Source organism: Butyrivibrio hungatei DSM 14810, assembly GCF_900143205.1.
Taxonomy (GTDB): Bacteria; Bacillota; Clostridia; order Lachnospirales; family Lachnospiraceae; genus Butyrivibrio; species Butyrivibrio hungatei.
The window spans coordinates 692,057-863,493 of the sequence record NZ_FRDH01000003.1; the positions used below are offsets into that span (position 1 = coordinate 692,057).

Sequence of the window (171,437 nt, forward strand, 5' to 3'; positions counted from 1 at the left end):
TTGATAGCAGCAATTCTGATGGCAATTCTATAATCATCTTTAGTATTTGCAATAATTTTTTTTAAATCTATTTTTTTATCATATTGGCATGGATTCCCAAATCTCAACGCATGCTGAAAAGGATAGATCCAAATATAATCATTAATTCCTTTCTTAATTAGTGCATTAACAATTTCATCTTTTATACTTTCATGCACGGCTACGCAAACAACTTCTTTTCTTAATCTATCTCTTAACTTATCAAGTTCTATAACATCGTAATCCATGAAAGTATCTTCTTTTTTGCTCGTCACAACACAAAAACTAATACATTGCCCTAATTCTTTTAGCTGTAAACTCTGAATAAAATGTTCAGCTACATAACCTGTTCCATATACCGCAATACCATTTTTTTTAATAATATCAATTAGTTCATCAACTGAATTTACATCAATCATTTTTACTCCATTTTCTTCAATAAGTCCTGAGCATATGGATCTAGCAAATCATCTTCTGTTGTTATGTCATTAGGCATAATGCAGTCTTTACAATATGGATGTTTAAAACGATCACCTTTAAGCATCATCTTAAGAAATTCTGTACGTTTTCTGCCATTCCATATTTCAACAAGCGTATTCTCACTGATATTCCCATACTTAATATCATGTAACTGGTCACAACATGCTGCCGTAACATCTCCATTTACTCTTACTGCCAATCTATAAAATGGTCTATGGCACACTACATTGATTTTAGTTTGCTCAACATTTTCACGACCATTCATTGCTTTATTCTTAATAGCCGTGTCTACTGACTCATAGTCTACGTCACCATATATTGGGATTATAGATTCAATGTAAAGTGTATCCGCCAAATCCCCGAATAGTTCTTCAAATCTCTTTTTCCCATTTTCAACATTTTTAATAGCTATATCTGCTATTTTCATAGAAATCTTGCAGTCACCTTTGTGATCGTATAGATAACTCAGATTTTCTATAAACCTTGAAAAATCAACTTTAGCCCCGCAATAATCTCTATAGGCACTTTCATCTAGTCCCTGTAATGAAATTCTTATAGTATCTGGCATGCCCTTTTCAACGAATTCATCAACTTTTTCTCTAGTAAAAAGAAGTCCATTAGTTGTAAAATCAATAGTCTCTGTCACTTCGCTTTTTCTTGCATATGCCAACATATCAGGAAGTTTTGGATTGCAAAGTGGCTCTCCAAAAAAATAGAGTTCTATCTTTTTTAGTTTATTTGGAAAATCTTTTAACTGATCAATTATCTTAATAAATGAATTCATATCCATGTTTGCTTCAGGGTATAAGTGTTTAGAATGCCCACAATAGACGCAATTTAAATTACAAAAAGTCGAAGTTTCTATGCATACGTTATAAGGCGTAGAAAGAGGAATAACGTCCTTTAAAGGTGTTCTATTTTCATTTCTCCACTGCCTATATTCAGCCATAATTCTCCTCGATCAATTTCACAGTTCTTTCCGTTGCGTGTCCATCATTGATTATTCCATTCTTTTCGATGAAACATTTTAATTTTTCAGCATACTCTTTTTCATCAAAAGCTAATATATTTGAAACCAATGCATCATTATCAGAAGCAGTACTAAATGGTATTTCATCAAGTTCAAGCATTAGACTGCCGCGATCTTTTACATAGTCTTCAAGATCATCCGCATAGATAAATCCCATCTGGCCATTTAAGAAACCTTCAAAAATACAGGTTGAGTAATCAGTAATGATTGCATCTGTAGCTGCCATTATTTCATTCATATCAGGCCTTTGAGTAACATCTATAAGCCTTGAATTCTTATTCTTAACAGACATTCCTTCACAATAAACAGAAAGCTGTGGATGAAGTCTTAAAAACATGTACCATTCCCCACCAAAACGCTTCTCAAAAGCTTCAAGTACTCTATCGAAATCAATGGTGATAGGATTTTCATTTATAGCTCTCTTAGTTCCTTGGCTACCGCCTCTGAATGTTGGAGCATATATTATTATTTTGGCTTCCTCCGGGATATTATATTCATGCCTCAGCTCCATTCTCTTTTCAGCTACATTGTTTACGAACACATCGCATCTAGGTGAGCCTAACTGATTTATCACTCCATCATAGATAAGTCCATCTCTCCACATGTCTGTACAATATGAGCTTCCAGAAATAGCATGATCGATCAAGTCTGAATCTGCCTTACTTACCAAATATGCCATTTTTGAAAAGAGGTTACCTCTATACTTGCCAATTGGTTTTAAACTTAGTGATCCATGCCATGTTTGAATATATGTAGTGCTTTTTCTTTTTCTAGTGCCATAGAAGGTTCTAGTATTACCTATCCAAAATCTGGCAGTAGTCATATGAAAAGCTCTATTCCATGTTGTATCTTTTATCTTATGGATTTCCTTAGGAAACTCTTTTGAGATATCTTTTACGATCCAATAGAGCTCAAAAGAATTCTTCCCTTCCTTTTTCTGTTTCAATAGCTCTTCAGCAATGTATCTTGGGCTACAGCCGTATCCACCAGTACCTTCAAAGGTCCACAAGACAATCTTGTTCTTGTTTATAGGAAATATCCTGCATAGCAAGTATGGTATTCCATACAAAAAAGCTTTTATTTTTCGCTTCGCTACATATCTTTTTTCTTTATCCATGATAAAAAGGCTCTTTTCTGCTTATTCATCTAACAAATTGAGAAATCTTTCCAAACTATATACAAGAAGTTTCTGCTCACCAGTTAAGTCTTTAGCGCAACCTTCTATGAACTCATCTCTAGTTGGGCCTTCCCAGGATGCCATCCAAGCATCCGCTGGTCTAGACATTGGAAGTTTCTCAGGAACATCCAGTGAAGGATATCTCATACGGAATAATTCTCGGATTAGATACTTACTTTCGCCATTTCTAATCCTCTGTATATCAAGTGGCTCAGTAAGATGCATTTCCTCATAAGGATCAATGAAGCCTATGCCTTCTGCTCTACATGCAAGAGTCAAAGCCGCCGCTGTTGCCCTTCCATAAATGTTACAGATGAAATCCATATAGTCCGCCATTCCATCTGCCTTTTTATAGTTTTCATAAAACTGATATATATCTGCAGGATCTTTTAAAACTTTCTCTGGATGAACATATATACTTCTTTCAATCCACTCTTCATAGCCCCAGTCTTTAGAGAGCATTTTACTCATTCCACCAAATTCAATGTCAGCGGTATCGCCGTGGACCAAACAATTAAGTCCATCAGCCTTGGCTCTTTTAGCAATCTTATATGCCTGTGGCTCATTTGAAATAATTGGGAATCCCTGAAACATCATGAGCGGATTCATCCCCTTGTCATAATCTTCCCAATCCACTTCAACTACTACATGCTCGAGGTCATATAGATCACAATATTTTCTTGCCTGAATGGTCTCATCAACTGCATTCTTGCCCAAACATTTTGCAGTATATGCTTTTGTTCCTTTTGGCATATATGAAGCTAAAATTGCAGAATCCATTCCACCGCTTAGGAGCACGCCAGTATGCTTCAAATCAATCTTTTCTAGCGATTCTCTAATATTATGGTCGATATCCTGCGCTGTTTTACATGGTCTTTTCTTTTCTACAGGAATCATTTCGTGATCTAAATGAGGCATTCCATCTTTAAAAATCTTTTCTTCATCCACAACAAATCTGAATGCCAAATATGAACTCATACAAAACTTTTTATCTACTGTCATCTTTGTACCCTTTTCCTTTAGTCTTTTTCATATACTCGATTTGGAATCTCTACTCTTAACATCGTAGAAGAAATATTAGGAGTATGCGGCAGATACACCACGTCCACTCCAAATGGTTCCAGATCTTTTTCCGTCTGAATCCATCTTTCATTTCCTTTCCAATCATCGCCAATAAATACTGCATCGAACTTGTACTTCTTATACTGCTCAACTTTATCTAAAGTGTCTGCTATAACGCATTCATCTACATTTCTCAGATTACGTATTATTTCGGCACGATCTTCCTGACATATAACCGTTTTCTTGTTTTTATATTGTTCCACCAAAGCATCAGAATTAACCCCAACTATGAGTTTTTCACACATAGCGGCAGCGCTGTTAATGATATGTAAGTGGCCTATATGAAACATATCATATACGCCCTGCGTATATCCGATTTTATATTTTGGTTTTTCTCTCAAAGGCCCCCTCCTAAACAAAAACTCCCGTGTAAGACAACTTCATACCTTACATCGGGAGTTTAACTTTAATTCTTTATTATTTTTCTAATTTGACGCCATATTTAACGGCATATTCACGGGCTTTATCTTCTGTAAGCTCAAATCGTTTGATCAACTTACTGATAATCTGATCTGCTGGCACATTATCCTCAATCTTATCCTCAATGAACGCTTTGATGCCTTCTTCTTTTCCTTCCTTGATGCCTTCTTCTTTTCCTTCCTTGATGCCTTCTTCTTTTCCTTCATCGTAGATTCTGAAGCCTGGTAAATCGAGTACTTTTCCACCCATGACATCACCTACTTTCTTTTGGACATTTTCCTGCTTTGTTGTAAGCTTATATGCAACGCTATGTGTTAGCCTTATGATAGCATCGTAAGATGCTGATGACAAGCTACCTGTGGCAAGTTCATTATCCAGTCGATTAAATATTTCCTCATAGTTTTTTAAGAGTTCATCAATCTGATCCATATCCTGATTCATCTCGGGTAGCTTTTTCTCAAAGTTAAAAATGTAGAATGGGATCAGCATAAAAAGTTTTTCTTCAAAGATCTTATCTATGCTATAATCCGACATTTTTAGCATTGGTATATCATAGGATACCTCTTTTCCATTTGGCATTACCAGTTCAATAATCCCTGTTTCTGGAGCCTCCTTTGAGAATCTGAGTAATAAGAGCCCGGAATTTGGAAATCGGAACCTCACTTTGTGCACGTTCATTTCGTAAGCATTCTTAGCAATCTGCGTATCATACTCAAATATTCTTACCAGCATTGATTTGCTATAAACCTTACTCTCGCATTCAAGATGATATCTCTTGGTTATATCCTTGTAAGTAATCTCAAAACTAGAATCTGTGATGCGTTTTTCCTCTGAACCATCTTCATGTTCAACAAACTGCTCATTCCTAAGCCTTTTCACTACGGCACTTTTGCCATATTTTTCTCTGAACATATGAGACACTAGCGGTATTAACAGATCATCGCACCTTCCTTCCATTGTTCTGAAAGCGTCATCATATGCGGATTCAGAATACAATGGATTATCTTTTTTCTTTACTTCATCCATACTTTTTCCTCCTACGTATGTTTAATACATCTCATGCATAGGCAAGAATAATAGAATATCACCAAGAAACTCAGAAAATAAATAATTAGATAAATGAAATCATCAAATATATATCTTAGTCATGGGAATAGTCTGGCGAATGCCACGAACACTATGCATGAAACACCCATGTAAGATATCATATCTATCTCCTAATGTAAAGTATGAAGTTGTCAAGGTACACTATCATCTATCACGAAAAAATTAGTAAGTTAACATTACAAATACTTATCCGGCTCATTCAAAATGAGATCCGTTGCTCCTTTTTCTGCATACTTGTTCACATCCAGCTTGCCGCCAGTTGGAAGCTCAGGATAAAGATGTCCGCCAAACCAGGCTCTTACATCGCGGCCTTTAAATTTCTCAGCTGGAAGATCCATGTAGATTCCTGCTGGATGAAGGGCTATGCTGCCATTAGGTACGTCATCCCACATGGACTCAAGGCCAATAGCTTTATAGAGGCAGTTGGAAACATAATTATCTAGAACGCCAAGCTTTGCTGCATGATCAATAGCATGAACATTAACCAGTGACTCAGCCCAGAAGCTGGAATATACGATATTGTCTTTAACGCCCATCTCATCAACAAGAGCCACGATCTTTTCTTCGATTCCAGGATAGTTGAAGACACTGGTCTTGAGCTCGATGTTGATCATGAAGCCATCGTTTTTCATTCTTGGTAAAAGAAGTTCTATAACCTCTTTCATTGTTGGAATGCGCTCTGTATCTGCGCCTCTTCCAGCAAAAATGTGGAGCTGTTTAAGTTCCTTTAATGTATAGTCTCTGACATAGCCAAAGCCATCAGTAGTTCTATCAACCTTCTCATCGTGAATGACCACGATCTCGCCATCCCTTGTAAGCTGAATATCCAGTTCAACTCCTGTAAGATTTTTGACGTTCATAGCCTTTTCAAATGCAAGTAATGTATTTTCTGGATATAACTGGCTACAACCTCTATGAGCCCAAATTTTCATGGTAAAATACCTCCATTCTTCTCAAAACACTTTATCTCAAATCTGTATCAATGTTCTCTTCCGCTCAAAAACTTCTCAAACACTCTCGCTCTAGCGACCGCCTCATCTCTCTGACTATTAGCCACCTCACCGCAACTTACTCTGCGTTCAAACTCAGTAAACTCGTATCTGAGTCCATCTCCTAGAAATTCGCATTCATACTTATCAATCTTTGTAGGATCTTCATACCTAACTTCAAAATACTTTGTAAGCCACCAAGGTGACGGCACCAAGACATATCCTTTTGTGCCAGATATCAGTAACTGTCCTTCACTTTTAGCAGTGAGCCCAGTCTTAGCAGTTCCGATTTTCCTGATAACACTGATTCCATCATCTCTTCCGGTGCCATTAGACTTATCCTCATACGTAAACACTACCTTGCTATATCCATCCACTCCCGACTCAGCAGGAATGCTCATAAATCTAACATCACTGTAATCAGTTCCCAGAAATCTCATTACCGGCAATAAGCAATATGTTCCAAACTCAGTAAAAGAGCCACCAAACTCAGTATCGTCAAACTCTCTGCCATGAGGCTCAGATAGTCTAGTAAAAGCCGCCTCAACATCAACAACTTCTCCGATAACGCCGCTTTCTACTACTTCTGAGATTTTCTTAAACCCTGGAGCAAATTCCGTCTTAACTGCTTCCATCAGCACAAGCTTTTTATCAAAAGCCATATCAAACAGCTCTTTTGCTTCAATCTCAGAAACGCACATAGGCTTTTCGCAGATAACATGCTTTCCATCTGCCAACATCTGACTTACATAAGATACATGGATTCCATGAGGAGATGCCACATATACCGCATCAATAGCGTCCGCAAATTCAGAGATGTCTGAAAATGCCTTAGCATTCATGCCATTATCTTCTATGAACTTTTCAGCATGGTCCAGATTGGGATTTAACACCGCAGTAACAGCGATACCATCTACAAAAGACAGCTCTTTTACCGCACGCTTTGCAATCCTTCCTGTACCTATGATTCCTAATCTCATAAACTACCGTCCCATTTGCAGCAAAGTCTTAAAATCCCTGCTGTTTTCTTCTGGTATCCATAAACCTTTCAACAACCTTGGCCATAGCAATTGATTCTTCAGCTGTAAGCTTAAAGTCGTGGCCTCCGGTGCCATTTATCTTGGTCAAAAACTCTGCAATCTCATATCTAAAGCCGTCGTTACCCACAAATCCAGCTTCATAGTGGTCAACCTTACTAGGATCCTCATATCTCACATCAAAACTCTTAATAAGCCACCATGGCGACTGAGCCAGTATATATCCTTTGGTTCCTGCTATTACCAGCTGACCTTCAGACTTAACGCCAGCACCAGTCTTGGATGTAGCAAGGCCATGTTTATACTTAAACTCAACCTTGGTAAAAACGTCTATTCCGCTCTCTCCAAGGATAGAATCAATCTTGAACTCCTCGTAATCAAGGCCCATGAGCTTAAAGATTGGAAGCAGGGTATAACTTCCATACTCCATAAACGCCCCGCCATACCTGGCATCTGACATCTCACGGGATGCTGGATCACCGATTCTGGTAAAGCAGGCCTCTATATCACAGATATCACCTATTGTTCCGTTTTTGGCAACTGTCAGAAGCTGCTGGAATCCAGGAAGGTACGCTGCTCTGATTCCTTCCATCAGGACTACCTTTTTCTCTTTTGCAAGAGCATATAGCTCAACCGCCTCGTCGTAGGTAAATGTCATAGGCTTCTCACACAGAACGTGCTTGCCTGCATCAAGTGCTGTTCTGACATACTCCGCATGAGTTTCATTAGGTGATGCCACATAGATAGCATCTACGCTATCAAGAAAGCTCTCATAATCGTCGCAATATCCATTTATGGTGCAGACCTGCATAAACTCGCTCAGATTCTCAAAATCCGGATTATAAGCTGACACCGCCTCTACACCAGAAACGTAATTGATCTCTGAATAGAAACGTCTGGCAACTCTTCCAGTACCCACTATTCCAAGTTTGATAAGCTTCTTCCTGTCCTCTCTTAAAAAAGATGAAGATATATTAGGGGTCCTCTCAAGATAAACAACGTTGCAATACTGCTTTAAATAATCAAACTTACCAGTCCAGTCAGAGCCTAGCACAAAAGTATCGATGTCATACTTCTGAATATCTTCTATCTTCTGCCCTTCATGGTCTTCAACAATGATCTCGTCTGCAAAGCCAGTCTTTCTGACGTTTTCTATTCTAGTCATGATAGGGTCAACTAGATTAAGCTTTCCCCTCTGACGGTCAAAATGTTCAGTTGTAACACCCACTATAAGGTAATCTCCAAGCGCCTTTGCGCGCTCCAAGATCTTATAATGACCTTCATGAAACAGGTCAAAAGAGCCATAGGTTATGATCTTTTTCATAATCAGATTCCCCTCTTAACAATCATGTCCACTTTATAACACCAAGCCCCATCCATTTATCAGGAAACTTTGAAAACTCGATTATCTCTTTGTCTTTATTTAACTCTTTTAATTCTCTCCAGCCGCGGACCGTTCCGCCATCAAGCTCATCATATTCATGTCCAAAAACATCGTGAAATACAGTCATCTTAGTTGCGTACTGTCCTACATTTCTGTAGTCCTCCATAACTGCGCCGTAGGAGTGATCCGCATCAATGAAGCAATAATCATACTCCTGTCCTATAAAATCAGCAGAAGTGCTAGGTATTCTCTTACGAATAGCAGGTATCAGCTTAGAGATCTCATCGTAATTAACCAGCCCATCCTCGATATCTACCATTTCATACACAAGATCTGGATTTTTTCTGTACAAAAGAGCTGCCATCACATAGGAGCTGCTGCCTTTGTATACTCCAACTTCAATAGCCTTCTGGCATTTGAGCTTACTTAGATACAAGCAAAAATCCACAAACTCATCAGGAACCTGCAATATTCCGCAGGTACTGTATCTAACTCCTGTCTGAGGCTTTTTTACCAGCTTAAAGAATGGGAAAAAGCCGTATTCACCAAGCTTATTAAAAAGCCACTCTCTATCTGCAATCTGGCTATCTGAAGCCTCAAGTAGGTCCTTAATGACCTTAACCTGATCAGAAAGGATCTTACTATTTCTATCTCCAATAAGACTTCCAAGGTCGCCTAACACCTCTTTTTCAGTAGGTATCCTAAGTTTTTCAAGCTCAGCCCTTACATCTGCTTCATCCACGCCAAAATAAACCACCATATCGTGAGGCTGATTAAACGCATCTTCCACAGAGCTTCTGCATCCAAATATCTCATTTTCCTCAGGAATGAACATAGCCTCAGCGACGACCTCTATCTCACCATCGGCAATAAGCGAAAATAGCTCCCTCTGGCTATCGTAGTCACTATATGAAAGTCCCCATGTTATTATCCGCTTCATATAACCCCTCTCAGAACTTGTAGTTTTCTAGCAAAACAATCTTTTCTTCCCAGTAGGAGCGTGTTTCCTCTCCCGCAAGTTCTGTCAAAACTCTGATATATAAATCTCTTATCTTCTCAGATTTAAGTACAACCTTATCTGCATTCACAACAGCTGGCTGTTCAATAAATGTCTTAAGCGATATAGCCACCGGATCCGTGTCACTTACAGGATCTATTACGTCAAAGCATGGAATATAAACCAGCTCATCAGTGTATTTTAAAAGTTCCTCAGAATAAAGCTTATCCGGAACAGTCATGCTATAGCTCTCGCCATCGTAAGGCACCTGAATTACTATTACGTCCGGATGAATTCCAGCAAGGTCAAACTCATCAAAGCTTGTAAAGTGCTCATCTGCCATAAAGAGATCTCTCTCATCATGCCTTTCGCCGACATTTCCGTTATGATCACAGTCATAGAATGGAATCGGGATCACGTAAGTCTCAACACTCTCATCAGACACAGCCTTTCTATAAAGTGGTCTCATGCTCTCCCACCACTTAGCTCTGCAAGGCATGAAAAGAACTGTTTTCTTACCATTTTTCTTTTCCTCAATGAGCTTTTCTATAGTAGCTGTCATTTCGATATTCTTTTGTAAAAGAGTCTCAGCATCTGCGCTCTGTCCCTGACTTGCCGCAGTTTCAAGCCCTGCGCGGGTATTCTCCAAAAGCTTCAAAGATGATTGAAGCTCATCAATCTGCTTTGGATGCTTTCTCTTTACGTCAAAACTCTGCTTATCAAGGGTATATCTAAATGGATTATGTCCTAAATGCTCCTTAAGTCTTAGCTCCTGTTCCCCATAACATGGGTAATTATGTACTCCACTGCCTCTTTTGACAGTCATATAATCCCCATAATAATTTGTAAGGAGCTCATGATACCTGGTAGGTACAGTAACTATAGTATGCTCAAATGGTGCTTCCATTCCCTCCTGATACACTTCTATAGGGTTCTTTGCCCAGTGTTCAGATACCCATACATACATAGAAGCCACTTCTTTTGCATCCTCATCTCTGCATTCCTTAAGGATCTTATCAAGGAGCACAATGAGGGCTCTAGCTAGCCTATAATTTCTTGGAAGCTTTGTATTATTTGCTTTTTCGATCTTTAGTAAAAGAGCTAGTAACTCTTTGTCCTCTGTCCCTCTAGCAACCAGGATAGAGCAGGCTTTTAATACGTCGTTACCTCTATCTCGCCTTTCTTCCTCTTTTTCTGAGTCGTTATATATCTTGTCCATTGGGAAGATATCAACGCCTGTCACATAGGGACAGCCGTAGAATTTATCCAAATGCTCTTTTTCTAAGTTTATGGTTGTTCCGTTTGTGATCCTTCCAAGAGCAAGGGTGTACTGCTCCTCGTCCTCAACTGTAAGGATCTTGTACTCCTTGGGAAGCTCCTCTCTGGCATATTCAAAAAATCTCTCCCAGTCATCCCTTAGCATAGATATATCAAAGTCATCATCCCAAGGAATATAGCCTTTATGCCTGATGGTGCCGATGAGAGTTCCCATATCGGCGTACCACTTGATATCATGCCTCTTACAGATCTTGTCTATCTCTGATAGAACCACAAGCTGGGCAGCCCAAAAGCGCTTCATCATCTCTGGGACAAAGAAGCCTTCTCTTACCTCATCTTTAAACCACTCTTCTGAAAATGTTAGCTTATCAAGTTCTACCATTGCTGCTCCTAATTTATTCATTGTAGTCCAATATACTAATGTCCATTCCAGCATCTGTGCAGAGCTCAGACAATCTGCATCTATCACCTATATAGCTATTGCACACACAAAGAGCCTTATCTATCTCTGAAGTCCTTGGGCTCTCAGTTACAGTCACATTTGAAAGAAGCTTAATATCCTCCAAAAATGCAAGGTACATTCCTTCTATCTCCAGACCGCACTTAGATAAAAAGGTCTTTAATCCTTCACTCACAAGCACAAGCACACTCTCATCATTTCTAGTATGCTCATCAATGAGCTGCCTTATCTTATCTATTTCAAGAAATGTGTTGTTTACTATACCTGTAGCAGATACACCTATGAGAACAGTATTCCTCGTATCTTCCGTGCCTCTGTCTCCAAGGCATATTTCCTTAAATACCGACCTTCTGATAGCCTTTAGATCGCTATTTAGCCCTTCCGTATAAGAGATCATCCACTCACATTCTGCATCCATAGGCCCCTTTTCATCCTTGAGCCTGTCATAGTATCTAAATAGATCTTCGCAGTATTTTTCAAAGTCAGCGATGGTTCCTGACTTTTCTCCTACTATTGTCTCAGCAAATGTTCCTATAGAAGTTGCAAGCTCCTGCATCTGTCCCAAAAGATCAAGAGAAATACTGATATTTCCCTGATATGCATTGCTGTTTACTTCCATCATAGCTTCATCAAGAATACCTAAAGTATCAACTATATGCTTTTTATCCTTTGGATAAAGGTAAAGTTCTCCGATATCTCCGCCAATAAGGACGTTAACTTCAGCTCCCCAGAAGGGATAGTTGTGTCCTGCCGCTCCCCTTACAGGAGTCATATAATCTTCACCATAGATACTTGCAAGGGTTTCTCTATAGTCCTTTGGAACTACAATATCAGTCATTTCAAAAGGAAGCACTGCAGTTCCTTTGTAATACTCTTTATCTCTATAGCTATATATAGCAAGAGGAAGCTTTGGGCAGTATTCAACGCCAATTGCATCTTCCTCGCTACAGCTCCTTGCCACCATATCTGTGATCCTGCAGAGCTGATTTCTTAATGGTTTATTTCCATCAAGCTGGAAATTCACCAAAGCCCTTGGAAGTAGCCCCAGTACTGTCTTAATGTCTGAATATAAAGAACTATCTCTAGGCACATCCGATAGACTTATAAGCCTTCCGCCAAATTCAGTATTCTCAAGATCCATACAGTCATATACTGTCTTGTAGGCAAGGCAGTACAGCTGCTGATAAAACTTAAGCTTTTCCGGATTCTTTGGATAATAGTCCAAAGGGAAAATATCAACCGAACATATAAAAGGACAGCCATGAAATTGTTCCATTCTGTCCTCGTCCCATTCTAGTTTTTCAGCTTCATGTGTTACTATCGCATGAAAATTATAAAAAGAATCAGAGGAATAAATGCTCCTTACGCATACTCCGTCGCCGATCTCGTCAGCGTGCTCCAAAAATCTATGATAATCTTCCCTAAGCATGGCAATGTCGATATCATCATCCCAGGGAATTATGCCCTCGTGCCTTACTGCACCTAGGAGCGTTCCTACTTCGGCAAAATAGGTGATATCATACTTCTCACAAAGGCCCCTTATCCTTTCAAACAGTTCGAACTGAGAGCCCCAGGCTCTTTTCATCATTTCGCTGACAAGGAATCCTTCTCTTATTTCGTCTTTGAAATATCCATCGGGAAATTTAATCATACAAAGCCTTTCAGAGTATTAAATAATCTTCTTTTCAAGGAAAAGATTTAGATCCTCAGGTGTGCCAAGTCCATGCATCTTTTCACCGATGTCGAAATAAGTGATCCTTCCGCCATCTGCAATCATCTCATTGTAAACAGGCGCTACATAGAACTCATTGTTGACACGAATATTCTTGTCTATCATCTGGTGGGCATACTTAACAAAATCCTTACCATGGCTATAGTTGTAGATTCCTACTGTAGCCTGATCTGAAATAACTTCCTTTTCACGAACCTCAGTAACAAGTCCCTCATCTGTGTATCTGATGTAGCTCCACTTTGGGTGGTTTGCAGGCATTGTCATGATAAGTCCATCGTACCCCTTAATCTTAGCAAGGTAATCGTTAATATCGATATCTACGTACTGGTCGCTATTTGCGATCATAAGCGCATCATCGTTATCTATGAATTTTTCTGCCAAAAGAACTGTGCATGCAGCACCTTCTGTCACATAATCGATTGGGATTATCTCACACCCTGGAGCAGCTTTCCCAAGCATATCTTCAAGAGGGAACCTCTCCATATGCTCTCTCTGGCAGATAAATATAAAGCGAAAATCATCTTTTGGTCTGATATTATCAGCCACAAGCTCGATCATAGCTCTTCCGTTAACATCAATAAGTGGCTTTGGATTAACATATCCAGCATCAGCAAATCTGCTGCCGCGTCCAGCCATAGGAACAACAATATTAAGCATCTTTAATCCTCCGAAAGGTATTTGTCATTATTAGCACCAGGAAGCTTTACTACTACATTCATAGAATCTTCAAGTGCTTCAAAGGCTGTGGCTTCGCCTGGTTCAACCACCACTACGTCGCCTTCTTCAAAGATCTGGTCAAACATCTTGACCTTGCCCTTAACAATTGCAGTAAACTCAGTTGCGATCTTGTGATAATGCTTATCTTCCTTATCACCCTTTTTGTAGGTCTTAACTGCAACCTCGCAGTCATTGGTCTTATAAAGAGATGGCTCAAAATTTCCTATGAACCAGCCGCCCTTCATATCGCTTAATTTAGCTTTCTTCATCTTCTTGCAAGGCTCCTTTCATATTCGCTTACCTTCTCTGCAGCGTGGAAGGAGTGGAATTTCTCCTGGTCGATCTTGTAGAATGTGATCTTTTTATTCTTAAGGATCATTTCATTCATCGATGATGAAATGTAAAACTTATCGTTTATCTGGGTATCTTTTCTAATAGCAGCCTTGGCTGACTCTACAAAATCAGATCCATGTCTGAAGTAGTAGAAACCAGAAATAGCATCTCTTGAAACAGGTCTCTTTTCAGCAACCTCTGTGACCTGATCCTCTTCAGTTCTGATATAGGACCATCTAGGATGGAAGCTCTGGAAGCTGATAAGTCCACCATCTGCATCCTTGCTGTCAAAGAAATCAAGAACCTCTGTTACGCTTGTATCAGTTATCTGGTCATAATTGCAGATAATAAGCGGATCGTCACTGTTAATATAATCAATTGCAATAAGACATGAACAAAGAGCTCCTCTAGTCCTTTGCTTTAATGTGATGACATCTGCATTTCCATCTGTCATGAGCTTTACGATATTGTCCAAATGGAACTTATCACAGTCTTCATCTGACAGGATAAAGATGAAATGCTTGTCCTTAAGCTCATCAAACTTCTTGATCACATGTTGGATCATTGGTTCCCCAGCTACTTCAACAAGTGGCTTGGGATAAAAGCTATTTTGAAAAAACTCTGCTCCGCCTGCAGCAGGAATAAGAATATTTACCATCATCCATTCTCCACTTCTTTAATTCTGTTCATGATATTCGTGTAGTTGACATCATGCACGTCCTGAACCTTTAAAAGATTTGCGCCGCTCCTCTTAGCTGCAAGGATTCCATTTTTGTTATCCTCAAGCACAAGGCACTCCTCTGGTAAAAGATTCAGCTTATTGATAGCAGTTGTGTATATTTCAGGATCTGGCTTCGCATTTTTGACATCTTCATTAGATACCAAAAAGTCAAAGTATTCCAAAAGCTCCGCCTTTTCCATCATTGTCTCTATTGTTTTTCTTACGGAATTTGAACAGACGGCCATTTTGTACCCTTGATTCTTGAGTTTAGAAAGCGCATATTCATGCTCAAATAATGGCCTGCATTTAGTATTCACAATTTCCATTGTGTATTGCTGTTTCATCTGATTGATAAAAGAGTGTAAGCTCTCCGGTAAATAGAACTCTTCGCTCAGCATTCTGAGCTTTTCTTTGGTAGGAAGGCCGTCAAAGCTGTGAAGATGATCATATCTTGATATCTCCATTCCAAAGAGTCCAAGAGCCTTGTTTAAAGCCTCATAATGCCAATCCTTGGCATCGATCAGTACGCCATCCATGTCAAAAAGAATCGCTTTGATCTTAGTTCCCATAAAAATATTCCTCCGCTTCTACCGGTGTATCAGTACATAACATTACATCGGCATCATCAACGTATTTTTTTAGGAATTTCCACATATTTGCCTTATCTCGTCCATGTATCTCTGGTGAAATGATAGAAACCATCTTGCCTTGCTGTCTCATCTGGTCAATAACTCCTTCATTTATCCAGGATTTTTCCCATTCATCCATCCAAACGCCCTGTGACTTTTCCAAAAGAACTGGCTCTTTTTCATATTCGCTCATCCTAGTAAAAGCGTTAAAATCCTGCTTGTGGTACACTACCTGCTCAGGAATAGACATATCAAAGACAAAATAGTTCTTTATGTTGAATTTATTAAGATCTGCTCTTAAGATATCCTGTATTCCATCTGCTTTGATATTGATGGCAAGTGGCATATCAGAACCAGACTCTTTGTAGGCTTTAAGGACATCCTCAAAAAGAAAGCACTCTGAAGTAGCTATATTGTGCGAAACCACAAGTTTCTCCATATAGTCTCTTACATCTGTCTCTATTCCATAGCCGTGTTCAAAGGCCTTTACAAAAGCTTCCATGGAATTTTTTTCTGATGCTGTCGTCCATAAACCTCTGTGAGCTAGTATTTTCATCGATTTTTCTCCATAATCCCTCATAATAAACACTCAACTATATTTTATCATAGTTATATGCCAATAAACAGCGTAACGTAGTATAATTAGAGTGTATCTACGGGATTTTAGGGAGGTTTTTCATGGCAATCTACATTATTTCACCTCAAAACAGAATAAGTGGTGGCCCTGAGCTGGCTCATCAGCTTTGCAATGCTGTAAATAGGCTATCTGACGAAAAGGCCTATATGTGCTATGTAAATCTAAAAGAGCCATATAACATTGTTGAAAATGTTGAAACTCCTGCACCTTATCTCGTATATAACACCGAGAGCCGTTCAGATATGGATGAGATCGACAGAGCTGAAAATATAGTTATCTTCCCTGAAGGTCTGACCTTTAGTATGATGCACATCAAACGCGCCAAGATTGCACTTTGGTGGATGAGTGTTGATAATTACATCGTATCTACCCAGGAATGTAACGTTGATTTCATAAAAGATAACGTTTCTCTTCACCTTTTCCAATCCAAGTACTCAATAGAATATGTCAAAAAGATGTTTCCTGATGCCAATGGAATCTTTCTTTCAGACTACATCAATGAAGAACATGGCAAATTCATCTACCCTGCTGAAGGGCGCATGAATAATGCCTTATACAATCCTGCCAAGGGTTTTGAAGAGATAAAGCCACTTATAGCAAAAGCTTCTTGGCTTAACTGGATCCCTTTGGTAAAAATGGACCTGCCTCATATGATCCTTACAATGCAGAGTTCCAAGATATATGTTGATTTCGGAAACCACCCAGGTAAGGACCGAATTCCTAGAGAAGCTGCTGCCGACGGCTGCGTTGTTATAACCAACAAAAAAGGATCCGCAGCATTCCAAGAAGATGTGCCGATCCCTGAACAATATAAGTTTGATGATCCAGCAAGTCAGCTGGATGCTATAGATGCTCTGATGCATGACATTTGCGATAATTTCGTTCAGCACCAGAATGCATTTGCTGACTACAGGAGCTTCATCGCTTCTGAGAAAGCCAAGTTTGATAAGGATGTTCTTAACTTCATCTCAGTTCTCAAGACTTTATAAAAAGAGTCTGTCGCATTCCTTCATGATAGCAATATCTAGCTGAGATATTCTGTTTTGAATCTCAATATTATCATCGTAAGGAATTGTGATGGCATTTTTTCTTAACACTGCAAGATCACGAAGGAGCTTTTCTGTACATGGATCTGCTCCTTCAAAATATCTTTTTACATTCTTTATATCTGCTCCAAACCTTGCAATCTTTTCATAGAGACATCTGTTTATACCAAAAGAATACATATTAGCCATAGCATATTCCATGGCATCCTTGACGCCTTCGTAGTTTTCAAGCTCATGGCATTTTTCATAGGTTGCCCCTATGGCTCCATAAATAGACGCATAATATGTGTCAAGATCCATGGTCTTCGTAGCAGAATCCGCGCTGTCGCAGTAATTGTAAAGAACCTCTTTGACATTACCAATATTCCTAGCTCTAAGGATCATATACAGTAAGATTTCAGTATCCTCAAGGCATCTTACCTTCTCACGCATTCTGATGACAGGATCATTCCACAACTCTCTTTTAAATATCTTGGTTACAAGGTATCCGCCACAGGTAATAAGAGTCCTTCTCTTCTCATCGTCCAGCTCTCCTGTCACATTATCCCCTGTATATAGAGTTGCCTTATCCTGACGCTCGCTATAAAACCCAGTATCTACGATATCGTAGTCCCCTTCTTTTGCCTTGTTATATAGTAGCTCAAACATGTTTGAAGCCACATAGTCATCGCTATCAACAAGACCGATATATTCGCCTGTTGCAAAGTCAAAGCCTTGATTTCTGGCTCCGCCACTGCCTCTATTAACTCCACCATCTATTATGACTACCTTATCAGGAAACTGCTCTTCACAGCTTTTCATGATCTCCCAGGTATTATCTGTTGAGGCGTCGTTAACAACTATGATCTCGATGTCCTGTAGTGTCTGATTAACAAGGCTACTAAGGCATCTTGTTATTGTTTTTTCTGAGTTGTACGCAGGTACTACTATGCTTACTTTTTTCATGCCATCATCCTATCTTTGCCAATATGCTCTCTATAGCCCTATCATAGCTATACTTCTCACTTACAAGCTTGTAACCATTTAGCGCTATCTGAAGCCTTGCCTTTTCGTTAGCAAGGTAAAAGCTGACCTTGTCGTGAAGCTCATCTATATCATGAAACACTTCGATATCCTTGCCAATAGTAAAGAGTTCTTCTATCTCAGGTTGGTAATTAGTCAGCATAAATCCTCCAACTCCCATGATATCAAATACCCTAAGGGGCACTCCTGATAATATGGAATGCAATGAGATATTAAGGTTTATCTTACTAAGATAATACATCCTTGGAAGCTCTTCATCATAGGAAAGCCTTCCTCCCACCTTAACTCCTGGAATACTGATAGACGTATCATTTGTATGAAGCCTTACGTCGTAGTCAGAAAGAGACTCCAATATACAGCTTCTCTCCAAAAAAGAAATATATCTTGCAAAAAGTCTTGCTCCAAGATATGTATCCTTATCCATTGAAAATGAGTCTGTATCATTTCCGCCATATATCTTCCACAGCTCTGAAATGGCACTGTCAGAAAGCCTTCCATTTATCCTGTTCTTGCCATCCCATATGCCAAAAGAACTGTTAACAATAGCCTCTATTTCGCTCTGTGTCTCATCTGACGCCTTTCCTAAGACGTCTCCATAGCTATCGTCATTATAAAGGCTTCCAACAAAGGAAACATCGCAGGAAAATCTTGCTTCATCCTCTGGATTTATCACAAGTCCCGAGTTTCTGTAGACGTTTGTAGCAAGTGGCTGGTAAAAGACATGCTTTCCTCCCGCCTCTTTTATCTGCTCTATCTGAATCTTGTCAAAAGAAAAGATATAATTGCAGTCATTTCCAACCTGCTTCTCATAAAGTTCCTGCTGGGGCATGTCATATATCCAGGAGACGTATTTAATACCAAGGGTCTCGCAGGCATCAGAAACAGCCGGTGCAAAGTCCATTGTTATGGCAACATCGATCCCATCGCCTGTTAGTAGCTCTTTTACCCTATCGATATCACCCTGGGCCATACTATGAATCGAAATTCCAGTATCAATAACCTTTATGGTCCTTCCGGCATTTAACATAGTCCAGGCGATGTCATCATATTTAATTTCATTTAAATACAATAATCCATAGACTGTACTCATGTTCACTCCCTAGTCACTATATCTATAATTTCCTGAAGTCGTCCTTCATATGTGTGATCAGCAAGGACCTTGTCATGGCCTCTTTTTGCTATATCAAGCCTCTCATCCTCATGGATCAGGTAGTAATCTATCTTGTCCATAAGATCACTCTTGCTCTCGTAATAAACAAAGTCCTCTCCCGGAACAAAGAACCTTAGATAGTCCTCCTGATAATTAGAAAGAAGGAATCCTCCGCATCCCATAATATCCATTGCCCTTAAAGGTATGCCCTTTTGAATGCTTCTTAGAGAAATATTTAAGTTAATTGCAGAAGTTTTGAACACAATAGGCATCTCAACGTAGTAATCCGCTTCACCCCTGTTATCAACGCCTTCTGCGCAAAAAGTCTTATCCTTGGTATACAGATTCACAGGATGCTTTTGACCTATTTCCCTTAAAAATAAGCTTCTCTCAAGGGCTGTGATCTTTCTGTTAATTACATAATTAGCATAAAGATATTCATAGGTCGCAACGCTGTCATATCCAGGCTTTATCTCCAGAACCTTTTCCATCTCTGCTATGGCGCGCTCTGTAAGGGAGTTCTCGATAATGTTAACTCCCTGAAGCTCCATCTGAGTGCTTATAAGTCCCTCCAAATAGCCCTTTATATAGTCTGAGATCTTGCCTTCAAGCCTGTCATAGTAGGTGTGATCCTCAGTATATAACTGACCCACAAAGGAAATATCTCCGCCGTATTTTTTTGCCATATCATCAGTGACAGTAATGGAGTCGTATCTTTCTACAGGCGCCGCCATTGGCAGATAGAAGACATTCTTAAAACCCTGACTAGCAAACAGCTCATACATCTGGGAATCAAACACAAATACATAATTGCATTTATTGATAAGAGTATAGGAAAAGAGCCTTACAGCAGGGTTATCATACACCCACGCTGCATACTTTACGCCAAGTTCATTGCAAACCTTAGAAACTACAGGAAAATAGTTAAAAGAAAGTGCAAAATCAAAGCTTAGCTTCTCTAAATCCTCTTTGAACTTTGCCATGAACTCTTTGTCATCATCATCTATATGATTATCAAAAGCATAGGTAGTAACTGATATTCCAAGCTTTTGGGCAGCCTGTATCAGATCTTCATTTCCTATGCTTTTCCAGTCCAAAAATAAGATATTCATATTACTTTTGTTCTTCCTTCATCTTATTGGCCATGTTGATAATTTCAATAAGTCTGTCTGTTCCATAAGTATTGATGATGTTCTGGTAGAACTGAAGCCTGAATACATCAACCTCTCTTGGGTCATGAACAGTCTCAAGCATGTTGAGATACGCAATAAAACCCTTTGGGCTCTCCATAAACTTTTTGTCTGAACTGGCAGACAGTCCATCTGGTAAATACTCGCAGATATAGATGATCTCATTGAACCACCTGATCTTGTAGCCGTCCCTTGCAATGCTGTCCCAGATCAGAGACTCTGGCACGAACTTTTCACCCTCAAACTCAGGAAATGGATATTTTTTTAAAATGCTGGTCTTATAAATCTCAGCTTTGTCATCTAAGAGGTTATATAAATGTCTCTGCAGATTGGTGCAATCGACGTACTCTCCCTCAAACTTACCATAGCCTCCAACAGGCTTCATATCTGGCTCGCTCTTAAGTCCACTTACTGCAGCAAAAGAGTCATCGTCAGCGATCTGAGAAAACCATCTGTTAACCTTCTCTATTGCATCATCAAGAATGTAATCATCGCTATCGACGATAAAGAAGGCATCGCTCGAAGCCATCTGAACAGCTTTGTTGATACCTCTATGCTTTCCTCCATTTTCTACTTCTTTGTAGATGATAGGAAAATCATTTTCTTCCTTAAGCCAAGCATCAAAAAGCTCATTAGTATTGTCTGTGCTTCCATCATTTATGACTATCCATTCAAAATCCTTGGAGGTCTGCCTCTTAAGGGAATTATAAAGTTGTTCCAATCTGTATGCCCTGTTATATGTGGGCGTAAAAACAGTTACCATATGAAAATCCTTTACATGATCTCTTTTACCTTGGCCATAAGCTGCTGAAGTAGATCAGCCTGTGTTCTATTCTTCTCATCAAGGTTTCTCATGAAAAGCTCTATTGAATTATCCGTAACAGCAGATTCCACAAAGCCTTCCAAAAGTTCCTGATAAAGAGGCGTCTTTTTGGCATAGTCCCACCACAGCTTTTCTATACCAAAGTGATAGTTAGCATTTTCCCATGGCTTTGCACCAGGAAAGTGCACTATTGCCACATCTTTTTTAACCTCTTCATAGGTTATGCCTGAAGTGTGGGCAACTCTGGCAAAAAGGTCATAATATGCAAAATCAACGTAATCTACATTTTTCCAATGAACCCAGTTAAGTATGTCCTGATCTGGTGCCTCCATCTGATAGTTCCAGGCTTCAAAGGCATCAAGATAGGTCTTAAAAGAGTATCTTTTACGCATGAGTTCTAAATTAAGGAGCATCACGCCAGCATTAAAATATCTATAGTCATGCTCATAGGCTTCTCTAAACATCTCATTGTGCTTTGGTCCATAGCCTTCTTTTTGATTAAAGCCGCCCTTGTCATCGCAGGCAATTATCTCTTTGTCAGCAAAGTCCATGTTATAAAGGTCAGTTAAATCTTTGTTAATGACCATATCTCCATCAAGATAAAGAGCTCTTGAAATGTTATCAGGAAGTACATCAAACATCATAAGTCTAAAATAGGTCTCTAGGCTCCACTGTTCATTTCTTGGAAGCTTATCGCTAAACATACTCCTATCTATGGCAACGAGATGTATATTTACGCCATGTTCTTCCAAGGCTCCCTTAAGGAACTTTTCATCTTCACCTGTAAGCTCGCTGTGAAGAAGATAAGCATCAACGCTCTCTTTAGAATTGATTCCAAGAGATGTGAGCATTACAAGGGTATATGGAATATATTTTCTATTAAGTGCCGTAATTACATTCATCTTACTTTCTCACTTTCCAGATTACGCAGTCAGGCGCAAGCAAATACTTCTTTTCATTTGGAAATGCTCTCTCGATCTCCTGTTTAAGAGGTGTCTGACCAATGCACATGGCAAAAAGAACTCCGCCATCCTTTAAGGTCTCATAAGCATTTTTTACTGCGACCTCAGGATCAGTACACTCTCCTACGCCGTTCAAAACTACCATGTCGCTTTTTCTATCATCGTTTTCCTTGATATACTCTGACTCAGGCTTTAACTCCGCTAGGATATTAAGGAAATGCTTTTGGATATAATCGTTAGATGCACCATATTCAATAATGAGCTTGGCGTCCTTACTCCTTGTGTGTTCTCTGATGAACATAGTGTCCAGCATTGCATAGCAGATATCATACTGAGAGATTACTGGATCGCCGCCGACAAACGCAGCGTGAGCATCAAGATTATTAAGGATCAGCGTTGAAACAGTAGTATTGTCAAAGTAGTCATGAAACGGAACTCGTCCCTTGTTAGAAAACCAGTCCTCAAGGTCTAGCAACACTTCATCCTTCTCTTCACTTTTATAAAGATATTTAAAACCCTCTAGCGCAAAGTTTCCCATATATCTCCCCAGCTATCTTTTCAAGATTAAATAGCTCTTGTCCTCTGTCGTAAGATGCTTTGGACATCTTATCAAGATCACTTTCCGTACAAAGTTTTACGAGAATGTCTGAAAAGCGCTCTGCATCACCGATAGGAGCGCTAAGCCCCGCTTCGTCATTACCAATACAGTCTCTATAAGACTCAATCTGCGTAATAGCCATAACACAGCCTGTGCAAAGAGCTTCTGTCATGGCGTTTGGAACGCCGCCTTCCATGTCACTTGTAGAAGCAAATATCTTTGCCTTCTCATATTCTCTGTGAAGCTCTTCTTTATCACTTATATTATCGATCACTATGATCCTATCTGCTATCTCTAAGTGGTATTCCATGAACATATCCAGATATTCGAAAAATCCTGGATCAATAGGACCTATAAGCTTCAAAGTCCAGTCAGGAAGCTTATCAGCGGCAATAACAAAAGCATCAAGAAGGGTCTTTATCCTCTTTTGCTCCTCTATGATCCTTCCCACGTACAAAATGGTGTTATCTCTATCAGCTATTGGAACGTAATCCACCTTGCTAGTACCTTTTACAAGGTTATAATAGCCATTTCTCTCGCACTCTATGTTCCAGTCCCACTTTTCATTTAAGAACCTTGTCATGGTTGCATCTGACTGCCACATAAGGTCCATATTGTCAAAGTAGCTAAAAAATGGATCTTTATAAAACACCAGTCTGTCTGCGTACTCGATATTCATATCAAGGGCGCAGGTCTTCATGCACTTTGCACCAATTTCTCTTAGATATTCGGACATGAGTAGATCGTGGCTTGTAACACCATAGAACATGAAAAGATCGATATTATCTATATTCTTTCGTATGTATTCTTTTTTACATTCAATGGAACTATCTTCAAGAACTACGAAATTTATACCTTCAAGATACTCAAGATATGTATATTCTTCGCCTGGACCAGTCACCAAAGTAACTTCACATCCATGATTTTTGTGAAGAAGATACGGAACAAGCGCAATATCTTTGGCTAGTTCTACATTATACCAGGGCCTTGGCTCCCATACTATAGATGTTATTCTGTGCATTGTAACTCTATCCCCCTCAGGTCCAGTACTTTTCAGCTCATCAATATACTTAATTATACATCAAAAAGCGCCTATTATTTGATATAATAACTGTTGTAATCATGTGTTGGAGGTGCCTAAATGACTAATTCAAAAGATCATAAGTATCCTTGCATTATCCCTGCTGTTCCAGAAGATTTTAATAGAGCCAAAGCTACTCTTCATTATCTATTTGAATTTCTTCCTGTGAGCAAGATCGTATTCATAGGCCCTTCATCCCTAGAACCACTAGTTAATGAAACTGACGATTCTGATCTGACTATCGAATATATAAACGAAAACTCCTTAGTACCTTTTTCTAAGGTAAAAGAAGTTTATGATCCAATATTAGCTGCTGCCACTACCAAAGCTATATCCACCGTAAACTGGTATTATCAGCAGTTTCTAAAGATGGCCTACGCAAATGTCTGCGAGGAAGAATACTATCTTTCCTGGGATGCCGACACTATTCCTGTCAAAAAAATAGAAATGTTCTCAGATAGCGGCAAGCCTTATTTTGACGTTAAGCCAGAATTCAACACCAGCTATTTTGTCACTATCGAAAGACTTTTTGGCTATACCAAGATAATTCAGGACTCCTTCATATCTGAGCACATGGTCTTTAACAAGGACTTCATGCTTGAAATGATCGCCGAAATTGAGAAAACCAGCTTTGAAGGAGAAGCCTTTTATGAAAAGATCCTGTCAGCTGTAGGCATTGATAATCTAAAACTTGGTTTTTCTGAGTTTGAAACCTTTGGAACCTTTGTTGCTATGCGTCACCAGTCTGCATATATGCTCAGAAAGTGGAAATCTTTCAGAAATGCAAACTTCTTTGTGGATATCTCTGATATCACTCCAGAAGATATAAAGTGGCTTTCCAAGGATTATCACGCCGCAACCTTTGAAAAATACCACGAAACTGAAGACATACTAACAGGGCTTTTTAGAGATCCTCGTTACAGAGAAAAGTTATCCCCAGAGCAGTTCTACATAGCAATCCTTGAAAGCGGCGCCATGGGTGAATACAAAGACGGCAAGCTAAAAGTAGGCGATAGTTACTACCCTATCTAACAAAAAAATTACAGCTCTTCATCGATAGTAACATTCATTTCTGGGAAGGTGTCTCTTTTTAGATTAAGAGCCATGCCCATTTTAAGGCCACTTGGCTTATCATCATTTAGTAAGATCCTCTCTCCATAGGGAGCATTAAATATAATATGGTCAAATCTAATAGAATTCCTTTTTAGGAATTCTATTGTTTTTTCACGATATTCGTCAGTTCTGGATGTAATGAATACGACCATATCCTCTTTTGGGATCCCATCAAGGAACTCTTTTGCTCCAGGCAAAAAAGAATCCTCGCCATCTATCTTGTAGCCATTGTGCTTCACTATAGTGCCATCAATATCCAATATCCAGGTATGTCCAAGCTTTGATAAAACTATATTTTCCATGTCACTCCTCAAATTCATGAAGATAAAGTTGTGTCCAAGTACTGTTACTAAGGCCGCCATCTGCAATAAGAGGGTTGTTAGTCATATACTCACTGTCATACTTTTTCCAGTAGAACATAAGCTGCAAAGGATCGATAATGATTGCAGCATTTTTAAGAAACTTCCAGTAATGCATCAGTTCATCATCACTTTCTTCAAGAATTCTTCCTAATATCACTCTCTCATAAAAGCTTCCGGCAAGATAGGATTCCGGATCCTTATAGGGTCCTATCTTATGGCATAAAGCCATTCTTTCCTCTTTACTGTAACCCAAAACCGAGAACACATCGTCCCTAGGGGTGAGCCTGAATACCCTGTCATACTGATATCCTGTGCTTTCCTCGTCGCGATAGGTATTTTCTAATCTCTCATCCTCTCCCGAGCAGGAATAAAACCTCTTTATATCTCCAATTGTTCCGAAGGTCATGAAATCTGTAAGTCTAAAAGGATATGTCATAAGAGATGAGTATCCCCCTAAAAACTCTATTCTGCCTTCAAGTCCCTCCTGTGCTACAGGGTAAAGCTTTATCATATTTCTCATGTAGCTTAAAAAATCCGGCAAAAAGAACCTCTGATCAGTTCTTGTCTTTAAAACATATTTTATATTCTGATCTTTTTCAGCAAGATCCACTCCCTTTAATGAACTAAATGCCTGGAGTTTTACATTTGTCTTACCTGTTATTTCAGGCTTTTCATTTTCTAATACAGTAATGCCTGCTGCTTCAAGCATATATCTAAGCTCCGGAGTGACTTCGCCCATCCAGGTAGATAAGATAATGGTTGTAACAGGATAAAGTCTTCTGTAGTACAAAATAGTCTCTAATGTGAAGTCACCTTCATAGAGAACTGGTCCCTGGATCACTATAGCAGTATCAGAAAGTTCAATTCTTGGATATATCTTTCTTACTGAAAAATGCCACAGCTTGTTCAGAGTGTAGTAATCCATATTTATGGCATTTAGCTTCACCATATTTCTGCATATTTCCAGGACGCTTGCTTCTTCTATGGTTTCCATTGGAGGAGCAGGGACGTCAAACCTGACATTGAGAGAGATGGTTCCTGCCTTGCCCTTCACTGCCTGAAGGCTATCATAAATAGTTTTATCATCTGTCTCATCAAGGCACTTGGCATATTGTTCCATAATAGCAAGAGCATCTTGTATAAGGCTTTGCAATATTGACAGGATCCTTTTTCTCTCAGGTTCCTCCAATGATATCAAGGCAATATTTGAATGCTCATGAGTAGAAAAAAAGCCAAATGTAAGTTCAATATACTGAGAAAAAGCCAGCATATCCTGCTGCGCAGCTACGATGCAGCTTCTAAAGTCATCCTGACCAAGATGCTGCATTGCTATCGCAGTGTCTTTTTCCACCTGATTAAATTTGTCTACTACTAGCTTCTTAAAAGCTGCAGAATACTCCATCTACCTACTCCTTAGTTCTCAACTGATAAGATTTCTCCAATTGCTCCGCCTGGATGGTTTTCCTTAAATCTATCCAGTGAAACGTCCATTCTTCTTGCAAGCTGCATTGCAATCATCTGAAGCACAATAAGGAAACAGGTAGTGGAATTATTAGGAATGATATTCCATGGGTCTCCTTCATGCTCAAGAGGAATAATAAGCTTATTGTCTACATACTTCACCAAAGTTCCATTTTCATTACAGCTCATAAGCCAGAGCTTTACACCCTCTCTCTTTTTGATGAGCTCTGCCAGATAAACTGATTCTGTAGTGCTACCGCTCTTTGTAAGTATTATTAAAACGTCACCTGGATGAACCAGTCCCATTTCACCATGTACCGCGGAATTTGTATGTAAGAATCTGGCATCAAGGCCAAGGGAAACCATTGTTCCCTCAAATTTTTCGCAAATAGGAACATTCTTGCCAAGTCCTGATGCGATAACTTTGTGTCCGCTCTTTAAGGCCTTCTCACAATCAAGGATGAGTCTGTCCATCTCACTCATTGATATTCCCTGAAGGGCGCTATTGATGAAGTTCATATTTCTTGAGAAATAGCTGTAGGCGCTTTCCATTCCAAGGGCTTCTTCAAGATAATAAAGGCCATTATAGAAGGCTCCACAAATAGAATCGTAGTCTTCCCAGGCATAGGTAGTAAGACTAAGCCAAATAATAGCAAGTAATATCTTTACCTGACGTCTTGTAACTTCCCCTTCTAATAACTCAAAGAAATACTCTTCCATGTTTTCCCAGCTGTTAGAGCCTATATCCAAAGTTACATCTTTGTCTCTGATATCAAGACTAAATCTCTTTAAGTTAAACTGATCATAGTTGCTAAACAAACTGTAATAAAGCTTAACCCAGTCATAGGCTGCATCGCCGTAAAACTCAGTGTTACCAAAATATCCTCTTGGATCGATAAATACTGGATCAGAGTCGTGCCTTAAAACTGTGTTACTAAAGGTGCAATCTCCGTGGATCAGCACAAACTCTCTTGGAGCATACTGCATTACAAGGCGCTCAACCTCTTCCTGATGGTAAAAGATATTTCTACACTCTCTACCATTTATAGTGACCACAGGGTCATTGGCAAATGGAACAAGATTTCTTACTTTCTTTAATCTGTCGTAGGTCTTATCAAGGTAAGCTACTCTATAGCTCTCCTCATCATAAGGAGCACTTTCCATCTGATGTATTTCTTTAAGTCTTCCAATTATCTTTTCAAGAACATATTTCTTTTGCTCAGTAGGAAGATAAGTATACTCATAGATATTCTTACCATCTACCAGCTCCATGACCAGTGGATCATAGGAATAAATAGCAGGTATGCCATCAAAGTTTTTACCCTGCATCTTCTGATACCAGGCGCATTCTCTTACTGCAAGCTTCTTGCCCTGTTCATCAATGCCTTCTTTTATGACCTTATCATTGTCGATGGTGATCTTATTAAAAGGTCTGCATCTCATCTTAGGGAGCTTATTCCACTCACTGTAAAGGCCGTATTCTTTGGTTCTATAAAGAGGCTGCTCTTCGAATTTAAGCCCCTTGCCTTTAAGATATCGTACAAACTCTCCATCAGTAGGAAGATCATCAATATAGCTCTTATTCTTGAATATGAAGTGACCTGCGACACCGTATTCATCGCTTCTTTCTTCAACAAACTCACCGTTTTCATATTTCCAGCGGCATGAGAAGTCCTTAGAAATACCGATAATATTATTGTCTGTTTCTGGAATCTCATAATCATCAGACAGCACAAGATCGCACCAGATGAGCATAAATCTCTGTCCATCAGGCACGTAGCTAAGAGCCTCAGAAAGTCCCGCACAGGTTCCGGTGTGTCCTGAGCCTGACACAAGCTTATAATCTACTGTCGCAAACTCGCGAAGGTAGCGTTCTAAGACATCAATCTTATAATCTCCGATGATGATGTATTTCTTTTCGGGATATTTTTTGAATAAGTGAAAGATCATTGGAAGGTTATTTACTGGAACCAGAGCTTTTGGCTTATTCCTTGTAAGAACCTGCATTCTTGATCCTTTTCCGCCCGCCTGAACAATTATATAATCAAGCATATTGCCTCCTTTGTTGCATCAGTAAACCCTTGCAACTATCTGTTTTTCATACTGCTCATCCTTAACATCTTCAATCTGTCTTCTATCTCCGATCTCATCGCTATTGCAGTACTTATAAGGGATATTGACTTCATAAAGGCTTGATAAGCCTCTTAAGTATTTCTCATAGATCAGATCTATATGTCCAATGTCTACAGCCTGATATCCAGCCTTGCATAGGTCATAAGCAAGAACAGTGGCTGTAGGTCCAAGAGAAATAAGAAACAGTGTATCTTTATCTCTCTTTAACGCCTCATCATAAATATCCTGATATCTGTCAAAAGCACTTTCAGAAGGAGCAAGGATTCTTGTTATCTCCAAAGCTCCATCTAAAAGATCATTTCCAACACCCATTCTGGTGTACTGGCCTTCTATTACGGTAACTTTCCTTCCTTCCCAGATTTTCTTAAGAAGACAAACGTCCCCGTCATTATCCATTCTATGCATAACTGCATTGGCATAGGTCTTGTTTTCTTTTAAAAGCTCAGAATGGAAGCGTCTTACCATAGGTCTCATATAGGCTCTTACGCCATCCGCATCGTCTTCTTCTAGTCCCTGCAATGAGCTATAAAAGTTAGGGTTAAGACCAACTAAAAGATCAGGAACATCTACCTCTAGCACTTCTCGAAGCCTCTTTCCAAGCTCTTCTGATTCGCCCTGGAAGTTCCATCTCTTTGTGCCTGCTATAGCGGCAAATTCGCCATCCCCAAGCCTTGCTATTGACTTCTTTTCCTCAATGATAAGGCGCAGTGTCTCTTCGATTGAGAGCATCTTAGGATAGATCACATCCACCTTATAGTCAGGTGCTGCCATTTCATATGGAAGGCTATCTATCCTATATCTATTTATCCTTGCCATCTTGTAGATAGCTGCAATCTGTGCCTCAGTGTTCTCATCAGTAACCTTACGTCCTTCAATTATCTGAATGAGCTGTGACAAAAGTCCATTAACTTCAGACTGCCACTTTTCCAAATTTTCTATTCGTTTCTCAAGTTCAGAGTAGTCCATAATAATCCCCTGCAGTTTAAATGTTTTCTACGATTGCCTTTAATAATTCATCTTCCCACTCGGGTCTATACTGATATGCCTGTAAAGATTCAAGGCCATTTAATTGATACAAATGGTCATATATATTGGCATCTCTTTCCATTACCATCCCATCAATATCCATATATGTAGGATGAAGGCAAGTGATATTTCCTTCTCCAAGAGCTATCAGATCAAGTATCCCACTCCTAAAGCCAATAAATCTCTTAAAGGATCTTGATAAATTGTATAGCTCCACCAGTTTGGTAGATAAAGGGATCGTCCCTTCAACTAATGTTTCATAAGGAAGATTGTTGTAATTACAGTAGACCTCATAGCCCTTAGCCTTTATCATATCTACCATTTTTTTCCAAAATGACTCTGGAATATCACCCTGCTGAGTTCTGGCCGTTGGAAGGATCATGACTGCATTACTATATTTGCTGGCACTTTCCGGAGGATTTGGCGCTATAGCGCCATTCTTTATACAATTGTCATCAAGCTCTAGAAATTCACGTCTTGATTTATTCATGAAATTATGGTCCCTGACTCCCATGAACATAGAATTAAAGGACACGCCTGAATTATTAAGTGAAATTGTATAATGGAAAAATCCATACCTGATATGATCAGAATACCATAACTGATTAAATCCGATATATGACTGCAACGCTGTAATTTCCTCAGCTGTAAGTCCCAGCACATCATCTATCTGTGTAAATAACTGTGCCAGTTCAGTTTGATATTCAGGAACTACTGCCAATATCTGCTTGCAACCAAACTTTTTCTTGTATGCATCTAAAAAGATGCATACCCAAAGCGTATCACCGATATGTTGAGGATTGATGATAATATCCATTCCTTCCGGTCTGTTTTCCTTTAAAGCGTTATATATTTCCTCACCCTTTAAGTACTTCTCTGCAAGTGCAGCAATTCTTGCCTGAAAAACATTATCCATGCGGTCCTCCCTTATACGAGTTTTTTTAATCTACTAACTCCTATATGCGCCGGGTTGTAATAATCAAATGTAAGTCTATGTATAGCCTCAATATCTGGATCATTATCTATAAAAAGAGTTTCCACTCCCTTTTTGATATTAACCAGTTTCTCTACTTTCTCACTACTTTCTGAAATGATCTTATAGCTGATCTTAAGCGCCAACTCTTCAATATCCTCGAATCTGCCTTCCATAATGAGCATATCCCTCAAGTCATTGGTATAAGCAAACATCTCTTTTAATTTCTCTTCCAGAGAAAGCTTGCAGCTATCGTAAGTATATGACACCAGCTCTCCTGTGAAGTTTGCAATCCTTATCTGTCTGAACATGCTAAGGGCATTTTCATCAAGGACTCCATATGTAGCAAAAAGTTCAACACTCTTTAGATAAAAATCGTTGTACATACCGTGAGAATAAGTGTAATATTTGCCCACAGATGCGTTCATGCCTGATACGTTCACGTATGAATTAAATCTATACAGGCACTTTGGGTAATATGCAAATGAGCGAACCTTAGGCAAAACCTGAAGATTAAAGAAATAATCAGCTCCAAAGATATCATTTCTAAAGCGGACATCCTTGATTACACTCTTTTTGTATACGTTCAGCTGATTGTTAAGTAGTCCTGCCCTCATGATTCTTTCCCAGGCTCCTCTGCACTCAGCATCGCCTTCTAGTACAAAAGGCTCTTTGCTAAACTCTATTACTTTATCGGCATCCTGAGTCAGAATGTTTTGGTTTTCATCGCATTCTGTAGAATTAACTGCAAAAAGAAACATATCTGTTCCAAAGCACTTTAAGTAATTTGCTGCTGTAATAAGTGCATCTGGCATTAAGAGGTCATCAGAATTTAAAAATGTGATATACTCTCCTTTTGCCTTGGAAATGCCTATATTAAGGCTCTCATATATCCATTCATCAGCATGAATAACGCTTATCCTATCATCAGCTTTTGAATAATCATCAGCCATTACGCCTGTTTTATCAGTTGACATACCCTCAACGATGATGAGTTCCCAGTTTGAATAATCCTGATCCAAGATACTTTGGACTGCCTTTGGGAAGAATTTCTCATTATTTTTAACAGGCATGATCACAGAAATAAGTGGTCCATTAGTGCATACTTTTTTATCAACGCTATTAAGTACTGAATATAGCTCATGGGCTATTTTCTTATAGTCGTATTTATCCTGATAATCCTCAAATGAGCGCTTACATTTTTCCTTAAGGCTATCCTGATCTGAGCATAGCTTTCTAAGAACTTCTGCCAAAGATAAGGCATCTCCAGTTGGCACCACCTCGCCGCTAAGGCCGTACCCTGCTGCCTCTTTGGCCACATCAATATTTGTAAGAGCAAGCGCAAGGCCAGCGCTCTTAGCTTCAGGAATTACATTTGGAAAGCCCTCGGAATCTGAAGTAAGCGCAAAGATCTTGCTAGCAAGGAATTCTTCATGAAGCCTTTTCTTATCAGTTACCTCTCCGGTAAAGATAACTCTCTCTTTAAGCTCAGGGTTTCTATCAAAGAAATCATCTATATATTCGTTAAAATCTTCTGCAACCGGGCCAACTAGTTTTAATGTCCAATCAGGGAATTCACCTGCTATCTTTGCAAAAGCCTCAAGCAAGATATCATTCCTCTTTTCCTTTGAACCAATTCTGCCAACAGTTACTATCTCATTTTTCTTTGAATCATAGTCAGGCACAGTAACAGTATCAATACCAACTGGGTAATATCCGCATCTTACTACATCAATATCCATCTTCCACTTTACCGCTATGAATTTTTGCAAAGTCTCAGTAGCTGTGGATATCACGTCACAGTTTTCATAAAACTCGTCATACTTCTTTTCAAAACGAGGGATATTATTTATCCAATAGGAATTAGCATCAAGCGCAAGGTATATAACGCCGTAAGGATTAATCTCCCTATAGATCTTGGAAATATGGATGTTGTCATCATAGGTTCCAAAAAGCATCAGGCAGTCTATGGAATGGCCCATTTCCTCGATCCATTTTTTCTTTGAATCAAGATCATAGCTTTCAAGCTCCACCATTTCTGTTCCTGACACAAATTCTTTAGCTGGATAATCGACATTCTTATCAAGCCCTACCAGATAAACCTTGCACCCCTCTTCCTTATAGAGTAGATAAGGAACAAGCCCTATATCCTTAACAAGCTCAGAATTGTTAAAAGCTCTGTTATGAGGCGTCATTGCAGCAACTGTACGAATGTTTCGCTTTGCCTTACTGCTTCTTTCAGGCAATTTATACTCAGGCACAGCTCCTTCTCTATAATCTGTAATCACATCTACCATGCCAAAATCATAGGTAGTATAGCAATCTATCAGGGCTTCTTCATGTTCCTTAACAGCTACTACTGTACTTCCATCTTTTTCAGGAAGGCTTCCACCAGAAAGAAGTGACACAACCTTAAGACTGCATCCATCTATTCTGTCATAAGCTGTATTTGAAAAAATGCACTCGGAATCTGGATGCATTTCTTTTAATATGCCATCAATATAAGCTGAAAGCCACTGAATATCTCCGCCCACGCAGACAACTTTCATAGCATCAGGCGTTTCCATAGCTTTTTTGATCACCAATAAGATGATCATAAAAAAGGCTTCTATAAGGCCTTGATTACCACTAAAGGAATTTGAAAAGAACTCAAAAGAGCGCTTTACTATAGCGTCTATGGACTTATCCACAGTATGAAGAGGGAGTCTACTATAGTTCTTCAAAGTGTCTTTATAAGAAAAGATTTCCTGAAGCTCCCCGTTATTTTCATACCAATATTTAAAATCTGAATAAGTTACTCTCCCCATTTTTCACCCTATCATAACGCCATTTTCATTCAAAAGTGATGCCAGCATAGCCATCACAGCTTCATCCTCTGGCTTTTTCTCCACAAGGACGACATCAAAAGAACCTTCCCCGTAGAAATCAATGACTTCTTCTATTCCAGGAAGGATATTCTCTGTTTTCTTGGCAATATCAGCCATTTTGCTGTTAGGCTCTATTCCAACTATCTCGCTATGGAAATATAAGTATTTAAGAGCTTTGATATCAGCACCGATGCCGCATCCATAGCACAGTATCATAAGTCTGCCATCAGTGTCTTTATCTATCTCTTGGATAAATGACAGATTGACATGCTTTGCTGCCTCTACATCAAAGCCCTTCTCCTCAGATAATTCCTCAATCTGAGCTTTGGTATCGTTATCGTCTGCCTGTAGCCTTGTGTTATAAATAAAGCTATTTCTTACAAGCATTGATCTGTAGCCCTTTTCTAGTAGCTTAAGTGCAAATGCTTCATCGATGGCTTCCCTTGATGAATATTTCTCATCTAGGCCATTAACTTCGTTCCATACGCTTCTCTTTACGAGCATTGCATAGCTTGATAGGGATACTCTCTCGATACATGGTCTTTCCATAGGTATGTTATTTCTCATACCAAAATCCATGTACTCTTTTTCTGTATCATAATGAACATCAATAGCCTGTTTATTACCTGCAATATTAGATACACAGCCTACCGCTCCAATATTATTCTCTGAATAAAGAGCTGCTTTAAGGAAATATAAGGTATCAAAAGCAAGCCTTGTGCTGCTATCAAGAAGAAGAATGTCGCAGCTATCATAGCCCTGACCAGCAAGCTCATTTATAGCCTTGCTTATCCTTGCTCCATAGGTTAAGCTATCATCTTTTGCCGCATAAATTATGGTATAGCTGTCAGCATTAAGAACGCTTTCGACGCTACCCCTACACTCATCAAGATCTTTTTTATCAAAGTCATCTGAAATGACGATCACTACTCGTTTGTCTCTATCATTAGTCTGAGCAAAGTCTCCAGTATTTACATTGCCGCTTTGCATAGCAAGGATGTCATCCTGCCAGATTTCCTTGTATCCATCATTAAATTCCATCTGAGCAAGCTGAAGCATCTTCTTGGCTGATAGCTTTTCCTGATATTCCGGATTATCAAAAAAGTTCTTGTGATCCTCTCTAACTTCCTGACCTTTTTCAAAAGATATCGCATCAAAGTCCTTACTAAGCCATTCAAAGTCCCTGTCACAGATAGTATTTAGTTCAAAGAACATGGCTCCCATTCTAAAAGAGTGCCAGTCTCGAAGCTTATAAACTGATGGATATCTAAGAGCCACATAGGTTCCGTAGGTTTCAAACTCACTAAAGGATGAATCAAAGATCTTATCTGGTTCTATGGCACTTATAATCTTTTCCCAGAATTTCTCGCCCTCAAGCTCTTCATTTTTTTCAATATCAGCAATGAGGTTCTTCATAATGTCGCATTTCATGAGCATATGCTCTGAAATAAAGGATCTTTCTATTACCTTCTTAAATCCAGGAAGGATCTTACCTAAAGTCTCAAAGTATTCAGGATGAAACTCGTGCTTTAAATCTATATAGGGCTGACCTGTTTCATTACTGAACATATTGATAGGTCTACATGGCACCGTATCTCCATCCCAGACCATGTAATACTCATCTTTGCACATAAAGGCGTACTGCATCTTAAGAAACTGCTGATAATACCAGCCTGTTATACCTCTAGGCAGCTCTTTTCCTCCAAGTACGCTCTCAAGTCTCTTGCTTATTACCTGATGAACATCATCAAATGCTATTACATCATTTTCATTAACCCATGTTATGTGATCACGGATCTTTTCATTGGAAAAGGCTACGTCCCTAACTGCTTCATTTCCAATAAAGCAGATCTTTCCATAAGAAAAATTATTCACAAGCCTTTCGTACATACCAAGAAGTCTCTGGCAATCCTGTGCTGTTACAACTATTAGTACGTCAAAATGGTTGTCGTTTTGCATAGTTACTCCTTAATATCTTTTCTCTTCTTTAACCAAGTCCACGAGCCACAACATCATACTCTTCAAGTCTCTTTGGCAAAGCCTCTACACTTGGATAAACTGGAATGCAGGAAATAGCAAAGTTTCTTGCTGCTTCATTTTCCTCTACGCCACATACATCGGCATTTGGATAGAGATAATGAATATGTCCCAGCATATTTCCACAACCTGAGCCTACATGAACCAGACTAAAGTGGCTTTCTTCTGTGTAGCCCTTATCTGCAAGACTCATGATGAAGTTGTATTCATTTCGGCTCATTCCTGCATAAAGTGTACTGTCAAAGCCCCACTTTTCTATTACTATCTTTCTGTGCTTAACGAAGAGTTCATGAGGATTCTCAACCCTGATAAAGCTCTGGCTTCCCACATGATAAATAAAGGAATTGTGGCAGACCATAGTTCTATAGCCCAGGTATCTGATGTGAAGACAGATATCATCATCCTCCACATACCCTGGATTAAAGCGCTCGTCAAAGCCTCCTGTTTCATTCCAGGCCTCTTTCCTCACAAGAAGTGCAAAGCCGCAAAGCTTACTCTGCTCCTCAAGAGAGTTTTTCATATAGACATTAAACTCTGCGCCGTGTTTAACGTATTCTTCAGGATCATTAAATTCAACTTCATGAATCTGATCAGCGTCAGCGTAGTTCTGAACCGCACCTACTGCACCTATATCATCCGCTGCATATAGTCCCATTCTAAGCCAAAAAAGAGCATTTGCAGGAACTCTTGTATCGTTATTTAAAAAGAATACGTCATAATCATCGGAAATATACTGGCAAGCAGCATTATTACCACCAGAAAAGCCAAGGTTTGTCTCATTTAAGATGACCATAGCTTCGTCGTGATTTTCTCCCCATTCAGATAGCCACTTAGCTGAGCCATCTTTGGAACCGTTATCAAATATGACAAGAAGATAATCATTAGGATTGCAGTTGTTGTATATGCTCTCTATACATCTCTGCATAAGGAACAGCTGATTATATGACAAAATAACGATGGCAGTCTTTTTGACTTTGATAGCATTATTACTTGCTAGTTCCTTTTTCTTATTCTCTAATCTTGTTTTTGCTTCTGTATCATCACAGAGGAAATGTGCATTTTCATAGCACAAATAAGCCTGGCTGGCATTCTTACTTACAAGATCATCCCCAAGCTTCTCATATTCTTTATAGGTATCTTTACTGAGGTATTTGAGCCTGTCTTCGATGACAATCCCATCTGAACCGGAATACATTCCCGTGTGCTCATTGACTGCGGAACTTTCACTATCTCCCCAGGTTTCCTTGTAACCTTCCTTATATTCAAGCTGAGCTGCCTCCAGCATCTGCCTGGCTGTGAGTTTCTCCTGATAATAAGGGTTATCAAAGAGATTTTTATTATCTTCCCTGACAGAATGGCCTTTTTCAAAAGAGATCGCATCAAAATCCTTGGAAAGCCAGTCAAAATCCCTGTCAGAAATAGTATCTATCGAATAGAAAGTTCCTCCCTGTCTAAAGGAGTGCCACTCTCTAAGCTTGTACATACTAGAATGCCTAAGGGCTACAAAAGTGCCATAGGTCTCAAATTCACTAAAAGCAGAATCCTGTATCATCTCTGCAGGAATTGCCTCAATTATCTTTTCCCAAAAGCTATTGCCTTCAATAGCTTCATTCTTTTCTATTTCCTCTATAAGTTCCCTCATAACCTTTGTATTTATGAGCATATGCTCTGAAATGAAGGATCTCTCTATTACTTTTCCGAATCCTGGAAGGATCTTTCCAAGGGTCTCAAAATATTCAGGATGATATTCATGCTTTAGATCAAGATATGGTTTTCCTGATTCTTCCTGAAACATAGAAATTTTGTGACATGGAATAGTATCACCATCCCAAACCATGTAATACTCATTTTCACATTTTAATGCGTATTGCATCTTGAGGAACTGCTGATAATACCAGCCTGTTATTCCTCTTGGAAGTGCCCTTCCAGCCAAAAGCTTTTCCATCTTTTTGGTCATGCAGGCATGAACCTTGTCAAAGTTAATAATGCTGTCTTCATTTATAAAAGAAACTCTGGATTCATCAAGTGAACTGCCATCTATGACACTTTTTACTTCATCAGTTCCAACAAAAAAGATAGTACCAAAATCGATATTTGCTACCAGTCTAGGATACAGAGGCAAAAGTCTCTCACAGTCCTTTGGAGTAATGACAACTAAAGTATCAATATTATTATCGCCACTTTCCTTTACATCTTCATTTTTTAAAAGATTTCCCAGTTCCATGATCAGCTGATTTTCCTTTTCTTTATCATAGGCAAAATTATAAATTGTATTATCTCCAAGAGCCTGTGGATTTGATGGAAACTCATATACTCCATTCCCTTTATCCGTCCACTGTTCAGAATAGATTATTGCTAAATTAGCATCGCAGGCTGTCAGATAGTCGCATATCCCACTTCTAAGTCCTATAAAAAGATCAATATACTGTGATAATTCCTGCAATTCATCAAGAGATGAAGCAAGGGGACTAGTCCCGGGAATCATTACTTCCGTCTTAAGACCGTTATAGTTTGTATATACCTTCTTATGAAGATTTTCAGAAATATGCTTTGCAAGGCGCTGCCAAAAATCTATATCGATCCCTTTGAAAGTATTTGCACTTGGCATTAAAACAACAGCGTTTGAATACTCTTCTTTTTTCTTTTCATCAAAAGGCTTATTTTTTTGCATTTTTGATGGTTCAATATCTGCCCCCAGCCCTAAAATAGCCTTTCTTTCCACGCAGATATCAGGAAAATCTTCCAGATAAAGAGATAGTGCATAAGAATCTTTATTCACAAGAATAAATTCCCTATGATTTCCAAGAACTATATGATTCTGATTCCATAGTTCATTTCTGACTATATAAAGCTCTAAGGCTTCCATCTCTGCAGGTGTTATATCAAAAACCGCATCAACAGCAGGATATTTATTTATTATGCTAACTTGAGATGTCTTGGTCACATACATTAATCTACAGTTGTTCTTGGCCTTATAGGCTTCTGCATATGCCGCCAGCCACACAGTATCGCCAAGCTGCGCTGAACAGATAATTATATCTGTGTTTTCTGGTCTTTTATCCTTAAGAACATTATAGATTTCTTCCCCAACAAGGTATTTGTCATTGAAAAAAGTCACAAATTCATTCCATTCCATAGCTTTTTCCTTTAATCTCAAGCTGAATTATTGGCAGGATAACCACTCCAAGAAGCTAACTCTTCCTATTCCTCCGCCATGATCATATCCACTGCTGTTGTACTCTCTGTCCTTATATTCGTCGTCATTGTACTTCTGCCAAAGAAGATCAATTGTGCTTCCATCAACAATGATAAACAGCTCATTTCTGTAATAGTCACTATCTTCAAGAGTGAATTTAAGCTTAAATCCGAGTTTTTCCAGATAATAACTAACAAACCAGGCTTCAGCAAAACGAAGTCTTCCAAACTGCTCTGCATTGACCCACTCTACATTAGAGTCTTTTCCCCAGTCTCTGGTATCAAGCGGGCAATCAAAATAATTCTCCACATCATCTATCTCACCATAGATGAACATGTCGCAGGTATTATAAACTCTAAATGAAAGCGTAGTAGTGCTGATAGCTATAAGTCTTTTCTTTTGAGTTGTGTTTATTTTTATTGGGAACTGGTCCAGGAGTTTTTCCATGTAGAAAAAGAGATTAGGAGTATGGAATCTCTGATCTGTTCTGGTCTTGCACACTCTCACGCAGCCAAGCTCTCTTGCTTTTCTGATGCCTTCTATTGAAGATACTGTCTGATAGGCACAGTTAGCATATCCTGGCTTTTCTGGAGGGTCATTTAGCAAAACTATTGCCCCCAAGCTTTCAAATCTTTCTTTCTGATCCCCTTCACTCTTCCAGGTAGATACGATTATCTCGCACTCTGGATATAACACTTTGTATAATTTAACTGATTCGTAAGTGAAATCGTCTTCTTTTTTGATGGGTCCCTGAAGTACGATAGCTGTCTTATATTTAGCGCTGTTATGGGATCTTATGCCTATTTCATCGGCTTTTTTAGGTCTGTAAACTTTAGTTAAAAACTCCCCATCATCATGGATTCTTTCTGTTCTTTTGATGACAGTTAATGAAGTTTCAAGCATTTCAATTCCCTGATCATACAGAAATTCGATCTCATCTGCATCATCTATGTCAAAGCTCTCAAACCTTTCTAACAGATATTTTAACAGATCAATATAGTCAGAAAGCTTGTATACTGCTGCACTTTCATGTTCATAATAAAAAATAAGGGATTCCATCAGAGTATTCGAAGAAGTGAGTAGATTTTTGATACCCTCTACTGCTGTTGAAAACTCAAGATTACAGATAAATGTTTTTGATCTTTTATGTGCTTCGATCAATTTTGCTAATGCATCCATGATCAAATCTTTCATATCAATTCCCCCAAATATGTCATATAGTATTATTTTACCATATTACACGTATTTTCGTATATTAAGCGTACTATCAAAGGATTCTTCTTTGATACAAAAAAGAGCTCCGGTCACCCGGAGCTCTCCTTGGTAGTCTGCAATGTTTTGCAAGAGACTGCTTATTAGCCGAGAAGTGAAAGAACACCCTGATTTGTCTGGTTAGCCTGTGCCAGCATTGACTGTCCAGCCTGTGCAAGGATGTTGTTGTTTGAATACTTAACCATCTCGGTAGCCATATCTGTATCACGGATAAGTGATTCAGCAGCCTGAGTATTCTCTACTACGTTATCAAGGTTCTTGATTGTGTGCTCAAGTCTGTTCTGGATAGCACCGAGGTCAGATCTCTGCTTAGATACTGACTCAAGAGCTGCCTTGATTGAAGAAATAGAACTCTTAGCTACGTCATGTGAGCTAACAAGAAGTGCGTTAACACCAACCTTTGTAGCGCTCATATCCTGGATGCAGATGTTGATCTGGTTCTTAGCACCAGTCTCAGATCCAACCTGAAGATTCTTGTTAGTAAATGTACCATCAAGAAGATTCTGATTGTTGAACTGAGTTGCAGCTGATGTACGTGAAATCTCAGATGAAAGAGCATCAAGCTCTGACTTGATATATCCACGATCTGCTGATGTCAAAGTGTCGTTAGCAGCCTTTGTTGCCAGCTCATTCATTCTCTGAAGCATATCATGTACTTCGTTGAGGGCACCTTCAGCTGTCTGTACTGCAGAAATACCATCCTGAGCATTTGCAGAAGCCTGTGTGATACCTCTGATCTGACGTCTCATCTTCTCAGAAATTGAAAGACCTGCTGCATCATCTGCTGCTCTGTTAATCTTGTAACCAGATGATAACTTCTCACTTGACTTTGACTGGATACCAGTTGTGATACCAAGCTGTCTGTTTGCGTTCATCGCTGTGACGTTGTGTTGTACTACCATAATATAATTCCTCCTTGAATTTGTACGGCAGCTTCCATGCTGCTCGTTTGCTTTGTTTTGAAATGATTTCAGTGCTGGCCCAAAATCATCTCTGTTTTATTTTACACTCTTATTATCGACTATAAATATAAAAACTTTAGGGGCATTTTTAAAAAAAATATATTAATTATTTTTTTCCATCTGAAAAAGGCTCCAGCACTGGGCTGAAGCCTTGAAATTTTTCTGAATTACTGAAGAAGTGAGAGAACACCCTGGTTTGTCTGATTTGCCTGTGCAAGCATTGACTGTCCAGCCTGTGCAAGGATGTTATTGTTAGAATATCTAACCATCTCTTCAGCCATATCTGTATCACGGATAAGTGACTCAGCTGCCTGTGTATTCTCTACTACGTTATCCAAGTTCTTAATTGTATGCTCAAGTCTGTTCTGGATAGCACCAAGATCGGATCTCTGCTTTGAAACTGACTCAAGAGCTGCCTTGATTGATCCAAGAGCTGACTTAGCAACATCATGTGTGCTAACTTCAAGTTCATTTACACCGATGTGTGTAGCTGACATTTCTTCGATGCAGATGTTGATCTGGCTCATAGGACTTGTTTCAGCACCAACCTGAAGATTCTTGTTTGTGAATGTTCCATCAAGAAGGTTCTGGTTGTTGAACTGTGTAGCTGATGCTGTTCTTGTGATCTCAGATGCAAGTGCGTTGATCTCTGATTTAATGTATCCACGATCTGATGACTGTAATGTGTCGTTTGCTGCCTTTACTGCAAGTTCGTTCATACGCTGAAGCATATCGTGTACTTCGATAAGAGCACCTTCAGCTGTCTGTACTGCAGAGATACCATCCTGTGCATTATCAGATGCCTGTGTAAGACCTCTAACCTGTCTTCTCATCTTTTCTGAAATTGCAAGACCTGCTGCATCATCTGCTGCTCTGTTGACTCTGTAACCTGATGAAAGTTTCTCACTTGACTTTGCCTGTACGTTTGTTGTTATACCAAGCTGTCTGTTCGCATTCATCGCAGTTAAGTTGTGTTGTACTACCATATCTTATCCTCCATGAACGGGGCCCGCTTCCATGCTGCCTTTCCATCTCTGTTTTTATGTGCAGCTTACGCGGAGTCCCTTCCATGGCTGCTAAGTTTTTTGTTTTACACTAGTAATATCGACCATGAAATTTAATTCTTAACCCTTTTTGAAATATTTTTTTATTTTTTTGGCACAATTTGAATTTTTTTTGTTTTCTTATTAAGTTTTTGACACAATTTGCCGATATATAGGCCCAATGCCCATTTTATGCGCTTGTGACGATTTTGATCATATTGATCACTCGCATTAAAATTGAATGTTTATTACAAACCTCTTCATATCCATTCTGGGAAATTGTTTCTCTTTTTGAATCATTTTTAAGATAATAACTTATTTTGTCATTCATTTCTTCTATAGAATTAAAAGTTTCTAAGTGAGTACCTATCTCAAAATATTCTTCAAGCTCTGGCTGATAATTTGTCAAAACAAATCCCCGGCAGGCCATGATATCCCATATTCTCTGTGGAATACCCGTTTGTATGGATCTCATAGTGATGTTTAGGTTGATCTTACTCTGTCTAAATACAAAAGGCATCTCTGTCAAAGTCTTTACTCCTCCATGGCAGATAATAGATTTATCAAGATCCTTTGTATTACTTCTGGTAAATAAGTGGATTCCATTTATATCTTTATTTTCTGCCAGGCAGTTGAGCATTCTGATTCTTTCCATATATGCCATATGATATGAAAGATAATTGTTGCTCACTATAAAGTTATCTAGGTTGCAGACATATTCTGTGCTTCCCATTAAACTATCGGTAGCCTTTATTTCTTTTACCGACTCCTTATCAAGATTATCCTCTATCCATTCCATGCCAAAAGGGGCCTTTTGGATCTGTTCATTCATAAGGCTCATTAGCTTATCTTTGCTTTTTTCGGATATCTTAAGCTCTGTGAATGGATCTTTTTCACTATAAAGTGATCCGATAAAAGAAACATCATATAGATATCTGCTCTCATCTCCAAGAAGTTTACTAACTCTTTCAGTAGGAGATCCCAGAGGCAGATAAAAGATATTTTCAGGATTGTAGTCCTTTACTGACAAATACTGACCGTAATCAAAAAGAAAAGTCTTATTGGTCTTATTCTTAATACTGTTATGATATATCTCAAAAACAGGGCAATCCACAGTCTCTGACATATAGATAATGCCAAGTCTGTCACATACTATAGAAAGAAAAGGAAAATAATTAATAGAAAAAATAAATAGCGGAGAATATTCTGCAATAAGATCACCTAACCTATCGATCTTAGCAGAAATATCAAGATTCGCATTCATTCCGTCATCATCTTCAACAACATTTACTCCCACCTGTTTAAAGGCATCAATAAAATCAGGCTCACAAACACTGTTATACCTGTAAAAAATTATATTCATAGAAGGACTCCCTACTTAAGATATGCTTCTAAAATTCTGCCGACATTTTCCAGAACGCCATTCTTTTTGGCACTTATCAGAAGGCTCTCAACCGCTTTGTCAAAAAGATTTCTCTCAAGTAATATCTGCCTGTTCTTGGCAATGATATAGCATCTTGAGTCATAGTACTTGCCTATATCTGAGGACATCCCTTCACTTATAAGGTCAACCTGCATAAGTGACTTAGGAACAACGCGGATCTTATATTTAGAAGCAAATCTAACAAGAAACTCCCAGTCTTCAAGAGCTGTTATGTTCTCATCAAGTCCTCCAACATCCATAAAGGCATCCTTGTCCACAAAGAACGTTGGAGATCCAATAAAGTTCCTAACAGCAAGCTCCTCAAGATAATCTTCTCTTTCATCAATGCCTACTTCCACAGCTTCATCTTCGGCAGTTAATGCTGTATACCAATGGGAATAGAGCTGAGCATCCGGGTGCTTTTCTATATAAAGGCACATTTCTTTGAGCTTATCTTTATTCCAAACATCATCGCTATCCTGAAACGCAACCCACTTCTCGCTTACAACTTCTCTCATAGCTCTGTTTCTTGCCTTGGCAGAGCCGCCATTTTTGTCCTGCCTATAATATAGCAGGTTCTCATACTTTTTCTGCAGCTCTTCTATGAGCTCTTTGGTATTATCCGTTGAACAGTCATCCATTATGATGATCTGGCTAATTTCAAAAAGATCCCCTTTTCCTTCCTGAAAATAAACGCTCTCTATAGATTTTTGTATCTTATCTGCTCGATTGTAAGTTGGAATGATAACACTGATTTTCATGAAGAAGCCCCCTTTCTATAATTCTACCAAAAAAGAGAGCCCTTGGGCTCTCTTTTTAATTTTTATTATCCAAAAACTGAGGTGGAATATTCTGGAAATTATTCATCGTCTTGTAATAATTAAACGCCGCAGCAGATTTCTGTTTGCCTAGATTCATCTTCTGCCTGGCCTGACTGAAGTAGTCTTCTGCAAGCTTTTTGTTTCTATGCTCAGCTGCTTCAATAGATGCGCTCTTAGCGGTAATCTCCTGAATTAGTCCTTGCATACGTTTGATCTGGTCTTTATAGAGTTCCTTATTATCTCCAACTTCTTTTTTGACCTTATCAAATAAAGTCTGGAATCCATCATCCAACTTAAGAAGTTGATCAATAAGCTCACCCTTTACATCCAAGATCTTATCAAAAGCTTCTTCATCGACATTATCAGGGTTCTTGAGGAGTTCTTTTTGCTTCTCATTCTCTTCCTGAATCTTGTCCATGACTCCAATCTTCTTGATCAGACTCTCTTCCAACATATCAAGACTTGCTGACACCATTAGGTAATCTCCTTAATTATGTATTAAGCATCCTTTACATATACATGATTAGCTTTCATAACTTCTACCCAGTTATCTCTGATAGCATGCATATGTTTGTTGACTTCGGCAACTATTTCTCTGTCTTTTCCCATATTTGCTTCGATAAGTCTTCTAGCAATATAAGAATACATGTTTTCAAAGTCCTGTGCAACCGGATACTTCATATCAAGAGTATTTCTAAGGTAATCAATGATCTTCTCTGTCTTGATTATATTTATATGTGCTTTCTCGACATCATTTTTTTCCAATGCATAGTCTGCAACATTTAAGAACTTGATTGCTCCATCGTAGAGCATAAGTGTAAGTTCTGGGCCAGAAGCTCCCATTACCTTATTATTTTTATACTGTGCATATGCATTCTGTTGAGCTGATAATATTGCCATTGGCGCTCCCTCGCAATCTTTTTTGAATTTTTAATATTTCATTAGCTACCTGATCCAAAGAAATTGGACAAGGATCCGCTTGAACTATTGATCTTTGATAACGCTGTTTCCATCCTGGAGAACTTGGAATACAGCTTATCCTGAGCTGCTTCCAGTGCGCTCTGCGCATCAGAAATCTTAGTATTATATGCACTATATTGTGAAGCCATGAGTTTGTCTTCATAAATAGTAAATGAGCTACTATATTCTGTGCCCTTCATCAGATCTGAAAGTCTGCTGTAAAGATTCTTGGATAATTCAGAGAAGAAGTTCTGTACTGCAGTAGGATCTGAGGCAATGAATCCCTTTAAAAGATCAGCGTTGCCACTTGTTGATGCGTCATCAGGATCTCCATCGATATGAAGAAGGTCTCTCTCATTTTCTTCTGTTGTGAAATAGCTTCCTGTTCCAATGCCAAAGTATCCGAGAGAAAGGCTCTTTACTGTTCCATCCTTCATTGTGATATCAAAAGAGCTGTTCATAACCTCTCTAAGCGCCTGCTTAACAGTTCCAATTGTCTCATCTTTGCTAAGAAGTCCATCTTTGATCTTCTTTTCCCACTCTTCAACTTCTGTATCAGACATTTCTTTCTTCTGATCATCAGTAAGCATCTTGTACTTAGTAGCTTTATCTGCATTATAAAGAGTAGCAAATTCCTTCATGAGATCATTGTACTCTTTGAGCATATTCTTGATATTATCGTAGATACCGCTAGTATCCTGCTTGGTTGTAAGAGTGATACCCTTAGCTTCTTCATTAGCAGTAATAGTAAGGCCATTTATTTCAAATGTATTACTATCTGATGTATACTTCTCACCGTTTAATACGATCTCAGCACTTGAACCAGCTATATAATTGGAGTTATCAGCCTTTTTAGTAAGTCCAAGTCGAGTCATTGCTGTAGTTGATTCGTCATCAAGCAAGAGATCAAAGGATTTAGACTCACCAGCTTCCTTAGATGAAACGAAAAATCTTCCGTTCTTATCATCGTAGTTGAAGTTAAGGCCTGTTCCTGTCTCTGAAGATGTAGCATTCTTAAGTTTACCAAGGATACTTTCTACTGTATCTCCGGCTTCAACAGTAACTGATAAAACATCGGAAGCGCTACCTCCGATACTGAACTTGATCTTATCACCTGCTGATAATCCTAATTCTTCTGCTGTTGTCTCTTTAGTTGCCTTTGAAGTTCCAACTTTAACTTCCTGACCAGTCAAATAAGCAGATTTAGCAAGCTTATTGATATCAAGAGTCTGTGTAGCATCCATCGCTGCTTCACCAGTAACTATGGTTGCTGCTTTATCATTTGATGATGTAGTTGTCTTCTTGGTATAAGCAGTTGAGAATCTCATATTGCTAAGTGCACCATTATAAAATTTGGTCACTTTCTTATTGAGTTCTTTCCACTTATCCTGTTTCCAGGTAAGTTTTTTCTGATCGCCCTTGGCTGTTTCTAATCTATCTTTCTTGGTCTGTGTGAGCGCTGTTATGATACTTTCTGTATCCAGCCCTGAATTCATTCCTGTTATTCTGATAGGCATAGGCTTTCTCCTTTCTCAATCCGTGAGTGTACTAATTTGACATCCATGTCAAACAACATATGTTACATACCGGAAATGTTAGCGTTTCTCGTCTACCATGATTCCAGCTATTTCCCAAACCTTGGCAATCATATCAAGAGTCTCATCTGGTGGAAATTCCTTGATGACTTTCTTGGTCTCTTTATCAACCATCTTGATCGTTACTCTGTTGGTCTTCTCATGAATACCAAATACTGCCTCAGCGCTTGACTTAGCATTCTGAGTCATTTCAGAGATTGCCTTCTTGACCTTTGCATTATCAGCCTGGATCTGCTCTTCAGTAGCCTCAATAAACTCCTGCTCGCTAGCATAGTTCTGAGGGCCACTCTGAGTATTAGTATTGTTTGAGCTATCAGCAGCTTCTACCTTGAATTCAACATTCTGCATGCTGCCGTCAGCTTCACGATTAACTACTTCAGAATTAGCCTGACTCTGCTCCTGTACCTGTGTTTTTACCTGTGGCTGCGCCTGCTGTATAAGTGGCGAAAAGCCGTTAATTGCTTCCATTCCCATAATCCTATACCTCCATGGTTTCGAGAACATCCTTGTTATTGACCATTTATAATCTTGTAAGTTCAAATGAGATTGTTATAGCATTTCTTATCCTCTATATCGGATACAAGAATTAAAACATTAGTCTTTTGAGGGAAAAAAATCCTAAAATTAATAAAAATTTTAGGATTTCAAAATATCCTGCAGAAGTTTTGTGTATGCGAAATTTTCAAACACCTTTTTCTGACCATTAAGAGCAATTTCTTTGCGCTCATCTTCATGTTGGAGGTAATAAGCTGTCTTTTGTATCATATCCTCAGGCGTATAAGCCATTACAAGATCAACTCCGTCTTCAAAATATTCCGCGATCTCAGCCTGATAATTTGTAATAAGGAATCCCCCTGCTGCCAGAATATCTATTACACGAAGTGATACTCCTGAAAGAATAGATCTAAGGGTTATGTTCAGATTTACCTTACTTCTATGGAAAACTCTTGGCATCTTTTCGTTGTAGCTGGCAAGCCCTAAGTCGCACACGCCTTCAATAGGCTTTGTACCTGGAGAAGTATAAAGAACTGTATTAAATCTTTTACCCATTTCAGTCAGGATATTTCTTCTTTCATTTACAGTGACTTTTTTCCTAAGGATATCCAGCATAACGCCGTCGTAATCTATCTCATATTTGCCGGTCTGTTCGAACTGTATGTACTTTCTTAGCTCTTTTACCTTCTCATATGGGTATATCTCTTCCTCGGTAAAAAAGTCCGCCCCAAATACACGTTCCTGGGCTTTGATAACCGCATCTGTATAGCCTTTAAGTACTGGTGGCAAGAAATTAACCTGATCATAGAAGTTATATTCATTGTCATAAAGATTTCCAAGAAAACTTACGTCATGCTCATATGCAATTTCGCCGCCAGTTTCCTTGTCAAGCTTCTGACACAGCTCGCCAAGTCTCTTTTCATTAACTCCAAGTGGTGAGTAATTTATGGTCTTAACACCCTTATTAACCATATTTTGGTAAAGTACTTTATCAAAGACAAATATTCTGTTTACAGGATTATTGGTCACATGTGAGTCCAGCGTATAATGAGGGCAATCAAATACCCAGCTCACATAAGGAATGCCATATTTCTGGCAGGCTTCCGAAATATTGGGGAAGAAATCAAAGCTATAGAGAAGGTCATAATATCTTTTGCCATCGACCTCTGTTTTGGTCACCAGTTCTTTTATCTTTCCTTCTATTTCAGGTGTCAGATCAAAGCCATTCATATTGAGCTTAAAAACATCAACCTGATGTCCTAGCCTTTTCATGGCATCTCTGCAATCCTCACCATTAAATTCATCCCAGTCGTAATAAAGTATGCGCATATTTATCCTCTAGCCAAAAATAGGCCGCTGCCCCTATGGACAGCAGCCTTAATCTCAAATGATATGAACTGATCAAAGAAGCTTCTTGAGTTCTTCGATTCCGGAAACATCAGTAGCTTCCTTATTCTCGTTCTGAATCTGGATATATACTTCTTTTCTATAGATCGGAACATCCTTTGGCGCAGAAATACCGAGCTTGATCTGATCACCCCTGATGTCCAAAACTGTTACTTCTATATTGTTATTAATAACGATAGACTCGTTCTTTTTTCTTGATAATGCTAACATATGGTTCTCCCTCCGCGGCTAATGTTTTTGCTGGTTACTCAGATCATCCCTTTGCTTCTTTATTCTTCTGAAGGATGTCATAAATAGGGAACTTCACCGGATATTCATCATTATCAATAATTGTCTGGGAAGCCTTCATATCTTTGGTGTTGATGATAAATGGTCCCTTAAGATTAACTGTCATGAGCTTTAAGTCATGAGGAACTGTAACTGTTACAAGAACAAGCATCTCTTCCTCACTAAGATTTCCAATATACTCAACTTCAGCTTTATCAACAACAGGTTTATAATCTGGGCAAACTACTAATGGATCCATTACTGGCATAGCAAAATTAGGCTCATCAATAGACTGAAGCCACTTAATTGTGTTAGAACCCTGGTCCTCATCATGCATAAGTGTAAATCTTGTCATATCAGGGAATCCAATTATTCCATTTGGAAAAGTAATGATCTTACTCTCCTCAATTTCTACTTCGCCAAATACTCTAGTTGTAAGTTTCATGCTGTAACCTCCATTGTCTTTGAGACATCGCTACATTTTCATTATAAACGTTATTTCGTAACTATGCCACATTTTATTTTATCTGATGATATGTCATCAAATATAATTCATTAAGCTTGACTGGCTGATCTTACCAGTTGCCATAAGGCTTGCTTCATAAGTGGTCTGAGCTGATGTGAGCTGAGTTATAGTCTCAGCAAGGTCAATATCCTCATTTTCAGACTGAAGAGTCTTGAATGTTGTAGTCTGACTCATAAGTCTTGTGTTTATAAGGTCAAGTCTCTTTGATTTTGTACCATTTTCGGTAACTGCAAGGTTTGCAGTATCAAGAGCCTTCTGCATAGATGTAATCTTGTGCTCAAACTCTTTCTGAATCTGCTCTCTCTGGAAATCATATGATTTCTGGGCTGCTTCAATCTCGATTGAGAGCTTATTTTTCTCTGTATCCGATTTAGCTGCGTCCAACTTATCATTAAGGATCTTAAGTGTACTCTTCATCTGAGTAAGCTGGTTGAGCTTATCCTTCAGATCATCAACATCTCTTTTGACACTTGTTGTGAATACCGCATCAGCTGTGGTATTAACAACTACTGACTGTGCGAATCCCACATCGTAAGCGATGTCATGAGCTGCTGAACCTCTGTTATATAGTACTGTACCATTTTCATCGGTGAATTGGCAATTAAATAAATTCTCAGGCTTGATGTCACCTGTATTCCATTCCTTCTTGTCATAGATAACGTCGATAGTATTGGCGTTTATAAGGTCTGGAAGAGTTGAAAGCTTGTTTGTAAGCTCTTTATTCAAAAGAACCTCACCCGTAGCTGCGTTAAATACTGCAATAGCGCCCTCTTCTCTGGCAACAAGATCATTATAGAACTCATCGATATCATCATCTGATGTTGTTGAATAGATTATCTTATCTTTTGTGATATTTAATGTAGTCTCTTTGTATGAAGAATGGATACTGCCGTTTCCTGTTACATTTACTACGTTCTGAGTAGATGTTCCATCAACATTATCAGTTATATTATGGTCTCTGATGGTATATGTTCCATCACTGTTAACTACGCAGGTTGCTGCATTGCCGTTGTACTCCATCTCCATTGAGTAGGTCTGTCCAATAGCCTGAAGGAGAGGAAGTCCAAAATGGATCTGCTCGCCGTCATCGTTAGTATATGTGATAGTTGCCTTCTGAACAGAATCAAGGTTTGTCTGACCTGAAGCAATATTGCTGCTCTGCTTTGCAGGATCATAGATTCCATTAGAGTCGATTCCAAATGTATATGTCTGAGTATCGCTGTTAGCAGTGATATCATAAGTTCCATCGTAATGAGAAACTACTGTATAAGTAATTCCTTCGTTGGTAACTGTATAGCTTTCTCTTGATCCGCCAGGCTCGATTGCAGGAAGCATAGCGTAAAAGCTCTCACCTTCATTATTAGTAAAGTTGAGCTTAATGACATCCATCTTTTCCTCAACTGTACTTGTAGCTGGCTGCATCAGTTGCTCTCTCCACTTAAGGGATGGAGTATTGAAGCTGTCTGTAGTGTAGCTTAATATATCATAAGAAAGTCTGAGTCTTCCGACTGTCTGCTCCACGATGTCGCTCTCATATACAGCATCAGAAGAAGAATCAAGGATCTTTTCAGAATCAAGTTTGCTAAGGCCTGTTACTCTGCTGGATGTACTGATATCAGCAGCTTTGAATTCATCGTTGATATCCTTGTAATCTGCTGTTGTTGTCTTATCAAATGTAAGGGATGTATCTGTTCTGTAACCTGTAAATACGTATCTTCCGGCGTAGTCTACATTACCTGTAGAATAATACTCTTTTGAAAGAGCCTCCATCTGAGTAATGATCGTTCCAAGGTCGTCGATAGTGAGGTCTTTATTGGCACCCTTAGTAGCCTGCTTAACACAGTCAGTAAGAACAGACGTAACTGTAGAAAGAGCGTCGGCTGTTACATCAAGCCAGCTCTCTGCATCCTTAGCATTCTTTTCATAATACTGGGAAATCTGAGTGACGTTGCTTCTAAGACGAAGTGCTCTTATGGCTATAACAGGATCATCGGAAGGACGTGTGATCTTTTTGCCTGTAGACATCATAGTGTTGAGCTGGTCCTCGCTGATCTTGTTATTGTTAATATTATAAAGGGAATTGTTCTGCATTATTTTGTTAGTGATACGCATAGTACAACCTCCAGATAAACTTCCATGTCAAAAAATGCGCATCCATGCAGTCATTTTTGTCATCTACAATACATATCGGCAGATTATACTCCTGTCTGAAGTATCAATCTGTCATAAATTTCAGTCAGAGTCTGGATCATCTTGGATGAAAGTGTGTATGCGTTCTGATACTTAACAAGGTTTGAAGCTTCTTCATCTTCATCTACACCTGCATCTGACAGGCGCTGATTCTTGATAGTTACTTCAAGAGCTTCATAGGTCTTTTCCAATGTTCCAGCATTACTTGAATTAAGGGCCACGTCTGCAAGAACCTTTGTAAGGTATTCTCCAGAAGTTGCTCCTCTGAATATCTTTTTGGTCTCAAACATCTCTTTTAATCTTGAAAGGTTACCATACTCTGATTCACCTTCTGTTACGTCAGCCTTTGTAGCAAATCTCTCTGCATTCTCGACTATTACGCTGTTAACCTCGAAGTTGCCGCCTCTAAGCTTGTAGTATCCCTTATTCTGAGAAAGAGAAGTGAGCTGCTCGTAGCTATACTGCGCTACAGAGTTGGTATCCATTGCTCCTGTCAAAAGAGCTACACCTTCCAGTGAGTCTGATGTATAACCTGTTACCATGATCTCATTTACTGCAGATGAGAACTGTCTTACCCACTCGTTCATCTGCTCGAGATAATAAGGAATTCCCTGATAATCGTTTCCGTAGCCAATAGTAACTGCTCTGTTAGTATCAGGAGTACTTGTAAGTGTTGCGTTATCTATAGTAAATGTAAAAGTCTTATCTCCGTCATAAGACCAGGAATCATACTTATAAGTCTTGTCACCAATGTGGATAGTACCATCCTCAGGAAGAGTGCACTTATTCATATCCTTAAGATATGCAGCGTCAACTTCAACCTGCACCGTAACTGGTCTTGCAAGGGGATCAATTATCGTGCTCTTTCCATTAAAGTACTGATTGTTATTACCATCACGCATAGCAAGAAGTCCCTGAAGCTCGCCGCCGATGAGCTTTGACTCAATAGAGAAATCTGCAAGCTCTTTGATGTCATCGCCATCCTTGTAGCTGGCTGTTCCCCACTTGATATCATAAAGGCCTGATACATCGTTCTGGTTAACAGATCCATCTTCATCTCTTGCTACACAGATCATCTTTCTGTATTCGTAGGTATCAACAAGCTCGTATCCACCTGCAACCCAGATCTGAAATCTTGTTGCGCCTGTTACTCTGTCTGGATTATTCTCGTCTACTACAGGAGTTTCCTTGGTTTCAACTGAAACCATCTTAGAAAGCTCATCGACGAGTACATCTCTTTTATCTCTAAGTTCATTGGCTGTTGTGCCAGTCATTTCAATAATGTTGATCTGCTTGTTGATCGAAGCAACTTCCTGAGAGATTGAGCTGATTCTGTCAGCACAGAGCTTGATCTCTGAGTTGATGTCACTCTGAAGTCCCTGAAGCTGGTTATAAACGTTGTTAAAGTATTCAGTAATACTTCTTACTGATGATACGTATGTAGTCTTGGCTTCCGTTGTACCTGCTGCGGTCTTGACTGACTGAAGTGCAGCTTGCATCTTCGTGAAAAGAGATGAGAAGCCGGTTGTTCCGTCATCATCAAGATACTGTTCAACAAGCTTTGTATAGTAGTTCTTCTGTTCTACATTTCCAAGGAGCTGCTCATTATTTCTGTACTTGACATCATAAAAGCTATCGCGGACTCTCTCGATTGCGATAGTCTCAACGCCTGCACCGGCGCATCCATATTTTGCAAATACTCTTAGGGCATCTGCAGCTTCCTGATTGACCTTCTGCCTGCTGTAGCCCTTAGTCTCTACGTTGGATATGTTGTTTGCTGTCGTGTTAAGGGCTGCATTAGCAGCGCGAAGACCTGATGCAGCGATGTTAAGTCCAAAAAATTGTGATACCATAGCATTCTCCTTACATTAACTACCAAGTGTAGTAACCAAATGTTCCAGCATCTCACTTACTACGTTTATGTATCTACTTGATGCGTTGTATGCATTCTGGAACTGGATCATATACTCAAGCTCTTCATCACTTGATACGCCAACGATCTGTTCTCTGCCGTAATCAACTGCTGTAACTGTCTGTTCCTGGGCAGCTGCGATGCTGTTATATACATCTCCTGAGTTAGCTACCTGTGAAACTAATGCGTTGTAATATGAAATAAAGTTATTCCTACTTGCAACGTTAGGATTTAATGTGTACTGCTCCTTGTTGAATGCTTCCTTAAGAGCTGTCATTGTTGCAGTATCTTCACTTCCGTCTACATTTCTGAAGGTGAAGGTTGTTGGATCTTTTAACAAAATAGGATTGACCTGGGAATTCATGATGGTAAATCCAGTATCGATAGTTCCTGCAGGGTGCTCCTCATCAATATCATAAGTGAGCTTGTCACTGTCATTGGCCACAACAAAGAGCACGTAATCTGACTTAAGTCCTATTGTGTTATCAAGAGTTGCCGGATTACTCTCAGCGTCCTCCATTACCTTGTTGATAGCTGTCATGATGTTGTGGATCATCTGGTCAAACTCAGCTTCAACGTTCATGATGACTGACTGAGCGATGTTTGTGTTGTAGTAATCTTCACTCTCAGTAATATCGTGATATGTTGCATTGTGATCACCTCTTGCTAAAAGAACTGATTTAAGCTTTCCAATATCGGTATCTGTAGTTGAGGATACTGTCTGCTCTAAGTTGAAAACATGTCCGCCATCGATCGATGCAATGTACTCTATGCCATATTCGTCGTATTCTCTTCTTGCCGCGTATTCCCAATATGGTGTAGCATAGCCAACTGAACTTACTAAGGTCCTGTCAATTCCGATATGATTTACATGATCGGTAGTTACAAATGAAGATCCTTCAAAAAGAACTGTTACATTTCCCAGGGTATCTTCGTAGTAATCTATTTTTCCAAGTTCCCCAAGTTTATCAAGGATCTTGTTTCTCTCATCTCTAAGGTCGTTTGCTTTTTCTTCTCTGCCAGACTCGATATTTACGATATCCTCGTTGAGCTGTCTGATCCTGTCACCATAGTCATTTATATTATCTACAATGCCCTCGATTGTTGCATCAAGGTTATCCTGATATGAAACAAGGCCATCATATACGCTCTTTGCTCTTGTAAGAAACTCATTTGCCCTTGTAACAAGTGCACTCTGTGCTACTGCTGAACAAGGCTCCTTAGCAAGCTCCTGAACTGCTGTCCAGAGGTTATTGATAGAAGTTGCAAATTCTGATCCGTTCATCTCCTGAAGCTGATCTTCTACTTCTTCAAGACATTTCCTGGAAACATCATAAAATGCATATCTGCCTGATTCTTTTCTAAAAGAGATATCAAGAAATTCGCTTCTGACCTGCTTACAATTATTATATTGAACGCCTGTACCAATCTGTTTCCAGGCAATACATTCATTCTTCTTTTCAAGAGTCTGATATGCTCTTGTGCCCTGAGAGACCTGCTGTCTTGTATAGCCTTGGGTATCTATATTGGCCATGTTATGTGCAGTTGTATTTAATGCGTTCTGTGATGTCTGTAATCCTGACTGACCCACATATAGATTTGCCATTAGAGACATATCTGTTTCCTCCTGTTATTGATATTTGTCTTTTTTGCGGCCTATTTTAGGGCGCAAAAAAGACACTACTGAAATATTCAGTACTCCCTTGGGCTATCCAATGCGCTGTACCACCCCTTCATTATGAGTGGTACTTACTGCTTTGCATCGAACCCGCCCGAAGTGTAACCTAAACATTCGCCTGTAGTGTCTAAAGCTCTGGAATAATTCGCCGTCTGTGGAGCGCTTTTTGACGCTTGGATGATGTTCATTTCGAATTGTACCATTTCCAAAGAACTTAAAAGTAGCTCCTGGTTCTGGCCGTTTACACGTCTAACATTGTCTGCTACAGATACTAATCTGTCTCGCTGCAATGCCAGATTTTTCTGATCTTCTGGTCTCTTCTCGAGAACAGTTATCAGGTCGGTCAGTTTCAATGAATCAACATCCTTGTTGAGTACATTGGCAATATCCTTCATAGCTGTCATTCTTTTTTTCTCGAGGGACTGGATATTACCTATTATGCACTGCTCCTCATCCGTGATTTCCGCAAGTTTCAGAAGATCACCTGAAACGATAATTGTGGTCTTCTTACTAGATAACCCCAGCAATTTCTCGTACATTCCGCATTCCTGATCAAGCACGTCGACCAGGTTTTCCATTAGACTTGCCACTGGAATCATCCTCCTGATTATTATTATTTATTCAATTAAGAAAGCTCACTTGCTTCTTCGTATTTAGCCAGTAATTTGTCGGCAAAAGCCTCTCCACTTACGTTATAAGTACCGTTTTTGATAGCAGCCTTGAGCGAAGCCACAACGTCTTCTCTAACGTCTGGCGTAGCGCTAACAGCCTGTTTAGCAACCTGGATATCTTTTCCGATTGAAGAAAATGATACAGTATCTCTAATATCATTAGTCTTCTTGGCCGCCTGGGTCTTATTAACTTTGTTGTTAGAGTAAATCTGCTGAACCTGACTGTATGCTTCTATTCGCATATCTCATCCTCCTTCCCTGGAGTATTTTTTTACTTCTACAACATTTATCGGTAGAAGTCGCCATTACTTTAGCTTTTTAAAAAAAATATTTTCATGGCGTAAACACCCAAGGTTTACTCACTCTTTCCGCTTTTCAATACTATTATCGTCCAATTCGAAAAAAACTTTAGATTAATTTTATAATTAATTACAAATTTTGTAAAAAAATTTCGCGTACTACCTCGCTAAGTATTCTACACAGCAAGCTTCACTAAGTTCGAAAAGGACCTCACTAAGTGAACTTGCATGGTTCGCACTAGACTCGACAAAACCTCGTCAAGTGCTCTACACAAAAAGAAAAACAGGTGCATTGGCAAGATGCACCTGTTCAGGTAGGAGATTTCTTATGACTATTGTATGTCACGTGTAAATAACGCCTTGGCATTGACGTTTTTACTTGTTAGCTTCTGCTAACAAAATGTATATTAGCATATGCTAACAAGAAATGCAAGTGTTTATCGAAAGTTTTTTTACTTTTTTCTTTTTTTATCCAAGTTCTTTTGTTTTTAAGCCTTTCGGCTAAACTTTTTTGTCCTCATTTCAAACTAATTCTAGCTCTCCTTAGCCTATTATCTTCTTTTCCAACCAATTAGGCTAAAAAATAATCGCTGCTTTCAAAGTCAAAATTCAAAAACTAGCAAAAAAATTAGCCGAAACGATCATTTCTATGATCATTCGGCTAATCTCACTATTCCAACGCCATAATATTCTTATTTTTTCTTTAGCCTAAAATCTTGTATTATTTCATATCAGGCTAAATATCGCTAAATCCAGCCATTTTATAGCTGACCAATATATGCTTGATCACAAAGGTATGTAATCCAAGCAAATATACCAATGTAACTAGTGATACAAACTCCGCAAGTCTCCAGAACCATGGTTCTCTGAAATAGATCTTAAACAAGCCACTGTAACCAGCAGGAATCTCAACTGCAAGTTTCTTATCTTCAGCCATGTAACATGCTATCTTTGTTCCCTTGGCTTTAACTGCATAGTGCCTGTAACCCCAAAGAGGTGCTTCTGCTATCACCACCTCTCCTGTAGGATTATCAGCCTGCACATAAAGCGTTGTGCCATTCTTTTTAGTAACAACAGCTGTAGCTTCTGTCCCTTCAGGAAGAACCATGTCCTGATACATGGAAGTAAGGCCTGTGTTGATATCCTTAATACTAAACTCCACGTAGAATGGATCTCTTAGATAATTGCTGTCAAAGGATGTTATTGGGTTACCTTCCTTTATAACATCTCCCAAAAGTTCCTCACTCTGCACAACACACAACAGTACAAGTGAAGCCATTGCAATATAGCCCTTTATACTCTTATCTTCATATCTTAAGAGCTCGCCCATTGTAACAGCAAACCAGAAAACAACCATTCCACAAGACACATCAAGGAAGTGCCATGGGAACTGCATATTTCCAAGAAGCTTGTACATAAGTGGCATCTTGTCATTAAGGAAGAAATAAAAAGTTGAATTAAGGCTAAGGGCTACAAACAAAATGCTCAGCACAAATATTCTAAGATAAGCTCCTGTCTTTTCCTTAAATCTTCCTGTAAGCACAAATCCTGCGGCAAGCGCAAGCACTGCGATTGAAACTACTCCAAGACCTACAAATCCACCAGTATCAAGAAAAGCTGCCTTTTGCAGATTAAAGAGATGAACAAGCTCCTGACCTCTATTCCACAAAATGTCATTTACAGTATTTCCTCTCATATTCTGGAATAACATGTAATCCGCAAGAGGTACTATAAAGTGAAGATTTAATAGAACTATAGCAAGTAATGCCTTAAGTAGTGGCAACAGTATCTCTTTTTGCAAAGTCTTCTCGATCATAAGGATGCAGAAAAGAGGAATAACCAGTGCCAGAATAAATGTTGAAAGCACATGGCATGAAAGAGTAAGTGTTACTCCAAAAGCCAGAGTAATATACGCTTTCTTTGACTTCTTTGAATATATTTCCCAAAGTCCAAGGATTACCAGTGGAAGAAACGTAAATGCTCCAAACTCACCAACTGTCGCTCCTGAATAGATACTGTGAAGTCTAAATCCGATCAGTGTGAACAAAACTGACGAAAAGAGACCAACTCTCTCATTACCAGATATCTTTTTAAATGCAAAATATGAAATAAACACAGACAGCACATTTGTAAGGAAAATGTAGAACTTATATGCCATCTGAAGTGTAAATCCAAGGATAATAAGTATTGCTGAAGGGTAAATTAGCAGATCTCCATAGCCTACACCAGCAGCATAGCCATAACCGTTGTCCCATCCAGGAAGAATGTGCACCGGAAACTGACCGCTTCTAAGCCCCTCCGCCGTAAATGCTATTCTTCTCAAATGATAGTAAATGTCATCGCCAAAATATAACTTCCTATAAAAGAGAGGATAGCTTGAGAAAAACAGAGTAAATAACATCACTCCTATAGTCAATTCTTTTCCCTTAAGGAAACTAACTGTTTCTTTTCTCTTTAGCAGGAAAAGAAATACCAAAACATCAATCAAAGCAAAAAATAAAAACAGTTTGGTTGTCTCATTGGCTATGGTCTTGCCCTTCATGTATGTGATATTCACGCCATTTACAAGAACATATATATTGTCACCTGAAGCATCTGTTTCAGGTCCCATGCGGACTTCAAACTCTGTCCCATATCTAACCCAAGAAAGAGCTGAAACACTGGTGAACTTACCTGGCATTGCAGTATGGTCGCTGCAAACTAGATCTGCAGTCTTGTCTTCAGAAGTATCTCCCACTGCATCAAGCACCATATAGCAGGTATGCCAGTTATCATCTGCATTAGAGCTATAATCTACAGTCACGGAATAAATGCCTTTTTTGAGGAACGTAGGTTTCGTGACAACGTAAGCCCCTTCCACATTACTGTGATCAGCATAGAATCCGCTCTCATATTCGATAGTATTAGTTTCAAGATTTTTACGCGCAAGGAGCAGATCATCTGATGAATAGCTTATGCTCTCTTCTCTATTGAATCTAAGAGCATTTACTATCAAAAGAACTACTTCTACAGCTACCAGAACTAATATAAGGAGTTTTTTATTTTCCCAAAACTTCTTCATTCGAAAATATCCTCGCCAAATCTTACTTTGAGCTGCGCCTTGATAGCTTCAACGCACTTATCAAAACCAAGTTTACTGCTATCGATGCACAGGTCATAGTTCATGGCATCAGTCCAGAGATTTCCTGTGTGATGCATATAGTATTCAGCGCGGTATTTATCCTCTCTTGCGCAGAACTTCTCAAGTTCTTTTCCCCTAAGAGGCTGCACCTTGGCAGCTTCCTGCATAAGGAAGTCATGAGGTGCGTGAACAAATACACTAAGAACGTTGTCATAATCCTTAAGAACAAAATTTGCAGCACGACCTATGATAACGCAGCTTGTGGTGTCAGCAAGCTTTTTGATGACCTTTGCCTGATAGTTAAAAAGATTATCAGTAGAAGTAAAGTCCTTGCTGTCAGGTCCAATAAGCTCTCCGTTATAGATATTTACAGGTGCCTTGAAAAAGCCATTATTTCTAAGCTTCTCATCAGCCTCCAAGAATAAAGACTCATTTATTCCGCTTTCTTCGGAAGCGAGCTTAATGAGTTCCTTGTTGTAATAGTGAATCCCAAGCTCATTTGCAAGCTTTTCGCCTACAGTTCTGCCGCCACTTCCATACTGTCTTGCGATTGTAATGACAATGTTTCTTTTCATACCATTTCCCCCGCTATTATTCGCCAAGATATGCTTTCTTTATTGTTTCATCATCCAAAAGCTCGCTGGCAATACCCTCTTTTACGATCTTGCCTGTCTCAAGAACATAAGCCCTGTTAGCTATTGAGAGCGCCTTCTTGGCATTCTGCTCAACCAAAAGAACTGTAACTCCATCCTTGTTGATCTTCTCGATAATATCAAATATCTCATTTACAAAGATTGGTGAAAGACCCATGGATGGCTCATCGAGAAGGATGATCTCAGGATGAGACATAAGGGCTCTACCCATAGCAAGCATCTGCTGCTCACCACCGCTAAGTGTCCCAGCTAGCTGGCTCTTTCTCTCTTCAAGTCTTGGAAAGCGCTGATAGATAGTCTTAAGTGTCTCGTCCATCTCTGCCTTATCTTTTCTGGTATATGCGCCCATCTTGAGGTTCTGTAAAACGGTCATTTCAGCAAATACACGCCTTCCCTCTGGAACCTGCGCCATTCCAAGATTTACGATCTTGTGACCTGGAACTGTTGTGATATTCTGATCTTTGTAGATGATCTCTCCTTTATCAGCCTGAATGAGGCCTGATAAAGTATGAAGTGTTGTTGTCTTACCTGCTCCGTTAGCACCTATGAGGGCTACGATCTCTCCTTTGTCCACATGAAAAGAGACACCTTTAAGAGCCTGGATAACACCATAATATACGCTTAAATCTTTTACACTTAAAAATTCGCTCATAATATATTCTCCAAGTAATTTAGTCCTCTCAGCCCAAGTATGCTTTGATTACCTCAGGATTAGCAAGTACCTCTTTAGTCTCGCCCTGGCAGAGAACTCTTCCAAAGTTAAGTACTGTAAGCTTCTCACAGATTCCGGATACAAGCTTCATATCATGCTCGATTAAAAGAATCGTCATTCCAAACTCTTTACGAACTAATGAAATGGTATCCATCAGCTCTTTTGTCTCATTTGGATTCATGCCTGCTGCCGGCTCATCTAGTAAAAGAAGCTTAGGATCTGTAGCCATAGCTCTAGCTATCTCAAGTTTTCTCTGTTTACCATAAGGAAGATTAGAAGCCAGTGTGTCTTTTTCACCATCAAGGTCAAAGACCTTAAGAAGCTTCATAGCCTCTTCGTTCATTTCCTTCTCAACTTTTCTATATTTACCAACATGAAGGATTCCCTCAATAGCACTGTATTTAAAGCGCTCAGAAAGTCCAACCTTAACATTATCAATAACAGACATCTGCTTGAACAATCTGATATTCTGGAAAGTTCTTGCGATACCTGCCTGATTGATCTGAACAGTATTCTTTCTGGTGATATCCTCGCCATCAAGTTTGATGATACCTTCGTTTGGCTTGTATACACCTGTAAGAAGGTTAAATACAGTTGTTTTACCAGCTCCATTTGGTCCGATGAGTCCGTAGAGCTCACCTTTTTCGATCTGAAGGTTAAAGTCATCAACAGCTCTAAGACCGCCAAAGGATATACTAAGCTTATTTACATCTAAAAGTGTCATGCCTTTGCCCCCTTTCTAACTGTGAAGTGGCCAAAGGTCTTCTTTCTCCAGTCGATTACCTTAGGTGACCAGTTAACGATCATCATTACTATAAGAATAATTGAATAGATCAGCATTCGATATGTGTTGAGTCCTCTAAGAAGCTCAGGTAGTACATACAAAATGCAGGCAGCAATGACGCTTCCTCTGATGTTTCCGATTCCGCCAAGTACCACATACACAAGTATCATAATGGATGCGTTAAATCCAAAGTACTGAGATGAAGCTGTAAGTGATGTGATATTGTGTGAATAAAGAACTCCTGCTGCTCCAGCAATGGCTGCAGAAATAACAAATGCAAGCATCTTGTACTTGGTAATATTGATTCCTGTTGCCTCAGCTGCGATTGCATTGTCTCTGATAGCCATGATTGCACGGCCATCTCTTGAATTAATAAGGTTTTGAACCACGAAAAGAGCTAAGAGAAGCACCACAATACTGATAGTAAAATTAGCATCGTGTGGAGTTCCTGTAATACCCATAGCTCCGTTAACAATAACTTCTCCATCAGGCTCCATACCAAGCTCCATAGCATTCTTTAATGAGAAATGAAGTCCATGCTTATCGATTCCAATATAGAATGCGTTGATTACAGTTTTGATGATCTCTCCAAAGGCCAGTGTGACGATGGCAAGATAATCGCCCTTAAGTCTAAGTACTGGAATTCCAATAAGAAATCCGAATAAGGCTGCAAAAGCTATTCCCACAACAAATGCCAGGATAAATCTTGGGGCAGTTGGAAGAACGTTCTGGGTAACCTTTGAAAAGAATGCGCTGGTAAAAGCTCCTACGCACATAAATCCGCAGTGTCCAATACTAAGCTCTCCTAAAATACCTACACAGAGGTTAAGAGCGACAGCTATTACTGCGTAATATGTCATTGGGACCAAAAGCCCTCTCATATGACTTGAAAGATGTCCGGTAGCTGCAAGTACCTGGAAGATTATAAATGCTAAGATCACGATTCCATAGGTGATCAAGTTATCTCTTTTTTTCATTTTTAGCCTCCATTTTCAATGTAGTTCTGCGCTCATACCTTTTCCTGAATCTTCTTACCAAGTATTCCGGTAGGTTTAACTAATAACACGATTACAAGAATACCGAACACAATGGCATCTGAAAGCTGTGATGAAATGTAGGTTTTACTAAGGATCTCTACTATTCCAAGTACAAGTCCTCCGATCATAGCTCCTGGAATTGATCCGATTCCGCCAAGGACCGCTGCTACGAAAGCCTTGATACCAGGCATTGCTCCTGTATATGGAGAAAGAGATGGATATGCTGAGCAAAGAAGTGCACCAGCAATAGCTGCAAGAGCTGAACCGATAGCAAATGTCAGCATGATGGTCTTATTAACATCTATACCCATAAGAGTTGCTGCTCCCTTATCCTCGGCAACTGCAAGCATTGCCTGACCTTGCTTGGTCTTTTTGATAAAGAGCTGTAAAACAACAAGTACCAATACGCTAATGAGGATTGTGACTATTGTTACACCCTGAATTCGAAGCTGACCATCAGCAAAAGACAAGCCTTCCCAGCTGATAACTGATGTAAAAGACTTAATGTCTGCGCCAAATATAAGAAGGGCCACGTTCTCAAGGAAGTAGCTGACACCTATAGCTGTAATAAGTACAGCCAAAGGAGATGCTGCTCCACGAAGTGGTCTATAAGCCACAAATTCTGTTGTAATTCCAAGGATTGTACAGAGGACGACTGCCACTAAAATTCCTAAAAGTGGATTACCTCCGAGAGATGCTGTCACTGAAAAGATTATATAACAGCCTACCATGATAAAATCACCGTGGGCGAAATTGAGCATCTTAGCTATACCGTAAACCATCGTATAGCCTAAAGCGATGATGGCATATATGCTTCCTAAGCTAAGCCCACTAATAAGATATGTTAAAAAACTCATATCTACCTCCAACTCTTGATACTTTTTATCCTTTTTTCACATAAATATATGATAGCACAACAACTAGAAAATTAATTACAAATATAACAAACGAGGGCACTAATTTTTCAGCGCCCTCGCTAAAGAATAGTCGATTAAATTATTTTTTTAAAGAGACGATCACTGAGCTGATACGTAAGCTCCGTCTTTGATAACTACAGCCTTAGGTTCCTTATTTGGCTCACCACTTGCATCCCAAGTCATCTTGGCAGATGTAAGACCAGAAGCCTCGATCTCAACCATAGCAGCCTTAAGCTTGTCACCGATCTCAGAAACGCTCATATCAGGAGTTACGCCTGCCTTTTCGATAGCTTCCTTGATGATGTAAACAGCATCATAAGCATCTGCTGCAAACTGATTAGGAACTTCACCGTATTTTTCCTTGTACTTAGTTACAAAATTAACTGTAAGATCATCTGTGCCATCAGCTGCAAAAGGTGTAAGAAGCATTACGCCCTCAGCAAGTGATGTATCAAAGTTATCAACTGTAAGAAGTCCATCAAGACCATCTACGCCAAAGAAGATTGGTGAATATCCCATTGTGTTAGCCTGTGTAAGGATAAGTGATGCATCCTTGTAGTAGATAGGAAGGAATACAAGATCTGCTCCTGCGTCCTTAGCCTTCTGAAGCTGAACTGAGAAATCAGTGTTGTTATCCTGAGTAAATGCCTCAGCTGAAACAATCTCAAAGTTCTTGCCATCAGCCTCTTCTACAAACTTCTGATAGATTCCGTTTGAATAAACGTCTGAGCTGTCATAGATGATGCCGACCTTTTTAGCAAGGTTATTGTCAGAAATGTACTGGGCAGAAGCAATACCCTGGTTAGGATCTGAGAAGCATACACGGAAAGCATTGTCATACTTTACGCAATCAACTGCTGATCCTGATGGTGTAAGCTGGAACATATTGTCAGCCTTTGTATACTCTGAAACTGCGATTGAGCATGCACTTGTAGTGGATCCAACAAGAACCTGCATTCCCCAATCCTTAAGTGTATTATATGCATTTACAGATTTCTCAGCGTTGAGCTCATCATCTTCTTTGCTGTACTCAACCATATATCCGTTGATTCCACCTGCTGCATTGATCTCCTCAACTGCAAGCTCTGCTGCGTTACAAACTGCATTACCATATGCTGCAGCTCCACCTGTAAGTGGTCCAATAGCACCAATCTTGAATGTGGCCTCTCCACTAGCTGAACCTTCTGCTGGAGCAGAACCTTCAGTAGCATCAGCACAACCAACGATCATAGATGCAGCCATTGCTGTAGCCACCATGGCGCTCAATACCTTTTTAAATCTCTTCATAATGATATCCTCCTAATCAAGTGCTCCAAGTTGTATATTTGTATACAATTTCTTGTTACTTTTAAAGATTAAAGCATTGTAGTGTAAAAGTCAATTGCAAAATTGCTTTTTTCTTTTATGATTGTTACAATTAAAAAAAGGGGGATGAATCCTATGCTTCAATTATGTAATTTGGGGATAGCTTTCGCTTTCGTCTTCTATTTCGTTTTTGGAATAGCGGTCCGGCTTATGGCACTTACCGAAGCCAAGCGAAACTCTGCTCGACTGGCAATAGTAATTTCTTCCGTTTCAATCGTAATGATCTCCAGTTTTTTGGCTGGAATCCTTAATCTCAGGGTTGGTATCTATCTTACTGGTATACTAAGTCTTATCCTTTCTGCGGTCGCTTTTTTCGTACTGACATCCATTGTTATTGAACTTTACAATATACATATCCGCATCAAAATGAGAAGATTCATGGTTCTTTTCGATATTGTGGACAAGCTCATAAATGAAGGTAAGACTAATGAAGAGATCTTGAATTATCTGACAGAGATTCAAAAGCTTACCAAAAAAGAAGCTTCCGATTTTCTTGATTTTATAACTGATCCGGATAATCATCAGTTCCTGGCAGAAGTAAATGAAAAGATACAGGAAGCCAAATTACTTGGTCATCTTCCTAATAATATTTGATAAAAGCCCAAACAAAGACGGCGCCTACATTAAATGTAGACACCGTCTTTTTATATTTCCATCCTACCTGAAATATCATCATGCAAAAAGATCTACTGAATTACCTTCCATTCCGTATGATAATCCAACGGAATCACTTCCATATCCTACTGTCATGCCCTGAAACTTCTCTGCCACCTCGTTGTACATCTTGTTTACCTTCTGAGCATTTGGATAAATTACTGGAGGAACATTCTCAATTTCTCCCTTTAATCCTGTCTCCTTAAAGGCATCTGAAACATCCGAGTTATTCTTTATAGAATAATTAAGAGGCTGAACGAAGCTCATTCCATATGTAGTTCCAATTCCACCTACAGACAATCCCATATACACATATCCTCTCATAAATGCACACTACTCATCATGGATATATTATTCTTTTTGGTCCAAATATGCAATTACACCCTTTGAAATTTTATGTAAATAAAAAGTAGTAATTTATGAAATTTTATTAAAAACTATGTTATTATTATGAAGTAGGGTAAAACAGAAGAGAAAGGAGCACTGTTATGAGTAACAACCAGCTGCGATATTCTCCGTTCAAACCTAATCTGAAGACAGCCGAAGTATTTGCTTGGGGCGATCCGGAGTATAATCTATTTGATCAGCTAAACGACAAGTACGCGCAAAGTCATCCAGAGTATTCTGCATTATCATCTTATGAAAAAATGGTCATCCGTGAGCAGATTCATCATGAAGCCATTGGCCTGACTCCATTAAATCTTATTTCTGACTTCATAGAAGATCCACAGTTCGATGAATTCCGTTTCCTTTAACTTGCTATGGTTATTTTGTATCCCTATTCACATATTTGTTGTGGAACTTGGAATATACGATCTTTTGACTGCTATACAAACTTGAATAGCCTGAGAAAGTGTAGCTTAGAGCTACTGCCAAAAGATAATAGGGCATTCCTTTAAAGCCAAATAGCTCAAAGCATATGAAAAGAGATGAGATAGGGCAATTGGTGACGCCGCAGAACAAGGCACCCATGCCTATTGCCGCACAAAGAGCTGGATCAAATCCCAATAGCTGTGAATACAAACAGCCAAAGGTAGCACCGATATAAAGGGCCGGTACGATCTCACCGCCCTTATATCCTGCACCTAACGTAAGGGCTGTAAATATTATCTTTAAAAGGAACGCTATATAAGGCGCCTCTCCTTTAACAGCCATTTCTATCACATTTATTCCCGCACCATTATAAAGTCTTGTTCCAGAAGCAAATGTCAGGGCTGAAACTATGCATCCACCTACAAATATCCTAAGATATGGATTTGAGAAAAGCTTTTTGTAGGTTCGACCTGATAATTTCAGTACATTGCAAAAAAGCACGCTCACTACCGCACACAGTATAGCAAGTATACCTGTAAATACCGCATTATATAGAGAAAACTCAGGTACTACGTTTACAGCAAAAGTCTCTTCCACTAGACCAAGATATTTAGATACACCAGAAGCAATCAGTGCTGATATAACGCAAGGCACCAGAGCGGAATAGTACATTATTCCGACATTTTCAATTTCCATAGCCATAAAGGCCGCTGTCATAGGGGTTCCAAAAAGAGCTGAGAATGCAGCGCTCATGCCGCACATGGTAATGATCTTAACATTGCCTTCCTTGAGTCTGAATAATTTGCCAAGGTTATAGCCAATGCTACCGCCCATCTGAAGAGCAGCGCTTTCTCGACCGGTAGATCCACCGAAAAGATGCGTAAGTATTGTAGAAATAAAAATCAGGGGAGCCTTGGTGATAGGAAGGTTCTCCCCTGCTTGAATTGATTTGATGACAAGGTTAGTCCCCTTGTCTTCATAGTCCTTGCATAATCTGTATAAGAAAACAATCAATAGGCCGGCAAATGGCAAGCCTAGTATGATGTAGTCATGCTCTGTTCTAAAATCTGTAGCCCATATTATCCCGTGATAGAACATTGCGCCTATTACACCAACTACTACGCCGGTAATGGATCCCAAAAGCACCCATCTGAGTAATACCCTTAGCTGTCCTAAAAGGTTAGCTTCCTGAATCTGTTCCATAATCTGCTTTACAGTACTCGACTCAGAATTGTTTTCTTTCATTTTTCTTTTTATTGATCACCTATAGTTGCTAACATTGCTAGCATCAACTGGTTCAAAAGGAACAAAGATATACTTGCAGTCCTCTGTCGCATATTCGATGTTCTTGATAGATCCGCCCTTACTTAAGGTGATTGCCGCATCTACTGCTGCAGCGCCCTGTCCCTTGGCATTTTGAAGAACCGAAAAAGAGATCTCACCCTTTTGAATAGAAGCGCATCCATTAGATGTAGCATCTACACCGCATACAGGAATATCCTTGTAGCTATAGCCGTTCTTTTTCATTGCTTCGATAACACCAAGTGCCATGGTATCATTGTTACAGAATACTGCATCAACATCCTGCCCTGTAAGAGTAAATATGTTAAAGAGGTCCTCTGCCTTTGAATCTGACCAGTTACCATAGTCAACAAACACATAATTGGCATTGCAGCCATTATCTTTAAGTGTTTTTTTAACTGCGCTTGTTCTTCCGATCGTTCCGGAATGGCCAGGTTCTCCTTCAATTATTATAACATTCATTGATGACGGATTGCCAAGTTTATTTAAAACATACTCAGCCTGAAGCTGTCCAGCCTCTTCCTCATTAGAAGCTACATAAATATATTTATCAGCCTCCAAATGCTCATCCTTTGGCTTATTATTAACATATACGATAGGAAGTCCATTAGAAGCGACATCCATCTGAAGAGCCGTGCTTGCATCAGCAAGTTTTAAGATGATTGCTGAATAGCCCTGTGATTTGGCACTCTCTACAAGAGAATACTGTGCTTCTACACTTTTTCCTGACTGAACCAGATCTACTGTAATACCTTTAGCCTCACATTCACTCATAATGGCATTGGACAAAGAGATCCTAAATACATCATTTAGATCTGGCATAATGAAAAGGATCTTAGTGTCTCCGCTATGTTCTGCAGCAGAAACAGTACTAGCCTGTCCGCACCCCACAAGAGCTGTCACCATCAGTATCCCCGCCAATAGACATGTTATAATTTTTTTCATCTACGCTGCCTCCTTAAATTTTAAACCTCTGCACATAGGAAGTAAGTGTCTGTGAAGTACCTGCAAGTTCTTCTGAATTGTCAGCCACATCCTGGCTGCTCTTTGTAATGTCGTTCGCCATCTGAACCATATTTTCTGAAGTTGTGAGAATCTCATCCGCACTGGCCGCCTGTTCCTCAGAAATAGCAGCAACAGTAGTTGCAACTTCATCAACCTTGGACACGTTCTCGATCATAGCTTCCATAAGTTCATTTGACTGCTGAATGTTTGTATAGATCTTATCAAAAGTTCCAACTGCAACATCGATAAGTTCACTGTTTTCTCTGATGCTCTCAGCAGATGCATTAGCTTGTCCAACAGCTTTTTCTATAAGTCCACGGACCTCTTCGATAAGTTTTGAAATATTCTGTGCACTCTCAGCAGATGTCTGCGCAAGTTTGCCTATCTGAGTGGCAACTACAGCGAATCCTCTACCGGATTCTCCGGCTCTTGCAGCCTCAATGCTGGCATTAAGTGAAAGAAGATTTGTCTCTTCTGCGATTGCACTGATCATTCCAACAATATTTGTGATCTCTTCTGACGCAGCACCAACCTGGTTGATGGATTCAACAAGTTCATTGTTGGCTCCCTCGATTCCAGTCATAGCCTCGCTGAGTTTCTCCATGTCACTGCGGCCCTTCTGAGACATCTCGACTGTTTCCTTCATGCTGATACTTGCTTTATCACTGTTATCTCTTGTATCAGACACTACAGTTGCAAGTGTTGTAGCGTTCTGTGCGATATCATTAACTGCCTGAGCAAGCTGATCAACTGTTTCGTTGAGCTGTTCCATAGCAGCAGCTTGTGACTGAGATGCTGAGAACATTGTCTTAGAAACCTTGTCACTGCTGTCAGATTCATTTCTAAGCTTCTCAGATTCATTGCTGATGCTAGCCAGCATGTTTCTCATAGAATCAACGAACTCAGTAACCTGTTTTCCCATGACACCGATCTCATCATTACTGTTAACATCAACATTGATAGTGAAATCGCCCTCTGTCATAGCCGTGATATTGCTGGTAATAACTGTAAGTGGAGCAATAACCTTTCTAACAACAAGAAGTATAGCCACAATGATAAGAAAAACTGCAATAACTCCAATGATCACCAGATACCATGACATCTGATAGATTGGTCCAAGGATCTCGCTCTTTGGAATATAAGAAACAAGGATCCAGTCTGTTCCTTCGACCTGCTTGAACGCTGCAACATACGAGTCGATCTCACATGTATCATAATCTCCTGCAGCTATCTTCTTAGCTGCCCCCTTCAAAAGTGCGTCACTGCTTGTATCTGAAAGAGTTGTAGATACAAGGCTTGCATCTCTGTGTGCAAGAATGGTTCCATCTGTTGTATCTACCAGGAATGAGCTTGCGCCCTTCATCTTAACTCCGGAATTAACGATTACAGTGATAGAATCAAGTGGTACGTCCGCACCGATAACCTTCAGATCAACGCGGTCCATATCAAGAATACCTGTAGCACTTATTACCATATCACCGTTGTAATTCTGGTGTGCTGAGCCATAGGCCATTCCCACTCTGGTAATACCCTGTTTGAACCAGATACTCTCTGTTACATTCTCTTCAGTAAAAGCTGACTCCCTTGCTGTATAGAGCTTGCCTGATGAAGTTCCAATGTACATTCCATCAGGATTACTCTTGTTGTAACCATAGAAAGCATCAAGAATCTTAACAAGTTCAAAATCTGCTGGATGTTCAGTTTCAATTACAAGTTTGACTGTACTGAAAAATTCAAGATTATTATCAAGCCATGATTCAATGTTGTCGGCCTGATTTGAAATTGATGATTCCAGTGTCTCATTTGCCATTTCCTTCATTCTTGCTTTGGAAAGTTCCCCCGCAACGGCCACTAAAACCACGACAGTGAAAGTTACCAGTGGTACGATATACCACAGAAGTTTGGTACTGATCTTTCTGACCCTTCTTTTTTTTACTGCCTTTGCTGCCTTTGTCTTTGATGTCTGTTCTCCCATATACTTTTTGTTCCTCGCTGCCTTTAAATTATAGCCATAAAAAAGCGCTATGCTTGAGTTGATTATAGCATTAGCGCCCCTGAAAATATATGAATTTTTAAAAATTTTATAAACTATTCAATAGTCCATTTATGCCCTGTTTTTTGTAAATTTCTTTGTAATATAATACCTCATCCTTAATAATTGCATCAATCTGTTTCATGCCCAATAATTCAACAGGTGCCTTGTCATCTGTCATGATATGATTGCCTGCATTGTAGGCCAGTGCTGAGCTATATGCACTCTCCATCATAACTCTCAAATCAGTCTCATCTTCTTTACTAGCTCCATCCTTTAACTTCTCAAGAAAATTATCGGAATCACATGCAAAGAGTTCTTTGTTTGTCGAACCCACCACATCAATTGTTACAACATTATTAAACACTGAAGAAATGGTATCTGCCAGATAAGTATTAATTGTGGCATCATTTTTGGCTCCTATGGCATTGTCGCTGTACATATTCATGTTTACAACCATTACTCCACCATCATTCAGATGCTCTTTTACCATAGTAAAGAACTCTACTGATGACATCTGAAAAGGAATAGTAATGTCCTGATAGGCATCAACCATGATCACGTCGTACTTCTTGTCCACTGCAGCAAGATAAGCTCTGCCATCGTAGGTTGTCACCTTTGTAGTTTCAGGAAGTTCAAAGTACTTGTGGGCAAGATCAGTTATCTTTTCATCGATCTCTACACCCTCGATATTGATGTTATCAAAGTGTCTTGTAAGCTGAGTTGCGTAGGTTCCAGAACCCATGCCAAGGATCAGGACATCAAGATCTTCGCCCTTTTCTTCCTTATCCTTGATGCCAGCCATGTAAGGCGCTGCCATTGCCACGTCATAATACATGCCTGTAAGGGCTCCATCTTTAACAAGAACTGACTGAACACCAAATAAAACGTTAGTTGAAAGGATTACCGTATTGGGAGTTTCTTTTACCTGAAGATAGTTGTAAACTGACTCGCCTTCATAAGTTAAGTTATTCTCCCAAAAGGCAAAGCTTGTGTTGTAGCAAAGCCCACAGGATATAACAAATATGAGGATTCCGGAAACAATCCTTGCTACATTACTGTTTTTTTTTGAGCCTTTTGTATCTTGGTCAGTACCTTCAGATGGGCTTACAAAGTAAGCAATAGAAAGAACTATGAGGATTCCTGCAAAGATAAGGAATGTGATGGCTGTTCCGACAGCAGGGATAGTAACAAAGGTTGGTACGAAGGTACCGATGATACTGCCTACTGTATTGAACGCTCCAAGAGTACCTATGATCTTGCCGTTATCTTCAAGAGAATCCGTTGTATACTTGGCAAGACTTGGAGTTACCGTTCCTAGAAGGAATAATGGAAATACAAAAACCACCATGCACGCCGCAAAGGCAGCGATTACAAGGAAGTTACTGTTAACTGTAAAGATGAGAAGTGCAGAAATACCAAGAATCACATATTTGCCAATGGCTGGAATAAGTGCTATCCAGATAGCTGACACAAGGATCCTGCCGTAGAGCTTACCTGGGTCCTTGTCCTTGTCTGCCTTACGTCCGCCATAGATATTACCAAGAGCCATGGCGATCATGATAGTTCCGATGATGATAGTCCACACGATCTGTGATGAGCTAAAATATGGTGCTAGAAGTCTGCTGGCGCCAAGTTCAACTGCCATTACTGACATTCCCGCAAAGAATTCTGTAAGATACAGAAATAGTTTATTCTTTAAGATCTTTTTATTCATACCGTTCCTCTTTGATAGTAATAATGCCTAATTTCACTTATACCACATATATCCTGATAACTTCAATGATTGAATAAACGATAACTGGGAAAAGTGCCGTAATGTACATCAACCTGCAAGCTCTGACTATATCATCAGCCTCGATCTTTCTTTTTTCATCCCCAATATATGGTTTAGAATGCATTTCACCAAAGTAAACCGCTGGCCCTGCAAGGCGAAGGCCAAGTGCTCCTGCACATACGCTCTCACACTGTGCAGAATTTGGGCTTGCATGATTGAATCTGTCTCTTTTAAAGATCCTGACTGAATCCTTGAAGCTATAATGAGCTTTATCAGTTAGTTCTAGTAAAAAAGCTGCTGCCATCATAAGTACTGCGCTGATCCTGGCTGGAACAAAAGCAAAGATATCATCAAGCTTGGCTGCGCTTCTTCCAAAGAACATATACTTGTCATTCTTGTAGCCGATCATGGAATCCATGGTACTGACAGCCTTGTAGATAAAAGCAAGGACAGGACCGCCTATAGCCAGATAAAACATAGGGCAGATAACGCCGTCATTGGTATTCTCTGCTACAGTCTCAACTGCTGCCCTTGTAATGCCGTCTTTATCAAGAAGAGCGGTATCTCTTCCAACTATCATGCTAACTGCAGTTCTAGCTCCTTCAATATTCCCATCCTTTAGAGGCTCATGCACATCCATTGCCGCCTGGCATAGACTCTTTGCAGCAATACTCTGCCAGCTCATTACGGTCATCACTATAAGTCCGACCTCTTTATCCACTAGGAAAGCGCAGTATAGTATAAATATCCCCAAGAAAGCTGTGGATAACACCACAAGAAATGTCAGTAACATGCCTTTTTTATATTTCTTGTCATCACTATCTTCTTTAACTAATAATCTCTTTTCCAAAAAAGTTATGAGACGCCCTATTAGCTGAACAGGATGTGGGATATTCCTTGGATCTCCCACAACGGCATCCACGATAAAGCCCAAAATAAATGTAATTGGAATGTATTTAAAATATTGGATCATGTCACTCCCTTAGAGCCAGCGATAAAAATATGCCATAGCGCCGATAACAAGCACCATGCAGGTCTCACATATGCACACAAACCAGCCTGCTACATCACCAGTTATGCCGCCAAACTCATTTTCTGACCTTACGTGGTAATACAGAAATGTGAAAAGAGCTGTCAAAACAGCCGCTGCACCTGTAAAACGTCCGATGACTATCATGGCGATCATGACAACACCAGCTTCTTTTATCAAAATGCTAAGACACCTCTTTTTGTCTGAACCTTCTGCAAAAGTATAGAGCGTACCTTCATTCTTGGCACATTTAAATGAAACAACCGAGATACCACTTAGGCACCTTGAAAGGCAAAGGCCAAGTCCAAGGACTACTATTTCTGAAATCCCAGAGCCAGCGTAATACATGATAAGTTCAAGTCCTGCAAAGAAAAGCGCAGCAAGGACCATAACTCTTATAACAGCAAAGGCTCCAATATGAGGGTCTTTTAGGATCTCAAGTTTCTTTTCTCTTGTCTGATAGGATGAAAGCGCATCACTTACATCCATGAAGCCGTCAAGATGTATGCCACCTGTAAGTATTATAGGGATCACTACTAGTATCAGTGGAATCACAGTCTCTGCCGGAAGTTCAATATAATGCATCACAAAATAAAAAGCGCTCATGATAGCGCCGATCAAAAGCCCTATCAAAGGAAAGAAGCAAATGCTATACTTCATATCCTCTTTTTCCCACTTAAACTGTGGCATTGGTATCTTGGAATACATTGAAAATGCTATTGCAAAGGACTTAAGTAACCTCATTTTATCTTCACCCCTTCCCCGCAAAATACTCTGTAGATACTGCGCTCTTTTCCTAGCATCTGCATGAGACGCCCTGTCTCTTCACGGGCCTTTCTGTCTGTAGCATCCATAGGAACTATGCCGCAGGTAATATCGTCAACAATGACTATCTCAGCTTCTTTTAATAAGTTAAAAGACTCTTCTGCAGAGAGAATGTTACGTACAAGTCTCTCTGCGTGCTCATAAGCTCTGTAGCCTGCTGGCACCTCAGTGTCATCAGCTGTAAAAGAATAGATTTCTTTATCTTCTATATTAAATTCACTTTTGGCAAAAGTTCTTTTTCCCTGAAAGGCTCCGCCAAATATAAGTATCTTGTTCACTGCTTGTCCCCCATCTACTAAAGGCTCTGTGTTTCCTTTAACTCCAGCAGTCATCTCCATAACTTCATCAGCTCTTTTTGAAATCAGCTGTTCTAGCTGCGCAAGTCCACGCTGATACTCTATTGTCTCATCACCGTATATAATAGAATCACTGTAGATTCCGTCGCTTACAAATACAATGCTGGCACCAGACTTTTGGCACTCATCTATCAAAATGCCAAGACCCTTTTGAACTCTTCCAGCTGCATCATGGTCCACAAAGAAGTTGCCCTTATCATCTGTTCTAAACATCTCATTAGCCAGAAGAGCTGTGAGACTATCCACCAAAAATGCAGGCGGATTCTCATCTTTCCTGATAACATCCACAAGGTCTTCTATCCTATACTTAAGCTCAATAGTCTCAAAGCCAAGATCTTTTCTGTTATCCACATGTTTTCTGATGCGCTCATCATCTTCAGCCCCTGTAGATATCATGGTCGCTACGTAGTAGAGCTTGCCTTTTTGCTTCTGAGAAAAGCTTACCGCCAGATCCTGTGCCTTATTCGATTTTCCATTTTTACAACCACCGGTTATCAGAACTATCATATTACCTTATTCCCTCAAGGTATGAGTCATCAATTCCGCCGCCTTCAAAGGTTGCCATATCTCGCATCATGACGCAGGCATCCTCAATTATCTGAAATGCCATAGGACATCCGCTTCCTTCACCAAGTCCCATGTTAAGCATTAGATATGGCTTGAGCCCAAGCTCTTTTACAGCAAGATCATAGGCAGGCTCCTTGGACACATGGGATGTGAAAAGATATCCCTTAACAAGTGGACAGAGTCTTACTGCACACAGGGCTGCCACTGCAGAAATAATGCCATCTATAACAACAGCCTTCTTGCATATCGCAGCTCCAATAAATGCTCCGCACATAGCAGCAATATCTAGGCCTCCAACCTTGGACATAGCTGATATTATCTGCTCATCATCATTCTCATTCCCTTCCCACTTCTTATTTAAAAGTCCATGAAACTCAAGGGCTTTTCTTATAACTTCCTTCTTTTTGACGAGTGCTTCATCAGTAAGTCCTGCTCCGCGTCCTGTGATTTCTTCGGGAGATACGCCTGTCAGCGCAGATAAAAGAGCTGTGGATGTGGTAGTGTTACCAACTCCCATCTCTCCTACACCTATAAGATCTACTGTTCCAGTGGATGATTTATCCACATTTTTATTTTCAGAAGGCTCTTTTCCCACATTGGCTACTAGATTTATCCCCGTAGTTATGGCTGTAAGACATTCATCTTCCGTCATAGCCGGCTCTTTTACTATATTACCAGTGCCTCGCCTAATGCTGCGGTCAATGACCTTACTTGCATCCGGGTCAGCAGAATAATCCGTAGCAATTCCCATATCAGTTACCACAAGCTCAGTGCCTGTGTGCTTTGCAAGGACTGCAACACCAGTAAGCCCTCTTGTCATGTTAAGAGCCTGCATGGCAGTTACTGAAACTGGGGAGGACGCTACTCCTTCCTCTACAACACCATTATCTGCACAAAATACATAAATAGTCTTTTTACCTACTTTGTTTTTGGCATGACCTGTTATACCAGCGAGCTTTATTGCAATGTTTTCAAGTTCGCCCATGCTGCGAGGCGGCTTAACCAGTGAATCGTTGTAATCAGAAGCTGCCTTAACAGCAGCCTCATCAACTTTTTCCACTTTGCCTATGCAATTTTCAAGAGTTTTCAACATTTCTTTGTTCATAAAAATAATTCTACACCATTTTATCTATGGTGTAATTACTGATATACTTAGGAAATGTAAGATAATACATGTTTTTATATGAGGATATTATGAATCAACCTACATCCTTCGTCCACGGCGGCGAATACTCTGATTACAATCAAATAAAACTGGATTTTAGCGTCAACACTAATCCTCTGGGTATACCAGGAAACTTAAGCTATGCCCTAACTACAAATGTGGACGTGCTCGAGAAATACCCTGACAGAAGGTCCAGAGAGCTTTGCCTGGCGATTTCAGAAAAAAGAGGTGTTCCATCAGATAATATCTTTGTAGGAAACGGTGCTTCTGAGGTTATCAGTTTACTAGCAAAAGTCCTTGCTCCAAAAAATGCGCTTATTATAGAGCCGACATTTTCAGGCTATGAAAGAGCTCTTTTATCTAACGGTTCCAAGGTTAGCTACTACGAACTAACTAGGGAAAATGAATATACGCTGACGCAAGATTTCATAGCTTTTCTAGAAAAAGCCAAATGTAGCGTAATCTTTGCATGTAGTCCTAACAATCCTACAGGCCGCATTATCGATCTGGCCCTTGTAAAAAAGATTGCAGAAATATGTGAAAAAAAGAAGATCTTCTTTATACTGGATGAGTGTTTTATGGGCTTTGTGGAAAACTCTGATCATTATAGCTGTCAAAGCCTCCTTGCTGATCATCCACACCTGATCCTTTTGGATGCCTTTACCAAGCTCTATTGTATACCCGGAATAAGGCTTGGTTACTGCATTAGTAGTAATAATGAACTCATAAAAGCTCTTTATGATGCACAGCCAGAATGGAGCGTGTCCACCTATGCCCAGCTTACGGGAAAAGAAGCCCTTTTGGAAGATAAATATGTAAAAAGAACCACTGAACTTGTATCTACTGAAAGATTTTTTCTGATAAAAGAGCTACGTCTTTTGGGATTCGAGGTATATGATAGCATGGCCAACTTCATCATGTTTAATGTACCTGCAAGATTAGGGCAAAACCGTGACCTACAGGAGTTCCTGGCAAAGAAGTATCATATTCTCATCAGATCCTGCAGTAATTTCAAGGGACTGGCTCAGAATGATTACCGCATAGCAGTAAAACTTCACGATGAAAATGAGCTGCTCATTGATGCGATTAAGGACTACTTATCGCCGTGACAACTTTTGTTTATCACCAGTGAAAAGTTATTATTAGTTCACATTTTTCATTTAAATAATTATAATCATGTTCATAAATTGAATGAGAATTCGAGGAGGAAAACAATATGAAAAAGAATATTATCGCAAGTTTAGTTTTATCCACAACTTTAGTACTCGGCTTATTGACTGGATGTGGAGATAAAGCAGGCACAGAAGCAGCTTCACAGGATGCTCATACCACAGAAACCGCTGACGTAGCGCAGGACACAGCTTCAGCTGATGCAGATAAAACTATCAGAGTTGGTGCTACACCTGTTCCACATGCTGAAATTCTTGATAACGTAGTAAAGGATGTTCTTGCTAAGGACGGTTGGACACTTGAGACTGTAGTTTTCCAGGATTACGTTCTTCCTAATACATCACTTGAAGCTGGTGAGATCGATGCCAACTACTTCCAGACACTTGGTTACATGAACCAGCAGAACCAGGATGCAGGTCTTCACCTTGTAGCAGTTGCAGGCGTTCACATTGAGCCAATGGGCATCTACTCAGAGAAGTACACAGCAGTTGCTGATCTTCCAGACGGTGCTTCAATCGGTATTCCTAACGATCCAGACAACGCTTCAAGAGCACTTGATCTTCTTGTTCAGAAGGGTCTTTTAACATCAAAGGGTGAATATGGTACAAGCGACAGCTACACAGAGGATTCTCTTACAAAGGATGCTGATGCCAACCCACACGGCTATGTGATCACACCACTTGAGGCAGCAAGCCTTCCACTTTCACTTCCTGATCTTGATGCTGCAGTTATCAACGGTAACTACGCACTTGAGGCTGAACTTCCAGCTAAACACCCAGCACTTGAGATTGAGGAATTCGACGAGGAGACAACAACAAAGAGAACTAACTTCCTTGTAGTTAAGGATGGCTCACAGGATTCTGAAAAGATTCAGGCACTTGTAGCAGCACTTAACTCAGAAGAAGTACAGAAATACATCGACGCTACCTACAAGGGAGCAGTTATCACATCATTTGTTAGTGCAGAGTAATTCAGGTATTGAGAGTATGACAGTGTGAATTATCATTGTTCGCTCCGATATTTTTTGCAGGATACATAAGACATTTAAAAACCTCGGTGAGATTTACTTCCCGAGGTTTTTGAATGCCATGTATATGCAGGTCTTTTGTGGATAACTAACATTTATGCTATTATTAGTTATTGACTATTGTTTTTGGAGAAAAAAAGAAATGATACAACTGCAGAACGTATACAAAAGATTTAATGATACGGAAGTTCTAAAAGGTATCACCATGGATATTCAGGATGGTGAGATATTTGGAATTATTGGACAGAGCGGAGCGGGTAAGTCTACTCTTCTTAGATGCATTAATGGTCTGGAATCCTATGACAGTGGAAAGATCATTGTTAATGGACAAGTAGTTAATATCCGTGACAAATTCTTACTCAGACAGCTTCAAAAGAGAATGGGAATGATCTTCCAGGGCTTCAATCTTTTGGAGAGACTTGATGTTTATCAAAACGTTGCTCTTCCAATGAAGTTTTGGGGAATTGATACACATACCCCTGAAGCCAAAGAAAAAATCACAAGACTTATTAAGCTTGTAGGCCTTGAGGACAAGATGCATGCTAAGCCTCGTCAGCTCTCAGGTGGACAGAAACAGAGAGTTGCTATTGCAAGAGCTTTAGTACTTGACCCTGAATTTCTTCTTTGCGACGAAGCAACCAGCGCTCTTGATCCAGAGATTACCAAGGAGATCTTAGCTCTTTTGCAAAAGATCAATCGTGAGATGGGCATTACTATCATCGTAGTTACGCACCAGATGGAGGTTGTAAAGCAGATCTGTCAGAAGGTTGCCTTCCTTAGTAATGGTAAGATGCTTGCTGTTGGTAAACCTGAGCAGCTCTTTGTATGGCCAAAGGAAATGGAGATCCGTGATTTCCTTAGAGAAGAGAGCAATAAGCTTCCTACAACCGGAATCAATCTTAAGCTCTTTTTCTTTGGAGAGGGCAATCAGCGTCCTATCGTGACACAGATGGCTCAGGAGCTTCATACAGACTTCAATATCTGTTGGGCTAAGCTTGAGGACTTCAGAGAGGACGTTTACGGAAGCCTTGTTCTTAACATGGATGAAAAAGATTTGACAAGAGCTTGCGAATTCCTTGATAGTAAGAATGTAACCTGGGAGGTAATCAAATAATGTCTGGAATTTTATCTACAACCGGCATGAGCTCCGTTATTATGACTGCTTTTAAGCAGACTCTTTATATGGTATTTTGGTCAACACTTTTTTCAGTTATCCTTGGCTTCATACCTGCAATCATACTGACACTTACGGCTCCTGACGGACTTAAGCCAAATAAATTTGTTTATGAGATACTTAGCTTTATAATCAACGTTTTTAGAAGCTTCCCATTCATCATTCTTTTGGTAATCCTTATTCCATTTACCAGGATGGTTGTTGGAAAATCAATCGGAACAACAGCTTCTATCGTTCCCCTTACAGTATCTGCTATTCCTTTTATTGCAAGAGTATTTGAGACCAGCCTTCGTGAGACCAATCCTGGCGTTATTGAGGCCGCTAGATCTTTTGGAGCTTCAAACTTCCAGATTCTCATGAGAGTTTACGTTAAGGAATCTATTCCAAGAATGTTAAATGGCGTTGTTCTCCTTATCATCTCTCTTATTGGTTATTCAGCTATGGCAGGAACAGTTGGCGGCGGCGGTATCGGTGATATTGCTATTCGTTACGGATATCAGCAGTACAAGACAGAATATCTTGTTGTATGTTCATTGGTACTTATCGCTTTTGTTCAGCTAATCCAGTCAATTGGAAATTTGATGTACAAGAAAATGTCTTAAACATAGAAAAAAAGGGACCTTGCGGTCCCTTTTTTATTGGCAAATAAACATTCCATATTCTTTAGGAAGATCAACTGCCTCATCTTCTATATGTTCTTTTAGTATTTCACGGATCTTTTCTACAGGCAGATCAAGGATTACCTTGAAGGAAGCAAGGCTTCGAAGGTACTCAACAAGATCTTCTACATCTGTTACATGAAGTGAATCCTCATAAAAAGCTGTCTTAACATCTGCAAAGGATTTACTCAGTACAGCGCCTCCGTTCTGCATAGTAAAGTTATGATTTGGTTTAAACTCTTCTCCTCCAAGCTCAAACCACTCAGCAAGAAGCTCTGGGAAGTTGTTCTCTCCAAGTGTAGCGCAGTAGAACACTCCACCTGGCTTTAACACTCTTCTAACCTCTCTTATGCCTCTATCAATATCTGGAACGTGGTAGAGCATTGAATTTGCGATCACCACGTCAAAGCTATTTTCTTCAAAAGGAAGATACTGAATATCTGCCTGAATATATTCGATGTTATCTCTTTCTCCAAGGTTATTCCTTGCTGTCTCAAGCATTCCCTCAGAAAAATCTGTAAGTACAAGCTTGCCACATCTTGAAACCATATCCTCATGATTTTCCCAAAGTCCGCCTGTACCGCAACCAAGCTCAAGTACTTTCATTCCTCTTTTGATATTGTAGTTAGAAATTATCCAGTTACTATAACCCTGCTTGTTTGTTGAATATTTATTATGAAATCCAATACGGATATCAAGTCCCTTTGATGTCGCGTACTGCTTTTTTACTGCCTCTGTATCATTTGAACTTCCAAAATGCATTATAATGTTTCCCCTATCGTAGTCATTTTTTTATTCTTCCTGTAAATACCTTTTTACTTCAAAAAGGTCAGTGCAGATCTCTTCAGACAGATTCTTCATTTCCTCATTTTCAGGAAGTAGATCAGGCACCATTATTGGCTTAAGGCCTCCTCTACTTGCTGCCCTGATTCCATTATATGAATCTTCTATAGCATAGGCTCTTGCTGGCGATACGCCTGTTTTAACACAAGCCAGTAAAAAAATATCTGGTTCCGGTTTACTTTTTATGACCATATCACCAGTAATGATCTCGTCAAAAAATGAAAGTAGCTCTGCGTCACGAAGCTGATTTACAACGGTCTGTCTCCTTGTAGAAGATGCAAGTGCTATCTTCTTACCATTCATCTTTAAAAAGACAAGTAGCTGTAAAACTCCCTCTTTAACAGGAAGCTTTCCGCCATCGTATCTTTCATGATACATCTGTGAGGCTTCCCCAGCGTATTTATCATACGGAAAATCTTCACCGTAGGCTTCTAGCATTATCTCTTTGGTCTTGGCTGCATTGGTTCCGCAACAGGCAAGATACGGCTCTTCTATGTTCTTTATGCCATACTTCTGTGCAAGTTCCAGCCAGCAGTCCATGGTTGCTTTTTCTGAGTCAAAGATAACGCCATCCATGTCAAAAACAACTGCATCAAAATCTTTCATAACATCTCCCCATAAAGTTTGTGCCTTATCTTGCTGTCATAACAAATCCTTCAATCTTGATATTCCCCAATCAAATTCCTCCGCAAAAATCTATTATTTCCTGCTTTCTTGGTTCTACATTTTCTTTGTATTCAACCTGACAAAGCCCCATATGGCCTGCTGCCTCGATTTCAAGATGTCCATAGAAATGCTCGATACTCTGAATGATCCTCTCACACTCTGGCATGCTTGGTCCTGTCCTAAGGGCAATTGCATAGCCTCTTTTACCAGAACTGATAGTAGCGTGCGGTTCATGAGTATTGCACCATGGTGTACACCTGTCGATAAAAGCCTTGTACTGTCCTGGAATATCTGCCCAATAGGATGGTGATACTGAAACTATCACGTCTGCAGCATCAAACTCATTCATGATAACTGGGACGTCATCATCCATCACACACTTTGCTGTCGTGTGGCAAGACCTGCAGCCTTTACAGAAACTAAAGTCATAATCGTCAATGCAGATACTCTTAACATCGTACTTATCTGATAGTTCTTTGGAAACGATGCTTACTATCTCGGCTGTTGCGCCATTCCTAACTGGACTACAGTTGATAACCAAGGCTTTCATGGGCTTACCTCCTATGAATACTTGTGCATTCTAACACGTTAGCAGAATGAAGAGTGTAAAGCAAGGTGTATTTTAGCATTTTTGTTGAAAAAATAGACCTATATCTAAGATACAGGCCTATTTAGTAATTTCATTTATGTTAGTCAACAAACTTTTTGAGCTCTGAATGTGCAAGTGGTATAGCCAGTGCAAAAGCGCACACATCTGCGCAAGACTGAGCCATCTCAACTCCTGTAAGTCCCAGGATCATTGGCAGGATCAAGATCATAGGAATGAAGAATATTCCGTTTCTTGATGAAGCCATGATCGAAGCCTTAATCCCCTTACCAATTGATTGAAGCATCATGTTACTGATAACGATAACTCCTGAAAGTGGCAATGTCACAGATTGAAATCTAAGGGCTGCCACGCCTACCTTTATGGCATCAGGATTTTTTGAAAATACTGATATGATGTCAGGCGCAAAAGAAAAACATGTAACACCGATAAGTACCAAGAAGATTGTTGAGTACTTTACACAAAACATAAATCCCTCTTTTACCCTCTTAGTAAGACCGGCTCCGTAGTTGAAAGAGCAAACTGGCTGATAACCCTGGCCAAAGCCGATAAGCGCTGAAGCCATCATGATCATAACTCTGGAAGCTACTGACATTCCTGCTATTGCTGCATCTGCGCCAAGAGCTCCTGCTGTTCTATTGAGGATCAGTGTGGATATTGCAGCCATTCCCTGTCTGAAAAGAGATGGAGCTCCGCCGTTTACGATCTCTAAGAGATAGTGCTTGTTTAGATGCACATTACCTATGCTAAGCTTGATATTTTCGCCTTTGCTGGTTCCTATCAAAAGAACTATGAAACTTGTGCACTGTCCCATTACCGTAGCAATAGCGGCCCCCCTGACCTCCATGTGTAATCCAAGGATAAGAAGTGGATCTAAGACCATGTTCATAACTGCGCCGCACATAAGCCCTACCATAGCATATACGGCGCTTCCCTGGAACCTGAGCTGATTGTTGATAACAAACTGAGCCATCATAAATGGTGCGCCAAACAGAATGATCCTCATGTAGTCCTGAGTAAACTTCATAGTAGAGTCGGTTGCACCAAGGAAACGTGCTATAGGTTCAACATAGATATTACCTACGATTGCAAAGATAACTCCGAGGATCAGTGCAAGAGCAAAGCCTGTTGAAGCCATTTCATTTGCTTCTTTGTGGTTGCCTGCTCCAAGCATTCTTGATAAGTAGTTGCCAGATCCATGTCCGCAAAAAAAGCCTGTAGCCTGAATGAGCGCCATAACAGTAAATACAAGTCCAACTGAAGCAGTAGCTGAAGTGTTAATAGCTGAGTCGCTTGAAACCCTTGCTACAAAGAAAGTATCTGCTGTGTTATAGATTGCCGTTACCATCATGCTTATGATCGTCGGAACTGAAAGCGACAAAATAAGCTTTGGTATTGGTGTTGTTGTTAAATATTCTCGTCTGTTTTGTAATGCCATTACAATGTCCTAACCTTTTTATTTCTCACAAGTTATGAATTATACACTTATGAGTTAAGCTCTTCAAATTTAGCTTTCATAGTAGGATTATTCTTGGTAAGTTTCTTGACACTTACATCCTCTACCTTGCTATTAGCGATTCTGAGCTGATTGTCACTTCCAAGGAGCTCTTTTTTAACCTTTTCAAGGTGCTGGATCGTCTTGTCTATCTCATCAATGGCATTGTCAAAATGTTTGTGAGCAATGTCATAGTTTCGGCTAAAGTCATCCTTGAACTTCATAAGGCTGTCTTCAAAGTTTGAAATATCGATATCCTGATTCTTGACCGTAGCAAGCTCCTGCTTGTACATAAGGGCATTCATTGCTGCATTTCTAAGAAGTGTGATCATCGGAATAAAGCACTGTGGCCTTACAACATACATCTTGTCATACTTGTAAGAAACATCAACGATTCCCGCATTGTAAAGTTCACTGTCGCTCTCAAGCATAGAAACTAAAACTGCATATTCACAGTTCTTTTCCTTTCTATCTTTATCAAGTTCCTTGAAGAAGTCCTCATTCTTGTGCTTGGTGGCTGTCTCGTCCATCTCATTCTTCATCTCAAACATGATGGAAATGATCTCAACGCCATTCTCATCGCACTCTCTATAGATGTAATCGCCCTTACTGCCTGTTCTTGCGTCATTATCCTTCTCAAAATAAGCGTTTTTAAAAGCTGTGGCTCTGAGCTGATTGAACTGAATCTCGCAGTGCTGCTCTAAGGTTTCGCCCACCATCTTAGTAGACATCTTAGTTTTAAGGTCCTTGTAGAACTCAACCTCTTTTTCCTTCTGCTCTAAGAGAACCTTGCCCTTTTCTTTTTCCTGTAAAAGAGCTGACTCAAGCTCTCTGTTCTTTTCATTAAAGGAGTTTTCGAGGGCATGCTTTTCATCTTCTACTTTCTTGACCGCTTCAAGGACAGCAAGTTTTTGCTTGTCATCAAAAGCGCTTAGCTCGTGCTGAAGCTTGTTTTTTTCTTCTTCACTCTTCCTTAGCTTGTCCTTTATTTCTTCCAACTGCTCAGCATGCTCATGGCTTAGTTTTTCTATCTTTTCAAACTGAGAAGTCTTTATCTTCTCGATTTCCTTTGTCAGCTCTTCTTTTTCTTTTTCATACTGCTGCCTGGTTTTAAGCGTAATCTTATCTTCCTGTGCAGCGAGCTCTATTTCGTGCTCTTTTTGAAGGTGCTTCTCAAGCTCACTAGTACGCTCTCTTAAGTCTTTTTCGAATTCTTTATCCCTGATCTGCTTAACTATTGAGCTAAGCTCTGTATCATCAACTGTAAACGCCTGTCCGCAGTGTGGACATTTGAGTTCTGCCATAGCCTCTACCTCTCTGTAATCTTTCACGTTTATTGTAAACTACACAAGCAAGTTAATTATACCATGAGCGCGTCGCCATGCGCTCCTTTTGTTATGTGCCAAGTTTATTATTTCTGTGTTAGCCTTATATTTCTTATTGACGTTTTTAGGCTAAAGTCTTTTCTTCATTTAAAGCTATGATTTTGTAATTGTTTAGCCAAATCTTGTAATTTATATCTTTTAGGCTAATAATAATTTCTCTATTACCTGCTACTCTGTATCTATATTTAGCCTGTTTTGGGCCATTACTACCAATTAGGCTAAATATATTCATACAATTCTCTTTCTTACTTAGCTATTTCATTAGCCTATTTCATTGTAAATTTCTAACTAGGCTAATAGTTCTCATATGAAGCTCATCTTGTATCAATTTTTCTTTAGCCTATCTCATTACAAATTATCAACTAGGCTAATAGTTCTCATATGAAACTCGTCTTGTTTCAATTTTTCTTTAGCCTATCTCATTACAAATTATTAACTAGGCTAATAGTTCTCATATGAAACTCATCTTGTTTCCTAGCTAAGCATAATCAGATACAACAACTGGATTCATGTAAAAAAATAATTTTCATTTGACACCATGTCATTAGCCTAATATAATGACTTCTGTTCATGCTCTAATTTTGCAAAAGTGTGTTCCACTTCTAGGAATTCAACACACACTATTTCACATTATTGAATGAGAGGAAATATGATAATTGATGAATTAAAGGCTGAGTATGCCTATTTAAAAGAATTAAGTAAAAAAATGGACCACGATATTATATCTGCGCCTCCAGGGAAGTTACGTATTACACGAACAACTTCTTCACCAGTATACTATCATAGAAAAACAAGCTCTGACGCATCTGGTGATTATATCAAATCCGCGGATAGAGACATTGCAAGGCAACTTGCCCAAAAAGACTATGCAAAAAAATCAAAAATACTCGTCGAAAGAAGATTAGAATTTCTTCAAGAATTGATAGGTGATTATGAGAACCATGACATGATGAATATATTAACTAACTGTAACCCAGCAAGGCAAAAACTCATTTCTCCATACATAGTCAGCAACGAAGAATATGCTAAACAATGGCTAGAAGAACCATTCATTCCTAACTCTAGTTACCCAGAACATCTTATTTTCGAAACAGCTAATGGTGAACTAGTCAGATCAAAATCTGAAGTAATAATTGCTGACACATTGTTACGTCTTGGAATCCCGTATAAATACGAAGCTCCGTTCCACTATTCCAAACACAACACTATTTATCCAGATTTCACTGCACTCAACGTCATAACTAGAAAAGTCGTATACATTGAGCACTTTGGACTCATGCACTCTGAAGGCTATAGAGATAGCTTCTTTGATAAATTGAGAAAATACTATAGAGCTGGTCTTGTACAGGGAAGAGATCTTATATTCACATATGAAGATGATAGAAACCCTTTTGATATTTCAATTTATAAAAAGAACTTTGAAGAGCTTTTACTAAAAGGATGAATCAATGAGATGGAAATAGTTAGCCCACTTTCACTCAAAAAGCTTGTCTAGGCTAAGTATTCTCGTGTTCAACAATTTTCAAACTTGTTTTATTTTAGCCTAGTTCCTATCAAACAGTTGATTTCGGCGTATAGTCCCAAGGCTTTTCTTTACATTGATTGAACAAAATTACACCGAAATATTTATATTGAATTGATTCAGGCTAAAAGCCGACATTCTGGTTCTTAATACGATTTAAAAAAATTTAGCCGAAACCAGATACACTCCTATATTTAGACTAAACTCCACGAGTACATCTCATAAACTAGCAGGCCTCCGGCAGGCAAAGCTTTAGCCGAAACTTAGCAAAAGCTAAATTTCGGCTAAATCATCCTCACCTTTTTGCGTATGCAAGCTTTTTTCAACTAAAGCATCCTCAAATCATATTATCTTCAGAAGCATTATCACTGCTTAAACATTGGCATAAGCTGAAGCTTGTGAAGATTGATCTTGTGGAGTCTGTCGATTTTCTGCTTGATAGCCTCATCTTCACAGACACCAGTGAAGATATATTTATCAAGCATATCGTAAGTAAAGCCAAGCTTGTCTTCATCTGACATTCCGCTAAGGCCATCAGATGGAGTCTTGTGGATGAGCTCATTTGGAAGGCCAAGAGCGTCACCGATCATGCGCATCTCAGTTACGGTAAAGTCTGAGCAAGGGCTAAAATCTCCTGCTGCATCGCCGTACTTGGTTGAATAACCAACGTAGTCCTCTGACTTGTTGCAAGTATTGGCTACGCGGCCGCCATTTGGAAGTGACTGGGCTACGCCGTAAAGGGTAGCCATTCTCATTCTAGGTGGTGTGTTGATGATTGCATCCTTGCCAAGCTCTACGCCTGCTGCCTTCATCATCTCACGGTAACCATCCATAGCTGGCTTGATATTTACAACATGATGCTTAATTCCAAGCAGCTCAGCGACTTTCTTAGAATCGTCGATATCCTTCTGTTCTCCATCCGGCATCAATACCCCCACAACTCTATCCTTTCCAAGTGCTTTTACAAGAAGCGCTGCTACGATAGTAGAATCCTTACCACCAGAAAGACCTATAACTGCGCTGGCTGTAGGACCATTGTTGTCAAACCACTCCTTTATCCAAGTTGTGATATCTTCAATCTTTTTTTCTGCATTAAAATCCTTTAGTTGTTCTATCATGATCCTTTCTCCCTTCCGGCCTATGATCTTTGTGGCATCATTTGTTGTCGTGTTCCATTCTCCAGTTGATACATCTCTGAAGATACTCTACATAATCAGGGTTCTTGCACATTCCCTTGCCCTTAACATCAGAGATCTTAGCAACATCCTGACCGTTACATCTTGTAGTCTTCATTACAATGTTAAGTGCTGGTACATCTGTGTCATTAGAAATATAAGTTCCAATTCCAAAGCCGACCTTCGCTCTGCCATTAAAGTGTCTAAAGAGCTTATCTGCCCTTTCAAAATCAAGGCTATCACTAAAGAGAAGTGTCTTAGTCTTTGGATCGATTCCAAGCTTCTCATAGTGTGCGATCATCTTCTCGCCCCATTCGATTGGGTCTCCAGAGTCATGACGAACACCGCTAAAGAGTGTTGCATATGTAAGCTGGAAGTCCTTAAGGAAGCAATCTGTTGTAATTGTGTCTGTAAGAGCTGTTCCGTTGAGGACGCCATACTCTTTTACCCAGGCATCAAGAGCGTACCAGTTTGAATATGCTGGATTGTGCTTGTGATTGCCCTGACCTGTGCACATGATCCACTCGTGAGCCATGGTTCCAACTGGAGTTACATTATATTTCTTAGCAAGAAATACGTTTGATGTTCCAAGGAATGTAGAAGAAGTAAGCTTTGCCTCTGCAAGAGTCTTAACTGCAAGCTCCTGAGCCTCTGCTGATAATCTTCTTCTAAGGCCAAACTCACTAAAGACAGAAAGGCAGATGCTGCCATTTTCAACCTTCTCAACCTTGTCAGCCAATCTCTTCTTGAAGCTCTCAAAGAGTTCGTCGTAGTTGTACTGCATTCTGAAGTAAACTTCATTTACGATTGCAAGAGTTGGAATCTCATACATTGAAGTGTTGAGCCATGTTCCCTTAGTCTCAATGCTAAGTCCACACTCTGCGTCTGTTCCGATATAAAAATCCTCATATCTTGGCTGCCAGAGTCTAAGGAAATCAACGTAAGAGCCCTTGATCCATATTACATTTTCAAGATATTCAAGCTCTTCCTCTGTAAATCTAAGGTTACAGAAAGCCTTGATCTGATTCTTGATTTCTTCTACCATTTCCTCGGTGAAGTGCACGTCAGTGTTTCTGCACTTAAAAGACCAGGTTGTCTTGTAATCACTGAACTGATGGTAGATCGCCTGTCCCATCGAAAATTTGTAAGCATCCTGTTCAAGTAATGATGTAATTATCTGATTCATACCTCTTCTCCTTTTAATAGCTCTTTTTGTAATATTCTCTAAAGCTTGGTGCCATCTGATCCATGTACTCTTCCCCATTTTCACGGATCATAGTGCCGCTTATTGGCCTAACCCTCTCACACTTTCTAACCTTTATATTCTGTGGAGTGCTTGTTAAAAGATCTGTGTAATCCCCTTCAGATGTATAAAAAACAATTTCATCTTTGGCTGATATCAGCTCTTTTTGAAAAAGCATTAGTAACATTCTATCTACCCAGTAATTCCAGATCTGTTGCTGGTCCCAATGCTCTTTGATCTTGGGGTCTGTATCTGGAAGAATTGCTGTAAAAACCTTTTCTTCATCAGCAAATTGCTCATTAGCTAATTCAAGTCTCTTTTCAAGAGGATACATTGGATAACCTCTGTCGCCCTCATGGCCGCAGCAGACAACTACTACCTTGTCCATCTCGGTCTTGGCGATATCAACAACATCCAGATGTCCCAAATGCATTGGTGCAAAGGTTCCAAAAACAATTCCAACTTTCATGTGTTCACCTTCTCTTAGGCTACCTGTACCTGGCAGCTCTTCATTGTAGCAAGTGCAGCGTTGTGTGCATCTACAGTAACTCCTGCGCAGCAGCTAGAATCAACTGATACAGGAACTTCTCCGCAAAATGCCTTGATGAGAAGTGCGTTACTTACTACGCAGATATCTGTGCAAACTCCGATGAGCTCTACGCTGATGTCGCCGCCTGCTTTACCTGCAAGCTCTTTTACATACTCAGCAAGCTCAACGCTTCCGAATGTTGGCTTATCAAATATCTTGCCTGTTGCAAACTCCTGAAGTTCAGGAATGATCTGCCATCCATCAGTTCCTTTGATGCAATGTACAACTGGAAGGTTGCGACCTTCCTGAGTGTCCATGTAGTTTTCCCCATGTGTGTCTCTTGTGAAAAGAACTGTGCCATCAAATTCTTTTACCTTTTTAACTACGTTTGGCACTATTGCCTGTGCTTCCTTGCTTCCAAGTGCCCCTGTTACGAAGTCCTTCTGCATGTCTACCACTATTAAGATCTTATCCATAACTTCTCTCCTCCTATATATGCATATGTATCTGCAGGTCGTCCCCTTCCTACAGAAGTAGAACCAATTTTATTTATCAGGCCGTTCTCAATATATGTATTCATCTGATACTTGGTAAAGTTGCCTCTGTTGACTTCCTTTCCTATGATTGCCTGATATATTTCCCTTAGAATTGCTGCTGTGAAGCACTTCTGGTCCTTTAAGAATTTAAAAAGAATGTCTGTGTACTGAGTCTTGCCTCTAAGTCTGTCGATTGCTATATGAAGCATCTCATCATGATCAAAGCCTAAGCTGTTACTGATAAAGCTTGCATTTGAACCATCCCCCACCTTGAGGAGCTTTTCATAGCCCACATTTGAGCTTGCTATGGTAAACCACTCCATCCATGGCACCTTCACCATATTCATATCTGGAATGATGCCTATATATGCGATGGAGATAACCCTCTCTCTTGGGTCTCTTGTAATATCAGTAAATGTCTGAAGCTGCTCAGTATATATATTTCCTTCAAGTCCAAGCCTGTCTGCAAGGAGCCTCTCTACCGCTCCCTCTGCTGATTCATCCTCATGAATAAAGGTACCAGGCATTGCGTACATATCCTTGAATGGCTCTTCATCTCTCTTAGTAAGACAAATAGCAAGCTTTCCATCTATTATTGAAAATAACAGCAGATCCACTGTCACATATGGGTGTTTGTAATCTGCAAGTGCCATGTTTGCTCCTTTCTAGATAGTATTCATATATTAGTAGTTTATCCTATCTTTGGTTTTTCTTGTTTTTTAGCTCTTTAATTTGTTTCCATTTTATATTTATTATTATAATTATGGTATTTCATATGTCAATATAATTTGTTTCATTTTTTGACTTATTATTTTTCATCCCATTAGCCTATTACGTATTTTATTTACAAGCTGTTATTATCAAAGATAGACAGCGCCTATGCATGATAAATAAGTAATATAACAAATTATCAACATGTCAGTTCCCTAGTTTAACAAGAAGAGAGCCTAAATTATATGCAATTACAAGTTTAGGCTAAAGATTATCGTTCCCTGTTTGCCATGATAATTTCCAACTTTAGCCGAAGGCCCGGAAATTTTCCATTTTCGGTTAAACTTTTCTTATACTATCTTTCCTTGACGCCACTGTCATATTTGTAATCTATAGCCTAATTTTCATACATTGCATGCTTTCGGCTAAATATTTTATCTTTCTCACTTATTAATACCGGCAAAACTTTAGCCTAATCAGACGAATTTGCTATGTTTCGGCAAATCAAAAAGATAATTAGAAAAGGAAACAAAAATAGCTAGAATAAATTAAATAATAGCAAGAATGAATTAAACAATAGCAAGAAAAAAGTCAGATACAGTTTATGTTCCTAGCAACATAAATCGTATCTGACTTCAAAATTCTAAATTAAAAACTTCAAAAATATCAGAGCGAAAAATAGCAGTTATATCATCAAACTATCTCAACATCCAACTATTGCTTTCTTTGGGCACTTCTCTACGCAAGTTCCGCAGTGTGTGCACTTGGACTGATCAATTGATGCAACGTTGTTTTCAACTGTGATCGCACCAACCGGGCAGTTCTTTTCACAGATGTGACATGCTATGCAGCCAACCTTACAGTACTGGTTAACAAGCTTACCCATATCCTGTGACTTGCAGGCAACTGACTCTTCTGCAGTATAAGGAATAAGGTCGATCAAATGTCTAGGACAGATGTCGATACACTTACCGCAGGCCTTACAATTGTCTTTGTCTACTACTGCTACGCCATTTACAATGTGAATAGCGTCAAACTGACAAACTGATATGCAGGAGCCACCGCCAAGACATCCATAGGAGCAAGTCTTTGAACCGCCGCCAGGAGCCTGTGTCTGGAGTCTACAATCAGATACACCAGTGTACTCGTACTGCTGAGTAGCGTTCTCACAATCACCATGGCAATGTACAAATGCCACCTGGCGAACTGTTTCGCCAGCTTCTACTCCCATAATTGCAGAGATTGTTGCTGCTACAGGAGCTCCGCCAACAGGACACTGATTAACGGATGCCTCTCCTTTTGCGATTGCTGCTGCACAACCAGAACATCCAGGATATCCACAGCCACCGCAGTTATTGCCAGGAAGAGCCTCTAAAATAGCTGCTTCTTTTTCATCGACATCAACATGTAGCTTCATATCTGCCAGTCCCAGGATCAAGCCAATTACAATTCCCACTCCGGCGACAACTACTGTTGCAATGATAATTCCATAGATCATAGTCATCTATCTCCTTTTTGTGCTTTATTTCAAAGCTGAGAATCCGGTAAAGGCAATAGCCATAAGACCTGATGTCAAAAGAACCAGTGGCATTCCCTTAAATGGTGCAGGGATGTCATTGTATTCCATCTTCTCACGAAGGCCTGCCAAAATTACAATAGCTATTGTAAATCCTACTGCAGTAGCAAAACCGCAGATCGTACTCTCAAGAATTGAGTATCCATCAGTTACGTTGTTAAGCGCTACACCAAGAACTGCGCAGTTTGTTGTGATAAGTGGAAGATATACACCAAGAGCTCTGTAAAGAGATACGATGTATTTCTTCAAGATCATCTCTACGAACTGTACCAGCATAGCGATTACCAGGATGAATACAATTGTCTGAAGATATGAAAGATCAAGTGGATTCAATATAAATTTATAAATGATGCTACATACAAGTGAAGCAAGTGTGATAACGAATACGCAGGCTCCACCCATTCCAAGGGCTGTGTCTGTCTTCTTGGATACACCAAGGAAAGGACAAAGGCCAAGGAACTGACTAAGTACTACATTGTTTACAAGTGAGGCCGAAATCATAAGTCCCACCAGATTAAGTATTGTTGCTCCCATGGTTACTCAGCCTCCTTTTCTTCTTTTTCTGCAATGATCTTATCAGCTGCTTTCTCTTCTTCTGATGAACAGCAGCCCTGCTGGAACTTTGATGTATCCTTACCCTTCTTTTCAAGGTTTGACTTAACCTTGTTCATGATGGCAATAAGGAATGCCAATACAAAGAAAGCACCAGCCTGCTGAACAAAGATGCTGATCGGATGATATCCTGCAAGGAATGCTCCTACAGGTCCGGGAACCACTGTTCCCTCGCCAAGAATCTGAACATCAAAGGCTGTGCCAGCACCAATAAACTCACGAATAAGACCGATTATTGTAATAGCACAGGTGAATCCGATACCCATACCGATTCCATCAAAGAAGGAAGGCACAATTCCATGCTTGCTGGCATAAGCTTCTGCTCTACCAAAGATGATACAGTTAACAACGATAAGAGGAATATAAACTCCAAGAGCGCTGTTAAGAGCTGGCACATAAGCCTGCATCAGAAGCTGAACCAATGTAACGAATGAAGCAATAACAACGATAAATGAAGGAATTCTGACTGTGCCAGGAATAACCTTTCTAAGAGCTGCTATAACTGCATTACTAAGTGATAATACGAATGTTGTTGCAAGGCCCATTCCAAGACCATTTATTGCTGATGATGTAACCGCAAGTGTTGGGCACATACCGATCATCAGTACTAATGTAGGGTTCTCAGCAATGAGACCGTTAAAAAATCTTTCGGCAGGAGTATCTTTTTTGAACCCCAAAGCGCCAGTTTTTACATCTGCACTCATCACTGTCCTCCTTTCAATACGTCATCGAAATATTTAACTGCTGAGTTTACACCGTTTGTAACTGCTCTTGATGTAATAGTTGCACCAGAGATAGCTTCAATCTGAGAATTAGCATCTGAAAGCTGTCCATTTTTTACAACAGTGTACTGCTGAGCAGTCTTGTCTGCGAACTGAGGAACGATGATCTTTTCAGCATTCATTCCAAGTCCAGGAGTCTCAGCGATGGAAATGATCGAAATACCATTGATATTTCCCTCATTTGTGATACCAACTGTATAGACTATGAAATCTCCATAGCCTTTTGATTTAACCTGAATAACGTATCCAAGCTTGTTACCGCTGGCATCCACAGCCTCTTTTACGCTCTCAATAGATACTCCAGAAACCTCTGAAGTAGCACCTGCTGCACCATTTTCATCGATCGCAACGTCGTTAAACGTAGAAGCTGCTGCAAATACTGACTGATTAGCCTTGTCCTGTGCAAGCTTTTCCTGATAAGCTATAGGCTCTTTTGTTACCTGATATACAAGTCCAAGGAGCACACCAGCTACAAGAGTAATAGCAAAGAGGATAAGGGCGTTTTTAATCATGCTTTTTGTATCGTTCATAATCACTTCGCCTCCTTCTTTGCAATTTTTCTGATGCCAAAGGCTCTAGGAATTGTAACCTTCTCAATAAGTGGAACAAGGAGGTTGCCGATTACGATGGCAAATGAAACGCCCTCTGCATTTGCTCCAAATATACGGAATATTCCAGTTAAAAGACCTAAGATAAAGCCGTAGATAACTCTTCCCTTAGGAGTGATAGGACATGTAACGTAGTCTGTTGCCATAAAAAAGGCACCAAGCATAAGTCCGCCACCTGCAAGATGTGCAGAAATGTAAGACCAGTTAAATCCGTATCCGCCAAAAAGTCCCACGAAAACAGCAAATGTGATGATGTATGTGAATGGGATCACATAATCGATAATACCGATTGCAAAAAGGATCATTGCTCCGATAGCGATACAGAGCATTGATGTCTCACCGATAGTACCGCCTGTTCTACCAATGAGCATATCCATTACGTTTACTTCCACGCCATTTTTGAGGTTGGCAAGAGGAGTTGCTCCTGTGTAAGTATCTGTAACAAAGTTAGTCATAAGGGCTGGGAAAGAAATAACAAGGAAGCACCTACCGCCAAGGGCTGGGTTCATAAAATTCTGTCCAAGTCCGCCAAATAACTGCTTTACCAGGATGATTGAGAAGATTCCGCCAAGTATTGGAATCCAAAATGGTACTGTTGATGGAAGATTCATTCCCAGCAAAAGACCTGTAACTACTGCGGAAAGATCTCCAGTCGTAATTGGCTTGTGCATCAATTTCTCATAGATAAACTCAGAGAGAACGCAGGAAGCCACTGATAACAAAAGAATAATCAAGGCATCCAGTCCAAAGTTATAGATACCATAGCCTGCTGCAGGGAGCAGTGCAATGACAACCCACATCATGATGTTTGAAGTTGTTGTCTTGGCTCTAACATGAGGATTGGATGATACGCTTCTTAAATCACTCATCTAGAAATGTCCCCCTTACTTTTTCCTTTTTCCAAGCTGTATCTTACGCATACCCTTGATCAGCTGAGTAAGCTGTCTCTTTGCAGGGCAAATGTAACTACAGCATCCACATTCACAGCATTCCATTCCGTACATATCAAGGAATGCCTGTTCATTGTTATGTTCAACAGCATCTGCCAGGTTCTTAGGAATAAGTCTCTCAGGGCAGACCTCAACGCACCTTGCACAATTTATGCAGGCAGTTGGCTCAAACTCAGCTACTTCATCCTCAGTAAGGCATGTAAGTGCTGATGCTGTCTTAGTAGTAGGAACATCAAGATCAAAAATAGCAAATCCCATCATAGGACCACCTGAAATGATCTTGGCTGGTTCTGTTCTGAATCCGCCTGCATCATCAAGGAGCTCTCTATAATTGGTTCCTATTCTTACTTTATAGTTTCTAGGATCTGTGACGGCATCACCAGTAATGGTAACGATTCTCTCCATGAGAGGACGTCCCTCTTTTACCGCTCTGCACACAGCACAAAGAGTATCAACGTTGTCTACGATACAGCCTGCATCAGCAGGAAGCATAGACGAATTGATTTCTCTTCCAGTAACTGCATAGATAAGCATACGCTCAGCACCCTCAGGATACTTGGTCTTGACAGGCTTAACGCTTATCTTTTCTTCGTCTTTAGTTAATTCTTTGAATTTTGCGATCGCATCAGGCTTATTGTCCTCAATTGCCAGGATACCTCTGGCATTAGGAAATATGCTGACTGCAATCTTTAGACCTTCTAAAAGAAGCTCTGGTTCTTCGATCATACGTCTATAGTCTGAAGTCAGATAAGGCTCACACTCAGAGCAATTCGCAATAACGTAATCGATCTTGTCTGGCTCTTTTGGAGAGAACTTAACAGCGGTTGGGAAACCTGCGCCGCCCATACCAACTACTCCCGCCTCACGAACTGCTGCGATCTTATCTTCCGCAGTCATCTCTTCGTATGGCTTTGCTGGCTTGAATTCTACTTCCTCATACTTGCCATCGTTCTCAACTATGATACTCTCGCACATAGCACCAGTTGCCAATCTTCTAGGTTCGATAGACTTAACTGTTCCGGAAACAGTTGCATAGATTGGTGCAGAAACAAAGCCACCTGCTTCTGCAATTTTCTGTCCTGTAAGTACATGATCCCCCACAGCAACAATAGGCTTTGCCGGTGCCCCGATGTGTTGAGAAATGGGATACACCAGATTGCCCTTTGGTAGCACTGATTTTATGGGCTTATCCTTAGAAAGCTCTTTGCCTTCGTAGGGATGTATGCCGCCCTCAAAAGTACCTCTTGCCATATCCTACCCTTCTTTCATTTTTAGAATTTTGCCCTGAGGACAGAATCTCCCCAGAATGAATTTTCCATAGAATAATTATATATGATTTTCATCAAAAAATGATGATTAAACTTAATTTTTCTGACAATAATATACGCTTAAGATGACCAGTCAGGTATTTCTGAAAATAGAATTATGCTATACTGATAAATGTAGGAGATTTCGGAAAGTGAGAAGATTTTTATGATCAAAACTAGCGAAGGTTTGGTTTTTCCTGACGAGCATATTATAAATACTTTGCCAAAGCTTTTAGACTGCGCACCAGAGGATATATTCTTTGTTGACATCGAGACTACAGGTCTTTCACCCAAGAACTCTGATATCTACCTCATTGGCGTCGCATACTATGACAGACACAATTGGCATATCTGCCAGTTTTTTGCTGAGAATTCTTCTCAGGAAGAAGAAGTTTTAAAAGCTTTCAGCACTTTCATCAGTTCTTTTAAAATAGCCATCCACTTTAATGGCGATAGATTCGATATTCCGTTTATCCGGAACAAATTAGAAAAATATGGACTTGATGACCCCTTTGAGAAAATGAGTTCCCTTGATATCTACAAGGAGATCAAGGACTACAAAAGGCAACTGGGTCTCATGGATTGCAAGCAAAAGACAATTGAGCTCTACCTCGGGATCATGCGTGAGGATAAATACGATGGTGGTAAGCTGATTCCTATCTATAAAAAATACACGGAGTCAAAGGATTCTGATCTTTTGAAACTCCTTATGCTCCACAATTTTGAAGATGTTAAGGGAATGTTTGAGCTCCTTCCCATGCTCCGCTACAAGGCATTCTTTTTGTCATTTTCAAATATGCCGGATGTTTCCGTCAGAACTGATGCGGAGATTCCTTCTTCTGAAGAGGTTTTGGATCTTTTGCCTCTGCGGGCCAGAAAGGTTCAGGCCAATTACTACGATGACATAGATGGTCAGCAAAAGACTGAAGTATACATGAAGCTGTCCCTTAGATTCAAGCTCCCTTCATCCCTCTCAGGGAACCTTGATGGTTGCTATTTTAAGATAGAAGGCGATGAAGCTGTTCTTAGAGTTCCTCTGTATGAAACAGAGCTTAAGTATTTTTATTCAAATTACAAAGACTATTACTATCTTCCAAAAGAGGATATGGCAATCCATAAGTCAATTGCCGGATTTGTAGATAAAGACTTTAGAGAAAAAGCAACTGCAGAGAACTGCTACACCAAAAAGGCCGGTCAGTACCTAAGAGAGTGGGATCTTTGCTTTTCTCCATTCTTTAAAAAGAACTATGGCGATAAAGAATTTTTCTTTGACCTCAACGACAATATGAAACAAAGTCGCTTTGCCATGAGCCTGTATGCTTGTCACGTCATTGCTCATGTCTTAGAACTATAATGTTAATTTCTTAATACAAGAAAGGAGATTTTTATGGCAAATCTGGAACCAAGAACAAATGAACTAAAGGGCACTGAAACAGAAAAAAACCTTCTTGCAGCTTTTGCTGGTGAATCTGAAGCCAGAAACAAGTATACCTACTTCGCTTCTAAAGCCAAGAAAGATGGCTATGTTCAGATCAGTAAGCTCTTTGAAGAGACTGCTAATAATGAAAAAGAGCATGCTAAACTCTGGTACAAGATTCTTGCTGGAATTGGCACCACCGCGGAGAATCTCCAGACAGCTGCCGATGGCGAAGGCTATGAATGGAAAGAAATGTATCCTTCTTTTGCAAAAAAAGCTCGCGAAGAGGGCTTTAATGATATAGCTGCCCTTTTTGACATGGTAGCAGCCATTGAGAAGACTCACGAAGAAAGATACCATAAGCTCCTTGCAAGCGTTGAAGGTGACCTGGTATTTTCTGATGATGGCGACACTATCTGGGAATGCTCTAACTGTGGTCACATCGTTATTGGACCTAAAGCTCCTGAAATCTGCCCGGTATGTAATCACCCTCAGGCTTACTTCATGAGAAAAGCTGAAAATTATTGATATTTAAAAAGAACCTCTGTCTTACAAAAGACAGAGGTTTTATTTATGACCCTTACCTTGCCGGAGCCCATGTAATTCCGTACATCTGCTCCATAAGCTTTCTGAGTTCATCTTTCATCCTGCTACAAGCTGATGCCTCATCAACAAAATTCATTACCCCAATTTTTTCCTTTTTGTCCTGGAAGAAAACTGACCAGCCATTTTCAGTTTTGGCAAGACATATTCTATTCTTATGAGCGCCTCCAATCTTATAAAGTTTGGATGGTACAAGATGTTCTTTAAAATACTTCTGAAGTTCCTTTGCGTTCATGATCTCCTCCATTGCGTATAAAAAGTATCGCTATATTGAATGTTGTTTTATAAATCATTACATGTAGTATTGATTACTACATATAATATATCACAATACTATTTCATGTGCAACAACAAAAAAGAGCTCCGCAAATGCAGAGCTCAAGAGCACTTTCAAAAAATGAGCCCTAACCTCCGTCCCTAGGGCTCAAAAATCATTCCCCAATCTCAGCTAGAGCAGCAAGTACTGCTCCCTGTCCCCATGGATATGTGCCATAGGTCTGGTAGTGGACACCAAAATCATCGCAGGAACTAAGGGTGTCAAGAACGTTGCCCTCCTTGGTGTGAGCAATCATACAGTCCCGGGCTTTGGCAAGTTTATCTTTTAGTGGAGCAATCGCAGAGTCAGCAAAGATTCCGGCATTTACACCTCTTGCGATACAGTATGCGATCATGCCGGTTGCAGACATATCAATATGTCCCTCAACAGCCTGCATCTGCCAGCTCCAGCCACCGTCAAATCTCTGGTAATCAAGGGCTATCTCACTGATATTTCTATAGATCTCAACCACATCAATATCCTCAGCAATGGCTTCTGCCTTGGTAGGAGCACCTTGTACGCTAGCCTTAGCCTGAACAACTGCTGCCTCAGTAATTCCCATAAAGAGCCATCCAAAAGCTCTGCCCCATCCAAGAAGTCCCTTCTTGGTTCCTTCTTCCATGGAATATCCGTGATAGTTAAGTCCTGTTCTCTTATCTATTCCATGATTATAAAAGTTCTTGATCTGCTTGGCTGCGCTAAGTCTCGCTCCAGCACTGATTGAAATATCAGAACCACCAAATACCTCTCCATAAGCAGCCATAAACATTGAAACCTGACCTACCCCATCGGCAAAGATATTTGTTGAATCACGGCCAGGATTGTAGATAACTGAGCCATCATTGTCCCTTGGAGTCTTGGCTATAAAGTCTGCAATCTTATCTGCTGCCTCTTTGTACTTGTCTTCCTGAGTATATTCATAGCTCTTTACAAAGCAGTAACCAGCAAGAGCATCATCTACAAAGTCGATCTTGCCGTCATAATCTCTAAGCCACATGTCTGTATGAGCAGAGATGTGCGACATGATCTCCGGTCTGATCACTCTATCCTTTGCTGCAGACAGAAGCCCCAGCATCAGCATTCCTGAAGGCCAAAACAGCGGATCCTTGGTCCTTACAGATCTTCCCATAACTTTCTTGGCTGTGTCCTTCATCTTGTCAATGAGAGATACGTTCATGATATCATCAAGCTCAGCCTCGCTCTTTTTTATTATCTCCTGGTACATTTCATTGAAGCTTTTTTCCATATGAGTCTCCCTTTTTTTCATACCCCATGACTTATGTCATGTAACTCAATGCCTTACTAACTTCTCACGCAACTTGCCATAAAGATATTTAAACTCTTCACTTCTACCGTAAAGAATAAAATAAACTCCATTAAAGACGATTGTAATGATCACTGCCATGATCAGGAAAGTAAATATATTTAAGTTTGACAGCACTTTCAAACTTATAAAGTGACAAGATAAAAGTACAAACAGCAAACTAGCTATATATTTAAAGGAATCAATAAAGTAGCTGCTGGCGTCCATATCAAAGCAGGCCCTGTAGATGATTATAGGCTTGGTGATATTGGCAATAAGTCCTGACACGATAGTTCCTATGTAAATACCAACAATTCCAAGTGGTGTCTGTACAAGAGCAATTGATAATACAAGGTTAACTGCTCCCTGAATAAGGGCCAGGTACTTATCCTGCTCGAACACACCTGCTGCCGTCTTGTAGTTACTAAGGACTATTCTGTCGCCCTTGAAGTAATAATCTGTAAGTATGCAGTACACTGCTGCTGGAACCAGCACCCACTTATCACCGATCCATATCCTGATAAGAGGTGTCAAAAGGATCATGAATCCCACGCAGGAATATCCATAGATCCAGGATGCAAAGAACCTGTATACTTTAAACATTTCATACTGCTTTTGCTTGGACTCTGTGGCGATCAGATTTCCAAAGCTTGAAATAACCGAGTTAAAAATGATATTTACAAAATTTGATACTGAGTTAAGGACCAGATTGTAGTTATCTACATATCCAGCCATTTTTACCTGGATAAAAGAAGTAATGATAATGGCATCTGTCTGAAGTCTTGCCACATCACCTACCTTGTGAAAAACTAAGGCCTTGGTCTTGTTCCAAACTTCATCACTCTCTGCCTTAGCAAGAGGCTCGATGTTCTTTTCCTTAAGAAGCGGATATTTCTTGTCCAGATATATTGATACAAATACCTTCTGAACCAGCTGCACTGCTGCATCTGTCAAAAGGAACAGATAAAAGTTCTCTGTTATTACTACTACTGCAATCTGAATACTTACAGTAATGATCTTGGTTATAGTTAGAATATTGGTCTGAATATAGTTCTTTTGCTCAGCATTTACAAGGCTGTACTTGTAGGCTACAAAGTAGCTGCTGACTGTATTAAACAAGAAGATAAGGTAATAAAGTGTGAGATCTCTCTCAGATACATCTCCCGGGTTCTTGGCAAGATACTTAAGGAATGGTACCAGCAAAAGACCTACAACTGCCACAACTGTAGCGATCACGCGATAAGCCTTACGATACAGCTGCATATAGGATTTGATCTTCTCTTTTTCACCCCTTGCTACAGGACCGTAAAGGCTGAAGTTAAGGGCTGTTCCTATTCCAAGCTCAGCCATGTTCAGGAGAGAAAGAATATTACTGTACATGCTGTTGACGCCAAGAAGGTCTTCGCTTAAGTGCATGATAAAAATGGTACGTAAAGCAAAAGACAAGATCAGCGTAGCAGCCTGCCCAATAAATCCAAATGCTATATTTCTTGTTGCAGATTTAATTCTTCCCATTAAACGATGTTTCCTTGATTATCAATCAATATCCAATCTTTCCAGTATTTATGCATAGTCTCAGGTTCAGCAACCTGATTGTTTCTCATCTTAAGAGTACGAACAAGCTCTTTGTCCTCTCTCTTGTTGAGTCTAGCCCCCCAGAAGCTAAAGGTTGAATTAGCACAGATGTTGCCCTTACAGTGACTCATGAGCATCAGATCCTGAACGGAATCTTTGCCAATGTTCCAGTCTATTATAGTATATCTGGACTCGTCGCTGTAGTTCTCCCTTGCGTATTCGTGATCGCTGGTGAAAATGTAGAAGTGTGTTGAAGGATCCTCCTTAAGGAAATGATCCATAGCACTCTTGTAATACTCATCAGATGCGATGTTTCCAAGTATCTTTACATTTTCAGGAGCAAGATAATCGCCTCTTCTGATATGAACGCTTACTGAAACCTCAGAGTCCATCTTGGCTGCAATAACTTTGTTGCGCTGCTGCAGATCTGGATCTCTATGGTCAGGAAAGACAAATAACTCTCTAAGCTCAGGCATAATGTCATCATAGTAATACTGACATGCAAAATAGCCTGTAATATACATATCATCCAGCTCGAAAACTTCCGGATGATACATCTTGGTCTCTACAAATACCTTAGGATTTGCAGAAGGAGTAAGTCTTAACATATTAGCAACTTTACCCACTACCTTCTGGAATATATTTCTCTTTAAAAGAGCTACCTTCTCCTCCTTGGTACATACCTCATAAGGAAGGTCCTTAAAAAGTGCAAGTTCAAATTCTCTTGGAGCAAGCATGTTCTTTTGGATCTTTGGATCAAACCATGAAAGGTCCAGCTTAACTTCTTTTCCAAGTTTTAATAGCTTACGATAAAGTGCATACTGCTGCATTTGGTTTCCCAGGCCGCCTGCAATCTGAATTATTATCATAGTATTTCCCCAATCCCCATTTAGTCTTTAAGCATTTTCTTTTATCTTGTTATATGCCTTTATTAGTGAATCCGGCTCAGATAGTTCCTGAACTGGAAGGCAATAGTTCTCATAGGTTCCAAAAAGATCTGTGGCAATGCCCTTACTCTTAACTGAATAGCCAATTACAAGTGTTGGAACATTGCTACTGTATGCAGCGATGGTACTGTGTGTTCTGGCACCTACAAAAAAGCTGCACTTAGCGATATATCCTTTAAGCCCCTCAGCAGGTCTGTCTCCAACAAGTTCGATCCTGCCAGTATCCTTAAATGCATCATAGAGCTCAGTAAGAGGCTTTCTATCATCGCTTCCACTCCATACTACGTGCGGAATAAGAGCTACAGAATCATCAGTATTATCAAAGATATACTGAATGAATTTCTTGTAGTTCTCCATGGTGATTCCTGGAGTCTTTTCTTTTTCAATGACCATAGGACTTAAATTTATTCCAATGGTCTTACCCTGTTTAACTACATCTCCATCTGAAACATCAGATGTATCAAGCATAAATGCAGGATCTTTTCTAAGTACCAGCTTATCTGCTGATATTCCCGCATTCAAAAGTCCATTATATGTGATTGATTCTCTTGCATATATCTTTGAATATGCACACAGGTCATTATAAAGAGCTGGATCCTTTAGAGAATCTGGTTCAATTGAGCATCCCCAAAGAATTGTCTCAAAGCCTTTTTTCCTGAATACATTGTGCGCAAGGATCAGATCCTGCACCATCTCTGGATAGCAGTAATTGTCGCCGCCGATAGATACTGCCAATGGCTTCTGGCTCTTATCCCATTCAGGCGCATCCTTCACCATCTGTGAAAAGAGCTTAAAAGCATCCTTAAATCTGTATCTCAAAAAAGACTCTCTGTCTCCTGTGATCTTTCTGTAGCCATAGTAAAGAACGTGATCAATAAATTCTCTGTCGATGTGTCTTTCTTCAACTAAAGTACACAGTCCCTCTTTTTCAAGGTCTCCAAGAGAATACTTTCTATCCTCTGCTACGCTGTTTGTCACTATAAGAACCGGAAGTTTAGTGTCTGCTCCCTGCTCTTTTCTTTTGGCTGCAATGAGTTTAACAGTGCTGTTTGCGATTGCTTCACAGCCATGATTCCCAGAGCCAGCATGCATATATAAAACTATTGGTCTGTTTAGATTCATTTTTTGTATCCCCCATAGAGCTTAAGATATAACTTAGGACTGATCCTAAAAAGAAGTACTTTAACCTTGTATCCGGATGAAAGTCCCGCAAAGGCGCCTCGCACCTTAAGAGCGTGTTCTATCTGGTCCCCAACTCTCATGATAACAAGGTTTGTGATATCATCATCTCTCTGATCCTCAGGCACTACAGCCAGCTTACCAGCTACCAAAAGAGCTGTCATGATCTGAGATGCAGCGACGCTCACAAACGCATACTGTGAAATGTGCTCTGCTACTGGAAGGAGCTTATCCTCTGCCTCTTTCCAGCACACAAGCTGATCCATATAGCTTTCTTTAAATGCCCTGTTCATGGCACTTGCTTCGTTTTCTTCGTAGTTATAGCCATTTCCAGAGATTATGCGTATAGTGCGCTCTTTTCCCTGTAAAAGAGCTATATCAAGCATGAAGAGAAGGTCCTCTCCAATAGATAGTCCTTCCTTGAACATCACATGGCCATCTCTAAGAGTCTGTCTCTTAAAGAGCTTACCCCATACGTGGGTGTTCTTGTTAAGGATAGAATTCTCAATGTACTGATAGCCGCTTATCTTACTGCTGCTGGCATAGCTATCTGTCTCATCTACTATAACTGTAGCTTCATCAAGGTACTTGAGCATATCCTCTGCAAAAGATTCAGCGATAGTATCATCTGCATCCACAAAGGTAATGTAATCACCTTCTGCCATCTCAAGTCCGATATTTCTGGCATGAGACACTCCAAAGTTTCTGGTGTGCTTGACCTTGATGCGTCCATGCTCATCTTTTGCTGCAAGCTCATCACACAGGTCGCTACTGCCGTCAGTTGAGCCATCATCTACAAGTATTACTTCCAGTTCCTTCTCAAGAAGGTCCTTTTGGGCAAGACAAGACTGGACACATCTCTCCAGAGTGTCCTTAGCCTCATAAACTGGAATTATAATACTTAATACTCTGTCCATTCTTCCCTTTCCACACCTGAAACTGTGTCAAAGCCATATTTCTCAGCATAGAACTGATTGATCCAGAAATGATAATCCTCATCAAGATCAGACTGATATGCAAATGAAAATCTGTTATCCCACTGAGGTCTTAGCTTTGGTGCATATACGTCTATCTCGCCCTTATCTGCAAGCTCCTGCAGATAAGCATCTCTTTCATTAAACTCTCTCTTGATCCTAGCAAGGTTAGCTCCATTTTCGATATATGAGAACATCAAGATCAAAAGAGCTACTACTACCGCAGATGTTACAGCTGTCTGCTGCATTACAAATGCTAGTCCCTTTTCCTGATCAGAAGCACTTCCTGACATAAGCCTGGTATTTGCAAAGATAGCAACTCCATTTGCTACAGCAATCATAAGGAAAAGACCTGCTCCATAGTATGTTCTGATCTGAGATGATGGAACAGCTATAAGAGCAAATGCAGTAGCAAGTGCAATAAATCCAAAGAATCTCATGGTTCTAGTCATCTCCATGAACTTTCTCTTATCTACTGCTACGTATGCTACAAAAATAAGAAGCACTACAAACATAACTGTAAGAACAAGGTAGTTTTCCTTGATATTAAGAACGATCTTTAAAAATCTTGCCATAAGAGCCATAAAGCCTGTGTGTTCTTCATCTGCACCTTCTGCTCTTGAGTAGTTACCAGGAGATGCGATCATGAATGCAAATCCAATAAGGTTAGCTACTAAAGAAACTACCATCCAAGGCTTAAGGAACTTAAAGCTCTTGTTGTTCTGAAGCCACTTATAGGCAAGGAGAATAACTGTAACAAGAATAACTCCGCCAGATGTATTCTCATTGCACCAGCCAGCTAAAAGTCCGAGTACTGCAAGCTTTATCATAAGTCCTACGGTAGTTTCTGATTCAAGTTTCATATGCTTTCTAAATAAAGTCACATATCCAAGTACAATTGTTCCTGTAAAGAGATAATTACATGCTCCAGTCTCCCAGAAAACAGTGTTGCTGATGGCTGGATCAAAGAACCATAAAAAGCAAAGGATAACACCGTAGATCCTGATGTCGTTTTTTTCTCTGGTATCAACATTTAAGTAGATAAGGATTGATTCCAAAGTAAATACAAGGGCAGCTACAATATCAAAGATAACCTTGTTTCCGCTAAACAAAAAGAATCTAAGGATTATATGAGCTACATTTCTGCCACTGTGATGGAGATAATGATCATACTCCTGTCCAAAGAGATCAAATATGTTTTTGGCACCTGAAACAACGCCTCCATAGAAGATGTCATCAGACATAACAGGTGTCAGATATTCATAAACCGCCACCATTATGAAGGTTATAAATGCCATTAAGAAAAAGATATTTTTCTTAGTTTTGTTCTGAATCATTTCTTTCTCCTCGATGTAAGACAAAATCTCCCAAATAAACTGCCAGGATTGGAAGAAGCATATTCCTACCAATATATCTTGAAACAAATGTAGCTTCGATAACTGTGTATACCCCAAGGGATAAAATAAGTATCAAGGTCCATGCGTCACGTCTTTTGAGACACAGATAAATAAATACAAATGTAAGTATGACTATAAGTGCGCCAGGAATGATGCCGTACCAGTAAAAGATCCTGACCCATCCCATATCAAACATTTCTTCACTAAGTTTATCTGAAAAAGGCTTCCAGGAGATAAGAGCTCCGCCGTGTCTCTCACTGCCTCTGTAAAGATTCTGAATTCTGTTATTTAACATATCATCAAATCTAGTAAGCTTGATCTGATAATCTGTATCCATGTGAAACCTAGGTATCTCGCTTACAGCAGCTGCCCATACTGAAAAAGCTACTGCTGCCACTGGTGTAACAAGGGCAGTGAGAATATATGGGAACCTAAGCTTTCCAAGTACAGGAATGTATCTAACGATAAAGGCGATAGCAAGTGTACCCATAAATATCATTAAGCTGGTTCTGGAGGATGTAAGCTTGTATGTACCCCAGATAGCGGCAAATGCTATTACGTACTGGTAGAGCTTAGCTTTTTTGCCATAGAGCCATATCCACAAAAGTTCCAGGGCATAAACACAACCTGCCAGTGTATTTGGATGTCCAAAGCCAAATACATATCTCTTTTCATCCTCTATCTCTCTGCCATAATCAGTGATGATAGCTACATCTCCAAGGATTCCTGTAACGGATAACAGCACTATCACTGCAAATCCAATGGCTGAAAAATAAAAGTAATATTTCATGATCTTCTTTAGATCGATATCTCTAAGTGCAAAGACATAATAGGAAAATCTAAGGAGCTCATTTCTACCTGTAATCCTATAACAAACAAAGGTAAATACTGTAACTAAGGCAATGGCGATCCACTCTTTTTTGTTATGCTCCATCAAAAGAACTGCTGCAAAAGTCAAAAGAAATGTAACCCTGAAAACATGGCTGATAAAAGGAATAGAAACTTCACTTTTTTCAAGGACCATAAAAAACAGTTCCAGAGTAATAGCAAGATATACCAGTACTTCTGCTGTCTTTTTCCTATTTTCTTTTGAAAACATATCTAATAATTTTTCCATAATTATCTGCGTGTAATAATTCTTTTTATCTTTCTGAAAGCTTTTCTGCAAAAGCGGCCTGCTGTTATATCAAGGTAGTGATAGGTCCTTGATAAAGCTGTAACCTTTGGCATTACCAAATGGCTATACTCTGAAAGGTGCTCACGAAGGTACTCAGGATATGTCTCGTCCACTTCACATCTTTCAAACTTTGCATTTCTTCCAAAAATATCCTGTCCAAGAACAAGGTGATCCATTGTCTCAGCAAGGATTTCTTTGTCATTGAGCTCCTGATGAGCTGCAGCCTTAACCTTAACGCCAATTCTCTTGGCTGGGTTAGTTTCTTTGCAGCCGCCCATATATCCAAAGTGCCATCCGCCGTCAGCTACGCGAACTGATCTCTCATCGCAGACAGAAATAAGGTCACGCAGTCTCACGATTCCTTCCTTTGGAATATTGAGAATAGATGTGATCTTAGTTCCAAGCCACTTTCTATCTATTTCTGCTATCTCAGGAAATTCTCCTGTTATAGATAAAAGTCTTCCTGATCTTTCTTCGTTATTTACATATACGTAAAAGTTTCTCTGCGCAAGGTGATATACCTTGTGCTTGTCAAAGGTTTCGATGATCTTAGTAAGAACCTCTGGATTTGGAATCTCATCTGCATCGCCAAAGATAATCACGTCATCCTCTGTGGCACCTACTTCATCAAGTCCCTTTGTAAGGTGGTTCTTTTGGAAGTAGTCACGCTCATGAGTTACCTTAAAGTCTTGGTCCTCATCCACAACAACATAGATGATCTTGTCCAAAAACTCTTTGAACATATCCCTATTTTTCTCAAAGCAAAGCTCTTTTGGCTCACCAGAAAAAGTGGTTGTAGCTTCTTCGATGATAAACTTATCCACATATGGGTTAAGAATATTGAGTCTAAGCTTTAAAATATCAAGTTCATTAAAAAAAGGTATAAGATCATAAACCATGTTTTAAAATCCTTTTAATCCTTGTCTTTAATCTGCGCTTTGTAGCAGACATCATAAGTCTCAAATATGGGTCAGATGCCTTCTGGAGCTTGTGTACATAAACGTCCTCTTCTGGTGCCCAGGCTGGAAGATCAAGCTCTGCAAATTCGTTATAGAACTTCTGATCCATGAGCCATTTAAGCTTTTCTTTGATCTCAGAAAGAGGCACATTTGAATAGATAATATTTATCACCGCGATGGTACATGTAAGAGACTTTCTGGCATTGATGTAACTGTTAAAGCAGTCACCAACCCATTTCTCACTATAGTCTGCAAATGCTTCCCAAGCTCTCTCCTGATGAGTTATGTAATCAGGATGATAGCCTGCTGTGAGGCCTTCATTATTTCTGCGGTAGTAATACAAGATCTCATCCACATAGACGATCTCTTTTGCCTTGTCGATAAATGCTGCTGTCTGAAGAAGATCCTCGCCGTGATTAAGATTATCCTGTTCATTGACACTGATAGCAGAAAGTGCCAGTTCTCTGGTAATGCACTTATTCCAGAGCGCGTTTAGAGAATCGTTCTTGCACATGATCTCGTAAAAGATCCTCTTGTCGTCGCCTTTATATATCTTTCCCTCTTCAAGTGGGAATGAAAACTTTCTCTTTTCCTTGTCATCAAGATATGCTGCGTTATACAGCACCATATCAAGTTCCCGGGCATTTTTTCTGTTCTGAACTATTGCTCTTTCTATCTTGGAAAGAGCTGCGCCTGTAAGACAGTCATCTACGTCAACAAATATGAGCCACTGCCCCTTAGCATTCTTGATTCCTTCTCTTCTGGCGCTATAGGCACCAATTGGTCCATAGTGAAAGGCCTTTATGAAGTGATAACTTCTTGCATACTCATCACAGATCTTTGGACTGTTATCTGTGGAACCGTTTTCCACAAGCAGCACCTCAAGATCAATGTCCTGATCAAGCTGCGCAATGATAGGATCCATCATGTCATCTATGTACTTTTCGCCATTATGAACAGGCACTATGATCGAAAACGTCATGTGATATTGTGCTCCTCTTTCCACTTCTTTGATCTTCTCCAAAATAGAAGTGGTCTTACTGCCATCTTAAATCTCTTCTTTGGACTGTAGAAATGTGGATAGCCCTCATTTTCTCCCCACCATTTGTGGAAAGCAAAAGGCTCTATGCCCTTATTTTCTGGAAGCGGATGTTCTCTACCAAATCTAACCGCAAGTTCAAGTGGTGCCCACTTAAGGCCCTCTGCCTCCATGTCGTTCTTGTGCATGCAGCAAAGGAAGATATCCTCATTGTAAAAATCATCGTATCCCTTTTCCCACTTAAGGTTATGTACAGTTGGATACTCAAGAAGTCTCTTTGACCTGATGGAAACACTGTTTCCTACTCGGCAGATCTCACCCTTACTGTCTCTGTAGGCATAGTCATTCTGCGGGAGTGGCCATGGAGATCCGATATAGTCATACTCAAGAAACTCATCAGTCCAGTTCTCAGGGTGGATAACAAATCCATCTGCATGAACTATCATGACAAAGTCAGTTTTGATGTGGTCCTTTAGCTCATAGACCATCTTGTAATTAAATTTATCGATGCTATCAAGCTTGTCTGTGTGACTGTATCTGATATTCTGAGGGAGATAAAAAGGCTTCTTGTCAGTAATAAGCACTGCATCTCCAAATTCAATATCTCTCATGCTGTACTTCATGGCCTTGACGGTTTCATAGAGGTTGACGCTGGTCATGGCACAGAGAGTCACGTTAGGAAGCTTTAATTTCTTTTCAGTACTCATGAAGCCTCCTTACACATGAAAGATTTTGATAAGTCCTGTCCGTCTCTCCAAACTACGTATAATCTTTTTTAACATATAAACGGAATAGAGATACTTTGCTCGAATCTTCTGGAAAAAGAGTCTCAAATAACCTGGCCTCTGATTCAATCTCTTATATACAGAACTCCTCTTTTTATACTTTTCAAGCTCATTGCGGCACTCATCAGCAGAGAATATTCTTCCCTTCTTATCCATATAATGAAAACAACTATATATATTCTGTTCAGAAGCCCAATATCCATCTGAAACATTGTGTCTTGCCCAATACTTAGGTGCAATAGCGTATTGCAATTCATCGCTAGTCATTGCAGGGAATACTGCGAAAGATGAATTAGATAAAAGAAGATATCTGGCATTTTTGATAGTCACATAATCTTTTCCAATATCATTTCTAACAGCCTTTACTTCCGGAAGTATCTTATATGCGGCTTCAACGTCATCAGTGACTGCCAAAAATTCCATGTCTGGACGAATCTTACGCATATTCCTGATACCATTTACCCAATATTTTCTATCAAGCCACAGCTCTGGTGAATTTGAATAGTCACCACATCTAAGATGTATAATACACAGATTATCTTTTGTGTACTCATGAGAATCATATTCAGGCTTTACTTTAAGCCAATCCTTGAGCTTGTCCATGTATTTATCAAAATACTTTTCAGCCTGAAGATTACCATAAAGCATAGTGTTATCTTTTATATCAAACACTCTCTCATCTACACCGCTAACATAAGCACCATGAGTCATATCATGCTTTGAATTGCCAAGGTATAACCTGTTATCGTGGTCTTCAAATTTCTCAAAATTCTTTTTATCTTCCTCAGTAATCTCTTTCCCAAGGTCAATATCCATAAAATACATTCCACTATCAGAATGCATATTGTTTGCCAACGCGCCAGGATTACATATACCAAATTCATAACCATGTTCTTCTGCCACAGCTCTTGTAACCACATACCAAAAAAGCTGATTACCTAAACCAAAGCCATGCAAAAATTCTGTTCCAATCATTTATAATACTCTCTTTCAATTAAATCACTGTATTATTGTTCTGCCCTCAAGGGATGTCTCATGTATCTTTTCATCTTTTACTTCATAGATGATATCGCAGTTTGCGATAGTGTTAAGTCTGTGTGCAATGATGACCATTGTCTTCTTGCCGTGGAAGCTGTTGATAGCCTCCATAACTGCTGCCTCTGTCTCATTATCAAGAGCAGATGTAGCCTCATCAAATACCAGTATCTCCGGATTGTGATAAAGAGCTCTGGCAATACCGATTCTCTGTCTCTGTCCACCAGACAATCTAACGCCTCTGTCACCAATTCTGGTATCAAGTCCCTCTGGAAGAGTCTTAACAAAGTCAGCAAGCTGAGCTTCCTTCATTACTTCCCAGATCCTGTTATCATCTATCTGATCTTCATCAATACCAAAAGCGATATTTGCTCTAATGGATTCATCTACAAGGTAGATAGACTGTGGAATATATCCGATCTGAGCAAGCCATGAATCGTAATTACTAAAGATGTTGCTACCGTCGCAGAGAACTTCTCCTGACTTAACATGTAAAAGACCAAGAAGCACGTCTACGATAGTTGACTTACCTGCACCAGATGGTCCCATGATACCAACTGATTTTCCCTTAGGAACTACCATGTTGGCATCTGTGAAGATATTCACTTCAGCGTCAGGATAAGCAAAAGTAATATCCTTTAAGCTGATCTCTTTTTCAAGATGAAGCTCAGGACCTGCAATTGCAGCTCTCTCTGCGCGCATTTCCTTATCTTCCTTCATGGACTCAGTTAAGTTGTTATATACAAAGTCCAAACTGAACTGGTTATAAGCAATCTGTGTAAGATAGGTGTTAATTCTGTTAACAGAAGGCATGATCCTGATAGCAGCAACACCAAAAGCTGAAATCTGTGGAAGAAGTGCTGTAGCATCTCCGCCATTTACAAGATAGAGGAGCACATACAAAAGAACTACTGCAACAAACACAGTCTCTATAAGGAGTCTTGGAATGTTATTAAGAACAATGTAGTTTCTGTCTATATCAGCTCCAAGCTTTCCTGATTCATAATAATTTCTGATAAAGAAATCCTGTCTGTTTAATACCTTTACGTCCTTAAGTCCATAGATAGCCTGAAGGCGCCACTTGGCAATCCTTGACTGGGTCTCCTGATTCTTTCTTCCGATCCTATTAAGGCGAGGTTTCAAAACCTTTGTGATAATAAGCGTCAGGATCAAAAGAACAAAGATCATAAGAAGTGTCATCTGCCAGTTAACCAATAAAAGCACGATACCAAGGCAGGTTGATACTACAAACTCTGTTGCAAGAGAAAGGATTGAGAGCATAAGTGTAAATGTCTTTGGAATATCACTATCAGTAATCCTAAATACTGTAGGAATATCTGCTCCAAGATATGCCTCATATGGTCTATTGAGGAACTCTCTCATGACACGGCTTATCATGTCATTTCTGGCTCTTGAAATAAATGTATTCTGCTTGTAAACAAGAAACAGAAGATAAAGATTTTTGAATACAAAAAGGAAGATAACAACAACCACTAAAACCGTTATAAGCTTTAGATCTGTGTCGATATGCAAGAAATTAACGATGCTTTGAAGCTCTGGACGCTTATCGATCTGTCTATGAATAGCTTCTGGCTTTAATATTGCAGAAACTACTGGAAGCATCATTGAAACTCCTAAAGTTTCAACAACACCCCCAATCAGTATAAGGACAGCTAATAGGATAAGCTGCCCTTTTTGTTTTTTATCAAATATATAGTTAAGTTTAGTAAACATACTTACTTTTTTTGTTTCATTCATTGTCTGTAACACCTTTTACTCAAATAGCCATCTTAGTCATGCGCTTGGTGTAGATATCATCCATATCACGGTTGTTGATCCACTTCTCTGGAACAATAACGAGTTTTTCAGGTGAATCATTGAGCCATGCTGCCCACCAGCTAAATGAGCTGTTTGCAAGGATGTGATGCTTGCATCTACTCATAAGAGTCATCTCAGCAATGTCAGTCTTTGTACCCTCTTCAAGTTCGACTACTACGAAGTTTGGCCCAATAAAGTGTTCCTTACACCACTCTTTGTCATCAGTAAAGATGAAGAATACAGCATCTGAATGCTTACTTCTAACATAGTCAATAGCATTTTTGTAATACTTTTCGCTACAAAGATTATGAATACTTGCATGCTCTTCATCAATATAATCTGTTCTGCGCACATGGAGACTTACTGACTGACAGCATTCGATCTGCTGAAGGATTGTCCAGCTTGTGGTGTCATTCATAAGATCCTGTGGTCTCTTCTCAAAAATTTTTCTAAGTTCTGCGATTACTTCATCATTTTCAAAGTACTTGTCACTCTGCCAATAGCCAACAAGGTAAGCGTCATCTTTTTCCAGTATCTCTGGGTTGAACTTACCAGATTCCTCGTCGATCCTGAAAGTCTTTCTACCTGTGAGCTTTCTTCTGATCCTGCTGAATATATCCATCTTGGAATCAGTAAGGGCGATGATCTCCTCATCGGTAGCTTTATCGTATGTAGCTCCCCACCTGTCTAGAACAGGAACCCTAAGCTTGTCATTAACAAATCCTGTTGTATCGTCTATCTTGACCTCTTTGCCAAGCTTCTTAAGACTCTTATATAAAGCGTACTGAAACATCTGATTGCCAAGTCCGCCTTTAAGCTGAATGATTATCATAATTCCTCCATTATGAAAAGTGAACAAAACGTCATTATATTATACCATAATCTAGCCACTGCTCAAACATGAGTATGTACCATATCAGTGGCTGATAGGTTCCGTCTTCACTCATAAAGTTATTCCAGATCTTATGTACTACTTCCGGATTTAAATATCCTTCTCTTTTAAGCTTATCCTCTGCTATCAGATCCTCAGCCCAATCTTTGAGTTCAGAAGTCTTTAGCCAGCTTCCGATAGGAATTGAGAAGCCCTTCTTTGGTCTATCCATAAGCTCCTTTGGAACATGGCGATAGAGCACATTTCTAAGGACCTGCTTGCCCTCGCCTGTCTTTTTATCACGTAAAAGACTTACTGGAAGACTCCATGCAAATTCAACCACGTCTGGATCAAGAAGTGGTATACGACTCTCAAGTGAAACAGCCATACCTGCTCTGTCCACCTTAACAAGAATGTCATCAGGATGATACATCTTCATGTCCATCAGCATGATGTCATGGTTTACTTCGGACAGAACGTCTTTTTCTGAAAGGCTGTATTTATAAGGCAGCATAATCTTGCTCTTTGCTACCTCCTTGGCAAATGGAACCATCTCGTACTGGATCCTATACAGGTCTTCAGGGCTCTTTGCCTGTAAAAGACGTGCTTTATCCCTAAGGATCTCATCGCTATGAGCTGCTCTTGAATGAGCAAGCATCTTACCAGCACCTTTTCTAAGGCCAACTGGAATACCCTTCATCTTGTTCCAGATTCTGTCTACTGATTCATAGGACCTGTATCCGCAAAAGAGCTCATCTCCGCCGTCACCGGAAAGTGAAACTGTTACATGCTCTCTTGTCATCTTACTTACAAGATATGTAGGTATCTGTGATGAATCAGCAAAAGGCTCGCCAAACATATGAGGAATATTAGGAATAACATCCTTGGCATCCTGCTCTGTTATGTAAAGCTCTGTATGCTCTGTTCCAAGGTGCGCTGCTATCTCTTTTGCAGCCTCAGCCTCATTATACTTTGGATCCTGCATACCGATGGTGAAGGTCTTGACCTTTTCAGGGCTCACATCCTGCATCAGAGCAACAACAGTACTTGAATCAATTCCAGCTGAAAGGAACGCGCCAATAGGCACATCAGAAACAAGCTGTCCTCTGATGGACTCTTTTAATCTCTTTTCCAGCTCGTCTGCTGCCTCTTCTGCAGTGCCCTTAAACTGGTTCTTTTGACCATTTATGGCAACTTCTCTGATATCGTAGTAGGTTTCAAAGCTATGCTCACCGCCAGATCTCTGAACACCAGTAATAACGCCTGTCTCATCATCTTCATGAACAGGTCTGAAATATGAAAATGGCGCAGACACCTTTAATATAGTTCCTGGCTCAAGCTTGTAAATATCTTGGTAAATAGTATATGGCGCAGGAATATAGCCATGGCAAAAATAGAGATTAAGTGCTTCTTCAAAAATACGGTTCTTGAAGCCCTCGATAGCTCTTATGGCTGATATTTCTGAGGCAAATACAAAATTGCCATTTACAAAGCCGTAGTAAAGAGGCTTCTCTCCAATCCTATCCCTTGCAAGAGAAACTTCATGGGTTTCCATATCATAAACTGCAAGAGCAAACATGCCCTTACAAAACTTAAGTGTCTCAGTAATTCCAAGATGCTCGATCGCTTCTAAGAGAACCTCTGTATCAGAAGTTCCTCTAAAGCTTGTAACATAGCCCTTTTCCTTAAGAAGATCTGCAAGCTTGTCTGCGTTGTAGATCTCTCCATTGTAGACAATGACTGACTTACCACTTCTAGATACCATGGGCTGAGATCCATTCTGGGACAGATCTCTTATAGAAAGACGCCTGTGTCCAAACCAAACCAGGTCCCCTGGGCTATTCCAGATATCACCTGCATCAGGTCCTCTGTGAATAAGGCGTTCGTTCATTCTTCGTATATTCTTTTCACCATTACTATTGTAGCCGCATAGGCCTGCGATTCCGCACATATTATTCCCCTTTAGCCAATAAGCGAATTGTAATCAAAGTTTTCGAGGAGCTCTTTCTCTTTAGCAGAATACTCTTCGACATTATCCTTAGTGATGCGGTACTCTGACTCTTCGCCGGAAACCTCGCATTCACCGATTTTTTGGATGATCCAGGAATTCACATCCTCATCATAATGAGCTGGATCTCTGTATCTATCAAGGTCTGTAGTTATATCTGTTGCCATTGTAAAACTATAAACGTGAATGTTGTCGTATTCAAGCATCATATCTATAGCTTGTCTCTTATACTCAAGCTCTTTTGACAGATTCCCCTCTTCTCTTATGATCCCGAAATAATCCATGGAATAAGGCGGGAAGAAATAAAGGAATGTGGTCTCCGGATGCTCTTTGGCCATGCTGATGACGTTGTATTCTATGTTGCCTGTGAGCATGTTAGTTTCATCTTCAGTCGCCTCATTTATAGTAACTGGATCTGCAAAGCTTGTTCGTCCATTGAGCACGACTGCGCTGTCAAAGGTGTTCCTGTTTGCCGTATAGCTGTAGGAATCAAAGCTTGTGTGTCCACCTTCCTGCCCTTTTAAATATCTTAATAGGATTGGAAGCGTGTAGTTTACTATGGCATCTCTGTTTAAAAGATATTTTACATCATCAAAAGGATTCTTATTAGTAAGGTAGTCCGGATACTGTCCCATATCAAGCCTAAGCTCATCCTTATCCCTTACAAGCAGTGAATAATCAAGACCTCTAAGGATGTACTTGGGTGAATGTCCACTGTTAAAAGAGGCTTTTAGATTTTCTTCTATTTCTTTATAGGTTGCCCCGGAAAATGTGACTTTAATTGAGTTTGTACCAAATACTGAGTCAAATTCTGAAGCAGAGAAATTCTCGCACATGGAAGTGCCTGTTATGATGGCGTCATAATCAAAATGTCTGGTGATTCCGTCGTTTTGGTAGCGCTGTTCCTCAAGGTCATAATAGAAATAATCTCTTGGACTCCTGTAATGGAAAAAAGGATCTGTCCAAAAGACACATCCTGATAGTACTAAAAGCGCCGCAAGGCACATTATGATTATTGAAGCAAACCACTTTTTTCCGCTCATATCTGATCCTGTAAAACTAGAAATTAAAATACAAAAATGTTGAAACTGAGCTAAGTGAAATAATGCAGATCACTAATATCACCCAGGTAAACACTAAACTTACTACATTTCTCTTATATGTTCTCTCGTAGTTATTTGGAAAGAGAAGGCATATAAGCAGTGCTGCCAGCATTATCAGGACAAGTCCTGCCCAAAGGGCCATATTGTCATCTGCCGGAAGCCTAAGTATCTGAAGCACATATCTAAACTTAGGAATCCTGAAGTTTTCCAGGATATCCTCTCTTACATCGAGGTTTAATACAAAAAGTCTCTTAAGGATCTGAACCCACATTGTCACGCTGTCTGCTCTAAAGAGTAGCCACGTAACATTAAGGAAGGCAAAGGTTACGATCCACTGAACAGCCTTTATAAGGCCACACAATACTTTTCCAAAAGCTCCTGTAATACCTTTCGCAGCGCCAAATATCTTTTTGTAGATTCCAGAAGTGAGCTTATTAAAGCACTGGGCTAATCCATGGAGTATACCCCAAAGAATAAACGTCCAGTTGGCTCCATGCCAGATACCGCTCACAAGAAAAACTATCATAGTGTTGAGATAGGTTCTAGCCTTGCCTTTTCTGTTTCCTCCAAGAGGAATGTAGATGTAGGTCGTAAGGAACCTTGTAAGTGTCATGTGCCAGCGCTTCCAGAAATCTGCTACAGAAAGAGCCTTGTAAGGTGAATTGAAATTCATTGGGATCTTGAGGTTAAACATCTGTCCCAAGCCTGTAGCCATATCGCTGTATCCGCTAAAATCAAAGTATATCTGGAATGTGTAAGACAGCATCAGGATAATGATCTCAGCTCTTGTAAGAGCGCCTTCTCCTACTGCTATCTCAGAAGCTTTGGATATTGCTATATCAACTGCTCCTCCAAAGGTATCCGCTATAAGTATCTTCTTGGCAAGACCTCTTGCAAACATCATGATTCCCTGTGAAAGATTGTCAAAATTCACATGGTGCCTTACTTCATCTCTAAACTGTGGAACAAGTTCTGAATGAAGTACGATGGGTCCTGCTACCAGCTGAGGAAAGAAGGATACAAACAGCGCATATTCAATAAATGAATATCCTACTGCCTCACCTCTATAGGCATCCACAATGAATGAGATCTGCTGGAAGGTAAAAAAACTGATTCCAAGAGGAAGTGTAATATTCCTCAGGATAAAATCTGTATTGAATGCGTGATTTATATTGTCTATAAAAAAGTCAAAGTACTTAAAATAAAAGATAAGTCCCACATTGAACAAAAGAGCCAGCGTCAGAAGAAGCTTTTTGGCGCCTTCCTGAATACCTTTTTTGTTCATGAACCTGTATGCGCCATAGTTTACAAGTATGCTGGCGCAGATGATAGGAAGATATCCTATGTTAAAGTACCCATAAAACCAAAGGCTCATCAGTAAAAGAAAGCCCTGAGCGAGCTTTTCTTTTTGAAAATGGTGTAGCCCAAAGTATCCCAGCAGAGTAATGGGCAGAAAACACAATATAAAGATATATGAATTAAATTGCACTGCTTCTCACACTGCCTTTCTAAGTTACAAATTACTTTTTAAGTATTTCTTCAAAGTATTCTTTCCACTGACTGTTTATCTTGTCAGGGCTGTACTTGTCTCTAACATATGTTGCATTTTCAGATAGCTTCTTGGAAAAGTCTCTATCTGTAATGACTCTCCTTAGAGCATTAGCAAGCTCTTTTACCATCTCCTCATCTGATGCCATAGGGATCAAAAGTCCATTCTCGCCATCAGTAATAAGGTCTCTAGGGCCGCCGCATGGACAGTCCGTAGATATACAGGTAAGTCCCAAAGCCATGGCCTCTATCAAGGCATTTGGCGAGCCTTCCTGCTTGGATGTCAGCACAAATATCTCTGAAGAGCCGATATGATCAGGCACATCACTGACATTGCCTTTAAAGATCACCTTTTCATTATCTAAAAGGCCAAGCTCTTTGGCTTTTTCTTCGAACTTTGCTCTTGATGGTCCATCGCCGTAGAGAACGAGTCTATAATCATCAAACTCTTTTGAAATCTCTGCAAAGGCTTTTATCAAAAGGATCTGATTCTTGTTGTCATCAAGTCTTCCTACCGACACGATCTCTTTTGCCCTGTCCTCAAAAGGAATGATGCTCCTGGTTATAAAGTCCGGATGAACTGAGTTTGGAAGTATCTTTGTCTTAACATTTCTTCCAAAATATTCCGCAGCACCTGTAGTCTGAACCACAACGCCTGCTGCCTTTGGAAAATAGTGCCTCATAGAAATATTAAGTATTTTGGAAGCATACTCCCTTGAAGGATTAGACCTCACTGATACCACAACCGGAATTCCCAGTGATCTTGCGCTCTTGATGGCCATAACATTATTCTTTCCAAGGAAAGATAGAATGATATCTGGCTGTATCTGTTTCCAGATATTTTCAAGTATCTGAACTCTGTTGCGCAGGTTAGCGAGTCTTCCGCCTCTGTTCTCTAATGTCAGAGCTGAGAACACTCTGGCGATACCATCTTCTGACTTATTGATCCAGACTTTTTTCTTTTTGTCATCTGGATTAAGGACCTCGATTTCGCTACAGCCTTCCTTGGCTTCCTTGTACCAGGTTCCATCAGGAAGTTCGTACTCATCGTCAGCAAGATATGTGGTGACCATGGTAACCTTGTGGCCTTCATTGTAAAAATACTCAGCCAGGTTGCACATAACCCTTTCCGCGCCGCCTTTATTCAGTGAGCCAATGTACATTGCTATATGCATAGATACCTCTCATACCACTGCTGGAAGATGTAGAAGGACCAGGCAATCTTACTGTAGTTTGCACCAGTAGCTGGGCCAGCATCTCCATTAACAATATAGTTATCTATATACTTTGATACAAAATCCGCATCAAATATGCCCTGTTTCTTAAGGTAATCTACATTACTATAATCAAGGAGCTGATCCTTTAATGGTCCGCGAAGCCACTTATCCATAGGAACGCCAAAACCAGTCTTTGGTCTTTCTAAAAGCTCCCTTGGAATATAGTCATATGCAAGATCCTTGAGAATGTGCTTTTTATCTCCTTTGTGATACTTGAAGCTATGTGGGATCCTGAAGGAATACTCCATAACCTCTGTATCCATGATAGGGCACCTGTTCTCAAGGGAATACTTCATAGAAGCTCTATCCATCTTGACTAAAATATCATCAGGAAGATAGGTGTCCATATCAAGAAGCATTCTTCTGATCTGATAATTCTTAACGTTGTACAGGCTCTCAATAGGATAGAGAACCGGCTGCTGATTTGAAGGATCGTTGTAGTCAGTCTTCAAATATTCCATAGCTGTCATGGGAGTATCAAAAGCTGGAACTCCTGAAACAAACGCGTGAGCAGATGTGATATATCCGCTTGATACCAGCTGAGTCTTGGTCTCATGGTCTCTGTTTCCAGCTACCACCTTTACTCTAAATGGCATCTTGTCAATAAGCTTGCCGCTTCCAAGTGGGAGCTTACCAATTGAATTTACCATATGTCCTGGCGCATTTAAGAGCTGCGCTGTTCTGACATTGTCATAAATGTTGTAACCGCAAAAGAATTCATCTCCTCCGTCACCAGAAAGAGCTACTGTAACATCTTTTCTGGCAAGCTTACTTACAAGCATAGAAGGAATCTCAGAGTTATCAGCAAATGGCTCATCGTAGTACTGAGCAATGCTGCTGACCTGATCAAACATCTCTTTTTCTGTAATATAGAGCTCTGTGTGATCAGTTCCAAGGTGCTTTGCTATCTCTTTTGCATATTCAGCTTCATTGTAACTTGGAACATCAAATCCTATACAGAAGGTCTTAACTGGTCTGTCTGAATGTTCCTGAGCAATAGCTGTAATAAGTGAAGAATCATATCCACCTGAAAGGAAGGTTCCAAGAGGAACATCAGCGATCATCCTGGATGCAACTGATTTCTTTAATCTCTCCTTAAGGCCTGCCTTAGCTTCTTCATAGCTTTCAATCTGATCCTTTGACTTTTCAGCGTAGACCTTTTTGACATCCCAATACTTCCACTTGGTGATCTCACCATGGTGGAATCTAAGGATGCCGCCTGCTTCAAGCTTATATACATCAGTAAAGATAGTCTCTGGTGCAGCAATGTACTGCTGATAGAGATATCTTGAAATAACCTGCTTTCTGATCTCAGGTTTAAATCCTAGGCACTTCATAATTGGCTTAAGTTCTGAACCAAATACGATATTCTCGCCATCAACCCAGTAAAAGAGTGGCTTTTTACCGATCCTGTCTCTGATAAGGAATATCTCATCTGTCTCTCTGTCATAAAGGGCAATGGCAAACATTCCATGGATATGGTCTACCATATCTATTCCCCACTTGAGGTAGGAGGCGATGATGACCTCGGTATCGCAGTTTGATCTAAAGGTATAATCTGATAGTTCCTTTTTGAGTTCAAGGAAGTTGTAGATCTCACCATTAAATACGATAGAGACTCTGCCATTTTCTGAATGCATAGGCTGATGACCAAGTGGAGAAAGATCCTGAATTGCAAGTCTTCTCTGAGCAAAGCCTATCACATAATCATTTGTACCGTCATAAAGCTCAACACCACTGTCATCTGGTCCTCTGTGTATCATGGTGTCGTTCATAGTCCGGAGTTCGTCTTCTGTTATTCTCTTTTTAGAAACATATCCGCAAATGCCGCACATAATCTAGGTCAATCCTTTTTATCTTTAACTATTTCTTCCAGATAATCTCTCCACTGTTCAAATACAGTCTGAACATTGGCAATCTCTGAAACCTTTGATGCTTCTTTTCCAAATCTTTCTGCAAGCTCTTTATCTTCAATAAGTTTGCAGATCCTGTCTGCAAGAGCCTCATGGTCACCTACAGGTACAAGGAAGCCATTTTCACCATCTCTTATTACCATCTTGGGTCCGCCAGGAGGGCAGTCTGTAGAAACTACAGGCATTCCCATAGCCATAGCTTCCAAGAGGGAATTAGGAAAACCTTCATAGTCTGAACTATAGGCATAAACCTCTGCCTTAGGTATTTCCTTATCTATCTCATTGCAGCTTCCCATGAGAAATACGCAGTTTTCTAAATGGTGCTCTGCAATCTTTCTTTCTACTTTTTCTCTTGTTCCGTCAAAAGAATCAGGTCCGTAGATCTTAAGCACATAATCCGGATGCCTGTCATGAACTATAGCAAAGGCATCAACCAGCATCGGATGATTTTTGAAATCTACGATCCTTGCATGGTTTACCACAACCTTTTCTTTTACTTCAGGTCTCTGCACTCCAATAAACTTTGGATTTAATGGATTCATGATGATCCTTGAGTTCTCCTGAAGATATGGTTTAAAGAACTCTCTTTGTTGCTGAGTCTGGAATACACAGCCTGCAGCCCTTGGAAAGAGCCATTTTATCTGTATCTTATCCGAGAAGGAATCATAAAAACCTATAGGATTGATTCTGATAGAAATTACTGTAGGTATTCCAAATCCCTTATTGGCCATAAGTGCTCTGTAGTTTGCCCGGTGAGCAAAGGCAACAAGCACATCCGGTCTGTATTCCTTAAGGAACTCTTTAAGATACTTAACTCGTAAAAGGAACTTAGTAACTCGTCCTTTCTTTTCATCAGTATCCTTGAGGCCTACATGGACTCTTGTGACTCTCTGGTCAAGCTCGTATTCATTTTCATCGTACCATTCAGTCGCAACGTATACCTTATAGCCCTCCTCTGCAAACTTATTTGCAAGGTTTGTGACTACTCTCTCTGCGCCGCCCTGAACCAGGCAGTTTAAATGGAAAGCAATTGTTTTCATAAAATATCACTCATATCTTTTAAATATTTCATGAGCGCTTGCCTGATATTTTTCAGGTGTATAGAAAAGCGCTCTCTCGTATGCTTTTTCTGAATAGTGCTTCATCTTTTCATCACTATCCAAAAGAGCTATGATCTGATCCGCAAGAACTCTTTCTTCATCAGAAATATCTTCCGGATCCATATTTACTTCTTCGCTCATATCAGGAACAAGAATACCAAATTCGCCTTCAATCGGCTTTGTTATGCTGTCACCATTTGGAATTTCTTTTATCAGAGCGTTGTACTGTTCCTCGTTTAAAAGGATCTCTCTAGGTCCAGTCTTACAATCTGCAGAGATCAGAGGCTTTTTAAGTGCCATTGCCTCCAGAACTGCATTTGGAAAGCCTTCATGGTTGGAGCTGCAAACGTATACATCTGACTTAGCCACATATGGGAACGGGTTTTTTCTAACTCCTGGAAAGGCCACCTTTTCTTTGATTCCAAGGCTCCAAGCCATATCTCTATAGTCTGACCAATCACCAGCTCCAAGAACAATAAGTCTTGCTTCCGGATGAGCCTTTTCAACAAGAGAAAAAGCTTTCACCAAGTGCCAGATTCCTTTGATGTAGTCGTTTCTTCCCATGCAGGAAATGACTTTAACATCCGGCTCATTAAATGGATAATCCTTTATCTCCTCAGCGCCTTTATCCTGTACATCACTTACATCAAGGGGATTGTAGATATAGGTGCTTCTGTTATATGAATAGTCTCTTTCAAGCTCTCTAACAATTTCTTTGGAGCATGATAAAACCTGATCTGATCTATTGCAAAAGAGTCTGACATTCTTCTTGTTGTCCATATCTGTCTGGCAACGAAGTCCCGTAAGCACCTTTTCTTTTCCCTTAGAAAGAACATTTACGTAATTGGCTGAACTTCCAAAGCTGTAAGAAATATCTATGCCAAGATTTTTTTTGACCTTCTTGGTCTTTTTGACTCTTTTAAGGACATTTATAACTTTATTAACTATTCCCTTTTGTGCAGGCACGTCAATATCAATGACATCCAGACCTGTGATATCAAAATTGATATCTTTGGAGCTGAATATCAAAATGTGGACGTTATAAAATTCCTGCATGAGTCTTGCAGTCTTGATGCAAACTCTTTCGAAGCCTCCCTGATGGAGCATTGGTACCATCAAAAGGAGATTCTTTTTTTCTGAACTCATTAAAAATGTCCTCTTTCATAAAAATAAGCCATCATCTTTGCCTGAGACTTTACGTCAAATCCGGCATGCTTTAGTTTACTCAAAATATAAGCAGAAGAACCCTGTCTGTCTCCAATAGAAAAGCCTTCTGACTTCTTTGGCTGCTTACTTGAATCAGCTACATTTAATTTCTCAAAACCCGTTCCTTCATCAAGGCTGTCAAAGTCTGGAGTTTCTTCTGTCTCAAACACGCTCTCTCTGCGCTCTCCTGCAATTGCTGTAAAAGTCTGATTGAGCTTCATCTCTTCAGATAACGGATCACTATGGTAGTCCTCATGAAGCATGAGATCATCCAATATCTTTCTAGCCCAGTCTCTAGGCTCTGACTTAATGCTTCGCATAGAAACAAGCTCTGTAACGTCTACTTCAGGAGTGACTGCATCAGAAACAAGGCACTGAAGCCCTGAAGCCTGGGCCTCTATTACGCTTCCTGGAAGACCTTCGTATCTTGAAGGGAAGCAGAAATAGTCCATGGCCTGATAGTAATCGCTGGCATTACTCTTATTGCCTGCAAATATACATCTATCGTAAATATGTAATGATTCAGCTTTCTTTTTCATCTCCTCCATGAGAGGTCCCTTACCAAGCATCAAAAGACGTATTCTCATGCCGTGAAGCATGCTGAATCTGTTATTGTCGTCATTATCAAGCATTCTGCAAAGAGCTGCGAATACTTCTAAAAGAAACTCATGGTTCTTGGCATATCTAAAGCTTCCAACGTGACCTATAACAAGAGCGTTGGAGATACCAAGTTCTGCTCTTATGGCATTTCTCTTTTCTTCATTGTAAGCAAAGTGCCTAAGGTCTATGGCATTAGGAATGATTCGCACATTTCCAGCATTGACTAATGTATCTCCAAATACTGAAATGCCGGCTTCCTTGGAACAAGCGAAATTATAATCAGTAATGCCTTCCTTGTGAAGCGGAGTTCTCAGAAATCTTGTTGCTATTCCTTTAATGCCCTGATCAACTCCAGCACTTCTGGCATGAGCGATGCAGATTGGAACACCAGCCTTCTTGGCAATTGGAAGATAAAGAGCTGCTGTACTGGTCATATGGCCCTGAACTACCTTCCATTCATTTGGATGTTCCTTAAAGAACTGTTTAATAGCTCTTTTGTACTCCACAACATTGGTTCCAACGAACTTAGGGAGGCAAAATATCCTTCCTCCCAATTTCTTTACGCTATTATCAAAATAGTCCGGCTCTCGAACTGCCATGAGTTCATCAGAAGTCGGACTTTTCTTTCCAGTTTTTTCAGGTGAATAGTGCACAAGAAAATCGAACTGAATCTTGTCTCTATCCATATTTCGATATAGATCAATTATACGGCATTCCGCGCCGCCAACTCCAAGTCCCCCCAGAACATGAAGCACTCTTATCTGTCCATATCCTTCTTCCATATTGGCTCCCCGTAGGTGTTTTGGGATGAAAGGAGGCTACTCTGTGATAGAGATTGGGATTTGTGTAAAACATCTTGGGCACGCTTTCGCTCCGTACTCCTTGGTAACGGCACATAAGCTTCTAAAAAACAGAAGCTAAGTGCCGACCAGGAGTAAGGGCCGCAAGATTGTTTTACACAAAAACCCCAATCGTATGAAAGTTATCGACCTTTCATCTCCAAAACACGTTTAATCTAATATAAGTGTTATCTAGCTGAAAACTATGATTACTAATAATTCCAGCTAACTATACTTAATAGTTGATCATATTACCTACGATATCTAACTATTAAGTATTTGGTTTTAGCAAGTAAATACTCGCTAAGATTTTTAAATAAATTCCGACTTTTTATATTATACTCAAAAAAGTCAGAATAAGAAACTACTGTAGCTTTTTCGAATAGTTTTTCAAAAGATTGGAAATCTTTACATTCCATGGTGTTAGCATGGTACACGAAGGTGGTAATGCCGTTACTTGAGTCTTTGATGCTCTTTGACTTCTGCATGGATATTGGGTAAAAGGTTATTCCGGCTCTTTTATAAGGCTTTTTGCCAAAACCATCGGTTACTTTGGTAAAGCCGTTAGCCTTAAGGGCTTTTAAGGTGTTTTTGTCATAGGAATGGGATGGAGCCATGAACATGTCAGTATGAATGCCGTGGCTTTCAAGGATTTCTTTTCCCTTTTTGATCATTGAATCCTGAGTAGCATAGTCAAGACCTGCAAACTCAGATTTCATGTTCAGCGGAAAAAGACCGCCTTTTTTAGTAGTATACAGGTGATTTAAACCGTGCATTGCCACAGTCCAGCCATTTTCTTGCAGTTCTTTTACATACTCCCAGAAATCAGCTCTAGAATCATTAAGTTTAAGCTTACTGTCGCCATTATCAGGCACTACTCCAATAAGCGGCTTGACTTGATGCTTGTCCAAAATTTCTTTAATTGTGTTGAATTTACTCCAATCCATGTCCGGAGTAATATCATCTAATCTAATCGTAATATACATATCTGCACCTATTTTTATGAATAAAAACCAGATAATTGTACCTATGCTTGTACATAAAACGAGGGGATGTGAATGTGTATATGTTCACTTTGGGGCTTTAAAAAACGTCAGTACAAGACGGCGTCTTTTAACGTCTATGTACTGCTACGTTTTTTACAGAGCGAAAGCGTCCCCAATGTGGATATATACACATTCACATCCCCACCTATTAGTCATAATCTTTCGGTATCACAAATTCTCTTTGTACCAGTCAATTGCGAGCTTGATTCCGGCCTTGAAGTCGAATGATGGATCATAGCCAAGGTTCTTGCGTGCTTTTGAAATATCTGCGTTAGAGTCTCTTATATCTCCTGCTCTTGGTGGTCCGTAGATTGGTTCTACGTCAAGTCCAAGTGCATCTGTAAGATGATGATATACATCGATGAGATACTCTCTTCCGCCTGCTCCGATATTGTAAGCTTCACCGGCTGCTTCTGAAGGAGCAAGGCAAGCTCTAAGGTTACCCTCGATTACGTTATCAACATATGTAAAGTCTCTTGACTGCTTACCGTCACCATTGATCGTAGGTGTCTCACCGTTCATGAGCTGCTTTAAGAACTTAGGGATAACAGCTGCATATGCGCCATTAGGATCCTGTCTTCTACCAAATACGTTGAAATAACGAAGTCCGTAAGTATCTAAGTTATAAAGCTTCTTGTAAAGCTTACCATACTCTTCGTCAGTCTTCTTGGTAAGTGCATAAGGAGATAAAACATTTCCTTCATGACCTTCCTGTTTTGGAAGAGTAGTTGAATCACCATAAACTGAAGAACTTGAAGCATATACAAACTTCTTAACACCGTTCTGTCTAGAAGCTTCCATCATGTTAAGAGTTCCTCTGATGTTGATCTCCTCATAGAGAAGAGGCATCTCAATACTTCTTGGAACACTTCCCCATGCAGCCTCATTAAGTACATATGTAACGCCTTCAGTCGCCTTCATGCAAGCATCCAAATCTCTTATATCTTCCTGAATAAAAGTGAATTTTGGATTATCCATAAATGGCTGTATATTTTCAATATGTCCTGTAGAGAGGTTATCCATACATCTAACTGTATAACCCATCTCAAGTAATGCTTCACAAATATTTGATCCAATAAAGCCAGCTCCACCTGTTACAAGAAATACACTATCTGGATCAAACTTTAACTCTCTAAAACTCATTTTTTACAGTCTCCAATAATTAAATTCTGATGTCTTATAGTCATCTATGTTATAGATGCCCTTAAGGTCCATGAATACTTTTGTTTTGTGTGCAGGATTGAAGAACTTAGCGATATCTGCTGGCTTGTAGTTCTCAAATTCCTTGTGTGCTACAGCTACGATAACTGCATCCATATCCTTTACTGCGTCCATAGTCTCGAACTCGATGCCGTAAAGTCTCTTTGCTTCATCTGAATCAGCTTCTGGATCTACAACTACTGGAGTGATTCCATACTCGCCAAGCTCGTTGTAAATATCGATAACCTTAGTATTACGTGTATCTGGGCAGTTCTCCTTGAATGTGAATCCGAGGATAGCTACCTTTGCATTCTTAACTGCAATGTCATTTGCGATAAGGTTCTTTACGCATGACTCTGCGATATATTTACCCATATCATCATTGATACGTCTGCCTGAAAGAATGATCTGTGAGTGGTATCCAAGCTCCTCAGCCTTGTATGTAAGGTAATATGGATCTACACCGATGCAGTGTCCTCCTACAAGACCTGGACGGAATGGAAGGAAGTTCCACTTTGTGCCTGCTGCCTCAAGAACGCTCTTTGTATCGATATCCATCTTGTGGAAGATCATTGAAAGCTCGTTCATGAAAGCGATATTGATATCACGCTGTGAATTCTCGATAACCTTTGCAGCCTCAGCAACCTTGATTGACTGAGCTTTGTAAACACCTGCAAGTGCAACGAGGCTATATACGTTTGCAATCTCTTCAAGAGTCTCTTCATCCATACCTGAAACGATCTTGGTGATAGTATCAAGTCTGTGTACCTTGTCACCTGGGTTGATACGCTCTGGTGAATAACCAACCTTGAAGTCTACGCCACACTTAAGGCCTGACTCCTGTTCAAGAATAGGTACGCAGATGTCTTCTGTTACTCCTGGATATACTGTTGACTCGTAAACTACGATGCTTCCCTTTGTAAGGTACTTACCAAGTGTATGGCTGGCACCCTCTACAGGTGAAAGATCTGGTGTATGATCATCGTTAACTGGTGTAGGTACAGCAACTACGTGGAACTTACATTCACGAAGCTTTTCTGGATCTGCTGTGAACTCTACTGATGTCTCCTTTATAGCCTCATCACCAACTTCTCTTGTAGGATCGATTCCTCTCTTGTAAAGATCAACCTTGGCAGCATTGAAATCATAACCTACTACCTTGATCTTCTTGGCATAAGCAACTGCGATAGGCATTCCTACGTAGCCAAGTCCTACAAGTGATAATTTCTCTTCTCCTGAGAGAAGCTTTTCATATAAACTCATGGTGTTTCCTCCACACTAAAAATTCATTCAAAAAACTTTTTCTTTCACATACGTCAATATTATACTACGCGTGTCAAACCAATATACTATATAGACTTAAAGTCGCCCTAGTTCTTCTTTGTAAGCATTTATAACTATATTTCGATCAAAATGATCTTCTATATACTTCCTGCCCTTTTTACCCATTTCACTTCTCTGTTCCATGGTAAGAGCAAGCATCTTTTTAATGGCATCTACGAGAGCTTCCTTGTCCTGCGACTTGAACACCATTCCAGATACGCCATCTTCAAATGTCTCAATACATCCGTGAACATTACTTGCAAGAACCGGTCTTCCGCAAGCCGCTGCCTCCAAAAGAACATTTGAAAGTCCTTCATGATAGGATGGATGAACTATTACATGACTCTTTGCCATAACAGGTTCAACAGTGTCCAAATGTCCGTAATACTTTAAAAGTCCCTGCTTCTCAAGATCTTTTATCTGTTTCTCGTACTTGTCTCTCTCATCCTCTTCAAACTCTCCAACAAGTTCAAAGTGAACATTAGAGTTAGAACCACCGACGACCTTGGCAGCATTAAGATATTCCTCAATGCCCTTATCTCTCATAACTCTTACTACAGCAAGGAGTCTGATTCCATTCTCTTCAGAAGGGTAATCTCTGAATGGATGTTCAGTCAGATTTACTCCAGAACCTGGAAGGAGACCTGCGTTATCCTTTGCAATTCCATGCTTTTGCATGAAATCCATGTTCTTTTCATTTTGGAAAAAGACCTTTTGTGCTCTTCTAAGTGAAGCCTGGTACATCCTGATCAGTATCTTACTGAGCATTCCACCATTTTCTATGGCAGTTCCAAGGCCTGTTATATTACTGATATAAGGAACCTTGAGGATCTTAGCAGCCATAGCTCCATATATATTAGGCTTTATGGTATATGTAAGAACAACCTGTGGCTTTTCTTTTCTGATCATAGAAAGATATGTGTTAAAAAGCTTTATATCCTTTGCAGGATTCATACCATGTCTATCAAGCGCTGTTTCTATGATCTCTACGCCCAGTCCCTCAAGTTTTTTGCAATTTTCATCAAATGGGACCGACACAACAACATGATGGCCCTCTTTTATAAAGGACTCCACCAGCTCTTTTCTGAACAGGTATAGTCCATTAGCATAATTGGTCAGGATCAATATTTTCATGATCAAACTTCTTTCATTCTCTCCTGGAGATTATCAAGAGTATCGATAACTACGCTGTCATACATCATCATTACAACATTTTCGTCGTACTGGCCTATCTGCTGCTTGTTGGCTTCTTTTTCCATGACATTCCTGTAGATAAATGAAGGGAAGTCTACACCTGCGCCATATGCGTGGAGATAAGCTCCGCCAAATCTAGGATTGATCTCAGAGAGATAGTACTCTCCATTCTGGAAAAAGAGATCCATATCAAGAGGTCCGTTAAACTTAAAGACCTTCATAGCGTCTTTTACAAATTCAAAAAGCTTCTCATCCTTGAAGGAAATAGTCTTGTTGGCTCCGCCGATAGTTGTTGAGATCTTTTTCTTAGAAAAGATTGCAATGACTTCGCCGCTTACAGTATCAACGTAAAGGTCTGCATCCATATCTTTACCTGTCATAAGCTCCTGGATGATAAGCTCTGGGCTTCTCTCCATAACTTCTTTTAACAGTTCATAGGACTCAACCCTTCTGGCTCCTACGCTTCCGCTACCTGTTCTAGGCTTAACAAATACTGGAAGACTGATCTTTCCTTCTTTGTAATCCTTATCAAAATCTTCAAAAGTGCCATAAGTCTTGACTGTTCTGACACCTTTCTCACTGAGATACTTGAACATCTCATACTTATCAAAGCAAAGGTCTGCAGTCTCCTTGTAAGGAGCAAGAACTTCAACTCCAAGCGCCTCGAACTCTGCTCTGTGATCTGCAAGAATAGAGATCTCAGGATCGATAAGTGTTGTGATCGCATTGATCTTCTCTTTTTTACAGATATCAAGGATCATAGGAATATAGTTCTCATCTGTAATAAGAGGCACCTTGTAGCTCACATCTGAAAAAGCAAGAGCTGGTGCATAAGGGCTGTTATCTGTAACAACTATACGAACCTTGTCTCCAAGTGTTTTTCTAAAGTCTTTTAAAAGCTCGCAGCGTCTTCCTACGCTACAAAAAAGAATGTTCATTACTTTACTCCTTTGGTTTAGTGCCGGTAAATGCCTCCATTGTGGCATCCGTCGCACTATTTATATCATTATGTCTAAACACGACTGCAACAGTCATGAATACGATCTTAAGATCCATCAAAAAAGAAATGTGATTTACATAAAATACATCTTTTTCAAATCTGTCTTCCCAGTTAAGAAGATTTCTTCCATTGACCTGAGCCCATCCTGTAAGGCCTGGTCTCACATCATGCCTGTGCCTTTGTTCCTCATTGTAAAGAGGAAGGTACTTAACAAGAAGTGGCCTTGGACCAACAAAGCTCATGTCACCTTTAAGGATATTGAAGAACTCTGGAAGTTCATCAAGGCTTGTTGCTCGTAGCTTTTTGCCAAATTCCGGAAGTCTGTCTTCATCTGGAAGGAGATTACCATCTTTGTCTCTTGCATCTGTCATGGTCCTGAACTTGTAAAGGTTAAATACCTTCTCATCCTTACCAGGTCTTGGTTGTCTGAAGATAACCGGGCTTCCAAGCTTGACTCTTACAAGAACAGCCACAATAAAATAAAGCCAGAAAAACAATACTATCACCACAAGTGACAGCAAAATGTCTATTATTCTTTTTACATACTTTGAATATATGGTATTTTTCATGTGTTTTCTCTTCTATGCAATAGCTTTATTCAAAGCACTTCTTTATTACTTCGATGATCACATCCTGCTGCTGTGGTGTCATCTTGTTATCACTTGGAAGGCAAAGACCTCTTTCAAAGATATCTGCTCCAACATCTGTAAAGCCTGTCTCCTTGATGTATGCGTTACTTCTGGCTCTTCCATTTCCTGATACTGTAATAAAAGCATTCATTCTATAAATAGGCTGCATGTGCATTGGCTTCCAGATTGGTCTGCCTTCTGCGTTGATGGCTGCAATTGCTTCAAGGATCTGTGTTGGGCAGCTCTTACCAGGCTCTGAAACATAGAGTACATCCTTCTCGCCTCTAACCTGCTTGCACATAGCCTCTTTATCAATGATGAGACATGAAAGCCAGAAGTTTGGCTCACTGTTTGCTTCATCAAAAGGATTCATCTTGACAGGAAGATCCTTAAGGCCTTCTTTGTATCTATTATAGATTGCCTTTTTCTGAGCAATATGCTCCTCAAGATGAGGAATCTGGCCTCTTACTACGCCGGCAATAACATTACTCATGCGGTAATTGTAACCAATTTCTTCATGCTGATACCAAGGTGCATCTTCTCTGGCCTGAGTTGACCACTTACGTACTTTGTGCGCATCTTCAATATTGTTTGTAAGGAACATTCCTCCTGCTGAACCAGTGATGATCTTGTTTCCGTTAAAAGAGATGATTCCATAATCACCAAAAATACCAGTCTGCTTGCCCTTATATGTTGCTCCAAGAGACTCAGCAGCATCTTCAACGATAAGAGCTCCGTGCTGATCACAAATCTTTCTGATCTCATCAACCTTACCTGGAGTTCCGTAAAGATGAGCAATCACTACGAGCTTAACATCAGGATATATCTCAAAAGCCTTCTCTAAAGCCTTAGGACACATATTCCAGGTATCTGCCTCTGTATCAATATAAACAGCTTCACCGCCTTCGTAAGCAACAGGATTAACTGTGGCATCAAAGGTCATATCTGAACAGAAGACCTTCTTTCCTTCTAAGACGCCATGTCCAGTCCTTGGCTGACCATAGAGTCTTTCTCCCGCAAGCTTGATAGCAAGATGAAGAGCAGCAGTACCTGATGAAAGAGCTACTGCATCCTTACATCCGATCTTTTCTGCGATCATTTTCTCAGATTCATTTATATTGGCACCTACAGTAGACATCCAGTTTGTCTCATAGGCCTCCTGCATAAATTTAAGCTCATCGCCATGCATTGTAGGTGATGAAAGATATACTTTCTTTTCAAATGGCTTGATTTCCATAATTACTCCTCGTTTATCTTTTCAGCAGCTTTTTTGAGAGCTTCCATATGTTCCTGAGTTTTATCTTCTTCGTTATCTGTAGGATGATATGTTGTAACTATCTCCTGCACAAGGCTCTTTATCTCTGGTGATTCAGCCCTTGCAGCCTTATGAAGTCTTTCAAGTCCTGTAAAGAACTTCATCTCATCAAGTTCAATAGGCTTGCCGATGTGGATCATCTTGTTGGCTGTATCCTGAAGGCCTTCTTCATCCATGAGCATCTCTTCGTAGAGCTTCTCACCAGGTCTAAGTCCTGTAAATTCGATCTTGATATCTTCGCCAACCTTGTAACCAGAGAGCTTAATAAGGTTCTCAGCAAGATCAAGGATCCTTACTGGTTCTCCCATATCAAGGACGAATATCTCGCCGCCCTTTGCAAACGCTCCTGCCTGAAGCACAAGTGATACAGCCTCAGTAATAGTCATGAAGTATCTGATAATGTTAGGGTCTGTAACAGTTACAGGTCCTCCTGCAGCGATCTGCTTTTTGAAAAGAGGGATAACTGAACCATTAGATCCAAGTACGTTACCAAATCTAACTGCTACGAACTCTGTGTCGTAGTGCTTATTAAAGGTTTGAACGATCATCTCACAGATACGCTTGCTGGCGCCCATTACGTTTGTAGGATTAACAGCCTTATCTGTTGAGATGAGTACAAATTTCTTGGTTCCATTCATGGCTGCTGCCATTGCTGTCTTCCAAGTTCCGAATACGTTATTCTTGATAGCCTCTCCTGGGCTGTCTTCCATGAGAGGTACATGCTTGTGAGCAGCTGCATGATATACGATCTCAGGCTTGTACTGTTCAAATATTGTATTTACTCTAAGTGTATTTCTAACAGAAGCAATGAGGACCACAAGATCAAGCTCCGGATATTTGCTCTTAAGCTCCTGCTGGATGTCATAGGCATTGTTCTCATAGATATCAACAATGATAAGTCTCTTTGGCTTGTGACCAGCAATCTGTCTGCAAAGCTCTGATCCGATGGATCCGCCGCCACCAGTTACCATTACTGTCTTGCCGCTAACATAACCAGCGATAGAATCAAGGTCTACAGCGATAGGATCTCTGCCTAAAAGGTCTTCTACTTCTACATCACGAAGTCTTGATACATTAACTTCGCCGTTTACAAGCTGGTACATTCCTGGAAGGGAACGAAGCTTGCAATCTGTGTTCTTACAGATTTCAAGGATCTTTTTAAGTTCCTGTCTTGAAACAGAAGGAATAGCAACAATGATCTCATCAATATCATAAAGATCAGCACATTCAACGATCCTGTCTCTACCACCAACTACTCTGATACCCTGGATGTACTTGCCCCATTTGTTGGTATCGTCATCGATGATACATTTGATGGACATTGTTGAATAGTTACTTGTATTGATATCCTTGATGATGATATTGGCAGCCTCACCAGCACCAATGATCATAACAGCTTTGCTGTTATTCTTGTTCTCAGCTCTATTTTTGTGGCTTCTAAGGAACCTGTATGAGAATCTGCTGATAAAGATAAATGTTATCAGAAGGAATGTATACAGGAAGTAGTAGCTCTGTGGAACTGGCTGATCTGCAGATTTAAAGAACTGAAGACCGATGGCATTAACAATTCCTGAAAGAACACAGGCCATTACCAGGTTCTGCATCTCTCTTTCGCCGGCGTATGCCCACAAGCTGTCATAAAGCTTAAACAGATAAAAGATCAAAAGAGTGATCGCAATATTTATAAGCAAAAATGTAGTAACAGGATCAAGGAAGTGATCTGGAATACTTCCGATCTTGAACTCATATCTTATGAGGATTGCAACATAACTAGACATGATTATGCTGAGCACATCATAGATGATAAGTCCTGTTCTTCTATATAATTTTTGAAAATTAAATGGTTCCTTACTCTTCTTGTTCATAGCTCGATTCCATCGTTATTTTTTCTGTAAAGATCTGAACATAAGTGGCGCAATTGACAACATAAGTGCCTGCGTCATTGGATTACTAAACATAAATACCCATTCACTGATGCCTGCAAAGGCAAAGCCAACTATAACAGCAAATGGAAGGAGTGCCAATGGCTCTTTTGCATGGTCAGTTCTGTAGTAATGAACTCCCCAGATCATTCCGAACACAATAAATATCACAAACAGGATCCCTACAATGATTCCATGATCGTAAGCCACCTGAATATAGGTGTTATGCGCATGTACTGCGATCTCACCGTTAGGAAGCGGAGCTCCCATCTGGTCGTGTCCTGTCATATTGAGTTCTTGTACATAAGACCTGAAAATAGTGATTCGTCCGTTTGAAAGCACATCTATTATGTTGGATGAATCTACATATTCATTTGGCTGTTCTGTAAGAGCCAGTACTGCAAGTTCTGCCCCTGTAAGGTGCGTGCTTGCAAGCATGTTGTCATCTGACTCAATAATGTTGTAGCCATATTTTTGCTGTTGCTCGTCACTACCCTCATATGGATTTCCATAGTAATCAAGATAAGGATCACCATTTCCATTCATATCGTAGTTGTAATAATCATTTGGATAGTCGTAATCACTTACGTCCATTCCCAATATCTTGTCACTAAAGAGATTTACAAATCTCTCTATGCACATGAAGTTTGAATTGCCCCAGGATGCACCACCTCTTACGAACTCATCTGCATCATCGATAACGTAAAATACAGGATCAGCCGTCATAGCTGGCACGATTCTCTGAAGTGTAAATGCTGCCGGGAAGCAGATCAAAAATGCCGCCACCATAACAGCCACCATACGGATGAACTGCTTCTTGTGGTAAACACTTGTAACTATAAGCACTGCCAATGTACATACACCAAGTGCAAGTATCGCTGTTCTGGATACTGTAAATATCGCGTAGGCAGATATCCATCCAAATAGTATTATCTCCTTCCAGGCTGAGAAGAAGACTTTTTTCACACCTATCCCATTAGGGAGGGCTACTATCTTGGCTGTTAAAAGAACTGCTGCCACAGCTCCCATAAATGTAAAGTATTCAGCAGTTACTGTCACTGTATGGAACAAGAATCCAAATCTACCGCTCACGTAACCTGTAAAGTATCTGTGAAGAAGGCTAAATATGAGTGATATTGCAAAATTAGTCATGAGTCCGCCGGATACTATCTTGATCCAGTCTGCTCTATTTTTCCATACAAAAAGTCTGATGTATAAAACTGTAAATATGACAGCAAGAGCAACGCCCCACCATCTTGTGTTTCTCATAATGACAATAGCCGCAAGAAAGACTATTACTACAAAACCATAGGGAGAAAGTCTGAGTCTTTTATCAGAGCTACTGTGCTCATTATATCTCTTTGCCTTTACTGCGTTAACAACAAGTCTTATGAGATTTAATACGATCACACCACCAAGGATCACGATCATGATTCCATACTTAAGGATTGCATTGTGGAGATCATATTCTTTTTCTGTATCAGGTAAGAGGTGGCTGTAATAATAGTGAATTCCAAAAATAGTTGAACCAATAGCCCATACTAAGTTGTACAGATTCACAACCTCTTTATAGCTAAATGTAAGTATGATCATAATAAGGAGCCATATGACCATTCTGCGCTCTGACATTGTGTGATAGATATCATACAGGTCATTCATATAGGTGCAGGCATACCAGATTGCCATAGCCATAGAAAACATCATCGGAATATAAACAAGCTTATTGTTCCTACTGATATTTTCCCAGAATGACACGCCTTCTTCATGCTTTATTACTTTGTGATTAACTGCATAAAGGGCCATTCCAGCTGTAATGATAAGACCTATCTCGTAAAAGATGATATCTGCCACTCTAAGATCAAAGATCTTGAGCGGGAATACCATGATCATCAAAACGCCAAACACCAATATGATCAAAGGATTTACGATCGTCTTAATTGCCTGCTTGACTGTAACCAAGTTGTTTCTACCTGGTCTTAATCTAAAATACAGGTATATAAGTGCCTCTAACAATGCCGTGATCATGATGATCATAGCCATCAGCTTAACTGATGCCAGCTTGGATATTGGAAGCCTGTAGTTATATCTTGCTGCCAGATGCCTGCCTGGTCTCTCCTGACCATTTACATATACAGAACCCACATAGCCAGATCCATCAGGAACTGATTCAAGAGATGGATAATACTTGGATCTGCAGCCCTCAAGCTTAAGGTAATAGTTCTTGCCAACTTCCATGTTGTACTCAAATGGGATATTCACATACCCTGGAAGCTCAAGTCCTTCCGTATCTACGTAGACCTTCACGAGGTTGGAATAAAATTCATCCGTGATAGTGGCACTAACGTATCTGCCTTTTTCTACCTCATCTATATATACGTCGATGGAATTAAGTCTGTCATACTGTGATACAAACTGTTGCATCAAAGTACTTTCAAAGTTAATTTCTTCTCTCTCGGAAAGAATATCTCCTCCTGGAGATGTCTCAAGGACAGATGTCCACATTCTGATAGGCCAGATGCTAAGGATACATATAAGCGCAATCAGCATGACTACTGCCATGCACGCTGTTTTTTTATCTATAACTTTTCTCATCTATCTAAAGGTCATTTCCTTTGTTTTTGCATTTTGGCACAAAAAGCCATCATTAAATATTAACATACTGAAACTGCTTAATCAAACAGGTCCAAAATTGCCTGTTCTTCCAGTATTCATGAGGACTGGAAAGGCTGTCCACAGTATCACCACGTACCTTACAAGATATGTTGGTCCAAGAAGCACTGTAAGCCACACTAAAACCAGTGGCATAAAGGGTATTATTCCCTTGAAATCTTTTCTCGACAATCTGTAAAGGATCACAAAAAGATATATCAAAAATAGCATTCCTGGTGAAAACAAAAGTGCAAGCACCGGAGCATCTTTGTGGAATGAACCGATTGACAAAAATCTGTAAAGCTTATCTATTACTGGAATAAAGCTTGTTCTAGTACCAGGGCTTTCTACTTCATAGCCAAAATAAGAGCTTTCATCATAAGTAAAGGTAAAGACCGTAGTTCCTTTATAAACATTTATCAGAGCTGGTGGATACCAATACCCGTAAGAAGTTAGAAACCAGGCATTTACATAGGTCATAGGATGTCTAGCTAGCTCTTTTGCCCAAAGCTTCCAAAAACCGCCTTTATCCTTCTCATAATATTCATTGTTAAATCCAACCTTTACAAGGTCTGACACCCTTGGAGTGTACATCTTAAGATTGTCTTCTGGCAGGTAAGTTGTTAGGATCTTGATATCTTCTGCAGATAGATCTTCCCTATCATAGGTATACACCCTGGATAGCTGCATTATAGGTACTGTCAACATTTCCTGATTATCTTTGCCCTGGGCTCCCATTGAAAGCGCCAGCACTTTGGAGATAACAAGGTAAGCAATAACTGGTATCACCAGAAGAAATACAAGCTTTTTCTTAAGCTCTTTTCTGAAATAGATAAGCGCAAAGGGCAAAAATACAAGATACGCATAAAAGCCATTATGTCTAAAGCAGGGCATCAAAATAGCTGCGATCACAAAAGCAGCGCACTTTCCCTTACTTTTTAGAAAGCCTTCTTTGTCATTTACAAGCTGTGTTAAAAGAACTATCAAAAGCAGTAAAAATGCTGTGAATAAGCCATCTTTACTGGAACACAGCGTGTACATCACGATAGTTGGGAATAGTCCATAGTACAAAGTCCAGAGGATGCGTGATCTTTTTCCAATGCCTCTTTTTGACATATATACAAGAACATAGGCAAATACTGCAGTTATGGCCAGCATCTGCAAAAAGATGTATGAAAAGATTCCAGCATTCCATGAGCCTGTAACCTTGTGAATAAGAGCAATCATACCCCCAAGCAAAAGCACGTGTAAAAGTGGATGATGTGTTGTGAAAGACCTGGTCAGAACTTCATTTAATTCATCCTGGGCATCATACACGAAAAAGCCCGGAAACACTGCAAGAAGAACCGGCAAATTTAGAAGAACAAGAATTCCCCATGTGGTCAGAAACTCTTTTGTTCCAAAGATCTTTTCATCAGTGGCACTTTGATAATCAGCTTTATTAAGTTTCATAAGCCCAAAGAGTTTTTTCCCCTCAAAGGACTGGTTATAGTTCTTCCAGACATGCATTGTATCTACAGTCAAAACCGCCATGATAGCCACCATTACCATCATTGCATTTTTGTCAGTAAGGTCTATCCGGTCGATCTTTTCAAGCTGATAACCTATCACCAAAAAAAATCCCGATAAAACGCCAAATAAGCCTGACATAAGCCAGGCTAAGATTTGATCTGAATTATTCTTTTTTCTTTTCCCCATTTCACTCTTCATCTAGAGTAGTCTCCCTGATAACGTATTGAGGGTTTCTATTCTGTGAAATATACACTCTTCCTAAATATTCCCCAACCATACCCATCATGAGCATCAGCATTCCGCCAATAAAGATCATTGCACTCATAAGAGCAGAAAAACCTACCGGTACATTAGGATTAACAAACTTCTTGATAACTGTGAAGATTCCATACAAGAATCCAAGGAATGCAAATATTGTACCTGACAGGGTTGCTATTCTAAGTGGCTTGATACTGAATGCAGTGAAGCCGTTTATCCACAAAGCCATAAGCTTTGAGAATGTATATCCACTGGCTCCAACTTCTCTTTTTCTATGATTAACATCTACGTTGACGATCCTCTTGGTAGTTCTAAGGACAAGGCCAATTACGTATGGATAAGAGCTTTCGTATTTGATCATCTCGTCGACTACAAATCTTCTAACAGCAAAATAGCTTGATACAAAAAGCTCCTTTGGTTTACCGAGCATCACGCTGGCCATCCATTCATTCATGGCTGTTCCAAAGTTTCTAAAGAGGCTGTGCTGCTTGTGACCATATCTGGCATATACTGCGTCTGAACCATCATTAAGTGCATCGAGCAGCTTAAATACTTCATTTGCAGGTGTCTGTCCATCATCATCAAGACAAACGACATAGTCTCCCTTTGATTTTCCAAGGCCTGCCATAAGAGCTGCGTGCTGTCCGAAGTTCTTGGCAAAGTTGATCCCGATAACCTTGTCTTTGTCTCTTTCAGCAGCAATTTTTCTGATGACATCCCATGTATTATCAGGTGATCCGTCATTGACCAAAAGGATCTCATAGTCGTAATCATTACTGCCGTTCATGGTCTCTTCTATTTCATTTATAACAGCTTCTAATGTTTTCTCTGATCTGTAGCAGGGAATAACAAAACTGACAAGTTTCTTTTTCATAACAATACCTTCCGCTTATAACATTTTTTCCATAAGTATCATATCACTTTTTTGTCCATCACTGCACTCTACAAGTGGTACGATCTCTGTTTCACTAAATCCTGCATGTTTGTAGCTCTTAATAGCAGCTTCATTAGTGGTAAATACTCTTAAGATAAGCTTTTTAAGCCCCATTTTGTCCCTTGCATAATCAGTTGCAAGAATAGCGGCTTCATTGCCATAGCCTTTACCTATAGCATCGTCCTCGCCTATAAAGATTCCGTACTCAGCAGTTTTGGCATCTTTATCTATATCTCTAAAATACACGCTTCCTACAGGTCTGTTGTCATTATTCTTCTCACAGATTATGAACTGAACAACTTCGCCTGTTTTTACTTTTGTCTCTATCCAGTTCTCATGAGTCTGTCTTGTGAACACTTCTCTATATACGAAGTTCCCACGCACTCTTTCGTTATTGCGCCACTTCACGATTAGATCAGTGTCATCACTTGTCATGAGCCTGATGTTTACTTTATCTCCAATAATATACATTTCTTTACCTGCTTATCTTACTGAAATTGAGTAGATGCCAAAAACGTCAGCCACCTTATCTACTTCTTTTACTGTGACATCTATGCCTTTTTCCCTGTAATAATCAGCTATCCAGGTCACATCCTCTGAAAGATTCTGAACCATATAGACGTTATCCAAAAGAAGTGAATCCTGCATATTTGTAAGGCCAAACTTCTGCATCTTCTCTTCAAAAAGAGGGCTTTTTGAAGCCCAACCACCCATAATATCATGGTTAGCGTAGCTATTATCTACTCTTTCAAACATCTTTTCAGAGAAAGTAGCCTCTCCGTCAGCCTTATTCTCGCCGCAGGAAACACTGGTATAAACATCTATGAAGTAGAAATTATCTTTGTTTGCATCAAAATAGTCATAAAGTGCATCGTAGTGCTGTCTCATGCTATCTCTTGAAGCCATTTCAGTTTTAATGATATCAAACTGGTTTGGAATTGATAACAAGCTTATAAGTGAAACTGCTACAATCGGCACAAACACAACTCTTTTACCATTTCTGTCCTTCATATGGATGATTGCCAGAAGTATCACGATCTCCATGAGGTACAAGGGATGGGTTATCCTTATTGGATCTCGTCCTCTGACTATTATGTAGAGCCACAGGCTACTGCGACATGCAAACAAAAGTGCAAGGAGCCCAAATGTAAGTAATATGTTTTTCTTATTCCTTTCTGCCACTGGGAAAAGAGCTGTTAATATTGCACCCAGGTATAAAAGAAGTACGATCATATTCCATGGAAAATCTGTCATTGGGTATTCATAGCTCTTTTGACCAGATATGAACCTCATGCGGTATAGATATGGTGAAATTGCATTCAAAAGCTGCTTGGTCATAGGAGCTTCATCAGTTCTAAGCTTGGCAGCATACTGTGCAACTGCATTTAATGTATCTGCATTTATTTCTTCATCGATACCAAAGTTGTAATTAACTAAAAGCTCCTGCTCGCTTTCAGAAAGGCCTATGCTGTCGTAAAAATCTTTGTTATCAGCATATTCAGGAATGTACTGAAAATCATAGAGCTCGGTTCTTGCATCAAATAACCTGTAGAACTCCTTCCACTCAGGTGAGGAATATCCGATCTTATTTGCCACCTGTCCTAGGATCAATGCACAGATTATTAGAATGAATGCTTTGAGGTAATTCTTAAACTCTTTTCCTGTAAGAGCCCATCTGATAAGGATTCCGACACATAACATTGGAAGTGTCAAAAGAAGCATCTCTGACCTTAACAGGTACGCCACAAATACCAATATCACAGCAAATAAAAGATTCTTATCCTTTTCCTTGTGAGTCATTATGAGAAATGTAGCTGTAGCTGAGAGCATTCCGCATGTGAATGTATACTGAACGAAAAGGAAATGAGATGCCATGGTTCCAAGGAAAAGAAGGAGCACCATAACAGACCATACTATCTTATTGGCTTTCTCAGATACGTCAGCTATCACATGATATGCCACTGCAAACACGCATAAAAACTGTAGAAAGCACAAAAAAATGCCATACCAGTCAGGCGTTCTAAATACTCTGTAAAACACAGAGATAAGCGCGCTTATCGGATATAGCATCTGTATATTATGCCCTGCGGGCACACCTGTATAGGAGCCTGAGAGAATATCCTTCATGAGAACATCATCATTTAAGTCAAAATAATAATCTCCAACTACACCTACAACCACCATAATGATCAGGGTAATCAGCGCCGTGATTATTATATTAAGGCTTAAAGATGATCTCCTCATATTTCTGCTCCAGATTAGTTAAATTTGTAGTACTCCTTTACTCTCATAACTACTTCATCAAGGTCTTCGTTTGTAAGCTTATAGTACATAGGAAGTCTCAAAAGTCTGAGACTTTCTCTTGTTGTATACTTATCTTCTCCTCTAAACTCAGAGTACTTCACACCAGCTTTTGATGAGTGAAGTGGTACGTAGTGAGATGCAGGTAAGATGTCGTTGCTCTTAAGGTAGTTAATAAGTCCTGTTCTCTCCTCTACATCCTTACACTTGATGTAGAACATGTGACCATTGTGTACGCACTCTTCTGGCACGTAAGGAAGCTCAATGAGACCTTTTTCTGCAAGTGGTCTGAGGGCTTCATAATATCTGTTCCAGTGATCAAGTCTTGCATCATTGATCTCATCAGCAAGCTGAAGCTGTGCATGAAGATATGCTGCGTTCATCTCACTTGGAAGATATGAAGAACCTGGCATGATCCAGCTGTATTTATCAACCTTACCAAGGTTGTAAAGAGTTCTGTTTGTACCCTTTTCTCTGATGATGATAGCGTTATCAACGTATGTTTCATCTCTTAAAAGAAGCGCTCCACCTTCGCCCATGCTGTAGTTCTTGGTCTCGTGGAAGCTATAGTTACCAAAATCACCGATTGAACCAAGGGCTCTTCCCTTATAAGTTGCCATAACGCCCTGAGCAGCATCCTCGATAACCAGAAGGTTGTGGCGCTTTGCAATGTCCATGATAGTATCCATCTCGCAGCCAACACCAGCATAGTGTACTGGAACGATTGCCTTAGTCTTTGGTGTGATAGCCTGCTCGATAAGATTCTCATCAATATTCATAGTATCAGGTCTGATATCAACAAAAACTACCTTAGCTCCTCTTAATACAAAAGCATTAGCTGTTGATACAAAAGTAAATGAAGGCATGATAACTTCATCACCTTCTTTGATTCCGGCAAGAATAGCAGACATCTCAGTAGCATGTGTGCATGATGTTGTAAGAAGTGCCTTCTTTACGCCTGTCTTTTTCTCAATCCACTCATTATCAAGGGCTGTATACTTACCATCGCCGCAGATCTTCTGAGCTTCTACGCACTCCTTAATATAGTCAAGTTCTTTACCTGTATATGGAGGTACATTAAAATTAATTCTCATGATTCACCTCTTGATCAATCCTTCTTTTCAAGAAAAATCTTTCTTGATATGAAATTATATACCATTACTACGCCAGTTGCACCAAATTTAAAGAATACATCCTTAGCAAAGCCTTCGCTCATAATGCTCCTGAGCCATGGCCAGTTGAGATAGATCACGTCATATCCAAGATATAAGCAGACCTCATTGATTCCAAGTCCGATGATACTAAGAACAAGAAATACGATAAACTCTTTCTTTCTGCTGATATCTTCTTTTCTCTCGAAAACAAACTTAAAGCTTAAGATGTAATTAACTACTACTGAAACTGTGAATCCTAGAAGCGCTGACAAAAGATAATACTGTGCAAACACTTCTGAGAATCCAACACTGACAAATATAGCATTGAAGATCCTGTATACTACATAGTCAACAATGAAGCTGATAACTCCAACAATTCCGAATTTGGCAATCTGTGCCAAAAGCTTATCCATAAATATAAACCTCTATTCTTTATTTTGATTCAGCAAAAACGATAAATCTTTCGCTTTCGAAGATTTTATTATAATCGTGATTTGCAATATAGTCCAATAAAATATCATATTTAGCTCCTACCAAGGAGTAGTCTGCCATTTCTTTGGAAACAATTACTGTAGGAGTTGCATTATCGGATGCGTTTAATTCCATAAGCTGAGAATCAAACTTATCTATTGAGTAGCTATCAAGATCTGGCCATGCGGTGTTAATAGCTGGTTCCATATCAAACATATATGATATTCCCGGGATACCACCAAAGAGAATCACCTTAGTCTGTAAAAGATCTGCTTTCTCCAAAGCGTCTTTTAACTCATCAAGAGACTGTGCATTATACTGAGTCGTGATCATTCCTGAAAGCTTATCTACACTTACTGTACTATCTCTTGGAGTTCCATCTGCGCCATCAACAAATGAATATCCCACATGGAAAAGAGTTCCCTGGATAAACAGCGCAATAATAACAGCTGTAATTGTACTTTCCCAGGCAAAGTTGTAATCTGCTTCACCTGCTCTTTGGATCATTCGTCTAAATAGCCAAAGAACTATCGGGGCAATGATAAAGAGGTTATTAAGGATTGGGAAGGTATAATTATTACTTCCGATAGGTGTTACAAGAATAAGGAGAAGTGTCACAAAACTTAATGTCTGCTCCTCTTTACTGCCATTTAACAGCCCAAGGCTTCCGGTAACACTAAGCACTATTCCAGCGATGATAAACATCATTGCAAGCTGGAACATTGAATCGTAGTAATAATAGTTTCTAGTGATGACACCTATTGCAAAATAGTATCTGATAAGAACTAATAATCCGCCTATGAATAAGAGCTTTTTGATAAGAACATATCTCTTTGGCAGAAGCATAAACATAATGATTCCAGCTGCAATACAAGGAAGCATTATGACCATATCTGAAAGAGTAGTAAGATAAGCCTCTACGATAAGCGCTATCATTCCGCCGCCAGAATAGTCAGATGCACCCTCAGTCATACCAAATAAGCTTATTATCATATTTGGATAAGCCATGAAGCCATATTTTATTGAAATTATAGCTATTGGCCCAAGCATTCCTGCCAGGAAGCCAAGGATACAGATACCTGTTCTCTTTAAAACCTCTACTAGTCTATCCTTGGTAATAAGGCCATAGAACCACAAGGCAAGTATCATTGCAGTCTCTACGATATTCGGAAACCTTACAAGTACGTTAAGTCCAAAGCATATTCCTGCAAGAAAAAGGAACAGGTTTTGTCTTTGCCACTGAAGAATGCCATGAATCAGAAGAATAGTTCCTACAGTAAACAAAAGGTAAGTCAGATAGTTATAAAGGATGACTCTTGGGCAAAAACAGATGCTCTCTGCAATAAACTCGCCAATAAAGATCATCCATCCTGGCATAAACCTCTGAAGACAGTAATATGCTATAAGTGCGATGGCACTCGTGATAAAGCTGCAATAAATACTAAATCCCAGCATTGTTCCTGCTCCAGGAAGAAGCATTATCAGCTTTCCAAAGACGTTACTAAGATAAGTGGAAAAAAGCCACATTGGGTCAAGATTACCCATGTATTCATAATTGGTCAGGCTGTACATGGTGTCAGATATATCAATTCCCTGATTCACACCAATTAAAGGGTATAACAAAAGCACCACTGGAAAGAAATATCTCTCCAGCGGACGCTGAAATCTCTTGAAATTATAAAAATAACTCCTGATATTATTTAGCATATCTTTTCATCCCATTTGCGGATAAACTTAAACAACTTAGTATCCTTCATTACGCGGCCAATGAAGTCAAATACCATCTTGCGGATCCAGTCCACAAAAATACCTGCGGCAAATACTATAATGACGCAGCGGATCATATGCCAAGCAAAGAAGAGAACATTATCCATTGGAACTGGTCCAATAAGGCTTTCAAGCCACTCTACCCATCTGTTTCTGATCTCAAGATGCATATGTACAAGGTATACGCCAAAAGTAAAAGGTGCTACAAATCTTACTACATTTGCAAACCAGTTTTCCTTCATCTTGAGGAATCTAAATACTGAGAACAAGCCAAGTGCTCCTGTTAAAGTAAAGATGAAGTTATAGTGAGTAGGCACCTGTGAGTAGTAAATAAATCCGCCTCTTGTAAGGTTTATGTAATGAAGTGCAAGAGACATGGCAAGAGATATAAGTGATGATATCAAAAATACCAATGCACTTCTCTTGGCATTAAAGAAAAGAACTACGTCATATTTTCTGATATATGCCGCGATAAGATAAAGGCATATGAACCAGCCATAATCATATCCTGCATGATCAGTTACAAACATTACAGGGACAAGGCTCTTGATACCGCAGAACCAAATGAGAAGACCTATGATGACTGTCTTGAGCTGTATCCTGCTAAGGGCATTTACAGCTGCGTTGAGTACTGGAGACAGAACATACATGATGACGTATGCTGTAACAAACCAATAATGCTCAGAAGATATCGGGAAAAGATACTGAGCAGTCTTGTAGATAGTATCGTCACTTCCAACTGTATATGTTCCCACCATCATCATGGCTACGGAAATAAGTATCGTATAGAAATACACCTGACAGATAAGCTTTAGGATACGACTAAGCTTAATGTTGGTCTGTGAAAGGAAATATCCACTAAGAAGCACATAAACATTGACTCCGGTTATGCAAAATGTCTCGATAACTGTTGCAAAGATCTGAACCTTTGAAGCTGGAACTCCCAGCTGTAACAATGCATCTGCGTGGATATTGTAGTGTAATGTCACTATCATAAGCATTGCGATTATTCTAAGTAACTCAAAATTAGGTTTTCTAACGCTCATGCTCTCCTCCAAAAAACTTTTTATCTGTCTACCACTGCTTTTCCGTCCTTAATGCTGTAGACCATATCACATTTTTCAATGGTCTGAAGTCTGTGGGCAATAATAACAAGTGTTTTCTTACCATGAAGGTTATTTATCGACTCCATGATAGCTGCCTCAGTCTCATTATCAAGAGCTGATGTAGCTTCATCAAGAACAAGTACTTCAGGATCTTCAAAAAGAGCTCTTGCAATACCTATTCTCTGTTTCTGTCCACCTGAAAGCCTGATTCCTCTCTCACCAATCTTGGTATCAAGTCCCTCTGGTAGGCTTCTTACAAATTCATCAAGTGATGCTTCTTTTAACGCATTCCAAACTCTTGTATCGTCAATCTCTTCATCAGGATAGCCAAAAGCTACATTCTTTCTGATGGTTGAATCGATCATGAAGATAGTCTGTGGAATATAACCGATATTCTTGAGCCACTCTGGATAGTGTTCCATGACATCTACGCCGTCTGCAAGAATTTTTCCAGATTCAGGCTTCAAAAGTCCAAGCATGACATCTACGATAGTGGTCTTACCTGCACCGGAAGTACCAACGATACCGACAGACTTTCCTACTGGAACTTCCATATCTGCTTTATCAAGAATGAGCTTGTCAGTTCCAGGATACTTATAAGTAATATCCTTCATGAGAATGCTCTTTGTAACAGGTAACTTTTCAACCTGACTCTTTTTCCTGTAATCGTCGCTGTTATATGAAATATTGCCGTCATGGATCTCTGACTGAAGATTGTCGCTTACATTCATAAGGAAAGGTTCAAAATAAGCAATTGAAGTCAGGTAATTGTTGATCCTGTTGGCACTTGGTAAAAGTCTTGAAGCAGCTGCTGCAAGAACTGTAAGCTGAGGAACGAGGTCTGTGAGATCAGTTCCTCTAGCCATTACTACAAGCATATATCCGATCATACCGGCAATCGCAATAGTCTCTATCAAAAGTCTTGGTGTTGAATTATAAAGGTTATATTTCTGAACAGCATTTACATAACCTGCACCGCAATCAGCATATCCATTTATGAAATAGTTTTCCTTATTTGCGATCTTGATTTCTTTGATTCCTGTAACAGACTCATCGATCCACTTATAAAGACCACTATAATAATCCTGGTTTTCCTGTCCTGCCTTGACCATAACTGGCTTGATGAAATACTTGATCACAAGGAGTACTACAACAAGAAGAAGAGCAATACTAAGTGTCATCTCTGCATCAGTACTAACAAGGAAAGCAACAAGGCAAGTAAATACGATAACTTCACTTATAAGCTGAAGACTACTCAGGATAAGTCCATACATATTGTTAACGTCAGAAGTGATATTTCTCTGAATGACACTTGTGTCAGCATTGAGATAATACTCATAAGGTCTCTGCATGAAATTGATCATCATACGTCTTGATGTAGCAAACTGGTTTGTATATACAAAACGCAGCTGAACTACATTCAGGAAATAAAGGAATATATTCTTTACAACAAAGACCAGAATAAGTGCCACCATTATGATAGCTGCAAGCTGAGTGGTGGATGTAAGGTTAAGTCCGTTGTAGATAAATGAAAGATACTTACTCTCCTGAACCTTCTCAGGGCTGACAACAACCTTCATGATAGGCACGATAAGAGCAATACCTAATGACTCTAAAACACCTCCGATAAGCATCATGAAAACAATGCCTACCATCTGTCTCTTCTGCTTTGCATCCAAAAGACGCATCACTTTTTTAAAAATCTTGCGCATAAAACTAAAATTACCCTTCTTATGTTAATCTGTGATTGCTTCATTCTGTCTATGGATCTCAGGTGCTTCGTACTTGTCCATAAAATCATCTCCAAGATAGATCTTGTCCTCTACAAAGCTTAAGGAATCCACTACTGTATATACAGAAACAAGCCTGTCAAAGCTGATATTCTCAATAAAGTTCAGCATCTCCATAGGAAATGAGCCGTCAAGAACGATAGCCTCAGGGAAATTCTCCCTATAATCCAGTAGATCTCTAGGATGCTGTTTTATAATAACAATTGCTTTTGTATTATCTATTGTTCCATATTCACAAATAATATCTTTAAATATTCTAACCCTTGTGTCAAGGTCGCAAAGAGGTTCAGATAAAACAAGCAAAGTCTTATCATTACCCTCTACCTTTTTCTTGATTCCTTCAACGTCATCTACAAATAGCTTTAGCATCAGCTCTTTTTCTGAAGCGGTAAGTCTGTCAGTAAGTGTCTTACGAGGAAGCTCCACGTACTTATCACATGGATATGGCAAAACAGAGATATTGTTGACCTCCATATCTATACAATACCTTCCATAGCCGTTCTGAATATGGATAAGTCCTTTTGAAGCCATCCAGGCTTTGATCTTGAAATGTCCTCTGTTGTCATATCTGGCAGTATCGTAGTATCTGATACAATCAAGACCATCTTCTACAGCATGATATGGAATCTTCTTGTAATTAAGGTAATAGCCAATAGGATCTGAATCGCAAAATACATAGATATCTTTGTATTCCTTGAAATCTATAGGAATGTATTTTTCCTGAAGACGACCAAATTCCTTGCAAAATTTAATTCTTTTTATCATGTTAAGGACTATATTTCCTGAGTCCTTTTTAAGCTCAGCTAACTCTGGGAAAAAAGTGTCTTCTTTTTCATCGTACTCATAGACAGCATCAAAAATAGGACTCTCCTTGGCTCTTTCGACCATTTTGCCAAAGTTATTGGACATCTTAGAAAGAACAAGAGTCGCTTTCCCGCCATCAGCTATATAAAATTCCTTCAAACATGCCACATATACATGATAAAAGGTGTGGCACACATATACTCTATCCTGCATAAAATACTTAACTTTTACTCCTTAAGCCTCTATAAAACCACAGTAATCTGTAGTACAAATAAAAAAACATATGTGATTTCATTTGATATGCTATAAGCTTCTTTTCCTCTGGATGAATCTTTTCCTGATAATATTGATTCTCCTGAAAATCAGGGAAGGTTTCCTTCATCTCTTTTGCCAAAGCCTTAGTAAAGGAATAGCAATCCTTTAACTTAGAACTCTTAGGCATAGCAGAAAAGAGGGTGTTCACATAAAATAACACAGTGTATTGAAATTCGATCTCTGGTTTATATTCATCAAAATAGCCATTTTCTTTGGCTTCACTTATGATCATCCTTCCAGCGACCATTCTGTCCTCAAGATTCTTCCTTGAGATGCTGTGGACAGTTGAACTCTGATGCTGGTAATAAAAATATAACGGTTCCTGAATGTATTCAAAATGCTTGGATCTTGTCATCCATGTATTACTTACTGCATTATCCTCATAAAAAATGTTCTCAGGAAAAACTGAAAGCTTATTCTGTGTTCCAGGCTTGTAATCACCAACAATAAGCTCTCTTCTATAAACCTTTACTACAAGACTACCTGTTTCTAATAATAGGTTCTTGTAACGTCCCTTATCCATAACGCCCGTTTGGGAATAGTTATTGTTGTGGACTACCTTTCCGACCTTAAAGCTATGCTCATCTGTAAGAGAATAATCACAGCCTACCATGTCAGCCCCTGTCTCTTTTGCCTTATTTAATAGTCTCTCATAGTAATCTGGAACGATCCAATCATCCGCATCAATAAACCCAAGCCATTCTCCTTGGGCAATTGCAAGGCCGATGTTCTTGGCTCCTCCTTGATGAAGATTTGTCTCTGAATGGATAGCTTTAAATTTCTCAGGATACTCCTTTTCATACTTCTGAAGGATCTCGAACGAGTTATCTGTTGAGCAGTCATCAACTGCTATTATCTCATAGTCAGAAGAATCCAGCGTCTGCCCTACCAGGCTATTCAAGCAATATTCAAGTTTTCCATCTGATGCCATATTGTAAACAGGCACTATTATGCTAAGCTTTATCATATAAATTCCAAAATTGCCTTGGCAATCCTTTCTGCGCCTTTTCCGTCAATGAGACTTTTGGCTTTATCACTCATTCTTTTCCTAAATCCAGCGTTGTCCTGAGCTGCTGTTCCCCAAGTTACGATCTTCTGAACAAGTCTTCTGTCTTTTCTGGCATCACCAGCGTATTTGGCTGCTCCAGCCTTATCAAAGGACTGCACAAACTCAACCTGATTATCGGCCATACTAAATACAACCGTTGGTACTCCCACTGCGCATAACTCATACAGGGTTGTTCCTCCAGCAGATACCGCAAAATCAGCCTTACGCATGAGAGACGCCATATCTCCTACTGTCTCATGGAGGGTAATCTCTTTATGTGCCTTTGCAAGCTCTCTTAATTCTTCCTTGTAGCCTTCTTCAAAGAGAGCCCCAACAACTACATCGCAGCATAGCCCTGTTGTATCAAGAACTTTTCTGCAGGGGCTATCGCCTACGTAAATCTCTTTTAAAATATCCCCTAAGACATGATAAGGATCAGTCCCACCTGATGATAACAGTGCATTTCTTGCAACGTCCTTTACCACATAATCATTGTCCGCAAACTGAGGTCTAAGCGGGGAATATTCTGGTCCCAGAAGCTGCCTAGGAGCACTATAGAAGTCCTGAGGGATAATAAGGTCATAATTTATTATCAGGTCCACCGGATAATCGAATTTATAGAGATCATCAATAAATCCAGTCTTTGTCTGCAATGCAAGCTCCTTTATGAGATCATTTACCCCTTGAAAATAATCTTCCTTCAGGAAATATGAATCCATAAGGTAAAAGTCAGGCTTCTCTGAAGCAAAAAGTTCTTTTAATAGCGGAAGATCTTCCATAGGCTCGGAAAAATTGTTATGAAGGATCACAGAGTCAAATGTAGTTCCATCCTCATCAGATAAAGTTCTCAAAAGATCGGCGCTATCAACATCTGATAAAACAAAAACGACTTCAGCGCCATTGTCCATCAGCTCTTTTGCAATAGTCATACATCTTCTGATATGACCAGTAGCGATTATGCCATTCCCATTTGCCTTTATCCAGACTTTCTTATTCATGCTTCCTCCTGCTATTTAACAGAAATCGTCATATTTAAGTGGTTCGCCTCTAAAGAGATCCTTAGAAGCTGTTTTACCAATAACATTGTCGTACTCAATCGGTGGAAGGCCGCTACCCTGCTGAGGTCTAATAGATCTGATGTTTGCAGCAGTAAGCTTCTCCCCCTTCTTGATATCCTCTACTACGAAAAGAGATCTTGCGCCCTCTCTTTCCTTTTCCTGAGCCGGGGTCAGCTTGTACTTGCTACTTCCAAGAGCTTTTTCTACAATACGAATGCTCTTTACCATCTCGGCAAACTCTTCTGGTTCCATAGAAAATGCTCCATCAGCACCGCCATCAGCTCTTCTAAGAGTCAGGTGCTTCTCCACCATTCTAGCTCCTAATGAAACTGCAGCAATTGGAACTGTCCATCCCATGGTGTGATCAGAAAGACCCATGATGCAACCGAACGCATCAGCAAGTCCCTTTATCATATTGAGGTTTACATCCTCATAAGGTGTAGGATATGCAGAAACACATTTAAGTAAAATTACATCCTTGTTTTCTTCCTGAATGCAGGCCTCGATAGCAAGTCTGATATCATCAAGTGTCGCAACACCTGTAGCCAGTATGATCGGCTTTTTCCTAGCTGCGCACATTCTGATAAGAGGAATATCTGTAATCTCATAGGATGCGATCTTGATAGCCGGCATATTCATCTGTTCTACAAAATCAAGAGATGTTTTGTCAAAAGGAGTTGAGAAGCAATCAAGTCCAAGCTTATTTGCTTCTTCCATAAGCTTTGGCTGCCACTCCCAAGGGGTGTATGCCTGTTGATAAAGCTTGTAAAGAGTCATACCATCCCATAAAGTTCCGCCATCTATCTGAAAATAGCTCTTGTCACTGTCAATGGTCATGGTGTCAGCAGTATAGGTCTGAAGCTTAATAGCATCAGCACCAGCCTCTTTAGCTGCGTGAATGATCTCTATAGCTCTGTTAAAGTCATTGTTATGATTGGCAGACATTTCCGCAACAATATATACAGGATCATCCTTGCCAATATAGTGATCAGCCAGTTTAACCCTCTGATTTAGCTCAAATCTAGGCATTTAAAAACCTCCCTGGAAATGATTCTTCATCATGTATTCTTCATTAGTCCATGGAAATCTGGCTTCAAAAACCGTTCCATCACTCTTTTTAACATAAACCGCTGGAAAATAATGTATGAAAAGAGGTGTAAGGCAAAGCGTGTATCCTCCGGCATTAGTAAATACAACCCTGTCACCAGTCTTGAGCTCTACCTCATTTTCTGCATTAAACAATCTGTCGTACTCCATGCATGTGGCACCACAGATCATCTGCGAATCCATCTTATTTCTAGAAGCCTTATCGTCGGCATACTCAAACCTGTGAGGATACCATCTTCTGGTAACCTGTGGATTAAGATTTACACGGCTTCCGTCTATTACAACATATCTGTGGTCTCTGATATCTTTTGTATCAATAACACTTGTTACAAAATTAAACGATGATGAAACCATTGATACACCCGGCTCCATTACCAGCTTCGTCTTATTAACATCAAAGAACTTTGAAAGTTCCTCACTAATTGCAGGAACGTAGCTTCTAAAATCAGGCTTGCCTTCTACTCCGCCATAGTATCCGCCGCCCATGTCCACATAGTCAAGATCCAGCTCATACTCTTTTGCCACTAGAACAGCAACCTGAGATAGAGCTCTATAGGCATTAAGTGAACGTGACTTTGTAGAAGAATGAAGGTGAAGACCAGCAACCTTAACATTTGGAAAGCTCTTCACTTTATCAATGACTTTCCCAAGCTCACCATTTTCATAGCAGTAGCCGAATCTGCTTCCTTCCTCGTCTGCGAGGACTTCATCAGGAATAATAGTAGAGATATCGTAGTTGACTCTGATACCAATACCAAAAGATCTGTCTTTATGACCATTAGCAAGTTCTTCAAGCCAAACTGGTTCATAGCTTGAATCCATATTTACGATTCCGCCAGCAAGGAGAATCTCACAGAAAGCATCCTTATCCTTTATTGGTCCATTATAGATAACCTGGTCTTTTCTATAGCCAAGTCTAATAGCAAGCTCATATTCTTCCTTGGAAACAACTTCTGCATAAAAGCCATTTTCCTTTAAATGGGCAAGTAGCCATGGAAGAGAATTTGTCTTAACCGAATAAGAACAAATGTAATTATTCCAATCCTTATCCAGTGCGCCTTTCAGCATTTCAATATCAGCATTTAAAAGAGATTCATCCACTCTGTAATAAGGAGTCTTTAGCTTAGAATCATCAAATTTTTCACCTGACATATTTGTCATTTCTTCTGACGCACTCTTAAGATTTCTGTATTTTTGCTCAGCAATCTTCCAGTCCTCAAAAGTATCTATATCCTGAACTTCATCTTCACTAAGGATAACAGCAACCATATCATCTACATCAGTTGTATTGTCTCTAAAGAAGGCATCTGTCCTGCAGGCATAGAACTGTCCACTGTCGTGATATATCTTTTCGAGATCCTGAGATCTTGTGAGAGCATGCTCGGGATGCTTACGAACAAGTCTCTCATTTTCAATGATAAAGCCCCTCTGAGGTGGATATGAAAAAGCAACCACTGGAGTAACTGATTCGTGCTCATCAAGTTTATCCATAGCTTCTTTTAATCTCTGAGGAGTAATAAAAGGAGCTGTAGGATATATACAGCAAAATCTGTCAAAATTCTTGCCTTCTGACTTGTATCTATTCAGTACTTCTGCAATAACTTCGTCAGTTGTAGCGTAGTCATTGGCAGTATCTTCTGAGCGCATGAAAGGAACCTTGGCTCCAGCATTCCTAGCAACCTCGGCAATCTTCTCATCATCTGTTGAAACCATTACTTCATCGAATGCGCCACTTTCAATAGCTGCTGTTATAGAATATTCAATTATAGGTTTTCCACAGAAATTCTTTATGTTCTTGCCAGGGATTCTCTTACTTCCGCCTCTGGCTGTAATAATGGCAACACAGCTCATTTAACTGCCTCCACTTCAAACTCGCTTTTGATGGCTGCGGCGTATTCATCAAGGGCAAATGTATCTGATGCTTCCAGGATAAAGAAGCCTCTTCCCATGATAGACGCACCATTTGTAACTTTTCCTAAATACATTCCACTCTTTATATTGCAATTCCAAGCTCGCAGCGGATATTTCTTCATCAGAGCCTCTTTGGATGGGACTTTATTGATCCTGACATCTTCAAAGTCAAAATATCTGATGATCATCTTCTTATCCACATTTGGCTCAAATGAATATTTAAGACCAAGTGCTGGTACAGCAAGCTTGATAAACTCTGAGATAACATCAACCCCACTTGCCATAGGTGTAAAGAGGTTATGGAGATTGTGCCCTGATGGACGTCCGGAAGTTTCGATGATAAATGGCTTTCCATTTACATCTTTTATGATATCTGCATGCACCAGGTTATTCTTAAATCCAAGAATCTCACCAGCTTCCTGCATAAGCTTCTTTACAGCTGTGATAAACTCAGCATTTTCAGGAGCCTCAATGATAGAATAGTAGCCAACGCACTCCCTATATGGAGGTTTAGTATTCTTTTTACCTCTAAGAAGTATAAGCTTGAACTTCCCATCAACATAAACACCGTCTACGCCATATTCCGGACCATCAACGAATGTCTCTATGCAATAATCCTCATCAAATGGAAGTTCTGCCAAAAACTCTTTTTGAAGTTCCTCTTTAGTATTATAGATCTTAACTCCGCGGCTTCCTGAACCAAATCTTGGCTTAACTACAACTGGATACATGAAATTAAGCTCATCCGCATCTGCACTTTCAGTACCTGCAGAAATTAAGTACATTTCTGCTTTTCTAAGATCCTTTTCACTTAACAGTCTGTGGAACTCATATTTGTCAGTGCAGTTATTAGCCGCATCAAAAGAGATTCCGCACAGATTATAGTGATCATTCACCGCGCCGGTAGTAGTAAGGTACCTTCCGATAGGTACAGGAAGCACTATGTCAGGCTTGTTCTGATCAAGTATCTCAAAAACCTTCTGTGGATCTCTTATATCTACAACAAAGGAAGCATCTGCCTCGCGTAAACCAGGTGCTTCCGCATTTCCATCTAATGCAATAACTTCCAGCCCAAGCTCTTTAGCCTTGCTGATAGCGTATATAGATTCTGAACTTGCTCCTATTACTGCTGCTCTCATCAAATTATGCCCTCAATCTTACTCATTTTCATTTTATTATATCATGTACTCAATCAAGCTCATAGGTTACCCACATTTCCTCGTCGGAAACGAAGCTTTTTCCACTAATATTCTGGCATGAATCCACCAAATTGTTTATAGCTTCCTGCTGAAGGTCATCATCAGCCACATAAAGAACTATCTTATCAGCTGAAGTCACCTCTTTATCCACAAGTTTTTCTGTGTTTTCCTCATTCATGTAGAAAACCTTATCATACTGAAGAAGTTCATCTGTGAGCCTCCAAACATTATGCGGCGTCGCAGGATTATACATAACAACTGCTACGTTATCTTCATGTTCTCTGGCATACGCTATCTTAGGTACATCTTCCTTGTACAAGAAGAGCACATTTCCATCGATCATCAGACCTTTTATCAAAAAAGCTACCATCGCAACCATAAATGCATATACATAGCTCTTTTGCCCAATAGAATTAACAGTGTAATACACGTCCCAAAATAAGAGCATGATAATGATTCCATAAATTGGCATCTCATACCTGTTAGATGCACTGCCAACCAAAAGAGCTGTCTTGGCTGTAAGAAGGAAATATCCAACTGCTCCTACAGTTAATATCACAACTTCCGGTCTTAAAAGCTTATACTTTTTGCCAGTAAATATTCCAGCAACTATCAATATGGCTATGAAAAGAGCTATGAATATAAGTCCTCCTGCAAATACATAGTCATTTAAAAGTCCCACAAAAAACTTGACCCTAAGCCCTGTATTAAAAATATCAAAGAAGCTTCCTGACGCATCGCTTCCTCTGTAACCGCCAAACATGTGCCTTACACTGGCAGGATATGTTAATACCGCCAATAGTAGGCTAACTGCGCAGCCACAAACATAACCCAAAGCGTTCTTTAGATCTGCATTTTTAAAGAACAGCCAGTATGCTGTTGCAACTCCTATAGATACAAAGAAGAAGATGTAAAAATACTGGATCAAAAAGCCCACGTAGGATACAGCCATAATCGGCAAAAGCCACTTGAGCATATAGTTTTTCATATCTTTTCTATATCTGCCATAATCCTGGATCAGTCTCACATGAAAATATGCACAGGCAAATACCGCTGCTGTTAAAAATGCATACATTCTGATCAGCATGTTACAGGAAATGGTCTGAGGATTAAGTCCCCAAAAGGCCATCGTAAGGAGCTGTATCTGAAATGGTACTTTAAGCCTCTCCATCAATGCATATAGCACAAGCATTGAAATAACAAACGCTATTAAATTTGTTATAATACCTGTCCATTTTGTAAATACTCCAGGAACAAAAGAACATATCGTATGGAAAACAAAATAGTAAAAAGGTGGATGAACATCCCAAGATTGAACAAGCTTAACAAGCCCGTAGTTAAAGCCTTCTCCCTCTTTAACTGCAAACTCATCCAGGATAGTCTGCTTGTCCTGCCACTCTCTGTCTGGCTGGTACAATCCCAAGCTTCTATTGGTTGAGAAATAAGTATAGTACTCATCCTCATGAAAGCCAGACTTCTGAGCACCATAATAGATGCTCACAAGCAGTGCTATAAACATGATAAGGTAAATAGAAATCTTTTTCATAAATTATAAGCCCCTTATCTTCGCATGAAGCTTCCTAACAAATTTAGGTGCAGGCGCTAATATGCTCAAATAAAGCTTTTGTTTACCGGTCAAATATCCGTTTCTCATGATATTAAAGTAATTTTTTCTGATATATCCTACAACTTCAAGATAAAATGTATTGCTCTTTTCCATTTTGCTAACTGGAATATGCAATAAGTAATCCAGCCTCTGATAGTAGCCAAATCTCTCTGCTATCTGCACAAGTTCAGGATGCTTGTCCTTAACAAGTTCAAGTACTACATCAGAATTTCTGACTATATCAGTATAAACAGATGGGAAATAGTCCTTGTCTTCGACCTTGCGCCTTGAATTACTTCCTGATCTGTAAAAGACATGGTAATACTGATATGGCAAAATAACCAGCTTATTAACGTATTCAAGAGCATGGATCATGAGATAAAAATCCTCATTAAGCTCGCCCTCAGGGAACTTAAGCCCCCTATCAAAAATAGTTTTTCTGGTGATCTTGGTGCAAAAAGATGCATCACCTGTGTGCATGAGAAGTGTCCTGAGATGCTCTACTGGAGATACTTCTGTTTCCTGCTCTGGAGGTATAACTACATCAGGACGTCTTGTTCCATCCTCTGAGATCTCGTCCCTTGAGATCTGAACCATGTCTGCGCCAGTTCTGACAGCAGCGTCAACTAATGAACTATACATTCTGCTATCAACATAGTCATCACTATCCACAAATCCGATGTATTCGCCTGTCGCATGAGCTATGCCCAAATTTCTGGCGCTACTGGAACCACCATTTTTCTGATGATAAACTTCCACATTAGAAAACTCTTTTGCAAGATCATCAGCAACTTTAGCTGTTCCATCTGTTGATCCATCATCAACCACTATAATCTGAAGAAGCTCAGCTGGATAATCCTGCTGAGCTACAGATCTGACGCACTTTGGTAAAAGATCTTCAATGTTATATGCCGGTATGATTACCGATATTTTCTGAGTAAACTCAGACATTAGAAGCCTCCATCTTTTTCATTTGTCTATAGAGATCATATCCGATGATCATAATGATCACCAGCATTGCGCATGACAGTGGCCAAAGAGTTGTTACTGTTGAACCGAAAAGATATCTTGCATAGGTCATCATAGTGATCATCTGAAGTGCTGCACATATTGGCACTCTCTTAACATTGATAACTGCATAAACCACAGCTAAGATCTCAGGGAGATAGCCATATCTCTCATGCATAGCAGGGAGGCAGAAGCAGCATACTTCTACAGTAAATATAACAAGTGTTATCATATATTCAAAGCTTACTTCATTCTTTATCTTGTATGAATAGTAAGCAATGATTCCAAGAACGATCACAGTAGCCACGGTTCCACCACTGATCAGAATTGACCTAGTAGCCTTTGAAAGGTCTGAAGTAATGATGGTATAAATGCTTGGATAATTCATTGTAAGTCTGGAGAACATTTTTACCTGCTTGCCATAAATACCAAGAAGGTCTCCCCAGCTTCTACCAGCAATTGCTGCAGGTATCATAGCTGCAAAATGTACAACTGGAATCCAGAAAATATATCTGATCTTTATCTTATTCTTGAGCCACATGATTATTACAAATGGCATAAAGAAGATTGCCTGCTGTTTGAAACTATAAGCAAATGCAAGGTAAATGAATGCTCTGTTGTCCTTGCCCTTCATAAAATAAAGAAGTGACAAAAGAACAAATGATGTAAAGATTGCATCATTCTGTGCCCACGCTGCACTGTTGAGCACGACAGATGGAAGAAACATAGCTGCGCCATAGGCAATAAGTGACTTTGTCACATTGCCTTCTGTTGCCTTAAAAGTAATTCTCATAATAGTAACAGCACACACATAATCGAATATTACTGAAACTGTCTTTACCAGATACATATCGCTGATACCACCGCCTATATAGTGAAGGATCACGATAATATACTGGAACATACAGTTATAATCAAAAGTACTGGCATCACTGACACCTGGCTTGATTCCAAGATATGCAAATCCGCCTGCTTCATGGCACTCTCTCATCCAATCAGCAAATGCAAGCTTGTAATCACCAGAAACAATGTCATAAAGTGAAAGTCTAAATACCAATCCAAGACATGAAATGATGGTGAAAAAGAGCAGGTCAATAATTTTTATCTCTACTCCAAAGATCTTAAATTTTGTTTCAAAAAACTCGTCAATAAATCTCATAATATCCTCATTCTAAATGATTATCTTCCTGCAAACACCTTTTTATACCAGCAGGCTTTATTATCTCAGCCTTGCTGACAGGGCCCTCAGAAGAAAAACTTGGCTTTCTTCCCTCCAAAAACTCATTAGAGAACCTAAGGAGCTCTTTTGCAGCATTTTTCGCGTTCCAGACTTCTTCTATAGTCTTTTTTGCGTTACTACCAAACTGCAAAATTTTATCTTTTCTTTCAAATAAATACAAGACTTTTTTCGCGAACTCACTATAGTCGCCGTTCTTGTAGGAAAGTCCATTAACTCCATCCTGTATAAGGAATGGAACAGCACCAGCCTCATAGGATGCAACTACTGCATTTCCGCACTGCATAGCCTCATTTACTACAGCTCCCCAACCTTCAAGATAGTTACTGGTAAAGAGCTGTATGTCTGCCTCTGCCATTGCTTTGAAAGCATCTGCTGGATCAAGATTCCCTTTAAAACTCACCTGCTCGCCAAGGCCGTATTCTTTCGTTTTTTTCTCAAGTGATTCTCTTTGATTACCGTCGCCAACGAAAGTCAGCTCAAAGTCGTAGCCCTTTTCCTTGAGCAGCTTTGCAATCTCTACAGCAAACTCAGGGTGCTTTAGTTTTATGAGTCTGCCTGTCCAAGAAAGCTTTATCTTTCTACCTTCAACAGGTCTTTTCTCTGAAATATCCATCTTCCTATCAGGGAAATATCCCCATTTAAGCTTCTTGTCTGGATAGCTGCGGATAAGTTCAAAGTCAGAAGCTACATAAGCGCCGGCGCACAGCAGATATACCGGCATCTTTCTATATTTATAATGCTCATGATACTTTCTGATAAGTCCTTTAGGACTGATGGCTTTCCACTGTCCTTCGCGATATATTCTCTCGCTAAGCCGAAAGGTAAGCTTACCAGATGAAAGCCTCTTTTCCTCTAGCTTACTGATAAGTCCCTCAGTCCAGCCAAATATTACTACATCGCTATCTAGTATGAGGCCTTTGCACTTCTCTTCATCTTGGTAAAAGAGCTCCACATAAGAATAATCCTTTGGATCCACAGCCCATCCCATCTTGATCCTTTCCTCTTCCATGGGCATAGTCTGTATGAAATGAAAAGAGTCACCAATTAACCCTTTCATAGCCTCACAAAAAGGAATCTGATGATGATTTATGTAGTTAGATACAAAGGTTATAACCAATATGATCCCTCTCTTTATTTCTTAACAATAGATTCATAAACCTCAATGAGCCTCTCATAATTGGCAGTGGCGTCATGAGTCTCTCTTGCGTGTTTGCTGGCATTATCGCCATAAACCGCAGATATAACAGGTTCATCCCACATGGAAATGATCTGGTCAGCAAGCATCTCTACATTGCCCTTATCAAACAAAAGTCCATCCTTGCCAGACTGAACAAGACTTGGGATTCCTCCTACATTTGCTGCAAGCAGCGGAACTCCCAGGAGCATCGCTTCTCCGACAGAATTTGGTGAATTCTCTACAACAGATGGACATACAAACAGACTGGCCTTAAGGAACTGTTCCTTCATCTCCACATCTGAAAGCATTCCTACCATCTTAACTTTTTTCTTGAGCTTATTCTTGGAAATAAGGCTCTTTATGTACTTACCATAGGCACTGGCACGCATAAAATAAGGATACTTGCTCTTACCCTTACCAATTATATTGTTTCCAGCCACATAAAGGTGTGCATCAGGGTATTTTTCAAGAATCTTTGGCATCGCCTGAAGCATAAAATGGAAGCCCTTTAACGGATAGTCACCCTGAGACAGAAAAATGCTGTGAGGCTCCGCATTCTTTTCCTCCCACTTTCCTTCATAGAAGCAAGGTCTCATGGTCTCATTTATGTGATAATACTTAGCTTCGCTATTAATTTCCGAAGTGTATTTCCTGTCAAATTCCGTTCTACCGGTAATATTTCCAGCAAGCATGATGCATTCTCTCTCATGCTCAGCTCTTATCTTGTACTTTTCAACCTGCTGTAGAAGAGAATCCTCCTTTATCCTGTCTCTAAAGGTTGCTGAATTCTGCACCTCAGCAGGAATATCAGCCATATACTCCTTTGCAATTACTCCGCAAATTCCCTGTATTCCTAAAAGAACTCTGTCAGGATTGCCAAAAGCTCTAAGTAATGCAAGAGAATGAGGAAATTCTGTTCCAAATATATGAACAATGTCAGGCTTAAAATCGTCCAAAATGACATGCAATCTATTCTCAAGCTTTCCATCATATACTTCAGGATGATCAAGATCCTCGTAAAAGCTATAATAAGTCACACCATCTATCTCTTCCTTAACATCGGGTTTATCAAAAGGAAAGCATATAGCAAGTGTTATTTTATTATCCTTTGCATTATGCAACTTCTCAAGGCATCCTGTAAGCCATCCCTCTCTCACAGAAAAAGGAATTCCATGTGCTTTCGCATAAGCAGGAAGCATGATGTTGCAAAGCCATAGTATCTTCAAATTCATTTCTCCTTTTTGCCGCTTCTAAGTCTATAAGCAGCATTCTTTATAGCATTGTAACCACCGGCAGTTACTTTATTTGAAGCCACAAAAGTTCTGAGCTTGGATAATGTAAGGACACGTAAAAGGTCATACTTTCTGATCTGCGCCCCTGTCAGATAGAGCTTTATTATCTCTCTTCTTTCATCCTCAGAAATCTTCTTGTTCTGATCTGAATAGCCACCGCCTTCATAATTAGAAATGATCACTGGCATGTACACAGGTACCGCCTTTTCTCTATAAAAGCATCTAAGGAACTGCTCATAGTCAGCTCTGACTTTGTATCGAAGGTCAAATGGGTTCTTGTAAATAAGTCTCTCATCATAAAAGCAAGCCTGATGAGAAGGAACGTTTCGATAACATGCGTAATCGTCAATCCTAGGATTGGAAGCTACTTTAGTGCCTGTTGTGATTTCAAAAATATCGCCATAATAAATGGAGGAAATTGTAGTTCCTTCTTTACTCTGGTTCTTGGTAATGAACTCATGAACATTTCTAAGGACATTTTCATCCTTAAAAGTATCACCGCAATTTAAGAAAAAGATATATGACGGTGATTCGCCAGCCTGAATATCTGAAGCCTTTTCTGCAAGATATGAGGTTGCAATATTCATACCATGATATATTCCGCTATCACAGCTCTCTATAAGAAGTATCTTATCCTTGCTCTCTTCGAAGTCATCAGTCACTTCAAACTTAGCCTTAAGCTTATCAATCGACCCATCTGTAGACATTCCATCTTTTACCAGGATGCGGTAATTTGTATAGCTCTGCTTCTTGATACTTTCGATAGTCTCGATCAGCTTTTTACCCGGATTATATGAAACTACTATTATGTTAAAAAAAGGTCTTTTCATCCGAAACCTCCTTAATATCCTCTCTCAGACAGAGTAAGTGGCATATCGTCAAACAAGATTGACTGATATGGCAAAATCCTAACTCCATCATCAGGAGCTTTCTTCATGTAAATTGCAAAATATAATAAACATCCTAAAACTGCTGCAATCTTGACCCACTTACGTATCCTGTCATCCTTGATATGGAGTATAAGTGCTGGAACAAACAGTATATGAGTTACTGTCAGATAGTACCCGATCCTTGAGATGATAGGAAGAAATGATCCAAACACATAAAGGGCAAGCGCCATGAGATTGCAGTAGAAATAGAACAGGTAGGTTCTATTTTCTTTAACCACATTCTTAAACAATATAAGAGAGAAAATAAGTATAGCTGCGCATCTGGCAATATTAACCTCGCTTGTTCCGCCTGTCAGGTACTCTGTATCTTTGTAGGAAGGATACAAGAACACCACTATCTTCAAATACAGATCCTGTAAAAAAAGACATGAAACGCAGAAAAAGCCAGCTGCAATATACATCCATCTCTTCCACTTCATCCTTGCTATAGGATAAAGCACCAGAACAACTAAAAGTGATTTATGGAAAAGTGCACCAATAAGTACCACCATCAAAAATCTTGGCCAGTCTTTTGCCATTACAAACTTAATGGAATACAGCGCCAATCCTAAAGCCAAATAATAACGCACGGTACTGATGGACTGGAAATAATAGCCAAGAAGCATGAACATCATAAAGCTAAAAGTGAACCACTCGCTCTGATCCCATATCGCCTTCATAAAAAATAAGATAGTAAAGAAAGCAATAACAGCAAAGACCAAAATATAATTTTCAAAGCCGCTAAGATAATAGATCACATATGTAAGCGCATTAAATCCTGCCTCCGTAGGAACATAGGCTCTTGAGTACACCAGATGCATAAATTCGACATACTTGGCATAGTCATTTCCTACATTTACACGTAGCGCAGACACCCAAAATAAGCATGAGAATATGATAACAATTGCTACTGTATTAACAACATTCTGCCTTTTTACCTGTCCATAGCATATATTAAATTGTGTTTTTCTCACAAGCATTGCTGTTAAAAGAACAACCGCTGTAAGTGGCAAATATACTATCATTTATACCTTCTTTAAAGTCTTGGCATGTTTGATGCCCTGATTTAACAAATGGTAACTTTTAAATAATCCTTTTTCGACGCACATGGTTTTTCTGTTGTTAAACAGATATCTAAAACCAAGAATGCTAGCAAATGATCCATACAAAAAGTGATATAAGACACCTCTGTCATAAAAAAACTTATCTGTGTAACCATTAAACCATGTAGACTCACCTGAAACTTCATGTCCAAGTGCTACTGTGGTCCTATATAATGACAGTCCTGACTTTAAACAGTCATGTAAAAAGAGACTATCTTCTCCATTCATGTATGGAGCTCCGCCACCAAATAATAAAGAATACTTAACTCCGCTACTGACAAGCTTGTCTCTTCTAGCGCAGATGGCGTAAGCGGGATATCTTCCGTAGTTCTTCCATGTTACTTTTGCAAAGTCTTCATTCCAGTATGTCTCTCTGCCTTCCTGAGCCCTTACATTGAACATGATCACATCAGCTTCTGGGTGATCATCGAATTCTTTTATGATCTTTTCAGCATATCCCTTATCATAAACAATATCATCATCAGCAAACTGGATAATCTCATGGTCTGCGTTTTCTAGAGCAGTGTTTCTGGATAGACCAACACCTTTTTCTTTTCTGCCGATCACTTTGACTGTGTGACCATTTTGCTGAAACTCTTCCTCGTAATTATCTCCATCAGTTTTAATGAACTGATTGACTAAAATAGCGTCAGACTCAATATTCATTTGTTCCAGTAGACTTTTACAATCTTTGTCCACTGCTGATATCAGCATTTGAAGTCTTTTGCTCATATTATCTTCCATCACTTTATTCTGTAGTATCTTCTAAGGAATCCCGCATCAGCTCTAACCAGAATAATTCCAAGCACAGGACATTCATGTTTCTTTAGCTGAGCTATAATATGTTCGCTCATGCTTCCACATCTTTTTCCCGCTGGAACTGTAAGAATAACACCATCAGATGCACCGATCTTTCTGTAGTTATCAAGCACATTTCCAGGAATTTCCATGGCTGTTACTTTATCTAACTGGCTATCAAAGCCGCTTCCTAATGCCTTTTTAAGTGAATCCAGATCCTTTTTGGAATTCTCGGCATCTTTTACGCTGTCTGAAGCAATCAGCACAACTCTCTCCGCACCAGCAATATATTTCTCATAAGCTGCCTGCAATTCGTTCTTGAAGAAAGCGTCCTTTGAATTATTTTCAAAAAGCACTCCAAGTACCGGCAATTTATATCTCTTTTCGCAGTCCTCAGGAACATAGACCGAATCGTCAAGGGCATCTACTAGCAAAAGAACTAAAATAGCCGCTACTGCAAAAAGAACCGCCCCAAAGATCACAGCAACAAAAGTCCTATCTGTGTAGGTCACAAGAGCAGAATCTGTCTTGCCAATAAGCTTGATCGAATCAAACGCCTCATTGGTATTTCCATAATTTACCAACGCCTCATCGATTGCATCTGTTATCAAATCAGTATCTTCCTGACTATTGTTTGTAACAGTCACCAAAAGGAGCCTTACATCTGAAGGAATCTCTGCTTTTACAGAATCAATAACTTCCTGCTCTGAAATCTGTTCCTTTGATACTCCAGCCTTTTGCAGATTATCCATAGCAACTGGCAAAATATCATCGGTAGACATGAGCGAGTTCCAAGTAAATGCATTGTAATAGTCAACCAAAGTTCCTGCCTGCTCATCATAAGCAAACTTAATGTAGAGCTTGGACTCTGTGCTATAGCTTCTGGCAGGGCCAAAAGTAACGTTCACAAGAGTATATATTCCGCCGCATAAAAGTGCTCCCACCAATGCCGCCAGCGGAATGATCCATATTTTTTTGATAAGCCTTAAATAAAAGCTCCTTAAATTAAGTTCTTCATCCATATGTCTCTGAAATGTTCTGTCCATAAGCATTCTCCAGAATGATAATCTTACTTCTGCGCTGTTGTCTGATTCTCATCAACACCTTCTGTGCTGTCTGGTGTAAACAGTATCTTTACTGTAAGCAGCATAAGCTTGATATCAAGCCAAATTGAATAATTTTCAATATATGTAAGATCAAGCTTTAATTTATCATAAGGTGTAGTATTGTATTTTCCATAAACCTGCGCATATCCTGCAAGTCCAGCCTTCACTTTCATTCTGAAAGCAAATTCAGGCATATCTTCAAGATACTGCTCTATGATCTCTGGTCTCTCAGGTCTTGGTCCAATGAATGTCATGTCACCAACCAGGATATTAAAGAGCTGTGGAAGCTCATCAATTCTGCATGAACGTATGAACTTGCCAATCGGAGTTATTCTTGAATCGTTCTTGGATGCAAGTCTTGCAACTCCATCTTTTTCAGCATCAACGCTCATACTTCTAAACTTCATGATCTTGAACTCTCGTCTGTTGATAGTGCATCTAACCTGTTTGTAAAGCACAGGACCACCATCATATGCCTTGATGATGATAGCAGTGATCAGCATTATTGGTGAAGAAAGTATAATCAGTATCAAAGAAAGCAGTATGTCGAAAGCTCTTTTTATTGCTCTTTGTTCAACCTTGATAGCATATTCCCTAAGTAAGAGAACCGGTGTATCAAAAAGATGAAGCTGAGTAGATCCCTTTAATAGTACATCTGTGATCTTTGGCATTACATAGATTCTGATATTACGACCATAGCAGTACTTAACAAGACCATTTCTATACTCACTAGGAACATCCCAGATAATGACGCCATCATAATCTCCAAGGCACTCTTTGTAGACATTTTCAATGCCTTCAGATATATTCATCTGTTTGATGATCCTGTATTTATCTTTTCTGGTATTGAACTTGCGAATAATGTCATCTGCAGCAAATTTACCATTAACAAGAAGAAGATTCCTTGGCGGGAATATCATTCGATAAATGGCATTTGTGGCATAGGCCCATGCAAAAGACAAAACAAGCTGAATTCCAAATATCTCCAACATTGGAAGCACTGGAACAAGCCAGTTTCTCAAAAGAGCTATCTGGAAATATGAAATGAAGTTCGCCATAAATAATGCGAAGATCTGTGAAAAGAACACATCCATAGGCTTAAGATATCCAATCTTAAGACCTCCATATGTGTTTGAAAAGAATAAAAGCAATATGAAATAGATTGCTAAAATAAGCAAATGTCCGCGGAAGTAAAGCTTAAGTCCACTTCCAAGATTATATCCGTCAACGCTGATACGATTGGCAGAAACTATTGGATAATATGTCTTAAACCAAAACCAGGCGTATACAGCTGTCTGCACGCACAGTCCAATAAATCCAAGGAATAAAACAAGGATTCTTTTTACTGATTCTACGTGTTTCATATGATCCCCTTTTAGCTATCAGATTCTCCTAAGAGTTGCTCTGACAGCCCATCCTCCAAAATAAAATAATGATTCAAATACAGAGAGATCTGCAATATTTCTATACAAAAACCATATTCTCTCTATGGCCAAAAGCTTATTTGATGAAAGCGATTTGGCTGGTCTACGGTAAATAGCAAGATTCTCATCCATTCCGTAAGCAATGATCCCGCTCTTTAATATTCTCCACCAAGTGGCAGTGTCCTCACTTGGAACCATAGGCATGTGGATGATCTCCATGTCTATCTTCTCAGTGTCAAACATAACAGTTGTTGTGAAAATAACCGTTCTTGACAGTGCCTGTCTAAAGTTAAGCGTTTTAGGAGCGTGCACGACCTTACCTGTTGGTCTTGCTTCTTCATCTCCAAACTCATAGGAATGAAAAGAAAAAGCGGCTCCAGTTTTTTCCATGAAAGCAATCTGTTTTTCAAGCTTATCTGCTTGCCATACATCGTCTGCATCCAAAAAAGCTATGTATCTGCCGATTGCTGCGTCGATTCCTGTGTTTCTAGCAGCTGCGGCGCCTTCATTTCTCTCTTTTTTGATTAGTTTGATCCTCTTTGCCTGAGAAGATATCAGTTCTTCAATATATTCAGCGCTTCCATCCCTTGAGCAGTCATCAACCAGAATAAGTTCCCAGTCTTTATAAGTCTGAGCTTCCACCATTTCTATGGTCTTTGCTATGTATTTTTTTGCATTATAGACAGGAACAACAATACTTACCATTATAATTCCTCTTTAACAATGTATAATGGACGCTTCTTGACCTCAAGATAAGTCTTGGACAGATACTGTCCCACAATACCGATGCAAAACAGCTGTACGCCGCTAACAAGTGAAATAATACATACAAGTGAAGGCCATCCACTTGTAGGGTCTCCAAACATGAGCTTTCTAACAATAATGAAGATTATGAATATAAAAGCAAGCAAGCAGAACAGCACACCCATAAATGATGCAATTGCAAGTGGTGCTGTTGAAAATGCAACTATTCCGTCAAGAGCATAGAGGAAAAGCTTCCAGAAAGACCACTTAGTCTCACCTTTTTGTCTCTCAACATTCTCAAATTCAATCCATTTATTCTTAAAGCCCACCCATCCAAAGATTCCTTTAGAAAAGCGGTTGTACTCGCCCATAGAAAGGACTGCATCCACAAATTGTCTGGTCATAAGTCTGTAGTCTCTTGCACCATCAACAATCTCAGTCTTGGACATCCTGTTGATGATCCTGTAGAACATTCTTGCAAAGAATGACCTGATAGGAGGCTCTCCTTTTCTGCTGACTCTTCTGGTGGCTACGCTGTCATAACCATCATTCACGATTGCTTCATACATCTGTGGTAAAAGAGCTGGTGGATCCTGAAGGTCGCAGTCCATGATCGCAACAAAATCGCCCTTTGCTCTCTCAAGACCAGCTATCATAGCAGACTCTTTTCCAAAGTTTCTTGAGAAGTTGATAAGATGAACTCTCTCATCTCTCTCATGAAGCTTTTTTACTTCTGCTACTGTGCCATCCTTAGAACCATCATTTACATATATGATTTCCATATCCACATCATGGGACTTAAAATAAGCCTCATTTTTTAGAAGCTCATCATAAAAATCCACAATATTCTCCTGCTCATTGTAGCAAGGTACTATTATGCTCAAAATTTTCATGTGCAAATCTCCACGCGTCAATTATCTGATTGCATAGTAAGGCAATCCTACCCAATATTTTACACTTATTGCCCAAGTCTTTCAACGAACAGTTACCATTCACAGTTTGGGGATAGCCGCTGGCTAGTTCACTGGGGTCGCGCCCTGCCACTGCCTAGTCTAGCTAAGTGGGGCCGCCAGCCTAAAGTTTGTTTTTGTTCATCCTTTGGATTTTTATGTTCATGGCATTATATTTCTTTCTTTAAATTCTTTGAAACAAACTCGCCTTTGATTGCCATTTTTTGCATGTAAAGTTTTGGGTTTGAACGATTTCAAAAAAACGCCATTTTCTTATGCTCATAAGCAGCTTTTGAAACGCATGCGGTTTGCGTTGTTTGAAGCAGGGCGATAAGAATTTATAATAAGTGGTCACGCCCGCTTTAGGCGGGCTTTGTAAACAGGAATAAGAGGTGACTCTGCAAGCTAGCTTGCGAGATCACCTCTTTTCCTGTTATGGGAGCGTAGCTCCAATGACCACTTATTATAAATTCCGCCCTGCAAGTTTATAGCAAGAGCATGCGTATTAAAACAAAAGCTGCATGAGCACATAGAAA

151 protein-coding genes (1 of these 151 cut by a window edge) are annotated in these 171,437 nt (G+C 39.7%); 11 read left to right on the forward strand and 140 right to left on the reverse strand.

Annotation, left to right across the window (positions count from 1 at the left end):
* From BUA02_RS03260 to BUA02_RS03340, 17 genes are all read right to left on the reverse strand, one after another.
* Window positions 1-437, reverse strand: partial view of a hypothetical protein gene (locus tag BUA02_RS03260; protein WP_072700904.1) — the 5' portion only. It extends 391 nt beyond the left edge of the window; 437 of the gene's 828 nt are visible here — the first part of the coding sequence; its start codon is at window positions 435-437; the stop codon falls past the left edge of the window.
* A gap of 2 nt (window positions 438-439) precedes the next feature.
* The gene (locus BUA02_RS03265) at window positions 440-1,447 is read right to left on the reverse strand and encodes a radical SAM/SPASM domain-containing protein (RefSeq protein ID WP_072700906.1); all 1,008 of its coding nucleotides are present in this window, start codon (window positions 1,445-1,447) and stop codon (window positions 440-442) included.
* Window positions 1,440-2,645: a CDP-glycerol glycerophosphotransferase family protein gene (locus tag BUA02_RS03270; protein ID WP_072700908.1), complete on the reverse strand. Its 1,206-nt coding sequence runs from the start codon at window positions 2,643-2,645 to the stop codon at window positions 1,440-1,442. Before BUA02_RS03270 ends, BUA02_RS03265 begins: the two co-directional genes overlap by 8 nt.
* Window positions 2,646-2,666: 21 nt before the next feature.
* A complete protein-coding gene (locus tag BUA02_RS03275; RefSeq protein ID WP_072700910.1) occupies window positions 2,667-3,707 on the reverse strand; it encodes an asparagine synthase C-terminal domain-containing protein in 1,041 nt (346 codons plus the stop codon).
* A gap of 17 nt (window positions 3,708-3,724) precedes the next feature.
* Complete coding sequence (locus BUA02_RS03280) at window positions 3,725-4,168, reverse strand: FAD synthase family protein (RefSeq protein WP_143147364.1); 444 nt, start codon at window positions 4,166-4,168, stop codon at window positions 3,725-3,727.
* A gap of 76 nt (window positions 4,169-4,244) precedes the next feature.
* Window positions 4,245-5,273: a hypothetical protein gene (locus BUA02_RS03285; protein ID WP_072700912.1), complete on the reverse strand. Its 1,029-nt coding sequence runs from the start codon at window positions 5,271-5,273 to the stop codon at window positions 4,245-4,247.
* A 257-nt stretch (window positions 5,274-5,530) separates the two neighbouring features.
* Window positions 5,531-6,286: a glycerophosphodiester phosphodiesterase family protein gene (locus BUA02_RS03290; RefSeq protein WP_072700914.1), complete on the reverse strand. Its 756-nt coding sequence runs from the start codon at window positions 6,284-6,286 to the stop codon at window positions 5,531-5,533.
* A gap of 47 nt (window positions 6,287-6,333) precedes the next feature.
* A complete protein-coding gene (locus tag BUA02_RS03295) occupies window positions 6,334-7,323 on the reverse strand; it encodes a Gfo/Idh/MocA family protein (RefSeq protein WP_072700916.1) in 990 nt (329 codons plus the stop codon).
* Window positions 7,324-7,351: 28 nt separating this feature from the next.
* Window positions 7,352-8,704: a Gfo/Idh/MocA family oxidoreductase gene (locus BUA02_RS03300; RefSeq protein WP_072700918.1), complete on the reverse strand. Its 1,353-nt coding sequence runs from the start codon at window positions 8,702-8,704 to the stop codon at window positions 7,352-7,354.
* Window positions 8,705-8,726: 22 nt separating this feature from the next.
* Window positions 8,727-9,704, reverse strand: a complete 978-nt coding sequence (locus BUA02_RS03305; RefSeq protein WP_072700920.1) for a class I SAM-dependent methyltransferase — start codon at window positions 9,702-9,704, stop codon at window positions 8,727-8,729.
* A 10-nt stretch (window positions 9,705-9,714) separates the two neighbouring features.
* Window positions 9,715-11,442, reverse strand: coding sequence for a LicD family protein (locus BUA02_RS03310; protein WP_178297597.1), 1,728 nt, complete (start codon window positions 11,440-11,442; stop codon window positions 9,715-9,717).
* Window positions 11,435-13,150: a LicD family protein gene (locus tag BUA02_RS03315; RefSeq protein WP_072700924.1), complete on the reverse strand. Its 1,716-nt coding sequence runs from the start codon at window positions 13,148-13,150 to the stop codon at window positions 11,435-11,437. Before BUA02_RS03315 ends, BUA02_RS03310 begins: the two co-directional genes overlap by 8 nt.
* Window positions 13,151-13,168: 18 nt before the next feature.
* Complete coding sequence (locus BUA02_RS03320; RefSeq protein WP_072700926.1) at window positions 13,169-13,888, reverse strand: glycosyltransferase family 2 protein; 720 nt, start codon at window positions 13,886-13,888, stop codon at window positions 13,169-13,171.
* Between the two features lie 2 nt (window positions 13,889-13,890).
* Entirely contained in the window at window positions 13,891-14,217 is a 327-nt protein-coding gene (locus tag BUA02_RS03325) for a cupin domain-containing protein (RefSeq protein ID WP_071176944.1), read from the reverse strand.
* Window positions 14,214-14,942 carry a glycosyltransferase family 2 protein gene (locus tag BUA02_RS03330; RefSeq protein ID WP_242946463.1) on the reverse strand — a complete coding sequence of 243 codons (729 nt, stop codon included), beginning with the start codon at window positions 14,940-14,942 and terminating at the stop codon, window positions 14,214-14,216. The genes BUA02_RS03325 and BUA02_RS03330 overlap by 4 nt, the downstream gene beginning before the upstream one ends.
* Window positions 14,939-15,571: an HAD family hydrolase gene (locus BUA02_RS03335; RefSeq protein WP_071176946.1), complete on the reverse strand. Its 633-nt coding sequence runs from the start codon at window positions 15,569-15,571 to the stop codon at window positions 14,939-14,941. Before BUA02_RS03335 ends, BUA02_RS03330 begins: the two co-directional genes overlap by 4 nt.
* Complete coding sequence (locus BUA02_RS03340; protein ID WP_072700930.1) at window positions 15,561-16,187, reverse strand: PI-PLC domain-containing protein; 627 nt, start codon at window positions 16,185-16,187, stop codon at window positions 15,561-15,563. The genes BUA02_RS03335 and BUA02_RS03340 overlap by 11 nt, the downstream gene beginning before the upstream one ends.
* Window positions 16,188-16,309: 122 nt before the next feature.
* Between BUA02_RS03340 and BUA02_RS03345 the strand changes: the two genes are divergently transcribed.
* Entirely contained in the window at window positions 16,310-17,257 is a 948-nt protein-coding gene (locus tag BUA02_RS03345; RefSeq protein WP_072700932.1) for a hypothetical protein, read from the forward strand.
* On the opposite strand, the gene BUA02_RS03350 is transcribed toward BUA02_RS03345, so the two are convergent.
* Genes BUA02_RS03350 through BUA02_RS03380 form a run of 7 tightly spaced genes read right to left on the reverse strand, consistent with a single transcriptional unit; the run spans window position 17,252 to window position 24,081 of the window.
* On the reverse strand, window positions 17,252-18,259 hold the full coding sequence (locus BUA02_RS03350) for a glycosyltransferase family 2 protein (protein ID WP_072700934.1): 1,008 nt from the start codon (window positions 18,257-18,259) through the stop codon (window positions 17,252-17,254). The genes BUA02_RS03345 and BUA02_RS03350 overlap by 6 nt on opposite strands.
* A 4-nt stretch (window positions 18,260-18,263) precedes the next feature.
* Complete coding sequence (locus BUA02_RS03355; RefSeq protein WP_072700936.1) at window positions 18,264-19,427, reverse strand: CgeB family protein; 1,164 nt, start codon at window positions 19,425-19,427, stop codon at window positions 18,264-18,266.
* A 2-nt stretch (window positions 19,428-19,429) separates the two neighbouring features.
* Window positions 19,430-20,599: a CgeB family protein gene (locus BUA02_RS03360; protein ID WP_072700938.1), complete on the reverse strand. Its 1,170-nt coding sequence runs from the start codon at window positions 20,597-20,599 to the stop codon at window positions 19,430-19,432.
* A 1-nt stretch (window position 20,600) separates the two neighbouring features.
* Complete coding sequence (locus BUA02_RS03365; protein ID WP_072700940.1) at window positions 20,601-21,440, reverse strand: glycosyltransferase family 2 protein; 840 nt, start codon at window positions 21,438-21,440, stop codon at window positions 20,601-20,603.
* An 11-nt stretch (window positions 21,441-21,451) separates the two neighbouring features.
* Window positions 21,452-22,402 (reverse strand): glycosyltransferase family 8 protein, encoded by a 951-nt coding sequence (locus tag BUA02_RS03370; protein ID WP_072700942.1) that lies wholly within the window; start codon window positions 22,400-22,402, stop codon window positions 21,452-21,454.
* Between the two features lies 1 nt (window position 22,403).
* Window positions 22,404-23,000, reverse strand: coding sequence for a hypothetical protein (locus BUA02_RS03375; RefSeq protein WP_072700944.1), 597 nt, complete (start codon window positions 22,998-23,000; stop codon window positions 22,404-22,406).
* Window positions 22,972-24,081 (reverse strand): glycosyltransferase family 4 protein, encoded by a 1,110-nt coding sequence (locus tag BUA02_RS03380; RefSeq protein WP_072700946.1) that lies wholly within the window; start codon window positions 24,079-24,081, stop codon window positions 22,972-22,974. Before BUA02_RS03380 ends, BUA02_RS03375 begins: the two co-directional genes overlap by 29 nt.
* 120 nt (window positions 24,082-24,201) lie before the next feature.
* Here BUA02_RS03380 and BUA02_RS03385 point away from each other — a divergent pair, with 120 nt between their 5' ends.
* Window positions 24,202-25,173, forward strand: coding sequence for a DUF6492 family protein (locus BUA02_RS03385; RefSeq protein ID WP_072700948.1), 972 nt, complete (start codon window positions 24,202-24,204; stop codon window positions 25,171-25,173).
* A gap of 8 nt (window positions 25,174-25,181) precedes the next feature.
* Here BUA02_RS03385 and BUA02_RS03390 read toward each other — a convergent pair whose 3' ends face one another.
* From BUA02_RS03390 to BUA02_RS03555, 32 genes are all read right to left on the reverse strand, one after another.
* Complete coding sequence (locus tag BUA02_RS03390; RefSeq protein ID WP_143147366.1) at window positions 25,182-25,556, reverse strand: HAD family hydrolase; 375 nt, start codon at window positions 25,554-25,556, stop codon at window positions 25,182-25,184.
* Between the two features lies 1 nt (window position 25,557).
* Complete coding sequence (locus BUA02_RS03395) at window positions 25,558-27,018, reverse strand: WavE lipopolysaccharide synthesis family protein (protein ID WP_072700951.1); 1,461 nt, start codon at window positions 27,016-27,018, stop codon at window positions 25,558-25,560.
* Between the two features lie 11 nt (window positions 27,019-27,029).
* Complete coding sequence (locus BUA02_RS15550) at window positions 27,030-29,129, reverse strand: SIS domain-containing protein (protein ID WP_242946464.1); 2,100 nt, start codon at window positions 29,127-29,129, stop codon at window positions 27,030-27,032.
* 18 nt (window positions 29,130-29,147) lie between these two features.
* A complete protein-coding gene (locus tag BUA02_RS03415; RefSeq protein WP_072700953.1) occupies window positions 29,148-30,176 on the reverse strand; it encodes a GT-D fold domain-containing glycosyltransferase in 1,029 nt (342 codons plus the stop codon).
* Window positions 30,177-30,192: 16 nt separating this feature from the next.
* Window positions 30,193-31,152 (reverse strand): hypothetical protein, encoded by a 960-nt coding sequence (locus BUA02_RS03420; protein WP_072700955.1) that lies wholly within the window; start codon window positions 31,150-31,152, stop codon window positions 30,193-30,195.
* Window positions 31,153-31,163: 11 nt separating this feature from the next.
* Entirely contained in the window at window positions 31,164-34,016 is a 2,853-nt protein-coding gene (locus BUA02_RS03425) for a glycosyltransferase (protein ID WP_072700957.1), read from the reverse strand.
* Between the two features lie 3 nt (window positions 34,017-34,019).
* Window positions 34,020-36,035 (reverse strand): DUF6492 family protein, encoded by a 2,016-nt coding sequence (locus BUA02_RS03430; RefSeq protein ID WP_072700959.1) that lies wholly within the window; start codon window positions 36,033-36,035, stop codon window positions 34,020-34,022.
* Between the two features lie 28 nt (window positions 36,036-36,063).
* Window positions 36,064-39,249, reverse strand: a complete 3,186-nt coding sequence (locus BUA02_RS03435; RefSeq protein ID WP_072700961.1) for a DUF6492 family protein — start codon at window positions 39,247-39,249, stop codon at window positions 36,064-36,066.
* A gap of 27 nt (window positions 39,250-39,276) precedes the next feature.
* Window positions 39,277-40,503 carry a WavE lipopolysaccharide synthesis family protein gene (locus tag BUA02_RS03440; RefSeq protein ID WP_072700963.1) on the reverse strand — a complete coding sequence of 409 codons (1,227 nt, stop codon included), beginning with the start codon at window positions 40,501-40,503 and terminating at the stop codon, window positions 39,277-39,279.
* A 161-nt stretch (window positions 40,504-40,664) separates the two neighbouring features.
* Entirely contained in the window at window positions 40,665-41,483 is an 819-nt protein-coding gene (locus BUA02_RS03445) for a flagellin N-terminal helical domain-containing protein (RefSeq protein ID WP_072700964.1), read from the reverse strand.
* Between the two features lie 227 nt (window positions 41,484-41,710).
* Entirely contained in the window at window positions 41,711-42,529 is an 819-nt protein-coding gene (locus tag BUA02_RS03450) for a flagellin N-terminal helical domain-containing protein (RefSeq protein ID WP_071176966.1), read from the reverse strand.
* 247 nt (window positions 42,530-42,776) lie between these two features.
* Window positions 42,777-43,949, reverse strand: coding sequence for a glycosyltransferase family protein (locus BUA02_RS03455; protein ID WP_072700966.1), 1,173 nt, complete (start codon window positions 43,947-43,949; stop codon window positions 42,777-42,779).
* 11 nt (window positions 43,950-43,960) lie between these two features.
* The gene (locus tag BUA02_RS03460; RefSeq protein ID WP_072700968.1) at window positions 43,961-44,770 is read right to left on the reverse strand and encodes a glycosyltransferase family 2 protein; all 810 of its coding nucleotides are present in this window, start codon (window positions 44,768-44,770) and stop codon (window positions 43,961-43,963) included.
* Window positions 44,771-44,825: 55 nt separating this feature from the next.
* Window positions 44,826-45,305 carry a hypothetical protein gene (locus tag BUA02_RS03465; protein ID WP_072700970.1) on the reverse strand — a complete coding sequence of 160 codons (480 nt, stop codon included), beginning with the start codon at window positions 45,303-45,305 and terminating at the stop codon, window positions 44,826-44,828.
* 23 nt (window positions 45,306-45,328) lie between these two features.
* Window positions 45,329-45,730, reverse strand: a complete 402-nt coding sequence (gene fliS, locus BUA02_RS03470) for a flagellar export chaperone FliS (RefSeq protein ID WP_071176970.1) — start codon at window positions 45,728-45,730, stop codon at window positions 45,329-45,331.
* Window positions 45,731-45,771: 41 nt separating this feature from the next.
* The gene (fliD, locus tag BUA02_RS03475) at window positions 45,772-47,307 is read right to left on the reverse strand and encodes a flagellar filament capping protein FliD (RefSeq protein WP_072700972.1); all 1,536 of its coding nucleotides are present in this window, start codon (window positions 47,305-47,307) and stop codon (window positions 45,772-45,774) included.
* 78 nt (window positions 47,308-47,385) lie between these two features.
* Window positions 47,386-47,859, reverse strand: a complete 474-nt coding sequence (locus BUA02_RS03480; protein ID WP_071176972.1) for a flagellar protein FlaG — start codon at window positions 47,857-47,859, stop codon at window positions 47,386-47,388.
* A 162-nt stretch (window positions 47,860-48,021) separates the two neighbouring features.
* Entirely contained in the window at window positions 48,022-49,209 is a 1,188-nt protein-coding gene (locus BUA02_RS03485) for a glycosyltransferase family protein (RefSeq protein ID WP_072700974.1), read from the reverse strand.
* A 72-nt stretch (window positions 49,210-49,281) separates the two neighbouring features.
* On the reverse strand, window positions 49,282-49,497 hold the full coding sequence (gene csrA, locus BUA02_RS03490) for a carbon storage regulator CsrA (RefSeq protein ID WP_071176974.1): 216 nt from the start codon (window positions 49,495-49,497) through the stop codon (window positions 49,282-49,284).
* 43 nt (window positions 49,498-49,540) lie between these two features.
* The gene (gene fliW / locus BUA02_RS03495; protein WP_071176975.1) at window positions 49,541-49,999 is read right to left on the reverse strand and encodes a flagellar assembly protein FliW; all 459 of its coding nucleotides are present in this window, start codon (window positions 49,997-49,999) and stop codon (window positions 49,541-49,543) included.
* A 96-nt stretch (window positions 50,000-50,095) separates the two neighbouring features.
* Window positions 50,096-52,192 (reverse strand): flagellin N-terminal helical domain-containing protein, encoded by a 2,097-nt coding sequence (locus BUA02_RS03500; protein ID WP_072700976.1) that lies wholly within the window; start codon window positions 52,190-52,192, stop codon window positions 50,096-50,098.
* Between the two features lie 83 nt (window positions 52,193-52,275).
* Window positions 52,276-54,123, reverse strand: a complete 1,848-nt coding sequence (locus tag BUA02_RS03505) for a flagellar hook-associated protein FlgK (protein ID WP_072700978.1) — start codon at window positions 54,121-54,123, stop codon at window positions 52,276-52,278.
* A 15-nt stretch (window positions 54,124-54,138) separates the two neighbouring features.
* Complete coding sequence (gene flgK / locus BUA02_RS03510) at window positions 54,139-55,797, reverse strand: flagellar hook-associated protein FlgK (RefSeq protein ID WP_072700980.1); 1,659 nt, start codon at window positions 55,795-55,797, stop codon at window positions 54,139-54,141.
* Between the two features lie 134 nt (window positions 55,798-55,931).
* Window positions 55,932-56,450: a flagellar protein FlgN gene (locus BUA02_RS03515; protein WP_236845921.1), complete on the reverse strand. Its 519-nt coding sequence runs from the start codon at window positions 56,448-56,450 to the stop codon at window positions 55,932-55,934.
* Between the two features lie 35 nt (window positions 56,451-56,485).
* Window positions 56,486-56,773 carry a flagellar biosynthesis anti-sigma factor FlgM gene (gene flgM, locus BUA02_RS03520; RefSeq protein ID WP_071176979.1) on the reverse strand — a complete coding sequence of 96 codons (288 nt, stop codon included), beginning with the start codon at window positions 56,771-56,773 and terminating at the stop codon, window positions 56,486-56,488.
* 793 nt (window positions 56,774-57,566) lie between these two features.
* Window positions 57,567-59,891, reverse strand: coding sequence for a hypothetical protein (locus tag BUA02_RS03525; RefSeq protein ID WP_072700982.1), 2,325 nt, complete (start codon window positions 59,889-59,891; stop codon window positions 57,567-57,569).
* Complete coding sequence (locus BUA02_RS03530; protein WP_072700984.1) at window positions 59,888-60,526, reverse strand: cytidylate kinase-like family protein; 639 nt, start codon at window positions 60,524-60,526, stop codon at window positions 59,888-59,890. The genes BUA02_RS03525 and BUA02_RS03530 overlap by 4 nt, the downstream gene beginning before the upstream one ends.
* Before the next feature lie 16 nt (window positions 60,527-60,542).
* A complete protein-coding gene (locus tag BUA02_RS03535; RefSeq protein WP_071176982.1) occupies window positions 60,543-61,256 on the reverse strand; it encodes an ABC transporter ATP-binding protein in 714 nt (237 codons plus the stop codon).
* A gap of 28 nt (window positions 61,257-61,284) precedes the next feature.
* On the reverse strand, window positions 61,285-62,040 hold the full coding sequence (locus BUA02_RS03540; protein WP_071176983.1) for an ABC transporter ATP-binding protein: 756 nt from the start codon (window positions 62,038-62,040) through the stop codon (window positions 61,285-61,287).
* The gene (locus tag BUA02_RS03545) at window positions 62,037-63,077 is read right to left on the reverse strand and encodes a branched-chain amino acid ABC transporter permease (RefSeq protein WP_071176984.1); all 1,041 of its coding nucleotides are present in this window, start codon (window positions 63,075-63,077) and stop codon (window positions 62,037-62,039) included. Before BUA02_RS03545 ends, BUA02_RS03540 begins: the two co-directional genes overlap by 4 nt.
* Before the next feature lie 32 nt (window positions 63,078-63,109).
* Window positions 63,110-63,994, reverse strand: coding sequence for a branched-chain amino acid ABC transporter permease (locus BUA02_RS03550; protein WP_072700986.1), 885 nt, complete (start codon window positions 63,992-63,994; stop codon window positions 63,110-63,112).
* 159 nt (window positions 63,995-64,153) lie between these two features.
* A complete protein-coding gene (locus BUA02_RS03555; protein WP_072700988.1) occupies window positions 64,154-65,341 on the reverse strand; it encodes an ABC transporter substrate-binding protein in 1,188 nt (395 codons plus the stop codon).
* 228 nt (window positions 65,342-65,569) lie between these two features.
* On the opposite strand from BUA02_RS03555, the gene BUA02_RS03560 reads away from it, so the two are divergent.
* Complete coding sequence (locus BUA02_RS03560; protein ID WP_072700990.1) at window positions 65,570-66,013, forward strand: hypothetical protein; 444 nt, start codon at window positions 65,570-65,572, stop codon at window positions 66,011-66,013.
* 78 nt (window positions 66,014-66,091) lie between these two features.
* Here BUA02_RS03560 and BUA02_RS03565 read toward each other — a convergent pair whose 3' ends face one another.
* Window positions 66,092-66,379: a hypothetical protein gene (locus BUA02_RS03565; RefSeq protein WP_072700992.1), complete on the reverse strand. Its 288-nt coding sequence runs from the start codon at window positions 66,377-66,379 to the stop codon at window positions 66,092-66,094.
* Window positions 66,380-66,561: 182 nt separating this feature from the next.
* On the opposite strand from BUA02_RS03565, the gene BUA02_RS03570 reads away from it, so the two are divergent.
* Complete coding sequence (locus tag BUA02_RS03570) at window positions 66,562-66,828, forward strand: hypothetical protein (RefSeq protein WP_072700994.1); 267 nt, start codon at window positions 66,562-66,564, stop codon at window positions 66,826-66,828.
* 10 nt (window positions 66,829-66,838) lie between these two features.
* Here BUA02_RS03570 and BUA02_RS03575 read toward each other — a convergent pair whose 3' ends face one another.
* The 8 genes from BUA02_RS03575 to cobT form a co-directional block, all read right to left on the reverse strand.
* Complete coding sequence (locus BUA02_RS03575) at window positions 66,839-68,131, reverse strand: chloride channel protein (RefSeq protein WP_072700996.1); 1,293 nt, start codon at window positions 68,129-68,131, stop codon at window positions 66,839-66,841.
* 15 nt (window positions 68,132-68,146) lie between these two features.
* The gene (locus tag BUA02_RS03580) at window positions 68,147-69,133 is read right to left on the reverse strand and encodes a sugar ABC transporter substrate-binding protein (RefSeq protein WP_072700998.1); all 987 of its coding nucleotides are present in this window, start codon (window positions 69,131-69,133) and stop codon (window positions 68,147-68,149) included.
* A 13-nt stretch (window positions 69,134-69,146) separates the two neighbouring features.
* Entirely contained in the window at window positions 69,147-71,168 is a 2,022-nt protein-coding gene (locus BUA02_RS03585; protein WP_072701000.1) for a methyl-accepting chemotaxis protein, read from the reverse strand.
* 106 nt (window positions 71,169-71,274) lie between these two features.
* Window positions 71,275-72,942 carry a spermidine synthase gene (locus tag BUA02_RS03590; RefSeq protein ID WP_072701002.1) on the reverse strand — a complete coding sequence of 556 codons (1,668 nt, stop codon included), beginning with the start codon at window positions 72,940-72,942 and terminating at the stop codon, window positions 71,275-71,277.
* A gap of 37 nt (window positions 72,943-72,979) precedes the next feature.
* Window positions 72,980-73,975: an adenosylcobinamide-phosphate synthase CbiB gene (cbiB, locus tag BUA02_RS03595; RefSeq protein ID WP_072701004.1), complete on the reverse strand. Its 996-nt coding sequence runs from the start codon at window positions 73,973-73,975 to the stop codon at window positions 72,980-72,982.
* Between the two features lie 9 nt (window positions 73,976-73,984).
* Window positions 73,985-74,776 (reverse strand): adenosylcobinamide-GDP ribazoletransferase, encoded by a 792-nt coding sequence (locus tag BUA02_RS03600; RefSeq protein WP_072701006.1) that lies wholly within the window; start codon window positions 74,774-74,776, stop codon window positions 73,985-73,987.
* Window positions 74,773-75,720 (reverse strand): bifunctional adenosylcobinamide kinase/adenosylcobinamide-phosphate guanylyltransferase, encoded by a 948-nt coding sequence (locus BUA02_RS03605; RefSeq protein ID WP_072701008.1) that lies wholly within the window; start codon window positions 75,718-75,720, stop codon window positions 74,773-74,775. Before BUA02_RS03605 ends, BUA02_RS03600 begins: the two co-directional genes overlap by 4 nt.
* A 1-nt stretch (window position 75,721) precedes the next feature.
* Window positions 75,722-76,885 (reverse strand): nicotinate-nucleotide--dimethylbenzimidazole phosphoribosyltransferase, encoded by a 1,164-nt coding sequence (cobT, locus tag BUA02_RS03610; RefSeq protein ID WP_072701010.1) that lies wholly within the window; start codon window positions 76,883-76,885, stop codon window positions 75,722-75,724.
* An 89-nt stretch (window positions 76,886-76,974) separates the two neighbouring features.
* Here cobT and BUA02_RS03615 point away from each other — a divergent pair, with 89 nt between their 5' ends.
* The 4 genes from BUA02_RS03615 to BUA02_RS03630 all read left to right on the forward strand — a co-directional run bounded on the left by BUA02_RS03615 (window position 76,975) and on the right by BUA02_RS03630 (window position 80,918).
* On the forward strand, window positions 76,975-78,054 hold the full coding sequence (locus tag BUA02_RS03615; protein ID WP_072701012.1) for a pyridoxal phosphate-dependent aminotransferase: 1,080 nt from the start codon (window positions 76,975-76,977) through the stop codon (window positions 78,052-78,054).
* Between the two features lie 107 nt (window positions 78,055-78,161).
* A complete protein-coding gene (locus BUA02_RS03620) occupies window positions 78,162-79,085 on the forward strand; it encodes a MetQ/NlpA family ABC transporter substrate-binding protein (protein WP_072701014.1) in 924 nt (307 codons plus the stop codon).
* 199 nt (window positions 79,086-79,284) lie between these two features.
* On the forward strand, window positions 79,285-80,256 hold the full coding sequence (locus BUA02_RS03625) for a methionine ABC transporter ATP-binding protein (protein WP_072701016.1): 972 nt from the start codon (window positions 79,285-79,287) through the stop codon (window positions 80,254-80,256).
* Window positions 80,256-80,918 (forward strand): methionine ABC transporter permease, encoded by a 663-nt coding sequence (locus tag BUA02_RS03630; protein ID WP_330393318.1) that lies wholly within the window; start codon window positions 80,256-80,258, stop codon window positions 80,916-80,918. Before BUA02_RS03625 ends, BUA02_RS03630 begins: the two co-directional genes overlap by 1 nt.
* Window positions 80,919-80,951: 33 nt before the next feature.
* Here BUA02_RS03630 and BUA02_RS03635 read toward each other — a convergent pair whose 3' ends face one another.
* The 6 genes from BUA02_RS03635 to BUA02_RS15780 form a co-directional block, all read right to left on the reverse strand.
* On the reverse strand, window positions 80,952-81,737 hold the full coding sequence (locus BUA02_RS03635; RefSeq protein WP_072701018.1) for a class I SAM-dependent methyltransferase: 786 nt from the start codon (window positions 81,735-81,737) through the stop codon (window positions 80,952-80,954).
* Window positions 81,738-81,767: 30 nt separating this feature from the next.
* Entirely contained in the window at window positions 81,768-82,424 is a 657-nt protein-coding gene (locus tag BUA02_RS03640) for an HAD family hydrolase (protein ID WP_072701020.1), read from the reverse strand.
* Between the two features lie 70 nt (window positions 82,425-82,494).
* Window positions 82,495-83,034: a flavodoxin family protein gene (locus BUA02_RS03645; protein ID WP_072701022.1), complete on the reverse strand. Its 540-nt coding sequence runs from the start codon at window positions 83,032-83,034 to the stop codon at window positions 82,495-82,497.
* 139 nt (window positions 83,035-83,173) lie between these two features.
* Window positions 83,174-84,529, reverse strand: coding sequence for an MATE family efflux transporter (locus BUA02_RS03650; protein WP_072701024.1), 1,356 nt, complete (start codon window positions 84,527-84,529; stop codon window positions 83,174-83,176).
* Window positions 84,530-84,576: 47 nt separating this feature from the next.
* On the reverse strand, window positions 84,577-85,890 hold the full coding sequence (locus tag BUA02_RS03655) for a DUF2130 domain-containing protein (protein ID WP_072701027.1): 1,314 nt from the start codon (window positions 85,888-85,890) through the stop codon (window positions 84,577-84,579).
* 145 nt (window positions 85,891-86,035) lie between these two features.
* Entirely contained in the window at window positions 86,036-86,203 is a 168-nt protein-coding gene (locus BUA02_RS15780) for a hypothetical protein (protein ID WP_178297598.1), read from the reverse strand.
* 417 nt (window positions 86,204-86,620) lie between these two features.
* On the opposite strand from BUA02_RS15780, the gene BUA02_RS03660 reads away from it, so the two are divergent.
* The gene (locus tag BUA02_RS03660) at window positions 86,621-87,415 is read left to right on the forward strand and encodes a PDDEXK family nuclease (RefSeq protein WP_072701029.1); all 795 of its coding nucleotides are present in this window, start codon (window positions 86,621-86,623) and stop codon (window positions 87,413-87,415) included.
* A gap of 443 nt (window positions 87,416-87,858) precedes the next feature.
* On the opposite strand, the gene nadE is transcribed toward BUA02_RS03660, so the two are convergent.
* The 11 genes from nadE to rsxC form a co-directional block, all read right to left on the reverse strand.
* Complete coding sequence (nadE, locus tag BUA02_RS03665) at window positions 87,859-88,611, reverse strand: NAD(+) synthase (RefSeq protein WP_072701031.1); 753 nt, start codon at window positions 88,609-88,611, stop codon at window positions 87,859-87,861.
* Between the two features lie 37 nt (window positions 88,612-88,648).
* A complete protein-coding gene (pncB, locus tag BUA02_RS03670) occupies window positions 88,649-89,854 on the reverse strand; it encodes a nicotinate phosphoribosyltransferase (RefSeq protein ID WP_072701033.1) in 1,206 nt (401 codons plus the stop codon).
* A 13-nt stretch (window positions 89,855-89,867) separates the two neighbouring features.
* Window positions 89,868-90,380, reverse strand: coding sequence for an adenylyltransferase/cytidyltransferase family protein (locus BUA02_RS03675; RefSeq protein ID WP_072701035.1), 513 nt, complete (start codon window positions 90,378-90,380; stop codon window positions 89,868-89,870).
* A 14-nt stretch (window positions 90,381-90,394) separates the two neighbouring features.
* Complete coding sequence (locus BUA02_RS03680) at window positions 90,395-90,916, reverse strand: cysteine hydrolase family protein (protein WP_072701037.1); 522 nt, start codon at window positions 90,914-90,916, stop codon at window positions 90,395-90,397.
* Entirely contained in the window at window positions 90,901-91,629 is a 729-nt protein-coding gene (locus tag BUA02_RS03685; RefSeq protein WP_071177010.1) for an NUDIX hydrolase, read from the reverse strand. Before BUA02_RS03685 ends, BUA02_RS03680 begins: the two co-directional genes overlap by 16 nt.
* Before the next feature lie 761 nt (window positions 91,630-92,390).
* Entirely contained in the window at window positions 92,391-93,185 is a 795-nt protein-coding gene (locus BUA02_RS03690; RefSeq protein WP_072701233.1) for an RnfABCDGE type electron transport complex subunit B, read from the reverse strand.
* 24 nt (window positions 93,186-93,209) lie between these two features.
* On the reverse strand, window positions 93,210-93,797 hold the full coding sequence (gene rsxA / locus BUA02_RS03695; RefSeq protein ID WP_072701039.1) for an electron transport complex subunit RsxA: 588 nt from the start codon (window positions 93,795-93,797) through the stop codon (window positions 93,210-93,212).
* Window positions 93,798-93,799: 2 nt separating this feature from the next.
* A complete protein-coding gene (gene rsxE / locus BUA02_RS03700) occupies window positions 93,800-94,579 on the reverse strand; it encodes an electron transport complex subunit RsxE (RefSeq protein WP_071177012.1) in 780 nt (259 codons plus the stop codon).
* Complete coding sequence (locus tag BUA02_RS03705; protein ID WP_072701046.1) at window positions 94,579-95,187, reverse strand: RnfABCDGE type electron transport complex subunit G; 609 nt, start codon at window positions 95,185-95,187, stop codon at window positions 94,579-94,581. Before BUA02_RS03705 ends, rsxE begins: the two co-directional genes overlap by 1 nt.
* Window positions 95,188-95,189: 2 nt before the next feature.
* Window positions 95,190-96,134 (reverse strand): RnfABCDGE type electron transport complex subunit D, encoded by a 945-nt coding sequence (locus BUA02_RS03710; RefSeq protein ID WP_071177014.1) that lies wholly within the window; start codon window positions 96,132-96,134, stop codon window positions 95,190-95,192.
* Window positions 96,135-96,149: 15 nt separating this feature from the next.
* Complete coding sequence (gene rsxC, locus BUA02_RS03715) at window positions 96,150-97,466, reverse strand: electron transport complex subunit RsxC (protein WP_072701048.1); 1,317 nt, start codon at window positions 97,464-97,466, stop codon at window positions 96,150-96,152.
* 222 nt (window positions 97,467-97,688) lie between these two features.
* On the opposite strand from rsxC, the gene BUA02_RS03720 reads away from it, so the two are divergent.
* Window positions 97,689-98,876, forward strand: a complete 1,188-nt coding sequence (locus BUA02_RS03720; protein ID WP_072701051.1) for a ribonuclease H-like domain-containing protein — start codon at window positions 97,689-97,691, stop codon at window positions 98,874-98,876.
* Between the two features lie 33 nt (window positions 98,877-98,909).
* A complete protein-coding gene (rbr, locus tag BUA02_RS03725; protein WP_072701053.1) occupies window positions 98,910-99,467 on the forward strand; it encodes a rubrerythrin in 558 nt (185 codons plus the stop codon).
* Window positions 99,468-99,519: 52 nt separating this feature from the next.
* Here rbr and BUA02_RS03730 read toward each other — a convergent pair whose 3' ends face one another.
* From BUA02_RS03730 to BUA02_RS04020, 58 genes are all read right to left on the reverse strand, one after another.
* The gene (locus BUA02_RS03730) at window positions 99,520-99,777 is read right to left on the reverse strand and encodes a hypothetical protein (RefSeq protein ID WP_071177017.1); all 258 of its coding nucleotides are present in this window, start codon (window positions 99,775-99,777) and stop codon (window positions 99,520-99,522) included.
* Window positions 99,778-99,973: 196 nt separating this feature from the next.
* Window positions 99,974-101,104 carry a glycoside hydrolase family 88 protein gene (locus tag BUA02_RS03735; protein ID WP_072701056.1) on the reverse strand — a complete coding sequence of 377 codons (1,131 nt, stop codon included), beginning with the start codon at window positions 101,102-101,104 and terminating at the stop codon, window positions 99,974-99,976.
* 45 nt (window positions 101,105-101,149) lie between these two features.
* On the reverse strand, window positions 101,150-102,676 hold the full coding sequence (locus BUA02_RS03740) for a lipopolysaccharide biosynthesis protein (RefSeq protein ID WP_072701058.1): 1,527 nt from the start codon (window positions 102,674-102,676) through the stop codon (window positions 101,150-101,152).
* Window positions 102,676-103,605, reverse strand: coding sequence for an alpha-1,2-fucosyltransferase (locus BUA02_RS03745; protein ID WP_072701060.1), 930 nt, complete (start codon window positions 103,603-103,605; stop codon window positions 102,676-102,678). Before BUA02_RS03745 ends, BUA02_RS03740 begins: the two co-directional genes overlap by 1 nt.
* 27 nt (window positions 103,606-103,632) lie before the next feature.
* The gene (locus tag BUA02_RS03750) at window positions 103,633-104,805 is read right to left on the reverse strand and encodes a polysaccharide pyruvyl transferase family protein (RefSeq protein ID WP_072701062.1); all 1,173 of its coding nucleotides are present in this window, start codon (window positions 104,803-104,805) and stop codon (window positions 103,633-103,635) included.
* Window positions 104,802-105,779 (reverse strand): glycosyltransferase family 2 protein, encoded by a 978-nt coding sequence (locus BUA02_RS03755; protein WP_072701064.1) that lies wholly within the window; start codon window positions 105,777-105,779, stop codon window positions 104,802-104,804. The genes BUA02_RS03750 and BUA02_RS03755 overlap by 4 nt, the downstream gene beginning before the upstream one ends.
* Window positions 105,764-107,173, reverse strand: a complete 1,410-nt coding sequence (locus BUA02_RS03760) for a DUF3329 domain-containing protein (RefSeq protein ID WP_072701066.1) — start codon at window positions 107,171-107,173, stop codon at window positions 105,764-105,766. The genes BUA02_RS03755 and BUA02_RS03760 overlap by 16 nt, the downstream gene beginning before the upstream one ends.
* On the reverse strand, window positions 107,154-108,350 hold the full coding sequence (locus tag BUA02_RS03765; RefSeq protein ID WP_143147369.1) for a hypothetical protein: 1,197 nt from the start codon (window positions 108,348-108,350) through the stop codon (window positions 107,154-107,156). Before BUA02_RS03765 ends, BUA02_RS03760 begins: the two co-directional genes overlap by 20 nt.
* Window positions 108,351-108,352: 2 nt before the next feature.
* On the reverse strand, window positions 108,353-109,309 hold the full coding sequence (locus BUA02_RS03770) for a glycosyltransferase family 17 protein (protein WP_072701070.1): 957 nt from the start codon (window positions 109,307-109,309) through the stop codon (window positions 108,353-108,355).
* A complete protein-coding gene (locus BUA02_RS03775) occupies window positions 109,299-110,351 on the reverse strand; it encodes a glycosyltransferase family 2 protein (RefSeq protein ID WP_072701072.1) in 1,053 nt (350 codons plus the stop codon). Before BUA02_RS03775 ends, BUA02_RS03770 begins: the two co-directional genes overlap by 11 nt.
* Window positions 110,348-111,115: a DUF5672 family protein gene (locus BUA02_RS03780; RefSeq protein ID WP_242946465.1), complete on the reverse strand. Its 768-nt coding sequence runs from the start codon at window positions 111,113-111,115 to the stop codon at window positions 110,348-110,350. Before BUA02_RS03780 ends, BUA02_RS03775 begins: the two co-directional genes overlap by 4 nt.
* Before the next feature lie 9 nt (window positions 111,116-111,124).
* Window positions 111,125-112,168: an O-fucosyltransferase family protein gene (locus BUA02_RS03785; RefSeq protein WP_072701074.1), complete on the reverse strand. Its 1,044-nt coding sequence runs from the start codon at window positions 112,166-112,168 to the stop codon at window positions 111,125-111,127.
* 24 nt (window positions 112,169-112,192) lie between these two features.
* Window positions 112,193-113,986 carry an ABC transporter ATP-binding protein gene (locus tag BUA02_RS03790; protein ID WP_242946466.1) on the reverse strand — a complete coding sequence of 598 codons (1,794 nt, stop codon included), beginning with the start codon at window positions 113,984-113,986 and terminating at the stop codon, window positions 112,193-112,195.
* A 19-nt stretch (window positions 113,987-114,005) separates the two neighbouring features.
* Window positions 114,006-114,878, reverse strand: a complete 873-nt coding sequence (locus BUA02_RS03795) for an alpha-1,2-fucosyltransferase (RefSeq protein WP_072701076.1) — start codon at window positions 114,876-114,878, stop codon at window positions 114,006-114,008.
* Between the two features lie 34 nt (window positions 114,879-114,912).
* The gene (gene asnB / locus BUA02_RS03800; protein WP_072701078.1) at window positions 114,913-116,868 is read right to left on the reverse strand and encodes an asparagine synthase (glutamine-hydrolyzing); all 1,956 of its coding nucleotides are present in this window, start codon (window positions 116,866-116,868) and stop codon (window positions 114,913-114,915) included.
* An 11-nt stretch (window positions 116,869-116,879) separates the two neighbouring features.
* A complete protein-coding gene (locus BUA02_RS03805; RefSeq protein ID WP_072701080.1) occupies window positions 116,880-117,968 on the reverse strand; it encodes a hypothetical protein in 1,089 nt (362 codons plus the stop codon).
* Between the two features lie 16 nt (window positions 117,969-117,984).
* Window positions 117,985-119,403: an MBOAT family O-acyltransferase gene (locus BUA02_RS03810; RefSeq protein ID WP_242946467.1), complete on the reverse strand. Its 1,419-nt coding sequence runs from the start codon at window positions 119,401-119,403 to the stop codon at window positions 117,985-117,987.
* 145 nt (window positions 119,404-119,548) lie between these two features.
* Entirely contained in the window at window positions 119,549-120,751 is a 1,203-nt protein-coding gene (locus tag BUA02_RS03815) for a glycosyltransferase (RefSeq protein ID WP_072701084.1), read from the reverse strand.
* Window positions 120,742-122,688 (reverse strand): asparagine synthase (glutamine-hydrolyzing), encoded by a 1,947-nt coding sequence (asnB, locus tag BUA02_RS03820; protein WP_072701086.1) that lies wholly within the window; start codon window positions 122,686-122,688, stop codon window positions 120,742-120,744. Before asnB (BUA02_RS03820) ends, BUA02_RS03815 begins: the two co-directional genes overlap by 10 nt.
* Window positions 122,689-122,696: 8 nt before the next feature.
* Window positions 122,697-123,806: a glycosyltransferase family 4 protein gene (locus BUA02_RS03825; protein WP_072701088.1), complete on the reverse strand. Its 1,110-nt coding sequence runs from the start codon at window positions 123,804-123,806 to the stop codon at window positions 122,697-122,699.
* 6 nt (window positions 123,807-123,812) lie between these two features.
* The gene (locus tag BUA02_RS03830; RefSeq protein WP_072701090.1) at window positions 123,813-125,012 is read right to left on the reverse strand and encodes a glycosyltransferase; all 1,200 of its coding nucleotides are present in this window, start codon (window positions 125,010-125,012) and stop codon (window positions 123,813-123,815) included.
* The gene (locus BUA02_RS03835; protein WP_072701092.1) at window positions 125,012-126,454 is read right to left on the reverse strand and encodes a glycosyltransferase; all 1,443 of its coding nucleotides are present in this window, start codon (window positions 126,452-126,454) and stop codon (window positions 125,012-125,014) included. Before BUA02_RS03835 ends, BUA02_RS03830 begins: the two co-directional genes overlap by 1 nt.
* Window positions 126,455-126,762: 308 nt before the next feature.
* Window positions 126,763-127,497, reverse strand: coding sequence for a DUF2334 domain-containing protein (locus BUA02_RS03840; RefSeq protein WP_072701094.1), 735 nt, complete (start codon window positions 127,495-127,497; stop codon window positions 126,763-126,765).
* Window positions 127,498-127,725: 228 nt separating this feature from the next.
* A complete protein-coding gene (locus BUA02_RS03845) occupies window positions 127,726-128,700 on the reverse strand; it encodes an SDR family oxidoreductase (RefSeq protein ID WP_072701096.1) in 975 nt (324 codons plus the stop codon).
* Window positions 128,701-128,703: 3 nt separating this feature from the next.
* On the reverse strand, window positions 128,704-130,020 hold the full coding sequence (locus tag BUA02_RS03850; RefSeq protein ID WP_072701098.1) for a nucleotide sugar dehydrogenase: 1,317 nt from the start codon (window positions 130,018-130,020) through the stop codon (window positions 128,704-128,706).
* A 96-nt stretch (window positions 130,021-130,116) separates the two neighbouring features.
* Entirely contained in the window at window positions 130,117-131,214 is a 1,098-nt protein-coding gene (locus tag BUA02_RS03855; RefSeq protein WP_083572629.1) for a glycosyltransferase family 4 protein, read from the reverse strand.
* A 2-nt stretch (window positions 131,215-131,216) separates the two neighbouring features.
* Window positions 131,217-132,212 carry an ATP-grasp domain-containing protein gene (locus BUA02_RS03860; protein WP_072701101.1) on the reverse strand — a complete coding sequence of 332 codons (996 nt, stop codon included), beginning with the start codon at window positions 132,210-132,212 and terminating at the stop codon, window positions 131,217-131,219.
* 4 nt (window positions 132,213-132,216) lie between these two features.
* Window positions 132,217-132,843, reverse strand: a complete 627-nt coding sequence (locus tag BUA02_RS03865) for a sugar transferase (protein WP_178297599.1) — start codon at window positions 132,841-132,843, stop codon at window positions 132,217-132,219.
* A gap of 25 nt (window positions 132,844-132,868) precedes the next feature.
* Window positions 132,869-134,140 (reverse strand): DegT/DnrJ/EryC1/StrS family aminotransferase, encoded by a 1,272-nt coding sequence (locus tag BUA02_RS03870; protein ID WP_071177043.1) that lies wholly within the window; start codon window positions 134,138-134,140, stop codon window positions 132,869-132,871.
* A 2-nt stretch (window positions 134,141-134,142) separates the two neighbouring features.
* Window positions 134,143-136,083, reverse strand: coding sequence for a polysaccharide biosynthesis protein (locus BUA02_RS03875; RefSeq protein WP_072701103.1), 1,941 nt, complete (start codon window positions 136,081-136,083; stop codon window positions 134,143-134,145).
* 15 nt (window positions 136,084-136,098) lie between these two features.
* Window positions 136,099-138,732 (reverse strand): O-antigen ligase family protein, encoded by a 2,634-nt coding sequence (locus tag BUA02_RS03880; protein WP_072701105.1) that lies wholly within the window; start codon window positions 138,730-138,732, stop codon window positions 136,099-136,101.
* 81 nt (window positions 138,733-138,813) lie between these two features.
* Window positions 138,814-140,499, reverse strand: a complete 1,686-nt coding sequence (locus BUA02_RS03885) for a DUF6020 family protein (protein WP_072701107.1) — start codon at window positions 140,497-140,499, stop codon at window positions 138,814-138,816.
* A complete protein-coding gene (locus BUA02_RS03890; RefSeq protein WP_071177047.1) occupies window positions 140,489-141,433 on the reverse strand; it encodes a glycosyltransferase family 2 protein in 945 nt (314 codons plus the stop codon). Before BUA02_RS03890 ends, BUA02_RS03885 begins: the two co-directional genes overlap by 11 nt.
* Window positions 141,434-141,448: 15 nt before the next feature.
* A complete protein-coding gene (locus BUA02_RS03895) occupies window positions 141,449-141,964 on the reverse strand; it encodes a GNAT family N-acetyltransferase (RefSeq protein WP_072701109.1) in 516 nt (171 codons plus the stop codon).
* Between the two features lie 12 nt (window positions 141,965-141,976).
* Window positions 141,977-143,737 (reverse strand): hypothetical protein, encoded by a 1,761-nt coding sequence (locus BUA02_RS03900; protein WP_072701110.1) that lies wholly within the window; start codon window positions 143,735-143,737, stop codon window positions 141,977-141,979.
* A 14-nt stretch (window positions 143,738-143,751) separates the two neighbouring features.
* Window positions 143,752-144,888: a dTDP-4-amino-4,6-dideoxygalactose transaminase gene (rffA, locus tag BUA02_RS03905; RefSeq protein ID WP_071177050.1), complete on the reverse strand. Its 1,137-nt coding sequence runs from the start codon at window positions 144,886-144,888 to the stop codon at window positions 143,752-143,754.
* Window positions 144,889-144,902: 14 nt separating this feature from the next.
* Window positions 144,903-145,361: a GtrA family protein gene (locus BUA02_RS03910; protein ID WP_071177051.1), complete on the reverse strand. Its 459-nt coding sequence runs from the start codon at window positions 145,359-145,361 to the stop codon at window positions 144,903-144,905.
* 19 nt (window positions 145,362-145,380) lie between these two features.
* Window positions 145,381-147,042 (reverse strand): hypothetical protein, encoded by a 1,662-nt coding sequence (locus tag BUA02_RS03915; protein ID WP_207647702.1) that lies wholly within the window; start codon window positions 147,040-147,042, stop codon window positions 145,381-145,383.
* A gap of 77 nt (window positions 147,043-147,119) precedes the next feature.
* The gene (locus BUA02_RS03920) at window positions 147,120-148,232 is read right to left on the reverse strand and encodes an acyltransferase (RefSeq protein ID WP_072701114.1); all 1,113 of its coding nucleotides are present in this window, start codon (window positions 148,230-148,232) and stop codon (window positions 147,120-147,122) included.
* 20 nt (window positions 148,233-148,252) lie between these two features.
* Entirely contained in the window at window positions 148,253-150,004 is a 1,752-nt protein-coding gene (locus BUA02_RS03925; protein ID WP_072701116.1) for an ABC transporter ATP-binding protein, read from the reverse strand.
* 24 nt (window positions 150,005-150,028) lie between these two features.
* Window positions 150,029-151,054: a glycosyltransferase family 52 gene (locus BUA02_RS03930; protein ID WP_242946472.1), complete on the reverse strand. Its 1,026-nt coding sequence runs from the start codon at window positions 151,052-151,054 to the stop codon at window positions 150,029-150,031.
* A gap of 52 nt (window positions 151,055-151,106) precedes the next feature.
* Window positions 151,107-152,168 (reverse strand): glycosyltransferase family 2 protein, encoded by a 1,062-nt coding sequence (locus BUA02_RS03935; protein WP_242946468.1) that lies wholly within the window; start codon window positions 152,166-152,168, stop codon window positions 151,107-151,109.
* Complete coding sequence (locus tag BUA02_RS03940) at window positions 152,165-153,247, reverse strand: PseG/SpsG family protein (protein WP_072701121.1); 1,083 nt, start codon at window positions 153,245-153,247, stop codon at window positions 152,165-152,167. The genes BUA02_RS03935 and BUA02_RS03940 overlap by 4 nt, the downstream gene beginning before the upstream one ends.
* Window positions 153,248-153,262: 15 nt before the next feature.
* Window positions 153,263-154,336 carry a pseudaminic acid synthase gene (pseI, locus tag BUA02_RS03945; RefSeq protein ID WP_072701123.1) on the reverse strand — a complete coding sequence of 358 codons (1,074 nt, stop codon included), beginning with the start codon at window positions 154,334-154,336 and terminating at the stop codon, window positions 153,263-153,265.
* Window positions 154,337-156,265, reverse strand: a complete 1,929-nt coding sequence (pseF, locus tag BUA02_RS16165) for a pseudaminic acid cytidylyltransferase (protein ID WP_083572630.1) — start codon at window positions 156,263-156,265, stop codon at window positions 154,337-154,339.
* Window positions 156,262-157,464 carry an ATP-grasp domain-containing protein gene (locus tag BUA02_RS03960; protein ID WP_072701125.1) on the reverse strand — a complete coding sequence of 401 codons (1,203 nt, stop codon included), beginning with the start codon at window positions 157,462-157,464 and terminating at the stop codon, window positions 156,262-156,264. The genes pseF and BUA02_RS03960 overlap by 4 nt, the downstream gene beginning before the upstream one ends.
* A gap of 49 nt (window positions 157,465-157,513) precedes the next feature.
* Window positions 157,514-159,070 (reverse strand): hypothetical protein, encoded by a 1,557-nt coding sequence (locus BUA02_RS03965; protein ID WP_072701127.1) that lies wholly within the window; start codon window positions 159,068-159,070, stop codon window positions 157,514-157,516.
* Window positions 159,071-159,073: 3 nt separating this feature from the next.
* The gene (locus tag BUA02_RS03970) at window positions 159,074-160,081 is read right to left on the reverse strand and encodes a glycosyltransferase family 2 protein (RefSeq protein ID WP_072701129.1); all 1,008 of its coding nucleotides are present in this window, start codon (window positions 160,079-160,081) and stop codon (window positions 159,074-159,076) included.
* Window positions 160,074-161,297, reverse strand: coding sequence for a hypothetical protein (locus BUA02_RS03975; RefSeq protein WP_072701131.1), 1,224 nt, complete (start codon window positions 161,295-161,297; stop codon window positions 160,074-160,076). Before BUA02_RS03975 ends, BUA02_RS03970 begins: the two co-directional genes overlap by 8 nt.
* Before the next feature lie 7 nt (window positions 161,298-161,304).
* Complete coding sequence (locus BUA02_RS03980) at window positions 161,305-162,435, reverse strand: glycosyltransferase family 4 protein (protein WP_242946469.1); 1,131 nt, start codon at window positions 162,433-162,435, stop codon at window positions 161,305-161,307.
* A gap of 74 nt (window positions 162,436-162,509) precedes the next feature.
* On the reverse strand, window positions 162,510-163,781 hold the full coding sequence (locus tag BUA02_RS03985; protein ID WP_072701135.1) for a glycosyltransferase family 4 protein: 1,272 nt from the start codon (window positions 163,779-163,781) through the stop codon (window positions 162,510-162,512).
* Window positions 163,782-163,783: 2 nt separating this feature from the next.
* Window positions 163,784-164,677: a glycosyltransferase gene (locus BUA02_RS03990; RefSeq protein WP_072701137.1), complete on the reverse strand. Its 894-nt coding sequence runs from the start codon at window positions 164,675-164,677 to the stop codon at window positions 163,784-163,786.
* 11 nt (window positions 164,678-164,688) lie between these two features.
* Window positions 164,689-165,801, reverse strand: a complete 1,113-nt coding sequence (locus BUA02_RS03995; protein WP_072701140.1) for an EpsG family protein — start codon at window positions 165,799-165,801, stop codon at window positions 164,689-164,691.
* Entirely contained in the window at window positions 165,802-166,611 is an 810-nt protein-coding gene (locus BUA02_RS04000; protein WP_072701247.1) for a glycosyltransferase, read from the reverse strand.
* Between the two features lie 11 nt (window positions 166,612-166,622).
* Complete coding sequence (locus tag BUA02_RS04005; protein WP_072701142.1) at window positions 166,623-167,723, reverse strand: YveK family protein; 1,101 nt, start codon at window positions 167,721-167,723, stop codon at window positions 166,623-166,625.
* 23 nt (window positions 167,724-167,746) lie between these two features.
* Window positions 167,747-169,147, reverse strand: coding sequence for an exopolysaccharide biosynthesis polyprenyl glycosylphosphotransferase (locus BUA02_RS04010; RefSeq protein ID WP_072701144.1), 1,401 nt, complete (start codon window positions 169,145-169,147; stop codon window positions 167,747-167,749).
* 18 nt (window positions 169,148-169,165) lie between these two features.
* Window positions 169,166-169,912, reverse strand: coding sequence for a glycosyltransferase family 2 protein (locus tag BUA02_RS04015; RefSeq protein ID WP_072701146.1), 747 nt, complete (start codon window positions 169,910-169,912; stop codon window positions 169,166-169,168).
* On the reverse strand, window positions 169,912-170,844 hold the full coding sequence (locus BUA02_RS04020) for a glycosyltransferase family 2 protein (RefSeq protein WP_072701148.1): 933 nt from the start codon (window positions 170,842-170,844) through the stop codon (window positions 169,912-169,914). Before BUA02_RS04020 ends, BUA02_RS04015 begins: the two co-directional genes overlap by 1 nt.
* Window positions 170,845-171,437 lie beyond the last annotated feature (593 nt).

What these genes read in the sequence shown, in the direction of transcription:
- BUA02_RS03590 (WP_072701002.1), bottom strand. Translation starts at nt 72,942, where the DNA reads ATGAATAAAAAGATCTTAAAGAATAAACTATTTCTGTATCTTACAGAA.
- BUA02_RS04015 (WP_072701146.1), bottom strand. Translation starts at nt 169,912, where the DNA reads ATGGTAAGTATTGTTGTTCCTGTCTATAATGCAAAAAAATACATAGCA.
- BUA02_RS03805 (WP_072701080.1), bottom strand. Translation starts at nt 117,968, where the DNA reads ATGAGCGGAAAAAAGTGGTTTGCTTCAATAATCATAATGTGCCTTGCG.
- BUA02_RS03455 (WP_072700966.1), bottom strand. Translation starts at nt 43,949, where the DNA reads ATGAATATAATTTTTTACAGGTATAACAGTGTTTGTGAGCCTGATTTT.
- BUA02_RS03415 (WP_072700953.1), bottom strand. Translation starts at nt 30,176, where the DNA reads ATGGACTACTCTGAACTTGAGAAACGAATAGAAAATTTGGAAAAGTGG.
- BUA02_RS03325 (WP_071176944.1), bottom strand. Translation starts at nt 14,217, where the DNA reads ATGAAGAAAGCTAAATTAAGCGATATGAAGGGCGGCTGGTTCATAGGA.
- BUA02_RS03875 (WP_072701103.1), bottom strand. Translation starts at nt 136,083, where the DNA reads ATGAACAAGAAGAGTAAGGAACCATTTAATTTTCAAAAATTATATAGA.
- csrA (WP_071176974.1), bottom strand. Translation starts at nt 49,497, where the DNA reads ATGTTAGCATTATCAAGAAAAAAGAACGAGTCTATCGTTATTAATAAC.
- BUA02_RS03850 (WP_072701098.1), bottom strand. Translation starts at nt 130,020, where the DNA reads ATGAGTTTATATGAAAAGCTTCTCTCAGGAGAAGAGAAATTATCACTT.
- BUA02_RS03995 (WP_072701140.1), bottom strand. Translation starts at nt 165,801, where the DNA reads ATGATAGTATATTTGCCACTTACAGCGGTTGTTCTTTTAACAGCAATG.
- BUA02_RS03865 (WP_178297599.1), bottom strand. Translation starts at nt 132,843, where the DNA reads ATGAAAAATACCATATATTCAAAGTATGTAAAAAGAATAATAGACATT.
- BUA02_RS03755 (WP_072701064.1), bottom strand. Translation starts at nt 105,779, where the DNA reads ATGGACAGAGTATTAAGTATTATAATTCCAGTTTATGAGGCTAAGGAC.
- BUA02_RS03320 (WP_072700926.1), bottom strand. Translation starts at nt 13,888, where the DNA reads ATGCTTAATATTGTTGTTCCTATGGCTGGACGCGGCAGCAGATTTGCT.
- BUA02_RS03350 (WP_072700934.1), bottom strand. Translation starts at nt 18,259, where the DNA reads ATGAAAAAAGTAAGCATAGTAGTACCTGCGTACAACTCAGAAAAAACA.
- BUA02_RS03505 (WP_072700978.1), bottom strand. Translation starts at nt 54,123, where the DNA reads ATGGTATCACAATTTTTTGGACTTAACATCGCTGCATCAGGTCTTCGC.
- BUA02_RS03920 (WP_072701114.1), bottom strand. Translation starts at nt 148,232, where the DNA reads ATGAGCGTTAGAAAACCTAATTTTGAGTTACTTAGAATAATCGCAATG.
- BUA02_RS03625 (WP_072701016.1), top strand. Translation starts at nt 79,285, where the DNA reads ATGATACAACTGCAGAACGTATACAAAAGATTTAATGATACGGAAGTT.
- BUA02_RS03275 (WP_072700910.1), bottom strand. Translation starts at nt 3,707, where the DNA reads ATGACAGTAGATAAAAAGTTTTGTATGAGTTCATATTTGGCATTCAGA.
- BUA02_RS03980 (WP_242946469.1), bottom strand. Translation starts at nt 162,435, where the DNA reads ATGAAAGGGTTAATTGGTGACTCTTTTCATTTCATACAGACTATGCCC.
- BUA02_RS03305 (WP_072700920.1), bottom strand. Translation starts at nt 9,704, where the DNA reads ATGAAGCGGATAATAACATGGGGACTTTCATATAGTGACTACGATAGC.
- BUA02_RS03910 (WP_071177051.1), bottom strand. Translation starts at nt 145,361, where the DNA reads ATGGATAAGCTTTTGGCACAGATTGCCAAATTCGGAATTGTTGGAGTT.
- BUA02_RS03675 (WP_072701035.1), bottom strand. Translation starts at nt 90,380, where the DNA reads ATGAAAGTTGGAATTGTTTTTGGAACCTTTGCACCAATGCATTTGGGA.
- BUA02_RS03790 (WP_242946466.1), bottom strand. Translation starts at nt 113,986, where the DNA reads ATGAATGAAACAAAAAAAGTAAGTATGTTTACTAAACTTAACTATATA.
- BUA02_RS03745 (WP_072701060.1), bottom strand. Translation starts at nt 103,605, where the DNA reads ATGATAATAATTCAGATTGCAGGCGGCCTGGGAAACCAAATGCAGCAG.
- BUA02_RS03605 (WP_072701008.1), bottom strand. Translation starts at nt 75,720, where the DNA reads ATGATAGTTCTGATAACCGGTGGTTGTAAAAATGGAAAATCGAATAAG.
- BUA02_RS03270 (WP_072700908.1), bottom strand. Translation starts at nt 2,645, where the DNA reads ATGGATAAAGAAAAAAGATATGTAGCGAAGCGAAAAATAAAAGCTTTT.
- rsxA (WP_072701039.1), bottom strand. Translation starts at nt 93,797, where the DNA reads ATGGGAGCAACAATACTTAATCTGGTGGGACTTATGATTTCGGCCTCA.
- rsxE (WP_071177012.1), bottom strand. Translation starts at nt 94,579, where the DNA reads ATGAGTGCAGATGTAAAAACTGGCGCTTTGGGGTTCAAAAAAGATACT.
- BUA02_RS15780 (WP_178297598.1), bottom strand. Translation starts at nt 86,203, where the DNA reads ATGAATATATTTAGCCTAATTGGTAGTAATGGCCCAAAACAGGCTAAA.
- BUA02_RS03775 (WP_072701072.1), bottom strand. Translation starts at nt 110,351, where the DNA reads ATGACGTTTTCGATCATAGTGCCTGTTCATAATGGCGAAAAGTACATA.
- BUA02_RS03545 (WP_071176984.1), bottom strand. Translation starts at nt 63,077, where the DNA reads ATGAAAAAAAGAGATAACTTGATCACCTATGGAATCGTGATCTTAGCA.
- BUA02_RS03385 (WP_072700948.1), top strand. Translation starts at nt 24,202, where the DNA reads ATGACTAATTCAAAAGATCATAAGTATCCTTGCATTATCCCTGCTGTT.
- BUA02_RS03370 (WP_072700942.1), bottom strand. Translation starts at nt 22,402, where the DNA reads ATGAATGTAATTACGGCACTTAATAGAAAATATATTCCATATACCCTT.
- BUA02_RS03965 (WP_072701127.1), bottom strand. Translation starts at nt 159,070, where the DNA reads ATGAAAAAGATTTCTATTTACCTTATCATGTTTATAGCACTGCTTGTG.
- BUA02_RS03855 (WP_083572629.1), bottom strand. Translation starts at nt 131,214, where the DNA reads ATGAAAATATTGATCCTGACCAATTATGCTAATGGACTATACCTGTTC.
- BUA02_RS03990 (WP_072701137.1), bottom strand. Translation starts at nt 164,677, where the DNA reads ATGAAAAGACCTTTTTTTAACATAATAGTAGTTTCATATAATCCGGGT.
- BUA02_RS03580 (WP_072700998.1), bottom strand. Translation starts at nt 69,133, where the DNA reads ATGAAAAAAATTATAACATGTCTATTGGCGGGGATACTGATGGTGACA.
- BUA02_RS03975 (WP_072701131.1), bottom strand. Translation starts at nt 161,297, where the DNA reads ATGAGATTTATTGACGAGTTTTTTGAAACAAAATTTAAGATCTTTGGA.
- BUA02_RS03465 (WP_072700970.1), bottom strand. Translation starts at nt 45,305, where the DNA reads ATGGTGTCAGCAAGTCTTGATATGTTGGAAGAGAGTCTGATCAAGAAG.
- cbiB (WP_072701004.1), bottom strand. Translation starts at nt 73,975, where the DNA reads ATGATCCAATATTTTAAATACATTCCAATTACATTTATTTTGGGCTTT.
- BUA02_RS03960 (WP_072701125.1), bottom strand. Translation starts at nt 157,464, where the DNA reads ATGAGAGCAGCAGTAATAGGAGCAAGTTCAGAATCTATATACGCTATC.
- BUA02_RS03785 (WP_072701074.1), bottom strand. Translation starts at nt 112,168, where the DNA reads ATGATTGGAACAGAATTTTTGCATGGCTTTGGTTTAGGTAATCAGCTT.
- BUA02_RS03530 (WP_072700984.1), bottom strand. Translation starts at nt 60,526, where the DNA reads ATGAAAAGAAACATTGTCATTACAATCGCAAGACAGTATGGAAGTGGC.
- BUA02_RS03380 (WP_072700946.1), bottom strand. Translation starts at nt 24,081, where the DNA reads ATGCACAGAATAACATCTATAGTATGGGAGCCAAGGCCCTGGTATAAT.
- BUA02_RS03440 (WP_072700963.1), bottom strand. Translation starts at nt 40,503, where the DNA reads ATGAAAGATTTGATCATGGATGCATTAGCAAAATTGATCGAAGCACAT.
- BUA02_RS03430 (WP_072700959.1), bottom strand. Translation starts at nt 36,035, where the DNA reads ATGCAAAACGACAACCATTTTGACGTACTAATAGTTGTAACAGCACAG.
- BUA02_RS03935 (WP_242946468.1), bottom strand. Translation starts at nt 152,168, where the DNA reads ATGATAAAGCTTAGCATAATAGTGCCTGTTTACAATATGGCATCAGAT.
- BUA02_RS03795 (WP_072701076.1), bottom strand. Translation starts at nt 114,878, where the DNA reads ATGATAATCATTCAGCTTAAAGGCGGACTTGGCAATCAGATGTTTCAG.
- BUA02_RS03705 (WP_072701046.1), bottom strand. Translation starts at nt 95,187, where the DNA reads ATGAACGATACAAAAAGCATGATTAAAAACGCCCTTATCCTCTTTGCT.
- flgK (WP_072700980.1), bottom strand. Translation starts at nt 55,797, where the DNA reads ATGTCTCTAATGGCAAATCTATATGTGGGTCAGTCAGGATTACAGACA.
- BUA02_RS03710 (WP_071177014.1), bottom strand. Translation starts at nt 96,134, where the DNA reads ATGAGTGATTTAAGAAGCGTATCATCCAATCCTCATGTTAGAGCCAAG.
- BUA02_RS03555 (WP_072700988.1), bottom strand. Translation starts at nt 65,341, where the DNA reads ATGAAGAGATTTAAAAAGGTATTGAGCGCCATGGTGGCTACAGCAATG.
- BUA02_RS03395 (WP_072700951.1), bottom strand. Translation starts at nt 27,018, where the DNA reads ATGGAGTATTCTGCAGCTTTTAAGAAGCTAGTAGTAGACAAATTTAAT.
- asnB (WP_072701078.1), bottom strand. Translation starts at nt 116,868, where the DNA reads ATGTGCGGAATCGCAGGCCTATGCGGCTACAATAGTAATGGTGAAAAG.
- BUA02_RS03335 (WP_071176946.1), bottom strand. Translation starts at nt 15,571, where the DNA reads ATGGGAACTAAGATCAAAGCGATTCTTTTTGACATGGATGGCGTACTG.
- BUA02_RS03445 (WP_072700964.1), bottom strand. Translation starts at nt 41,483, where the DNA reads ATGGTAGTACAACACAACGTCACAGCGATGAACGCAAACAGACAGCTT.
- BUA02_RS03645 (WP_072701022.1), bottom strand. Translation starts at nt 83,034, where the DNA reads ATGAAAGCCTTGGTTATCAACTGTAGTCCAGTTAGGAATGGCGCAACA.
- BUA02_RS03340 (WP_072700930.1), bottom strand. Translation starts at nt 16,187, where the DNA reads ATGAAAATACTAGCTCACAGAGGTTTATGGACGACAGCATCAGAAAAA.
- BUA02_RS03355 (WP_072700936.1), bottom strand. Translation starts at nt 19,427, where the DNA reads ATGAGTACAGTCTATGGATTATTGTATTTAAATGAAATTAAATATGAT.
- BUA02_RS03330 (WP_242946463.1), bottom strand. Translation starts at nt 14,942, where the DNA reads ATGATGGTAAATATTCTTATTCCTGCTGCAGGCGGAGCAGAGTTTTTT.
- BUA02_RS03460 (WP_072700968.1), bottom strand. Translation starts at nt 44,770, where the DNA reads ATGAAAATCAGTGTTATCATTCCAACTTACAATCGAGCAGATAAGATA.
- BUA02_RS03845 (WP_072701096.1), bottom strand. Translation starts at nt 128,700, where the DNA reads ATGAGTTTTAGAGAGTTAAAGTTTGATCCAGATAGTGTATTTCTTGTA.
- rffA (WP_071177050.1), bottom strand. Translation starts at nt 144,888, where the DNA reads ATGAGAATTAATTTTAATGTACCTCCATATACAGGTAAAGAACTTGAC.
- BUA02_RS03830 (WP_072701090.1), bottom strand. Translation starts at nt 125,012, where the DNA reads ATGAGTTCAGAAAAAAAGAATCTCCTTTTGATGGTACCAATGCTCCAT.
- nadE (WP_072701031.1), bottom strand. Translation starts at nt 88,611, where the DNA reads ATGATAGAACAACTAAAGGATTTTAATGCAGAAAAAAAGATTGAAGAT.
- BUA02_RS03345 (WP_072700932.1), top strand. Translation starts at nt 16,310, where the DNA reads ATGGCAATCTACATTATTTCACCTCAAAACAGAATAAGTGGTGGCCCT.
- BUA02_RS03285 (WP_072700912.1), bottom strand. Translation starts at nt 5,273, where the DNA reads ATGGATGAAGTAAAGAAAAAAGATAATCCATTGTATTCTGAATCCGCA.
- BUA02_RS03565 (WP_072700992.1), bottom strand. Translation starts at nt 66,379, where the DNA reads ATGGGATTGTCTGTAGGTGGAATTGGAACTACATATGGAATGAGCTTC.
- BUA02_RS03425 (WP_072700957.1), bottom strand. Translation starts at nt 34,016, where the DNA reads ATGGGGAGAGTAACTTATTCAGATTTTAAATATTGGTATGAAAATAAC.
- BUA02_RS03885 (WP_072701107.1), bottom strand. Translation starts at nt 140,499, where the DNA reads ATGAAGAGTGAAATGGGGAAAAGAAAAAAGAATAATTCAGATCAAATC.
- pseF (WP_083572630.1), bottom strand. Translation starts at nt 156,265, where the DNA reads ATGAGCTGTGTTGCCATTATTACAGCCAGAGGCGGAAGTAAGAGAATC.
- fliD (WP_072700972.1), bottom strand. Translation starts at nt 47,307, where the DNA reads ATGCCTATCAGAATAACAGGAATGAATTCAGGGCTGGATACAGAAAGT.
- BUA02_RS03810 (WP_242946467.1), bottom strand. Translation starts at nt 119,403, where the DNA reads ATGAGCCTTTGGTTTTATGGGTACTTTAACATAGGATATCTTCCTATC.
- BUA02_RS03815 (WP_072701084.1), bottom strand. Translation starts at nt 120,751, where the DNA reads ATGCATATAGCAATGTACATTGGCTCACTGAATAAAGGCGGCGCGGAA.
- BUA02_RS03680 (WP_072701037.1), bottom strand. Translation starts at nt 90,916, where the DNA reads ATGGATAAGATCTTAATAGTGGTAGACATGCAGAAGGACTTCGTAACA.
- BUA02_RS03730 (WP_071177017.1), bottom strand. Translation starts at nt 99,777, where the DNA reads ATGAACGCAAAGGAACTTCAGAAGTATTTTAAAGAACATCTTGTACCA.
- BUA02_RS03970 (WP_072701129.1), bottom strand. Translation starts at nt 160,081, where the DNA reads ATGTCTGAGTTTACTCAGAAAATATCGGTAATCATACCGGCATATAAC.
- BUA02_RS03780 (WP_242946465.1), bottom strand. Translation starts at nt 111,115, where the DNA reads ATGAGTACTGAAAAGAAATTAAAGCTTCCTAACGTGACTCTCTGTGCC.
- pseI (WP_072701123.1), bottom strand. Translation starts at nt 154,336, where the DNA reads ATGCCTAGATTTGAGCTAAATCAGAGGGTTAAACTGGCTGATCACTAT.
- BUA02_RS03620 (WP_072701014.1), top strand. Translation starts at nt 78,162, where the DNA reads ATGAAAAAGAATATTATCGCAAGTTTAGTTTTATCCACAACTTTAGTA.
- BUA02_RS03765 (WP_143147369.1), bottom strand. Translation starts at nt 108,350, where the DNA reads ATGGAAAAATTATTAGATATGTTTTCAAAAGAAAATAGGAAAAAGACA.
- flgM (WP_071176979.1), bottom strand. Translation starts at nt 56,773, where the DNA reads ATGCGAATAGAAGCATACAGTCAGGTTCAGCAGATTTACTCTAACAAC.
- BUA02_RS03290 (WP_072700914.1), bottom strand. Translation starts at nt 6,286, where the DNA reads ATGAAAATTTGGGCTCATAGAGGTTGTAGCCAGTTATATCCAGAAAAT.
- BUA02_RS03740 (WP_072701058.1), bottom strand. Translation starts at nt 102,676, where the DNA reads ATGGGAAGAATTAAATCTGCAACAAGAAATATAGCATTTGGATTTATT.
- BUA02_RS03750 (WP_072701062.1), bottom strand. Translation starts at nt 104,805, where the DNA reads ATGAATCTAAACAGACCAATAGTTTTATATATGCATGCTGGCTCTGGG.
- BUA02_RS03630 (WP_330393318.1), top strand. Translation starts at nt 80,256, where the DNA reads ATGTCTGGAATTTTATCTACAACCGGCATGAGCTCCGTTATTATGACT.
- BUA02_RS03940 (WP_072701121.1), bottom strand. Translation starts at nt 153,247, where the DNA reads ATGAATAAGAAAGTCTGGATAAAGGCAAATGGGAATGGCATAATCGCT.
- BUA02_RS03585 (WP_072701000.1), bottom strand. Translation starts at nt 71,168, where the DNA reads ATGGGAGAACAGACATCAAAGACAAAGGCAGCAAAGGCAGTAAAAAAA.
- BUA02_RS03890 (WP_071177047.1), bottom strand. Translation starts at nt 141,433, where the DNA reads ATGAAAAAGAAACTTGTCAGTTTTGTTATTCCCTGCTACAGATCAGAG.
- BUA02_RS03500 (WP_072700976.1), bottom strand. Translation starts at nt 52,192, where the DNA reads ATGCGTATCACTAACAAAATAATGCAGAACAATTCCCTTTATAATATT.
- pncB (WP_072701033.1), bottom strand. Translation starts at nt 89,854, where the DNA reads ATGAATCAGATAATTACATCATTACTTGAACAGGATGCTTACAAATTT.
- BUA02_RS03535 (WP_071176982.1), bottom strand. Translation starts at nt 61,256, where the DNA reads ATGAGCGAATTTTTAAGTGTAAAAGATTTAAGCGTATATTATGGTGTT.
- BUA02_RS03480 (WP_071176972.1), bottom strand. Translation starts at nt 47,859, where the DNA reads ATGGGAATGGAAGCAATTAACGGCTTTTCGCCACTTATACAGCAGGCG.
- BUA02_RS03870 (WP_071177043.1), bottom strand. Translation starts at nt 134,140, where the DNA reads ATGGAAATCAAGCCATTTGAAAAGAAAGTATATCTTTCATCACCTACA.
- BUA02_RS03295 (WP_072700916.1), bottom strand. Translation starts at nt 7,323, where the DNA reads ATGAGATTAGGAATCATAGGTACAGGAAGGATTGCAAAGCGTGCGGTA.
- BUA02_RS03925 (WP_072701116.1), bottom strand. Translation starts at nt 150,004, where the DNA reads ATGCGCAAGATTTTTAAAAAAGTGATGCGTCTTTTGGATGCAAAGCAG.
- BUA02_RS03600 (WP_072701006.1), bottom strand. Translation starts at nt 74,776, where the DNA reads ATGAGGTTACTTAAGTCCTTTGCAATAGCATTTTCAATGTATTCCAAG.
- BUA02_RS03860 (WP_072701101.1), bottom strand. Translation starts at nt 132,212, where the DNA reads ATGAACATTCTTTTTTGTAGCGTAGGAAGACGCTGCGAGCTTTTAAAA.
- BUA02_RS03770 (WP_072701070.1), bottom strand. Translation starts at nt 109,309, where the DNA reads ATGGTTTATGATCTTATACCTTTTTTTAATGAACTTGATATTTTAAAG.
- BUA02_RS04000 (WP_072701247.1), bottom strand. Translation starts at nt 166,611, where the DNA reads ATGAGCAAAAGACTTCAAATGCTGATATCAGCAGTGGACAAAGATTGT.
- BUA02_RS03360 (WP_072700938.1), bottom strand. Translation starts at nt 20,599, where the DNA reads ATGAATATCTTATTTTTGGACTGGAAAAGCATAGGAAATGAAGATCTG.
- BUA02_RS03835 (WP_072701092.1), bottom strand. Translation starts at nt 126,454, where the DNA reads ATGGAAGAAGGATATGGACAGATAAGAGTGCTTCATGTTCTGGGGGGA.
- BUA02_RS03300 (WP_072700918.1), bottom strand. Translation starts at nt 8,704, where the DNA reads ATGAAAAAGATCATAACCTATGGCTCTTTTGACCTGTTTCATGAAGGT.
- BUA02_RS03685 (WP_071177010.1), bottom strand. Translation starts at nt 91,629, where the DNA reads ATGGCACTTGCAGATTACAAACACCCATATGTGACAGTGGATCTGCTG.
- BUA02_RS03420 (WP_072700955.1), bottom strand. Translation starts at nt 31,152, where the DNA reads ATGGATAATGTTTTTCAGGCAAGAATTGCTGCACTTGCAGAGAAGTAC.
- BUA02_RS03635 (WP_072701018.1), bottom strand. Translation starts at nt 81,737, where the DNA reads ATGCATTTTGGAAGTTCAAATGATACAGAGGCAGTAAAAAAGCAGTAC.
- BUA02_RS03640 (WP_072701020.1), bottom strand. Translation starts at nt 82,424, where the DNA reads ATGAAAGATTTTGATGCAGTTGTTTTTGACATGGATGGCGTTATCTTT.
- BUA02_RS03435 (WP_072700961.1), bottom strand. Translation starts at nt 39,249, where the DNA reads ATGGAATGGAATGAATTTGTGACTTTTTTCAATGACAAATACCTTGTT.
- BUA02_RS03690 (WP_072701233.1), bottom strand. Translation starts at nt 93,185, where the DNA reads ATGATCTATGGAATTATCATTGCAACAGTAGTTGTCGCCGGAGTGGGA.
- BUA02_RS03485 (WP_072700974.1), bottom strand. Translation starts at nt 49,209, where the DNA reads ATGCGCATACTTTATTACGACTGGGATGAATTTAATGGTGAGGATTGC.
- fliS (WP_071176970.1), bottom strand. Translation starts at nt 45,730, where the DNA reads ATGGCAATATTATCAGCTCAACAGAATGCATATGCACAGTATAAAAAT.
- BUA02_RS03880 (WP_072701105.1), bottom strand. Translation starts at nt 138,732, where the DNA reads ATGAGAAAAGTTATAGATAAAAAAACAGCGTGCATGGCAGTAGTCATG.
- BUA02_RS03655 (WP_072701027.1), bottom strand. Translation starts at nt 85,890, where the DNA reads ATGGCAGAACTCAAATGTCCACACTGCGGACAGGCGTTTACAGTTGAT.
- BUA02_RS15550 (WP_242946464.1), bottom strand. Translation starts at nt 29,129, where the DNA reads ATGCTTGATTATATAATTGTTCAGGCGGGCGGAAAAGGATCAAGAATG.
- BUA02_RS03650 (WP_072701024.1), bottom strand. Translation starts at nt 84,529, where the DNA reads ATGGCATTACAAAACAGACGAGAATATTTAACAACAACACCAATACCA.
- BUA02_RS03735 (WP_072701056.1), bottom strand. Translation starts at nt 101,104, where the DNA reads ATGGAAAAAAGCTTCAATGAAATGTACCAGGAGATAATAAAAAAGAGC.
- BUA02_RS03390 (WP_143147366.1), bottom strand. Translation starts at nt 25,556, where the DNA reads ATGGAAAATATAGTTTTATCAAAGCTTGGACATACCTGGATATTGGAT.
- BUA02_RS03660 (WP_072701029.1), top strand. Translation starts at nt 86,621, where the DNA reads ATGATAATTGATGAATTAAAGGCTGAGTATGCCTATTTAAAAGAATTA.
- rbr (WP_072701053.1), top strand. Translation starts at nt 98,910, where the DNA reads ATGGCAAATCTGGAACCAAGAACAAATGAACTAAAGGGCACTGAAACA.
- BUA02_RS03550 (WP_072700986.1), bottom strand. Translation starts at nt 63,994, where the DNA reads ATGAGTTTTTTAACATATCTTATTAGTGGGCTTAGCTTAGGAAGCATA.
- BUA02_RS03310 (WP_178297597.1), bottom strand. Translation starts at nt 11,442, where the DNA reads ATGAATAAATTAGGAGCAGCAATGGTAGAACTTGATAAGCTAACATTT.
- BUA02_RS04005 (WP_072701142.1), bottom strand. Translation starts at nt 167,723, where the DNA reads ATGGACAGAACATTTCAGAGACATATGGATGAAGAACTTAATTTAAGG.
- BUA02_RS03570 (WP_072700994.1), top strand. Translation starts at nt 66,562, where the DNA reads ATGAGTAACAACCAGCTGCGATATTCTCCGTTCAAACCTAATCTGAAG.
- BUA02_RS03365 (WP_072700940.1), bottom strand. Translation starts at nt 21,440, where the DNA reads ATGGTAACTGTTTTTACGCCCACATATAACAGGGCATACAGATTGGAA.
- asnB (WP_072701086.1), bottom strand. Translation starts at nt 122,688, where the DNA reads ATGTGCGGCATTTGCGGATATGTTTCTAAAAAGAGAATAACAGAAGAC.
- BUA02_RS03450 (WP_071176966.1), bottom strand. Translation starts at nt 42,529, where the DNA reads ATGGTAGTACAACACAACTTAACTGCGATGAATGCGAACAGACAGCTT.
- BUA02_RS03900 (WP_072701110.1), bottom strand. Translation starts at nt 143,737, where the DNA reads ATGAGGAGATCATCTTTAAGCCTTAATATAATAATCACGGCGCTGATT.
- BUA02_RS03375 (WP_072700944.1), bottom strand. Translation starts at nt 23,000, where the DNA reads ATGGGAAACTTTGCGCTAGAGGGTTTTAAATATCTTTATAAAAGTGAA.
- BUA02_RS03560 (WP_072700990.1), top strand. Translation starts at nt 65,570, where the DNA reads ATGGCACTTACCGAAGCCAAGCGAAACTCTGCTCGACTGGCAATAGTA.
- BUA02_RS03895 (WP_072701109.1), bottom strand. Translation starts at nt 141,964, where the DNA reads ATGTATATTATTGGAGATAAAGTAAACATCAGGCTCATGACAAGTGAT.
- BUA02_RS03265 (WP_072700906.1), bottom strand. Translation starts at nt 1,447, where the DNA reads ATGGCTGAATATAGGCAGTGGAGAAATGAAAATAGAACACCTTTAAAG.
- BUA02_RS03840 (WP_072701094.1), bottom strand. Translation starts at nt 127,497, where the DNA reads ATGTATATTACGATTAGATTAGATGATATTACTCCGGACATGGATTGG.
- BUA02_RS03525 (WP_072700982.1), bottom strand. Translation starts at nt 59,891, where the DNA reads ATGAAGAAGTTTTGGGAAAATAAAAAACTCCTTATATTAGTTCTGGTA.
- BUA02_RS04020 (WP_072701148.1), bottom strand. Translation starts at nt 170,844, where the DNA reads ATGAAAATTTTGAGCATAATAGTACCTTGCTACAATGAGCAGGAGAAT.
- BUA02_RS04010 (WP_072701144.1), bottom strand. Translation starts at nt 169,147, where the DNA reads ATGAAACACGTAGAATCAGTAAAAAGAATCCTTGTTTTATTCCTTGGA.
- BUA02_RS03615 (WP_072701012.1), top strand. Translation starts at nt 76,975, where the DNA reads ATGAATCAACCTACATCCTTCGTCCACGGCGGCGAATACTCTGATTAC.
- BUA02_RS03825 (WP_072701088.1), bottom strand. Translation starts at nt 123,806, where the DNA reads ATGAAAACAATTGCTTTCCATTTAAACTGCCTGGTTCAGGGCGGCGCA.
- BUA02_RS03540 (WP_071176983.1), bottom strand. Translation starts at nt 62,040, where the DNA reads ATGACACTTTTAGATGTAAATAAGCTTAGTATATCCTTTGGCGGTCTT.
- cobT (WP_072701010.1), bottom strand. Translation starts at nt 76,885, where the DNA reads ATGAACAAAGAAATGTTGAAAACTCTTGAAAATTGCATAGGCAAAGTG.
- BUA02_RS03315 (WP_072700924.1), bottom strand. Translation starts at nt 13,150, where the DNA reads ATGATTAAATTTCCCGATGGATATTTCAAAGACGAAATAAGAGAAGGA.
- fliW (WP_071176975.1), bottom strand. Translation starts at nt 49,999, where the DNA reads ATGAAACTTACAACTAGAGTATTTGGCGAAGTAGAAATTGAGGAGAGT.
- BUA02_RS03720 (WP_072701051.1), top strand. Translation starts at nt 97,689, where the DNA reads ATGATCAAAACTAGCGAAGGTTTGGTTTTTCCTGACGAGCATATTATA.
- rsxC (WP_072701048.1), bottom strand. Translation starts at nt 97,466, where the DNA reads ATGGCAAGAGGTACTTTTGAGGGCGGCATACATCCCTACGAAGGCAAA.
- BUA02_RS03760 (WP_072701066.1), bottom strand. Translation starts at nt 107,173, where the DNA reads ATGATTCAGAACAAAACTAAGAAAAATATCTTTTTCTTAATGGCATTT.
- BUA02_RS03575 (WP_072700996.1), bottom strand. Translation starts at nt 68,131, where the DNA reads ATGAAAGAAAACAATTCTGAGTCGAGTACTGTAAAGCAGATTATGGAA.